The organism is Stenotrophomonas sp. YJH_SMC_46 (assembly GCF_059370315.1).
Window position 1 is genome coordinate 616,606 of sequence record NZ_JCAFTO010000002.1, and the last position, 226,878, is coordinate 843,483.

196 protein-coding genes, 1 tRNA gene, 1 other RNA gene and 1 riboswitch (2 of these 199 cut by a window edge) are annotated in these 226,878 nt (G+C 66.8%); of the genes, 101 read left to right on the forward strand and 97 right to left on the reverse strand.

Going from position 1 to position 226,878, the window contains the following annotated elements:
- Positions 1-605: the 3' portion of a TonB-dependent receptor gene (locus AC5P8C_RS07840; RefSeq protein ID WP_010480916.1), read on the forward strand. It extends 2,257 nt beyond the left edge of the window; the window shows 605 of its 2,862 coding nt (coding positions 2,258-2,862); its start codon lies beyond the left edge, outside the window; the stop codon is at positions 603-605.
- A gap of 132 nt (positions 606-737) precedes the next feature.
- On the opposite strand, the gene fhuE is transcribed toward AC5P8C_RS07840, so the two are convergent.
- From fhuE to AC5P8C_RS07855, 3 genes are all read right to left on the reverse strand, one after another.
- Entirely contained in the window at positions 738-2,897 is a 2,160-nt protein-coding gene (fhuE, locus tag AC5P8C_RS07845; RefSeq protein ID WP_495218533.1) for a ferric-rhodotorulic acid/ferric-coprogen receptor FhuE, read from the reverse strand.
- 176 nt (positions 2,898-3,073) lie between these two features.
- A complete protein-coding gene (locus tag AC5P8C_RS07850) occupies positions 3,074-3,625 on the reverse strand; it encodes a M23 family metallopeptidase (RefSeq protein WP_495218534.1) in 552 nt (183 codons plus the stop codon).
- A gap of 77 nt (positions 3,626-3,702) precedes the next feature.
- On the reverse strand, positions 3,703-4,185 hold the full coding sequence (locus tag AC5P8C_RS07855; protein WP_049452792.1) for an Lrp/AsnC family transcriptional regulator: 483 nt from the start codon (positions 4,183-4,185) through the stop codon (positions 3,703-3,705).
- A gap of 72 nt (positions 4,186-4,257) precedes the next feature.
- Between AC5P8C_RS07855 and AC5P8C_RS07860 the strand changes: the two genes are divergently transcribed.
- Positions 4,258-5,133, forward strand: coding sequence for an EamA family transporter (locus tag AC5P8C_RS07860; RefSeq protein WP_099560015.1), 876 nt, complete (start codon positions 4,258-4,260; stop codon positions 5,131-5,133).
- Between the two features lie 78 nt (positions 5,134-5,211).
- Here the strand turns inward: AC5P8C_RS07860 and AC5P8C_RS07865 are convergent, their stop codons facing one another.
- From AC5P8C_RS07865 to AC5P8C_RS07880, 4 genes are all read right to left on the reverse strand, one after another.
- Positions 5,212-5,949: an endonuclease/exonuclease/phosphatase family protein gene (locus AC5P8C_RS07865; protein ID WP_495218630.1), complete on the reverse strand. Its 738-nt coding sequence runs from the start codon at positions 5,947-5,949 to the stop codon at positions 5,212-5,214.
- A gap of 53 nt (positions 5,950-6,002) precedes the next feature.
- The gene (locus AC5P8C_RS07870; protein WP_134735977.1) at positions 6,003-6,833 is read right to left on the reverse strand and encodes a thiol:disulfide interchange protein DsbA/DsbL; all 831 of its coding nucleotides are present in this window, start codon (positions 6,831-6,833) and stop codon (positions 6,003-6,005) included.
- Between the two features lie 107 nt (positions 6,834-6,940).
- The gene (locus tag AC5P8C_RS07875; RefSeq protein ID WP_019660639.1) at positions 6,941-7,591 is read right to left on the reverse strand and encodes a thiol:disulfide interchange protein DsbA/DsbL; all 651 of its coding nucleotides are present in this window, start codon (positions 7,589-7,591) and stop codon (positions 6,941-6,943) included.
- 105 nt (positions 7,592-7,696) lie between these two features.
- Positions 7,697-8,497 carry a c-type cytochrome gene (locus AC5P8C_RS07880; protein WP_019660638.1) on the reverse strand — a complete coding sequence of 267 codons (801 nt, stop codon included), beginning with the start codon at positions 8,495-8,497 and terminating at the stop codon, positions 7,697-7,699.
- Positions 8,498-8,653: 156 nt separating this feature from the next.
- Between AC5P8C_RS07880 and yihA the strand changes: the two genes are divergently transcribed.
- Positions 8,654-9,256 (forward strand): ribosome biogenesis GTP-binding protein YihA/YsxC, encoded by a 603-nt coding sequence (gene yihA, locus AC5P8C_RS07885; RefSeq protein ID WP_014038472.1) that lies wholly within the window; start codon positions 8,654-8,656, stop codon positions 9,254-9,256.
- Positions 9,257-9,364: 108 nt separating this feature from the next.
- Here yihA and AC5P8C_RS07890 read toward each other — a convergent pair whose 3' ends face one another.
- The 3 genes from AC5P8C_RS07890 to AC5P8C_RS07900 all read right to left on the reverse strand — a co-directional run bounded on the left by AC5P8C_RS07890 (position 9,365) and on the right by AC5P8C_RS07900 (position 12,546).
- Complete coding sequence (locus AC5P8C_RS07890) at positions 9,365-10,339, reverse strand: MBL fold metallo-hydrolase (RefSeq protein ID WP_329761100.1); 975 nt, start codon at positions 10,337-10,339, stop codon at positions 9,365-9,367.
- 681 nt (positions 10,340-11,020) lie between these two features.
- Positions 11,021-11,845, reverse strand: coding sequence for a helix-turn-helix transcriptional regulator (locus AC5P8C_RS07895; protein WP_019662098.1), 825 nt, complete (start codon positions 11,843-11,845; stop codon positions 11,021-11,023).
- Entirely contained in the window at positions 11,842-12,546 is a 705-nt protein-coding gene (locus AC5P8C_RS07900; RefSeq protein WP_019662097.1) for a VIT1/CCC1 transporter family protein, read from the reverse strand. Before AC5P8C_RS07900 ends, AC5P8C_RS07895 begins: the two co-directional genes overlap by 4 nt.
- 152 nt (positions 12,547-12,698) lie before the next feature.
- Here AC5P8C_RS07900 and AC5P8C_RS07905 point away from each other — a divergent pair, with 152 nt between their 5' ends.
- Positions 12,699-14,063 (forward strand): glutamate--cysteine ligase, encoded by a 1,365-nt coding sequence (locus tag AC5P8C_RS07905; RefSeq protein WP_019662096.1) that lies wholly within the window; start codon positions 12,699-12,701, stop codon positions 14,061-14,063.
- Between the two features lie 92 nt (positions 14,064-14,155).
- On the opposite strand, the gene AC5P8C_RS07910 is transcribed toward AC5P8C_RS07905, so the two are convergent.
- Positions 14,156-15,214 carry an NAD(P)-dependent alcohol dehydrogenase gene (locus tag AC5P8C_RS07910; protein WP_019662095.1) on the reverse strand — a complete coding sequence of 353 codons (1,059 nt, stop codon included), beginning with the start codon at positions 15,212-15,214 and terminating at the stop codon, positions 14,156-14,158.
- Positions 15,215-15,321: 107 nt separating this feature from the next.
- Between AC5P8C_RS07910 and AC5P8C_RS07915 the strand changes: the two genes are divergently transcribed.
- Positions 15,322-16,206: a LysR family transcriptional regulator gene (locus tag AC5P8C_RS07915; RefSeq protein ID WP_019336462.1), complete on the forward strand. Its 885-nt coding sequence runs from the start codon at positions 15,322-15,324 to the stop codon at positions 16,204-16,206.
- Between the two features lie 173 nt (positions 16,207-16,379).
- Here AC5P8C_RS07915 and AC5P8C_RS07920 read toward each other — a convergent pair whose 3' ends face one another.
- Both AC5P8C_RS07920 and AC5P8C_RS07925 read right to left on the reverse strand, forming a co-directional pair.
- Complete coding sequence (locus AC5P8C_RS07920; RefSeq protein WP_495218535.1) at positions 16,380-17,414, reverse strand: DUF7832 domain-containing protein; 1,035 nt, start codon at positions 17,412-17,414, stop codon at positions 16,380-16,382.
- Positions 17,415-17,546: 132 nt separating this feature from the next.
- A complete protein-coding gene (locus AC5P8C_RS07925) occupies positions 17,547-18,209 on the reverse strand; it encodes a TetR/AcrR family transcriptional regulator (protein ID WP_495218536.1) in 663 nt (220 codons plus the stop codon).
- A 76-nt stretch (positions 18,210-18,285) separates the two neighbouring features.
- On the opposite strand from AC5P8C_RS07925, the gene AC5P8C_RS07930 reads away from it, so the two are divergent.
- Positions 18,286-18,981, forward strand: coding sequence for a DAPG hydrolase family protein (locus tag AC5P8C_RS07930; protein WP_019662092.1), 696 nt, complete (start codon positions 18,286-18,288; stop codon positions 18,979-18,981).
- A 12-nt stretch (positions 18,982-18,993) separates the two neighbouring features.
- On the opposite strand, the gene AC5P8C_RS07935 is transcribed toward AC5P8C_RS07930, so the two are convergent.
- Entirely contained in the window at positions 18,994-19,410 is a 417-nt protein-coding gene (locus tag AC5P8C_RS07935) for a VOC family protein (protein WP_026347277.1), read from the reverse strand.
- Positions 19,411-19,524: 114 nt separating this feature from the next.
- On the opposite strand from AC5P8C_RS07935, the gene AC5P8C_RS07940 reads away from it, so the two are divergent.
- On the forward strand, positions 19,525-20,202 hold the full coding sequence (locus tag AC5P8C_RS07940) for an SMI1/KNR4 family protein (RefSeq protein ID WP_019662090.1): 678 nt from the start codon (positions 19,525-19,527) through the stop codon (positions 20,200-20,202).
- A gap of 50 nt (positions 20,203-20,252) precedes the next feature.
- On the opposite strand, the gene AC5P8C_RS07945 is transcribed toward AC5P8C_RS07940, so the two are convergent.
- Positions 20,253-21,356: an alkene reductase gene (locus tag AC5P8C_RS07945; RefSeq protein ID WP_019662089.1), complete on the reverse strand. Its 1,104-nt coding sequence runs from the start codon at positions 21,354-21,356 to the stop codon at positions 20,253-20,255.
- Positions 21,357-21,486: 130 nt separating this feature from the next.
- Here AC5P8C_RS07945 and AC5P8C_RS07950 point away from each other — a divergent pair, with 130 nt between their 5' ends.
- On the forward strand, positions 21,487-22,392 hold the full coding sequence (locus AC5P8C_RS07950) for a LysR family transcriptional regulator (RefSeq protein WP_019662088.1): 906 nt from the start codon (positions 21,487-21,489) through the stop codon (positions 22,390-22,392).
- A gap of 10 nt (positions 22,393-22,402) precedes the next feature.
- Here the strand turns inward: AC5P8C_RS07950 and AC5P8C_RS07955 are convergent, their stop codons facing one another.
- Positions 22,403-22,822, reverse strand: a complete 420-nt coding sequence (locus tag AC5P8C_RS07955; protein WP_019662087.1) for an Imm70 family immunity protein — start codon at positions 22,820-22,822, stop codon at positions 22,403-22,405.
- Between the two features lie 187 nt (positions 22,823-23,009).
- On the opposite strand from AC5P8C_RS07955, the gene frmR reads away from it, so the two are divergent.
- The 5 genes from frmR to AC5P8C_RS07980 all read left to right on the forward strand — a co-directional run bounded on the left by frmR (position 23,010) and on the right by AC5P8C_RS07980 (position 27,304).
- Entirely contained in the window at positions 23,010-23,285 is a 276-nt protein-coding gene (frmR, locus tag AC5P8C_RS07960; protein ID WP_005411009.1) for a formaldehyde-responsive transcriptional repressor FrmR, read from the forward strand.
- Positions 23,286-23,344: 59 nt separating this feature from the next.
- Complete coding sequence (locus AC5P8C_RS07965) at positions 23,345-24,454, forward strand: S-(hydroxymethyl)glutathione dehydrogenase/class III alcohol dehydrogenase (protein ID WP_019662086.1); 1,110 nt, start codon at positions 23,345-23,347, stop codon at positions 24,452-24,454.
- Positions 24,455-24,462: 8 nt separating this feature from the next.
- Positions 24,463-24,822: a YqcC family protein gene (locus AC5P8C_RS07970; RefSeq protein ID WP_019662085.1), complete on the forward strand. Its 360-nt coding sequence runs from the start codon at positions 24,463-24,465 to the stop codon at positions 24,820-24,822.
- A 63-nt stretch (positions 24,823-24,885) separates the two neighbouring features.
- Positions 24,886-25,716 (forward strand): S-formylglutathione hydrolase, encoded by an 831-nt coding sequence (gene fghA / locus AC5P8C_RS07975; RefSeq protein WP_495218537.1) that lies wholly within the window; start codon positions 24,886-24,888, stop codon positions 25,714-25,716.
- 142 nt (positions 25,717-25,858) lie between these two features.
- On the forward strand, positions 25,859-27,304 hold the full coding sequence (locus tag AC5P8C_RS07980; RefSeq protein WP_019662083.1) for a GGDEF domain-containing protein: 1,446 nt from the start codon (positions 25,859-25,861) through the stop codon (positions 27,302-27,304).
- Between the two features lie 154 nt (positions 27,305-27,458).
- Here the strand turns inward: AC5P8C_RS07980 and AC5P8C_RS07985 are convergent, their stop codons facing one another.
- The 5 genes from AC5P8C_RS07985 to AC5P8C_RS08005 all read right to left on the reverse strand — a co-directional run bounded on the left by AC5P8C_RS07985 (position 27,459) and on the right by AC5P8C_RS08005 (position 32,257).
- Positions 27,459-27,797 carry a hypothetical protein gene (locus AC5P8C_RS07985; RefSeq protein ID WP_005414449.1) on the reverse strand — a complete coding sequence of 113 codons (339 nt, stop codon included), beginning with the start codon at positions 27,795-27,797 and terminating at the stop codon, positions 27,459-27,461.
- 77 nt (positions 27,798-27,874) lie between these two features.
- Positions 27,875-28,816, reverse strand: a complete 942-nt coding sequence (locus AC5P8C_RS07990; protein WP_019662081.1) for a DegV family protein — start codon at positions 28,814-28,816, stop codon at positions 27,875-27,877.
- Between the two features lie 95 nt (positions 28,817-28,911).
- A complete protein-coding gene (locus AC5P8C_RS07995) occupies positions 28,912-29,544 on the reverse strand; it encodes a 2-hydroxychromene-2-carboxylate isomerase (RefSeq protein ID WP_495218538.1) in 633 nt (210 codons plus the stop codon).
- Positions 29,545-29,564: 20 nt separating this feature from the next.
- A complete protein-coding gene (locus tag AC5P8C_RS08000) occupies positions 29,565-30,848 on the reverse strand; it encodes an amidohydrolase family protein (RefSeq protein WP_495218539.1) in 1,284 nt (427 codons plus the stop codon).
- Positions 30,848-32,257, reverse strand: a complete 1,410-nt coding sequence (locus AC5P8C_RS08005) for an amidohydrolase (RefSeq protein ID WP_058983592.1) — start codon at positions 32,255-32,257, stop codon at positions 30,848-30,850. Before AC5P8C_RS08005 ends, AC5P8C_RS08000 begins: the two co-directional genes overlap by 1 nt.
- 158 nt (positions 32,258-32,415) lie before the next feature.
- Here AC5P8C_RS08005 and AC5P8C_RS08010 point away from each other — a divergent pair, with 158 nt between their 5' ends.
- Together AC5P8C_RS08010 and AC5P8C_RS08015 are read left to right on the forward strand one after the other, a co-directional pair.
- On the forward strand, positions 32,416-33,192 hold the full coding sequence (locus tag AC5P8C_RS08010) for an AMP nucleosidase (RefSeq protein ID WP_058983588.1): 777 nt from the start codon (positions 32,416-32,418) through the stop codon (positions 33,190-33,192).
- A gap of 43 nt (positions 33,193-33,235) precedes the next feature.
- Complete coding sequence (locus AC5P8C_RS08015) at positions 33,236-33,775, forward strand: DUF924 family protein (RefSeq protein ID WP_006384394.1); 540 nt, start codon at positions 33,236-33,238, stop codon at positions 33,773-33,775.
- Positions 33,776-33,893: 118 nt separating this feature from the next.
- On the opposite strand, the gene grxD is transcribed toward AC5P8C_RS08015, so the two are convergent.
- Positions 33,894-34,820 (reverse strand): Grx4 family monothiol glutaredoxin, encoded by a 927-nt coding sequence (grxD, locus tag AC5P8C_RS08020; protein WP_026347276.1) that lies wholly within the window; start codon positions 34,818-34,820, stop codon positions 33,894-33,896.
- Between the two features lie 59 nt (positions 34,821-34,879).
- Here grxD and AC5P8C_RS08025 point away from each other — a divergent pair, with 59 nt between their 5' ends.
- Entirely contained in the window at positions 34,880-35,659 is a 780-nt protein-coding gene (locus AC5P8C_RS08025; RefSeq protein ID WP_495218540.1) for a polysaccharide deacetylase family protein, read from the forward strand.
- Positions 35,660-35,734: 75 nt separating this feature from the next.
- Here the strand turns inward: AC5P8C_RS08025 and AC5P8C_RS08030 are convergent, their stop codons facing one another.
- The 3 genes from AC5P8C_RS08030 to AC5P8C_RS08040 are packed head-to-tail and all read right to left on the reverse strand — an operon-like array spanning position 35,735 to position 38,351.
- A complete protein-coding gene (locus tag AC5P8C_RS08030) occupies positions 35,735-36,451 on the reverse strand; it encodes a class I SAM-dependent methyltransferase (RefSeq protein WP_495218541.1) in 717 nt (238 codons plus the stop codon).
- A 4-nt stretch (positions 36,452-36,455) separates the two neighbouring features.
- Positions 36,456-37,073, reverse strand: a complete 618-nt coding sequence (locus tag AC5P8C_RS08035) for an SGNH/GDSL hydrolase family protein (protein ID WP_495218542.1) — start codon at positions 37,071-37,073, stop codon at positions 36,456-36,458.
- Between the two features lie 3 nt (positions 37,074-37,076).
- Positions 37,077-38,351, reverse strand: a complete 1,275-nt coding sequence (locus AC5P8C_RS08040; RefSeq protein WP_495218543.1) for a pyridoxal phosphate-dependent aminotransferase — start codon at positions 38,349-38,351, stop codon at positions 37,077-37,079.
- Positions 38,352-38,465: 114 nt separating this feature from the next.
- Between AC5P8C_RS08040 and rsgA the strand changes: the two genes are divergently transcribed.
- The gene (gene rsgA / locus AC5P8C_RS08045) at positions 38,466-39,575 is read left to right on the forward strand and encodes a ribosome small subunit-dependent GTPase A (RefSeq protein ID WP_019662071.1); all 1,110 of its coding nucleotides are present in this window, start codon (positions 38,466-38,468) and stop codon (positions 39,573-39,575) included.
- A 126-nt stretch (positions 39,576-39,701) separates the two neighbouring features.
- Positions 39,702-40,955, forward strand: coding sequence for a flavohemoglobin expression-modulating QEGLA motif protein (locus tag AC5P8C_RS08050; RefSeq protein ID WP_171954676.1), 1,254 nt, complete (start codon positions 39,702-39,704; stop codon positions 40,953-40,955).
- Positions 40,956-41,464: 509 nt separating this feature from the next.
- Here AC5P8C_RS08050 and AC5P8C_RS08055 read toward each other — a convergent pair.
- The 5 genes from AC5P8C_RS08055 to AC5P8C_RS08075 form a co-directional block, all read right to left on the reverse strand.
- Positions 41,465-43,762, reverse strand: coding sequence for a TonB-dependent receptor (locus tag AC5P8C_RS08055; protein WP_495218544.1), 2,298 nt, complete (start codon positions 43,760-43,762; stop codon positions 41,465-41,467).
- 160 nt (positions 43,763-43,922) lie between these two features.
- Complete coding sequence (locus AC5P8C_RS08060; protein ID WP_233653752.1) at positions 43,923-44,447, reverse strand: hypothetical protein; 525 nt, start codon at positions 44,445-44,447, stop codon at positions 43,923-43,925.
- 207 nt (positions 44,448-44,654) lie between these two features.
- Entirely contained in the window at positions 44,655-45,395 is a 741-nt protein-coding gene (gene phbB / locus AC5P8C_RS08065; protein ID WP_005419193.1) for an acetoacetyl-CoA reductase, read from the reverse strand.
- Between the two features lie 24 nt (positions 45,396-45,419).
- Positions 45,420-46,748 carry a CitMHS family transporter gene (locus AC5P8C_RS08070; RefSeq protein ID WP_005419191.1) on the reverse strand — a complete coding sequence of 443 codons (1,329 nt, stop codon included), beginning with the start codon at positions 46,746-46,748 and terminating at the stop codon, positions 45,420-45,422.
- 74 nt (positions 46,749-46,822) lie between these two features.
- Positions 46,823-47,962, reverse strand: a complete 1,140-nt coding sequence (locus tag AC5P8C_RS08075; protein ID WP_054172477.1) for an OprO/OprP family phosphate-selective porin — start codon at positions 47,960-47,962, stop codon at positions 46,823-46,825.
- Between the two features lie 232 nt (positions 47,963-48,194).
- Between AC5P8C_RS08075 and AC5P8C_RS08080 the strand changes: the two genes are divergently transcribed.
- Genes AC5P8C_RS08080 through AC5P8C_RS08095 form a run of 4 tightly spaced genes read left to right on the forward strand, consistent with a single transcriptional unit; the run spans position 48,195 to position 52,005 of the window.
- On the forward strand, positions 48,195-48,884 hold the full coding sequence (locus AC5P8C_RS08080) for a response regulator transcription factor (RefSeq protein WP_019662067.1): 690 nt from the start codon (positions 48,195-48,197) through the stop codon (positions 48,882-48,884).
- Complete coding sequence (locus AC5P8C_RS08085) at positions 48,877-50,268, forward strand: sensor histidine kinase (RefSeq protein ID WP_029379709.1); 1,392 nt, start codon at positions 48,877-48,879, stop codon at positions 50,266-50,268. The genes AC5P8C_RS08080 and AC5P8C_RS08085 overlap by 8 nt, the downstream gene beginning before the upstream one ends.
- On the forward strand, positions 50,265-51,320 hold the full coding sequence (locus tag AC5P8C_RS08090; protein ID WP_495218545.1) for an ABC transporter substrate-binding protein: 1,056 nt from the start codon (positions 50,265-50,267) through the stop codon (positions 51,318-51,320). Before AC5P8C_RS08085 ends, AC5P8C_RS08090 begins: the two co-directional genes overlap by 4 nt.
- A 28-nt stretch (positions 51,321-51,348) precedes the next feature.
- A complete protein-coding gene (locus AC5P8C_RS08095; protein WP_233653753.1) occupies positions 51,349-52,005 on the forward strand; it encodes a response regulator in 657 nt (218 codons plus the stop codon).
- Between the two features lie 45 nt (positions 52,006-52,050).
- On the opposite strand, the gene AC5P8C_RS08100 is transcribed toward AC5P8C_RS08095, so the two are convergent.
- The 4 genes from AC5P8C_RS08100 to AC5P8C_RS08115 form a co-directional block, all read right to left on the reverse strand.
- The gene (locus AC5P8C_RS08100; protein ID WP_495218546.1) at positions 52,051-53,409 is read right to left on the reverse strand and encodes a GlcNAc-transferase family protein; all 1,359 of its coding nucleotides are present in this window, start codon (positions 53,407-53,409) and stop codon (positions 52,051-52,053) included.
- 58 nt (positions 53,410-53,467) lie between these two features.
- A complete protein-coding gene (locus tag AC5P8C_RS08105) occupies positions 53,468-53,785 on the reverse strand; it encodes a hypothetical protein (RefSeq protein WP_143566365.1) in 318 nt (105 codons plus the stop codon).
- 874 nt (positions 53,786-54,659) lie between these two features.
- The gene (locus AC5P8C_RS08110) at positions 54,660-57,308 is read right to left on the reverse strand and encodes a hybrid sensor histidine kinase/response regulator (RefSeq protein WP_495218547.1); all 2,649 of its coding nucleotides are present in this window, start codon (positions 57,306-57,308) and stop codon (positions 54,660-54,662) included.
- Between the two features lie 66 nt (positions 57,309-57,374).
- Positions 57,375-58,544, reverse strand: a complete 1,170-nt coding sequence (locus AC5P8C_RS08115) for an OprO/OprP family phosphate-selective porin (protein WP_019662063.1) — start codon at positions 58,542-58,544, stop codon at positions 57,375-57,377.
- A 328-nt stretch (positions 58,545-58,872) separates the two neighbouring features.
- On the opposite strand from AC5P8C_RS08115, the gene AC5P8C_RS08120 reads away from it, so the two are divergent.
- Both AC5P8C_RS08120 and AC5P8C_RS08125 read left to right on the forward strand, forming a co-directional pair.
- Entirely contained in the window at positions 58,873-60,216 is a 1,344-nt protein-coding gene (locus AC5P8C_RS08120) for a dicarboxylate/amino acid:cation symporter (RefSeq protein WP_021204354.1), read from the forward strand.
- A 229-nt stretch (positions 60,217-60,445) separates the two neighbouring features.
- A complete protein-coding gene (locus tag AC5P8C_RS08125; protein WP_021204353.1) occupies positions 60,446-62,737 on the forward strand; it encodes an NADP-dependent malic enzyme in 2,292 nt (763 codons plus the stop codon).
- A 418-nt stretch (positions 62,738-63,155) separates the two neighbouring features.
- Here the strand turns inward: AC5P8C_RS08125 and AC5P8C_RS08130 are convergent, their stop codons facing one another.
- Together AC5P8C_RS08130 and AC5P8C_RS08135 are read right to left on the reverse strand one after the other, a co-directional pair.
- Complete coding sequence (locus AC5P8C_RS08130; RefSeq protein WP_058983558.1) at positions 63,156-63,899, reverse strand: basic secretory protein-like protein; 744 nt, start codon at positions 63,897-63,899, stop codon at positions 63,156-63,158.
- Entirely contained in the window at positions 63,896-67,240 is a 3,345-nt protein-coding gene (locus AC5P8C_RS08135; RefSeq protein WP_495218548.1) for a GH92 family glycosyl hydrolase, read from the reverse strand. The genes AC5P8C_RS08130 and AC5P8C_RS08135 overlap by 4 nt, the downstream gene beginning before the upstream one ends.
- Before the next feature lie 422 nt (positions 67,241-67,662).
- Between AC5P8C_RS08135 and AC5P8C_RS08140 the strand changes: the two genes are divergently transcribed.
- From AC5P8C_RS08140 to AC5P8C_RS08155, 4 genes are all read left to right on the forward strand, one after another.
- Complete coding sequence (locus AC5P8C_RS08140) at positions 67,663-67,860, forward strand: zinc-finger domain-containing protein (protein WP_005410967.1); 198 nt, start codon at positions 67,663-67,665, stop codon at positions 67,858-67,860.
- A gap of 15 nt (positions 67,861-67,875) precedes the next feature.
- Positions 67,876-68,991 carry a glycosyltransferase gene (locus AC5P8C_RS08145; RefSeq protein ID WP_019662058.1) on the forward strand — a complete coding sequence of 372 codons (1,116 nt, stop codon included), beginning with the start codon at positions 67,876-67,878 and terminating at the stop codon, positions 68,989-68,991.
- Positions 68,972-70,303, forward strand: coding sequence for an O-antigen ligase family protein (locus AC5P8C_RS08150; protein WP_171952660.1), 1,332 nt, complete (start codon positions 68,972-68,974; stop codon positions 70,301-70,303). Before AC5P8C_RS08145 ends, AC5P8C_RS08150 begins: the two co-directional genes overlap by 20 nt.
- A 202-nt stretch (positions 70,304-70,505) precedes the next feature.
- Positions 70,506-70,955 (forward strand): REP-associated tyrosine transposase, encoded by a 450-nt coding sequence (locus AC5P8C_RS08155; RefSeq protein ID WP_495218549.1) that lies wholly within the window; start codon positions 70,506-70,508, stop codon positions 70,953-70,955.
- A 42-nt stretch (positions 70,956-70,997) separates the two neighbouring features.
- On the opposite strand, the gene AC5P8C_RS08160 is transcribed toward AC5P8C_RS08155, so the two are convergent.
- Positions 70,998-71,915 carry an LpxL/LpxP family Kdo(2)-lipid IV(A) lauroyl/palmitoleoyl acyltransferase gene (locus AC5P8C_RS08160; RefSeq protein ID WP_019662055.1) on the reverse strand — a complete coding sequence of 306 codons (918 nt, stop codon included), beginning with the start codon at positions 71,913-71,915 and terminating at the stop codon, positions 70,998-71,000.
- A gap of 60 nt (positions 71,916-71,975) precedes the next feature.
- Between AC5P8C_RS08160 and waaA the strand changes: the two genes are divergently transcribed.
- The gene (gene waaA / locus AC5P8C_RS08165) at positions 71,976-73,274 is read left to right on the forward strand and encodes a lipid IV(A) 3-deoxy-D-manno-octulosonic acid transferase (RefSeq protein ID WP_019662054.1); all 1,299 of its coding nucleotides are present in this window, start codon (positions 71,976-71,978) and stop codon (positions 73,272-73,274) included.
- A 229-nt stretch (positions 73,275-73,503) separates the two neighbouring features.
- Complete coding sequence (locus tag AC5P8C_RS08170; RefSeq protein WP_159360557.1) at positions 73,504-74,724, forward strand: APC family permease; 1,221 nt, start codon at positions 73,504-73,506, stop codon at positions 74,722-74,724.
- A 100-nt stretch (positions 74,725-74,824) separates the two neighbouring features.
- Here AC5P8C_RS08170 and AC5P8C_RS08175 read toward each other — a convergent pair whose 3' ends face one another.
- From AC5P8C_RS08175 to AC5P8C_RS08185, 3 genes are all read right to left on the reverse strand, one after another.
- Positions 74,825-76,183 carry a TolC family outer membrane protein gene (locus AC5P8C_RS08175; RefSeq protein WP_005419128.1) on the reverse strand — a complete coding sequence of 453 codons (1,359 nt, stop codon included), beginning with the start codon at positions 76,181-76,183 and terminating at the stop codon, positions 74,825-74,827.
- 16 nt (positions 76,184-76,199) lie between these two features.
- Complete coding sequence (locus tag AC5P8C_RS08180) at positions 76,200-76,847, reverse strand: protein-L-isoaspartate O-methyltransferase family protein (RefSeq protein ID WP_019662052.1); 648 nt, start codon at positions 76,845-76,847, stop codon at positions 76,200-76,202.
- 135 nt (positions 76,848-76,982) lie between these two features.
- Positions 76,983-77,663 carry a TetR/AcrR family transcriptional regulator gene (locus AC5P8C_RS08185; RefSeq protein WP_019662051.1) on the reverse strand — a complete coding sequence of 227 codons (681 nt, stop codon included), beginning with the start codon at positions 77,661-77,663 and terminating at the stop codon, positions 76,983-76,985.
- 117 nt (positions 77,664-77,780) lie between these two features.
- On the opposite strand from AC5P8C_RS08185, the gene AC5P8C_RS08190 reads away from it, so the two are divergent.
- Both AC5P8C_RS08190 and AC5P8C_RS08195 read left to right on the forward strand, forming a co-directional pair.
- Complete coding sequence (locus tag AC5P8C_RS08190) at positions 77,781-78,911, forward strand: efflux RND transporter periplasmic adaptor subunit (protein WP_134731361.1); 1,131 nt, start codon at positions 77,781-77,783, stop codon at positions 78,909-78,911.
- Positions 78,912-78,915: 4 nt separating this feature from the next.
- Positions 78,916-82,077 (forward strand): efflux RND transporter permease subunit, encoded by a 3,162-nt coding sequence (locus tag AC5P8C_RS08195; RefSeq protein ID WP_111104247.1) that lies wholly within the window; start codon positions 78,916-78,918, stop codon positions 82,075-82,077.
- A 128-nt stretch (positions 82,078-82,205) separates the two neighbouring features.
- Here AC5P8C_RS08195 and AC5P8C_RS08200 read toward each other — a convergent pair whose 3' ends face one another.
- Complete coding sequence (locus AC5P8C_RS08200; protein ID WP_021202147.1) at positions 82,206-83,111, reverse strand: LysR family transcriptional regulator; 906 nt, start codon at positions 83,109-83,111, stop codon at positions 82,206-82,208.
- A 117-nt stretch (positions 83,112-83,228) separates the two neighbouring features.
- On the opposite strand from AC5P8C_RS08200, the gene AC5P8C_RS08205 reads away from it, so the two are divergent.
- Positions 83,229-84,002, forward strand: coding sequence for an SDR family oxidoreductase (locus AC5P8C_RS08205; RefSeq protein WP_495218550.1), 774 nt, complete (start codon positions 83,229-83,231; stop codon positions 84,000-84,002).
- Positions 84,003-84,109: 107 nt separating this feature from the next.
- On the opposite strand, the gene leuB is transcribed toward AC5P8C_RS08205, so the two are convergent.
- The 9 genes from leuB to ilvC all read right to left on the reverse strand — a co-directional run bounded on the left by leuB (position 84,110) and on the right by ilvC (position 93,764).
- The gene (gene leuB / locus AC5P8C_RS08210; protein ID WP_495218551.1) at positions 84,110-85,171 is read right to left on the reverse strand and encodes a 3-isopropylmalate dehydrogenase; all 1,062 of its coding nucleotides are present in this window, start codon (positions 85,169-85,171) and stop codon (positions 84,110-84,112) included.
- A complete protein-coding gene (leuD, locus tag AC5P8C_RS08215) occupies positions 85,161-85,739 on the reverse strand; it encodes a 3-isopropylmalate dehydratase small subunit (protein WP_495218552.1) in 579 nt (192 codons plus the stop codon). Before leuD ends, leuB begins: the two co-directional genes overlap by 11 nt.
- A complete protein-coding gene (gene leuC, locus AC5P8C_RS08220; RefSeq protein ID WP_495218553.1) occupies positions 85,739-87,157 on the reverse strand; it encodes a 3-isopropylmalate dehydratase large subunit in 1,419 nt (472 codons plus the stop codon). Before leuC ends, leuD begins: the two co-directional genes overlap by 1 nt.
- A gap of 60 nt (positions 87,158-87,217) precedes the next feature.
- The gene (locus tag AC5P8C_RS08225; protein WP_440865868.1) at positions 87,218-87,997 is read right to left on the reverse strand and encodes a class I SAM-dependent methyltransferase; all 780 of its coding nucleotides are present in this window, start codon (positions 87,995-87,997) and stop codon (positions 87,218-87,220) included.
- Positions 87,998-88,007: 10 nt separating this feature from the next.
- The gene (locus AC5P8C_RS08230) at positions 88,008-89,594 is read right to left on the reverse strand and encodes a 2-isopropylmalate synthase (protein WP_019662043.1); all 1,587 of its coding nucleotides are present in this window, start codon (positions 89,592-89,594) and stop codon (positions 88,008-88,010) included.
- A complete protein-coding gene (locus AC5P8C_RS08235) occupies positions 89,591-90,682 on the reverse strand; it encodes a threonine dehydratase (RefSeq protein WP_413410094.1) in 1,092 nt (363 codons plus the stop codon). Before AC5P8C_RS08235 ends, AC5P8C_RS08230 begins: the two co-directional genes overlap by 4 nt.
- Positions 90,683-90,778: 96 nt before the next feature.
- A complete protein-coding gene (locus AC5P8C_RS08240; protein WP_005410947.1) occupies positions 90,779-91,030 on the reverse strand; it encodes an ACT domain-containing protein in 252 nt (83 codons plus the stop codon).
- Complete coding sequence (gene ilvG / locus AC5P8C_RS08245) at positions 91,014-92,750, reverse strand: acetolactate synthase 2 catalytic subunit (protein WP_233653761.1); 1,737 nt, start codon at positions 92,748-92,750, stop codon at positions 91,014-91,016. The genes AC5P8C_RS08240 and ilvG overlap by 17 nt, the downstream gene beginning before the upstream one ends.
- Before the next feature lie 39 nt (positions 92,751-92,789).
- The gene (gene ilvC / locus AC5P8C_RS08250) at positions 92,790-93,764 is read right to left on the reverse strand and encodes a ketol-acid reductoisomerase (RefSeq protein WP_019662040.1); all 975 of its coding nucleotides are present in this window, start codon (positions 93,762-93,764) and stop codon (positions 92,790-92,792) included.
- Between the two features lie 659 nt (positions 93,765-94,423).
- On the opposite strand from ilvC, the gene ggt reads away from it, so the two are divergent.
- Entirely contained in the window at positions 94,424-96,142 is a 1,719-nt protein-coding gene (ggt, locus tag AC5P8C_RS08255) for a gamma-glutamyltransferase (protein WP_495218554.1), read from the forward strand.
- 558 nt (positions 96,143-96,700) lie between these two features.
- On the opposite strand, the gene AC5P8C_RS08260 is transcribed toward ggt, so the two are convergent.
- Entirely contained in the window at positions 96,701-98,278 is a 1,578-nt protein-coding gene (locus tag AC5P8C_RS08260; protein WP_233653762.1) for a BCCT family transporter, read from the reverse strand.
- A 245-nt stretch (positions 98,279-98,523) separates the two neighbouring features.
- Positions 98,524-98,624, forward strand: a riboswitch (TPP riboswitch).
- An 82-nt stretch (positions 98,625-98,706) separates the two neighbouring features.
- Here AC5P8C_RS08260 and thiC point away from each other — a divergent pair.
- The 5 genes from thiC (at position 98,707) to AC5P8C_RS08285 (ending at position 107,829) form a co-directional block, all read left to right on the forward strand.
- Positions 98,707-100,551, forward strand: a complete 1,845-nt coding sequence (gene thiC / locus AC5P8C_RS08265; protein ID WP_019662037.1) for a phosphomethylpyrimidine synthase ThiC — start codon at positions 98,707-98,709, stop codon at positions 100,549-100,551.
- Positions 100,552-100,644: 93 nt separating this feature from the next.
- Positions 100,645-101,316 (forward strand): ion channel, encoded by a 672-nt coding sequence (locus AC5P8C_RS08270; RefSeq protein ID WP_019662036.1) that lies wholly within the window; start codon positions 100,645-100,647, stop codon positions 101,314-101,316.
- A 259-nt stretch (positions 101,317-101,575) separates the two neighbouring features.
- Positions 101,576-103,900 carry a winged helix-turn-helix domain-containing protein gene (locus AC5P8C_RS08275; RefSeq protein ID WP_100446680.1) on the forward strand — a complete coding sequence of 775 codons (2,325 nt, stop codon included), beginning with the start codon at positions 101,576-101,578 and terminating at the stop codon, positions 103,898-103,900.
- 115 nt (positions 103,901-104,015) lie between these two features.
- Positions 104,016-104,915, forward strand: coding sequence for a helix-turn-helix transcriptional regulator (locus tag AC5P8C_RS08280; protein WP_019662034.1), 900 nt, complete (start codon positions 104,016-104,018; stop codon positions 104,913-104,915).
- 49 nt (positions 104,916-104,964) lie between these two features.
- Positions 104,965-107,829, forward strand: a complete 2,865-nt coding sequence (locus AC5P8C_RS08285; RefSeq protein ID WP_026347270.1) for a TonB-dependent receptor — start codon at positions 104,965-104,967, stop codon at positions 107,827-107,829.
- A gap of 178 nt (positions 107,830-108,007) precedes the next feature.
- Here the strand turns inward: AC5P8C_RS08285 and AC5P8C_RS08290 are convergent, their stop codons facing one another.
- Entirely contained in the window at positions 108,008-109,129 is a 1,122-nt protein-coding gene (locus AC5P8C_RS08290) for an HDOD domain-containing protein (RefSeq protein WP_134731345.1), read from the reverse strand.
- A 152-nt stretch (positions 109,130-109,281) separates the two neighbouring features.
- Entirely contained in the window at positions 109,282-109,818 is a 537-nt protein-coding gene (gene ppa / locus AC5P8C_RS08295) for an inorganic diphosphatase (RefSeq protein WP_005410935.1), read from the reverse strand.
- A 185-nt stretch (positions 109,819-110,003) separates the two neighbouring features.
- Here ppa and AC5P8C_RS08300 point away from each other — a divergent pair, with 185 nt between their 5' ends.
- From AC5P8C_RS08300 to AC5P8C_RS08315, 4 genes are all read left to right on the forward strand, one after another.
- Entirely contained in the window at positions 110,004-110,477 is a 474-nt protein-coding gene (locus AC5P8C_RS08300; RefSeq protein ID WP_026347269.1) for a hypothetical protein, read from the forward strand.
- Between the two features lie 71 nt (positions 110,478-110,548).
- A complete protein-coding gene (locus AC5P8C_RS08305; protein ID WP_019662030.1) occupies positions 110,549-111,049 on the forward strand; it encodes an RNA polymerase sigma factor in 501 nt (166 codons plus the stop codon).
- 104 nt (positions 111,050-111,153) lie between these two features.
- On the forward strand, positions 111,154-112,089 hold the full coding sequence (locus AC5P8C_RS08310; protein WP_495218555.1) for a FecR family protein: 936 nt from the start codon (positions 111,154-111,156) through the stop codon (positions 112,087-112,089).
- Positions 112,090-112,344: 255 nt separating this feature from the next.
- On the forward strand, positions 112,345-115,263 hold the full coding sequence (locus AC5P8C_RS08315; protein WP_019662028.1) for a TonB-dependent receptor: 2,919 nt from the start codon (positions 112,345-112,347) through the stop codon (positions 115,261-115,263).
- 108 nt (positions 115,264-115,371) lie between these two features.
- On the opposite strand, the gene AC5P8C_RS08320 is transcribed toward AC5P8C_RS08315, so the two are convergent.
- Positions 115,372-115,629: a DUF2789 domain-containing protein gene (locus AC5P8C_RS08320; RefSeq protein ID WP_006390068.1), complete on the reverse strand. Its 258-nt coding sequence runs from the start codon at positions 115,627-115,629 to the stop codon at positions 115,372-115,374.
- 106 nt (positions 115,630-115,735) lie between these two features.
- Here AC5P8C_RS08320 and AC5P8C_RS08325 point away from each other — a divergent pair, with 106 nt between their 5' ends.
- The 6 genes from AC5P8C_RS08325 to AC5P8C_RS08350 all read left to right on the forward strand — a co-directional run bounded on the left by AC5P8C_RS08325 (position 115,736) and on the right by AC5P8C_RS08350 (position 119,111).
- On the forward strand, positions 115,736-116,323 hold the full coding sequence (locus AC5P8C_RS08325) for a biliverdin-producing heme oxygenase (RefSeq protein ID WP_019662027.1): 588 nt from the start codon (positions 115,736-115,738) through the stop codon (positions 116,321-116,323).
- A gap of 31 nt (positions 116,324-116,354) precedes the next feature.
- Positions 116,355-116,822: a YbaN family protein gene (locus AC5P8C_RS08330; RefSeq protein WP_019662026.1), complete on the forward strand. Its 468-nt coding sequence runs from the start codon at positions 116,355-116,357 to the stop codon at positions 116,820-116,822.
- The gene (exbB, locus tag AC5P8C_RS08335; protein WP_026347268.1) at positions 116,809-117,537 is read left to right on the forward strand and encodes a tonB-system energizer ExbB; all 729 of its coding nucleotides are present in this window, start codon (positions 116,809-116,811) and stop codon (positions 117,535-117,537) included. The genes AC5P8C_RS08330 and exbB overlap by 14 nt, the downstream gene beginning before the upstream one ends.
- 9 nt (positions 117,538-117,546) lie before the next feature.
- Positions 117,547-117,972 carry a TonB system transport protein ExbD gene (gene exbD / locus AC5P8C_RS08340; RefSeq protein WP_019662024.1) on the forward strand — a complete coding sequence of 142 codons (426 nt, stop codon included), beginning with the start codon at positions 117,547-117,549 and terminating at the stop codon, positions 117,970-117,972.
- Complete coding sequence (locus AC5P8C_RS08345) at positions 117,969-118,688, forward strand: energy transducer TonB (RefSeq protein ID WP_019662023.1); 720 nt, start codon at positions 117,969-117,971, stop codon at positions 118,686-118,688. Before exbD ends, AC5P8C_RS08345 begins: the two co-directional genes overlap by 4 nt.
- Positions 118,689-118,805: 117 nt before the next feature.
- On the forward strand, positions 118,806-119,111 hold the full coding sequence (locus AC5P8C_RS08350; protein WP_032955541.1) for a hypothetical protein: 306 nt from the start codon (positions 118,806-118,808) through the stop codon (positions 119,109-119,111).
- 43 nt (positions 119,112-119,154) lie between these two features.
- On the opposite strand, the gene AC5P8C_RS08355 is transcribed toward AC5P8C_RS08350, so the two are convergent.
- Positions 119,155-121,182, reverse strand: coding sequence for a sodium-translocating pyrophosphatase (locus tag AC5P8C_RS08355; protein WP_019662021.1), 2,028 nt, complete (start codon positions 121,180-121,182; stop codon positions 119,155-119,157).
- A 359-nt stretch (positions 121,183-121,541) separates the two neighbouring features.
- Here AC5P8C_RS08355 and AC5P8C_RS08360 point away from each other — a divergent pair, with 359 nt between their 5' ends.
- The gene (locus tag AC5P8C_RS08360; RefSeq protein ID WP_233653767.1) at positions 121,542-122,045 is read left to right on the forward strand and encodes a hypothetical protein; all 504 of its coding nucleotides are present in this window, start codon (positions 121,542-121,544) and stop codon (positions 122,043-122,045) included.
- A 74-nt stretch (positions 122,046-122,119) separates the two neighbouring features.
- Here AC5P8C_RS08360 and AC5P8C_RS08365 read toward each other — a convergent pair whose 3' ends face one another.
- From AC5P8C_RS08365 to AC5P8C_RS08375, 3 genes are all read right to left on the reverse strand, one after another.
- Complete coding sequence (locus tag AC5P8C_RS08365; protein ID WP_111098769.1) at positions 122,120-122,512, reverse strand: DUF488 domain-containing protein; 393 nt, start codon at positions 122,510-122,512, stop codon at positions 122,120-122,122.
- 121 nt (positions 122,513-122,633) lie between these two features.
- Complete coding sequence (locus AC5P8C_RS08370; RefSeq protein ID WP_495218556.1) at positions 122,634-123,428, reverse strand: hypothetical protein; 795 nt, start codon at positions 123,426-123,428, stop codon at positions 122,634-122,636.
- 164 nt (positions 123,429-123,592) lie between these two features.
- Positions 123,593-124,849, reverse strand: coding sequence for a 6-phosphofructokinase (locus AC5P8C_RS08375; protein ID WP_019662017.1), 1,257 nt, complete (start codon positions 124,847-124,849; stop codon positions 123,593-123,595).
- 136 nt (positions 124,850-124,985) lie between these two features.
- Here AC5P8C_RS08375 and AC5P8C_RS08380 point away from each other — a divergent pair, with 136 nt between their 5' ends.
- The 3 genes from AC5P8C_RS08380 (at position 124,986) to AC5P8C_RS08390 (ending at position 127,819) form a co-directional block, all read left to right on the forward strand.
- Positions 124,986-125,549, forward strand: coding sequence for an adenylate kinase (locus AC5P8C_RS08380; RefSeq protein ID WP_019662016.1), 564 nt, complete (start codon positions 124,986-124,988; stop codon positions 125,547-125,549).
- Between the two features lie 330 nt (positions 125,550-125,879).
- Entirely contained in the window at positions 125,880-127,244 is a 1,365-nt protein-coding gene (mpl, locus tag AC5P8C_RS08385) for a UDP-N-acetylmuramate:L-alanyl-gamma-D-glutamyl-meso-diaminopimelate ligase (RefSeq protein WP_164144701.1), read from the forward strand.
- Positions 127,241-127,819 (forward strand): LON peptidase substrate-binding domain-containing protein, encoded by a 579-nt coding sequence (locus AC5P8C_RS08390; protein WP_495218557.1) that lies wholly within the window; start codon positions 127,241-127,243, stop codon positions 127,817-127,819. Before mpl ends, AC5P8C_RS08390 begins: the two co-directional genes overlap by 4 nt.
- Positions 127,820-127,994: 175 nt before the next feature.
- Here AC5P8C_RS08390 and AC5P8C_RS08395 read toward each other — a convergent pair whose 3' ends face one another.
- Entirely contained in the window at positions 127,995-129,992 is a 1,998-nt protein-coding gene (locus AC5P8C_RS08395) for a VTT domain-containing protein (RefSeq protein WP_279936992.1), read from the reverse strand.
- An 85-nt stretch (positions 129,993-130,077) separates the two neighbouring features.
- On the opposite strand from AC5P8C_RS08395, the gene AC5P8C_RS08400 reads away from it, so the two are divergent.
- The 3 genes from AC5P8C_RS08400 to AC5P8C_RS08410 all read left to right on the forward strand — a co-directional run bounded on the left by AC5P8C_RS08400 (position 130,078) and on the right by AC5P8C_RS08410 (position 131,763).
- On the forward strand, positions 130,078-130,740 hold the full coding sequence (locus AC5P8C_RS08400) for a serine/threonine-protein kinase (protein ID WP_019662012.1): 663 nt from the start codon (positions 130,078-130,080) through the stop codon (positions 130,738-130,740).
- Positions 130,737-131,243 (forward strand): DUF2867 domain-containing protein, encoded by a 507-nt coding sequence (locus AC5P8C_RS08405; protein WP_262214228.1) that lies wholly within the window; start codon positions 130,737-130,739, stop codon positions 131,241-131,243. The genes AC5P8C_RS08400 and AC5P8C_RS08405 overlap by 4 nt, the downstream gene beginning before the upstream one ends.
- 157 nt (positions 131,244-131,400) lie before the next feature.
- Positions 131,401-131,763 (forward strand): DUF4288 domain-containing protein, encoded by a 363-nt coding sequence (locus AC5P8C_RS08410; RefSeq protein ID WP_019662010.1) that lies wholly within the window; start codon positions 131,401-131,403, stop codon positions 131,761-131,763.
- A gap of 74 nt (positions 131,764-131,837) precedes the next feature.
- Here the strand turns inward: AC5P8C_RS08410 and AC5P8C_RS08415 are convergent, their stop codons facing one another.
- Positions 131,838-132,521 (reverse strand): hypothetical protein, encoded by a 684-nt coding sequence (locus tag AC5P8C_RS08415; protein ID WP_019338777.1) that lies wholly within the window; start codon positions 132,519-132,521, stop codon positions 131,838-131,840.
- Between the two features lie 108 nt (positions 132,522-132,629).
- Between AC5P8C_RS08415 and AC5P8C_RS08420 the strand changes: the two genes are divergently transcribed.
- Together AC5P8C_RS08420 and AC5P8C_RS08425 are read left to right on the forward strand one after the other, a co-directional pair.
- Entirely contained in the window at positions 132,630-133,448 is an 819-nt protein-coding gene (locus AC5P8C_RS08420) for an SDR family oxidoreductase (protein ID WP_019662009.1), read from the forward strand.
- An 83-nt stretch (positions 133,449-133,531) separates the two neighbouring features.
- Positions 133,532-134,488, forward strand: coding sequence for a DUF3829 domain-containing protein (locus AC5P8C_RS08425; RefSeq protein WP_026347267.1), 957 nt, complete (start codon positions 133,532-133,534; stop codon positions 134,486-134,488).
- Positions 134,489-134,532: 44 nt separating this feature from the next.
- Here AC5P8C_RS08425 and AC5P8C_RS08430 read toward each other — a convergent pair whose 3' ends face one another.
- Complete coding sequence (locus AC5P8C_RS08430) at positions 134,533-135,405, reverse strand: ion transporter (RefSeq protein WP_019662007.1); 873 nt, start codon at positions 135,403-135,405, stop codon at positions 134,533-134,535.
- A 63-nt stretch (positions 135,406-135,468) separates the two neighbouring features.
- Here AC5P8C_RS08430 and AC5P8C_RS08435 point away from each other — a divergent pair, with 63 nt between their 5' ends.
- Positions 135,469-136,695 carry an acetylornithine transaminase gene (locus AC5P8C_RS08435; protein WP_019662006.1) on the forward strand — a complete coding sequence of 409 codons (1,227 nt, stop codon included), beginning with the start codon at positions 135,469-135,471 and terminating at the stop codon, positions 136,693-136,695.
- 93 nt (positions 136,696-136,788) lie between these two features.
- Here AC5P8C_RS08435 and AC5P8C_RS08440 read toward each other — a convergent pair whose 3' ends face one another.
- Positions 136,789-137,391 carry an HAD-IA family hydrolase gene (locus tag AC5P8C_RS08440; protein ID WP_019662005.1) on the reverse strand — a complete coding sequence of 201 codons (603 nt, stop codon included), beginning with the start codon at positions 137,389-137,391 and terminating at the stop codon, positions 136,789-136,791.
- A 123-nt stretch (positions 137,392-137,514) separates the two neighbouring features.
- Here AC5P8C_RS08440 and azu point away from each other — a divergent pair, with 123 nt between their 5' ends.
- The gene (azu, locus tag AC5P8C_RS08445) at positions 137,515-137,964 is read left to right on the forward strand and encodes an azurin (RefSeq protein ID WP_019662004.1); all 450 of its coding nucleotides are present in this window, start codon (positions 137,515-137,517) and stop codon (positions 137,962-137,964) included.
- A gap of 71 nt (positions 137,965-138,035) precedes the next feature.
- On the opposite strand, the gene hemL is transcribed toward azu, so the two are convergent.
- Together hemL and thiE are read right to left on the reverse strand one after the other, a co-directional pair.
- Positions 138,036-139,325: a glutamate-1-semialdehyde 2,1-aminomutase gene (gene hemL / locus AC5P8C_RS08450; protein WP_495218558.1), complete on the reverse strand. Its 1,290-nt coding sequence runs from the start codon at positions 139,323-139,325 to the stop codon at positions 138,036-138,038.
- Between the two features lie 16 nt (positions 139,326-139,341).
- The gene (gene thiE, locus AC5P8C_RS08455) at positions 139,342-139,968 is read right to left on the reverse strand and encodes a thiamine phosphate synthase (RefSeq protein ID WP_019662002.1); all 627 of its coding nucleotides are present in this window, start codon (positions 139,966-139,968) and stop codon (positions 139,342-139,344) included.
- Between the two features lie 34 nt (positions 139,969-140,002).
- Between thiE and AC5P8C_RS08460 the strand changes: the two genes are divergently transcribed.
- The gene (locus AC5P8C_RS08460; protein ID WP_014038358.1) at positions 140,003-140,227 is read left to right on the forward strand and encodes a rubredoxin; all 225 of its coding nucleotides are present in this window, start codon (positions 140,003-140,005) and stop codon (positions 140,225-140,227) included.
- A gap of 78 nt (positions 140,228-140,305) precedes the next feature.
- Here AC5P8C_RS08460 and AC5P8C_RS08465 read toward each other — a convergent pair whose 3' ends face one another.
- The 8 genes from AC5P8C_RS08465 to AC5P8C_RS08500 form a co-directional block, all read right to left on the reverse strand.
- Positions 140,306-141,151 (reverse strand): SirB1 family protein, encoded by an 846-nt coding sequence (locus AC5P8C_RS08465; RefSeq protein WP_019662001.1) that lies wholly within the window; start codon positions 141,149-141,151, stop codon positions 140,306-140,308.
- Between the two features lie 157 nt (positions 141,152-141,308).
- Complete coding sequence (locus tag AC5P8C_RS08470) at positions 141,309-141,755, reverse strand: DUF192 domain-containing protein (RefSeq protein WP_014648292.1); 447 nt, start codon at positions 141,753-141,755, stop codon at positions 141,309-141,311.
- 21 nt (positions 141,756-141,776) lie between these two features.
- Positions 141,777-142,424: a ribose-5-phosphate isomerase RpiA gene (gene rpiA / locus AC5P8C_RS08475; protein WP_005419003.1), complete on the reverse strand. Its 648-nt coding sequence runs from the start codon at positions 142,422-142,424 to the stop codon at positions 141,777-141,779.
- A gap of 22 nt (positions 142,425-142,446) precedes the next feature.
- Positions 142,447-142,926: an EVE domain-containing protein gene (locus tag AC5P8C_RS08480; protein ID WP_019338636.1), complete on the reverse strand. Its 480-nt coding sequence runs from the start codon at positions 142,924-142,926 to the stop codon at positions 142,447-142,449.
- Positions 142,923-143,516: a 5-formyltetrahydrofolate cyclo-ligase gene (locus AC5P8C_RS08485; RefSeq protein WP_019662000.1), complete on the reverse strand. Its 594-nt coding sequence runs from the start codon at positions 143,514-143,516 to the stop codon at positions 142,923-142,925. Before AC5P8C_RS08485 ends, AC5P8C_RS08480 begins: the two co-directional genes overlap by 4 nt.
- 83 nt (positions 143,517-143,599) lie before the next feature.
- Positions 143,600-143,785: non-coding RNA, 6S RNA (gene ssrS / locus AC5P8C_RS08490), on the reverse strand.
- A 97-nt stretch (positions 143,786-143,882) separates the two neighbouring features.
- A complete protein-coding gene (locus tag AC5P8C_RS08495; RefSeq protein WP_019661999.1) occupies positions 143,883-144,179 on the reverse strand; it encodes a cell division protein ZapA in 297 nt (98 codons plus the stop codon).
- Positions 144,176-144,397 carry a TIGR02449 family protein gene (locus tag AC5P8C_RS08500; RefSeq protein WP_005410898.1) on the reverse strand — a complete coding sequence of 74 codons (222 nt, stop codon included), beginning with the start codon at positions 144,395-144,397 and terminating at the stop codon, positions 144,176-144,178. The genes AC5P8C_RS08495 and AC5P8C_RS08500 overlap by 4 nt, the downstream gene beginning before the upstream one ends.
- Positions 144,398-144,550: 153 nt before the next feature.
- Here AC5P8C_RS08500 and AC5P8C_RS08505 point away from each other — a divergent pair, with 153 nt between their 5' ends.
- Positions 144,551-145,099 (forward strand): UPF0149 family protein, encoded by a 549-nt coding sequence (locus tag AC5P8C_RS08505; RefSeq protein ID WP_019661998.1) that lies wholly within the window; start codon positions 144,551-144,553, stop codon positions 145,097-145,099.
- Positions 145,100-145,104: 5 nt separating this feature from the next.
- On the forward strand, positions 145,105-146,427 hold the full coding sequence (locus tag AC5P8C_RS08510) for an aminopeptidase P N-terminal domain-containing protein (protein WP_495218631.1): 1,323 nt from the start codon (positions 145,105-145,107) through the stop codon (positions 146,425-146,427).
- A gap of 550 nt (positions 146,428-146,977) precedes the next feature.
- On the opposite strand, the gene pepQ is transcribed toward AC5P8C_RS08510, so the two are convergent.
- The 7 genes from pepQ to rph all read right to left on the reverse strand — a co-directional run bounded on the left by pepQ (position 146,978) and on the right by rph (position 154,218).
- A complete protein-coding gene (gene pepQ / locus AC5P8C_RS08515; protein ID WP_019661996.1) occupies positions 146,978-148,309 on the reverse strand; it encodes a Xaa-Pro dipeptidase in 1,332 nt (443 codons plus the stop codon).
- Positions 148,310-148,384: 75 nt separating this feature from the next.
- Positions 148,385-148,759, reverse strand: a complete 375-nt coding sequence (locus tag AC5P8C_RS08520) for a PilZ domain-containing protein (protein ID WP_010484030.1) — start codon at positions 148,757-148,759, stop codon at positions 148,385-148,387.
- Complete coding sequence (locus AC5P8C_RS08525) at positions 148,756-151,035, reverse strand: DUF1631 family protein (RefSeq protein ID WP_495218559.1); 2,280 nt, start codon at positions 151,033-151,035, stop codon at positions 148,756-148,758. Before AC5P8C_RS08525 ends, AC5P8C_RS08520 begins: the two co-directional genes overlap by 4 nt.
- 195 nt (positions 151,036-151,230) lie before the next feature.
- On the reverse strand, positions 151,231-152,457 hold the full coding sequence (gene hemW, locus AC5P8C_RS08530) for a radical SAM family heme chaperone HemW (protein ID WP_495218560.1): 1,227 nt from the start codon (positions 152,455-152,457) through the stop codon (positions 151,231-151,233).
- A gap of 56 nt (positions 152,458-152,513) precedes the next feature.
- Positions 152,514-153,110, reverse strand: a complete 597-nt coding sequence (gene rdgB / locus AC5P8C_RS08535; RefSeq protein ID WP_005410891.1) for an RdgB/HAM1 family non-canonical purine NTP pyrophosphatase — start codon at positions 153,108-153,110, stop codon at positions 152,514-152,516.
- A complete protein-coding gene (locus AC5P8C_RS08540) occupies positions 153,107-153,496 on the reverse strand; it encodes a VOC family protein (RefSeq protein ID WP_019661993.1) in 390 nt (129 codons plus the stop codon). The genes rdgB and AC5P8C_RS08540 overlap by 4 nt, the downstream gene beginning before the upstream one ends.
- The gene (gene rph, locus AC5P8C_RS08545; protein ID WP_008267511.1) at positions 153,493-154,218 is read right to left on the reverse strand and encodes a ribonuclease PH; all 726 of its coding nucleotides are present in this window, start codon (positions 154,216-154,218) and stop codon (positions 153,493-153,495) included. Before rph ends, AC5P8C_RS08540 begins: the two co-directional genes overlap by 4 nt.
- A gap of 123 nt (positions 154,219-154,341) precedes the next feature.
- Here rph and AC5P8C_RS08550 point away from each other — a divergent pair, with 123 nt between their 5' ends.
- Positions 154,342-155,202 (forward strand): YicC/YloC family endoribonuclease, encoded by an 861-nt coding sequence (locus AC5P8C_RS08550; RefSeq protein ID WP_019661992.1) that lies wholly within the window; start codon positions 154,342-154,344, stop codon positions 155,200-155,202.
- A 25-nt stretch (positions 155,203-155,227) separates the two neighbouring features.
- On the opposite strand, the gene AC5P8C_RS08555 is transcribed toward AC5P8C_RS08550, so the two are convergent.
- The 10 genes from AC5P8C_RS08555 to fdnG form a co-directional block, all read right to left on the reverse strand.
- Complete coding sequence (locus tag AC5P8C_RS08555; protein WP_019661991.1) at positions 155,228-155,788, reverse strand: nucleotidyl transferase AbiEii/AbiGii toxin family protein; 561 nt, start codon at positions 155,786-155,788, stop codon at positions 155,228-155,230.
- Entirely contained in the window at positions 155,785-156,276 is a 492-nt protein-coding gene (locus AC5P8C_RS08560; protein ID WP_019661990.1) for a helix-turn-helix domain-containing protein, read from the reverse strand. The genes AC5P8C_RS08555 and AC5P8C_RS08560 overlap by 4 nt, the downstream gene beginning before the upstream one ends.
- 69 nt (positions 156,277-156,345) lie before the next feature.
- Complete coding sequence (gene selD, locus AC5P8C_RS08565; protein ID WP_019661989.1) at positions 156,346-157,425, reverse strand: selenide, water dikinase SelD; 1,080 nt, start codon at positions 157,423-157,425, stop codon at positions 156,346-156,348.
- 26 nt (positions 157,426-157,451) lie between these two features.
- A tRNA-Sec gene (locus AC5P8C_RS08570) sits at positions 157,452-157,547 on the reverse strand.
- A gap of 24 nt (positions 157,548-157,571) precedes the next feature.
- Entirely contained in the window at positions 157,572-159,503 is a 1,932-nt protein-coding gene (gene selB, locus AC5P8C_RS08575; RefSeq protein ID WP_026347261.1) for a selenocysteine-specific translation elongation factor, read from the reverse strand.
- Positions 159,500-160,924 carry an L-seryl-tRNA(Sec) selenium transferase gene (gene selA / locus AC5P8C_RS08580; protein ID WP_019661987.1) on the reverse strand — a complete coding sequence of 475 codons (1,425 nt, stop codon included), beginning with the start codon at positions 160,922-160,924 and terminating at the stop codon, positions 159,500-159,502. Before selA ends, selB begins: the two co-directional genes overlap by 4 nt.
- Before the next feature lie 4 nt (positions 160,925-160,928).
- A complete protein-coding gene (gene fdhE / locus AC5P8C_RS08585) occupies positions 160,929-161,912 on the reverse strand; it encodes a formate dehydrogenase accessory protein FdhE (RefSeq protein ID WP_019661986.1) in 984 nt (327 codons plus the stop codon).
- Positions 161,913-162,302: 390 nt separating this feature from the next.
- Positions 162,303-162,950: a formate dehydrogenase subunit gamma gene (locus tag AC5P8C_RS08590; protein ID WP_005410882.1), complete on the reverse strand. Its 648-nt coding sequence runs from the start codon at positions 162,948-162,950 to the stop codon at positions 162,303-162,305.
- A complete protein-coding gene (gene fdxH / locus AC5P8C_RS08595) occupies positions 162,947-163,864 on the reverse strand; it encodes a formate dehydrogenase subunit beta (protein ID WP_019661983.1) in 918 nt (305 codons plus the stop codon). The genes AC5P8C_RS08590 and fdxH overlap by 4 nt, the downstream gene beginning before the upstream one ends.
- A gap of 10 nt (positions 163,865-163,874) precedes the next feature.
- Positions 163,875-166,943 carry a formate dehydrogenase-N subunit alpha gene (gene fdnG / locus AC5P8C_RS08600; protein ID WP_233653786.1) on the reverse strand — a complete coding sequence of 1,023 codons (3,069 nt, stop codon included), beginning with the start codon at positions 166,941-166,943 and terminating at the stop codon, positions 163,875-163,877.
- A gap of 290 nt (positions 166,944-167,233) precedes the next feature.
- Here fdnG and gmk point away from each other — a divergent pair, with 290 nt between their 5' ends.
- The 16 genes from gmk to AC5P8C_RS08680 all read left to right on the forward strand — a co-directional run bounded on the left by gmk (position 167,234) and on the right by AC5P8C_RS08680 (position 190,619).
- Positions 167,234-167,899: a guanylate kinase gene (gene gmk / locus AC5P8C_RS08605; protein ID WP_019661981.1), complete on the forward strand. Its 666-nt coding sequence runs from the start codon at positions 167,234-167,236 to the stop codon at positions 167,897-167,899.
- 110 nt (positions 167,900-168,009) lie between these two features.
- A complete protein-coding gene (gene rpoZ, locus AC5P8C_RS08610; RefSeq protein WP_005410877.1) occupies positions 168,010-168,309 on the forward strand; it encodes a DNA-directed RNA polymerase subunit omega in 300 nt (99 codons plus the stop codon).
- 105 nt (positions 168,310-168,414) lie between these two features.
- The gene (locus AC5P8C_RS08615; RefSeq protein ID WP_019661980.1) at positions 168,415-170,577 is read left to right on the forward strand and encodes a RelA/SpoT family protein; all 2,163 of its coding nucleotides are present in this window, start codon (positions 168,415-168,417) and stop codon (positions 170,575-170,577) included.
- 196 nt (positions 170,578-170,773) lie between these two features.
- On the forward strand, positions 170,774-171,160 hold the full coding sequence (locus AC5P8C_RS08620; protein ID WP_005410875.1) for a RidA family protein: 387 nt from the start codon (positions 170,774-170,776) through the stop codon (positions 171,158-171,160).
- A 7-nt stretch (positions 171,161-171,167) separates the two neighbouring features.
- A complete protein-coding gene (recG, locus tag AC5P8C_RS08625) occupies positions 171,168-173,279 on the forward strand; it encodes an ATP-dependent DNA helicase RecG (RefSeq protein WP_019661979.1) in 2,112 nt (703 codons plus the stop codon).
- 479 nt (positions 173,280-173,758) lie between these two features.
- Positions 173,759-174,697 carry a nucleoside hydrolase gene (locus AC5P8C_RS08630; protein ID WP_019659981.1) on the forward strand — a complete coding sequence of 313 codons (939 nt, stop codon included), beginning with the start codon at positions 173,759-173,761 and terminating at the stop codon, positions 174,695-174,697.
- Between the two features lie 88 nt (positions 174,698-174,785).
- Positions 174,786-175,028 carry a type B 50S ribosomal protein L31 gene (locus tag AC5P8C_RS08635; RefSeq protein WP_005410871.1) on the forward strand — a complete coding sequence of 81 codons (243 nt, stop codon included), beginning with the start codon at positions 174,786-174,788 and terminating at the stop codon, positions 175,026-175,028.
- A 296-nt stretch (positions 175,029-175,324) separates the two neighbouring features.
- The gene (locus AC5P8C_RS08640; RefSeq protein WP_049453347.1) at positions 175,325-176,602 is read left to right on the forward strand and encodes a citrate synthase; all 1,278 of its coding nucleotides are present in this window, start codon (positions 175,325-175,327) and stop codon (positions 176,600-176,602) included.
- A gap of 295 nt (positions 176,603-176,897) precedes the next feature.
- On the forward strand, positions 176,898-177,968 hold the full coding sequence (locus tag AC5P8C_RS08645; protein ID WP_019659983.1) for a hypothetical protein: 1,071 nt from the start codon (positions 176,898-176,900) through the stop codon (positions 177,966-177,968).
- A gap of 427 nt (positions 177,969-178,395) precedes the next feature.
- Positions 178,396-178,761, forward strand: a complete 366-nt coding sequence (locus AC5P8C_RS08650; protein ID WP_026347019.1) for a NirD/YgiW/YdeI family stress tolerance protein — start codon at positions 178,396-178,398, stop codon at positions 178,759-178,761.
- Between the two features lie 340 nt (positions 178,762-179,101).
- A complete protein-coding gene (locus tag AC5P8C_RS08655; protein ID WP_019659985.1) occupies positions 179,102-179,608 on the forward strand; it encodes a CS1 type fimbrial major subunit in 507 nt (168 codons plus the stop codon).
- 51 nt (positions 179,609-179,659) lie between these two features.
- A complete protein-coding gene (locus AC5P8C_RS08660) occupies positions 179,660-182,383 on the forward strand; it encodes a TcfC E-set like domain-containing protein (RefSeq protein WP_019659986.1) in 2,724 nt (907 codons plus the stop codon).
- 62 nt (positions 182,384-182,445) lie between these two features.
- A complete protein-coding gene (locus tag AC5P8C_RS08665) occupies positions 182,446-183,513 on the forward strand; it encodes a CblD like pilus biogenesis initiator family protein (RefSeq protein ID WP_281162051.1) in 1,068 nt (355 codons plus the stop codon).
- Between the two features lie 17 nt (positions 183,514-183,530).
- On the forward strand, positions 183,531-184,238 hold the full coding sequence (locus tag AC5P8C_RS08670) for a giant cable pilus chaperone protein (protein ID WP_019659988.1): 708 nt from the start codon (positions 183,531-183,533) through the stop codon (positions 184,236-184,238).
- A 63-nt stretch (positions 184,239-184,301) separates the two neighbouring features.
- Positions 184,302-189,806 carry an ESPR-type extended signal peptide-containing protein gene (locus AC5P8C_RS08675; RefSeq protein ID WP_080112509.1) on the forward strand — a complete coding sequence of 1,835 codons (5,505 nt, stop codon included), beginning with the start codon at positions 184,302-184,304 and terminating at the stop codon, positions 189,804-189,806.
- Between the two features lie 69 nt (positions 189,807-189,875).
- A complete protein-coding gene (locus tag AC5P8C_RS08680; RefSeq protein WP_019659990.1) occupies positions 189,876-190,619 on the forward strand; it encodes a hypothetical protein in 744 nt (247 codons plus the stop codon).
- 176 nt (positions 190,620-190,795) lie between these two features.
- Here the strand turns inward: AC5P8C_RS08680 and AC5P8C_RS08685 are convergent, their stop codons facing one another.
- Together AC5P8C_RS08685 and AC5P8C_RS08690 are read right to left on the reverse strand one after the other, a co-directional pair.
- Positions 190,796-191,440 (reverse strand): hypothetical protein, encoded by a 645-nt coding sequence (locus tag AC5P8C_RS08685; RefSeq protein ID WP_010484059.1) that lies wholly within the window; start codon positions 191,438-191,440, stop codon positions 190,796-190,798.
- Positions 191,441-191,799: 359 nt separating this feature from the next.
- A complete protein-coding gene (locus AC5P8C_RS08690) occupies positions 191,800-194,223 on the reverse strand; it encodes a penicillin-binding protein 1A (RefSeq protein WP_308305405.1) in 2,424 nt (807 codons plus the stop codon).
- 219 nt (positions 194,224-194,442) lie between these two features.
- On the opposite strand from AC5P8C_RS08690, the gene AC5P8C_RS08695 reads away from it, so the two are divergent.
- The 13 genes from AC5P8C_RS08695 to tkt all read left to right on the forward strand — a co-directional run bounded on the left by AC5P8C_RS08695 (position 194,443) and on the right by tkt (position 210,460).
- Positions 194,443-195,501, forward strand: coding sequence for a pilus assembly protein PilM (locus tag AC5P8C_RS08695; protein WP_005410860.1), 1,059 nt, complete (start codon positions 194,443-194,445; stop codon positions 195,499-195,501).
- On the forward strand, positions 195,501-196,397 hold the full coding sequence (locus AC5P8C_RS08700) for a PilN domain-containing protein (protein WP_495218561.1): 897 nt from the start codon (positions 195,501-195,503) through the stop codon (positions 196,395-196,397). The genes AC5P8C_RS08695 and AC5P8C_RS08700 overlap by 1 nt, the downstream gene beginning before the upstream one ends.
- Positions 196,394-197,071, forward strand: coding sequence for a type IV pilus inner membrane component PilO (locus AC5P8C_RS08705; protein ID WP_019659993.1), 678 nt, complete (start codon positions 196,394-196,396; stop codon positions 197,069-197,071). Before AC5P8C_RS08700 ends, AC5P8C_RS08705 begins: the two co-directional genes overlap by 4 nt.
- On the forward strand, positions 197,071-197,604 hold the full coding sequence (locus tag AC5P8C_RS08710; protein ID WP_019659994.1) for a pilus assembly protein PilP: 534 nt from the start codon (positions 197,071-197,073) through the stop codon (positions 197,602-197,604). Before AC5P8C_RS08705 ends, AC5P8C_RS08710 begins: the two co-directional genes overlap by 1 nt.
- A 21-nt stretch (positions 197,605-197,625) precedes the next feature.
- Positions 197,626-199,596, forward strand: a complete 1,971-nt coding sequence (locus tag AC5P8C_RS08715) for a type IV pilus secretin PilQ (RefSeq protein ID WP_134735199.1) — start codon at positions 197,626-197,628, stop codon at positions 199,594-199,596.
- A 195-nt stretch (positions 199,597-199,791) separates the two neighbouring features.
- On the forward strand, positions 199,792-200,817 hold the full coding sequence (locus AC5P8C_RS08720; RefSeq protein ID WP_233653791.1) for an AAA family ATPase: 1,026 nt from the start codon (positions 199,792-199,794) through the stop codon (positions 200,815-200,817).
- 8 nt (positions 200,818-200,825) lie between these two features.
- Positions 200,826-201,755, forward strand: a complete 930-nt coding sequence (locus AC5P8C_RS08725) for a DUF58 domain-containing protein (protein ID WP_233653792.1) — start codon at positions 200,826-200,828, stop codon at positions 201,753-201,755.
- Positions 201,752-202,201 (forward strand): DUF4381 family protein, encoded by a 450-nt coding sequence (locus tag AC5P8C_RS08730; RefSeq protein WP_233653793.1) that lies wholly within the window; start codon positions 201,752-201,754, stop codon positions 202,199-202,201. The genes AC5P8C_RS08725 and AC5P8C_RS08730 overlap by 4 nt, the downstream gene beginning before the upstream one ends.
- The gene (locus AC5P8C_RS08735) at positions 202,198-203,202 is read left to right on the forward strand and encodes a vWA domain-containing protein (RefSeq protein ID WP_495218562.1); all 1,005 of its coding nucleotides are present in this window, start codon (positions 202,198-202,200) and stop codon (positions 203,200-203,202) included. The genes AC5P8C_RS08730 and AC5P8C_RS08735 overlap by 4 nt, the downstream gene beginning before the upstream one ends.
- On the forward strand, positions 203,199-205,037 hold the full coding sequence (locus tag AC5P8C_RS08740; RefSeq protein ID WP_495218563.1) for a vWA domain-containing protein: 1,839 nt from the start codon (positions 203,199-203,201) through the stop codon (positions 205,035-205,037). The genes AC5P8C_RS08735 and AC5P8C_RS08740 overlap by 4 nt, the downstream gene beginning before the upstream one ends.
- A complete protein-coding gene (locus AC5P8C_RS08745) occupies positions 205,034-206,749 on the forward strand; it encodes a BatD family protein (RefSeq protein WP_495218564.1) in 1,716 nt (571 codons plus the stop codon). The genes AC5P8C_RS08740 and AC5P8C_RS08745 overlap by 4 nt, the downstream gene beginning before the upstream one ends.
- 57 nt (positions 206,750-206,806) lie before the next feature.
- Positions 206,807-208,126 carry a dicarboxylate/amino acid:cation symporter gene (locus tag AC5P8C_RS08750; RefSeq protein ID WP_019660002.1) on the forward strand — a complete coding sequence of 440 codons (1,320 nt, stop codon included), beginning with the start codon at positions 206,807-206,809 and terminating at the stop codon, positions 208,124-208,126.
- Positions 208,127-208,462: 336 nt separating this feature from the next.
- Positions 208,463-210,460: a transketolase gene (gene tkt / locus AC5P8C_RS08755; RefSeq protein WP_495218565.1), complete on the forward strand. Its 1,998-nt coding sequence runs from the start codon at positions 208,463-208,465 to the stop codon at positions 210,458-210,460.
- 115 nt (positions 210,461-210,575) lie between these two features.
- Here the strand turns inward: tkt and ybiA are convergent, their stop codons facing one another.
- The 3 genes from ybiA to AC5P8C_RS08770 form a co-directional block, all read right to left on the reverse strand.
- Entirely contained in the window at positions 210,576-211,124 is a 549-nt protein-coding gene (gene ybiA, locus AC5P8C_RS08760; RefSeq protein ID WP_495218566.1) for a riboflavin biosynthesis intermediates N-glycosidase, read from the reverse strand.
- A gap of 62 nt (positions 211,125-211,186) precedes the next feature.
- Positions 211,187-213,139, reverse strand: a complete 1,953-nt coding sequence (locus AC5P8C_RS08765; protein WP_495218567.1) for an acetyl-CoA hydrolase/transferase C-terminal domain-containing protein — start codon at positions 213,137-213,139, stop codon at positions 211,187-211,189.
- Positions 213,140-213,173: 34 nt separating this feature from the next.
- Positions 213,174-213,731: a flavin reductase family protein gene (locus tag AC5P8C_RS08770; protein ID WP_495218568.1), complete on the reverse strand. Its 558-nt coding sequence runs from the start codon at positions 213,729-213,731 to the stop codon at positions 213,174-213,176.
- Between the two features lie 118 nt (positions 213,732-213,849).
- On the opposite strand from AC5P8C_RS08770, the gene AC5P8C_RS08775 reads away from it, so the two are divergent.
- Genes AC5P8C_RS08775 through AC5P8C_RS08785 form a run of 3 tightly spaced genes read left to right on the forward strand, consistent with a single transcriptional unit; the run spans position 213,850 to position 216,009 of the window.
- A complete protein-coding gene (locus tag AC5P8C_RS08775; RefSeq protein WP_010484077.1) occupies positions 213,850-214,215 on the forward strand; it encodes a BlaI/MecI/CopY family transcriptional regulator in 366 nt (121 codons plus the stop codon).
- Positions 214,208-215,449: a M56 family metallopeptidase gene (locus AC5P8C_RS08780; protein WP_308305412.1), complete on the forward strand. Its 1,242-nt coding sequence runs from the start codon at positions 214,208-214,210 to the stop codon at positions 215,447-215,449. Before AC5P8C_RS08775 ends, AC5P8C_RS08780 begins: the two co-directional genes overlap by 8 nt.
- Positions 215,446-216,009: a hypothetical protein gene (locus AC5P8C_RS08785; RefSeq protein WP_019660008.1), complete on the forward strand. Its 564-nt coding sequence runs from the start codon at positions 215,446-215,448 to the stop codon at positions 216,007-216,009. Before AC5P8C_RS08780 ends, AC5P8C_RS08785 begins: the two co-directional genes overlap by 4 nt.
- A 57-nt stretch (positions 216,010-216,066) precedes the next feature.
- On the opposite strand, the gene AC5P8C_RS08790 is transcribed toward AC5P8C_RS08785, so the two are convergent.
- A complete protein-coding gene (locus AC5P8C_RS08790) occupies positions 216,067-216,867 on the reverse strand; it encodes an MBL fold metallo-hydrolase (RefSeq protein ID WP_019660009.1) in 801 nt (266 codons plus the stop codon).
- An 11-nt stretch (positions 216,868-216,878) separates the two neighbouring features.
- Complete coding sequence (locus tag AC5P8C_RS08795) at positions 216,879-217,697, reverse strand: S1/P1 nuclease (protein WP_495218569.1); 819 nt, start codon at positions 217,695-217,697, stop codon at positions 216,879-216,881.
- A gap of 113 nt (positions 217,698-217,810) precedes the next feature.
- Here AC5P8C_RS08795 and AC5P8C_RS08800 point away from each other — a divergent pair, with 113 nt between their 5' ends.
- Positions 217,811-218,938 carry a GGDEF domain-containing protein gene (locus AC5P8C_RS08800; protein WP_495218570.1) on the forward strand — a complete coding sequence of 376 codons (1,128 nt, stop codon included), beginning with the start codon at positions 217,811-217,813 and terminating at the stop codon, positions 218,936-218,938.
- A gap of 230 nt (positions 218,939-219,168) precedes the next feature.
- Here the strand turns inward: AC5P8C_RS08800 and AC5P8C_RS08805 are convergent, their stop codons facing one another.
- On the reverse strand, positions 219,169-219,798 hold the full coding sequence (locus tag AC5P8C_RS08805) for an OmpW/AlkL family protein (protein ID WP_005410839.1): 630 nt from the start codon (positions 219,796-219,798) through the stop codon (positions 219,169-219,171).
- A gap of 192 nt (positions 219,799-219,990) precedes the next feature.
- Between AC5P8C_RS08805 and gap the strand changes: the two genes are divergently transcribed.
- The 4 genes from gap to AC5P8C_RS08825 form a co-directional block, all read left to right on the forward strand.
- On the forward strand, positions 219,991-220,995 hold the full coding sequence (gene gap, locus AC5P8C_RS08810) for a type I glyceraldehyde-3-phosphate dehydrogenase (protein ID WP_019660012.1): 1,005 nt from the start codon (positions 219,991-219,993) through the stop codon (positions 220,993-220,995).
- A gap of 125 nt (positions 220,996-221,120) precedes the next feature.
- The gene (locus AC5P8C_RS08815) at positions 221,121-223,796 is read left to right on the forward strand and encodes a DUF2339 domain-containing protein (protein ID WP_495218571.1); all 2,676 of its coding nucleotides are present in this window, start codon (positions 221,121-221,123) and stop codon (positions 223,794-223,796) included.
- Positions 223,793-225,169: a DUF3999 domain-containing protein gene (locus AC5P8C_RS08820; RefSeq protein WP_019660014.1), complete on the forward strand. Its 1,377-nt coding sequence runs from the start codon at positions 223,793-223,795 to the stop codon at positions 225,167-225,169. The genes AC5P8C_RS08815 and AC5P8C_RS08820 overlap by 4 nt, the downstream gene beginning before the upstream one ends.
- 663 nt (positions 225,170-225,832) lie before the next feature.
- On the forward strand, positions 225,833-226,878 hold the 5' portion of the coding sequence (locus AC5P8C_RS08825) for a phosphoglycerate kinase (RefSeq protein ID WP_019660015.1). 130 nt of this gene lie beyond the right edge of the window; 1,046 of the gene's 1,176 nt are visible here — the first part of the coding sequence; the start codon lies at positions 225,833-225,835; its stop codon lies beyond the right edge, outside the window.

A 226,878-nucleotide genomic window follows, 5' to 3' on the forward strand; every position in this document is an offset into this window, starting at 1 on the left:
CGATCTACTGCAACGGCATCACCCGTGCCAGCACCGGCGCGGTCAGCAGCTTCAACAACCGCCTGACCAATCTGGGTTCGATCAAGACCGATGGCTGGGATGTGGATCTGTTCTGGACGTTGCCGCAGAGCTCGATCGGTCAGTTCAAGCTGGGCTGGAAGAACACCTTCGTGGGTCGCTACGAAGCCACCGGTGCGGCGGGCCAGAAGCAGCCGCAGAAGCCGGGCGTGGAAGTGGCCGACAGCTCGATTCCGGAATGGACCAGCAATGCCAGTATCGGCTGGACGCTGGATCGCTGGAGCGCCAACTGGACCGTGCGGCATATCTCCGAACTGACCGAAAACTGCGGTGACGCTTCCGTGTTTCCGGTCTGCAGCAACCAGGCTGCGGGCACCAATACGCTGTCGGCCACCACCTTCCATGACATGCAGGTGGGCTACAAGATCGACTGGATGAAGGGGCTGCAGCTGACGGCCGGCCTGAACAACGTGTTCGACAAGGATCCGCCGATCTGCCTGTCGTGCTCGTTGAACGGTTACGACGCTTCGACCTATGACATCCCGCGTGGCCGCTACTGGTACCTGCGCGCGGACCTGCGCTTCTGATGTAACGGTGGCAGTGCCGGTCAGTTCCGGCGCTGCCTTGCTGGTGTAGAGCCAAGCCCACGCTCGGCTCAGAGAATCAGCCGAGCGTGGGCTCGGCTCTACAGGTGCGGGGCGATCGTGCCCCGCGCCTGATCAGAACGCCCAGGTGAACGTCAGCGAGCCATTCCGGCCATCGCCGTACGCACCGTAGCCGTTGATCTGCGACAGGTACTTCTTGTCCAGCAGGTTGTTGAGGTTGGCCTGCACGCTGAACTCCGACGAGATGCGGTAGCGCACGAAGGCGCTGACCAGTGCATAGCCGCTCTGCTCGATGCGGCCGTAGGCCGGCACCGGGTAGTAGATGCGGTTCTGCCAGTTGGCACCGCCACCGACGGTCAGTGCCTGCAGCGACTGCGGGGTGTAGCTGGTGAACAGCTTCAGTGCGGTCTGCGGCAGGTTGGTGTTGATGTCGGCGTCGTTGATGTCCTTGGCCACGTAGCGCGACGCACCGAAGGTCGCATTCCAGCCCGGGGCGAGTTCGCCGTTCACCTCGAACTCGAAGCCGCGGCTGACGGTGCCGCGTGCAGCGCGATAGGCGAACTCGTTCTGGCTGCCCAGCACCGGCTCACCGGTGGCCTGGCCGACGTTGTCCTGTTCGATGCGGAACACGGCCAGCGAGGCGTTCAGGCGGTTGTCGAACCACGCGCCCTTGACGCCAACTTCGTAGCTCTTGCCATCGACCGGATCGAGGTAGCCGCCATTGCGGTCCTTCAGCGTCTGCGGCTGGAAAATTTCGGTGTAGCTGGCGTAGGTCGAGTACGTCCCGTTGATGTCGAACACCAGGCCGGCGTATGGGGTGGTGACCTTGTGCGCGCGGTCGGCGCCTTCACCCTCGCTCTTCCAGTCGGTGTAGCGAGCGCCGACAATCAGCTTCAGCGGATCGGCCAGCGACAGGCGCGCGGCCGCGTAACCGGCCTTCTGCGTGATGGTGCCCTCGCTGGCCAGGGCCAGCGGGTTCCAGTTCGGCTCACCGATCTTGCCCGTCCAGTTCAGATAGCTGGCGAACGGATCCCAGGTCTGGCCCGGGCCACCGACCTGGTAGTCGCCGTAGTTGGCGTACTCGCGCCTGTTGTAGCTGAGGCCGGCCATCAGCTGGTGCTCGCGGCCGAACAGCTGGAACGGGCCGTCAATGTAGCCATCAACGCCGGTGACCTTGCGCTCAGTGTTGTAGAAGCCTGCGGATGGCGAGATGCCCGCGCCGGTGGTCCTGTCGAAGTTCGATTCGCCCGTGGTCCAGTCGTTGTAGGCCGGGTAGAACAGTTTGTCGTCGGCCTTGGTCTCATCGTGCGTGGCGCCAACCTTGAACTTCCAACCATTGCTGAAGGCGTGCTGCAGGGTGGCGAAGGCGCGCTTGCTGGTGGTGTCCCAGTAGGTCCAGTCCGGGCTGGCGTTGAACGATTCGTCGTAGCCGGTGCGCGAGCCATCCGAATACAGCATCGGGAAACCGCCCCAGGTCGCGCCGTTGGCGCGCTTCTGCTGGTAGTCGTAGCCCACGCTCAACTGGGTGTCCGGAGTCAGGTCGGCGTCGATGACGGCATAGCCCAGCGTCTTGCGCTGGTTGTAGCGGTCCATCTGGCCATCGGTGTCCAGGTAGCTGCCGATTACGCGGCCGCGCACCGTGCCACTGGCGTTGAGCGCGCTGCCTACGTCCACGGTGGTGCGGGTGCGGCCCCAGCTGCCGACGTTCACCGACACGCTGCCGGCCAGCTCGGCACTGTCGGCATGCTTGCGGATCAGGTTCACCGACGCGGACGGATTGCCGGCACCACTGAGCAGGCCGGTGGCGCCACGCACCACTTCCACGCGGTCGTACAGCGCAAGGTCCAGGCCGGAATCACCGTAGCTCCAGTTCTGCACCATCTGCGTGGGCAGGCCATCGAACTGGTAGGCGTCGATGTAGAACCCACGTGCGTAGAACTCGGTGCGCTCGCTGTCGGACTGGGTACTGGTCACGCCGGTGGTGTTGGCCAGCACGTCGATGATGTCGTCCAGGTTCTGATCTTCGATGCGCTGGTGGCTGATGATGCTGAGCGACTGCGGGATCTCGCGCGGTGCCAGGTCGAAGCGGGTACCGGCCGAGGTGCGGCGCACCGAATAGCCTTCGGCGCGTTCGCCCTTGACCACCACCTTGTCGAGGGTGGTCGGATCGGCGGCGGTGTCGGCGAAGGCGGCCGGGGCCACGGCGCAGAGAACGGCGAGCACGGCAACGGACAGCCGTTGCGGCTGCGGGGTACAGAAGGCGGAACGGGTCATGGGGGTCCTGGACGAGCACGCGCGCTCGGCCGGCATCCAGAAGGCGAGGCGCTACGGGTAGGGGGAGGGCGGGCAGGCCGTCCTGGCGCCACCGGAAACGAAAGAAATCGTAATACGAACTATTCCTATTTACAAATAATGAACGAATCGATCCGATGATCCGGGTGTGGGCTGGGTCAGCGCAGCAGCGGGAGTGGATCGCGGGCGCCGTCGGTGCCGTAGATGCCCCAGTGCAGGTGCGGCGGCGTGCCCTTGGCATTGCCGCTGTCGCCTACATGCCCGAGCAGGTCGCCGGCCTGGACCACCTGGCCGCGCGCCAAGCCCTCAGCCCAGTCGTCCAGATGGGCGTAGTAGTAACGTTCACGCCCGGGCCCGATCACCCAGACCTGGCGGCCACCGAGGCCGCGCTCGCTGACATCCACGACGACGCCGGCGGTGGCACTGCGCACGGGGGCGCCGCGCCTGGCGAAGATGTCGATGCCGGCGTGGGAGCGGTCACGGCCGCGCGGAGCGCCGAACGTATCGGCGATCTGGCGGGGCCGCACGCCTTCCACCGGCACCGGAAGCTCGGTGGCCGGAGGCATCCGCGAGAGTGTCCACAGCAGTTTCGGTGCAGCGGCCCATGGGCTGTTCCACAGTGCCATGGCGGCAACGATCGCGATGACCAGCCACAGGCCGCGCAGCAGCCAGCGGCGCAGGCGACGGGCGGGGGAGGGCGATGTGTTCATGGTCTCCGACTGTAGCGCCGAGCCATGCTCGGCGGCTGTTGCTTTGCGGTCAAAGCGCAGTCGAGCATGGCTCAGCGCTACAGAACCGGGTCCAGTGGCACTTCGAAACTGCGCTTCAACGTTCCCAGTGCAACCGAGGTGCGGAAGCGCTCGATGTTGTCATCGCCACCGAACAGCCGCTCGGTGATCGCCTCGTACTCTTCCATCGACGCGGCCGATACCAGCAGCAGGAAATCGCCGTCGCCGGTGATCGAGTAGCACTGCTGCACCGCCGGGTCGTCCTGCACGCGGCGCTTGAACGGCGCCACGCGTTCGCGCTGCTCGCTGACCACGCGCACCTCGACGATGATGGTCAGCGGTCGCCCGACCTTGGCTGCGGCGACTACCGCCACGTTGGCGGCGATCACGCCACTGTCCTGCAGGCGCTTGATGCGGCGTTGCACGGCCGGGGTGGACAGGTGCACGGCCTCGGCGATTTCGCGCTGCGGCAGGGTGTTATTCCGCTGCAGGAGGTCGAGGATGGCGCGGTCGAAGCTGTCGAGCACGGGAGCGATGGCCATGGCGAGCAGAAGTTGCACGAACAGGCTGTCAATTGAGCCAAGTGCTCGGCGCCGGCGCAATAGACTTTGCGCATGCAGACCTCACGACTCGCGCCGATGTTGCCGGCGCTGGCGGTGCTCGGCTCGGTCACCTCGTTGGCCATCGGCACCTCCTACGCAAAACACCTGTTCCCGCTGATCGGCGCCCAGGGCACCAGCGCGCTGCGCGTGGGCTTCTCGGCACTGTTGCTGCTGATGTTCTGGCGGCCATGGCGCTGGAAGACCAGCCGCGTGGACGCGATCACCATCCTGCGCTACGGGCTCACCCTGGGCCTGATGAACCTGCTGTTCTACATGGCGCTGCGCACGATTCCCTTCGGCATCGCGGTGGCCATCGAGTTCACCGGGCCGCTGACGGTGGCGATGTTGTCATCACGACGCCCCATCGACTTCGTCTGGGTGGGCTGCGCGGTGGTGGGTTTGTTGCTGCTGCTGCCGCTGGGCGGTGGCCCGGCGCTAGATCCGGCTGGCGTGCTGTATGCGATGGGCGCAGCGGCGTGCTGGGGCCTGTACATCGTGTTCGGCAAGCGTGCCGGTCATCTGCACGCTGGGCACTCGGTGTCGCTGGGGCTGCTGGCCGCGTCGCTGGTGGTGGTGCCGGTGGGCGTGGTGCATGCCGGTGCCGCGCTGCTCGACCCGAAGATCCTGGCGGCCGGCCTGCTGGTGGCGCTGGTCTCCAGCGCGATTCCGATGTCGCTTGAGATGATGGCGCTCAAGCGCCTGCCGAAGGAAACGTTCGGCATCCTGATCAGCATGGAACCGGCGGTGGCCGCGTTGTGGGCGATGCTGCTGCTGCACGAGCACCTGCATGGATTGCAGTGGCTGGCGATCGGCTGCACGGTGCTGGCCTCGGTGGGCAGCACGATGACCGCGCGGCGGTTGAAGGTGCCGGTGGTGCAGGCCGGGTAGCGGCAGAGAGCGTGCGGACCAACGGTCCGCACCCACCAGAGCGGCGTGCCAACCAAGATTGGCACCCACCAGGAGCGTTCAGCGCAGGGCGTCAGCCGGGACGTCGATCTGCATCGCCAGGGCGAGGTGATCGGAGAAGGCGGCCGGAACGGCCTCCACGGCGCGGGTCTGCAGGCCACTGCTGACCAGGATGTGGTCGATGGCGCGGTCGGGGCGCCAGCTGGGGAAAGTCGGCACGATGCAGCCCGGGGGCTGCAGCCGGGTCTTCTGGTACAGCACCTGCATTTCCGGGCGTTCGGCCAGGCAGTTGAAGTCACCCATCAACACCGCGTTGGGGTGGTCGGACAACAGCTCGGCGATGAAGCCCAGCTGCGACATCCGCGATCCCGCGCCCAGCGACAGATGCGCCACTGCCACCGCCAGGCCATCGGCGCCGTCGCCGAACTTGGCCAGCAGCACGCCGCGCCCGCCGATGCGGCCGGGCAGGGCATGGTCCTGCACTTCAACCGGTTCCAGCTTGCTCAGCAGGCCATTGGCACTGGATGCCACGCCGCCCATGCGCCGGTTCGGCTGGTGGCTCCAGTAGTTGAAGCCGGCGCGTTGGGCCAGGTAGTGGGTCTGGTTGGTGAAGCCCGAACGCAGGCTGCCCGGGTCGGCCTCCTGCAGGCCGACGATGTCATGGTCGCGCGCCAGCGTGGCGATCGCGTCCAGGCTGCTGCGCTTGCGACCCGCCGGCAGCGCATGTGACCAGCTGCGGGTCACATAGTCGCTGTAGCGGCGGGTACTTGAGCCGGCCTGGATGTTGGCAGTCAGCAAGCGCAGGGTCCGTGTACGGGGGGAATTCACGGCCGGGAAATGCTTCTCTTGGATCAGTGAGCCTGGGCCGCACCGCGTTCGCGGGCGATCAGGTGGTCGGCAATGCGCAGCATGTCCGGGAAGCTCTTGCCCTTCACCAGGTACTTGCCGTTGACGATGATTGACGGGGTGCCGCTGATCTGGCTGCGCTGGGCGAACTGCTTGGCCGAGTTGGTCTTGGCATTCACCGCGAAGCTGCCCATGGTGGCGGCGAACTGCTTCGGATCGACGCCGTAGGCGGCGTAGAACTTGGCGATGTCTTCCACCGAGTCACGGCCGCGCTCGCCCTTCAGGGTCTTCTGCGAGTGGATGGCGGCGTACAGCGCTTCGTGGGTCTTTTCCTGCACGCCCAGGGTCTGCGCGGCGTAGAAGGCACGGGCGTAGTCATCCCAGGTGCCGCCGAACATGGCCGGCACGTAGACGAAGTTCACGTCGCTGGGCAGGCCGGCCTTCCACGGGCCGACCAGCGGCTGGAATGCGGCGCAGGCCGGGCAGACGTAGCCGAAGATCTCGGTCACTTCGATCTTGCCGGCAGCCGGCTGGAACGGCTGGCCGTTCGGGATCACCTGGTAATCGGCGCCTTCCACCGGGGCCGGGCCGGTCAGCGCGGCAGTGGTCGGGGCCGGCGCCGCGGCGGGGGCGGCTTCGGCCGGGGCCTTTTCGCCTTCGGCGGCAGCCGGAGCGGTGCCTTCGCTGCCCGCGGCCGGAGCGGCCGGTTCGGTGGCCGCCGGAGCTGCAGCCGGTTCGGCCGGCGCCGCGGTGGTGTTGGTGCTGCCGTCGTCGGCCTTGCAGGCCGCCAGGATCGGCAGCAGCGCTGCGAGGGCGAGGGCGTAACGGATCTTCATGGAAACGTCTCCAGCATCTGGAAAGGTGGGGGCCGGCGCCAGGCGCCAGCCAGGGGGAAATGATGACATGCGGCGGCGACAGCGCCGTGTCGATGGTGTGTGTTGGTTCAGCGGCCGCGGGCGGCGCGGGCCTGGGCGATCAGGGCCGAGGCGATGCGCAGCTGGTCGTCGAAGCTGTTGCCGCGCACCAGATACTGGCCATTGATGATCAGCGCCGGGGTACCCGGGATCCTGGTGCGCTGGGCGAACGCGCGGGCGGCATCGACCTTCTTCTGTACGGCATCGCCGCGCAGGGCCTGCAGATAACGGTCCGGGGTCACCCCGTAGGCCTTGTAGAAGGTGGCAAGCTCATCGGCCGAAACGTTCTGCATCGGCAGCGAGCCATCCTGGTGCAGGGCCTTGAAGACCGCCGCGTGGCTGCGCTTGGCCACGCCGACTTCGTCGGCGGCGTAGTAGGCCAGGGCCCATGCATCCCAGGCGCCACCGAAGGCGGCCGGGACCGGGGTGAAGCGCACGTCGGCCGGCAGCTTGGCCGCCCAGGCTTCCAGTTGCGGTTCAAAGTGGGCGCAATGCGGGCAGGTGTAGCCGAAGACCTCGACCACCTCGATCTTGCCGGCCAACGGCTGGAACGGGCCCGGCTGCGCGATGCGCTCGTAGTCTTTGCCCTCGACCAGCGGGGCATTGGCGGGGGTGGCGGCGCAGGCTGCCAGCGGCAGCAGTACCAGCACGGACAACAGCAGGCGGGAAATCAACCTCATCGACACGCATCTCCGTTGAAAAAAGCAACGCCGGCGCAGCCGCCGGCGTGAAGGAACATACCGCAGCCGTGGGCCGACGTGGCGGCCCAGGCCGACCAGTGGTGGTCAGGGGGCGGCAGCCGGTTGCGTCGGCGTGGCTGCAGCGGCCACGTCGTCGGCCTTGTTGTGCAGGCCCTGCAGGTAGCTCGACAGCGCCTGCACCTCCTGCTCGCTCAGCTTCTGCGCGACTGTCGCCATGATCTGGAAGTGGGCCTTGTCGGTCTCGTTGGTCTGGCCGGCCTGGTACTCCTGCAGGCGGCGCGCGACATAGCTGGCGTGCTGGCCACCGAGATGCGGATAGGCCGGGCCGGGATTGCCGGCACCGCTGGGGCCATGGCAGGCCATGCAGGCCGGCAGGCCACGCTTGGCATCGCCGCCGCGGTACAGCTGCTGGCCGATCTCGTAGAACTTCATGCCCTTGTAGGGGCCCTCGGTGACCGCCGTGTCATCGGCGATGCCGGCGTTGGCTTTCTGCGTGGCGAAGTAGGCGCCGATATCACGCATGTCCTGCGGGGTGAGGTTCTGCACGAACGGCACCATCGCTACCGCGGCGCCGGAACTGCGCTGGCCATTGGCGATCAGGGCCATCTGCTGGGCCACGTAGCGTTCGCTCTGGCCGGCAATGGACGGATACATCTCCACCGTGGAATTGCCGTCGACGCCATGACAGGCCGCGCAGGCCGAGGCCTTGGCCTGGCCGGCCTTGGCATCGCCCCAGTGGGTCTTGCTGAAATCCACCTCCAGCGAGGCGGTATTGATCGGCCCGTTGTCGGGCAGCGGGGTCAACGTGGTCTGCGCGAACGCAGCAGCGGCAACGACTACAGCAGTGGCAAGGGCGGATACGGCAAGAACGCGAGCGTGGCGCATGCTGAAGCTCCGTATGGACCGGGCCGGGCGGCGGCCGCCGGCATCGCCTGGATTATCAACGCCGTTTCCGCGCACGGTCAACGCAGCAGTGCAGCAAAATGGCCGCAGCGGCCGCCGGCACGGGCGCGCGGCGCCGCAACATGCGATCCTAGGCACATGTCATTGCTCATCGAACGCGCCCGTTACCACCTTTCGGCCCACAACGTGCGGCAGCTGCCGCCCGACGAAGGGGCTGAAGTGGCCTTCGCCGGCCGCTCCAACGCCGGCAAGTCCAGTGCGCTCAACGCGCTGACCCGCCAGAACGCTCTGGCCCGCGTCTCCAAGACCCCCGGCCGTACCCAGCAGCTGGTGTTCTTCCAGGTCACCCCGGAAGCGCATCTGGTCGACCTGCCCGGTTACGGCTACGCCAAGGTGCCGCTGGACCTGCAGGCGCACTGGCAGGCCTTCATCGACAGGTATTTCCGCACCCGCGAAGCCTTGAAGGGCCTGGTGGTGGTGATGGATATCCGCCATCCGCTGAAGGACTACGACCGGCAGATGCTGTCCTATGCCGTGCAGCGTGGCCTGCCGGCGCACGCGCTGCTGACCAAGGCCGACAAGCTCAGCCGCAGCCAGCAGATGCAGTCCCTGCAGAAGGTTCGCAAGGAGCTGCAATCGGCCTATGGCGACAGCGTGAGCGTGCAGGTGTTCTCCGGCGAAGACCGTACCGGCGTGGACGAAGCCCGCGGCGTGATCGGCGGCTGGTTGGGGCTGGAGTAAGGCATCCCCTGCCTTCCTGTAGAGCCGAGCCTACGCTCGGCTGCCGCGCGCAGCGCGGCCAGGCCCAGGTTGCCGAGCATGGGCTCGGCTCTACAAGGGCTCATCGGCTCATTTCAACGGCGAATACTCCGCCGGCACCCACGCATAGGCCTTGCCCTCGCCACGCACATGGCCCAGGCCGGGGAACGGCAGGTGCGCACCTCCCACCCACCAACCGTTGGCGGTGGCCTGCTGCAGCAGCCCGCGACGGCTGGCGATGGCCGCCTTGCGGTCCGAATCCGCCTCAAATGCCGCTTCCGGATGCGCGAACTGCACCGCGTGGAAGTGCAGCACATCGCCCCATACCAGCAGTGACTGGCCCTGGCTGTGGAACCGGTAGGAGACATGGCCGGGGGTGTGGCCATGGGTGTCCATCGCCACCGCGCCGCCGGGCAGGGCATCGCCGGGGCTGAAGGTGCGCAGGTGGCCGCTGGCCTGATACGGCGCCACCGCGTTGCGTGCCAGCGGGAAGGCGAAGCGCACGCCCTTCGGCGCGGTGGCCTCGCTGGCGGGGTTGAGCCAGTAATCGGCATCGGCCCTGGACAGCCACACCGTGGCATTGGGATAGGCCGGCTTGCCCTGTGCATCGAGCACGCCACACAGGTGGTCCGGATGGGCGTGGGTCAGCAGCACCTCATCCACCTCGGTCGGGTCGACGCCGGAGGCGCGCAGATTGCCCAGCACCTGGCCCAGGCCGGGGCCAAAGCACTGCGCGGTGCCGGTGTCGACCAAAGTCAGGTGGTTGCCCTGGCGCACCAGGAAGGCGTTGATCGCGGTCTGCAGGCCTTTCTTGTCTTCGGGCACGTAGCGGCCTTCCAGCAGGCGGCTGACCAGGGTGGGCGGCACGTCCACCACTTCCTGCCGGCCCAGCGCGACCACGCCATCGAACAGGGCGGTGACCTGCAAGGCGCCGACGCGCAGGTGGTAGACGCCCGGTACCTGTCGGGTGGGGGCGGGCGAGGTGGCTTCGGCCAGCGCGGCCAGCGGCAGGGAGGAGAGGGCCAGCAGCAGGGCGGAGCGAAGGGGAAGGTGGCGCAGGGTCATGAGGGGTCTCGGTGGATGACGGGCGGTTCTGTTGGCCTAGCGTGCCGTGGCTGGCGTGTGCGCGGCGCTCAAACCACTACGTGGAATGCTCAGGGAAGGGGGGCTGCAGGGCTGCGCCCTGCACCCGCAGAGGCAACGGCAACAGCCGAAGCAACAGCAACAGCGACAGCGGGCTATCCGTGGGATGGCGGGGTGGGTCCGGTTGCGGGGGCCGCTGCAAGTACGTCCCTGTAAGCTCGGTCGCCGCATCCATGCGGCTCACGCCCCCGCAACCGGACCCACCCCGCCTTCGACAGTTTTCCGCGATCTGTTGGAACGACGTATTGCCTCGGTGGGTGTCGACCTTGGTCGATACAGTAGATCCACGCCATGCGTGGATGACTCATTCGATATCTGACAGATGTGTCGACCAAGGTCGACACCTACCAACAGCCGCGCGGAACAAAGCCGCAGTTGCCAACAGCCGAGTGAACCTGTCGAAGGTGGGGCGGTGTGGGTGGGCAGGACCGTTGGCGCCATGGATGGCGCCATCGAGCCCCCAGGGACGGGTTTACGGCGTGTCCTGCCCACCCACACCGCCCCGCCATCCCACGGAATGCACGCTGTTGCTGTTGCTGTTGCTGTTGCTCCGGCTCTTGCTCTCGCTTCGGCGGGTGCAGGGCGCAGCCCTGCCGAACCCCCTTAAATGTCTGTGGGAGCCAGTCCGTACTGCTCGGCGAAGCGCTTGCTGAAACTCGCCGCAGACCGGTAGCCCGCGCGCGCTGCCACGGTCTTCAACGGCAGGTCGGTGGTGTAGAGCAGCTGCATGCCATGCGCCAGCCGGGCCTCGGTGAGCAGCTGGCGCAGGCTGGTGTCCTCGGCCGCCAGGCGACGGCGCAGGGTCGCGCCGCTCAGCGCGAACAGCGCTTCCACATCACGCGATTGCCAGTCGCGGGCCGGTTCGGCGGCGATGCGGTCGCGGATCTGTTCGCCCAGGCTCGGCGCCTGCGGCAGCAGCAGGTTGCCGTGGCCCTGCCGGCACAGGGTCAGTACCAACGAGGCCAGGGCCAGCCGCGCTTCGCTGTAACGGCCGTCCTGCAGCGATTGCCGCCACTGGCGCAGCACCGCGCCATGATCGATCAACGGCAGTCGCGCCATCGCATGACCAGCGGCGGGAAGCTCCCCGCTCCACAGCGTGCGTGCGGCCGCCAGCACTTCGGCACACAGCGGCACGATGGCGCTGAGGTAGCGGCCACTGCGTGGGTCGGGGGTGTTGACTACATCGATGCGGCAGCGCTGGGTCAGCAGCAGGATGTCGCCGGGGATGAACTCCAGCGACTGGTGCGCGGTACGCACCTGCTTGCGGCCTTCCAGCAGGATCGCGAACTGGGGTTGCGGAATCTCCACCGAGCTGGCGCCATGTTCGCGCCGAGCGGTGATGCACGCATAACCTTCGGCGCGTGCGCAGCCGGCCAGACTGGCCATCTCGGCCAGCAGTGCGGTAACTGGCGGCAGCATGCCGGTCATGTCACCTGGGCGCCGAACAGGCGACCGACGCCTGCAGCGGCGGCCATTGCCAGTGCACCCCAGAACATCACACGCATTGCGCCGCGTACCGGCGGGGCGCCGCCGGCCTGGGCTGCCACCGCGCCGGTCAGGCACAGGCCGAGCAGGGTACTGGCCGTGGTCATCAGTGCGACCTTGTCGACCGGCGCCAGCAGGGCGGCCAGCACTGGCAGCGCCGCACCGCAGGTGAACGCACCGGCCGAGGCCAGCGCTGCCTGCAGCGGGCGGGCGCGCAAGGTATCGGTGATGCCCAGTTCGTCGCGCGCATGCGCGCCCAGCGCATCGTGGGCGGTGAGCTGTTCGGCTACCTGCCGGGCCAATGCAGGTTCCAGGCCACGGTGGCGGTAGATCGCGGCCAGCTCTTCCAGCTCGCTGTGCGGGTTGTCGCGCAGTTCGCGCTTCTCCATCGCCAGGTCGGCTGCTTCGGTGTCGGCCTGGGTCTGCACCGACACATACTCGCCGGCAGCCATGGACATCGCGCCGGCTACGGTGCCGGCCACGCCGGTGGCCAGAATGGTTGCAGCCGAGGCGCCGCTGGCCGCCACGCCAACCACCAGCCCGGCCACCGAGACGATGCCATCGTTGGCGCCCAGCACGGCGGCGCGCAGCCAGCCGACGCGTTCGGAGCGGTGCAGTTCGGGGTGTCGTGAATGGCGGCTCATGACGTTGAGTGTACGAGGGTCAAGAGGGCGTCGGTAGGATGCTGAAACCCGTCACCGTCGCATGACGCGACGGGGTGCCACGCTATAGTGCGCCCTTGCGATGGAAGGCCGCGAGCCCCACATCCCCCGCCACCGTCCAGCGAGCCTCTCCCTTGTCGAGCCCCAGCCACGTCGCCGATACCCCCATTACCGACCGCTCGCAGCTGGTGGAGGTGATCGCCTCCGGCGAGAAGCCCCGCGCGCAGTGGCGCATCGGCACCGAGCACGAGAAGTTCGGGTTCCGCCTGGATGACCTGCGCCCGCCGACCTTCGAGGGCGAGCGCGGCATCGAAGCGCTGCTCAACGGCCTGGTCCGCTTCGGCTGGGAGCCCGTGCAGGAGAACGGCAGCACGATTGCCCTGCTGCGCGATGGCGCCTCGGTGACGCTGGAACCGGCCGGCCAGCTGGAACTGTCCGGTGCGGCGCTGGAAACCATCCACCAGACCTGCGTGGAGACCGGCACCCACCTCAATGAAGTGGCGCAGGTGGCCGGCGAACTGCAGCTGGGTTTCCTCGGCATGGGCTTCCAGCCGAAGTGGAAGCGCGATGAAATGCCGTGGATGCCCAAGGGGCGCTACAAGATCATGCGCTCGTACATGCCCAAGGTCGGTTCGCTGGGCCTGGACATGATGACCCGCACCTGCACGGTGCAGGTGAACCTGGACTACGCCACCGAAGCGGACATGGTGAAGAAGTTCCGCGTGTCGCTGGCGCTGCAGCCGATAGCCACCGCGCTGTTCGCCGATTCGCCGTTCACCGAAGGCAAGCCGAACGGCTACCTGAGCTACCGCTCGCACATCTGGACCGACACCGACGCCGACCGCACCGGCATGCTCGACTTCGTGTTCGAGGATGGTTTTGGTTACGAGCGCTATGTCGACTACCTGCTCGACGTGCCGATGTATTTCTCCTACCGCGATGGCATCTACCACGACGCCAGCGGGCAGAGCTTCCGCGATTTCATGCAGGCCAGGCTGCCGGTGCTGCCGGGTGCGCTGCCGACGCTGCGCGACTGGTCGGACCACATGACCACCGCGTTCCCGGAAGTGCGCCTGAAGAAGTACCTGGAAATGCGTGGTGCCGATGGTGGCCCGTGGAGCCGCCTGTGTGCGCTGCCGGCATTCTGGGTGGGCCTGTTGTATGACGACACCGCACTGGATGCCGCCTGGGACCTGGTGCGTGACTTCACCCTGGCCGAGCGCCATGCGCTGCGTGACGGCGTGCCGAAGCATGCGATGAACCTGCCGTTCCGCAATGGCACCGTGCGTGACCTCGCCGGCGAGGCGGTCAAGATCTCGGTGGAAGGGCTCAAGCGTCGCGCCGCACGTAATGCCGATGGCCAGGACGAGAGCAAGTTCCTGGACGTGCTGCAGGAGATCGTCGAATCCGGCCTGACCCCGGCCGAGCGCAAGCTGGCGCTGTTCCATGGCCGCTGGCATGGTGACGTCGATCCGGTGTTCCGCGAGTTCGCGTACTGACCGTCATGCGGGATTGCCGGCCAGCGGCCGGCACTACCCAAAAGAAAAACCCCGGCATTGCCGGGGTTTTTCATTTCCAGATCCGTCTTGGCTCAGGCCGCGTTCTTCAACGTCGCCATGTCGATCACGAAGCGGTAGCGCACATCGTTCTTCGCCATGCGCTCCCAGGCTTCGTTGACGTTCCTGATGTCGATCATCTCCACATCGCTGACGATGCCGTGCTCGGCACAGAAGTCCATCATTTCCTGGGTTTCGGCCATGCCGCCGATCGCCGAGCCGGTCAGGTGCTTGCGGCCGAAGATCACGCTGCCACCGGTCAACGGCGGGTCCAGTTCGGTCAGCACGCCGACCAGGCACATGGTGGCTTCGCGCTTGAGCAGGCCCATGTACGGATTGGTGTCATGGCTGACCGGGATGGTATTGAGCAGGAAGTCGAAGCTGCCGGCGTGCGCCTTCATCTGCGCCGCATCGCGCGAGACCAGCACCTCATCGGCGCCTAGGCGCTTGGCATCGGCGCCCTTTTCCGGGGTGGTGGTGATCATCACCACGTGCGCACCGAGCGCCTTGGCGAACTTCACGCCCATGTGGCCGAGGCCGCCGAGGCCGATCACGCCGACCTTCTGGCCCGGGCCGACCTTCCAATGGCGCAGCGGCGACCACGTGGTGATGCCGGCGCACAGCAGCGGTGCGGCCGCCTTCAGGTCGAGGGTGTCGGACACCTTCACCACGAAGCGCTGCTCGACCACCACGTGGTCGGAATAGCCGCCGTAGGTCGGTGCGCCGGTTTCGCGTTCACGGCCGTTGTAGGTCCAGGTCGCGCCCTCGGCGCAGTACTGCTCCAGGTCATGCTGGCAGGCGTCGCAGTGGCGGCAGGAGTCGACCATGCAACCCACGCCGGCGTGGTCGCCGACCTTGAAGCGGGTGACGTTGCTGCCGACCTCGGTGACGCGGCCGATGATCTCGTGACCCGGCACCATCGGGTAGATCGAGCCACCCCAGTCGTCGCGGGCCTGGTGCAGGTCGGAGTGGCAGATGCCGCTGTAGAGGATCTCGATGCGCACATCGTCCGGGCCGACCGCGCGGCGTTCGAACTCGTACGGAATCAGCGGGTCGGTATGTGAATGGGCGGCGTAACCACGGGCGAGGGACATGGGGAATCCTTGGCAGGGTTTATCGAAAGGCGTTTTACAATACGCCCCGTTCCCAGCGGCAGGAATCGCGGATATCGGCATGATTCATCAAGTGGAACTGCACAATCATGGCCACTGACAACCTCACCCACCTGGCCGCGTTTGCCGCGGTCGCCCGCCACCGCAGCTTCCGCCGCGCCGGTGCCGAGCTGGCGCTGTCGACCTCGGCAGTGAGCTATGCGATCCGCGCGCTGGAAGAACGGTTGGGGGTTGGCCTGTTCCATCGCACCACCCGCAGCGTGGCCCTGACTGAGGCCGGGCAGCGCCTGCTGGAGCGCCTGCAGCCGGCGCTGGGCCAGGTGCATGACGCGCTGGAAGAGATGAACCAGTTCCGTGCCGCCCCGGCCGGCCTGCTGCGCATCAACGCCACCCGCGCGGCGGTACCGACCCAGTTGGGGCCGCGACTGGCGCGCTTCCTGCACGCTCACCCCGACGTGCGGGTGGAGCTCACCGAGAACGATGGCCTGGTCGACATCGTCGCCGAGGGCTACGACGCCGGCGTGCGCCTGCACGAGTTCGTGCCCGAGGACATGGTGGCGGTGCCGATGGGGCCACCGTTGCGCGGGCTGATTGTCGGCTCGCCGGACTACCTGCGGCGACACCCGGCACCACAGCATCCGCGGGACCTGGCGGCACACGAATGCATCCGCTTCCGCTTCGCCAGCGGGCATCTCTACAAGTGGCAGTTCGAGCGTAGCGGGCAAGCGCTGGAGATCGATGTGCCGGGCCGGCTCACGTTGAGTGAGCAGGGCACCGTCGTGGGTGCAGTGCTTGATGGCATCGGCCTGGCCTACGTGCTGGAAGACACGGCGCGGCCGTATATCGAATCCGGCCAGATGGTGGCAGTGCTGGAAGACTGGAGCGAACCGTTCGCCGGCTTCGCGCTGTACTACCCGAAGCAGCGGCAGATGCCCGGTGCGCTGCGCGCGTTCGTGGATATGCTGCGCGAGTGAATCGTGGTGGATCGCATCCACGCATGGCGTGGATCTACTGACCAACGCCTCATGCATATGTTGACCCCCGCAACGCATGGATGTCGTGGTAGATCCACGCCATGCGTGGATGGCTATCCAGAAGTCTCCGCACAGCGCGTGGATACCGTGGATGCCGATGAACACTTGGACTTCTACGACAGTTCAGAACTCGCGGAGAGGTTGTCCACCATCTTTCTATACATTGCTGTGAGCTGGACGGCCCGGCGGCGGCTTACTTCTGTCTGAAGCCCTGTCAGAAGGTAGTCATTCCAGCGTGCGTCCAACATCTCTGAGAACTGGTGAAACAGCTGCCATTCGTCGTCTACGTTGGGGCCCCCGCACTTGGACAGGTAGTCCATCACTGCGCTCAGGTCATCGTTGGGATGGCACCTGTCCGGTCTTCCAATTCCAGGATGTGCTGAGTTGCGATTGCAGAGGGCATGAAAGTAGATGTAGGAAAAATGGCGCACGGGTTCGCGGATATCCCAGCTCCACAGTTCGCCTTCAAAACAGTTTTCACGGATGTAATCCACCACGGACATGCGGTGTTGATTTAAGTCCTGGATTTCTTCACTGTGATCACGAGTGTGGCGTTCGCTTGCGAAGCCTCTGAGAATGCACCAGTAGAGAAAAAACGCAGTAGCTTGATCCCAGTACTTCCACCTGTCTGAATTGTCATTCTGCTCTGGACGATCATTTCCGACGGCAGCATGGCTTGGCAAGGAGTAGCGGTGCATCTGTGCAAGCTTGATCTGCCACCGCCGGGGAGTGCTTGGGAGAACAAGCATGCAGTCTGGACGAGATGTGAGCATCGCCGCCGTTCTCTTGGACATATCCTCGACAATGAGTTGAGGAGCCACTTCAACCAGATCCTCAGCGACGGAGGTCGGAGACAACTGCAATGGCAGGTTGTCTACTGTTGACGGGTCAAACCAGATTGAATCCACCCAGCAGACGAAGTTGCGGCCTGATTTCCGGGGTGGGTAGTACGCGGGTGCGAGAATCTCGTGATTCCAGCTGATTTCCAGATCCGTGGGGCGGTGAGACATTTCGCCAATAGAGTTGGAGTATGCGAAGGAGGTTGGTTTCGGTGTCTTCGCGCCAATACGTTCGGCGATGGAGAGGACCGGATCGCTATCGATTCGTTGTCCCAGGAGATTACAGAGTTCGGAAAAGAGTAATCGCATGTGATCGCGCCGAAGAGATCGATCATGGATAGTCCCTTCAGTCTTTCCAGTAGGCCATACAAGAAATTGCAAAGAGCCCCGCGAGGCCACTTCGTCTGAATGCGTGGTACACAGCTGCGGCTTACTGGTTGACTACGGCACCTGAAACACCGGCGCCAACAACGCCACGCAATCAAGCAGGTGCACGTCTACCGGTGCATCCTCGGCCACTACACCGATCACGCGTTCGCGCAGCGGCTCGGCCACGGCCATCGCCAGCAGCAATCGCGCCATGCGAACAGGATCTCCCTCGCGCAGCAGCCCGCGCTGCTGCTGCCGCGCCAGCCAGTCAGCCAGCAGCGCTCGGCCGCGTTCGATGCCATTGTCCAGATAGGCCTGCAGCAGCGCGTCCTTGCCGGGGAAATCGGTAGCCAGCAGCCGGAACACCTGCACCGCCTGCGCCGACAGTGCCTGCGTGCACACCGCCTGCAGGATGTCCTGCAGCAACGGCAGCACCTCGTCGGCACCGTGCGCATCGCGCTGCAGCTGCGGCGCGAAGCCGTCGGTCCATTCGCGCACCGCAAGCCCAACCAGTTCCTCGCGATTGCTGGCGTGGCGATACACCGTCTTCTTCGCCACCCCGGCGTGCGCCGCCACCGCTTCGATGGTGGTGGCCTCGTAACCCTGTGCCAGCAGCAGCTCCAGGGTGGCCTGCAGTACCGCGTGGCGGACTTCCGCCTCCGGGCGCGCAGGGCGGCCGCGGCGGCGGGTCGGCGTTGTGGACTCGGACAGGGTCGTGCTGTTCATTGTGCCCATCTTACCGCAACCGGCTAATTGAGAAACGAATAACGTTTCCGTATTGTCGGGTCTCCCAACACCGCAGGAGACCCCGATGGATACCGCTGTGAACGCACGCGCCTGGCTGGACCACCACGATCTGCTCGACCCGGCGCCGATGCACCTGGAGACCGGCATCCAGCGCCGCGAAGACGGCACCCTGCTGGTGGCGGTGCGTACCGATCTGCACGGCTGCAAGGGCCGCATGCTGGACTGGTGGTTCACCTTCTTCGAGACCACCCAGCACATCCGCTGGTGGCATCCGGTCGATCATGTCGAGCATCGCGGCTGGGACGCGGCGTGGCAGCGCGGGCGCAGCTACCACGGTGCCAGCATCCATGCGGTGGAATCGCTGGCCGACATTCCGCCGGTGGCGGCACGCCTGAAGTTCCATGACCCGCGCACGCTGCTGGTGCCCCAGCGCCTGCAGGCGGCACAGGATGCAGGCGATGTATCGGCGGTGATTGCCGCGCGCATCGGCTTCGGCGACCACGTCCGCCTGGATGCAAACGGTGATCCCTGCGACGGGCAGATGCTGCACGTGGCGCGTGATACGCCGTTTGGCTGTGTGCTGCGCAGCCGCTTCGTGCTCGGCCTGGACAGCGCCGATCCGCACCGCGAGGCCGGCGATGCGGTCGGCCTGGGCCTGCTCAAGCACTGCTATACGGAGTTCAGTTTCCTCTCGCGCTTGCTGCCGTCGCTGTACTACGGCGAGCGTGCCAATGGCGAGGCAGTGCCTTTGCCGTGGTGAGTGGTGCAACGGTCATTCGACCAGCGCGTCGTAGCCTTCAGCACTGAACTGGATCAGGCAGAAGCCGTGGCCGAACGGATCGGCCAGCACGGCGATGCGTCCCCAGCGACGCTCGCGCAAGGACTGCTCGAGCGTCGCTCCGGCTGCGACTGCACGTACCAGCGCGGCGTCGATGTCATCCACTACCCAATCCAGGTGCAGCGGCGTCCAATGGCGCTCGTAGTCGCGCACGTCGCCGTCTTCGGTGGCGGCGCTGCCGGCGTCGTTGTGCAGCAGGTAGAGCGGCGTTGGCCCACCGAGCAGCTCCACGGCACCCGGGCCGAGACGGCGGCCGATGCGCAGGCCGAAGGCCCGGATGTAGAAGTCTTCGGCGGCGGCCAGGTCGGGGACGTCGAGGTTGACGATGAAGCTGTGGGCAGTGGCGTTCATGGCAGCGATGGGTGGCATCCGGTGGTCGCAGTCTAGTCCTGCCGCGTGCTGTGGCCGGTTCATCTCCTGCGCGGATTCGGGCAAGCTGGGCGGTCTCTATCGACAAGGACATCCATGAGCGCGCTATCCGGCATCGAACAGGCCACCGGCCAGTCCTTCCCGCCCCTGTTCAAGCAGTTGCATGCAGCGGGTCGGTTGAGTTGGGGTGCTCCCCATCCGGAATGGTCCGAGGTGGTATTCCCGACGCTGCAGGCGGATCCGCCGGTGCTGCTGTACGCCCAGGACTACGAGCCGTTGGAACACGACGAGCTGCTGGAGGCGTGGCAGGAGCTGACCGCCGAGGACCACTACAATCCCCTGCGCACAGACCTGCAACTGCTGCCTTTTGCGCGGACCGGCGCGGGTGACAGCTACTGCTTCTGGAGCAACGCGCCCGGCTTTGCCGAGCCCCCCGTCGTGCTGGTGTGGCATGACGATGATCGTGCCGATGTGCTGGCCGCCAACTACCAGGATTTCCTGTTCCGCAAGATGGTCGAAGCCGTTGCCGACTACCAAGCGCCGTATACGCTGCTGTCGCACGGCGAGCTGGCCGGCAATCTGCAGCGCTGGTTGCAGTCCCACCACTCCTTCCTTCGCGACGACCAGTACGCGGCGTTGCAGCAGCTGTTTGCCCGCGTTGACGATATTGAAGAAGGAAACATCAGCGAAGACGACGCACAGGCCATCGTCGTTGAAGTGATCGGCTGCGAGCGGTTGGACGAGTCGTTCGCGTACGTGCGCGAGGATGCCTGAGGACATGGGTCGGAGCCCCGCCGGCGGCGGGGATCCGACACCGTGCGGGATCAGCCTGCGGCCGGGTAATCGAGGTAGCCTGCCTCGCCGCCCCCGTAATAGGTGCTGCGGTCCGGCGTGGCCAGCGCGACGTTGCGCTGCAGGCGCTCGACCAGATCCGGGTTGGCGATGAACGGCTGGCCAAACGCGGCCAGGTCGATGGTGCCCGCTTCGACCAGCTGCAGGGCGCGTTCGCGGGTCATGCCACCTGCCAGGATGACGGTGCCGCCGTGGGCCTGCTTGAACTGCCGCAGGAACACCTCGCCCAGCACCGACTGGCCCGCCTGCAGGTTGTCGTTGAGATGCACATAGGCCAGGCCGCGCGTGCCCAGCTCCTCGGCCAGGTACAGGTAGGTGGCCTCGTTGTCGGGGTAGAACGGCATGTCGAAGGTGAGGTTGTTCGGCGCCAGGCGCACGCCGATCCGCTGCGCACCAATGCGCTGGGTCATCGCATCGACGGTCTCCAGGATCAAGCGCGCACGATTGGGCAGCGAGCCGCCATAGCGGTCCTCGCGCTGGTTGATGAGCGGGTTGAGGAACTGTTCGAACAGGTAGCCGTTGGCGGCATGCAGTTCGATGCCATCGAAACCGGCGGCGATGGCGTTGTCGGCGCCGCGCGCGAAGTCGTCGACGATGCCGGGGATCTCTTCGGTGGCCAGCGCACGTGCCGGGGTGGGATCGGCGTGGCCGCGGCTGCCGTCGTCCAGATAGACGAACGAGGTGTTCTTCGGTGCGCTGGCGACCGGCCGGGTACCGGCGCTTACCGGTTGACCACCGTCGGGCTGCAGCGAGTAATGCGACATGCGGCCGACGTGCCAGAGCTGGGCGAAGATCGTGCCCTGTGCGGCATGCACCGCCTCGGTGACGAGCTTCCACCCGGCAACCTGCTGGGCCGACCAGATACCCGGCACGTCGATGTAACCCTGGCCCTGCGGCGAGACCGGGGTGCCTTCACTGATGATCAGGCCGGCGCTGGCGCGCTGCCGGTAGTACTGCGCGGTGAGTTCATTGGCCACCGCGCCGGGGTTGCGGGCGCGGGTCATCGGGGCCATCACGATGCGGTTGCGCAGGGCGATGCCTGCCAGATCGAAGGGGCGGAACAGGGCGGCGGTCATGTCGGTCATCTTGGTGCGGGGAGGAGGCGCCAGCGGCGCGATGCACACAGAATGGAGTTGACATGCAGGCGCATAAAGCGCTTCGATCTCCCTGGGTGCGGGACTATTTGTCCCCAATGGAGCGCGATAGATGCTGCCGCTGGAATCATTGAATGGCCTGGTCACGTTCGTTACCACGGCCCGCTCAGGCAGCTTCACCGAGGCTGCCGACGCGCTGGGCATCTCACGCTCGGCGGTGGGCAAGGCCATCGCCCGGCTGGAAGCGCGGCTGGGCGTGCGCCTGTTCCACCGCACCACGCGGCGCATCGCGCTGACCACCGACGGCGAGGCGTACTACGCATCGTGTGCGGCGGCGCTGGAAGAAATCTCCGCCGCCGAGGCCTGCCTGGGGTCGGCCGGCCTGCCCAGCGGACGGCTGCGCATCGACATGCCATCCTCGTTCGGGCGCCTGGTGGTGCTGCCGGTGCTGCTGCGCCTGTGCCGGCAATACCCGGACCTGCAACTGACGATGACCTTCACCGATCACTTCGTCGATCCGGTCGAAGAGGGCATCGACCTGCTGATCCGCTTCGGCGGATTGCACCAGGCCGAGCATCTGGTCGCGCGCCGGCTGGGTCGCCAACGACTGGTCACCTGCGCATCGCCGGAGTACCTGCAGGCGCATGGCGTGCCGGCCATCGTGGAGGATCTGGCGCAGCACCGCAGCGTCGTTGGTTTCCGCCACGGCCAGCCGGTGGCGTGGCGGATCGGCAGGGACGATGTCGAGGGAACGTTCATCCCGAATGCGACCTACCAGCTCAACGATGGTGACGCGGTGATCGATGCGGCCATCGCTGGGCTGGGCATCTGCCAGATGCCCGTTTCACTGGTACGCCGTCATCTGGAATCCGGGGCGCTGCAATCGGTGCTGGATGCGCACATGCAGCGGCATATCGACATCCATGCGCTGTGGCCACCGACCCGCCACCTGCGGCCCAAGGTGCGCTACGTGGTGGATGAGCTGGCGCGGTTGGCGGCTCAGGGCGTGTTTGATTGAGCGTAGGGCATCAGTAGTTGATGATCCGGGCGGACGTGTCTTCGCCTTCCTGAAGTGCTTCAAACACCTCGGCCAGAAGCGCGATCAGATCGTGCCCATGTGAGGTGACGAAGTAGGTCGCCAGGCTGTCGATGTCGCCAGCGATATCGTCTCCCCACGGTGGACGCTGGGTTCTATCCTCGAACGACCATATGACACGGGCTGGCGCAAGCTCGGCCAGCTCTCGGCGGACCCTATGTAGTTCGGCCAGCGCGGCGGCAGCATCTGATTGCTGCAGTCTGCCGGCGTATAGCTGATTCAAGAGGATTGGGAATCGACTTCCCCAGCCATTCGGCTCCAGGTTGCCGGATATGGTCGAGAAGAAGGCATGGAGAAACGCGCCACTGCCGATCTCATCGGTGATGCGCCCGAGTTGGATGCCAACACCCATTGTCTGGTTCCTGATTCTGCCGATCCTACAGCATGCCCCGATGCATGAACGGTAGAAGCGAAATTGCTGTAATTGATTGATATGAAAAGATTCAACGGCACTATTGCGGAGGCGGGAGATGCCATTTCCGTCACTTTGCCAATACGCATGTATACTATCCCCCAGTATAGTTCCGAACTGGCCCGCCATGCCGCACTCCCCCGAAGAGAAGAAGAAGGTCCTGGCCCGCGTGCGCCGCATCCGCGGCCAGTGCGATGCGCTTGACCGCGCGCTGGAAGCCGGCGCCGACTGCGGGCCGGTGCTGCAGCAGATCGCCGCCATCCGTGGCGCGGTCAACGGCCTGATGTCCGAGGTGATGGAGGCCCATCTGCGCGAGGAATTCGGCCAGCCCGCCGCCTCCGACGAACAACGCGCCGAACGCGTGCGCGACATGAGCGCGTTGATCCGCTCGTACCTGAAGTAAACGACGGCGCAACATGGCGCCGCCCATCCTGTCATTGCCTGTCTCTGGAGAGTCCACCCATGAAATCCCGTGCCGCCGTCGCCTTTGGTCCCGGCCAGCCGCTGCAGATCGTCGAGATCGACGTCGCCCCGCCGAAGAAGGGCGAAGTGCTGGTGAAGATTACCCACACCGGTGTCTGCCACACCGATGCGTTCACCCTGTCCGGTGATGACCCGGAAGGCCTGTTCCCGGTGGTGCTGGGCCATGAAGGCGCCGGCATCGTGGTGGAAGTGGGCGAGGGCGTGACCAGCGTCAAGCCGGGCGACCATGTGATTCCGCTGTATACCGCCGAGTGTGGCGAATGCCTGTTCTGCAAGAGCGGCAAGACCAACCTGTGCGTGGCCGTGCGCGCCACCCAGGGCAAGGGCGTGATGCCCGACGGCACCAGCCGCTTCAGCTACAACGGCGAGCCGCTGTACCACTACATGGGCTGCTCGACCTTCAGCGAGTACACCGTTGTGGCCGAAGTCTCGCTGGCGAAGATCAACCCGGACGCCAACCCGGAACACGTCTGCCTGCTCGGCTGTGGCGTCACCACTGGCATCGGCGCGGTGCACAACACCGCCAAGGTGCAGGAAGGCGACAGCGTGGCGGTGTTCGGCCTGGGTGGCATCGGCCTGGCGGTGATCCAGGGTGCGCGCCAGGCCAAGGCCGGCCGCATCATCGCGGTGGACACCAATCCGTCCAAGTTCGAACTGGCGCGCGAATTCGGCGCCACCGACTGCATCAACCCGAAGGACTTCGACAAGCCGATCCAGCAGGTCATCGTGGAAATGACCACCTGGGGTGTGGACCACAGCTTCGAGTGCATCGGCAACGTCAACGTGATGCGCGCGGCGCTGGAATGCGCGCATCGTGGCTGGGGCCAGAGCGTGGTGATCGGCGTGGCCGGTGCCGGGCAGGAGATCTCCACCCGCCCGTTCCAGCTGGTGACCGGGCGCAAGTGGATGGGTACCGCCTTCGGTGGCGTCAAGGGCCGCAGCCAGCTGCCGGGCATGGTCGAGGACGCGATGAAGGGCGATATCGAACTGGCGCCGTTCGTCACCCACACCATGGACCTGGACAGGATCAACGACGCCTTCGACCTCATGCATGAAGGCAAGTCGATCCGTTCGGTGGTCCATTACTGAGCCGCGTCATGGGCTGGTTCGATGCCCTGCGCCGGCCGCGTGCGGAAGACCCGCGCGCGGCCTTGGTGGCGCCGATCGAGCAGGCGTTGCGCGCGCTGGGCTGGGTCGACGGCGAGGTGGGGCCACCGCGTGCGGTGACTTCGGCCTTCGGCAGCGACGATGGCATGCCGTTCGAGCAGTGGCTTGCGCAGGTATTTCTGCCGCGCCTCTACGAGGCCCGCGCCGACGGTCAGTGGCCACCGCGCAGCGACGTGGCGGTGGCGGCGTATCGCAACCTGGACGGCCAGCCTGGCGTCGAATCGTTGCTGCGCCTGCTGGCACAGCTGGATGAACTGATCAGCCAAGGCATCCACGCCGGGCGTGGATAAGCCGACCAAGGTCGGCATCTACCAGAAGCACGCGTGCGCTGACGCGCCGCGCAGGAGAGCACCATGGAACGCATTGAACACCGCGCCTGTTTCGGCGGCTGGCAGGACGTGTACCGCCATCATTCGACCACGCTGGGCTGCGACATGCAGTTCGCCGTGTACCTGCCACCGCAAGTGGAAACACAGAAGCTGCCGGTGCTGTACTGGCTGAGCGGCCTGACCTGCACCGAGCAGAATTTCATCACCAAGGCCGGTGCGCAGCGCTATGCAGCCGAGCACGGAGTAATCATCGTTGCGCCGGATACCAGCCCGCGCGGCGATGATGTGGCCGATGCCGAAGGCTACGACCTCGGCAAGGGAGCGGGGTTCTACCTCAACGCCACCCGTGCGCCCTGGGCGGAGCACTACCGCATGCATGATTACGTGGCGCAGGAGCTGCCGGCGCTGATCGAGGCGAACTTCGCGGTCACCGATGCGCGCGCGATCAGTGGCCATTCGATGGGCGGCCATGGCGCGCTGCTGATCGCGCTGCGCAACCCCGGGCGCTATCGCAGCGTGTCGGCGTTTTCGCCGATCGTCGCGCCCAGCCACGTGCCGTGGGGGCAGAAGGCCTTCCATGCCTATCTGGGCGACAACCCGGCCGACTGGGGGCAATGGGATGCCTGCGAGCTGATCGCTATGGCTGACGAGCGCCTGCCGCTGCTGGTCGACCAGGGCGAGGCGGACGAGTTCCTGCAGACCCAGCTGCAGCCGCAGCGCCTGCAGCAGGCCTGCGCGGCCGCCGGCCATCCGCTGACCCTGCGTCTGCAGCCGGGCTACGACCACAGCTACTACTTCATCGCCAGCTTCATCGGCGAGCACATCGCCCACCACGCCCGCGCCCTGCAGGGCTGAGCGCGTTCCGGTGGTGCCGGCCAGCGGCCGGCACTACCATGGTGGCGCACGCGGAGTGTCGTTTTGCCGCAGTGGATCACGCCGCTGTGGCATGCCGGCGCGCTATGGTGCGGCCATACGGCCTTGCGGATCGGGGGGATGCATGCCGGTAGTGATGGCGCTGCTGTACGTGCTTTGCCATGGGCTGGCCGTGGCGTTCTGGCCGAGCCCGGCGGGCGTGGGCTCTTTCCTGTTCCTGACCGGCGCACCGCTGCTGGCCGCCGCCGCGTGCCTGGTGCGGGCGCAACGTGACCGCGCCGCTCTGGGCTGGCGTTCTACCGCGATGGCACTGCTGCTGTGGGCCGGTGGCATGACGTCCAACATGGTGGATGCGCTGGGCGCCGGCCGGGCTGACTTCACCCCACGCATCAGCCTGTTGTTGTACGTGCTGTATGGCGTGCCGCTGGTGTTCATCCTGGCCCGGGCACGCCGCGAGCGCCCGAGCATCAGCCTGATCGACGCGGCGATGGCGGCGCTGCTGGGTGTGCTGTTCTTCGTGCACACCGCATCGTTCGCCGCCCGTGTCGAGGTCGACGCCCATGCGATGTCCAACATGCAGCGCATGTTCGACATCCAGAACCTGTGTATCGCCGCGTTCGCCGTGGTGCGATGGCTGGCCGGCGACGTGCCCGAACGGCGCAGGTTCTTCCGCGCACTGGCGCTGTACGCACTGGCCTATCTGCTGGTGGCCTACTACATTAACCACTACACCTCCGATGATGCATTCGGTGCGTTCAACGATCTGCTGATCGACGTACCTTTTCTGCTGATCGCCTGCCTGGCGCTGGAAACGGCGCCGCACACAGGCACTGCGGCACACCCGCGGCTGGCGAGGACGGTGCAGGCCGCTGGTCCGATGATCCTGCCATTGCTGCTGCTGGTGGTCGGCACGCTGGTGGTCGATCATGCGCGGCCGTTGGCTGTTGCGGGCTTCGTCGTAGCCACCCTTGGCTTCGGCCTGCGCAGCGTCCTGCTGCAGACTGATCTTCTGGAACGCCAGGCAGCACTGGATCAACTGGCGCGGCAGGATGGCCTGACCGGCGTGGCCAACCGCCGTGAATTCGACGCACGGCTGACGTCCGAGTGGAATCGCGCACGGCGCAGCGGCACCGAGCTTGGCCTGCTGCTGGTGGATATCGACCACTTCAAGGCCTTCAACGACCAGCACGGCCATCCGGCCGGTGATCGTTGCCTGCAGGCGGTGGCCGGGGTGCTGAAGGCCATAGCCGGTCGCGGCGGTGACAGCGTTGCGCGTTATGGCGGTGAAGAGTTCGCCGTCATTGTGCCCGGAAGCCCGTTGTCGGGCGTGCTGGCGCTGGCCGAGCGGCTGCGCGAAGCGGTCGAAGCGCTGCCATTGCCGGAAGGCCCGGTCAGCATCAGCGTCGGCGTGGGTTACCTGCATCCGCCGGCGCTGGCCAGTGCCGATCAGTTGCTGGCAGACGCCGATGCCGGCCTGTATGCCGCCAAGCGGGCTGGCCGCAACCAGGTGGTCCTGCACGCACACGTGCTGGATGACGAGGGCAACGCGCACGGAACGATGGACTGCTGAGCGGACCCGCCCGTCACGCGCTGCTGCCCATTGCCGCCAAACCGCCTCATCCTGTTCGGCCAGGCCAATCCGGTTCGCCGCTGGTCGTACAGAACCAGCCTGTTGGGCGTGCCACCCGTCCAGCGACATCGCGCTGGGTAGTGCCGGCGTGGCCTCACCGCACGTCGCGCAGTTCCCAGTGGCTGCCGGCCAGCAGGCGCAGGCGCTGCTTGAACACATCGCTGTCGATGCGGGTGGTGGCCACCAGGTTGATGCGCAGGTCCTTCTGCTCGCCGGTCACGGTGGCGTCCGGATCGGTCACGCCCCACTGCGGTTCCACCGCGTCCGGGTCGGGCTGCTTGGCCTTCCAGCGCTCGAACAGCGTGCCGCTGCGCAGGGCATCCTGCAGCTCTTCGGCGAAACCGGCGGCGCCCTGCGAGTGGAAGGACAGGTCAGGGTCATTGCCACGGGCCTTGGACGGGTCGGGTAGGCTGATGTGGTACTGCGCAGGCATGGCGTTCTCCTTGAAGTGCGGCAAGACTGGCACAACCGCAGTGGAATCGATGTGCAGATTCCGGCCGTGGCCAGCGCTCATTCGAACCGATGCGGCCCATCGGCGAAGCCTACGGTGACCGCGCCCTTGCCGACGTTGACCATGCCGGTCAGGCTCATCACCGATTCGTACACGGTCACGCCATGGCCGGCGCAGACCTCTTTCAGCTGTGCGTAGCCGGGCAGGGCACGCAGCTCGTCCAGTTCTCCACCGTAGCTGACGCACACCGTCGGCGTCATCAGCCCGGCACGCACGCGCTGGCCGACCACCGCGAACAGCTTCTGCACGGCGCTGTCGAAGCCCTTGATCTTGGCGACCGGCCCGGTTTCGCCGCGGTAGCCGTGCAGCACCGGCTTGATGTCCAGTGCGCTGCCCAGCGCCGCACTGAGCAGGCCGACGCTGCGGTCGCCCTTGTGCCGGGCGCGCGCACGCATGTAGTACAGATCACGGGTGACCATGTAGCCGTGCACGTTGCCGGCCAGTTCTTCCAGCCGCTCGCGGATCTGCTGCACGCTGGCGCCACTGTCACGCAGGCGAACCGCCTCCACCGCAGTCACCGCCTGCGCAGCGAACAGGTTCTGGGTATCGAGCACGCGCAGCGCGAACGGCGAGTTGTAGCCCGCTGCCTGCCGAACCGGCTTGTAATCGTTGAGGATGGCGAAGCTGGCCTGCAGCGCATTGTCGTGGATCGGGCTGCGGGTCTTGGTGATGGTCATGCAGAACACGTGGTCGTAATCGATGACCAGCTGCTGCAGGAACAGGTCGCGGATCTGGTTGACACTGAAGGGGATGGTCTCCGCCTCGGCACCGTGCTCGGCCACGTGTGCATGCAGGAAACTCAGCGTGGCCTGCTCATCGCGATGATCGGCCAGCACGGCTTCGCCGATGCGGACGGTGATCGGCAGCAGCACGATGTTGTGCTCGGCAATGAAGTCCTGCGGCAGGTCGCAGGCCGAGTCGACGACGATTCCGATGCGCATCCGCGGCTCCCCCTCCAGGGCGGTTGTAGGTTCGGAAACGTGAAATCTATCTCAAATTCTGGCGTGGCGCGCGAGGGAAATGCGCCAGGCCCTGTTCAGCGACTGCGCAGCACGGCCACCGGAAGTTCGGCCAGGCGCTGCCACTCGGGCTGCTGCAGCAGGGCGGGATTGGCCAGCACGGCGGCCATCAACGGATGGGCGTCGTTGCCCCAGAACAGTTCGTCATCGATGGCCAGGGTTGGTACGCCGAACACGCCGGCAGCAATGGCGGCCTCGGTGTTCCTCCGCAGCTGCTCCTTGGCCGCGGGGGCCGCGATGGCGCTGGCGACATCCTCGATCCCCAGCCGCGCAGCCGGTTCGCGCAGGGCCTCGGCGCTATCGGCGGCATTGCCGTCGCGCCAGATCCAGTCGAACAGCACGTCCACCGCCTGCACGCTGCCACCGGCGGCCAGGCACAGCCGCAGGGCAGACAACGGGTTGAACGGGTGGCCCGGCGGGAACCGCAGCGGTGTTCCTTCGGCCTGCGCAGTCCACAGCAGCTGGCGGTACATGAAGCGGCGCTTGGCCGGAATCTCGGCCGGCCCGAGGTTGCCCAGGTGATGCAGCACCGCGCCGAAGGCGATCGGCACGGTCTGGATCTGCGCGAACTGCGGCAACTGTTTCAGCTTCTGCCAGTGCAGGTAGGAGTAGGGCGAGACGAAGTCGAAGTACCAGCGCAGGGTGGCCATGGTGGTGTCCTTCAATGCGGTCAGGGCTGCGCATTGCGCTGCAGGTAGCGATCACGCAGGTCGGTCTGGCGCGAGCGCATCGGCATCGCACGGCCGCCCAGCCAGACCTGTTCGGCATAGTGCGCCACGTCCAGCGGGTCGCCTTCCCACAGCACCAGGTCGGCGCGCTTGCCGGGCTCGATGCTGCCGATCTGGTCGGCCACGCCGAACGCCTGTGCGGGTACCCGGGTCAGCCCGGCCAGACCGTCAGCCCAGGGCAGGCCGTTGGCCACTGCATTGCCAGCCAGTTGGCGCATCTTGCGCGCGTTGTGCGAAGCATCACCACGCTGCATGAACGACACGGCCACGCCCGCACGATGCAGGCGTGCCGCATTTTCCAGGGTGGCACCGATCTGATCGAAGCTGGCCGGCAGGTTGGACAGCACGTCGACAAACACCGGCACCTGGGCAGCGGCCAGCTCCGGCGCCACCTGCCACGCTTCGCTGGCACCGGCGATGGCGATCTTCACCTTCTCGCGGGCGGCCCAGCGCAGCAGCTGGCGGATGTCGGAGGCGCGATCGACCTCCACCACGATGCGGCCGTGGCCGGCCAGGTAGCGGCTGAGCGTGCGGCGCCCGGCCGGCGTCAGCAGTGCGTGCGGCGAGTCCGCAGCCACCTGTCCGCGTGCCTCGTCGATCATCTGCTGCAACAGCATCCATTGCGCGGCGCGCGAATGCCCGGTCAGTTCGGCGGCTGCCGCGCCGATGCGCAGGAACAGGGCACGCGGGCCGATCGGATCGCTGCTGCCGTCCAACCGCATAACGCCACCCTGGCCAGCCACGAAACCGCCGCCGGCGGCTGCCCCCAATGCGGTGAAGCCGATGCCTTCCAGGCGCGTGACCGGAATCAGCACCGAAGCCGGGTTGTAGGCGAGGGTGACGTCGAACTCCGGGCGCAGCGGCTGCTCACCGAGCTTCAGCGAACTGTCCACCGTGCTCGATTCTCCCGAGACCTCCTCGATGCCGGTTTCGGTGATGCCACCAAACAGCGCCGGTGTCAGCGGGCGGCCATTGGCCTCGACCACCAGGGCACCAGCCGGCGCGGACAGCCCGTTGCCCACCGCGCGGATGATGCCGCCCTGCACCAGCACGTCCGCGTTCTGCAGGCTGCCGCGTGCGCTGGCAGTGTGCACCGTCGCATTGCGCACCAGAAGATCCTGTGCCTGCGCGGATGCGCAGATGCAGGCCAGCACCACGACAGTAGCGCCGAGGCATGCCCGGCTACCCTTCGCGGCAGAATCCGCCAACTGCTTGAACACCTTCATCAGCGGACCTCCTGGCCAAGCTGGAAATCAGAACGCGGCGTCGTTGCCGGCGCATTGCGGTCGTACAACCTGCGGCCGTCGATGAAGACCTGCTCGGCCAGCGCGTAGGAACTGAAGGGGTTGCCGTTCCAGACCACCACATCGGCCATCTTGCCCGCCTCCAGAGTGCCGGTCTGGCCTTCGATGCCCAGCGCCTTGGCGGCGTTGGCAGTCATCCAGGTGATGGCGTGCTCAGGGGTGATCTCCGGCATGTGGGCGCGGCGTGCGGCGGCGATCACCTTGGCTGCTTCCTGGTTCAGGCGCTGGATGCCTTCCGGTGAATCGGAATGGACGACGGCGCAGCTGTTCTTCGGCCGGTCGACCAGCGCGATGTTCTCGGGAATGCCGTCGAAGGCTTCCATCTTGAAGCCCCACCAATCGGCCCAGAGTGCACCGCAGACGCCGTCGGCGGCCAGCCGGTCGGCCAGCTTGTAGGCCTCCACGCCGTGGTGGAAAGCGGCCACCTTGAAGCCGAATTCCTTGGCCAGGTCGAGCATGGTGGCCATCTCGTCGGCGCGATAGCAGTGGATGTGCACGCGGATGTCGCCTTCGATCGCGCCGGCCAGCGTGTCCAGCTTGAGATCGCGCTTGCCGCCGGCATCACCGGCGCTGTCGCCCTTGTCGCTGCCGAACCAGCTCTTGCGCTTGGCCGGCTTGGGCTTGTTCCTGGCGATGTAGTCGGCGGCATCGATGAAGGCGGCACGATAGCCGGCCACGTTGCCCATGCGCGTGGCCGGGGTCACGCCCTTGCCCTCGCCATAGACCCGCTTGGGGTTCTCGCCGCAAGCCATTTTCAGGCCCCAGGGCGCACCGGGAAACTTCATCGCCTGGTAGGTGATGGCGGGGACGTTCTTCAAGGTCACGCCGCGGCCACCGACCAGGTTGGCCGAGCCCGGCAGCACCTGCATGCTGGTCACGCCGCCGGCCAGCGCGGTGGCGAAGCCCGGGTCCTGCGGCCACACCGAATGTTCGGCCCAGACGTTGGCGGTGACCGGTGCGGTCATCTCGTTGCCGTCGCTGTGCGCACCGACACCCGGGCTGGGATACACGCCCAGGTGCGAATGCACGTCGATCAGGCCCGGAGTGACCCACTTGCCCTGTGCATCAATGCGGGTGACAGCGGCATCGGCCTGCAGCTGGCGGCCGACGGCAACGATGCGGCCGTCGCGCAGCAGCACGTCGGCGTTGTCCAGGCGCTGGCCGGTGCCGGTCAGCACGGTGGCGTTCTGGATCAGTACCGGCGCATCGGGATGGGCCTGGTAGGTGCTGGGGTAGGGATCGGTGACAAAGCGCGACGCCCCCACCGCAGGCGCCGTGCTCAATGAAAGCAGTGCCAGTGCCACTCCGGCGCGCAACAACGACGATGCCATGCAGTTCCCCTCGCAACGTGATCCAGTCGCCGACGCTAGCCGGGCGGTGGTAGGCTTGCCAAGTGACCTTCTTCACAGGTGCATCGGCAGTGCCTCGACGGGGCCGCCCGGCTGGCTGAAAATAGCCGGTTCCCACGTCGTGCACCGGACCACCGCCCATGAAGAGCAAGCAGGAAATCGTCGACAACTGGCTGCCCCGGTACACCGGCGTGCCCTTGGACCAGTTCGGACAGCACATCCTGCTGACCAATTTCGGCGGTTACCTGCACACCTTTTCCGAGTTGACCGGCGCGCCGGTCATCGGCCTGGACCGGCCGATGGCCAGTGCCACCATCGACGGCATCACCATGATCAACTTCGGCATGGGCAGCCCCAATGCCGCGATCATCATGGATCTGCTGTCGGCAGTGATGCCCAAGGCGGTGCTGTTTTTGGGCAAGTGCGGTGGCCTCAAGCGCAAGAACCAGCTGGGCGACCTGGTGCTGCCGATCGCAGCGATCCGTGGCGAGGGTACCTCGGGCGATTACCTGCCGCCGGAAGTCCCGGCGTTGCCGGCGTTCGCGCTGCAGCGTGCGGTGTCCACCATGATCCGCGACCGCGGCCACGACTACTGGACGGGCACTGTCTACACCACCAACCGCCGGGTGTGGGAACACGACGAGGGCTTCAAGGAGCGGCTGCGGGCGATGCGCTGCATGGCCATCGACATGGAAACGGCCACGGTATTCGCCGCCGGCTTTGCCAACCACATCCCCAGTGGCGCGCTGCTGCTGGTGTCGGACCAGCCGATGATCCCGGACGGGGTCAAGACCGAGGCCTCCGATGCCAAGGTCAGCTCCCAGTTCGTGGAAAACCATATCCAGATCGGTATCGAGGCGCTTAAGCTTATCCGGCGCAACGGCAAGTCGGTCCGCCACCTGCGCTTCGACGAATGATGATGAAGGCCGGACGCGGGGCGTCCGGGCCTGGGAGTAGGTAATGGACGTTGCCGCGCAAGTGGTGGAATTCTGGAAGGAGGCGGGCCCTGCGAAGTGGTTCGCCCGCGACGACGCGTTCGACGCGCAGTTCCGCCAGTTGTTTCTGGATGAGCATTTCGCCGCCGCTTCGCGTGGGCGTGAACACTGGCTGGGCAGTGCCGAGGGCGCACTGGCGCTGATGCTGCTGCTGGACCAGTTCCCGCGCAACTGCTTCCGCGGTACTGCCCATTCCTATGCCACCGATGGCCTGGCCCGGCACTACGCCATGCGCGCCATCGAGGAAGGCCTGGACCTGCAGCTGGTGCCGAAGCTGCGCGCCTTCATCTACCTGCCGTTCGAGCACTCCGAGGACCCGTTGGACCAGGACCGTTCGGTGGCGATGTTCGATGTGCTGGGCGACAAGGAATACCTGCAGTACGCCGAGCTGCACCGCGACATCATCCGTCGCTTCGGCCGTTTCCCGCACCGCAACGCCGTGCTGGGCCGCATCCCCACCCCGGAAGAACTGGATTACCTGGCCGAAGGCGGTTTCGCCGGCTGAAAAAAGGGGACGGAGGGGATTAAGTCGTTTATGCCGCAAACGACTTAATCCCCTCCGTCCCCTTTTTAGGGGTCAGATCGCCTTTCCGCAGGAAAGGGCGCTGACCCCGGGCCTTCAATCAGTACTTCGGCACGCCGTTGTCGACATCTTCCGACCAGGCATTGATGCCGCCGGTGACGTTGAACACCTTGGTGAAGCCCAGCGCACGGAACTGTTCGGCGGCCTGCGCGCTGCGGCCACCGTGGTGGCACATGAAGGCCAGTGCGGTGTCCTTGGGCAGGGCTTCCAGCTCGGCACGGCCGTTGCCGTCGAAGGTCTTGAACGGCACGCCCACCGCAGCGATCTCGCGCTCGTCGGCCGGGCGCACGTCCACCAGGGTGATGTTGCCGGCACGCACCAGGTCGTCGGCATCGCGCACGCTGATTTCCTGCACCGGCTTGGGCGCATTCGGGTTGTCGATGGCCAGGCCCTTGCCGCGGATGTCGTCCACCCAGTCGATGGTGATGCCGTTGGCGCGACGCGCGCTGGCCAGGTCGAACTGCACGCGCAGGCCGTTGGACTCGGCGGCGATGGCGCTTTCGTCGTGGGGGGCCAGCTGGAAGTTGGGCTGGAAGCGGGCGTCGATGGTCAGCTGCAGGGCCGCGCCCGGGGCATCGGCCAGCGCGCCCTTGAGCATTTCCACGGCCGCCGGCGTGACGGTGATGCTCGGCGGGGTACGGTCCGGTGCCGGCAGCCCCAGCACGCTGCTCAGCTCGCCGCTGGCGGCCATCTGCAGCACGATGTCGCTGCCGCCGACCAGTTCGCCGTCGATGTACAGCTGCGGAATGGTCGGCCAGTCGCCATAGGCCTTGATGCCTTCACGGATTTCCTGGTCGGCCAGCACGTTGACGTGGGCGAACTCGACGCCCAGGTCCTGCAGGGCGCCGACGGCCTTGGCCGAGAAACCACACTGCGGCATCGACGGCTGGCCCTTCATGAACAGCACGACGCGGTTGGCGTTGAGGATGGATTCGATGCGCGAACGCAGGGCGGGATCGAGGGACATGGACGTCGGGGTTCCGGGAATTCGAATCATCAATTCTACCCCTCATGGCATCATGGGGGATGAGCAACGCAGGAACATTGCATCGCATCCCGACCCGGCCCTGGCGCTGGCTGCCCTGGCTGGTGGCGTCGCAGCTGGCCGTGATCCTGGTCTGGTCGCTGGCGGGCTGGCGGTGGGGCCTGCCGCTGATGGTGACCAGCCACGCGCTCTTTCTGGTGCCGGTGTTCCTGCCCAACTGCCACTTCTACGCACCGGTGCTGAGCCGGGTACCGGAGGCCGGCAACAGCGTCTGGTTGACCATCGATGACGGTCCCGGCCCGGAGACCCGGGCCGTGCTCGATCTGCTGGATCGCCACCAGGCACGTGCCACGTTCTTCCTGGTCGGCGAGCGGGCGCTGGCGCAGCCGGAGCTGGTGCAGGAGATCCTGCGCCGGGGCCACGACCTGGGCAACCACAGCCACAGTCATCCACAGGCGCGCTTCTGGCGGCTGGGCCCGGCAGCGATGCGTGCCGAGATCGAGGGCTGCCAGCATGCGCTGCAGGCGGTGGGCGGTCGCCCGGTGCGCTGGTACCGCTCGGTGGTGGGCATGACCAATCCGTTCGTGGCGCCGGTGTTGAAGGCGCTGGGACTTGTGCGCGTGGGCTGGAGTGCACGCGGTTACGACGGCGTCGGCTGCACGCCGGAGGGCGTGCTGGCGCGTTTGCTGCCCGACCTGCGGCCAGGAGCCATCGTGCTGCTGCACGAAGGCGCCGCCCACGGCCACAATCTGGTGATCATCGAGCGCGTGCTGCAGGCGTTGGAAGAGCGCGGCTTGAAGGCGCAGCTGCCTACCGGCTGATACGTATGCGGTAGCGCCGGGCCATGCCCGGCGGATGCCACAGGTGCCGCTGCGCTCGCCGGGCATGGCCCGGCGCTACAGGTTCCGGCGTGCCACCAGCAGCCAGCTGTTGAACGGCGTACGCCCATGCAGCGGCCGGGGGGCGGTCACCTGCAATCCCGCTTCGGCAAGCGTCGTCTGCAGCACCTCTGGATCGGGGTAGTGGCGCGGGCGCGTGCCCATCCAGCCGACCAGCCAGGCCAGCCGGTCCGCCACCCGCGTGGTGCGATCGCGGCCATCGCCGGTGGCCAGCGGCGTGCGCAGCAGCAGGCAGCCGCCGGGAGCCACCCGCGCACTGGCCGCGCGCAGCAGTGCCTGCTGCGGGCCCGCGTCCAGGTACTGCAGCACATCCAGCAGCAGCAGATGCCCGGCCTGCGCCGGCAGCGGCGCCTGCACGTCCTGGCAGTCGAAGCGCACAGCGGGCAGGCCGGTGGCGGCACGCTGGGCGCGGGCGATCTTGCCGGCATCCACGTCCACGCCCAGGTAGGGCTGGGAGCCACCGCGCTGGCGCAGCACGTGGGCGAACAGGCCCAGCCCGCAGCCCAGGTCCAGCACGGGTTGCCCGTCGCCAGGCAGGTGCTGCAGCACGCCGTCATACAGCGGGTCGCTGCCCAGCTTGCTGCGGGTGTAGTAGTAGTCGCGGCGGCTGGCCCAGGCGTGCGCGGGGCGGAATGCCTCGGCGATCGCACGGGCCTGCGGTGCGGCCAGGGGAGTGCAGGGCAGGGGCGGGCCGTTCCGTGGCGTGCCGTCCATCGCCTCAGTCCGTTCCGCCGAGCAGGTGGGCGGCGACCGGCAGCGCGCGCGCGCTCCACAGCGCGTACATCCGTGCTGAAGGGTGCAGGCCGTCGTCGGCGATCATCGCCGGGTTGTCGCCCTGGTCACGGCTGATATCGGTGATGTCGACGAAGGCCACGCCCTGCTGGGTGCTGATCACTTCGGCAGCGGCATTGAACTCGTCGGTCTCGATCTCGATCGCGGCCAGGTCACGGCCGCTGCCGATACCAAACGGGGTTGCACCCCAGTCGGGGAAGGACAGCACCAGCACGCGCCCGGCATCACCGCCGGCGAAGCCGATCGCCCGCTCCAACAGGGCCCGGAACTGGCTGCGGTACTCGTCCAGCGGACGCCCGCGGTACTGGTTGTTGACGCCGATCAGCAGGCTGACGAAATCGAACGGCCCCTGCGGCGCGGCCGCATCGATGCCGGCATCGAGTTCGTCGGTGGTCCAGCCGGTGGTTGCAATGGTCTGCGGATCGGACAGCTCAATGCCCTGCGCACGCAGGGCGGCGGCAAGCTGGTGCGGCCAGCGGCCTTCGACGGCAATCGCTTCTCCGATGGTGTACGAGTCGCCCAGCGCCAGGTAGGACAACGCCACGGCTCAGGCCACCGAACGGCGCGGCTTCAGCGGCACGACCTTGGTGGCGTCCTCGGCACGGCGGGCCAGCACGCGGTCGATGCGTGCGAACACATCGCGCATGACCGAGGCTTCCGGCAGCAGGGTCACGCGGAAGTGATGGCGGTAAGGCACGTTGAAGCTGGAGCCCGGTACGACCAGCACGCCTTCGTTGTTCATCAGGTCCAGGGCGAAGGTGTGGTCGTCGAAGCCCTTGGCGGCGGCACCGACCACGGCCGGGAACGCGTACAGCGCGCCGGCCGGGGCAACCAGCGACAGGTGTTCGCTGGCCTCGCAGGCCTCGATCACCGCGCGCCGGGTTTCATACAGACGGCCGCCGGGGGCGCACAGCTCGGAAATGGTGTCCGGGCCGTTCACTGCCGCGTCGATGGCGTACTGGCCCGGCACGTTGGCACACAGGCGCAGCGCGCTCAGCAGGTCCAGCGCGGCGCGGAAATCGCCCAGGCGTGCGTCATCGCCACTGAGGTGCGCCCAGCCCACGCGCCAGCCGCAGGCGCGGTGCACCTTGCTCAGGCCGCTGAAGGTCAGGCACGGATGGTCGCCGGCCAGCGGCGCGACCGGCTGGAACACCGCGTCGTCGTACAGGATCTGGTCGTAGATCTCGTCGACCAGCAGCAACAGGCTGTGGCGGCGCGCGATCTCGACCACGCGCTCCAGCAGTTCGCGCGGGTAGCTGGCGCCGCTGGGGTTGTTCGGGTTGATCAGCACGATGGCGCGGGTGCGCGAGGACACCAGCGTCTCGATCTCGGTCGGGTCGGGCTGGAAGCCGTTTTCCGGCGCGCAGCGGTAATACACCGGGCGGCCGTCGTTGAGGATGGCCGCGGCCGACCACAGCGGGTAGTCCGGCGAGGGCACCAGCACTTCATCGCCCGGGTTCAACAGCGCCCGCAGCGACAGATCGATCAGTTCGCTCACGCCGTTGCCGACGAACACCCGGTCCGGATGCGCATCGGGCGCACCGCGGCGCGCATAGGCGGCGGCAATGGCTTCGCGTGCGACCGGCAGGCCCTGCTGGTGGGTGTAAGGGTCGGTACGGCCCATGTCATCGGCAATCGCGCGCTGCAGGTGCTCGGGCGCACGGAAACCGAAGTTGCCCGGGTTGCCGATGTTGAGCTTGATCAGCTTGCGGCCCTGCGCCTCCAGTTCCCGGGCTCGCCGCGCCAGTTCTCCGCGGATTTCGTAGCGCACTTCGGAAAGGCGCTCGCGGATGGCCAGGGGCTTGGGCGAAGGGGTGGACATGGGGAATGGGCCGTCAAAAGGCATGGGGCTTCCATCCTACCGGAATTGCTGCACTGCATGGCAAGGGCTCCGGGCCCGCCATTGCTGGGCTGGCAGGGCGTCGGCACAGGTAGAATGGCCGCGATGACCCAGACCCCCGATTTCATCGCCCTGCAGACCATTGGCTGGCCCTGGCCGGGCCCGGCGCAGCAGGCCGACTGGCAGGCCGCGATGGCCACGCATCCGCAGGCCCGCCCGGCGCGGGTGATCGAGCAGCACCGCACCCACTACGTGGTGGCCGATGGCCCGGATGCGTCGATCAAGGCCGAGTCGCTGCCGGAATGGCAGCGCCCGCGCTTCCCCAGCCACGAGCGGCCTGCGGTGGGTGACTGGGTGCTGCTGGACGGCATCCGCATCGTCGCCCTGCTGCCACGTCGTTCCGCGATCAAGCGAGGCGCGGCAGGCGAGCATTACCACCAGCAGGTGATCGCGGCCAACATCGACACGGTGTTCATCGTCTGTGGCCTGGATGCCGACTTCAATCCGCGCCGCATCGAGCGCTACCTGCTGCTGGTCGGCGGTGGCGGTGCCGAACCGGTGGTGGTGCTGACCAAGGCCGACCAGACCGAATACAGCGAGGACGCGCTGGCAGTGCTGGAAGAACTGGAGATGCAGGGCATCGCCTTGCATGCGATCAACGGCCTGGACGCCGACAGCGTGGCGGTGCTGCAACCGTGGCTGGGCCCGGGCCGCACCGTGGTGCTGGTTGGCTCGTCCGGTGCCGGCAAGTCCACGTTGACCAACACGCTGCTCGGCGAGCAGCGGATGAAGACCAACGCGGTGCGTGCCAACGATTCGCGCGGGCGCCACACCACCACGCACCGCGCGCTGATGCCGCTACCGACCGGTGCCTGCCTGATCGACACCCCCGGCATGCGCGAGCTGAAGCCGACCGGTGAAGAGACGCTGTCCGAAGGTGGCTTCGCCGATATCGAAGCGTTGGCCGCACAGTGCCGTTTCAACGACTGCAAGCACCAGCAGGAACCGGGCTGTGCGGTGCGTGCCGCGATCGAGGCCGGCGAGATCGAAGAGAGCCGCCTGCTGAACTACTTCAAGTTGAAGGAAGAAGTGGCCGCCGCCGCGGCCAAGCTGGCGGTTCGCCAGGCCGAGACCGCGCAGGAGCGTGGTGGCAGGAAGGGCAAGGGCCAGCAGTTCCGCCCGGCGGGCAAGAACCGCCGGCGGTAGCACAGCAGCCGAGCGTGGGCTCGGCTCTACAGTGGGTCCGCGGCGGAGTCATTTCCTGTAGCGCCCGAGCCGATGCTCGGGCGGCGGCGCACGGCGCCGGACACGGCAGGGCGTTATAGTCCGCGCATGGAACTGACTGCGACGCTGGACCGTGACGTGGCCCACCATGCAGCGCTCGATGCGCGCCTGGTCGAGGCCGTGGGGGGCATCCGCCTGCTGGGGCTGACCAGCTGGCCGGCCACGCTGCAGGCACCGTTCCTGGACAGCGTGGCACGTGGGCAACCAGTGCTGCCGAAGGTGGACTACCCGAGGCTGGATTTCAGCGAGGAGCGCCGCGCGCTGGCCGCGATCGCCGCCGACTGCGATGACACTCATCCGCTGGGCCACTACGTGCGGCAGTCGGCACAGAGCTGGGACCTGGCCGCGCAGCTGCTGGAAGGGTTGGGCACGGCGGCGGTCGATACCTGTTCGGTGCAGTTGTTCGGCGCGCCCGAGCAGCCGTTGCCAGGCAATGGCCCGAGCACGCGCGAAGCGGCGCGTCACTTCATCCAGATTGCTGCCGAACTCGATCACGAACTGCTGGCGCCGGAAGAGCAGGTGCCGGTCTCGGCCATTGCCCTGCAGCTGCAGCTGCAGAATGACCTGGATGCGTTCTTCGAATCGCGCATCATCCAGGTGCAGCTCGATCCAGAGCTGGTGTCCAAGGCCGCTGCCGGACCGACCCGCATCCGCCTGCGCACCAGTGCGCGCTTCAGTGCCTACGACCGCGCGCAGCTGTTCCACCACGAAGCGCTGGTGCATTCGCTGACGGCCTTGAATGGCCGCGAACAACCGGTGCTGCCCAGCCTGGCGTTGTCCTCGCCGCGGGTGACGGCCACCCAGGAAGGGCTGGCTACCTTCGCCGAACAGATCACCGGCAGCATCGACATCGAGCGCCTGAAGCGAATCAGTCTGCGCACCGAAGCGATCGCGATGGCCCGCGAAGGCGCCGACTTCATCGAGGTGTTCCGCTACTTCTGCGATGCCGGGCAGAACGCCGAAGAGAGCTTTGCGTCGGCACAGCGCGTGTTCCGTGGGGTGCCGCCGAGTGGCGGCCTGGCCTTCACCAAGGACACGGTGTACCTGCGCGGCCTGGTGTCGGTGCATACCTTCTTCCGCCACATGCTGGCCGAGGACCGCCTGCAGGTCTGCCGCTGGTTGTTCGCCGGCAAGATGAGCCTGGCCGATGCGATCGCGTTCGCGCCGCTGTTCGAAGCGGGTGTGCTGAAGCCGCCGCGCTGGCTGCCGCATTGGGTGAGCCGGGCGAACGGGCTGGCCGGGATGCTGGCGTTCTCGCTGTTCGCCAACCGGATACGGATGGACCAGCTGGCGCCGGAATGAAAGGCGTTGGCGGAACCACCAGCGCCTGCCTGCTATCGGTGGGGAGGAGGCGGGGCACCCTGGCCAGGACGCGCAAAAGCCCCTCCATGGTGCTCGATGGCGCCTTGCTCGTGTGCGCTGTCCTGCGCACACGGCAAGACCGGGGTTGGGCGTCCTGCCCAACCCGCCCGAGGCATGCCTCGGGCCCATGGCGCCAACGGTCCTGGCCAGGGTGCCCCGCCTCCTCCAGACAGATTCCTGCGGGCGCGGTAGCAGGTCCACCAGAGGGATTGCGCTTGAAAAGCAAAGAGCCGGGCATTGCCCGGCTCTTTGCTTTTGCTCTTGCTTTCCATTGCCTCCGCGCCGGCGCGGGGAACTGTCCAGCGGGGGTAGGCAGGCCCATGCAGGACCGTGAGGCGCATGGATGCGCCGATCGAGCCCCCAAGGACGGGTTTACGGCGTGTCCTGCATGGGCCTGCCTACCCACGCCATGCAGGAACAATCAACGCGCCGCAGCGCCCGCTTCTGACTTAGAACTCCGCCGCCACCGTCATGAACAGCTGCCGCGGCGCGCTCGCATGGATCGCATACCGCGTGCCCTTCGGATCGGTCGGCGCGAACGAACTCAGCTGGCCGGCATAGCGCTTGTTGGTCAGGTTGGTCGCGTTCAACGACACCCGCACGTTGCGCAGGCCAAGGCCCGGGCCGAAGTCGTAGCCCGCACCGGCGTCGAAGGTGGTCACGCCCGGCACCGACTGGTCGTTGGTGTAGGTGTAGTAGCGCTTGCCGGTGTACTTGGCACGCAGGCTGGCGAAGAAGCCGTCGCGGTTCCAGCTGATCTCGCTGGAGGCCATGCGCTGCGGCGTATCCACCGTGATCTTGCCGGCCACCGGTACGATCGCACCGCCCGAGGTGTAGTCATCCTCGTAGGTGGTCTTGTTCCAGGACAGCGCGTTGTACCACTGCAGGCCATCAATCGGCTTGAGGATGAAGGTCAGTTCCGCGCCATGGCTCTTCACCGAACCGACGTTGATGAAGCGCGTCACGCACTCCGGGCGCGTGCCGACTTCGATGCTCGAACACGGGTTCAGCGACAGCAGGCGGTTGTCGAACTTGACGTTGTATGCAGCGATCGAGGCCTGGTACTTCTCACCGAAAGTGCGGAAGCCGGCTTCCAGGCTCTTGGACTTCTCCGGCTCCAGCCCGGCGCTGGCCGCGAACGATTCCGGCGACACCTGCAGCGGGCCGCCGCTGCCACCGCCGACGAAGGCGGCGATGTTCTCGGCGTAGGAGGCGAACAGCTCGTTGTTGGCGTTGAGCTTGAAGCCCAGGCCTACCTGCGGCAGCACCGATTCCTTGGCGGTCAGTGTGCCCGACGCAATGTTGGTTTCAACGCCGGGCTGCGCGGTGGCGCGCATGCGGGTGTTGGGGCTCTTGATGCCCACGTCTACGGTCAGCCGTTGGTCCAGGAAGCGCATGCGGTCCTGCACGTAGAACTGGCGCGTGCGGATGTCGAAGTCCTGGTTGAACAGCAGGCGGTCGGGGTTCTTCAGGTACAGGTCGTCCAGGAACGGGCCGCTGATGTAGTAGAAGTTGCGCGAGACGTTGTGGTCGTTCTGCTCGTACCACAGGCCGGCTTCCAGTTCGTGGATGCCCACCGTCCACGACAATGCGGCGGTCAGGCCATCGCGGTTGATCGTGTAGTTGGTGCTGCGGATCGAGATCGGCAGCATCCTGTCGGTGCCCGGGTAGGATGGCTGGCCCGGTGCCCACCAGTGGCCCTGGCCACGGTTGTCGTGGTGGTAGGCCAGCAGCTTCAGGCGGCCCTGCTCGCCCAGGCGAAGGTCGGCATCGACCGAATAGAGATTGTCGTCGCGCAATGCGCGGCTCTGGTAGTAGGCATCGTCGATGCTGTTGACGCCGCCGCTGAACTTGCAGCGTGCCTTGTTGTAGGTGCCCGGCGCGCAGTACGCAGCGGCCACGGCGCGATCCCAGTCCGGCGCGTAGATGTTCCAATCCCAGCCCAGGCCACGCGCCAGCATGTCCTTGGACAGGTAGGCGTAGTTGGCCTGGCTGGCGCGCGAGGTGGCCACGAACGCACCGAAGCGGTGGTCGCCGACATTCCACACTGCCTTGGCGTTGAACTGGCGGGTGGTCTGGTTCTGGTAGGGCGCGGCCCACATGTCCTGGTCCTGGTGCACGCCGGACACATAGGCCGAGAAGCCGTTGATGTCACCGGTATCCACGCGCAGGTAGCCACGGCGCTGGCTGTTGTCGCCGACGGTGACGCTGGCGCGGCCACCGAACTCGGTGGACGGGTCCATCGAGAAGTACTGGATGGTGCCGCCCAGGTTGCTGGTCGAGGCCACGCCCAGCGAACCGATGCCCTGCGACAACTCGGCACCGGCCAGATTCTCGGCGATGATCGCGCGGGCGATGCTCAGGCCGTTGTAGTTGCCGTAGCTGTTGTCGCCCAGCGGGATGCCGTCCAGCGTATAGCCGAGGCGGCTCTTGTCGAAGCCGCGCAGGCTGATGGTCTGCGATTCTTCGTTCGCGCCGAAGGCATCGTTGGACTGCACCGACACGCCCGGCAGGCGGTCGAGGATCTTCTGGCCACTGGTACCTGGAGGCAGCACCTGCTTGTCGACCGCGGTGATGCGCTGCACCTGGCGGGTCTCGCCCTGGCCGATCACGGAGACGGTATCCAGCGTCTGCGCGCTCAGTGCGGCATCGGTGCTGGCGCCGGTGTCGGCAGCGGTGGCGGCATGGGCGCTGGCGGCGGCGGAGAGCGCGATCGCCACGGCGATCGTCAGGTGTCGGGTCTGCATGGTGGTCCGTTGCATTGGGGGTGGTCACCGGCACGCGTGCGCGGTGCATGGCCACTATGCGAACGGAACATGAAACCTTCTTTACGAAAAACCAACGAACGATGCAGGGCAGTGGTGCGTGTCCTGCAACATGTTCGTCATGGTGGTAGGCCGGTGGGAATCAGAAGCGCTCCCCAGGCCAGCTCAATTTGAGCTGGTCCATGCAGTCACGGTCATGTTCGGAGAATGAGAACCCGATCTGGATGCCGTTCACTACTGTGCCGAACACCGTGGACTCGTCCAGGCTATGCCCTGACGGCACGGAAAGGACATTGAAGTCGGGGTAGCGACGACCCATCTGCTTTCGCGCGATGCAGGCGCCGCTCAGCCGCAGCGTAATGCCTTTGATGATTCGCCCCGACGCGTCGGTGTAGATCTGGCCAGAGGGCCCCTTGATCCTCCCAGCGACCGCGAATGGCGCCAGATCGATGGTGGCGCTGTCGCCCCGGCCCATTCTTGCTTCCGAACGCGAGCCGGCCGGAGCCAGGGGTGATAGTTGCGCGACAAGGTCAGAGCGTGACAGCTGCAAGGACCAGCGCTCCACGAGCCGCCAGGTTGCATCCGCCTCTTCCGCAGTGGCAGCAGGTGGGGTGGCCGCCAGTGGCGGGGTGGCGACCACAAGAAGCGCAATCAGCAATGCACGCATGCCAACCTCCTTGATCCGCGATTCCGGCCGTTCATCCATCGGGCTCAGCGAGCGTTGGCAGGTATAGCACCGGTTCTGCCGATGTATCGGGCAATGCGTCCCGAAAATGCGGAAACAAAAAGGAGCCGGATCCCCCTCGCAAGCGAAGGTTCACCGGCCCCGCGCACTCCGTGGGGGAGGCGTTCCACGCCTTGCGTGGAGACGGGCTCAACCCATGTACAGGCCACCGTTGACCGGATAGTCGGCACCGGTCACATACGAGGCTTCATCCGAGGCCAGCCAGGCGCACAGGCCGGCCACTTCCTCGGGGCGGCCCAGGCGACGCACCGGTACCGACGCCGCCAGCCGGTCCAGCACATCCGGCGGGAAGCTGCTGATCGCCTGGCTGGCGATGTAGCCCGGCGACAGCGTGTTGACGGTGACGCCGCGCGAGGCCACTTCGGCAGCCAGTGCACGGCTGAAGCCATGCATCGCGGCCTTGGCGGTGGCGTAGTTGACCTGGCCGATCTGGCCCTTGTGGGCGCTGACCGAGCCGATGTTGATGATGCGGCCCCAGCCGCGCGTGGCCATGCCGTCGACCACCTGCTTGGTGAGGTTGAACAGCGCGTTGAGGTTGGAGGCGATCACCGCGTTCCAGTCCTCCACCGTCATCTGGCGGAACAGCAGGTCGCGGCTGCCGCCGGAGTTGTTGACCAGTACATCGACCTCACCGACTTCGGCGCGGACCTTGGCGAACGCCGCGCTGGTCGAGGCCCAGTCGGTCGCGTTGCCTTCGGAGGCGATGAAGTCGAAGCCCTGTTCGCGCTGCTCGCGCAGCCAGTTGGCCTTGCGCGGCGAGTTCGGCGCGCAGCCGGCAACCACGGTGTGGCCGCTGCGGGCCAGGCTCTGGCAGATGGCAGTGCCGACACTGCCCATTCCACTGGTGACGTAAGCGATTCGAAGCGTCATTGCAGAAGGCTCCTTGGCAAAGGGTCAGGCGGCAAGGGGATACAGGCCGAACAGCAGGCTGCCGATCATCAGCAGCATCGAGATGGCGATGGCCCACTTCAGGGTGAACTTCTGGTGGTCGGCGAATTCGACCTTGGCCAGGCCCACCAGCAGGTAGGTGGACGGCACCAGCGGGCTGAGCAGGTGCACCGGCTGGCCGGCCAGCGAGGCGCGCGCCATTTCCACCGGGGTGATGCCGTAATTGCCGGCGGCCTCGGACAGGATTGGCAGCACGCCGAAGTAGAACGCGTCGTTGGACATGAAGAAGGTGAACGGCATCGACGCCACCGCCGTGATCACCGCCAGGTACGGGCCCCACGATTCCGGAATCACGGCCAGGAAGCTGTGCGACATCGCCTCCACCATGCCGGTGTTGTTGAGGATGCCGGTGAAAATGCCTGCGGCGAAGATCAGTGACACCACCGACAGCACGTTGCCGGCGTGGTTGACCACGCGGCGGCGCTGCTCGGCCAGGTTCGGATAGTTGATCACCAGGGCGATGGCGAAGCCGACCATGAACAGCACCGGCATCGGCAGCACGCCAATGATCAGCGCGGTCATCAGCGCCACGGTCAGCGCAAGGTTCACCCACAGCAGCTTCGGACGCTTGATGTCCTCGGCGTCTTCCACAGTCGGCAGCGGGTTGCTGTCATCGGACACGCTGTTGTCCATCCAGCTGCCGCCCTTGGGCAGGGTCACCACGCCGAGGCGACGGCGTTCCTTCAGGCCCAGGTACCAGGCCAGCAGCAGCACGCCGGCACAGGCGATCACCATCGACGGGATCAGCGGCACGAACACGTCGGCCGGGTCCACGTGCAGCGCGGTGGCCGCGCGTGCGGTCGGGCCGCCCCACGGGGTCAGGTTCATCACGCCGCCGGCAAGGATGGTCACGCAGGTCATGTTCAGCGCGTTCATGCCCAACCGCTGGTACAGCGGCAGCATCGCCGAGACGGTGATCATGTAGGTGGTCGAGCCATCGCCATCAAGCGAGATCAGCATCGCCAGCACCGCGGTGCCGAGCACGATCTTCATCGGATCGCCCTTGACGAAGCGCAGGATCACCCGCACCAGCGGGTCGAACAGGCCGGCATCGATCATCACCCCGAAGTAGAGGATGGCGAACATCAGCATCACGCCGGTCGGCGCGATCTTCTTGATGCCCTCCAGCATCATCTCGTCGATGCCGGCGCCGAAGCCACCGATCAGCGCGAACAGGATGGGGATGGTAATCAGGGCGACGAGCGGCGACAGGCGCTTGCTCATGATCAAGTACATGAACGTAATGACCATGCCAAAGCCGAGGATGCTCAGCATCATCTGCGGACTCCTTGCGAAAACAGGACGTGGGGAGTGGAAGGGGCCCGGGCGGAATGCCCGGAATGTCGGGCCTAGAAGTCGTACTGCAGGCGGCCGGTGACCGCGCGCGTGCGGTCCACCGTCACCCCGGCCAGGCGATCACGGTTGCGGCTTTCGATCACGTTGAGCATGAAGCGCAGGTTGTCGCGCAGGTACCAGTTGCCACCCAGCGTCCAGGCTTCGGTGCTGCCGCGACGCAGGTCCGGCGCACCGTCGAGATGCTGCGCGCCCCACATCTGGTCGTAGCGCAGCGCCACTTCGAAGGCCCCGGCCTTGTGGCGGATGTCCTTCACCCGCGCGAAGCGGCCGGTCTTGCGGTCGTAGGCACGGCTTTCGCCGGTGACGAACCAGCTGAGCATGCCGTAGGCCGCCATTACATCGCCACGCTGGGCGCCGTCGTCGAAGGTGGCGCCACTGAACTCGCCCTGCCACGACAGCGGGCCGCGCACCTGCGCGTATTCCAGCGACCACTTGTTGACGTCGGTATCGCGGCCGGCGGAGAAGTCGACAAGGGTCAGGCGGCTCTCATCGGACAGGTGGCCGGCCGGGCGTGGTCGGATCTTCAGGCCCGGAACGCCGTTCGCGCCGGGGTTGTCATAGGCCTCGCGGGCCAGCGACAGGCCCAGGTGCAGCACGTCGCCATCGGCGGGCGAGGGCGCCCAGGTGACACGGCCACCGGCAGCACGCCCCTTCACCTGCCAGGCGTCGATGCTTTCCAGGCTGTAGATGCTGGCGGCCCAGGTGAAGTCACCCGGGTTGGCCTGCCACGAAGCGCCCAGGCGGTACAGCGGCGCCAGCGTGGTGCCGGCGTTGCCGCGCTCCAGGAAGCTGCCGTAGTTGGAACTGGTGCGGTCATCCAGCGAGAAGTACTGCTTGAACTGGCCGACGGTGAGCTTGCCGGCCTTGCCGAAGCTGCGCGCCAGGTACACGTCCTTGGCCTCGACGCGGTCGCCGGAGAAATCGGCCTCCAGCTTGTAGTCGACCACGAAGAACTTGCCGGACACGTCAACCCACGCACGGCGGATTTCGGTGTCGTCCTTGTTCGGGGTGCCGCGGTTGTCGTTGTCGAAGGTGGCGAAGTCCAGGTGCAGGCGGCCACCGAGAGTGGCCGTGACCGGGCGGTCGTCTTCGGCAGCGAAGGCCGGCGCCGACAGGGCAGCCAGCGCCATCATGGCGGCAGGACGCCGCCAGGCAAACGTGAATTCCACAAACCCTCCCAGGTGCGCGCCAGGCGCGCGGCAATCGTGGGCACCGGACGGTGCGCGGCCGCAGTCTGGGTCGCCGTAGCTGTCATCGTCCTGTCAGCGGTTTGTGCGGTGCAGCGTAAATGGTCGCCAGGCATGGCCCGGCGGGCGGCCCCGGCGTCATGCGGTAGCATTCGCTTCCCCTCCCACCGTCGTGCCCATGCGCCTGCTGCTGGTCGAAGACAACCCGGATCTGGCCGATGCGATCATCCGTCGCATGCGTCGCAGTGGCCATGCCGTGGACTGGCAGGCCGACGGCCTGGCCGCTGCCAGCGTGCTGCGCTACCAGAGCTTCGACCTGGTGGTGCTGGATATCGGCCTGCCCAAGCTGGACGGCCTGCGCGTGCTGGCCGGCATGCGCGAGCGCGGTGACAGCACGCCGGTGCTGATGCTGACCGCGCGCGATGGCATCGAGGATCGCGTGCAGGCGCTGGATGTGGGCGCCGACGACTACCTGGGCAAGCCCTTTGACTTCCGCGAGTTCGAAGCACGCTGCCGCGTACTGCTGCGGCGCGCGCGTGGGCAGGCCAGCGAAGTGGTGCAGATTGGCGGCTTCCAGTTCGACAACGCTGCGCACCGGGTCAGCCTCGACGGGGAGCCGATCGAACTGCCCAATCGCGAGTACCGCCTGCTGGAGATCCTGGTCGGCCGTCTTGGCCAGGTGGTCGGCAAGGACGAGATCGGCAACGGCTTGTTTGGTTTCGATGACGAAGCGGGCCCGAACGCCATCGAGTTGTATGTTGGCCGCCTGCGGAAAAAGCTGGCCGGCGCACCGCTGCGCATCACCACGGTGCGCGGTGTCGGCTACCTGCTGGAAGCCAGCGATGGCAGCGCCGACGCCGATGGCTGACGCACGCGCTGCGAACGCCGCACCGGGTTCGCTGCGGCGCACGCTGCTGCTCTACCTCGGCGCGCTGCTGGCGGTATTCGCGGTAGCGCTGCTGTTCGCCGCGCGCGACTATGGCCAGCGTGCGGCAAACCGTTCCTACGATCACCTGCTGGTGTCTTCGGCGCTGTCCATCGCCGATTCGGTGGCGCTGGTCGACGGCCAGTGGCAGGTCGATCTTCCCTATGCGGCGCTGGACCTCCTGGCGATGGCCCCGGAAGACCGCGTGTTCTATCGGGTGGCCGACAGCCGCGGCAACCTGATCACAGGTTATGGCGATCTGCCGTCGCCGCCGCGCCGTCCGGGCACGCAGCCGCAACTGTTTGATGCGGCGTACAGCGGCGAGACCGTGCGCTTCGTGGTGGTCGGCCGCAGTTTCGCCGCGGCCTCGGCGCAGGGCGAGGTGCAGGTGCAGGTGGGCCAGACCCGGCGTGCGCGCGAAGCCGTCGCGCAGGACATGGTCAATCGCGCACTGCTGGCGATCGGCGTGCTGTCCGGCCTGCTGCTGGCGCTGGTGGCGTTTGGCGTGCACCGCGCGTTCCGCCCACTGGTGCGGGTGGAACGCGAGCTGTCGCGCCGCGAACCGTCCGACCTGAAGCCCCTCGACGCGCGCGTGCCGCGCGAGATGGACCAGATGGTGGCGGCGTTGAACCGCTTCATGGAACGCCTGTCCAGCAGCAACGAGACACTGCGCGCATTCATGGCCGAGGCCGCGCACCAGATGCGCACGCCGTTGGCTGCCCTGCGCGCGCAGGCACAGCTTGCGCTGGACGACGACGACCCCGAAGACATGCGGCGCAGCCTGCAGGCGATCGAGCGCAATGCCACCCACATGAGCCGGTTGCTGAACCAGCTGCTCAGCGATGCCAGCGTGATCCATCGCTCGCACCTGCAGCGCTTTGCGGCGGTGGACCTGGCCGAGACCGTGCACCAGGCCCTGCATGAAGCCCTGCCGCAGGCCGGCCCGGCACCGCGCGTGCAACTTGCGATGACCGCCGAGCCGGTGCAGGTGCACGGCGACGCGCTGCTGCTGCGCGAGGCGATCAAGAACCTGGTCGACAACGCACTGAAGTACGGCGGCGAGGGCCCGTTGCAGATCGCGCTGACCGTGGAAGGCGGTCAGGCGGTGCTGACCATTGCCGACCATGGCGCAGGCATCGCACCCGCTGATGCCGAACGCGTGTTCGAGCGCTTCGCCCGTGGCGAAGGCGCGCCGTCCGGCGGCGCCGGGCTGGGCCTGGCCATCGTCAAGCGCGTGGTCGACAGCCATGGCGGCCGCATCGACCTCAGCAACCGCCCGCAGGGCGGGCTGATCGCCACCATCCGCCTGCCACGGAGCAGTCCATGATCCGCCTGTTCGCTGCTGCCGTTGCCTTGCTGCTGGCCCTGCCGGTACTGGCCGCGCCCGGCGACGTACGCCGTTTCCCGGCCCAGGCAAAGGCCACTGCGCAGCTGCGCATTCACGGCACCACCGACATCGAAGTGTTCGCGGTGGTGATCGCCGATTACCAGCGCCTGCATCCCGGCACCGAGGTGGTGTACGAGGACATCATCACCCAGGACCTGTACGCGCGTTACCTGCACGACCGCGGCGGGCCGGCATCGCCGGACCTGCTGATCTCCAGCGGCATGGATCTGCAGACCAAGCTGGTCAACGATGGCCACGCGCTGCCACACCGTTCGGCGCAGACCGCTGCACTGCCGGCCTGGGCACAGTGGCGCAACGAGGCCTTCGGCATCAGCTACGAGCCGGTGGTGATGGTCTACAACACCCGCATGCTGCCGGCCGCGAAGGTGCCGCACACGCGTCGGCAGCTGCTGGACCGGCTGCGCGCCGAGGGAGCACCGCTGCGCGGCAGGGTCGGCACCTATGACATCGAGCGCAGCAGCGTCGGCTACCTGTTGGCGACCCAGGACGCGCAGCGCGGCAGCATTGCCGGCGCGCTGCTGGGCGCGCTCGGCGACAACGACGTGGTGCGCGAGGAGCGCACCGGCGTGCTGCTGGACCAGGTGGCCAGTGGCCAGCTGTCGCTGGTCTACAACGTGCTCGGCTCCTACGCGCAGGCACGTGTCGATGCGGGCGCGCCACTGGCCATCATCGAGCCCGAGGACTACACGCTGGTGGTGCTGCGCACCGCAGTCATCCCGCGCACCGGCCCGCACCCGGAAGAAGCGCGGCGCTTCCTCGATTACCTGCTGTCGCCGCGTGGCCAGCAAGTGCTGTCGCGCGAAGCGCGGCTGATGCCGATCGTGACCGGCAACGCACGTGGTGACGACGCGCCCGGCCGCAGCCGCCGTCCGATCCAGCTCGGCCCGGGCCTGCTGGTGTATCTGGACGCACTCAAGCGCCGCCAGTTCCTCGATGCCTGGCGCAGCAGCGTGGAGCCGGCAGGGCGCTGAGGCTCCGGCCTGCCCGTACAATGGCCGCATGAGCGAATACACTATCCTGATCGCCGATGACCACCCGCTGCTGCGTTCGGCGGTGGTGCAGTCATTGCGGCAGAGCCTGCCGCTGGCGCAGGTGCGCGAGGTCGCCAGCGCCGAGGCATTGGCCGAAGCACTCGACGCACACCCGGATGTGGACCTGGTGCTGCTCGACCTGACCATGCCAGGCGCGCACGGTTTTTCCGCGCTGCTGCACGTGCGCGGCTCGCATCCGGACATTCCGGTGGTGATCCTCTCCTCCAACGACCATCCGCGGGTGATCCGCCGTGCCCAGCAGTTCGGCGCCGCCGGTTTCATCCCGAAGTCGGTCCCGGCTGAGACCATCGGCGAGGCCGTGCAGGCGGTGCTCGACGGCGGCCTGTGGTTCCCGGCGATGGCCGCCGAACGTTCCGAGGCAGACGCGTTGCTGGCCAGCCGCCTGGCCCAGCTGACCCCGCAGCAGTTCCGCGTGCTGCTGTGCCTGGCCGATGGTCTGCTGAACAAGCAGATCGCCTACGAGCTGGGTCTGGCCGAGAACACGGTGAAGGTGCACGTCACTGCGATCCTGAAGAAGCTCGAATGCCATAGCCGCACACAGGCCGCGGTGCTGGTGAAGGCGCTGGAGCCGGAAGGCGACCCGCGGGCAGGGATGGACGGCTGATCAACGCAGGGCGTTCAGACGGAGATCTTCTGTCTGGCGCTGTTGTCAGAGAAGGACCTCTTCAACGAAGATCGAAAGCTGATGGTCCGTCAGCGCATCGTCGCTGCGCACGTGTACCGAATAGCGGACCGGCAGTTGGTCCAGCGGTGCCCTGAGTGTGTCGATATACTGGACTTGACCTTCTCTTGAAAGAGATTTCAGTTCGGACTTGGACAAGTCGCGGGTTGACTGCCTCACGCCATCCGACGAGTAGGAAGAGACAAGCACCGAGGCCGGAAATGAAGGGCAGCGGGTTGCGCAGGAAATGTGGACTCGCATTGAGCGGAAGTAGACGAGACTCCGCTTCCATTCATTCTCTTCAATGGTCTCTGACAAGCGGACTGGTTCTTGCACAGTAAGTGATTGCTTGTGAACTGCTCGAAGTCGAAAGTTGATCCCGGTGTGTCGCTCGTACTGACGCAGTGTGCGCTGTGAGCCCAGTCCAAAAATTCCAAAGTCTTCCATCTCAGATCCCGTAGGAAGGCCGACCAGAGCGAGTGTCTTTCGTAGCGCCGCGCTGGAACGATCTTCAAGTGTCATGGAGGTGGCGGAGTTGGCTGCTGGCGGTTCTGACTGGTCGTCCCACACCTTTCGGGCATGGTTGTCGTACTGATGCCACAGCAGCGGCGCATATGGATGATAGAACTCATATCCCTTCGTGAACGCGCGTATGGATGTTGCGATTTCTTCCGTGCAGAAGAAATGGTCAGGATCGCTCATTACTTCCTGTGTGAAGGCCCCATCCGAGAAGATGAATCCGCCGGCTACGAACTTCGCCTTGAATGCAATCTCACCATGAACGGGCGCGGGGAGACGGACAGATCGAAATCTGACGACTCCGGTTGGTGAGAACGAGTCGAAGATGATGGCGGCGGTGTACTCCTGCCTCCCCAAAGGATAGGTGTCAGGATCGAAGCTGGGGGGGTATCCTGTTAGAAGTGGCCTTGGTGAGTGCACCCTCAGACGCTCGAGTAGGCTCTTCATCTTGAAGTCCCATTCACCGGAAAAGCGGTGGTGCGAGTCGATCTGAAGGTTGTAGTGCTCACCCCGGTAGCGCCGCTGGGCCAGGTTTCTGGCCCAGCCGCATCCCTTGGAGTGAATGTAATCAATGTCGATCAACTCGATGTTTGCACCATGTATCCGTAAGAAATGGACTGTAGTGCCTTCTTCGGTTGCTGTATGGGTCAATTCAAAGCCGTTCGCTTCGAAGGACTGGATGTCCTGTTCGGATCCGTGTTGCCAGCAGATGACAACGCGCAGCAGGAATGGCGACTTGGCATTTTCTATCATGTCCTTCAACGTGGGTAACAGCTGAGGGTCTCGATAGCTTGGTATCTGTACAAAGATGGTTCTTTCCAGATTCATCAGGGGTGCGAGCTCCTCGTGGCCTTACGCACTGGAACGCTTCAGCTTGGTTGAAGGATTAGTTGCCGCTGATCGAATTCATCACTGGATCGGTGGAGAATATGAATCTGTTCTCGTATCCAGAGCCAAGATTCTCAGAGGCTTCGGCGTAGCTGTAGGTGGGAGAGGATTGGTCTGACGCCAGCCTGCGGCCCCAGGCTTCATGGTCGGCATTGCTTTTGGCCCGAGCGATGCCGATGCAGATGCTAAGGCCGCATGACAGGCGCTCCAGTTGGGCGTCCTCACCCATCGCGCGTGTTATTGAGGATCGATAGTGCTTGGCTAGATCTTGTGCCTCAGTGCTGGTTGCAGCGTCCTGGGTCATGCGGTCGATCACGTCTGATGTGCTTCTGCCGGAGCGTAGGAGGTCTGCGGCAACTTGACCTGAGATTCCGCCCTCGAAGATGAGTGCAGATTCTGATTGGAGATGCTCGAGTGAGGATGCTACGCGACGGGAGGTTGCTGTCGAGTTGTCTGTTCTTGATCGCACAACCAAGGGCTTTGTGCTGAGATCGCTCGATCTGACTTGATTGATTTGTGCGTCTGCCGCGCTCGTATAGAGAGTAGTGTTGGCATCTGATGCTCTGTCATCGGTACATCCTGCGCAGCACATGCATAGTAGTGTTGCAGCGATCAGATGTGAGATATGTATGATGGAGCTGGGCATGTGATTGGAGCTCACTGTGGATCCTCGGTCGCGGGCTATGGGTGTCAATCAATAGGGCAATCAAAAGGACCATTGCAGTCCGGTGGTCGGGTTGTCTGGAATACTGTCCTTACGCGTCCGCCACAGCAATCCGTAACTTTCCAGGCGCCGGCAGAGTCAACATTGACGACACAGCTGTTGGTGCAGCGATATCTGACACCATTGAAGGTCGTTTCACTCTCCGCATTTGCTTCGCCGGTTGCCAGTGCCAGGCCAGCTGCAAGAACAACGCTACCCAGTGAATGCTTGTCCATTCTTCGCCTACGGTGTGGTCGGCCGATCGGCCGGGGAACAAGATATTCCATGCTTCAGTAGCGCCGGTCTGTCAGGAGACTGCTTGTCTTTGCTCGGAATTTGTCCATGCTTTACGCATCTACGTCGCCCGTCTCGCTCCTTCTCACTTTGCGGATCTCACGCGAAGGGGCGTAGGCATTCGGTACGGGATCAGCCGGGAGCGACCCTGCCCGCGCACCGGCACGGCGGTGCCCCACATGGCAAAGCGGTATTACCCCCGATGCCGCAACAACATCTGCGTCATCAATGCCCGCAACGCGGGCGGTCGCACCGGCTTGAGCAGGAATCCCCAGCCTTTCTCGGCGGCATGCGCCTTCAGTGCCTCGTCACGCTCGGCGGTCACCAGGATCACCGGCGGGCGCACCTTCCACAGCGTGCACAGCGCTTCATACAGGTCCGGTCCGTGCCATTGCCCCATGCGCACGTCCAGCAGCAGCAACTGCGGTACGTTCATTGCACTGGCGATTTCCAATGCACCCTGCGGGCCACCGGCGAGTTCCACCTGGCAGCCCCAGCGTTCCAGCAGCGCACGGGTCGCCGCACAGACGTGGGGATCATCGTCGATGCTCCACACCCGGCACTTTTGCAGTGGGCTGTCATCGGAGGGTTCGCTCGCGATGACCGGCGCTGCGGCAGGTGCGATCACATCGTCGGCGCGACCGAGTGCCACGCTCACGGCGAATACGCTGCCCTTACCCAGGGTGGAACGCAGGCTGATGCAGTGGCCGAGCAGGCGGCCGATGCGTTCGACGATGGCCAGGCCCAGGCCGGCGCCACGTTCCTGCTCCACACCATCGTTCAGGCGACGGAACTCTTCGAAGATCTCACCCTGCAGGCTTTCCGGAATGCCCGGGCCCTGGTCGTGTACCTCGATGCGCAGCTGGTCGCCCGCGCGCCGACAGCCGATCAGCACGCGTCCCTGTGGTGTGTAGCGCAGCGCGTTGGACAGGAAATTCTGCAGGATACGGCGCAGCAGCGCTTCATCACTGATCACCACTGCGCGGGTGTCCACCCAGCCAAGTTGCAGGCCGCGGCTCTGTGCGGCGATGCCGAACTCACGCGCCAGGGTCTCCAGTAGCGGCGAAATCGCAAAGGCGCGCACACGTAGCTGCAACGATCCTGATTCCAGCCGCGAGATATCCAGCAGGCTGTTGAGGATCGCGTCCTGCGCCGCCAGCGCGGCATCGATATGATCGGCAGTCTGCTGCTGCGCCGGGTCATTCAGCTTGCCGCGCAGCACCGAGACGAACATGCGCGCGGCATTCAGCGGCTGCAGCAGGTCATGCACGGCCGAGGCAACGAACCGGGTCTTGTAGCGGTTGGCCTGCTCGGCTTCGCGGCGTGCTTCGTCCAGGTCGCGGGTGCGTTCGGCGATGCGGTGTTCCAGCGCATCGGCCAGGGAGCGCAGTTCGCGCGCGGCGTTCTTGTAGCTGGTGATGTCGGCATAGCTGGTGACGAAGCCGCCGTCAGGCAGCGGATTGCCACGGATCTCCAGCACCGTGCCGTCGTCCTTCTCGCTCTCGCGCATGTGCGGGCGGCCGCTGCGCAGGTGGTTCAGGCGACGCTCGATTGCTTCATCGACGGGGCCCGGACCGAGCAGGCCACGGCGTGCGTTGAAGCGGAACAGTTCCTCGATCGGCCGGCCCACGCGGACCAGGTCTGCCGGGAACCGGAACAGTTCCAGATAGCGCGAATTCCACGCGACCAGGCGCAGTTCGCGGTCGATCACCACCACGCCCTGCGGCAGGTGTTCGAGGCTGCGGCTGAGTCCGCTGTCGGCGTCGGTGGCCGCCTGCAGCAGGCCATCCTGTGCGGTGCGCAGTTCCTGTGCGTGCTGCTTGAGCAGGGTTTCCAGTTCGCGGCGGCTGCGCAGGCGATGCTTGGCCAGGCGTCGGCGCTGCTGCACGAACAGCACCAGGAAGCCCAGCGCCAGCCACGCGGCACCGCCGGTGAGTGCGGCCGCGCGTCCGGCGGCGGTGGCGGCGCTGGCGTCGTGCAGCAGATGCAGGTTCCAGCCTTCGGCGGGCAGCGGCAGGCTTTGCCACAGCATCGGCTGCGGCAGTACGGGATCGAGCAGGCGCACCATGCGGCCACCATCGGCAAGCACGTCTTCAGTACGCGCGCGCAACGGTTGCAACGCGCGGTCGGCGTATTGGCGGGCGTCCAGCATTTCGCGGCGCTCATCGGCGCCCAGCGGACGCAGCAGGCGGTAGCGCCAGCTGTCACGGTTGGCCAGGAACACCACGTCATGGTCGTCGCTGGCCAGCACCACGTCCGGGCTGCTCAACCATTCCTGTTCCAGCGCCGACAGCTCGACCTTGATCACCACCACGCCGAGCCGCTTGCCACCTTCCTCGATGGCCTGCGACAGGTAGTAGCCGGGTACGCCGGTGGTCATGCCGATGCCGTAGAAGCGGCCGCGGCCCTGCGCCAGTGCCTGCCGGTAGTAGGGGCGGTAGCTGTAGTTCTCGCCGACGTTGCTGGTCGGCTGGTCCCAGTTGCTGGCCGCCACTGCCACGCCGTCGTGGCCGACCAGGGTCAGGGTCGAGGCACGGGTGACTTCATTGGCGCGTTGCAGCTTGAGGTTCAGCCGCTGCTGTTCGGTGGGCGAGGGCGGCACACGCAGGGCGTGCAGCAGATCCGGATCCAGCGCCAGTACCTGCGGCAACGTGCCGAAGCGGTCGATGCGCTGCTGCAGGCCCTGGCCGTACAGCTGCAGCTGGCGTTGCACCTGGCTGCTTTCCTCGCCGAGGGCGCGCCGCCAGGCGTAGTGGCCGGCGGTGACCGCACACAGCACGGTGCCACCGACCATCACCAGGAGGGTCAGCAACAGCATCCGGTGGCGGCTGAGCCGGTACATGGCGGCAGTCTACGCAGGGCCGGCGGGCGTGACGTGCACGCCCGCCGGGGTCTGACGTGGAAGGGGTCAGAAGTGCATCTGCGCGCGCAGTTCGAAGATCTCCGGCGTGCTGTGCACACCGCGACGGCTGGCGTCGACCTTCACATAGTTGGCCTGGAACTTGAAGTGGCTGGTCAGGTACCAGTTCGCGCCCAGGGTCAGGTCGTGCTGGCGGCCACCAAGGATGTTGCCATCGTCGAGGTCCAAGCGGCTGTAACGGGCCACCAGTTCCACCGCGCCGTAGTCGTGCGCCGGCTTGATGTTGGCCACGGCACCTGCGTTGTACGGGCGCGACTCGCCGGTCAGCACCCAGCTGGCCATCGCGTACTGGCCGCTGCCGGTGTAGTCGGGCTTGCCGTCATGGCGGGTGACCGTGGCACGCAGGGCTTCGGCCTGCAGCGAGAACGGACCGCGGATCCAGATGCCTTCCAGGCCGGTGCGGCGGATCTGGTCGGCGGTGACCAGCGCGCCGGAATCGACATAGCGGATGTCGGTCAGGCCGGCTTCCGGGCGTGCACGCAGGCGCGCGCTGGCCTCGTGGTGCACGTCACGGCCATCGCTGTAGCCGCGCGGATTCTCCTGCGAATAGGCCAGGCCCAGGTGAATCACGTCACCCGGCGCCTTCACCGGGGTCCACACCGCACGCACGGCCTGGGTGGTGCCGGGGTTGTCACCCTGCAGGTCCTTGCCGCCATAGGCGCCGGCCTGCAGCAGGTACTGCGGGCGCTCCAGCACCCATTCCACGCCGGTGCGGCGGCCGGCGTAGAAGGCCTGCACGGGCAGCGCGGTTTCCAGGAAGCTGCCGGCGCGCGAAGAGGTGTTCGCGTCCAGGCCGACCGGGGTCTTCATGTAGCCGAAGCGGAAGCGGCCGATGTCGCGGCCGAAGAAGGCCTTGCTTTCAAAGCGCACGAACACGTCCAGCCAAGTATCGGACTGGAAGTCGTAGTAGACCATCGCGTCGTAAACGCCCTTCTTCTTCAGCGTCGCACCGAACTCCTTGCGACGCACCGCGTCGTCATCCTCCAGGCCACTGCCCGAGGAGAAATCGTTGTAGTCGTAGGCGATGTTGGCGGTAGCGGCCAGTTCGGTGCCGTCGCCGAAGGCGTACTTGGTCGGCCAGTTGTCGAAATCGGCGGCCGAGGCGAAGGCGGGAAGGGCGGCCAGCGACAGGGCCAGCAAGGTGGGATTCGGGCGCATGTTGGGTGCGGCTCTCTCGGATTGCGTGTGGACAGGACAACAACGGCCGCAGGGGCCGAAACTTTCGCAAGGACGCGCCCGGCCGTTCAGCCCGGGCCACCGGCCTTCCCGTGTCTGGGCGGTGTGGCGCCAGTGTAGGCACCTGCGCCACCTGAACCGGGGGGCTAGTACCAATAGGTTATCTGCGCCGACGTGCCCAGCGCGTACAAAGGCGTCCATTGGTCGCACCTCCTGCGCGTGCAGCACAGGGCGATCAGTTTCCACGGTAGCGGTTCCCGTGCAGTCCCGGGGCCGTACGTGCCTGAAAACGCCCCTTCCGGAGTCCGCCATGCACATCCCGACCGCAGCCCCGGCGCCTGCAAAGCCGTTGCCGATCTATCGCCAGCTGTACTTCCAGGTGATCGTGGCGATCGTCCTCGGCGCCATCCTCGGCCACTACGAACCGTTGGTGGGCGAAAAGATGAAGCCGCTGGGCGATGCCTTCATCAACCTGGTGAAGATGATCATCGCACCGGTGATCTTCCTGACCATCGTCACCGGCATCGCCGGCATGACCCACCTGCGCACGGTGGGCCGGGTGTTTGCCAAGGCGATGGCGTACTTCCTGTTCTTCTCCACGCTGGCGCTGATCGTCGGCATGATCGTGGCGCACGTGGTGCAGCCCGGCGCCGGCATGAACATCAACCCGGCCGAGCTGGACCAGACCGCGGTGCACAGCTACGTCGAAAAGTCGCATGACCTGACCCTGGTCGGCTTCCTGATGGACATCATCCCGAAGACGCTGGTGAGCGCCTTCGTCGATGGCAACATCCTGCAGGTGTTGTTCATCGCGGTGCTGTTCGGCATCGCGCTGGCCTCGGTGGGCGAGAAAGGCAGGCCGATCGTGAACTTCCTGGAGGCGCTGGTCGCCCCGGTGTTCAAGCTGGTGCACATCCTGATGAAGGCCGCCCCGATCGGTGCCTTCGGCGCGATCGCCTTCACCATCGGCAAGTATGGCGTCGGCTCACTGATCAACCTGGCCTGGCTGGTGGGCTCGTTCTACCTCACCGCCTTCCTGTTCGTGGCGGTGATCCTGGGCCTGGTCTGCCGACTGTGTGGCTTCTCGGTGTTCAAGCTGGCGCGCTACCTGAAGGCCGAGCTGCTGCTGGTGCTGGGCACCTCTTCGTCGGAGTCGGCGCTGCCGTCGCTGATGGAGAAGATGGAACGCGCCGGCTGCAGCAAGTCGGTGGTGGGCCTGGTGGTCCCGACCGGCTACTCGTTCAACCTGGACGGCACCAACATCTACATGACCCTGGCGGCACTGTTCATCGCCCAGGCCACCAACACCGAACTGACCCTGGGACACCAGATCGCCCTGCTGCTGGTCGCGATGCTCAGCTCCAAGGGCGCGGCCGGTGTCACCGGCGCCGGTTTCATCACCCTGGCCGCCACCCTGGCCGTGGTTCCGGAGGTGCCGGTGGCCGGCATGGCGCTGATCCTGGGCGTGGACCGCTTCATGAGCGAATGCCGCTCGCTGACCAATTTCATCGGCAATGCAGTGGCCACCGTGGTGGTCTCGCGCTGGGAAGGCGCGCTGGACCGCAACCGCCTGCAGCTGGCGCTGGACGGCCGCGAGAGCGAACTGCCGCCGCCGGTCGATGCGCTGCCCGAGGCGCTGCCGGCCAAGGGCTGATCCAGGTGTGTGGTACCGCGGGGCCGGCCACGACAGTGGTACGGCCCCGCGGCGTTTCAAGGCGTCCCATGACTGTCATGGGCAACGCCGATGCTGGTCTGGGGCCCCGCCGCATACGGCACGGAATTGTGCGGTCGCAGCATGGCTGCGACAGGATAGCGACAGGTCCAGACGCTCCAACGGGGGTATGATCCCCTGTCCCTTCTGCCCATTCATGTAACCCACATCGATGTCCAACGAAGATTTCAAACAGGCCGCCCTCGATTACCACCGGATGTCCCCCCCGGGAAAGATCAAGGTTTCCGCTACCAAGCCCATGCTGACGCAGCGCGACCTGTCGCTGGCGTATTCGCCGGGCGTGGCGTATGCCTGTGAAGCGATCAAGGCCGACCCGCAGCAGGCCAGCGAGCTGACCGCCCGCGGCAACCTGGTGGCGGTGATCTCCAACGGCACCGCGGTGCTGGGCCTGGGCAACATCGGCGCGCTGGCCGGCAAGCCGGTGATGGAAGGCAAGGGCGTGCTGTTCCAGAAGTTCGCCGGCATCGATGTGTTCGACATCGAAGTGGATGAAACCGACCCGGACAAGCTGGTCGACATCATCGCCTCGCTGGAGCCGACCTTCGGCGGCATCAACCTGGAAGACATCAAGGCGCCGGAGTGCTTCGTGGTCGAGCGCAAGCTCCGCGAGCGCATGAAGATTCCGGTGTTCCATGACGACCAGCACGGCACGGCGATCATCGTCGGCGCGGCCGTGCTCAACGCCATGGCGATCACCGGCAAGAAGATCGAGGACGTGAAGCTGGCGACCACGGGCATGGGCGCAGCCGGCATTTCCTGCGTGAACATGCTGGTGCAGCTGGGCCTGAAGCCGGAGAACATCCTGGCCTTCGACCGCGAGGGTGTGATCCACACCGGCCGTACCGACCTGGACCCGGAAAAGCAGCGCTATGCGCGCGATACCGACAAGCGCACCCTGGCCGAGATCGTCGACGGCGCGGACATCTTCCTGGGGCTGTCGGCACCGGGCATCCTGACCGCCGAGATGGTCAAGACCATGGCCCCGGATCCGGTGATCTTCGCGCTGGCCAACCCGACTCCGGAAATCATGCCGGAGGTGGCGCGCGCCGCCCGTCCGGACGCGATCATCGGCACCGGCCGCTCGGACTACCCGAACCAGGTCAACAACGTGCTGTGCTTCCCGTACCTGTTCCGTGGTGCGCTGGACGTGGGCGCGACTGCGATCAACGAGGAAATGAAGATCGCCTGCGTGCGTGCCATCGCCGCGCTGGCGCGCCGCGCGGCCACCGACATGGGCTCGGCCTATGGCGGCGAGACCCCGAGCTTCGGCCGTGAATACCTGATCCCGCGTCCGTTTGACCGCCGCCTGCTGGTGGAGCTGTCGGCGGCTGTGGCCCAGGCCGCGATGGACTCGGGCGTGGCTTCGCGCCCGATCGAGGACATGGGCGCCTACCGCGACAAGCTGGCCCAGTTCGTCTACCGCACCAGCCTGATGATGAAGCCGGTGTACGACCGTGCGCGCAGCGACAAGCAGCGCGTGGTGTACGCCGAGGGCGAAGAGGAAGTGGTGCTGCAGGCGGTGCAGAACGTGGTCGATGACGGCCTGGCGCATCCGATCCTGATCGGCCGCCCGGAAGTGATCGAGTCGCGCATCGAGCGCCTCGGCCTGCGCCTGAAGATCGGCGAGAACGTTGAAGTCACCAACATCAACGACGACCCGCGCTTCAACGAATACTGGCAGTACTACCACGGCCTGACCGGCCGCCGTGGCGTGACCGTGGCCGCGGCGAAGAACCTGATGCGTTCGCGCCCGACCCTGATCGCAGCGGTGATGGTGGCCCGTGGCGAAGCCGATGCGATGCTGACCGGCATCGTCGGCCGCTTCCACAAGAAGCTGGGCTACGTGCGCAGCGTGCTGCCGCTGGAGCCGAAGGTCACCTCGACCTCGGCGATGACCGGCGTGATCAACCAGCAGGGCGTGTTCTTCTTCGTCGATACCCACGTGCAGGAAGACCCAACCGCCGAGCAGCTGTGCGAAGCAACCCTGCAGGCGGCGTACCGCATGAAACTGTTCGGCATCGAGCCGAAGGTGGCGCTGCTGTCGCACTCCAACTTCGGCAGCCACGATTCGAAGGATGCACTGAAGATGCGCCAGGTGCGCGAGCTGCTGCTCAAGCGCAACCCGCGCCTGAACGTGGATGGCGAAATGCAGGGCGACACCGCATGGGATGAAGCGCTGCGCCAGAAGCTGCTGCCGGGCTCGACCCTGCAGGGCCGCGCCAATCTGTTCGTGCTGCCGAACCTGGAAGCGGCCAACATCGCCTACAACCTGGTGCGTGTGTTCACCGACGGCGTGGCGATCGGCCCGATCCTGATGGGCGTGAACAAGCCGGTGCACATCCTGACCACCAGCGCGACCTCGCGCCGGATCCTGAACATGACCGCCATTGCGGCGGTCGATGCGCAGATCCGCAAACAGATCGAAGCGGAAAAGAAGGCGTAAGCCTTCGTTCCGCTGCGATCTGCAGAAACGCGCCCTTCGGGGCGCGTTTCGTTTCCGCCCAGCGGAAACCGGATCGGGTAGCGCCGGGCCATGCCCGGCGGAATGCGAGAAGCGCCGCGCTGCGCGCTCGCCGGGCATGGCCCGGCGCTACCCGATGAATTGCAGTCCGGCGGTCATTTCCCTGCAACGCCGCTGCGGCCCAATACGCCCACGCGGCCCGGCCGTGGGAAGGGACCGGACCGGCCTTCCCACCCTGGGCCCGACCAACTTTCCACGGGCGAGGGTGTCATGCGCAATCGAGTGACGCGGCGGTACTTCCAGCAACTGTTCGCGCTGTACGCCGGCTTCGTGCAGTCGCGCTGAGGCCGCGATGCGGTAGCGCCGGGCAATGCCCGGCGAACGTAAAGTGCGTTGGGGCTCAGCGCCGCTTGCCGCGGCGCGCTGGTGCCGGCGGCGGTGCATCCGAACGCGGCTTGGCATACTGCGTCCACAGCGCAGGTAGTGCCTTGCCGGTGTGCTTCTGCCACAGCGCCGGTGCATAGCGGCCGTCGCGCAGGGCCTTGTCCAGTGCCAGCACCAGGCCCGGATGTTCGGCGTCGGCCCATTTCAGGAACGCACCGGTGACCCGGTAGCCGCTGTCGAAGTTCTGCCCCTTCTCGACCTTGCCCGGCAGTGCCCAGCCCGCAGCGGCATTGTCCATGCCGTAGCGGTCGCGTGCGTAGTCGGCGATGCCCTCCACCAGCCAACCCGGCACCCGTGCGTCGCCATAGCCCGGATAGCCCTGCACGATGTGCATGGCCTCATGGGTGACCAGGTCGATGTCGTTGGGGTGCTGCGCAAGCCAACCCGGGTTGATGGTGATCGTTGCGGCCTGGTCCTTGTCACCGACGAAGGCGATGCCGGTGTAGGCCGGGTCGATCACGATGCGCACCATCGCCGGCGCGGCCGGGTGGAAGTCCGCACGTTCGCGCAGGTAGGCGAAGAAGAACGTATCGATCACCCGCTTGCGCTGCGGCGCGGCCAGGGCGCCACGGGCGTCCTGGTAGTTCAGCGTCACGCCGTCGCGGGTCAGCTGCGTATCGAACGCCTGGGTCTGGCCGAAACTGGAGAAGGACAGGGCAACAAGGGCCAAGGGCAGAAAACGGAAGCGCATGCCGCTCATTGTACGGTGCCGGCCGCCAGCAGTTCGATCTCCGCCAGCGGCAGTCGTCCCGGTGCCGCCAGGCGCAGGCGGTATTCGCTGTAGCGACCGGGTTTTGCAATGCGGAATGGACGGGTCTGGCGGGCGGATTCGAAGTCTTCGCCGCTGCGCTGGTCGAGCACGGCCCAGCTGCCGCTGCCGGTGCGCGCCTCCAGTGTCCACTCACCGCCCTGGATACGGCTGTCACCGCTGGTCAGCGTGTACATCGTCGGGGTGCCCTCAGCCAGGCCGGTCAGCGCGATGGTTGCACCGCCGCCCAGGCCCACCGTCGTGCCGGCATCGTCATCGACCAGCGCGGGCAGGGCGCGGCCATCGGCCAACGTCGCCTTCGCGCCGCTGCCGAGCAGGTCGTGCAGCAGCTGCGGGCGCTGGCCGCGTGAGGTCAACGAGCGCGGCACATCATCCACGCCACTGCCCCAGCGCGAGGGACGGGGGCCCATCACGAAGTCGAGGGTCGCGCCCTTGGCGATCAGCTCGTGCGGCACCCAGGTCTTCGTCCACGGTTTGCCGTTGATCGTCAGCGACTGCACGTAGACGTTCTCACGCGAGTTGTTGGCCGCGTTCACGGTCAGCACGGCACCACCCTGCAGTTCCACGCGCGCATGTTCGAAGGCCGGCGAGCCGATCACGTACTCCGGTGCGCCCATGCGCAGCGGGTACAGGCCCAGCGATGCCAGCACGTACCACGCCGAGGTCTCGCCGTTGTCCTCGTCACCGGGATAGCCCTGGCCGATCTCACTGCCCACATACAGCCGCGACAGGATCTCGCGCACATGCTGCTGGGTCTTCCACGGCTGCCCGGCGTACAGGTACATCCACGGGATGTGGTGCGCCGGCTGGTTGCTGTGCGCGTACATGCCCATGCGCACGTCGCGCGCTTCGGTCATCTCGTGGATGGTGCCGCCATAGGAGCCGGCCAGTGCCGGGTCGGCGGTTTCCGGCGTGGCGAAGAAGGCATCCAGCTTCGCCGCCAGCTTGTCGCGGCCACCGTACAGCGCGGCCAGGCCTTCGCCATCGTGGGCGGCGGTGAAGGCGAAGGTCCAGCCATTGGATTCGGTGTAGTCGTGGCCCCATACGCGCGGGTCGTAATCCTTGGCGTCCACGCGCCAGCGGCCATCGGCCTTGCGGCCCTGGAAGAAGCCGGCGGCCGGGTCGAACATGGTCGCGTAGCTGGCGGCGCGATAGCGGAAGTACTCGGCCTCGGTGCTGTAGCGCTCGCGTGCAGCCGGCGTGGTGGCGCGCTTGGCCAGTGCATCGGCCATGTTGGCGATGCCGAAGTCATTGAGCGCGCCTTCCATCGTCCATGACATGCCTTCGTGCACGTCCGCGCTGGCGTAGCCACGGAAGGTCGAACGGTCCATGCCCTTGCGGCCGACATGACGGTCGGGCGGGACCACGGTCGCGTTCTTCAGCGCGGCGGCGTAGGCCTCGGCCGGATCGAAGCCGCCGATGCCCTTCAGCCAGGCATCGGCGAAGGCCACGTCCGAGCTGGTGCCGACCATCAGGTCGGCGTAGCCCGGCGACGACCAGCGCGCGATCCAGCCACCGGCGCGGTACTGCTCGATGAAGCCTTGCACCAGCTGGCCGGCATCGTCGGGCGTAAACAGCGCATAGGCCGGCCAGGTGGTGCGGAAGGTATCCCAGAAGCCGTTGTTGACGAAGACCTTGCCGTCGCGCACGGCCGCATAGCTGCGGGTCGCGCTGCCATCGGTGTTGTCATCGCTGGCGCTGGCCTGGTTGGCGTAGCGCCAGTCGGGTAGGGCCGCGCTGCCCACGTTTTCATGGCCGGAGTTGGGGTACAGGTACAGCCGGTACAGGCTGGAGTACAGCGTGGTCTTCTGGTCGTCGCTGGCGTTGCCGATGTCGAAACGGGCCAGGCGCGCGTCCCATGCATCCTGCGCACGGCTGGCCACGCTCTCCAGCGTATCGGCAGCGCTGATTTCCAGTGCCAGGTTGTGCCGCGCCTGCTCGACCGAGATCAGCGAGGTGGCGATGCGCATCGTCACCCGCCGGTCGCTGCCGGCGTCGAACTTGATGTAGCCGGTCGGGCGGCCGGTGTCGAGGCGGCCGCTGCTGCGCCACGGCTTGTCGAAGCTGGCCACCACGTACATGCGGCTGGCACCGTTGGACAGGCCGCTGCGCGTATCGGTGTAGCCGGACAGCGTCTGCGTGGCGGCGTCCAGGGTCAGGCCACCGCGCGCATCGACATTGTCGAACAGCAGGTTGGCGTCGCCGCCCTCGGGGAAGTCGAATCGGAACAGTGCGGCATGATCGGTCGGCGCGATGGCGGCAGCGATGCCATTGTCAAAGCGCACGTCGTAACGGTACGGGCGGGCGCTTTCGTGGCGGCGGTCGAACGACAGCGCGCGTTTGCGGCGGTCGGCGTCCGGCGCGCCACGGCTGGCCGAAGGCATCACCTGGAAGGTCTGGCGGTCGCCCATCCACGGGCTGGGCTGGTGGCTCAGTGCCAGCGCCTGCAGCTGCGGTCGGTTCTGCGCATCGTTCTGTTCGTTCCAGCGGTACAGCCAGTTCAGCGCGCCGGCATCGGTCACCGGGGTCCAGAAGTTGAACCCGTGCGGCACCGCCGTGGCCGGGAGGTTGTTGCCGCGCGAGAACGTTCCGTTGGCCTGGGTGCCGCGTGTGGTCAGCACCCAGTCCGAGACGCGCTGCGGCTGCTGGCGCGGCTGCGCATCCAGGCATACGTCGTCGATCCAGCCGGAGACCGGCGCACCTTCGGCACTGGCCACCTCCAGCTCGATCGCCACCACGCGGCGGCCTTTCAGCGCGGGCACGTCGCCCAGTCGCACCGCCTTGCGCGCCCACTGCTGCGGGTACAGCGTCTTCGACTCGCCCTGCGCATGGGCGCCAAGGGCCACGCCATGCTGGTCGCGTGCCGTGCCAGCCGAAACGCGGCTGCCATCGTCCAGCAGCAGGTCCAGCGATACATAGGTCGAGGCGACGGTGTCCTTGCCGACGATTTCCGGCAGCACCAGCCACGACAGCGTGGTATCGGCCTCGATGGGCAGGTCGGCCTTGAACAGTTTGCGCCGCGCGCTGCCGCCTTGGCTGCTGTAGCGCAGCGCATGCAGGCCGCTGTAGCCGGCGTTGCGCTTGGCGGCGTAGGGCGCGGCCGGTCCATTGCCGATCGTGACCTGAAGCGCACCGGTGGCCTGCGCCGGGACAGGTTCGCCCGGTTCGAACGAGGTCTGCAGCCCCTGCGCCAGCGCCGGCATCGCAGTGGTCACGCAGGCCAGGGCCAGAGCGAGCGGAAGCAGGGCGCGGCGTGGATCAGACAGGGTCATGCAAGGGTCTCCCGAGAGGCAGGCGGCAGGCAGAACCCGCATCGGCGGACACCACGGACAGCATCGCTCCGCCCGCCGGGAGGGCAGTGGAAGAGGCGATGCCGGTCCGGTGGGGGCGGGCCATGCGATCGGGTCGGATTGGGGTGGGCCGATTCACGGCCTGGCCCGATCCTGCAACAGCGGCAGCAGCCTGACAAGTGCCATTTAGTTCGATCCAAATGCGGCAAATTTCGCAGTCGGCGGGTTTCCGGCGTGAACCCGCTGGATCGATTGAAGGATTTCCGCCAGTGCGAGGCCTTGGATCTGCCGCGCAACCGCGCGAGGAGACGCCCTGCGGCGGGCAAAGACCTGTTGTTGCGCAATGTCGGGGCGGCCCGGATGCTAGAATCACAGGCCTCGCAACCCGTTCATCGACATCCGCCATGAGCCATACCGCCACTGCGCCCGCCAACGCCGAGAAGCGCTACACCGTGCACCGCAGCGATCTGCCGCTGAGCTGCCCGACCCCGGAAATGGCGCTGTGGAACTCGCATCCGCGCGTATACCTGCCGATCGAGGACGAGCCCAATGGCGAAGCGCAGTGCCCGTACTGCGGTTCCGTGTTCGTGCTGGCCGACTAAACGGCGGCCTTTTCGATGCGCCGATTGACCGTGGTGCAGTTGCTGCCGGCGCTGCACTCCGGCGGTGTCGAGCGCTCGACCCTGGAAATCGCTGCGGCCCTGGTCGCTGCCGGCCATCGTGCGCTGGTGGTCTCCGCCGGTGGCCGCCTGGTGCAGCCCCTGCTCGATAGCGGTGCCGAGCACCTCACCCTCGACATCGGCCGCAAATCGCTGCTGACGCTGCGTCACCTGCCGACCCTGCGCCGCCTGTTCGCTGAAGTCGGCGCGGACATCGTGCACGCCCGTTCGCGGCTGCCGGCATGGCTGGGCCTGTACGCGATCCGTGCCATGCCCGCCGCCCAGCGCCCGCACTGGGTAACCACCGTGCACGGGTTGAATTCGCCCAGTCGCTACAGCGCGGTGATGACCAGCGGTGAACGCGTGATCTGCGTGTCCAACACCGTGCGCGACTACGTGCAGCGGCACTATCCGACGGTACCCGAAGCGAAGCTGCAGGTGATTCCGCGCGGCGTCGATGTCACACAGTTTCCGCGCGTGGCCCGCGCCGACCGCCGGCCACGACTGGCGCTGGCAGCCGACTACCCGTGGCTGGCGCAGGTTGGGGGCCCGCTGCTGCTGCTGCCGGGGCGGGGCACCCGGCTGAAGGGACATGCCCATGCGCTGCAATTGCTCGCCGATGTACGTGCAGCTGGTGTGCCGGCACAGCTGTGGATGCTGGGCACCGATGAACCGGGCCGCGAAGCCTACGTGGCCGACCTGCGCCGGCAGGCCACTGCCTTGGGCGTGACCGACGCCGTGCAGATCAGCACGCCGACCGCGCGCATCGCCCAGGCCTATGCGGCCAGCGATCTGGTGCTGCAGCTGTCGGACAAACCGGAAGCGTTTGGCCGCACTGTGGTCGAGGCGCTGTCGGTCGGCCGTCCGGTGCTGGGCTGGGATCATGGTGGCGTCGGCGAACTGCTTCGGCAGCTGCAGCCCGCTGGCGCGGTGCCGCTGGGCGATGCACGCGCGTTGGGTGAACGTGCGCTGGCCCTGCTGGCGCAGCCGCCGTTCTTGCCGACCCGCATCCCGTTTACGCTACAGGCCATGCAGCGCGATACCCTCCGCCTCTATGCCGACCTCGCTGGCTGACTCCGCCGTCACCGTGCGCGACGACCGCGCCGGGCGCTGGGCGCCGTGGTGGGTGCTGACGTACGTAGCACTGTGGCCATTGCCGGGCATCGCGGAGACCGTGCTGGGCCTTGGCGCGGTCTACGCCGCCGCGCGCATGGTCATGCGCCGCCTGCAGCGCCGCCCGCATCTGTTGAGCACGGCAGCGTGGGCGCTGACCTCCATCCTGTTCCTCGGCTATTGGCTGCCGCAGGCGTTCTCGGCATTTGATGCAATCGATCCGGCAGCGTCGTGGACGAAGGCGGCTGCCGGCCTGCGCTACCTGCCCTTCATGTGGCTGGTGGCGATCGCGGTGGCCACGCCGGAACGCAGGCGGCTGACCTTCGGCGGCCTGGCGCTGATCACCGGCGCATGGACGCTGGATGCGCTGGTGCAGGCGCTGGCCGGAACCAGCCCGTGGTTCTGGTCGCTTGAGCAGCTGAAGCTTGCGGTGAGTGGTCACGCGTTGTGCCCGGCCACTGAGGCAGCCGTGGTCGATCGCCTCAGTGGGGCACTCGGGCCGTGCAACCTGAAGTTCGGCCAGGTCCTGGCCAGTCTCTCACCGTTCCTGTTGTTGCCGCTGGCGCGTCGCTTTGGCAATCCGGGTTGGGTACTGGCCGCGGCGGCGCTGGGCTGCGTGCTGCTGCTGGCCGGCTCGCGCGCGTCGTGGATCACCTTCGCGTTGGTGCTGGCCTACAGCGGCGTGCGCCAGTTCGGTGTGAAGCGGATGCTGCTGCTGGCGCTGCTCGGCGTGCTGGGCGCCGGCGTGCTCACCGCAGGCGTGCCGCAGCTGCGCGAACGCCTTGCGCGTACCGCGATGGCGTGGGATGGAAGCGAACGCGGTGTCGACGAGGCACTGTCGGGGCGCGCGCGTATCTGGGAAGCCGCCGTCTGCATGATCGAAGAACACCCGTTCAACGGCGTCGGCGCACGCGGTTTCCGCGATGCCTATCCCGCCTGCGTGGCCGAAGAGGGGCTGGCGGTATGGGGGGATGCTCCCGCCCTGCACGCGCATCAGATCGTGCTGGAAATCCTGGCAGAAACCGGGGTGATCGGCCTGCTGCTGTGGCTGGCAGCCGTGGCCCAGGCCTGGCGGGCCTGGCGCTATGCACCGACGGCCGCGCGTGACCGGGCCCGCCCTGCGATGCTGGCGCTGGCGGTCACCGTGTTCCCGCTCAACACGCATCTGGCGTTCTATTCCGCGTTCTGGGGCGGCCTGACCGTGCTGCTCGCTGCCTTGTTCGCCGGCAGCCTGCTGGCGCGGGAATCGGACGACGCGCCACCGCTGCTGTGATCGTCCATCCACGCATGGCGTGGCTCTACTGCACGTACCGAACGAACGTCGCCGCGGTGGATCCACGCCATGGCGTGCATGGGACGATCATTGGGCGCATGTCGCCATAGTAGATCCACGCCATGCGTGGATGGGGCTTTCCCCACGCAAATGCACGCCAACCTCCACTACCCGTGCCTCCGTGTGTATCGCACGCTGGGCCATGGCCAGCCCCAGACTCCGCTACGGTCGGTATTCCCGAACCGGCAACGTGTACTCATTGACCACGGCAACCCTTGGCCGTGAACCGTTATTCGCCGATGCGGCGAACATGGCGATCCTGATCGACACCCTGCGCTTCGTCGAGCGTAGGGGCTTCAGCCACAGTCTCGCCTGGGTGGTGATGCCTGACCATCTGCACTGGTTGATGGAACTGCGCAGTGGAACCCTGGCCGAGTGCATGCCCCTTCTGAAGTCACGCAGCAGCAGGTTGCTGAACCGGCGGCTGGAGCGGCAGGGCGCGCTGTGGCAGCACGGCTATCACGACCATGCAGTGCGGACCGACGAATCACTTCACGAGAAGGCAATGTACATCCTGGCCAATCCAGTCCGTGCGGGCCTGGCGTGCGTGGTGGGGGAATACCCGTACGCCTGGTGCCGCTGGCCGTTGTGAATCACGGCACGGAATCGAAGAGCATCCACGCATGGCGTGGATCTACTTGTAAAAATCGCTCCGCCCGCCCGGCTGGCGCTTGAAACGGCGGTGGATCCACAGGTACTGGTCGGGTGCCTCGCGCACCATCGCTTCGATGGCCTGGTTGACCCGCGTGGTATCGGCTTCCACATCCTCGCTGGGAAAGTTCTCCAGCGGCGCGCCGATCTTCAGGAAGTACTTTCCGCCCTCGCGGCGGTGGAAGTACGGAATCACCGCGCAGCCGGTCATGCGCGCCAGCTGGTGGGTGGCCGTAATAGTGGACGCGGTATGGCCGAAGAACGGGACGAACACGGTGTCCTTGCCACGCATGTCCTGGTCCGGCGCATACCAGAGAAAGCCGCCCTTCTTCAGGTGGCGCACGGTCGCGCGGATGTCCTCGTTGGCGAACATCGCCCTGGCATAGCGCAGGCGGCCGAACTTCACCGCCCACTCGTACACCGGGTTCTTGTGCTTGCGGTACATGCCTGAAAGATCGACGTAGTCGCACAGCAGGCGGCCGCACATCTCCAGGGTCATGAAGTGGCCGGACACCAGCAGTACGCCGCGGCCTTCGGCCTGCATCCGCCGCAGATGTTCCAGGCCTTCGATCTGCACCTGTGGGCGGATGCGGTCGATGCTGCCCCACCACGCGCGGATGCACTCGAACACGCCCACACCCAGTGCGTCGAAGCTGTCGCGCACCAGGCGCTGGCGCCAGGCTTCGTCCTTTTCCGGGAAGCACAACTTCAGGTTGACCTCGGCGGCGCGACGGCGGCTGCCGAGCAGGCGCCAGCTGATCCAGCCGACGCCACGGCCGAGCGCACGCTGCAGCATCCACGGCAGGCGGGCGATGGCGAAGGCGCCGAGCATGGCGGTGAACATCGGCCAGTTGCGGGGATCGCGCAGCGACGGGCGGATGGCGGTGGTGGCATCGGACATGGCGCCATTCTACCAACCCGGCTGCGTGTCTTTCCCGGGGGGCTCCCGTATCCTTGCCGCATGCGTAAAGACCCTGTCGAATGGATCCTGCGCGGCCTGTATTCGGCCGTGCTCTACATCCTGCTGCCGATCACCGTGTACCACCTGGTCTGGCGCGGTTTCCGGGTCCGTGAATACTTCCGGCGCTGGGATGAGCGCTATGCCTCGTATCCGCAGCCGACCGGCCAGCCGCGGGTCTGGCTGCACGCGGTCTCGGTGGGCGAGGTCAATGCCGCCGCGCCGCTGGTCAATGCCCTGCGCCAGCAGCGTCCGGACATCCGCTGGGTCATCACCACCATCACCCCGACCGGTTCGGAGCGCGTGCGCGCGCTGTGGGGCGATGCGCTGGACCACGTCTACCTGCCGTACGACGTACCGGGCAGCGTCAACCGCTTCCTCGGCCACTTCCAGCCCAGCCTGGCGCTGATCCTGGAAACCGAGCTGTGGCCGAACATGCTGTTCGGCTGCCGCGACCGCCGCATTCCGGTCTACATCCTCAACGCCCGCCTGTCAGCGCGTTCGCTGCGCGGTTACCGGGTGCTGGCGGCGCTGATCCGCCGTGCGCTGCGTACGGTTACCTGCGTGGCCGCGCAGTCGCAGGACGACGCCGAGCGCTTCGTGCAGCTGGGGGCTGCGCGGGAACAGGTGCAGGCCCTGGGCAACCTCAAGTTCGATATCGCCACGCCGGATGTGCAGGGCTTCGTCGAGCAGTTCCACGCCTGCGTGCCCGCCGGGCGCCCGGTGTGGATCGCGGCCAGTACCCATGATGGCGAGGAGCAGGCGGTGATCGACCTGCATCGGCGCCTGCGCCAGCAGCACCCCGACCTGTTGTTGCTGTGGGCGCCGCGGCACCCCGAGCGCTTCCCGAAGGTGGAGGCGCTGGCGCGCGAGCAGGGCTGGAGCGTGGCGACCCGCCGTGCGAAGCAATGGCCCGAGGCCGGCACGGATGTATTCGTCATCGACACCCTGGGCGAGCTGATGCCGTTCTATGCCTGCGCGCAGGTTGCCTTCGTCGGCGGCAGCCTGCAGCCGATCGGTGGCCACAATCTGCTGGAGCCGGCGGCGATGGGCACTGCCGCTGTGACCGGTCCGCACCTGCACAACTTCGCCGAGATCTCACGGCGCATGCGTGAGGCCGGTGCCTTGCTGATCGGCGAGGACGTGCAGGCGGTAGGTGACCTGCTGCAGCACCTGCTGGGCGACGCCCAGGCGCGCGAGGACATGGCCCGTGCCGGTTGCACGCTGGTCAGCAACGGCCGCGGTGCCCTGCAGCGCACGCTGGCGCTGGTCGCGCCACACCTGCCGCCGCCGCGCAGCTGAGCCGGGCAGCAACACCGCCAGGGCGGATGCTACGCGGACCGACTGACGTGATCGACTGCATCAATTCTGCTTAGCAGCCGGATTCCTGTCGCAGCAGGACCGGATGCGTGGCTGCGAACGTGTTTGTGGTCACATCGCGGTGCGCACAGTACGGATTCTGATACCGCCACTTGGCGCACGCTGCCAGCCTCCTGTCGACCGCGCTTGTGCGGATTCAAGAGGGCTTGCGATGGACAGCGATAACCGCCGTGGCCGGCACGCGCTGCTGGGAATGGATCACTTCGCGATGGTGGCGTTGACCCTGCTGCTGGGTGGCAGCGTGATCGCCCTGGTTGGCCAGTACACCGCCGCCCAGGCGGGTCCGGCCATCGTACTGAGTCTGCTGCTGGCCGCACTGGGCACGGCGCCGATGCTGTATTGCCTGCACGTGCTGAACCAGCAGCAGCCCGCAGCCGATGGCCTGCACGGCCTGCTGCGGGCCGCTTGGGGCACGGCAGCCGCGCGGCTGCTGGGTACTGCACTGCTGCTGGAACTGGTGATGACCAGCGCCGGCGTGGCGCAGTCCACGGCCAGCCACGCGCGTGCCGTGTTTGCCAGTCGCGGTATTGAAACCGGCAGCGCGCTGCCGGATCCGGTGATGGCCGTCACCAGTCTGCTGGTGCTGGGTGCGTTCGTGCTGCTGCCCCCGCGTCGCATCGCGTTGACGGTCTGCGTGTTGTTGACGGTGAAGATCGGTGTTGGGCTGTTGCTGTTGGCGCTGGCGGTTCGCCACGTGCACTACGCCAACTGGATTCCGTGGCTGCCGGACGCCACCGCGCCCTATCGATTCGGCCCCGGCGGGGTGCTGGCGGCAAGCGTGCCCTTGCTGGGGGTGTTTGCCAGTGTGGGGCTGGCACTGGGATTTCCCGGACGTGGCCGGCAGGCGCGCACGCGATCACCCTGGCTGCTGGCGGCCGCGCTGCTGCTGGCGATGCTGCTGCTGATCATGCTGGCCGCGTTGCAGGCCGGCCTGGTCGAGTTCCCGGTATTGGACAGTACGCGGCCGTTGTCGGTGGCATTGCAGGGCCATCCGCAGTTGCAGTGGCTGCTGCCGTTGCTGCCGCTGGCGGGCATGGCCGGGCTGGCAGCACTGCTGCTGGTGCTGTTGTCGCTGGCCGCACACCTGGCAGCGCAGCTCCGGCCTGTGGCCGGTGATGAAGCGCCCGGGTTGCGGACGCGGCTGATACCGGTCACCGTGGTGCTGACGGCGGCGCTGCTGGCCTTGGGAGCGCCGGCCGGCGCATTGCCGGTGCTGCCGGGTCCAGCAACCCTGCTGGTGATGGCAGCCTTGTGTCCGGCGGCACTGCGTGTCCGTGCGCCGATGCCGGGTGCTGCAATGGTGCTTGCGCCCCTGGCCACGGCGCTGTGCGTGCTGGCCGCAGTGGAACGGGCAGGCGCGTGGCCGGGCTGACGGCCGGCAGATCTGCGCCATGCGTGGGTCGGGCCGTACGCGCCGCCCACAAAAAAGCCACCCTCGCGGGTGGCTTCTTCGTTGCCGGCAGGGCGACGACTCAGTGCGTGGTCGTTGCCGGGTTGCCGGCGTCCTGGGTCAGCAGGCGGTTCACGTCCTGCAGCTCGGCCACGTCCAGCGCACCCAGCGACTGGCTCAGCAGCAGGCGGTTCTGCAGGAAGGTGTAACGGGCCTGGGCGTAGTCCAGCTGCGCCGAGAACAGGATGCGCTGGTTCTGGATCACATCCAGCACGGTACGGGTGCCGACCTCCAGGCCGACCTGCGAAGCGTCGTACGCGCTCTGCGCCGAGACCACCGCCAAGCGGCGGGCTTCCACTTCGCTGATGCCCTGCACCAGGGTCTGGTAGGCATTGCGGGTATTGCGGTCCAGGGCACGCTTCTGCTGCTCGTAGCCGTCCTGGGCGATGTCACGCTGGGCCAGCGCCTGGCGCACGCCGGACTGGGTGGCACCACCGGAGAAGATCGGCACGCTCAGGGTCAGGCCGATGCTGTTGGTGCGTGCGTCCGGCGACAACGAGCCGGCGCCGGTGCTGTCGCCCCAGGTCGCGCTCTTGCCCCAGCTGCCGCCCAGCGACAGGGTCGGGTAATGGCCACCGCGGGCAGCCTGCACGCCAGCTTCGGCCGCACTGACCTTCAGCTCCTGCGCCTTCAGCGCCGGATTCTGGGTGGTGGCCTGCTGCACCAGCTCATCGATGTTGCCGCGGTTGGCCGGCACTTCCGGGCGGAAGTCCGCCGGCAGGCCACGCAGGTTGGTCACCGGCTGGCCGGTCAGTTCGGTCAGGGCCTGGTAGTTATCGGCCAGGGTGTTCTGCGCAATGATGGTGTTGGCACGCGCCTGGTCGTACTGGGCGCGTGCTTCGTGCACGTCGGTGATCGGCGCCAGGCCCACTTCCAGGCGCTTGTCGGCGAAGTCGAACTGCTTCTTCGCGGCCGCTTCGTTGGTCTGCGCGGCGTTCAGCGATTCGATCGCCACCAGCACGTTGAAGTAGGCCGCCGAGGTGCGCACGATCAGGTTGTCGTTGGCCGATTCGAGGGTGAAGTCCGCCGCCTTGCTCAGCTCACGCTGCGAGCGCAGGTTGTTGATCTGTGTCCAGTTGAACAGCGTCTGGCTGCCGTCGATCGTGTAGGTGCGGCGCTTGTTGGTGAACGAGCCGGAGTTGGCGTCGGCGTTCGGCTCGCTGCGCGTGCGGTTCAGCGCGGCCTGGCCGTTGATCTGCGGCAGCAGGGCGGCACGCGCCTGCACGGCGCCTTCCTTGTCGTACAGCCGGGTCGATTCGGCGGCCGACAGCTGCGGATCGCCGTTGCGGGCCATTTCGTAGACCTGCAGCAGGTCGGCGGCATGGGCGGACAACGGCAGCAGGGCAGTGGCCAGCGCAACAGCGAGGGATCGGCGGATCATTGCGGCTTCCTTGGACTCAGAGGTGGAACTGGGGGGCCGGGGCGGCACCACGCAGGTAATCGATATCGGTCTCGAACAGGGACTCGGAGCTGCCGTCGGCCTTGACCAGCAGGGCCTCCATCGCCGGCGAGCGGCCGTGGATCACGAACAGGCGGCCACCCGGACGCAGCCACGAGGCGAACTGTGACGGCACCACGTCGACCGCACCAGTGACACAGATCACGTCAAAGCGGCGTTCGGTCTGCCAGGACAGGGCATCGGCCACTTCCACGCGGACGTTGCTGCCCAGGCCGGAAGCGTCCAGGCGGGCACGCGCGGCGGCGGCCAGCTCCGGGTCGATTTCCAGGCTCAGCACATCGCGCGCCAGCGCGCCGATGCAGGCGGCCAGGAAGCCGCTGCCGGTGCCGATTTCCAGCACTTCGTCACCCGGCTGCAGGTCCAGCGCCTGCAGGGTACGGCCCTCGATGACCGGCTTCATCATCTTCTGGCCGTGGCCGATCGGCAGTTCGACATCGGCGTAGGCCAGTGCCCGGTGTGCATCGGCGACAAAAGCCTCGCGCGGCAGGCGGGCCAGGACGTCGAGCACCTTGATGTCCAGCACGTCCCAGGGACGGATCTGCTGTTCCACCATCAGTTCGCGGGCGTGGGCGTAATCAATCGTCATGAGGTTCAAATCCAGCGCAGTGGGCCGGCCATTTTACCGGTGCCGGAGGCCGGCGGCGCGCCCAGAGCATCAGCTGCCGGGGGCCGGGGTCGCAGTGCCGGAAGTCATCGCGACCTCCGGTTCGTTCAGTTTTGGTTATTCAGCTGTTCCGGCCCCTCGCGGCGCGTAGGCGCGCAGGAAGAAGTCGATGCTGGCGGTCACGTGGGCAAGAGGGTCGCATTCCACCGGTGACAGTGGCATGCCGCACATCATATGCATGTGCACTTCGCCCTTGACCAGGGTCAGGAACTGCTCGCCAGCCAGCGAATAGTCGGTGATTTCCAGCTCGCCGCGCTCGGCGCGTGCCCGCAGGAAGTCAGCCAGGGCCTCGCAGGTACGTTCCGGTCCTGCCTTCCAGAACAGCTCGCGCAGGCGTTCGTCGGTCTCCGGCGCCATCATCATGCGCTGGATCGAGATCGCCGCGTCGGAGGTGATCAGTTCGAAGAAGGCCAGACCGATGCCGATCAGCTGGTCGCGCAGCGGGCCGTCCGTGTCGGCCACGAACAGGGCATCGGGCAGCATTTCAATGCACTTTGACTGCACGGCCTCGGAGAACAGGGTCTCCTTGTCGCCGAAGTGGCTGTACACGGTCAGCTTCGAGACGCCGGCCTGGGCGGCGATGGTGTCCATGCTCACGCCGGTATACCCCTGTTCGATGAACAGTACCTTGGCTGCTTCAAGGATCGCCGCGCGCTTGCCCAGATCCTTGGGGCGCCCGGGTCCGGCGGCCTTGGCAGCAGGCTTGGCCGACGGCTTGCGGGAAGTGGAAGAACTCATCGCAACAATACTAGACCAAGCGGTTCGATATTTATACTATACCGGCCGGTTTATTAAATTGGGCCGGCAGTCGCGGCTCCCCCTTGTTGCAACCCTGCGTTTTCAGGACGTTGACCGATGAAGATCGTGCGCTGGATGGGCGGTATGGTGTGGGTGGCTGCGCTGGCAGCCTGTTCGGGACAGGAACAGGCGCCGCAGGCGGCCGTGCCGGTACTGGTGGTTCACCCCGGCGAACAGGCCGGACAGGCGCCGGCGGCATTCCCGGGCACGGTGCGTGCCCGCCAGGAAAGCCCGCTGTCGTTCCGCGTCGGAGGCAACCTGGTCAAGCGCCACGTCGATGCCGGCCAGCGGGTGAAGAAGGGCGACGTGCTGGCCGAACTGGACGTGGCTGACTTCGCGCTGCAGGCCCGTGCCTCACAGGCGCAGCTGGCTGCGGCCGAGGCCGACCTGGTGCGTGCCCGCGATGACCTCAAGCGCTACCAGGTGCTGGCCGACCAGCAACTGGTCAGCCGCTCGCAGCTGGACCAGCAGTCCGCGGCGTTCAAGGCCGCGCAGGGCCAGGCCAATGCGGCCCGCGCCAACCTCGATGTGCTGCGCAACCAGGCTGACTACGCGCAGCTGCGCGCGCCGGCCGATGGCGTGATCGCCAGCCGCGAGGCCGAAGCCGGGCAGGTGGTGTCCGCCGGCCAGACCATCTTCAACCTGGCCGCCGATGGCGGCCGCGAAGTGCTGATCGACCTGCCTGAAGCCACCATCCGCGACTACGCGGTCGGCCAGCCGGTCGAGGTGGAACTGTGGAACCGCCCGGGCCAGCGCCTGCCCGGTACGATCCGCGAGATCGCCGCCGCCGCCGATCCGCAGGCACGCACCTATGCCACCCGCGTCAGCCTGGCCGCCGATGCGCTGGCCGATGTCGAACTGGGCCAGAGCGCGCGCGTCTACAGCAGCGCCGGTCGCCACGGTACCCTGCAGCTGCCGCTGGGCGCGCTGCAGCGCGGTGCCAACGGTGCCGCCAGCGTGTGGGTGGTCGATCCGGCCAACAGCACGCTGAAGGCCGCCTCGGTCACCACCGGTGCGTTTGGCAGCGAGACCGTGCCGGTGCTGTCCGGCGTGAACGCGGGTGACTGGGTGGTTGCCGCCGGTGGCCACCTGCTGCGAGCGGGCCAGCCGGTGATCGCCGTGGACCGGCAGAACCGCCCGGTGCTGAAGCCGGCCGCGCCGGCCGCTGCCGCCAAGGCCAGGGAGTAAGCCGGTGCGCCGCTTCAATCTTTCCGAGTGGGCGCTGGCCAACCGCCCGCTGGTGCTGTTCGCGATGCTGGCCTTCGCGCTGATCGGCGCGTGGTCGTACAAGCACCTGGGCCAGTCCGAGGATCCACCATTCACCTTCAAGGCGATGGTGGTGCGCACGCTGTGGCCGGGCGCCACCGCCGAGCAGGTCTCGCGCCAGGTGACCGAGCCGATCGAGAAGGCGCTGATGAACACCGGCGAGTACGAGTTCATCCGCTCCTATTCGCGCCCCGGCGAATCGCAGGTCATCTTCATGGCCCGCGACAGCCTGCGTTCCAGGCAGATCCCGGACCTGTGGTACCAGGTGCGCAAGCGCGTGGGCGACATCCGTGCGACGCTGCCGCGCGAGATAGTCGGTCCGTTCTTCAACGATGAGTTCGGCGACACCTACGGCAACATCTATGCGTTGACCGGCAAGGGCTTCGACTACGCGGTGATGCGCGACTACGCCGACCGCATCCAGCTGGAACTGCAGCGCGTGCCCGATGTCGGCAAGATCGACCTGGTCGGCCTGCAGGACGAGAAGGTCTGGATCGAGCTGTCCAACACCCGCCTGGCCACGCTGGGTGTGTCGATGCAGCAGGTACAGCAGGCGCTGGCCGACCAGAATGCGGTCACCGGCACCAGCTTCTTCGAGACCGCCACCGATCGCGTGCAGCTGCGCGTGACCGGCCAGTTCAACGACATCGAAGCAATCCGCCAGTTCCCGATCCGTGCTGGCGACCGCACCGTGCACCTGGGTGACATCGCCGAGGTCAAGCGCGGCTTCGCCGATCCGGCGTCGCCGAAGATGCGCTTCATGGGCGAAGAGGCGATCGGCCTGGCGGTGGCGATGAAGGATGGCGGTGACATCCTCAAGCTCGGTGCCAACCTTGATGCCGAGTTCCAACGGCTGCAGAAGACCCTGCCGGCCGGCATGCAGCTGCGCAAGGTGTCCGACCAGCCGCAATCGGTGGAAGAGTCGGTCGGCGAGTTCGTGCAGGTGCTGACCGAGGCGGTGGTGATCGTGCTGCTGGTCAGCTTCTTCTCGCTGGGCCTGCGCACCGGCCTGGTGGTGGGCGTCACCATTCCGCTGGTGCTGGCGATGACCTTCTTCGTCATGCACTACTTCGACATCGGCCTGCACAAGATCTCGCTGGGCGCGCTGGTGCTGGCGCTGGGCCTGCTGGTGGACGATGCGATCATCGCGGTGGAGATGATGGCCACCAAGATGGAGCAGGGCTACGACCGCCTGCGCGCGGCCAGTTTCGCTTGGGAATCGACTGCGTTCCCGATGCTGACCGGTACGTTGATCACCGCAGCCGGCTTCCTGCCGATCGCCACGGCGGCATCGAGCACCGGTGAATATACGCGTTCGCTGTTCCAGGTGGTGACCATCGCGCTGGTGGTGTCGTGGATCGCGGCCGTACTGTTCATTCCCTACCTGGGTGACAAGATGCTGCCGGACCTGTTCAATCCGCAGCCGCCCAAGCCGGGCAGCCTGTCCGCGCGCTGGCATGCCAAGCGCCAGCAGTGGGCCGACCGCTACCCGGCGCTGGCCAACCTGATTGCGCCGCCGCAGCATGGGCACGACCATGATCCGTACCAGCGCCCGTTCTATCGCAGCTTCCGCCGCTTCCTCGATACCTGCCTGCGCCATCGCTGGTGGGTGATCGCCGCGACCATCGCCCTGTTCGTGTTCTCGCTGATGATGTTCCGCTTCGTGCCCCAGCAGTTCTTCCCGGACTCGACCCGGCCGGAGCTGATGGTGGACATCGAGCTGGCCGAGGGCGCCTCGCTGCGCTCGACCCAGGCCCAGGCCGAGAAGCTGGAAAAGCTGCTGTCCCGCCGCGAGGGCATTGCCAACTACGTGTCCTATGTGGGCACCGGTTCGCCGCGCTTCTATCTGCCGCTGGACCAGCAGCTGCCGGCGACCAACTTCGCCCAGTTCGTGGTGTTGGCCAAGGACATCAAGGCGCGCGAGAGCACCCGCGACTGGCTGCTGCACGAGGTGATCCCGAAGTTCCCGGACGTGCAGATGCGCGTGACCCGCCTGGAGAACGGACCGCCGGTCGGCTATCCGGTGCAGATGCGCATCTCCGGCGAGCACATCGAGAAGGTGCAGGCGATCGCGCGCCAGGTCGAGGCCAAGGTGCGGGAGAACCCGCACGTGATGAACGTCAACCTGGACTGGAGCGAGCCGAGCAAGGTGGTGCGCCTGGTGGTCGACCAGGAGCGCGCCCGCGCGCTGGGCGTTAGCAGCGCCCAGGTCAGCCAGTTCCTGTCCAGTTCGTTGGCCGGGCAGTCGGTGAGCGTGTATCGCGAAGGCAATCGCCAGATCGAGATGCTGCTGCGCGGGCCGGCCGATGAGCGCAACCAGCTGGAGCTGCTGTCCAGCCTGTCGATGCCCACCGCCAACGGTGGCAGCATCACGCTGTCGCAGGTGGCGACGATGGAGTACGGCTTCGAGGACGGCATCATCTGGCACCGCAACCGGTTGCCGACGGTGACCGTGCGCGCCGACATCAGTGATGGCATGCAGGCGCTGGACGTGGTGCATCAGATCCTGCCCACACTGGATGGCATCCGTGCCGAGCTGCCCAGTGGTTACCTGCTGGAAACCGGCGGTACCGTGGAGGATTCGGCACGTGGCCAGAACTCGATCAAGGCCGGCATGCCGCTGTTCCTGGTGGTGGTGGCCACGCTGCTGATGCTGCAGCTGCGCAGCTTCTCGCGTGCAGCGATGGTGCTGGTGACCGCGCCGCTGGGCATCATCGGCGCGACCCTGTTCCTGCTGCTGTTCCGGGCGCCGTTCGGCTTCGTCGCGCTGCTGGGCACGATCGCACTGGCCGGCATGATCATGCGCAACTCGGTGATCCTGATCGACCAGATCCAGCAGGACATCGATGCCGGGCATGACCGCTGGCATTCGATCATCGATGCCACGGTGCGCCGATTCCGCCCGATCGTGCTGACCGCGCTGGCGGCGGTGCTGGCGATGATTCCGCTGTCGCGCAGCGCGTTCTACGGCTCGATGGCGATCTCGATCATGGGCGGCCTGATCGTCGGTACGGTGCTGACGCTGGTGTTCCTGCCGGCGCTGTACGCGGCGTGGTTCCGGGTGAAGCCCGATGAATCCGGGGCGTAACGCCGACCGGGGTCGGATCCCTTTTCCTCCGGGAAAAGGGTCTGGCCCCACCCATGCCGGTTGGTCCGTTCCCAGGTGGGTGCCAACCTTGGTTGGCACAGATGCATTCATCCACGCATGGCGTGGATCTACTGCAGCTGCAGGCCGGCCCTCAAGACCGGCAGCAGCCATTCGATGAACACCTGAACACGCTGCGCGCGGTGTTGCCGATGCGGTTGCAACAGCGTCACCGGCAAGGGCTGCGCCACGTGCTGTGGCATCACCTCCACCAACGCGCCGGATTGCAGTTCGGCCTGCACGTCGTAGCGTGGAATCTGCAGCAACCCCAACCCCGCCACACAGCACGCAATCGATGCCTCGGCGCTGTTCACCCGCACCCAGCCGGGCATCGGCAGCGTGCGCAGTTGGCCGCCGTCCTGCCACTCCCACGGTTCCACCCGTGCCGTGGTCGGCGACGCATAGTTCACCGCGCGGTGCTGCGGCAGGTCGGCAGGATGCTGCGGCATGCCGTGTTCGCGCAGGTAAGCGGGCGCGGCGACGTTGACGAAGTCGAGCTGGCCCAGCGTGCGCGCCACCAGGCTGGAATCGCCCAGTTGACCGACCCGCAGCACCGCATCGCAACCGTCCTCGATCAGGTTTACCGCGCGGTCGGTCATGCCCAGGTCCACTTCCACCTGCGGATACTGCGCGAAGAATTCGGGCAGCGCCGGTGCGATGATGCGGCGGCCGATGCGGCTGGGCACGTCGATCTTCAGCAGACCGACCGGTTGCGCATCGTCTTGACGGAACAGCGATTCGGCGTCCTCGACCTCGGCGATCAGGCGCAGGCAGCGGGCATGGAACACGTCGCCATCATGGGTGGTGGACACCCGGCGGGTCGAGCGCTGCAGCAGGCGGGTGCCAAGCCTCTGTTCGAGCTCGGCCACCGCCGCCGAAACGGTCGAGCGGGGCAGGCCGAGCTGGTCGGCGGCGCGGGTGAAGCTGGCGCACTCCACGACCCGGGTGAAGATGCGGAAGCGATCGATCCGGTCCATTGTTCGCTGGCTCTGGAAAGTTAAGTCAATGTGGCGGGCTTTATCCGCTTTTTCTGCACGATATCGTCGTCAGGGCAGGGTTGCCACCCCGGGTAGCCCCCTCCCGAGACCGAAGCCATGACCGAGCATTCCCTCAAGGGCAAGACCGTGCTGATCGCCGGTGGCGCCAAGAACCTGGGCGGCCTGATCGCCCGCGACTTCGCCGCACAGGGCGCCAAAGCCATCGTCATCCACTACAACAGTGCCGCTACCCAGGCCGATGCAGAAGCGACTGTAGCCGCAGTGCAGGCCGCCGGCAGCAAGGCGGTGGCCCTGCAGGGCGACCTGACCTCGGCGGCAGCGATGGAGCGCTTGTTCGCCAATGCCGTGGCCGCAGTCGGCCGTCCCGACATCGCCATCAATACGGTCGGCAAGGTATTGAAGAAACCGCTGCTGGACATCAGCGAAGCGGAGTACGACGAGATGAGCGCGGTCAACGCCAAGGCGGCGTTCTTCTTCCTCAAGGAAGCCGGCCGCCACGTCAACGACGGTGGTCGCATCTGCACCCTGGTCACCTCATTGCTGGGTGCCTACACGCCGTTCTATTCCAGCTACGCCGGTACCAAGGCGCCAGTCGAGCACTTCACCCGCGCGGCGTCGAAGGAGTTCGGTGAGCGCGGCATCTCGGTGACTGCGATCGGGCCCGGCCCGATGGACACGCCGTTCTTCTACCCGGCCGAGAGCGCCGATGCGCAGGCGTATCACAAGACCGCGGCGGCGCTGTCGGCGTTCACCCGCACCGGGCTGACCGACATCGCCGACATCGTGCCGTGGATCCGCTTCCTGGTGACCGATGGCTGGTGGATGACGGGGCAGACCATCCTGGTCAATGGTGGGTACACCACCAAATAATGCAGCCACGCCTGGCGTGGCTGCCTGCTACCTGTAGAGTCGAGCCATGCTCGACTGCTGTTGCATGAGCCGAGCATGGCTCGGCTCTACAGGTGTTGCCCGATGGGTCAGCGCAGCTTGGCGAGCACGGCGTCGGTGGCAGCGGCGGTACTCACCGCCTGGCCCTTGGCGGCCAGATCGGCGGTGAACACGCCGTCGTCCAGCACGGCGTGCACGGCGGCTTCCACCGCAGCGGCTTCCGTTTCCAGCTCCAGCGAATGGCGCAGCAGCATCGCGGCGCTGAAGATCGTCGCGTACGGATTGGCGATGCCCTTGCCGGCGATGTCCGGGGCCGAACCGTGGATCGGTTCGTAGATGCCGACCGCACCCGGCTCACCCAGCGAGGCCGACGGCAGTAGGCCGAGCGAGCCGGCCAGCATCGAGGCTTCATCGGTGAGGATGTCGCCGAACATGTTCTCGGTCACGATCACGTCGTACTCGCGCGGCTTGGCCAGCAGGTGCATGGCCATCGAATCGACCAGCTGGTGCTCCAGGGCAACGTCCGGGAACTCCTCGCGGCCGATGCGCGCGGCCACGTCACGCCACAGGCGCGAGGTTTCCAGCACGTTGGCCTTGTCCACCGAGGTGACCTTGCCGCGACGCTGCTGCGCCAGGCGGAAGGCACTGCGCAGCACGCGTTCGATCTCGGCCACGGTGTAGCGGCACAGGTCGCTGGCGCTGTCGGCGTCGCGGGTCTTGTCGCCGAAGTAGATGCCACCGGTCAGTTCGCGCACCACCACGAAGTCCACGCCCTGCAGCAGCTCGGCCTTGATCGGCGAGGCATGCAGCGCGGCTTCGTGGGTGCGCACCGGGCGCAGGTTGGCGTACAGGCCCAGCGCCTTGCGGATCGCCAGTAGGCCCTGTTCGGGGCGCTCCTTGGCGTTCGGGTCGGACCACTTCGGGCCGCCGACGGCGCCCAGCAGTACCGCATTGGCGGCCTGGCAGGCGGCCAGGGTCGACGCCGGCAGCGGCTCGCCATGGCGGTCGATGGCGATGCCACCGATATCGTGCTCGCTGAAAGTGAAGGTGTGGTTGAAGCGTCCAGCGACGGACTTCAGTACAGCAACCGCGGCGGCGGCCACTTCCGGGCCGATGCCATCACCGGGCAGGACAACAATTTCAGCGTGCATGCTCACTCTCGTAACGTTCGATTTCAGGGACACGGCCCAACAGATACCCCAACTGGTCGACGCCTTCCAGCAGGCAGGTCTGCGAGAAGCCATCCAGCGGGAAGGAATAGACGCGGCCATCGGGCGTGCGCAGTTCGCGCGCAGCCACGTCGATGGTCAGCGCATCGTCCGGGCGCCGCATCAGCGCCTGCACATCGGCCTCGTCCAGCACGATCGGCAGCAGGCCGTTCTTCAGCGAGTTGCCGCGGAAGATATCGGCGATCTCGCTGCTGACGATGGCACGCAGGCCCAGGTCGGTCAGCGCCCACGGCGCATGTTCGCGCGAAGAACCGCAGCCGAAGTTGCGGCCCGCCAGCAGGATGCTGCGGCCGGCGTTGTGCGGCTGGTTGAAGGCGAAGTCGGCCACCGGCGAACCATCAGCCTGCCAGCGCCAGTCATTGAAGGCGTTGCGGCCCAGGCCGGCACGCTCGGTGGTGGACAGGAACCGTGCCGGGATGATCTGGTCGGTGTCAATGTTGGTCTGGCGCAGCACCACGCTGGCCGAGGTCAGGGTACGGAAACCGGCCATCACGCCACCTCCTGTGCGAACAGTTCGCGGGTATCGGCCACGTGCCCGTTGACCGCGGCCCACGCCGCGCTCATCGGCGAAGCCAGCAGGGTGCGCGAACCGGGGCCCTGGCGGCCTTCGAAATTGCGGTTGCTGGTGCTCACGGCCAGCTGGCCGGGCGCGACCAGATCGCCGTTCATGGCGATGCACATCGAACAGCCCGGCTCGCGCCACTCGGCCCCGGCAGCGCGCACGATCTCGTGGATGCCCTCGGCCTCGGCCTCGCGCTTGACGATCTCCGAACCTGGCACCACCAGCATGCGCACCCGCTCAGCGACACGGCGGCCGCGCAGCACCTGCGCGACCTCGCGCATGTCACTCAGGCGGCCGTTGGTGCACGAACCGACGAACACCACGTCCACCGGCGTGCCGGCCAGTGCCTTGCCGGCCTGGAAGTGCATGTAGTCCAGGCCTTTCTGTGCGGCGGCATCGTTGGCGGCGGGAATCGGCTCATCCACCGCGATGGCGGTGCCCGGATGCGTGCCCCAGGTCAGGGTCGGGCGGATGTCGGTGGCGTCGATGCGTACTTCGCTGTCGAAGCGCGCGCCGTCATCACTGCGCAGCTGCTGCCAGCGCGCCACCGCAGCCTCGAAATCGGCGCCCTTTGGGCCGCGCGGGGTGTTGGCGACGAAGTCGAAGGTGACCTGGTCGGGCGCGACCATGCCGGCGCGTGCACCGGCCTCGATCGACATGTTGCACAGGGTCATGCGCTGTTCCATGTCCATCGCTTCGATGGTGCTGCCACGGAACTCGATGACGTGGCCGGTGCCGCCGTTGACGCCGATCACGCCGATGATGTGCAGCACCACGTCCTTGGCGCCGACGCCGGGCGCCAGCGGGCCATCGACGGTGATCGCAAAGGTCTTCGCCTTGCGCTGAAGCAGGCACTGCGTGGCCAGCACATGGCCGACTTCGCTGGTGCCGATGCCGAACGCCAGCGAACCGAAGGCCCCGTGGGTGGATGTGTGGCTGTCGCCGCAGACGATGGTCATGCCCGGCTGGGTGAAGCCCTGTTCCGGCGCGATCACGTGGACGATGCCGCGATTGTCCGAGGCCATGTCGAACAGCTCGATGCCGTGCTCGGCGCAGTTGCGTGCCAGCGTGGCGACCTGTGCCTCGGAGGCGGCGCTGGCATAGGGTAGCGTGCCGTCCGCGGCGGCCGGCAGGGTCGGCGTGGAGTGGTCCATCGTCGCCTTGGTGCGGTCCGGGCGGCGCGGCGACAGGCCGCGCTCGCGCAGCTCGGTGAACGCCTGCGGCGAGGTCACTTCGTGGATCAGGTGCAGGTCGATGTACAGCACGGCGGGCGCGCTGTCGGATTCGGGAACCACCACGTGGGCGTCCCACAGTTTGTCGTACAGGGTGCGGGGAGCGGAAGTCATGCGTATGCCTGGCAGAAGTACGAAATAGCGAACATCAGTAAAGACGGCGGAACGGTCAAGTCAGCGACGGCGGGCGAGCACGCGCAGCCGCACATAGTCCGCCAGCGGCTGGCCGGCGGCGTTGCGCGGCAGCTCGGCCAGCAGCGCGCTCGCGGCCTCGCGCACCGTAGCGCGTGCCTCGGCTGGCAGGTCGTCCAGCAGCGGCGCGGCGAACACGCGCAGCCAGCCGGCCACGCCGGTCGGCAATGCCGTTGGGCGCGGCGTGCACTCGATCAGTTGCACCTGGAAGCCATGCTGGCGCAGGCGGTCGGCGTAGGCATCGGCCGTCGGGAAATACCACTGGAAGGTGCTGGCGCCATGGCCGTGGGCCACGCGCGCGGCCTGTACCGCCGCGATGATCGTGGCCACGTTGCCATGGCCACCGAATTCGGCGACAAAGCGGCCGCCGGGGCGCAGGGCGCGGCGCACGCCTTCCAGCACGCGGTCGGGAGTGCCCATCCAATGCAGTGCCGCGTTGCTGAACACTGCATCGAACTCGCTGTCGAACGACAGTGCGTGGCCGTCCATCACCTGGGCATCGACACCGCGCGCGCGGGCGGCGATCACCAGTTCCGGCGAGGCATCCACGCCGTGGATGCGCGCACCGCTCAGCGCCAGTTCGGTGCTGAGCACACCATCGCCACAGCCCAGGTCGAGGATGCGTTCACCCGCGCGCGGGTCGAGCAGGCGCGATACCGCGCCGCCGAGCAGGGGCACGAAGCCGGCATCGATCGCATAGTCCTGGGCATTCCACTGCTGGCCAGCGGCGCTGGCCGGGGTGGGGGTGTCGAAGGCGCTCATGGCGGGTTCCTCAGGCGGTGGCGGGGGTGGGAACGTCGGTGCTGCTGTGGGCGGCGGCCTGGCGCTGGCGCAGCAGGCGATTGGCAACATCCAGCCAGGCCAGCGCGGAGGCTTCGATGATGTCCTTGCTGGTGCCGGTGCCGTCGTACTCCACGCCCTCGTGGCGCACGCTCAGGTTGGCTTCGCCACGCGCATCGGCGCCGATGCCGACGCTGTGCACGTGGTAGCTGTCCAGCATCAGCTGCACGCCGGTGGCGGCCGACAGCGCGCCGAACAGCGCATCGACCGGGCCGTCGCCCTGTGCGGTTTCGGCCACGCGGTTGCCGTCCGGGTCGGACAGTTCGACCAGCGCGTTGGCGCGGCTGCCCACATCGCTGATGGTCATCGAGGCCAAGCGGTAGCCCTGTGCATTGGAGCCGCCCTGCATCAGCGTCTGCAGGTCGGCATCGGTGACCACGCGCTGCTGCTCGCACAGGCCCTTGAACTGCTCGAACACCAGCTTCAGTTCGTCTTCGTCCAGCCAGAAACCCAGCGCGCGCAGGCGCGCTTCGACGGCGGCGCGACCGCTGTGGCGGCCCAGCACCATCTGCGAATCCTCCCAGCCCACGTCTTCCGGACGCATGATTTCGTAGGTGCCGCGATGGCGCAGCATGCCGTGCTGGTGGATGCCCGATTCGTGGGCAAAGGCATTGGCACCGACGATGGCCTTGTTGCGCTGTACCGGCATGCCGACCAGGCGCTGCAGCAGCTGCGAGGTGCCGACGATGCGCGGGGTGTTGATCGAACTGTCCTGCTCGTAGAAGGCCTGGCGCACCTTCAGCACCATCGCGATTTCTTCCAGCGAGCAGTTGCCGGCGCGCTCGCCGATGCCGTTGACGGTGCACTCGACCTGGCGCGCGCCACCTTCGATGGCGGCCAGCGAGTTGGCCACGGCCAGGCCCAGGTCGTTGTGGCAGTGCGCGCTGAAGATTACATTGGCGGCGTTCGGAACGTCGGCGACGCCGGCGATGACCTGCTGGAACATCGCGCGGATTTCTTCCGGCGTGGTGAAGCCGACGGTGTCGGGCAGGTTGATGGTGGTGGCGCCGGCGGCAATGGCCACGCGCGAGACTTCGATCAGGTAGTCCAGCTCGGTGCGGGTGGCATCCTCGGCCGAGAATTCGACATCGTCGATGTACGAGCGTGCCAGCGATACATGCTTGCGTACCGATTCCAGCACCTGCTCGCGGGTCATGCGCAGCTTGTGCTCGCGGTGCAGCGGGCTGGTGGACAGGAACACGTGCAGGCGCGGGTTGGCCGCAGCTTCCAGGGCACGCGCCGAGGTTTCGATATCGGCCTGCAGGCAGCGCGACAGCACCGCCAGGCTCAGGCTCGGGCGGCGCAGCTCACGGCCGATCAGGGCCATCGCCTCGCGGTCGGACTGCGAGCTGGCCGGAAAGCCTGTCTCGATGACGTCCACGCCCAGTTCGTCCAGCGCACGCGCCATCACCAGCTTCTGCGGTGGGCTCATGCTGCAGCCGGGGGACTGCTCGCCGTCACGCAGGGTGGTGTCGAAGATGCGGATGCGCGGGGTGGTAATTCGTTCGATGGTGGTCACAGGGAAATCTCCTCGACAGCGGGTGCGACGGCTTGCAGGGGGGTAGGGGAAGAGGTGGGCGAAGCGTTGGCGCTGGCCTTGCCCGGCGAGCGCGGCGTTTCGCTGCGACGTCGCCGTGGCTTGCGCGGCGGACGCGGCCGGATGTCGGTAAGCAGGCCGGCCAGCACGCCGGCATCGATGTTGCCGCCGGACACCACCGCGCACTTGCGGCGGCCGGCGACGCGGCGGCCGGCAGCCAGCGCCAGCGCGCCGGCGCCCTCGGCGATGATGTGTTCTTCCAGTGCCAGCCGGACCAGGGTTTCGCGCAGTTCGGCTTCGCGCACGATCACCACATCGTCCAGCAGCGAGGTGCACAGGCGGCGGGTCAGGAAGCCGGGGATCTTCACCCGCACGCCGTCGGCCAGCGAGGCGACGGGGGCGATCTCGCGGGCATCGCCGCGGATCGCACGTGCCATCGAATCAACGCCTTCCACCTGCGCGCCGACCACGCGCACGCCCTGTGATTTCAGTGCCAGTGCAACGCCGGAGGCCAGTCCACCGCCGCCGATCGGCACGATCACCACGTCCGGCGCGTGCGCGGCCAGCTCGATGCCCACCGTGCCCTGGCCGGCAATCACATCGGCATCGTCGAACGCGGACAGGAAACGGTAGCCGTGGCGCTGCGCCAGTTCGACCGCGAAGGCGTAAGCCTCGTCATAGCTGGTGCCGTGCTGGCGCACGGTGGCGCCCCAGTGGGCGACGCCGGCAATCTTGGTGGCGGGTGCACCATGGGGCATCACAGTGATGGCCGGCACGTCCAGGCGGTAGGCCGCCCACGCCACGCCCTGGGCATGGTTGCCGGCCGAGGCGCAGATCACCGGCCGGGTATCGCCGCGCTCGCGGCCGGCCAGCAGCGCGTTCAACGCGCCGCGTACCTTGTAGGACCCGGTGCGCTGCAGGTTCTCCAGCTTCAGCCAGGTACCGAAGCGCTCGGCGTGGTGCAGCGGGGTGGGCGGCAGGAAGCGGCGCAGGCGGGCCTGCGCTGCCAGGACGTCGGCAACGCTTACGTCGCCGGCATCGCTTTCCTGGCTGGTGTCAGCGGCCGGCATGGGCCACCAGCGCGGTGCGGGCGACCGCCGCATGCGGGCACGGGCGGCGAAGAAGACGCCTCCGTACCGGCACCGTGGTCGCTACGGTACGGGTGTTCATGGCGATACTCCTTCCACGGCGGTGACCTGTACGGACACGCAGTCGTAGATCTTCTCGATCTGCCGGCACAGCGTTTCCGCCGGGCGCTGGCCATCCACGACCAGCTGCAGGTGCCAGCGGCCATCGTCGGCAGCTACCGGCGCGCCGCTGATCGCACGCGGCGCGAAGCCGCGACGTTCGGCCATGCCGATCACGCGCAGCAGCGCGCCTTCGGCCGGGTGCAGCACCAGGTCAAGCCGGTATTGCATTGGGGGTCTCCTGGCGGGCATGGGCGGGGTTGCTTTCCAGCATCGTGCTGTTGGCAGTGTTCGGCGGCACCAACGGCCATACGTTGGCGCGTGCATCGATGGCCACGTGCAACAGTGCCGGGCCCGGTTCGGCCAGCAGCGCGGCCAGGCCGCCTTCCACGTCGTCGCGGTTGTCGATGCGGGTGGCGGCGATGCCGAACACCTGCGCCAGTGCCACGAAGTCCGGGTTGTCGGACAGGTCGATCTCGCTGTAACGCTCGGCGAAGAACAGCTCCTGCCACTGCCGCACCATGCCCAGCGAACTGTTGTCGAGCAGCACGATCTTCACCGGCAGGTGGCAGCGGGCGATGGTCGCCAGCTCCTGCACGTTCATCATGAAGCTGCCATCGCCGGACACCAGCACCACGGTGCGGTCGGGGCAGGCAAACTGCGCACCCATCGCCGCCGGCAGGCCGAAGCCCATGGTGCCCAGCGCGCCGCTGGTCAGGTGGTTGCGCGGGTGGTTGAAGCGGCAGTGCTGGGCCACCCACATCTGGTGCTGGCCGACATCGCAGGCGATCACCGCATCGGCCGGGGCCAGCTCGCTCAGGCGCTTCAGCAACGCCGGTGCGTAGATGTGCTGGCCCGGTGCGTCGTAGCGTGCGGCGAAGCGATCGCGATGCTGCGCACAGCGCTTGCGCCACGCCTCCTGGTGGGCCTTGGGGGAGGGGAAGGCCGCACGCAGGGCGCGGATGGCGTGACCGACGTTGCCAGGCACGGCGACATCGGCGCTGCGCAGCTTGGAGATCTCGTAGGCGTCCGCATCGATGTGGACCACACGGGCGAACGGGGCGAACTCGGCCAGCTTGCCGGTGGCACGGTCATCGAAACGCGCCCCCAGCACCAGCAGCAGGTCGCTTTCCTGCACCGCCATGTTGGCCGCGCGAGTGCCGTGCATGCCCAGCATGCCCAGCGACTGCGGATGGCTGGCCGGCAGGGCACCCAGGCCGCGCAGGGTCATCACGGTGGGGATGGCACTGGCCTCGACGAAGTCGCGCAGGTCCTGCACGGCATCGCCCAGCGCGATGCCGCCACCGGCGTAGACCACCGGCTTCTCGGCTGCGGCCAGCGCGGCGATGGCCTCGGCGATGGCGGCCTCGGCCGGCGCCGGCGGCGGTTCGACGCTGCTGGGCACATGCGCCGGCAGATGGCTGGCATCGGCCAACTGCACATCCTTGGGCAGGTCGATCAGCACCGGGCCGGGGCGACCCTCACGGGCAATGCGGAACGCATCGGCCACCACGCGCGGCAGGTCATCGACGCTGCGCACCAGCCAGCTGTGCTTGACGATCGGCATCGTCAGGCCGAACACATCCAGTTCCTGGAAGGCGTCGGTGCCCAGCAGCGGCGTGCCGACCTGGCCGGTGATGCAGACCATCGGCACCGAATCGAGCATCGCATCGGCAATGCCGGTGACCAGGTTCGAGGCGCCCGGGCCGGATGTGGCCACGCAGACGCCGACCTGGTTGCTGGCGCGGGCGAAGCCGTTGGCGGCCAGCGCCGCGCCCTGCTCATGGCGTACCAGGATGTGCTTCAGCGACGAATCCACCAGCGCGTCGTAGAACGGCATGATGGTGCCACCTGGATAGCCGAACAGCGTGCGGACGCCTTCGGCCTCCAGCGCCTGGGTCAGCCAGCGCGCGCCGTTGGGCGGCGCGCTGCGATGTGTCGAAGAGTTCATGGGGGAACCTTGCAAAGCGGGTGGGGGAGGGCCGCGCGTTTACGCGGCCTGTCCTTGCAACCAGACCATCTTGGCGCGCAGTTCCTTGCCCACCTTCTCGATCGGGTGCTCCAGGTCGGCCTGCTTGAACCTGTTGTAGTTCGGCAGGCCCGCTTCGTACTCGGCCACCCAGTTCTTGGTGAAGGTGCCGTCCTGGATGTCCTTCAGTACTTCCTTCATGCGTTCCTTGGTGCCGGCATCGATCACACGCGGGCCGCTGACGTAGTCGCCGTACTGCGCGGTCTCGGAGATGAACTCCAGCATGCGCGAGATGCCACCTTCGTAGAACAGGTCCACGATCAGCTTCAGTTCGTGCAGCACTTCGTAATAGGCGATTTCCGGCTGGTAACCGGCTTCCACCAGGGTCTCGAAGCCCGCCTGCACCAGCGCCGAAGCGCCACCGCACAGCACCGCCTGCTCGCCGAACAGATCAGTTTCGGTCTCTTCCTTGAAGGTGGTCTGGATCAGGTTGGCGCGGGCGCCACCCAGGCCGGCTGCATAGGCGAGTGCGTACTCGGCGGCCTTGCCGCTCTTGTCCTGGTAGACCGCCCATATGCACGGCACGCCGCGGCCGATTTCATATTCACGACGGACCAGCGCGCCCGGGCCCTTGGGCGCGACCAGCACCACGTCCAGGTCCTCGCGCGGCTTGATCATGTCGAAGTGCACGTTCAGGCCGTGCGCGAACAACAGCACCGCACCCTGTTTCATGTTCGGCGCCAGCACATCGTCGTAGAGCTTCTTCTGCACCATGTCCGGCGTCAGCACGGCGACCAGGTCGGCATCCTTCACCGCATCGGCCGGTGCTTTCACGGTGAAGCCATCGGCCTGCGCCTTGACCTCGGTCGGGCCGCCCGGACGCAGGCCTACCACCACATCGAAGCCGGATTCGCGCAGGTTCAGTGCGTGGGCGCGGCCCTGGCTGCCGTAGCCGATGACGGCGATCTTGGTCTGGGGCAGGTCGTTGGTGCTCATGGGGGAGGTTCCTTGCGGTGGGAAGAAAAAAGAACGGCCGGTCGTCGAGGTGACGTATCGGCCGGTCAGGGGAAAGCGGTGGAGGAGGCGCTGCGCATCGCACAGGCACAGCCACCACGAGGCGTGGTGGTGGTCTGGGGCCGGGCTTTGCACTGAGCGTTGGTCATGGTGGTTGCGTCTGAAACCAGGTCCTGAAATGAAAAAACCCGCACCGGGGCGGGTGCGGGTTTTGATGAGTTCCGGTGTGTTTGTTGCTTACACGCTGGCTCGTCCCGCACCTGTTGGCTGGGTAATAAGTACGAGCACAAGAATCGAACGCAGCGAGGTGGCGCCGGTGTCGGCGGCTTCAATGTGGGTTCGCAGTGGCGTGTTGTGATGCAACATGTGATCGAGAGAAACACAGCCGTTTTGGCGGTGTCAACCCTCGCGACGGTTTTTTTATCGGTTTCCAGTGAATCCAGCGCAATCGCTTGCGGCACAAGGATGGTTGCTGCTGAAAGTGTTTCGGTGAACCCGAATTCACTCCTTTCTGGGCGGTTTTTGCGCGGAATCCGTCGGATTCTTCCACCCCAGGATCAACGTCCATGACGTCTGTCCGATACCGCGTGAAGGCCGCAGCGGCGAAGATCGGGGAACCACCCGTCCATCGGAACCCGACCGTGTCCCGACGCCTTGCCCGTTCCCTGATCGCCGCCGCCGTGCTGGCTGCCGTGCCCGCGCTGTCCTTTGCCGCCGACCGCATTACCGGCCACACCTTCGCCACCCGTTCGGAGGTGATCGCCCCCCATGCGATGGCCGCCACCTCGCAGCCGCTGGCCACCCAGATCGCGCTGGACGTGATGAAGGGCGGTGGCTCGGCGGTGGATGCCGCCATCGCGGCCAACGCAGCGCTGGGCCTGATGGAGCCCACCGGCAACGGCATCGGCGGCGACCTGTTCGCCATCGTCTGGGACCCGAAGACGCAGAAGCTCTATGGCTACAACGGCTCGGGGCGCTCGCCGAAATCGCTCACCCTGGCCGAGTTCCAGCGCCGTGGCCTGAAGGACATCCCGGCCACCGGCCCGCTGCCGGTCTCGGTACCTGGCGCGGTCGACGGCTGGTTCGCACTGCACGACCGCTTCGGTCGCAACCGGATGGCCGACAACCTGGCGCCGGCCATCCGCTACGCCCGCGAGGGCCACCCGGTGGCCGAAGTGATCGCCTACTACTGGGACCGCTCGGTACCCAAGCTGTCGCAGTACCCGGGCTTCAAGGAGCAGTTCACGATCAACGGCCACGCCCCGCGCAAGGGCGAGATGTGGAAGAACCCGAATCTGGCCAGCACGCTGCAGAAGATCGCCGATGGCGGACGCGACGCCTTCTACAAGGGTGACATCGCCCGCACCATCGGCGACTATTTCAAGGCCAACGGTGGCTACCTGAGCTATCAGGACATGGCTGACCATCATGGCGAATGGGTCGAACCGGTCAGCAGCAACTACCGTGGCTACGACGTGTGGGAACTGCCGCCGAACAGCCAGGGCATTGCCGCGCTGCAGATCCTCAACGTGCTGGAAGGCTACGATTTCTCGAAGATCCCGTTTGGTTCACCGGAGCATGTGCACCTGTTCGTTGAAGCGAAGAAGCTGGCCTTCGCCGACCGTGCACGCTTCTACGCCGACATGGCGTTCCAGCCGGCACCGGTGCAGAAGCTGATTTCCAAGGAATACGCCGCGCAGCGCCGCGCGCTGATCTCGATGGAAAAGGCGTTGAAGGAAGTGCAGCCGGGCACGCCGAAGCAGCTGGAGGAGGGCGACACGATCTACATGACCGTGGCCGACGCCGACGGCATGATGGTCTCGCTGATCCAGTCCAACTACCGCGGCATGGGCAGCGGCATGGCGCCGCCGGGGCTGGGCTTCATCCTGCAGGATCGTGGCGAGATGTTCGTGCTGCAGAAGAACCATCCCAACGGCTACGCACCGGGCAAGCGCCCCTTCCAGACCATCATTCCGGCGTTCATTACCAAGGGTGGCAAGCCGTATGCCAGCTTCGGCGTGATGGGCGGCGCGATGCAGCCGCAGGGCCACGCGCAGATCGTGATGAACCTGGTGGACTTCGGCATGAACCTGCAGGAAGCCGGTGATGCGCCGCGCATCCAGCACGAAGGCTCGACTGAACCGACGGGTCAGGCCACGGCGATGACCGATGGCGGTGAAGTGAATCTGGAAACCGGCTTCCCTTATGAAACGGTGCGCGCGCTGATGCGCAAAGGGCATCGCATCGTGTTCGCCGATGGCCCGTATGGCGGGTACCAGGCGATCATGCGTGATCCCGAGACCGGGGTTTACTACGGTGCTTCGGAGAGCCGCAAGGATGGGCAGGCGGCGGGGTATTGAGGTTTTCCGGCCACCGGGCTGAGCCCCCTCTGCGGTGGTGGTTCGTGGAAGCGGGATCATGTGATTGGGCCGGGCGGGTGGGCTGTTCGGGGGACGCCGTGAATCCGTCCCTGGAGGCTTGGCAGCCGCATCCATGCGGCTGACACCCCCGCCCAACCCCCCCGCCCGACCCCTGACAGTGTCCGTGGCCATCACCGCAGGAAAAGAAAAAAGAAGAGCAAGAGCAAGAGCAAAGGCAACAGCCGCGCGCTGTGGGTTGAGGTCGGACCCGTTTTCCGAAGGAAAACGGATCCGACCCCTTCTTGTTTTCCGATACACCTGATCCACGCATGGCGTGGATCGACTGCCGTCACCGGGAAATTGTCGGAGGCGGGGAGGGGGCCGATGGCGGGACCGTCCACGGCATGGATGCCGTGGCCGAGCCTACAGGGACGTACTTGCGGCGTGTCCCGCCATCGGCCCCCTCCCCGCCAAACCAGCAGAAATCCAGAGCCGCTTTTGAAGTTGTTGTTGCCGTTGCTTGAAAAAAGCGGTGCAGCCGCAGGCTGCAAAACCCCCTCAATCCTGATCGTGCGCGCGCGCTGCCTCCGCCTGGGTTTCCTCCTGCGCCGCCATCTCGCGTGCAATCCACGCATCGATCATGTGCCGCTGGCGCTGCGCCTGCCGCCGCTCCCGGGTGTATTCCTGGTCCAGCACCCGGTACAGGGACACCATCACAAGAAGCATCAGCAGCGCGAACGGCAGCGCAGCGATGGTGATCATGCCCTGCAGCGCCTCCAGTCCCCCTGCCAACAGCAAGGAACCCGCCACGAGCGCAATGCCGACACCCCACGCCACTTTGTGCTTGCGCAATGGCTCGCCCGCGTCGTCCGTGGACATGCTGGCCAGCACAAGTACCGCAGAATCAGCCGAGGTCACGAAGAAGATCATCAGTAGCACCAGCGCAATGCACGACAGCAGCAACGGCAGCGGCATGCTGTCGAACATGGTGAACAGCACCGTTTCATAGCCGTTGCCCAGTGCCTGCAGCAGGTCGGCCTGGCCGAAGATCTGCATCCAGATCGCGGTGCCACCGAACACCGAGAACCAGAAGAAGCCCAGCAGCGTCGGTGCCAGCACCACGCCGATCACGAACTCGCGCACGCTGCGCCCGCGCGAGATGCGCGCGATGAACGAACCCACGAACGGTGCCCAGGAGATCCACCAGGCCCAGTAGAAGATCGTCCAGTCCGCGACCCAGGTGCTGGACGAGAACGGTGACATGCGCAGGCTCATCGTCACCAGCTGATTGAGATAGGAGCCCAACGTCGTCGTGAAGGTGTTGAAGATCGCGCCAGTCGGGCCGAGTACCAGCACCAGCGCGAGCAGCAGTGCAGCCAATGCAAGGTTGAAGTTGGACAGCCATTTCATGCCGCGGCCGACGCCGCTGAGCGTGGACGCCATGTACAGTACGAAAGCCACTGCGATGATGGTCAGCTGCAGCGGCACGCCCGCCTGCACGCCGAACACGCGTTCCACGCCGGCCGCGATCTGTACCGTGCCGAAGCCCAGTGCTGTAGCCACGCCAACCGCGGTGGCGACGACCGCGGAGATGTTGACCATATGCCCGATCCAGCCACGATGGTGACGGCCGATGATCGGTTGCAACATATCGCTGATCTGGCCACGGCCGTTGCGGTTGAACTGGAACCAGGCCATGGCCAGGCCGATCAGCGCGTAGATCGCCCACGGGTGCAGGCCCCAATGGAAGAACGCATAGCGCATGGCGGCGCGCGCGGCGTCCATGCTTTCGGGCGCCAGCCCCTCCGGTGGCTTGCTGAAGTGCGAAATGGGCTCGGCGGCGCCCCAGAACACCAGGCCGATGCCCATGCCGGCAGCGAACAGCATCGACATCCAGCTGGCACGCGAGAACTCGGGCTCGGCATCTTCGCCACCGATGCGCAGGTTGCCGAAGCGGCCGAAGGCCAGGTACATCAGGAACACCAGCGCCAGGAACACGACCAGCAGGTACAGCCAGCCGACACTGCGGATGACCTCGGCCAGCATCGACTGGACCACGGTGTTGAAGGGACCGGGTGCAACACCGGCGAGCAGCACCAGCAGCAGAACCAGTGCAATGGAAACGCGAAACACCATGAAGGGGCTTCTCCGATCAAGGGATTGAGGGGAGCGAGCAGAGCTTGCTGCGAGGGGCCGGCGACATGCAGCACAGACCGGGCAGGGGCCGCGAAGGCGGCGAGGAAACACCGGCCGCAGCGGCACGATGCGCGTGCACGTTACTGAATGCGATGTCACGGTTCTGTTAATACAGAAACAGCGGATCCACGCCGTGCGTGGATGGAACAGCCATGGGCTACAGCACGTTCTATGCTCTAATGCACACCAAGAAGCGGGGGTACCGGGCCATGTGGCCACGGTTGAGACAGTCCCTTGGAACCTGATCCGGCTCATACCGGCGTAGGGAAGCTTTGCAGTGCAGCCGTGCCCGGATTCCGCCCAAGGACCGTCCGGGAGCGGCAGCAGTGCGCCGCCGCTTCGTCCCTGACCTTCCTGGACGATGCCCGATGAACGCACAGCTCTCCGCCCTGCAGCAACAGGCCCAGCAACTCTCCGAATCCGTGACCCGGCCCATTCCCGGATCGCGCAAGATACACGTGGCCGGCTCGCGCCCGGATCTGCTGGTGCCGATGCGCGAGATCGCGCTGGCCCGCACGCCGACCCTGTTCGGCGGCGAAGAGAATGCGCCGGTCACGGTCTACGACACGTCCGGCCCCTACACTGATACTGGCGTACGCATCGATCTGTCCGCAGGCCTGCCGGCGCTGCGCCGCGGCTGGGTGGAGGAACGCGGCGATACCGAACAGCTCGAAGGACTGAGTTCTTCGTTCGGCCGCGACCGCGAGCATGACCCGAAGCTCGATGCGGTGCGATTTCCTGCGCGCAGCCTGCCACGCCGTGCGCGAGCCGGCGCGAACGTCACCCAGATGCACTATGCGCGGCGCGGCATCATCACGCCGGAAATGGAGTTCGTCGCCATCCGCGAGAACCAGCGGCTCGACGCGGTCCGCGATGCCGGCCTGCTGCAGCAGCACCCGGGCGAGTCGTTCGGTGCTTCAATCCAGAAGGTGATCACACCCGAATTCGTGCGCGACGAGATCGCACGCGGCCGCGCGGTGCTGCCCAACAACATCAACCACCCGGAAAGCGAGCCGATGATCATCGGCCGCAACTTCCTGACCAAGATCAACGCCAACATCGGCAACAGCGCAGTGTCCTCGGGCATTGCCGAGGAAGTGGAGAAACTGGTGTGGGCGATCCGCTGGGGCGGTGATACGGTGATGGACCTGTCCACCGGCAAGCACATCCATGAGACCCGCGAGTGGATCATCCGCAACTCGCCGGTGGCGATCGGTACCGTGCCGATCTACCAGGCACTGGAGAAGGTCGACGGCCGTGCCGAAGCACTTACCTGGGAAATCTTCCGTGACACGCTGATCGAGCAGGCCGAGCAGGGCGTGGACTACTTCACCATCCACGCTGGCGTGCTGCTGCGCTACGTGCCACTCACCGCCAAGCGCGTGACCGGCATTGTCAGCCGTGGTGGCTCGATCATGGCCAAGTGGTGCCTGGCGCACCACAAGGAGAATTTTCTCTACACGCACTTCGAAGACATCTGCGAGATCATGAAGGCGTACGACGTGACCTTCTCGCTGGGTGACGGCCTGCGCCCGGGCTGCATCGCCGATGCCAACGACGCCGCGCAGTTCGGTGAGCTGGAAACACTGGGCGAGCTGACGAAGATCGCCTGGAAACACGATGTGCAGACCATGATCGAAGGCCCCGGCCACGTGCCGATGCAGCTGATCAAGGAAAACATGGACAAGCAGCTGCGCGAGTGTGGCGAAGCACCGTTCTATACGCTGGGCCCGCTGACCACCGACATCGCGCCGGGCTACGACCACATCACCAGCGCGATCGGTGCGGCGATGATCGGCTGGTTCGGCACGGCGATGCTCTGCTACGTGACGCCGAAGGAGCACCTCGGCCTGCCCAATCGCCAGGACGTGCGCGACGGCATCATGGCCTATCGCATTGCCGCGCATGCGGCCGACCTGGCCAAGGGCCATCCGGGCGCGCAGGTGCGCGACAACGCGCTGAGCAAGGCGCGCTTCGAGTTCCGCTGGGAAGACCAGTTCCATCTTGGCCTGGATCCGGAGAAGGCCAAGGAATTCCATGACGAGACGCTGCCGAAGGATGCGCACAAGCTGGCCCACTTCTGCTCGATGTGCGGCCCGCACTTCTGTTCGATGAAGATCACCCAGGATGTGCGTGACTACGCCGAAGCCGGCATGAAGGAGAAGTCGGCGGAGTTCCGCGCGGCCGGTGCCGAGGTCTATCGCCAGGGGTGACGCGGAAGCGGGGGTGCCGGCCAGCGGCCGGCACTACCGCTCATCACGCCGCTCCCGGCTATCCTCCGCCCATCTCCCTGGGGAAAGGACGCCATGCCTGTTGCCATCACCACCCGTTGGCTGGCCATTGCCCGCCGTCATCCTTCGGCCTGGCTGTTGGGCGCCCAGCTGATCGCGGTGCTGCTGTACCCCGCGCTGGATGACACCGCTGCGGGCCGCGCGGCGCTGGGCATGTTCGGCATGGCGGTACTGGGCCTGGCGTTGTGGGTGGTGCAACGCAGCCCGCTGGGCACCTGGCTGGCACTGCTGCTGGCCATTCCCTCGGTGGTGTTCTCGCTGGCCGGTGCACTGCTGGACCGCACTGCGCTGCTGACCACCGCGCAACTGCTGGAGAGCCTGCTGTACTTCTATACGGCCGGTGCGCTCATTGCCTACATGCTCCAGGACCATAAAGTCACCCGCGATGAACTGTTCGCCGCAGGCGCCACATTCACGCTGCTGGCCTGGGCCTTCGCATTTGCTTTTGCCGTGTGCCAACAATGGTATCCGGGCAGTTTCCAGGGCTCCGGCGGCGGTGCACAGCGCACCTGGATGGAACTGCTTTATCTGAGCTTCAGTTTGCTCTCGGGTGTTGGCTTGAGCGACGTAGTACCCCTGCATCCGCAGGCGCGTGCCCTGGTCATGCTGGAGCAGTTTTCAGGCGTGATGTACGTGGCTTTGGTGGTTTCGCGACTGGTCGGATTGACCATGCTGCGGCGCGTGTGAAAATGAACGCCAGATAAAAATTCCGCGCCCCGCAGGGCGCGAATGGTGCAGCAAATTATGTGAATGCGTCGGCGAGAGAGAGCCTGGATGTCGACCACGCGATAGGCGAGGTAACCCGCATAGGCTAGTATTCGCCCGCTTCATTGTTTTTGCGGTATGCGCCGATGCTGTGTGCGGAATCTGGCTTTTTGTTGTCCCCGGTTGGGGGCGGTATTGCTGGTGAAACCTGCCCAGGCCCGTCCCTACTGTATCCCGGAAAATGAACAGCAGCGAAATCCAGCCGCCCGAGGCTGACCGTATCCAGGTTGGCGAATGCGTCGTCACTTTGTCCTCGCGAGAGGTCGAAGTTGAAGGTGCGCGTCGTCCGCGCCGGCTGACGCCGAAAGCGCTGGGTGTGCTGCGCGTTCTGCTGCGGCAGCCCGGCCGCGTGGTCACCCGCGAGGAGCTGTTTGCCGAAGTGTGGCCCGACACGCTGCCCACCAATGACGTGCTGACCCAGGCCGTCACGCAGCTGCGCAAGGCATTCGCCAACGACGACGACAACGGCCAGACCTATATCGAGACCATCGCCAAGAGCGGTTATCGGTTGCTGGTGCCGGTGCAGGTGCTGGAGGCGCCTGAGGCTGCCGTGGACAGCGGCGAGCTGGCCGATCTTCCGTTGCCGCCCGCGGACGCCGGTGGCAGGGCCGCGGTCGGTACGGTGCCGGTGCCGGGGCTTCGCCGGGCGTGGCGACGGGTCCGGCGCCAGGTACTGTTGGCAATCGGCATATTGATGCTTGGCACGGTGATCGTGCTGACGATGCTGCTGTTGCGGCAGCCGCCGGAAGCCAGTTCACCGGTTGATGCGGCCGTGGAGAACGGCGTTCGCGTGATCGGCAGCCCGCAGCGGCCTTACCGGCTGATCACCGCGACCAGTGGTTTTGAGACGTATCCAACACTTTCGCCCGACGGTTCCCAGGTGGCCTACGAAGGGGCCAACGACGACGGGGGGGACGGCGGTGCGATCAAGGTGCAGACCTCGGGCAATGCGCCCGCGCGCCAGTTGCTGACGCCTCCGGCCGGTGCCAACGACCGTTTCCCGAGCTGGTCGCCGGATGGGCGCGAGATCGCGTTTGCACGATTCAGCGCCGGAGGTGGCTGCCAGGTGCTGATCGCCAGTGCCACAGGTGGTGCCGTGCGCCAGGCAACCCGCTGCGACGGCACCGAGCTGCTCAGTTTTGACTGGACCCCGGATGGCCGGGGGCTGGTGTTCGGCAGCATGGTCGGACGCTATGCGCATCGCGGCATCCGCGTGCTGGATCTGGCCAGTGGCCAATGGCGTGAGCTGGATTACCGCGTCGATGCCGATGATTTCGACTATGCGCCGCGCTACTCGCCAGACGGTAAGTGGCTGGTGTTCGTGCGCAATCCGCAGATGGGTGATCTGTGGCGGATGCCCGCCGGCGGCGGTACCCCCGAGCAGCTGACCAATGAAGCGGCCGAGCAGCGAGGCTGGGCCTGGCTGGGGGATGGGCGCACCATCGTGTTCGGCCGTCGCGTGGACAGTGAAGTTCGCCTGTACTACCTCGACGTCGAGCGCCGCACGCTGCGCGACGCTGGCCTGGATGATGCGCAGTGGCCTGCGGTATCCCGCCATGGCAACGTGCTGGCGTTTGTCCACCGGCGGGCGCAGTTCGGCGTGTTCAAGGTTCCGATCGAGGGAGGACGTGCGGAACGACTGTTCGCGTCCAGTGGCCGTGATGGTCAGCCGATGGCCGCGCCCGATGGCCGCCAGCTGGCCTTCACCTCCGATCGCTCCGGCAGTTTCGCCTTGTGGTGGGCTGACATGCAGCGGCCGGACTCGCTGCGGCTGATCGAAGGCCTGCGGCCGGAGGCCCGGCAGGCACCGGACTGGGCCGCCGACAGCCGGCACCTGCTGGTGGTTGGCCGCGATGACCATGGACGTACCGTGGTCTACGAAATCTCGCCGCGTGATGAGCGGCTGCAGCCACTGCCGGTGCCCGCCGAACAACCGCTGCAGGCGCTTTACGGGGCCGGCGATGACCAGCTGCTGGTGGTGGAGCGGGATGCCGACCAGCGCACGCGCTTGAGCCTGTTCGACCGCAGCTCTCACCCCTGGCGCCGGCTGGCCAGCATTGATGGGGTGTCGCAGGCACGTTTTGATCGCGCCAGCGGACGGGTGCTGTTCACGCGCCTCGCCGCTGGTGGGCTGTGGTCGGTCGATCCGGCACTGTCACCGGCCAGTGTGCGGCAGATCACTGAAGACCTGCCGAGTCGGTGGCGCTATCGCACCTGGACCGTCGTGGGGAACGGTGGCATCGGTTACCTCGGCACGTCCACGCAGTGCGGCACGACCCTGGTCCTGATCCAGGACGGTACCGAAGTGCCGGAACGCTGCCTTGATCCGCAGCGGCTCAGCGCGGGCAATGGACTCAGTGCCAGCGCCAACGGGCGCGATCTCTACGTGGCGCTGGCGGTCAGTGACGGCGCTGACATCGGCATCATGCGGCTGCCCGAGCAAGCCCCGGCACTGTTCCCTGCCTTCTCCAGAATGTTGATTTTGAAGAAGAATTTCTCTTCGTAATTTTTTCGTGTGGTTCTCGCCACGAATTCGTGGCGATCTCGGCAGTCTTTCCTGACGAGGTCCCACCAGATTGGGCAAAACGGAGGCCTGTACTAGGCAAATCCGTGGTGCCCCCATGCGTCAACTCTCGCTGGCCGATCGCGGCCAAACCATCTCCCTCGACAAGGCCCTGGACGACGTCGCGCCGACCTGCCTGGGCGTTGCCCGGCTGGGCAGTCTGCAGACCGCAGGCAGCAGCTTCACTGTGTGGATGCAGGTGCGCGGCAGTTCCTGGGTGGAAGCCAAGGAAGGACGCTTCCGCTTGCGCCAAGGCGAGTGGATCGCCTTCGAGAAGGAATCGCGGCCGCTGGTGCAGGCCGGTCGCAACGGTTTGTGCTTGGGCCTGAACCTCACCGTCGAAGCGCTGCGCGTGCTGGCCGAGATGGCCGACTGTGGCCTGTATGCCGGGCGTGGCCGCATGAACCGCGGCGATGCACGTGTTGCGCTGCGCCTGTGGCGCGATGCGCTGGCCAGTGGCCAGCCGGCGGAGGCATTGCGCCCGCTGCTGCTGCATCTGGCGGGCCTGCAGCGCGGGCTGGCCGACAACGTGCAGCGTTGCCCGGGTCGCTCGCGCAGCCGCAAGCGCCAGGTGTTTGGCCGCATGCAGCGCGCCCGCCTGTACCTGGAAGGCAACAGCCACCGCGTGGTGCGCATCGGTGAACTGGCTGAACTGACCAACTTCTCCAGCTGGTATCTCTCCAAGACCTTCCAGAGCCTCTACGAGGAAAGTCCGCAGTCGCTTTCGGCACGGTTGCGCCTGGAACGGGCGGCCGATCTGTTGCGCGATACCGACATGATGGTGGGCGAAGTTGCTGCCGCCAGCGGTTTCGACAACTGCTGCAGCTTCGCCAGGGCCTTCCGCGCCCGTTACGGGCAGTCGGCTTCGCGCTTCCGTGAGAACGGCGGGCTGCTGCCGCCACATTCTGCAAACTCTCCGGTTGGGTCGCGCAAATGCAGCGTCGCAACGCAATCGTAACGTGCTGGGGCGTTTTAACACGCTACTAACACGTACCTTGGAGAGATTGATGAACGTTCGTATTCCTGCAGTGCGGCTCGGCTTGTTGCCGGCCGGCATTGCGCTTGCCTTGGCACCGTCCTTCGCTTCGGCGCAGGACGCAGCTGCCGGCGGCACGACCGACCTGGACCGCATTTCGGTTACCGGTTCGCGCATCCGCCAGGCGAGCATGGAAACCGCGCAGCCGGTGATCGCGCTGCAGCGCGCCGACATTGAAAAGCAGGGCTTCACCAGCGTCGGCGACATCGTGCAGAACCTGTCGGCAACCGGTTCGCCGGCGATCAGCCGCGCCGATGCCCTGAGCTCGGGCGAAGAAGTCGGCGGCCAGTACGTTGATCTGCGCGGCCTGGGCCCGGAGCGCACCCTGGTGCTGCTGGACGGCAAGCGCATGGGCGTCAGCACCGGTGGCTACACCGACCTGGCCTCGATCCCGACCTCGGTGGTCGAGCGCATTGAAGTGCTCACCGACGGCGCATCGGCCATCTACGGCTCCGACGCCATCGCCGGCGTGATCAACATCATCACCCGCAAGAACTTCGACGGTCTGGAAGCCAGCGTCTACGGCGGCCAGTACAGCAAGGGCGACGGCGAAAAGCAGGTCTACAACTTCGTCTACGGCCAGACCGGTGAGCGTGGTTCGATCACCTTCGGCGCCGAGTACAGCAAGGAAGATCCGGTCTGGGCGAAGGATCGTGCCTTCAGCCGCTACCCGAACGGCCAGTTCCACCCGAACCCGACCGACGCAGACGCCAACGGCTGGTCGCCGGCATCCAACCACGGCGTGCTGATCGACAGCAATGACAACTGGTACACCCGCGCCAACAATGGCTCGGGCAACACCATGGCCGATTTCCGCGAGTTCGGCACGGCGGACTACACCAATGCCAGCCAGGAAATGTGGCTGCAGAACAAGCTGACCCGTCGTTCGGTGTTCGCCAACGGCAACTACGACTTCACCGACAACATCCGCGGCACCGCGAACGTGCTGTACACCAAGCGTACGGCCACCCAGCAGATTGCCGGCTACCCGTACCAGTCCGAGGTCTATGAGACCCCGCTGTCGGCCAACAGCATCTACAACCCGCTGGGCACGGATGCGAATTTCATCCGTCGCACATCCGAAGTGCCGCGCCAGACCGAGTCCGAGCAGGAGACCTTCCGCTTCTCGGCCGGCCTGGAAGGTTCGTTCGAGTTCGGCGACAAGTTCTGGGATTGGGACGTGGGCTACGTCTACAACCAGAACAAGGGTGTGAAGACCGGCACCGGCAACCTGTTCATCCCGAACGTGCAGAATGCGGTCGGTCCGTCCTTCATGGACGGCGACGTTGCCCGTTGCGGCACCCCGGGCCATGTCATCGCTGGCTGCACCCCGTGGAACCCGCTGGCACCGTACGGCTCGACCGGCAACGGCTCGCTGGCCGATCCGGCCCTGCAGGCTTACCTGTACCTGCCGAGCCACGATACCTATACCAACACCACCAAGGCGTACAGCGCCAACATCGGAGGTTCGCTGTTCTCGCTGCCGGCCGGTGAGCTGGCCATCGCGGCGGGCTACGAGCACCGCGAAGAAAGCGGCGAGTACAACCCGGATGCGCTGCTGCAGTCTGGCCTGAGTACCGACCTGGCCGGCAAGCCGACCAAGGGCAGCTACAAGCTCGACGAGTTCTACGTTGAACTGAATGTGCCGGTGCTGGCCGACATGCCGTTCGCCAAGGAGCTGTCGCTCGACATGGCCGGCCGCTACTCGGACTACAACACCTTCGGCGATACCATCAACAGCAAGTTCGGCCTGAAGTGGAAGCCGATCGACGACCTGTTGGTGCGTGCAACCTACTCGACCGGCTTCCGCGCCCCGAGCATCGCCGACATGTACGGCGGTACCTCGCAGACCTTTGACGCCTACACCGATCCGTGTGACAGCAGCTTCGGCTCGGCCGCACGCAACCCCTCGGTGGCGGCAGCCTGCCAGGCGCGTGGCGTTCCGGCCAACTTCCGCCAGATCACTTCCGGCGGTGCACAGTCGACCGGCCCGGGCACCCAGTCCTACAGCGCCTTCGAGTCGGGTTCCAACCCGGAACTGAAGCCGGAAACCTCCAAGACCTGGACCGCCGGCCTGGTGTACAGCCCGAACTTCGTGCAGGGCCTGGACGTCAGCCTCGACTGGTGGAAGATCCGCATCGACAACGTGATCGCCGCCGAGTCGGTAACCTCGATCCTCAACCAGTGCTATGTGCTGGGCGTGGCGTCGGCGTGTGAGCGTTTCGACCGCGGCACCGAAGGCCGTACCGCCAACCAGGTGGTCGACGTTACCCGTACCCTGATCAACGGTGGTTACCAGGAAACCGCGGGTTACGATCTGGGCATCAAGTACCGCCTGCCGGAGTTCTCCTTCGGCAAGTTCGTCATCGACTGGAAGACCACCTACGTCGATTACCTGGAGTACAAGCGCGACAACGAAGCCGAGACCCCGGTCGAGCAGCACACCAGCTGGGCGACCGGAGACTGGGGCGCGAACTTCCGCGTCCGCTCGAACCTCAACGTCGACTGGACCTACGGCAACCTGGGCGTGAACTGGGGCGTGCGTTACTACTCGAGCATGAAGGAGCCGTGCTCCTACGATACCGAGTGCAACCTGCCTGACTTCAGCTCGGCCTACACCCTGGCGCAGCCGACCCGCAAGGTGGGTTCGAACACCTTCCACGACGTGCAGGTGCGTTACAACCTGCCGTGGGAAGCCACGGTCTCGCTGGGCGCCAACAACGTGTTCAACCACGAGGGCCCGGTCATGTACAGCCAGCCGAACTCGAGCTTCTCGTACTACGGTGGCTTCGACATCGGTCGTTTCTACTACATGAAGTACACCCAGCGCTTCTGATCCATCGAAGCGTCACAGCAGAAAGAGGAGGGCGGGCCGCAAGGTCCGCCCTTCTTGTTTGTGTGCTGCACCGACTGAGGAGATCCACGCCATGCGTGGATGGTTCTTCAGGCACAACGGAAAAGGCAGGCCACCCGGCCTGCCTTTCATTCCCTGCGAACTCGCCCTGGGCGGTGCCTCAAGCCTCGCTGGGTACCAGTCCCATCAACGCATTGGCATGCTCCCGCCACTGCGGCAGCCTGTTGAGAACACCTGCGCGCTGCAGGTAGTCCTCGTCCACCGGATCACCATTGACCAGTGCCAGTGCCACGTGCACTGCGCCGGTCACCCAGAAGCTGCGTGTATTGGCACGCTGCGGCTGCAGATGGAACGCGACCGCTTCGATGATCGGCATCGGCAGGCCCCACAGGCCGAGCAGATAGGCACCGGCTTCGGCGTGGCCCGGGCGGGTGTCACCGGTCAGCGATGGTTCGCTGCGCTCGTTGCGCACGCCGGGCAGCAGCAGGCCGATGTCGGCCAGCAGCGCGGCGGTCGCGCCCAGTTCGGCGCTGGATTCGGGCAGCAGGCGTGCCGCCAGCCGCGAGGCGAGCAGGGCGCGCTGCTGTAGTGAATTGCGCTCGGCCGTGGACAGTGTCGGTGCCGAGAACACCTCGCTGGCCAGTACCAGATCGCGCAGCGTCGACAGGCCGAGGCGGGTCACGGCGGTGCGCAGGTCGGCGATGGTGCGGCCCTGGCTGAAGAACGCCGAGTTCGACAGCTGCAGCACCTTGGCCGCGATCGCCGGATCAGCGGCCACCAGCTTGGCGACGTCGGCGCTGTCGGCGTCGTCGTCATGTTCCAGTGCCTGGGTCAGGCTCAGGTACAGGTGCGGCGGCGAGGGCAGCTTCTCGATACGGCCGATGGCGTCGCGCAGGCGCGGGCTGTCCAGCACTTCACGCAGCTCTTCCAGGCTGGTCAGCGCTTCCAGCAACACTTCCGGTGCCAGCGGCAACGGCAGGAAGCGGTGGGCCACGCCGATCAGGCGTGCCGGCGGCGGCCGGTTGCCGTGCTGGGCGTCCACCAGCGCAATGCGGATGGTTTCCGGGCGCAAGGTCCGGATCTGGCCGAGCAGCGTGGTGGCATTGAGATCCGGCAGTTGCGGGCAGACGATCACCGCATCCACGCCCTGCGTGGCCACCGCGGTCATCGCGGTCTGGCCATCGGTGGCGGTCAGCGGCTGCCAGTCTTCCCCAAGATCGGCAATGAATTCGGTCAGCTCGGCCGGCAGGCTGGCTGCATCCCCAACAAGCAGAATACGCACGACACATTCCCCTGGCTGTCTCGACGATGGATGTCGACGACGTGTGAAGTGACGCAATTTACCTAATACGGCGGCAAGAGTGATGTGCCGTCGTCATGAAACGTGACCCGCATCGCTCCGGCGGGGTGCCGCCGGAGCGATCCGGTTCAGGCTCAGGCCTTGCTGTCCAGATGGCGCTGGTGCGCCTCGATCAGGATCTGCTTGGCCTCAGCGGCGCCGCCCCAACCGTCCAGCTTGACCCACTTGCCCTTCTCCAGGTCCTTGTAGTGCTCGAAGAAGTGGCCGATGCGCTCCAGCCAATGGCTGGACACCTGGGCGATATCTTCCACGTGGGCGTAGCCGCTGAAGATCTTCGAAACCGGCACGGCCAGGATCTTCTCGTCGCTGCCCGCCTCATCGCTCATCTTCAGCACGCCGACCGGACGGCAGCGCACGACCGAACCCGGCACCAGCGGCAGCGGCAGCACCACCAGCACGTCGGCCGGATCGCCGTCGCCGCACAGGGTGCTCGGCACGTAGCCGTAGTTGCAGGGGTAGCGCATCGGGGTGGACAGGATGCGGTCGACGAAGATCGCGCCGGTTTCCTTGTCCACTTCGTACTTCACCGGCTCCGAGTCCTTCGGGATCTCGATGATGACGTTGATTTCTTCCGGCGGGTTCTTGCCGGGCGAGACGAGTTCCAGACCCATGGTCGTGCTCCAGGTGGGGGATATAGACGGATAGCCCCCCATTTTATGCCTTTGCCGGGCGCTGTGCAGGGGGAGGGGGCTGACGGCAGGGCGAGGAAGGCGCCGACCCGGCGGGCCGGGGTTGACCGATGGGTCCGGGTGGCGCGCGCGCGCAGTCTGGATGTACCTACCCGAGGAGTTCCCGCATGAAACCATCCGCCTTGTCACTCGGACTGTTCTGCACGCTGCTGATCGCGCCCGCCGCCCACGCTTTTCCCTACGTGGACCTGATCGACTACCCGCACCAGGAAGCCAACTGGGACCGCTTCTTTGCCCTGGAAGGGCGTCTGCAGCACGGGTTCGACGCGATCTGCGGCGACACCTTCTGCGAGGGTGAGTACAGCGACATCCGGGCGCTGCGCCTGCGCTGTTCGGTGGACGCGGTGCGCGGCACGGTGCATGAGTGCCTGTGGGCATTTGCCGCCAGTGACCTGGCCGTGTCGCGGAACGACGGTGCGATCGTAGCCCGGCAACCGACCTGGCTGTGCCCGCTGCCGCTGGTGCCTGGCACCCCGGTGGAGGCCTTCCATGCAGCGCTGGCGGCCCGTAATCCGCTGCATGATCCGTTGCCCGGCACGTCGGAGAGCACCTATGACGGGCTGACCGGCTGCATCCACTGATGCGAACGTGACTGATTCTCATTAACGGAGTAGCATGCGCGGCGCCTTCCGTCTGTCGTCCCGTTCTGCGCATGTCCTCCAATGCCGCCTCCCTTACCGAACTGCTGATCCGTGAGCGGCCGGCACTGCTGCGCCGGGTGCAGCGCATCCTCGGCGGCGACAATGGCGCCGAGGATGTGATCCAGGCGGTGTGGTTCAAGGCCCGTGGGGTCGACGACAGCCAGGCCATCGACAACCCGCGGGCCTATCTGTACCGGCTGGCCGCCAACCTGGCCACCGACCACGGCCGCGAATCGACCCGGCGCAACCGCCTGCTGGCCGACCACTACCTGTGGGGGCCGGACGAGGTCATCTCGACCGAGGAACAGGCCATGGCACAGGACGAGCTGCAGCGGGTGCTTGATGCGGCGGGGCACTTGCCGGAGCCGACCCGCACCATCTTCCGGCTCAACCGCCTGCAGGGCCTGACCCAGGCCGGGATCGCCCGCCGCCTCGGGGTGTCGGTGACCACCGTCGAGAACCATGTACGCACGGCGCTGCAGCGGCTGGCGTGGGCACGCAGCGGCCGATGACCGGCCCGGCTTGGGGCTGGCCCTCACTGGAACGTCTTGATCACTGGACCGTGGATGCGGTCTAGTTCCTCCGCCCGCGCTTGAATGCGCCTGTCCGCCAGCCGATGAGCCCGCCGAACACGCTGCCCGCCGCCAATGACGATGCCCTGGCCGAACAGGCCCGGGGCTGGATCGCGTGGCTGGCCTCGGGTGACATCGGCGAGGGGCGCATGCGCGAGTTCGAGCGCTGGCTGGCACAACCCGGGCACCGCCGTGCCTTCGAACACGAGCGCGCGCTGTGGCGCAGTGTCGGGCCACGCCCGCAGGTCCAGCCCGCCGAACGCCCGCGGCCGCATCGAATGCGCTGGGCGATGGCCGCTGCAGCCGCGCTGGCGATGCTGGTGGCATGGCCGGAGGCCTGGTTGCGGCTGCAGGCCGACCATCGCAGCACGCACGTCGCGCAGAACGTGCAATTGCCCGATGGCAGCCGCGCAGTGCTGGATGCGGACAGTGCGATTACCGTGCGCTTCAATGCACATGCACGCGAGATCGAGCTGCTGCGTGGGCGTGCCTGGTTCGAGGTCAGCCCGGATGCGCAGCGACGTTTCAGCGTGCGTGCGGGCAACGGCGTGATCGAGGACATCTCGACCGCGTTCACCGTCGCGCGCGGAGATGACCAGGTTGAAACCCAGGTCGGGCAGGGCAGGGTGCGCGTGGCCAGCCCGGCCGACGGTGGCTGGACCTATCTGCAGGTGGGCCAGCGTGCGGTCTATGGCGAGCACAGCGGCGTGACGCGTCTGCGGGATGTGGCTGCCGACAGCGTCGGCGCGTGGCGGCAGGGCGAGCTGCTGCTGGAGCAGGCCAGCGTCGCCGACGCCGTGCAATGGGTGGGGCGTTACCGCGCCGGCCCGACCTTCGTGCGCGGCGATCTGTCGCGACTACCCGCAGTGAGTGCCGCATTGCGCATCGATCGCCCGGAGCAGGCGCTGGATGCACTGGCCGCGACGGCTGGATTGCAGGTGACTCGGCTGCCGCTCGGCGTCGCCATCGTCCATCGGTAGATCCACGCCAATGCCCCGGTGCCGACCAACGGTCGGCACCCACCACTACAACCAGCCACGCAACCGTCGGCACCCACCACTGCAACCTGCCGCGCAACCGTCGGCACCTGCTTCGACTGCAAATCCCCTTGGGGTTGCCACGCTTTCATCCGTCTTACTCCGCGAACGTACCCGCCGCCGCCACGTACGTCGCCGTGTCCGCCTGTGTTGCGGATGACGCCGCGCCTGCGGCACCGATTACCTGACAGGTTCCCCATGTTCGACTCCCACCGCCCGGGCCGCGCGCTGCGCCCGTCCCGCCTGTGCATCGCCCTGCTGGCCGCCGGCCTGGCCAGCGCCGCACCGTCCGTGCTGGCACAGAGCGCCACCGGCAACCACGCTGCCGTGCAGCGCTTCGACATTCCAGCGCAGCCGCTGGAAGAAGCGCTGCGCAGCTATATGCGCCAGTCCGGCGTGCAGGTCGTGTATCCGGCCACCCTGGCCCAGGGCGTAACCTCGCGTGCGGTCAAGGGCAGCCTGCCGGCCAACGAGGCGCTGCAGCAGCTGTTGCAGGGCAGTGGCCTGGCGGTGCGCCGGGTCAGCGCAGATGCAGTCACTCTGGAAGCGGCGATGCCGGTGCAGGCCGACAGCGGCGTGATCGTCACCGACACGCTCAGCGTGGCCGGCGACCGCGTCGACAGTGGCGCGGGCAGCGACGAGGCACGCCTGCTCGACAGCTATCGCGGCGTCGGTTCCATCACCACGCTCAACCGCACGCACTTGGAGCGCTTCCGTGGCACCTCCAACGGCGACATCGTCAAGGGCGTGGCCGGTGTCACCGCCGGCGATCCGCGCGTTGGCAACGGCTTCGACGTCAACATCCGCGGCATCCAGGGCCAGGGCCGCGTGCCGGTGATCATCGACGGCGGCCAGTCCAGCATGGATACCTACCGTGGCTATGCCGGCCAATCGCAGCGCACCTACCTCGACCCGGACCTGATTTCCAGCCTGACCATCACCAAGGGCCCGAGCCTGCAGGCCAATGCCTCCGGTGGCATCGGCGGCGTGGTCGAGATGGAGACGCTGAAAATCGATGACGTGCTGCGCGAGGGGCGCGACTTCGGCGTACGCGTGCGTGGCGGCCTGGCCAACGCCAGCGCCAACAACCTGCCGTCCTACAGCGCCGCGCCACGTTCCGACCGCAGCGCCACCGGCAGCCAGTTCTTCAACGTCGCTGCAGCCGGTCACTGGGACCACTTCGATCTGGTTGCTGCCTACGCCTACCGCGACAATGGAAACTACTTCTCTGGCAAGCACGGCTACGACGACTTCCCGCAGACCCGGCGCACTCTGGCACCGCTGAACCCGCCGCGTACCGAGGTCTTCAATACCTCGTCGCGTTCGAAGTCGGCGCTGCTCAAGGGCACCTGGCGCATCGATGACGCGCAGACGCTGGAAGCCGGATACCGTCGCTACGAAGGCACCGCCGGCGAGATCATGGCGTCGCAGATCATCCGCGTCGACCGCGATCGCATTCCGCAGTGGGACCCGGGCCATGTCGACATGGACAGCTACACCCTGCGCTACCGCTTCAATCCGGACAGCGATCTGGTCGACCTGCGTGTCAACGCCACATACACCGATACCGACAGCGTGATGTACAACAGTCTGACCGGCATCACCCCGTGGTACTTCGACCGCCGCACCGAGTGGTATGACGCGCCCAGCTTCAGCGGCGACCCCGGCTACAAGGATGCCTACCGCAATCCGCTGCGACAGAAGCGCTTCGGCCTGGATGCCAGCAACACCTCGAAGTTCGATACCCGCGCCGGTGCGTTCACCCTCGACTACGGCCTGTCCTACAGCGACGAAGACATCGCGCCGGGCAGTTCGGGGCCGGTCATGCACGATGACCTGGTCAACAACCGTTTCCTGCGCAATGCCGAGCGCAAGGAATACAGTGCCGTGGCCTCGCTGAAGTGGCAGCCCGATGAGCACTGGGAACTGCTGGCCGGCGGCCGCTGGAACCTCGTGGACGTGCACGACCGCAACCGCCTGGCCACGCCCGATGCCTATGAGGTGCAGGGCCAGTACCGCTACACCGAACTGCTCAATGGCAACCCGGCGCTGCCGTCGTGGCGGGCCAAGCGCATCGCGCTGCTGAACTGGTATCCGGATGCCAACGGCAACTTCACCCAGGAATCGCTGCTGGCCTCACCGTACAAGAAGGGCACGGTGGCCGACATCGGTGGCTGGAACTTCTACGACGCCGGCAAGGCGCAGGACCTGGAAGTGCCGGTCAGCTGGACGTGGTCGCAGCCGATCCGCCGCCGTGACACTGCGTTCTCGCCGACCGCCAGCGTGGCCTACCGCTTCAGCGAAGACACCATGGTCTACGTGAAGTACGCCGAAGGCACCAAGCTGCCGAGCCTGTTCGAGACCACGCTGGGCCTGTTCACCGCCGCCAAGCCAGTGGGCGAGTTGAAGCCGGAGCGCGCGCGCAGCTGGGAAATCGGCGCCAGCACCATCCGCTACGACCTGTTCGCCGCCGGCGACCGCCTGGCGCTGAAGCTGGCGTACTTCGATACCCGCATCGACGACCTGATCACCCGTGACTACCGCACGCTGTCGGCGGGCCTGATCCGAAACGTCGACCAGTTCAAGGTCTCGGGCATGGAGTTCCAGTCCAGCTATGACAGCGGCAAGGTATTTGCCGATCTGTCCGCGCACTACTACTTCAAGGCCAAGACCTGCGCGCCGGACATCGCCGCCGAGCGCCGTGCCTACGGGGCGCAACGCAGGAACGGCGAGCTGGCCAACACGCCCGACTGCGTGGACGGCGGCTTCGAGGGCTCGTACACCAATACCCAGAACCCGCCGCGCTACATGGTCAACCTGACCCTGGGCTCGCGCCTGTTCGAGGAGCGCCTGACCTTCGGCACCCGCGTGGTCCACAACGCCGGCCCGATCAGCAAGCTGGACAAGGACTGGAACGTAGGCCTGTCGGCGATCCAGCAGCTGTACCGGCCAACCACGCTGGTGGACCTGTTCGCCAGCTGGAGCTTCAACGACCAGCTCTCGGTGGAAGCCGGCGTGGACAACCTGACCGATCGTTACTACCTGGACCCGCTGGCCCTGGGCGTGATGCCGGCCCCGGGCCGCACCGCGCGGCTGGCGTTGACCTGGAAGTACTGATCGGTCGCGTATGAGCGGTGGGGTCGGACCGCCCTCGGTGGGTGCGGACCTTGGTCCGCACCGCTTCCGCCGTGCAATCGCCAGCGCCCCGCCACGCCCGGCGTCTACTTACAGCCCGGTCGCGGCCTTCACCGCATCTTCGTGCAGCGACTCGTTCAGCTCGTCCACCACGGTGGTCCATGCCGCATCGGCCTGCAGCGACTCGGACAGGAACTGGCGCTGCGCATCGTTCCAGTACGGCGCCTCGACCACTTCCACATCGGTGGCCAGCTGGTGCTCGCGGATGAAGCGGGCGATGCCCTCGGCGCTGGCGTCCAGGCCCAGCTGCAGGAACAGGTTGGTCATGCGCGGTTCGGTGGTGATCATCGTCGGTTCCTGCGGTAAGAAGGGATGCGCCATTATCGGCGCACATAGCCTTGGGGAAAGCCCCGTGGCAAACGTCTACAGCAGGACGACCCCCTTGGCATCCCCCATGAACGCACACATCGCCCCTGAAGAAAGCCGCAGCCTGCGGCTCAAGGCCGCCACCCGCGACAGCCACGGTGCCCTGGACAAGCGCATCATGGCCGGCGACATCTTCGCCGACCGCAGCAATTTCGCCCGTTTCCTGCGCGTGCAGTATCGGTTCCACCGCAGCATCGATGCGCTGTATGCCAACCCTGCGCTGGACGCACTGCTGCCGGACCTGGGCGAGCGCCGCCGCCTGACCCAGGTCGCGCGCGACCTGCAGGACCTGGAGCAGACCCTGCCGGGGGCTGACATCGCGGCGTTGCCGTCCGATCTGGAACTGCCCGCCGCGTTGGGGTGGCTGTACGTGGCTGAAGGCTCCAACCTGGGCGGCACCATTCTGTACAAGATGGCCGCCAGGCTCGGCCTGGACCGTGATTTTGGCGCCCGCCACCTGGCCGCGCATCCGGATGGCGCGGCGCGCCACTGGCGTGAGTTCACCGCTGCGCTGGACGCGGTACCGCTGAGTGTCGAGCAGGAGCAGCAGGTGATCGATGCCGCCGACGCCGCGTTCCGCAGCGTGCACGGCCACGTCGAAGTGGAATTCGCCTGATGCGCGGCGCGCGCCCACAGGTGCAGCGCTGATGCGCTGGCTCTGGTTCGCGCTGGGCTGGCTGATGGTCGGGCTCGGGGTGATCGGCGCGTTGCTGCCGGTGATGCCGACCACCATCTTCCTGATCCTGGCCGTGGGCTGCTTCGCGCGCAGCTCGCCGAAGTTCGAGCAGTGCCTGTTGGCGCATCCGCGCTACGGCCCGTCGCTGCGGTTGTGGCGCGAGCAGGGCGCGGTATCGCGCAAGGGCAAGGCGTTTGCCAGTGCCGGCATGGCGCTGGGCTTTGCCCTGTTCTGCTGGGGCGCGCATCCGTCCTGGCGCCTGCTGTTGGGCGTGGGCCTGTTCTTCGCGGTCAGCGCCGGCTACGTGCTGAGCCGACCGGCCCCCCGGCTGGAGCCCCATCCGGTCGTGGAAGTGGACGACGCCAATGATCCGCGCGCGGCCCGTAGTCGCGCAGCGACCCCTGATGCTGATGGAAGCCGAGATGATGCTGCCTGCTGACCTGGCCCCCGTGGCCGCCCCCGCATTGACCCCGTGGGGCATGTACCTGGCCGCCGACGTGGTGGTGAAGGCCGTGATGATCGCGCTGGCACTGGCGTCGCTGTCCACCTGGACCGTGCTGTTGGCCAAGGGCTGGGAGCTGACCCGCCAGGCCCGGCAGCTGCGCGCGGCGCGCGCGCTGTTGCTGCAGTCGGCACAGCTGCCGCCGCAGAGCGGAGAGGCAAGTCTGCAGCAGGGCACCGCACTCGCCATGCTGGACGCCGCCCGCACCGAACTGCGCCTGTCGCAGGATCTGGATAGTCGCGACGGCATCAAGGAACGCATCGCCTCGCGCCTGGACCGCATCGAACTGGAGACCGCGCGCGTGCAGCGGCGCGGCATCGGTGTACTCGCCAGCATCGGCGCGGTGGCGCCCTTCGTCGGCCTGTTCGGCACGGTGTGGGGCATCATGAACAGTTTCATCGGCATCGCACACAGCAACACCACCCACCTGGCGGTGGTTGCGCCCGGCATCGCCGAGGCCTTGCTGGCGACCGCACTCGGCCTGGTCGCGGCGATTCCCGCGGTACTGGTCTACAACCATTTCAGCCGCGTGTTGGCCGGCCTGCGGGGCCTGCTCGGCGATCTGTCGGCGGCCGTGCAGCAGCTGGTTTCGCGCGATCTTGATCGTGCCGCGCCGCGTGCCGCAGCGGCACCGCTGCGCGCGGTGCACTGAGGCGCGACGATGGCGATCAGGACCGGGTCCGACCGCGACGACGCACCGGAAGAAGCACACGAGATCAACGTCACGCCCTTCATCGATGTGATGCTGGTGCTGCTGATCATCTTCATGGTAGCCGCACCGCTGGCCACCGTATCAGTGCCGGTGCAGCTGCCGGCCAGCAGCGCCAGTGCCACGCCGCCCGAACAGGCGCCGGTGTATGTGACCGTGCAGGCCGATCTGTCGCTGCGCGTGGGCGAGCAGGCGGTGGCGCGTGACGGGCTGGCCGCTGCATTGCAGGTAGCCACCCACGGTGACACCTCGCAACGCCTGTTCCTGCGTGCCGATACCCGCGTGCCTTACGGTGAACTGATGGCAACGCTGGATGCGCTGCGTGCGGCGGGCTACCTGAAGGTGGCACTGGTTGGACTGGAGCAGGGCGCGCGATGAGCGGACTGCGGCGCTGGGCGACCAGCCTGGCGATCGTGCTGCTGGTGCATGCGTTGCTGGTCAGCGTGGCCTGCTGGTGGGCGGCGCGCGCACCGGCGGTGGCCGCCGCAGCGCCGCCCGCTGCATTGATGCTGGAGCTGGCGCCGATGGCACAGGCGCCTCCGGTGCCGCCGCGCGAGGTTGCCACTGGGCCGCTGCAACAGCAACAGCAGCGACAGGCGCCGAAACCGGCCCTGCGTGAGCAACCCAAGGCACCGGTGCAGCCGCAGGGTGACCTGCCACCGCCGCGTACGCCGGAGCCGACGCCCTCGCCGGACACCGCCGAGGCCAATGTCGCGCAGACCAGCGCACCGCCGCAGGTGGCGGCCGACGCGGCCGCACGCTACACCGCACCGCAGACCACCGCCGGCGAGCGCAGTCGCGCCGAGGCCACCTGGGAGGGGCGCCTGCTCGGGCATCTGCAGAAGCACCGGCGCTATCCACGCCAGGCCGAGCGGCTGCGTCAGCAGGGCGTGGTCTACGTGCGTTTTGCCGTGGCCCGCGACGGTGTGGTTTCGGCGGTGGTGCTGGGCCGCAGCAGCGGCTTCGCGTTGCTCGACCAGGAGACGCTGGACACCGTGCAGCGGGCCAGCCCGGTCCCGGCGCCGCCGGCCGAGGTGCCTGGCGGCCCGGTGCAGGTGATGGTGCCGGTGTCATTCTTCCTGCGCGGGCGCTGACCGCCATCGGGGTCGGATCCCTTTCCGCAGGACAGGGCTCTGACCCGAGCCGGAGTTCAAGGCAGCGCGCAGGCGTTATGCTCGCGCACGACCGTCAATGGACGCGCGGAGGTTGGCATGACGACACGGACGTTACGGGTGCTGGCCTGGTGCAGCGTGTTGCTGGCTGCATGCCTGGCCGTGCTTTCGCTGGCACCGTTCACGCCGGCGATCATCTTCGCCTGGCCCTTGCTGGTGTTCGCCGCCTTCTGCATCTGGCGTGGCGCGTGGCTGCCCGGCGCACTGTGTGCGTGGCTGGCTTCGCTCGCTTTCATCGGCAGCCCGCTCAGCCTCTTCGATGGCTGGGACCGGCCGATCCACGCCTGCTGGATGATCGTCGTGGTGCTGCTTGTCATCCGATGGATGAGGCGGTCGCGGCCGTAGCGTCGAGCCTGCTCGACGCTACGGGTTCATGCATGGCGTGGATCTACAACAGAGGCACCAGCAGCAGCGCCACGATGTTGATGATCTTGATCAGCGGATTGATCGCCGGGCCAGCGGTGTCCTTGTACGGGTCACCGACGGTGTCGCCGGTCACGGCCGCCTTGTGTGCCTCGCTACCCTTGCCGCCGAAGTGGCCGTCCTCGATGTACTTCTTGGCGTTGTCCCAGGCGCCGCCGCCGGTGGTCATCGAGATGGCCACGAACAGGCCGGTTACGATCGTGCCGATGAGTAGACCGCCGAGTGCGCGCGGCCCCAGCAGCAGGCCGACCACCACCGGCACCACCACCGGCAGCAGCGAGGGCACGATCATTTCGCGGATCGCCGAGCGGGTCAGCATGTCCACCGCCTTGTCGTACTGCGGCTTGCCGGTGCCCTGCATGATGCCGGGGATCTCGCGGAACTGGCGCCGCACCTCTTCCACCACTGCCCCCGCCGCACGACCGACCGCTTCCATCGCCATCGCACCGAACAGGTAGGGAATCAGGCCCCCGATCAGCAGGCCGATGATCACCGTGTGGTCGCTGAGGTCGAAGCGGAATTCCTGGCCGGGGTTGGCGGCCTGCAGGTTGTGGGTGTAGTCGGCGAACAGCACCAGTGCGGCCAGTGCAGCCGAGCCGATCGCATAGCCCTTGGTCACTGCCTTGGTGGTATTGCCCACCGCATCCAGCGGATCGGTGATGTCGCGGATCTCCGAGGGCAGCTCGGCCATTTCGGCGATGCCGCCGGCGTTGTCGGTGATCGGTCCGTAGGCATCGAGCGCGACGATCATGCCAGCCATCGACAGCATCGCGGTGGCGGCGATGGCGATGCCATACAGGCCACCCAGCGCGAACGCACCCCAGATCGCAGCACACACCGCCACCACCGGCAGTGCAGTGGACTTCATCGAGATGCCGAGGCCGGCGATGATGTTGGTGCCGTGCCCGGTGGTCGAGGCCTGCGCCACGTGTTGCACCGGCTTGTACTGAGTGCCGGTGTAGTACTCGGTGATCCACACGATCAGCCCGGTCAGGACCAGGCCGATCAACGCGCAGCCGTACAGTGGCATCGGTCCATGTACGTTGTCACTCATCAGCCCGGTGGTGATCGGGTAGAACGCGATCGCGGCCAGCACGCCGGAGACGATCACGCCCTTGTACAGCGCGCCCATGATCGAGCCGCCAGGCTTCACCTTGACGAACAGCGCACCGATGATCGAGGCGATGATCGACACACCGCCCAGCACCAGCGGATACAGCACGGCATTGGCGCCCGCCTCGGCCAGCATCAGGCTGCCCAGCAGCATCGTTGCGATGACGGTGACCGCATAGGTCTCGAACAGGTCGGCGGCCATGCCGGCGCAGTCGCCGACGTTGTCACCGACGTTGTCGGCGATCACCGCCGGGTTGCGCGGGTCATCCTCGGGAATGCCGGCTTCCACCTTGCCGACCAGATCGGCGCCGACGTCGGCGCCCTTGGTGAAGATGCCACCGCCCAGACGCGCGAAGATCGAGATCAGCGACGAACCGAACGCCAGACCGACCAGCGCGTGCAGCGCCTGTTCCATCGGCAGGCCCATCCGCAGCAGCAGTGCGTAATAGCCGGCCACACCCAGCAGGCCCAGGCCGACCACCAGCATGCCGGTGATCGCACCGCCGCGGAAGGCGACGTCCATCGCCGCACTGATGCCATGGCGCGCAGCCTCCGCGGTGCGCACGTTGGCGCGCACCGACACGTTCATGCCGATGTAGCCGGCGGCGCCGGACAGCACCGCGCCGACCGCGAATCCAATCGCGGTATACCAGCTGAGGAACACGCCGACCAGCACGAACAGCACCACGCCGGCGATGCCGATGGTCAGGTACTGGCGGTTGAGGTAGGCACGCGCACCTTCCTGGATCGCGGTGGCGATCGCGACCATGCGCTCATTGCCGGTGGGTTGGCGCAGGATCCAGCGCGCCGAGACGATTCCGAACAGGATCGCGAGAATGGCGCAGCCCAGCGCCAATGAAAGCCCGTGACGTTCCAGCATTAGACCCCTCCGCAGAATGGATGTAGGCATCCAGTGGCGATGAACGGCACCACGAGGGGGACGACGGGCTGCAGCCTGGAACCAACCCGTACCGACCTTGGCGGTCGTCCGACGTATGGCGGTGTTCAGCATTCCCTGGTGCCCGCAGTATGCGTGCCGCCACTTGTAGAGTCGAGCCATGCTCGACTGGCCTCTACGAGCCGCACCTCGTGATCCTGTGGGCGCCCCAAGACGGAACGCATCGCCATGCGCGCGGGCCCTGCCGCCGGGCCATGGGCACGATTCGAGAGCCATCAGGCCTTTGCGCCCCGTTAAGCCAGTCTCTGCAAGCCTGCGCACAGTCCCGTAGGAGATCCCACATGCGCCTGTCCCTGTTGATGCTTGCCGCCCTGGTCCCGGCCGTGCCGGCATTCGCCGCGGAAACCCCGGAGCTGCAGCGCGCCGTGGGCGCTCCCCAGGCAGTGGGCGCAGTGCACACCCTGCGGCAGATCCCCGAGGCCTGCGCGCGCCTGGAAGGTGCCTTCACCGGCCAGGCGGCCGAGCCGTATCGCTTTGCGCCGGTGCGGACCAGCGAACAGTGCCAGCCACGCGCGCGCTTCGTCGATTACACCAAGGCGCAGCCAAGTGCGGACAAGGGCTGGAAACTCAACGATGTGATCCGCGTGCCGAGCGCGGCGTGCCCGGCCCAACAGGCAGTGGTGCGGGTGTGGCGCCTGCCGTCGAGCAACAAGGTCGAGCTGGACGGCCAGGGCCAGTCGCGCATCTATCTGGAAGAGGCGAAGAAGCAGGCGGCTGCCGGCCAGATTCCGCAGGTGACGATGTTTGCCGCGCAGCTGCAGATGGAAGGCAAGGCCTGTAATTGATACAGGTGGGTGCCGACCGTTGGTCGGCACCGATGCCGCATCCACGCATGGCGTCGATCTACTGCGGCGCGCCATCATTCTCCGGCCAGCGTCGCCCCGCGCGCCACCAGCAGCTCGCGAAGCGCCTTGCGGTGGCAGTGCGCCTCATCCTCGCAGTAGCACCCCACGCTGAGGTCGCTGTGCTGCGACATCGCAGCCAGCAGGTCCAGCGCGTGGGCCGCATCCGGGGACTTCATCTCAGCCTTGTAGTGGCGGAAGAACGCGTTCCAGTCGGCGGCCGTTTTCGCCTCGTGCGCCTGCTTCACCAGTGCCGCGCTGGGTGACAGGGTCGGGAACCAGACGTCGTACCAGTCCTGCCGGGCGAACTCGCTGCGCGGCACGCCGCGCGGCGGGCGCCGCACGGTACCGATACGCAGCCCCTCGCCGGGTTGGCGTGGCGTTCCCAGTCGAACAACACGCAAGGCCATGATGATCTCCAGGCGGGGCGTCCATCATCCTGCGATGCTCGTGCGCCAGGCGTGAACCGCTGTGGAAAGGAAAATGCCCGGGCGCCTGCGCACCCGGGCATTTTCCCCATGCCTGCAGCAATCAGTTGCCGCGGCAGTCCTTCAACCACAACACACGTCCCACCTGGTCATAGCTGTCGACCACGCCGGTCAGCGTCACTTTCTCGCGCGGGCGCAGGGCCAGCGCATACGCGGCCTGGTTGGCTGCGAACGAGCAGGAAATGGCCACGCGCTCAAAGTCGATGCTGCCATCGCTGGGCAGGTCGAAGCTGGTGTTGTAGGTGCCGCCACTGCGCAGCACGGTGGTGATGCGACCGGTGATGGCGTAGGTCTTGCCCTTGTAGCGCGGCTCGACCGCGGCCGGGTTGTCCTTGTTCTGGTTGCGCAGCTGGAAGCCGAAGCGGTCGGCGTCAATCGTTACCACCGACGCCTGCGGAGTGGCCTTGGCTGCCTGTTCGCCAGCCTTGCCCGGCTTGACCTGGTTGAGCAGCTTGCACATTTCTTCGCGCACGCCGTCGGCCGAGGCAATGGCGCCCTTGTTGACCTTCACCACCATGCCGACCGTGCCCTGGCCGCCTTCGGAAGTGGCGCTGATGATCATCGGGATCGGCTTGTGGGCCATGGATTCCGGCTCTTCGATCAGCATCGAGCCGCCTTCCACGTCCTCGCTGAGGACATCCATGTTGGCGTTCTTGGCGATCACCCGCATCTGGCCGATGGCACTCGCCACGGTCAGGTCCGGATGGGTGACCGATGAAGTGAAGGTCGTGCCGACGAAGGGATTGCCCTTCTTCTGGAAGTTGCTTTCGCAGGTCGCAGCGAAGGCGGGTGCGGCGGCACCGCACAGCAGCGCGGCGATCAGGATCGGGTGCTTCATGGTTACAGTCCTTGTGAAATGGCAGCACAGGCCCGGGCCACGTGGCCGGGCAGCGTCGAATCTGGCTTGCGGCGGCCCCTTTGCCCCGGGCCGGAGCCCGATTGTGGGGCGCTTCGGTGGTCTCCGCAATGCGCCCTGTGCTCCGCACAGGGCGCAGGTGCACCTCAGCCTTCGAAGGCCGGCAGCTTCTGCTTCACCGCCACGTTCTTCAGGGTGACGTACTTCGGCAGGCCATCGGTGCCATACGGAAGCGGCGCTTCGCCCTTGATCAGCGGCGACAGGTAGGCGCGCGCCTTGGCGGTGATGCCGAAGCCGTCGCGGCGGATGAAGCCGGCGGGCATCTTCTTTTCATGGTTGGCAATCTTCGACAGCGGCGCCGCTTCGATCTTCCAGCGGTAGGGCGCGTCGCCGCTGCGCACGATCACCGGCATCACGCCGTTCTGGCCCTTGAGCGCCAGCTGCACCGCAGCCTTGCCAACCGCCTGCGCCTGCTCCCAGTCGGTCCTGCTGGCCAGATGGCGGGCCGAGCGCTGCAGGTAATCGGGCAGGGCCCAATGCACCTTCATGCCCAGCTGGTCCTTGACCCGGCCGGCCAGATGCGCGGCCACGCCGCCCAGCTGCGCGTGCCCGAATGAATCCTTGCCGCCGCCGGCGTCGGCAACAAAGCGGCCATCGGCGGTGGCGATGCCTTCCGACGCCACCACAACGCAGTAGCCGACGCGCTCGACCACGGCCTTGACCTTGGCCAGGAACGCCGCCTCGTCATAGGCGCGTTCGGGCAGCAGGATGATGTGCGGCGCCTCGTCATCGCCGTTGCCGGCCAAGCCGGCGGCCGCGGCCAGCCAGCCGGCGTGGCGGCCCATGGCCTCGTAGATGAAAACGCGGGTGGAGGTCTCGGCCATCGCCGCCACGTCCAGCGCCGCTTCGCGCACCGAGACGGCGGTGTACTTGGCCGCCGAGCCGAAACCGGGGCAGGTGTCGGTCACTGCCAGGTCGTTGTCGATGGTCTTGGGCACGCCGATGCAGGTCAGGTCGTAGCCGGAGGCCTTGGCCAGCTGCGAAACCTTCAGCGCGGTGTCGGCCGAGTCGTTGCCACCGTTGTAGAGGAACCAGCGCACGTCATGCGCGCGCAGCACCTCCAGCAGCCGGTCGTAGCGCGCGCGGTCGGCGTCCAGCGATTTCAGCTTGACCCGGCACGAGCCGAAGGCGCCGCCCGGGGTATGGGCCAGCGAGCGGATCGCGGCCGCGCTCTCCCTGCTGGTGTCGATCAGCTCTTCGCGCAGGGCACCGAGGATGCCGTTGCGGGCGGCCAGGACCTTGATGCCCTTGGCCCGCGCCTGCTCGATCACCGCCGCCGCCGTGGCGTTGATGACCGCAGTAACACCGCCGGACTGGGCGTAGAGGAGGGTACCGTTGCGCATGCGTCTACCTGCTCGGGGGAAAGGACATTGCAGGGACATTACCCGGATGCGGTAAAGTGGCGCTATTGCGGTGCAGCGATACCGGCCCGTCCGGGACGCGAACCTTCTTTGTTTTCAACACGTTGGAGTCAGGTCAATGCGATTGGTTCTGTTGGGACCGCCCGGTTCGGGCAAGGGGACACAGGCGACGCGCCTGAAGGAAAAGCTGGGGATCGCCCACATTTCGACCGGTGACATGCTGCGCGCGGAAATCGCCGCGGGCACGGAACTGGGCAAGCAGGCCAAGACGGTGATGGATGCCGGCAACCTGGTGTCGGACGACATCCTGCTGGGCATGCTGGAGTCGCGCCTGACCCAGGCTGATGTCGCCAAGGGCTTCATCCTCGATGGCTACCCGCGCAACGTGGCCCAGGCCAATGCGATGGACGGCCTGCTGGCCAAGATCGGCCAGCCGCTGGACGCGGTGGTGCAGCTGGACGTGCCCACCGAACTGCTGGTGGACCGCATCGCCGGCCGCGCCAAGGAGCAGGGCCGCGCCGATGACAACCCGGAAGCGGTGCGCCAGCGCCTGCAGGTCTACAACGAGCAGACCGCCCCGGTGGTGGACTTCTACGCTGGCCGCGGCACCCTGGCCCGGGTTGACGGCGTCGGTGAGCTGGACGAGATCGAAGCCCGCATCCTGGCGGCGATCAACGCCTGACCTGGCGGGGCCGGCGTGCTGCCGGCCGCACGGGCGCAGAAAAAACACAGGCCTGGTCCGTGAGGATCAGGCCTGTGTCGTTTGATAGGCGCCAGCAGAGGGCTTGCTCAGGGCCCCGCAGCATGAGCTCCCTTGGGGATGGCCTCTTGGGGAGTAGGACCGGTTCGGGTACTGCGGCTGGCAGTTCGAATTGTGTCCGGGTTCACAGAACATCGCTATCGGGATTTCCCTGACAGATGATTGGAGTTTCCTCACATCCTGTGTAGGACTTGTCTTACCCCGGATCGGACATTGGCCCTATACAGCCGTCATCGGTCACAATCCTCGGTCATGAGCAGCGTACATATCCTTGCAATCGCCGGCACCTTCATGGGCGGCGTGGCCGCCCTGGCGCGGGAACTGGGCCATACGGTCAGCGGCAGTGACCAGGCCATCTATCCGCCGATGTCCACCCAGCTCGAGCAGCTGGGTATCACCCTGGACCAGGGCTACCGCGCCGACAGCGTGCCACCGGGCACCGACGAGGTGGTGATCGGCAACGCACTCTCGCGCGGCAATGCCGCCGTTGAGGCCGTGCTCGACGCCGGCCAGCGCTATATCTCCGGTGCGCAGTGGCTGTCCGAACAGGTGCTGCCGGGCCGCGACACGCTGGCCGTGGCCGGTACCCATGGCAAGACCACCACCACCACCATCCTCACCTGGCTGCTGGAAAGCGCCGGTCGTTCTCCCGGTTTCCTGATCGGCGGCGTCGCCGAGGATTTCGGCGTCTCTGCCCGCCTGGGCCAGGGCCGCGAGTTCGTGGTCGAGGCCGACGAGTACGACACCGCCTTCTTCGACAAGCGCAGCAAGTTCGTGCACTACCGGCCGCTGGTGGCCATCCTCAACAACCTTGAATACGACCACGCCGACATCTTCCCGGACGTGGCCGCGATCCAGCGCCAGTTCCATCACCTGGTGCGCACGGTGCCGGCGCGTGGCCGGCTGATCGTCAATGGCGAGGATCAGCATCTGGCCGAAGTGCTGGCGATGGGCTGCTGGACCCCGGTTGAGCGCTTCGGCTTCGATCCATCGCTGGAGTGGCATGCGGAACTGCTGGCTGCCGATGGCAGCGCGTTCCGCGTGCACCACTGCGGGCAGGCACTGGGTGATGTGCAGTGGTCGTTGCTGGGCCGCCACAACGTGCTCAACGGCCTGGCGGCGCTGGCAGCCGCACATGCGGTGGGTGTTGCGCCGGCCGAGGTGATCCCGGCGCTGGCGCGCTTCCGCAGCGTCAAGCGCCGCATGGAAGTGATCGGCAGCCATGAGGGCATCACCGTCTACGACGATTTCGCCCACCACCCGACTGCAATCGCCACCACGCTGGAAGGGCTGCGCGCCAAGGTGGGCGATGCGCGCATCGTGGTCGCGATGGAGCCGCGCAGCAATTCGATGCGGCTGGGCGCACACGCGCAGGCGCTGGCACCCTCGCTGGCGCTGGCCGATGAAGTGGTGTTCCTGCATCGCCCGGAACTGGCCTGGGATGCCGCTGCGGTGATCGCCGCAGTGCGCGGCCAAGCGCACGCGGTGCCCGATACCGACGCGCTGCTGGCGCAATTGCAGGCCAGCGCGCGCAGGGGTGACCACGTGGTGTTCATGTCCAACGGTGGCTTCGACGGCGCACCGCGCCGCTTCCTTGCCGCGCTGCAGGCCCGATGAGCGTCGACGGTTCACTGCAGCTGTTTCCGCTGCACACCACGCTGGTACCAGGTGCAGCGGTGGGCCTGCGCGTGTTCGAACGCCGTTACCTGGACCTGGTCCGCGACAGCGGCCGCAGTGGTGAGGGCTTCGGTGTCTGCCTGATCCTGGATGGCCAGGAAGTGGGAGCCCCGGCAACGCCGGCCGCCTACGGCGTGCAGGTGCGCATCGAAGACTTCGATGTTGGCGCCGACGGCGTGCTGCAGTTGCGCCTGCGCGGCACCCGCCGTTTCCATGTCGAGCGCACGCGCGTGCGTGACAACGGGCTGGTGGTAGCCGACGTGCGCTGGTGCGATGAAGACCCAGACGACGAACTGCGGCCGCAGCATGCCCTGCTGGCCACGGTGCTGGGGCACATCATCGAACAGGCCGGCGAGGCCTATGCACCGGCCAACCCGGCGTTGCTGGACCAGGCCAGCTGGGTCGGCTGGCGGCTGGCCGAGCTGCTGCCGCTGAGCGAGCAGCAGCGGTTGCAGCTGCTGCAGTTGGACGACCCGCACCAGCGTTTGCAGCAGTTGCTGGGCTGGATGCCGTAACAGCCTGCCCCGGGTGGTGTGCGCCCTGGTGCACACGCTGGGGTATGCGGGGAATGCCATCCACGCATGGCGTGGATCTACTGTAGAGCCGAGCCTATGCTCGGCTTGATGGATCCCGCGAAGGCAGCCGAGCATGGGCTCGGCTCTACAGTGGGTGGCTGCGTGCCGGTGCCGGTCAGGGCGTGGTGGTCTTCAACCGCAGCACCGGCAACCCGGTTTCGCTGTGCACATCCTCGCGCTGCGGCAGGTCCTGCACGGCGTCCTTCACCGCGTTCAATGCCGGGTCGACGCCGCGCAGTGGATGCCACATGCCGATCCATTCGAAATGGCGCTGGTAGCGCAGGGTCTGCGCACTGCCCAGCCACAGTGGCGTATTGCCCGGCTGCAACTGTGCAGGGGCTGGCCACAGGCGCAGTACGTAGCGCTCATCGCGATGTGCACCCTGGCGCACCATCAACAGCGCTTCCACGCGGGTGTCCAGCGTCGCCGGCAGCACCGGCAGGTCATCGGCGCCGGTGTTCTTGTCCAGCATCAGCAGCGCCTGCTGCCAGCCGGCCTGCTCCTGTCGCTTCCAGCCGCGCGCTTCCAGTTGCGCCTGCAGCGGTGCCAACGGACCGGCCACCTGCACGTCCAGCGGCCAGCGCTGGTCGTCGTCGAACTCGTTGCGGCGCGCCGGCAGCGTGGCCCAGTCGTGCTGCCACCAGGCCTGCGTGTCCATTGCCTGCGGGGCCGGCAGGGTCGGCTCGAAGCGTTCCAGCTTCACCGGGATGTGGCGCGGCGCGTACCACATCGCCGCCACGGCGAACACGCCATAGAACAGCCAGGCCACCGGTTTCACCCAGAACGAGCGGTTGAAGCGGCGGCGGTAGGCGATGCCCAGCACCAGCAGCCAGAACGTGCCGAACAGCATGCCGCCGATCACGTCGCTCAGCCAATGCGCACCCAGGTACAGGCGCGAGAAGCCGATCAGGCTGACCACGATGCCCGACACCAGGTACGGCCAGACGCGGGTACGGCCGGGCATCTCGCGGGCGATCAGCACCGCGAAGAAGCCGAAGGTGATGGTGGCCATCGTCACCGACACCGACGGGAAGCCGAAGCCGCTGCTGGCGTCGACCGGGCGCACCACATCGACGGTAGCGCCGAGCAGCATGGTCAGCGCCAGGCCGAACGCCAGCGCGGCCAGCCAGTGGGCGGCCGCCATCCAGCGCCGGCGCCAGATCAGGTAGCCCATCGCTGCAGCGGTGGCCGGCAGCAGAACCTGCCAGGCGCCCAGCGACGCCAGCGCGGCCATCGGGTAATCGGCCAGCGGGTTACGCAGCGCCAGCATGGCCTGGTGCACCAGCAGGTCGATCGCCAGCGGCTCGCCGTGCGCGACCACCACGGTCAACAATGCGAACCAGCCCCAGCCCAGTACCAGCAGCATCAACGCCAGCATCGCCAGCGGCACCGATTCACGGCGCTTGGGATCAAGCACGCCGACGGTATAGCGGCCCAGCGTGGGGTGGCGGTTGGACCAGTCCAGCAGGCGTGCCAACCAGTTGTCCATGCGCGCGGCCGACCAGCGGTAGCCGTACAGCACGATGGCCCAGACCAGGCCGAGGATCACCGCCAGCAGGCCGACCACCACCACCAGCCGACCGGCCACCGCGGCCACCGCGTCATAGGCCTCGCCAAGAATCCAGCCGGGGGCCAGGAACAGGACCGCCCATGAAATGCTGGCGATACCACTGGCCTGTACATAGCGGCTGGCTGGCATCTTCATCATGCCTGCGATGGCGGGCACGAATGGCCGGATCGCGCCGACGTAGCGTGCCACCAGAATGCTCTTGAACGCGTTGCGGCGGAACAGGTTTTCGCCGCGGTCGAGCAGCTGCGGGTAACGGCTGAACGGCCACACGCCGCGCAGGCGGTCGCCCCAGCGGCGGCCGATCCAGTAACTGATGCCATCGCCGGCAAACGCACCCAATGCCGCAGCCGCCACCGCGTACGGCCCGGAGATCTGGCCCAGGCCAATGAACACGCCCACCGCGAACAGCAGTGGCAGCGCCGGCACGATGGCGCCAAGAATGATCACCGCATCGCAGAAGGCGATGAGGAAGATAACGGCACCCGCCAGCACGGGGTGAGCGGCAATCCACGCAAGCGTGGCGTCGATCCATGAAGAGTCCATTGCCCGATTATAGGGGCGTGAAGGTGACTGGTTCCCAGCCGCTTGGTGACCGTTTGCAACCAGTGCCATCGCCTAGAATGGGCCCATGCCGCATACGCCCGACGCTCAACCGCATGCTTTGAAGGCCGACAGCTTCGGCCGGATCCTCCTTGTGAAAGGGCCCGATGGTCCCTTTGTGCGCCGTGATCTTGGCGCCACGCCGCTGTGGTTGCGGCTGCCTGCATGGTGGCTGGCCCGCCGCGAGGCCCGCGCGCTGCAGCACATTCACGGCATGGCCGATGTGCCGCAGCTGCTGGCCTGGAATGGCCATCACCTGGATCGCAGCTTCATGGCCGGCGACGCCATGTACCAGCGCCCACCGCGCGGCGACCTGGCCTGGTTCCGTTCCGCGCGCCGGCTGCTGCAGCAGCTGCATCGCAACGGCGTGGCCCACAACGATCTGGCCAAGGAGGCCAACTGGCTGGTCACTGAAGATGGACGGCCGGCGCTGATCGACTTCCAGCTGGCGGTGATCGGCAACCCGCGCTCGCGCTGGATGCGGCTGCTGGCGCGCGAGGACCTGCGCCACCTGCTCAAGCACAAGCGCATGTACTGCCGTGAATCGCTTACGCCGGTGGAGAAGCGGTTGCTCAAGCGCACCTCGTGGGTGCGCGAACTGTGGTTTGCTACCGGCAAGCCGGTCTACCGCTTCGTCACCCGCCGCATCCTGCATTGGGAAGACAACGAAGGGCAGGGGCCAAAGCCGTGAGCCGTGTGCAGGTGTTGACCAGCCCGCCGAGTGTGGGCAGCGTCTTGCACCCACAGCTGGCTGGCGCCGACTTCGTGCACGCCTGCCAGGCGACGACCCGTCGCGATGGGCGCTCGGCCCTGCAGGCCTACCGCGACATGGCCGCGACCATTCCCGGCTGGTTCGATGGGCTGATGGCGCTGCGCAACCACGGCATGCGCCTGCTGGGCATGAAGCATCTGGGTTCGTTGCGTGCAGTGCAGGTTGTTGAAGATCCTCAACCCGGCCAGCGGCTCGGCATCTTCACCCTGCAGTCGATGGATGACGATGCCATCGTGCTGGAAGACGACGACCGCCATCTTCGCGTGCAGCTGGCGCTGCAGTGGCAGGGCGACGTGCTGGAAGTGGCGACCGTGGTGCATACGCATAACGCCTTCGGGCGCGCGTACATGCTGCCGGTTGCCCCGGTGCATCGATTGATCGTGCCGCATCTGTTGAAAAAGCAGGTGCAGTTGTACCGGTAGATCCACGCCATGCGTGGATGCGGTTTGTGATCCGCGGGCTGCTTAACGGCTAAACGGCTCATTGCCAAGTGCTGCATGAATGTGGATTCCGCTGGCAGCAGAAGGCTCGCGACATCCAAGCCAGGGACAACCCGCAAGGGAATCATTGAGGTGATGCATGTGGTACTGCGCACACGCCATTTTCTATTACGAGAGCAAAGGGCAGGAATCGTTCCTGGTGCATGAGAACGTGTACCTGATCAGTGCCGACAACGATGAACACGCTCTTGAGAATGCAGAAGCACTTGCTTCCGGGTATGAGGATCTGACCGGCCGCCTGGTGGGTGAAGACGGTAGGGCGTATCTTTATCGTTTCGCCGGAATCCGCAAGCTGATATCAGTGGCGATTGATCAGGACTCTGCCGAGGGGCGCCTGCACTCTGGCGTGGAGGTCACGTACTCTGTCATGGCGGTGGACACGTTGGATCAGGTGAAGCGGCTTGCCCGTGGTGATGGCGTGGCAGTGCTGTACCAGGAATAGAAATGTAGAGCCGAGCCATGCTCGGCTGCATTCAATGAGCCGAGCATGGCTCGGCTCTACAGAGGCCGGTGGCCTTACGGCGTTGCCGGTACCACCTGCTGGCCGATGAAGTTGCGCTTGGCGTCGAAGTCGTAGGCGATCTGCAACTGCCCGACATCCGGGCAGGCGTGGCAGTCGCGCAGCGGTGTGCGGTACAGCAGGCGGATGCCACCATTCTCCAACGGCGAGGCGCCGGCCGACTGCGCCGGTGCGAACGGCGTGGCTTGCGGGTTGGCCTTCAGCAGTTCCTGCACAGTGGGGTCGGCACGCAAGGTGTCGTCCAACTGCACGGCATCCACATCGATGCGCTTGCCGCTGGCATCGACCAGGCGGGTACCTTCATTGGTGTTGGCGCGGAACGGATACTCGACCGTGGCAATGCCCAGTCCTTCGTTCTCGTGCCACGCGGTCACATAGGCCAACTCACCGCCGGTGGACAACTGCTCGGCGGCGGTGATGGCCTCGGCACTGGCGCCACCGGCGCGCATCGCGTCGCGAAGGCAATCCCGGGTGGCCGCGTTCTCGCCCTGGCGGCAGGCGTTGAGGTCGCCATCCCAGACCACCGCCTCGCTCCAGCGCATCTTGCCGTCGGCGGCGGCCTTCTCCGCGCTGGGCGCGTCACCGGCGGGTGGCTCCTTGCCGGGTTCCGGCGAACGGCCCTGGCAGGCAGTCAGCAGGGCAAGCCCCAGGGCAGGCAGCAACAGGCGGGAACGGCGCATGGCGTGTACCTCGTGCGTTGTCTGGAGGCCCGAGTATCGTCAAGGGCGGGTGAACTCCGCGTCGGCGCGGCATACTAGCGGCTCATTGCATACGCTGGAGTGCGGAACGTGGGCAGTCTGCAGGGCAAAACGCTTTTCATCACCGGTGCCTCGCGTGGCATCGGCCTGGCCATCGCACTGCGCGCCGCGCGCGACGGGGCCAACGTGGCGATCGCGGCCAAGTCGTCGGTGCCGAATCCGAAGCTGCCGGGCACCATCCACACCGCCGCCGAAGCGGTGACGGCTGCAGGCGGGCAGGGCCTGGCGCTGAAGTGCGACATCCGGGAGGAAGAGCAGGTGCAGGCGGCGGTGGCGGCCACGGTCGACACCTTCGGTGGCATCGACATCCTGATCAACAACGCCAGCGCGATCTGGTTGCGCGGCACGCTGGATACGCCGATGAAGCGTTTCGACCTGATGCAGCAGGTCAATGCGCGCGGCAGTTTCCTGTGCGCGCAGGCCTGCCTGCCGTACCTGCTGCAGGCGCCGAACCCGCACATCCTGACCCTGGCGCCGCCGCCGAGCCTGGAGCCGAAGTGGTGGGGCGCACATACCGGCTACACGCTGGCGAAGATGGGCATGAGCTTCGTCACCCTGGGCCTGGCCGCGGAATTCGGCCCGCAGGGCGTGGCGGTGAATGCGCTGTGGCCGCGCACCGTCATCGCCACCGATGCGATCAACATGATTCCGGGCGTGGATGCGGCTGGCTGCCGCACGCCACAGATCATGGCCGATGCCGCACACGCGGTGCTGGTGCGCGAAGCGGCCGGCTTCCATGGCCAGTTCCTGATCGACGATGACGTGCTGGCACAGGCGGGTATCACCGATCTGTCCGGCTATGCGGTGGACCCGTCGCGCGCGCTGTTGCCGGATCTGTTCTTGGATTGAGCTGGTTCCTGAAACGGGGAAGCCCTCGTCAGGATAACGCTGGTGCCGTACTGTCCCTCCCCTGCACAACATGGATGTCCCGTATGAGTCATTCCGCCGCTTGTCGCCGTCTGCTGGTGTTTCCCGTCCTTTGTCTGCTGCTGTCGGCCTGCAGCGATGCGGGAGTCGGGTCTGGCTCTGGCTCTGGCTTGCGCGAACGCAAAGCCAGCGCCTATGCAAAGTGCCGAGATGCGATGGAACTGAGCGTTCGGGGGGGATTTGAACGATATACAAGCTGGATGAAGGACGCTGACGCGGGTCCGACGGGAACGGAGACAGCCCCGCGTGGACCGGGCTGGAGTGCCAATGACGTCGAGTACGACTGTGGCAACGCGGTGACGGAGGCATTGGAGCGGCAGCCCCCCGTCCCCTTCGACGCGGCAGCCCGGCAGTACCATCAGGCGCTGCTGGCCTTGCAGGCCGTCGCTGAGCCTGTTGATCGTTATTATCGTCGTGAGGAGTTCCGTCGTGACGGCGGCGCGGGCATGCGCCGCCAGCACGCTGCCCTGATGCAGGCTTACGCGAGGTACTTTGCAGCGAACGAAGTGCTGGATGCTGCCCTGCATCAGCACGACCTTGCCTACCGCGCTGAGTTGCTGGCGAGGATGGAGGGATATCAGGGAAGGTCCACGGACTATTACGCACTACGTTTCGTGGGTGAAGGCCGTGATCTGGTGCGCTCGCTGCGGGGGCCGACGCCAGACCTGGTAGCTGCACGCAACCAACTGCAGCAGTATCAGACCATGCTCCAGCAAGCGCAGAGCAGTGGCATCGGCAAAGATGTGGCGGCGTGGCGCCTGTTCGAGCTTTCCGCCGATACCTTGGTCAGTGAAGCTTGGCATCGTGTCGAGCGATTGGAAAAGGGCCAGCCGATTGTCGAGCAGGATCCGGCGGTGCTGTTGCCTGGTATGCGGCCCAGGGTGTATGCGTCCCCTGGCGCCCTGTCGCGACTGAACGATGCCTATGGTGACCTGGCTGCGGCAAGCGGCCGCCTTCCCTGATCCCATTGCCGAGACCATGGTCCACGCACCTGGCAATGCTGGCCTCAGCTGTTGAACGTTTCGGGAAGGATCCCGCCGCACTTGCGGCAGTGCCGCGCATCCGGTTCATGCCCCTCCAGCCCGCAATGCGGGCAGCCGCGGGCATCACGGCGCGCGGCCAGTTCGGCCTCGCGCATGGTGCTGGCCAGTTCGGCGGTGTAGATGCCGGTGGGCACGGCGATGATGCTGTAGCCGATCAGGATCAGCACCGAGGTGACGAAGCGGCCGAGCACGGTCTGCGGCACGATATCGCCGAAGCCGACCGTGGCCATGGTCACCACCGCCCAGTACATGCTGGCCGGGATGTTGGTGAAACCGTGGTCGGGGCCCTCGATCACGTACATCAGCGCACCGGCGATGATGGTGATGGTGATCACCGTGAACAGGAACACCAGCACCTTGCGCCGGCTGCGCCACAGCGACGTCATCAGGACGCCGCTTTCCTCGATGTAGCGGGTCAGCTTCAGGATGCGGAACACCCGCAGGATGCGCAGCGCGCGCACCACCAGCAGGCTCTGCGCGCCGGGGATGAACATCGACAGGTAGGCGGGCAGGATCGACAGCAGGTCGATGATGCCCCAGATGCTCACTGCATACCGCAGCGGGCGCTTGACCACCGCCAGCCGCAGCAGGTACTCGGCGGTGAAGATGATCGTGAATCCCCATTCCAGGATGTACAGGCCGGTGGACCATTCGGCATGCAGGTGCTGCACGCTGTCGATCATCACCACCAGGATGCTGGCGACGATCGCCACCACCAGGATCAGGTCGAAATTGCGCGAAGGGCGGGTGTCATGGCGGTAGATGATGTCGAACCACCGACGGCGCCAGCCGGTCTCGGTGGCGGGGTTGAGCTGGGGGGCGGAAAACGGTCGCATGGGCGCATTGTGCCGCAGGGGTTCCGGCGCGAGAATGGGCATTCCTGAACCCTGCCGACTGCCATGACCGCCGCGACCGATCCGCTGATTTCCCTTTCACACTACTACCTGCCGGTCTACAAGCCCCGCCAGGTGGTACTGGAGCGCGGCCAGGGCGCCCGCGTGTGGGACAGCCAGGGCCGTGAGTTCATCGATCTGGCCGCCGGCATCGCCGTGTGTGGCCTCGGCCACAACGATCCGGACCTGGTGGCCGCGCTGGTCGAGCAGGCCGGCAAGCTCTGGCACACCAGCAACGTGTTCTACAGCGCGCCGCCGCTGCACCTGGCCGAGGAGCTGGTCAAGGCCAGCCGCTTCGCCGAGCGCGTGTTCCTGTGCAATTCCGGCGCCGAAGCCAACGAAGTGGCGATCAAGATGGTCCGCAAGTGGGCCTCCAGCCAGGGGCGCCCGGCCGACAAGCGGGTGATCATCACCTTCCGCGGCAGCTTCCACGGTCGCACCCTTGGCGCGGTGACCGCTACTGCCCAGCCGAAGTACCAGGAAGGCTACGAGCCGCTGCCCGGTGGCTTCCGCTACATCGATTTCAACGATGAGGTGCAGCTGGAAACCGCGATGGCCGCCGGTGACGTGGCGGCGGTGATGCTGGAGCCGATCCAGGGCGAGGGCGGTGTGATGCCGGCCAAGTCCGGCTTCCTCAAGCGCGTGCGCGAACTGTGCGACCAGCACAACGCACTGCTGGTGCTGGACGAGATCCAGGCCGGCATGGGCCGCACCGGCACGCTGTTCGCGCACTGGCAGGACGAGGTGGTGCCGGACATGGTCACCTTGGCCAAGGCACTCGGTGGCGGCTTCCCGATCGGTGCGATGCTGGCCGGCCCGAAGGTGGCCGAAACCATGCAGTTCGGTGCGCACGGCACCACCTTCGGTGGCAACCCTCTGGCCGCTGCGGTCGCACGCGTTGCGCTGCGCAAGCTGGCCTCGGCGGAGATCGCCGCCAATGTCAGCCGCCAGTCGAAGGCGCTGCGCGATGGCTTTGCGCGCATCAACGAAGAATTCGGCGTGTTCAGCGACGTGCGTGGCCGCGGCCTGATGCTGGGCGCGGTGCTGGGCGAGGACTTCGCCGGCCAGGCCGGGGCGATCCTCGACCATGCCGCCGAGCAGGGCCTGCTGACCCTGCAGGCCGGCCCGGACGTGCTGCGCTTCGTGCCGTCGCTGAACATCACCGACGAAGAAGTGGCCGAAGGCCTCAAGCGCCTGCGCGCGGCGATTGCTGCGTTCATTGCCGCGCGCTGAAGCCCGCAGAGGCATCTGTAGAGCCGAGCCTACGCTCGGCTCATCGCGATGTCAGGCAACAGGAGCCGAGCATGGGCTCGGCTCTACAGCGCGTCATGCAATCCGATAGCGCTTCAACACCTTGCCCAATCCCCGGCCATCGCGCACGGTTTCCGCGTGCAGGCCGGCAGCGCGCGCGCCACGCACATTGGCGAACAGGTCATCGACGAACAGCGCGCGCGAAGGCGCCACGCCCAGCGCTTCCAGCGTGCGCAGAAACACCGCGGGCGCCGGTTTGCGCAGACCGAACTCCGCGCTGCAGAACACGCGGCCCTGCAGCGCAGGAAACAGTTCCGGCAGCAGGGTGGGCAATGCCTGCTGCATCAGGGCGCCGTTGTTGGTCAGCACCGCGATTGGCAGTTGCAGGGCCTGCAATCGTTGCAACACGGCCGCCTGAGGATGGCTGGCGGCCCGTCGCGCCGCGGTCCATGCAGCCACATCGACAGTCGTGCCCAGAAGCTCTCCCAGCTGCGCCAGATAGGCCGGGCCATCCAGCGTGCCATTGTCATGCGCTGCTTCCAGTCCGCTGTCATACAGCGCGGCCTGTACGGCGTGCGTCGGAACATCCAGCGCCTGCGCCAGATACAGCACGCGCTGCGCGCGCTGGTACTGCACCAGCACGCCATCCACATCCAGCAGCAACAGGTCGATCCGCATCGGCCGAGCATGCCATTGCGATGAGTGCGCGGGAAACCCTGGAGCTGCCATGCGACAGACGGTCGCAGCCGGGCGGGCATAGGCCTGCCTAGAATGGCGCTCGAATCCGCAGGAGATGCAACGATGAAGGCTTGGGTGGTGGCAGTGGGACTGGGCGCGCTGATGCTGGCGCCGTCGGCGATGGCGCGGGTGTGTGCGGTGAGCATCGACAGCACCGACCAGATGAGCTTCAGCAGCCGCGAGATCAAGGTCGCCGCCGACTGCACCGCCGTAGACCTGACCCTGCGCCACACCGGCAAGCTGGCCGCTACCGCGATGGGCCACAACTGGGTGCTGACCCGCACTGCCGATTACCAGCCGGTGGCGATGGCGGGCATGCGCATGACGCTGGCTGACAGCTACCTGCCGAAGGCCGACAAGCGCGTGCTGGCGCACACCAAGGTGATCGGCGGTGGTGAGACCACGAGTGTGCGTTTCTCTACCCAGGGCCTGCAGAAGGGCGGTGACTACACCTTCTTCTGCTCGTTCCCCGGCCACTTCGCGATGATGAAGGGCAAATTCGTCTTCGGTTGAAAAAAGGGGACGGAGGGGATTAAGTCGTTTGTGCACAAACGACTTAATCCCCTCCGTCCCCTTTTTTGCGATCAGCCCTTGGCGGCCTTGAACGCCACGCGTGCTGCGGCCAGCGTCGCCTCGATCACGGCATCGTCGTGGGCGCTGGACAGGAAGCCGGCCTCGTACGCCGACGGGGCCAGGAACACGCCCTGCTCCAGCATCGCGTGGAAGAAGCGGTTGAACGCCGGGATGTCACAGGCGGTGGCCTGCGCATAGGTCTCCACCTTCTCGCTGGTGAAGAACAGCCCGAACATCGCACCCACGCAGGTGGTGGTCACGGCCACACCGGCGTCGGCGGCGGCCGCTTCCAGACCCGCACACAGGCGTGCGGTGCGCTCGGCCAGGTCGGCGTGGAAACCCGGCTGCTGGATCAGCTCCAGCATCGCCAGGCCAGCGGCCATTGCCACCGGATTGCCGCTCAGCGTACCGGCCTGGTAGATCGGGCCGGCCGGGGCGATCTGCTGCATCAGCTCGCGACGACCGCCGTAGGCGCCCACCGGCATGCCGCCGCCGATGATCTTGCCGAAGGTGGTCAGGTCCGGGGTGATGCCGTAGTGCGCCTGCGCACCGCCGAGGGCGACGCGGAAGCCCGTCATCACTTCGTCGAAGATCAGCAGCGCGCCATGCTTCGTGCACAGCGCACGCAGGTGTTGCAGGTAGCCCTCGCGCGGCGGGATGCAGTTGGCGTTGCCGACCACCGGTTCGATGATCAGGCCGGCGATGTCGCCACCCTGCTGTTCGAACAGGGCGGTGGCCGCTTCGAAGTCGTTGTAGGGCAGGGTCAGGGTCAGTTCGCTCAGCCCGGCCGGGACGCCCGGCGAGGTCGGCACGCCCAAGGTCAGCATGCCGCTGCCGGCCTTGACCAGGAACGAGTCGCCGTGGCCGTGGTAGCAGCCTTCGAACTTGACGATGCGGTTGCGGCCGGTGGCGCCACGCGCCAGGCGGATCGCCGACAGCGTGGCCTCGGTGCCGGAGTTGACCATGCGCACCATCTCGCACGATGGCACCAGGCGGGTGATGGTTTCGGCCATGGTCACTTCGGCCGCGCACGGCGCACCGAAGGACAGGCCGTTGTCGATCGCCTTCTTCACCGCCTGGCGCACGGCCGGGTGGTTGTGGCCGACGATCATCGGGCCCCAGGAACCGACGTAGTCGATGTAGCGGTTGCCGTCGACGTCGTACAGGTAGGCGCCATCGGCGCGTTCGACGAAGAAGGGCTCGCCGCCGACCGACTTGAACGCGCGCACCGGCGAATTGACGCCGCCCGGCAGCAGCTGCTGGGCGCGGGAGAACAGGGCGTGGGACTGGACGTGGTTCATGGGGCTTTCCTGGGCGTTACGCGAACTGGGCGAGGAAGGCGCGCTGGGTCGCGACCGGGTCCTGCGCGGCGTAAATGCCGCTGACCACGGCCACCAGGTCGGCGCCGGCGTCGATGATGGGACCGACATTGTCCGGCGTCAGCCCGCCGATCGCCACCCGTGGCACGCCCAGTGCGGCGCTCTGCCGCAGCAGGTCGGTATCCGCGCGGCTGGTGGTGACCTTGGTAGTGGTAGGGAAGAACGCGCCGAAGGCCACGTAGCTGGCACCGGCGGCCACGGCCTTCTCGGCATTGGCCAGCTGGTCGTAGCAGGAAGCGCCGATGATGGCCTCGGCGCCGAGCAGCGCACGCGCGCTTGGGATGTCACCGTCGGTGCCGCCCAGGTGCACGCCAGCCGCGCCCACCGCCTTCGCCAGCGCCGGGTCGTCGTTGATGATCAGCGGTACGCCGTAGTGTGCGCACAGCGCCTGCAGGGCGGTGGCCTGTTCCTGCCGCAGCGCGTCGTTGGCGGTCTTGTTGCGGTACTGCAGCCAGGTGGCGCCAGCGGCCAGCAGCGGCGCGGTACGGGCCAGCAGGCGCGCGGTATCGGGCTCGTCCGGGGTGATCAGGTAGACGCCGCGGGGCGCCGGGGAAGCAGAAGTCATCGATGGCTACCGGTGAGTGGACCGCGATGGGACAATGGCGGCCCGTGAATCCAGCCCTGATTATCCGATGAGCGATGCCACCCCCACCACCTTGCGCACCTGGATGTGCGTGGTCTGCGGCTTCCTGTACAGCGAAGCGGAGGGTCTGCCGGAAGAGGGCATTGCGCCGGGCACGCGCTGGGAGGACATTCCCGAGACCTGGACCTGCCCCGATTGCGGGGTCACCAAGGCCGATTTCGAGATGGTCGAAGTCGATTGACCGGTAGGGCCTGCAGGCCCTTCTGTGGGTGCGGACCGTTGGGGTGGGTGTGGACCGTTGGTCCACACACCGACGCCCTCAATGCAGCCGCGGCATCGGCCCGCCGAGGTCGATCAGCTTCTCGCGCAGCCACTGCGCATCGCTGGCCTCGGGATTGCGCTTCAGGTACTGCCCCAGGTCATGGCGGGCACCGGCCAGATATTCCAGCTGCAGATAGGCCAGGCCGCGGTCACGCAGCGCATCGTCCTGCTCCGGGGCGAGCTTCAGCAGGCGGTCGGCACTGCGCGCGGCGCGATCCCATTCGCCGGCCTCGGCATACACGCCGTGCAGGTTGCGCAGCATGCGCATCAGGATCGCGCGCGCCGGCGCCGGGTCAAGGATCTGCGCCAGCACCTGGTCGTCGGGCATCTGCCCGCCCAGGTGTGACTTGGCGCGTTCGCGCAGTTCGTCCACGTCCAGCGGGCGACCACCATTGAACGGGTCCATCACCAGCACGCCGTCGTCCACCGGCAGGCGCACCAGGAAGTGGCCGGGGAAGGACACGCCGTCGAGCGGGATCCCCAGCCGTCGCGACACTTCCATCTGCACCAGCGCCAGCGAGATCGGGTTGCCCAGGCGTCGCTCGAACACCTGGTTGAGATAGCTGTTGCGCGGATCGTAGTACTTGTCGTGGTCGCCGCTGTAGCCCAGCTCGTCGAACAGGTGGCGGTTGATCGCCGCCATCTTCAATGGACTGTTGTCGATGCTCTCCACTTCCGAGCGGAGGTGGTCGACGTGGCTCTGGATCAACGCGTCGTAGGTCGACGGCTGCAGATCGGGGTATTCATCGCGCGCGATCAGCAGCGCGGTCGGCAACAGTGGCAGCGCCTCGTCTTCGAGGTCGGCCAGTGCATCCCAGTCGGGGAGTGTGATCCGGTCCTGCATGGCCACAGACTGGCGTCATTCGCAGGCGGTTTCAAGCGGTGTCGCGTGAAAAATCCGGGGTCAGATCCCTTTCGCGAGCGAATGGGATCTGGCCCCGGCAGGGTTGCCGGCCAGCGGCCGGCACTACTGCGCGTGCCGGGCGCAGCCCGGCCGCACCTTACTTTTCGATGCCCGGGCCGAATTTCAGCTCCGTACCGTCCTTCAACTGCAGCTTCTCGGCCTGGCCGGCGTTGAGCTCCAGCACGTAGCGCGCCGGGCCACCGCTGGGGTAGGGCGGGCACATGTCGCCGGCCGAGCACGGCGGCACATCACGCTGCTGGCTGACCAGCCTGCGCTGGCTGTCGAAGTACAGGATGTCCAGCGCGATCCTGGTGTTCTTCATCCAGTACGCCTGCATTTCCTCGCGGTCGTGGATGAACAGCATGCCGTGGTCGGCCGCCATCTGGTCGCGGAACATCAACCCGCGCGCGCGGGTTTCATCGTTGGTGGCCAGCTCCACCTGGTAGCGGGCGCCATCCAGTTCGACCCAGTGGCGGGCCGCGTCGGTGGCGCAGCCAGCCAGGGCCAGCAGCGGGAGCATCAGCAGCGAACGCAACAGCGACATCGTCAGGATCCTTCAAAAGGGTCAGAGCACGACCGGCGGCTCGCCGCCGACGATCACCACGTCGGCGCGGCGGCGCGCGAACAGGCCCACGCAGACCACGCCCGGCAGTTGGTTGAGCTCGCGCTCCAGCTTTTCCGGATCGGTGATCTGCAGGTTGTGGATGTCCAGGATCTGGTTGCCATTGTCGGTCACCACGCCTTCGCGCCAGGTCGGCTGGCCGCCGGTCATGTCGCGGATCTGGCGGGCGACCAGGCTGCGTGCCATCGGGATCACTTCCACCGGCAGCGGGAATTTGCCGAGCACCGGCACCTGCTTGCTCGGGTCGACGATGCAGATGAAGCGCTCGCTGGCCTCGGCGATGATCTTCTCGCGGGTCAGTGCGGCGCCGCCGCCCTTGATCAGGCACTTGTTCGGATCGCACTCATCGGCGCCGTCCACGTACAGCGACAGGTTGCCGCTATGGTTCAGCTCGATCACCTCGATGCCGTGCTGCTTCAGGCGCGCGGTGCTCTGCTCGGAGCTGGATACGGCGCCCTTGATGCGGTGCTGGATGCGGGCCAGGGCATCGATGAAATAGGCCACGGTGGAACCGGTGCCGACACCGACGATCATGCCGTCTTCTACGTACTCGATGGCTTTCTCGGCGGCCAGGCGCTTGGCTTCGGACATGGGAGAACTCTCAGGCAGGGAATCAGGATTTCTTTTCCAGCGACAGCAGCAGCTTCCACTGCGCGGCCGTCACCGGGAACACCGACAGGCGGTTGCCCTTGGCAACCAGCGGGAAGCCTTCGCCGAGCTCATCAGCGTGCAGCTTGATCTCGTCCAGCGCGATCACCTGCTTGAGCTTGCGGTCGAAGGCCACGTCCACCAGCATCCAGCGCGGGTTCTCGCGCGTGCTCTTGGGGTCGTGGTAGTCGGATTTCGGATCGAACTGGGTGTCGTCCGGGTAGGCCGTGCTGGCCACCGTGGCCAGGCCGACGATGCCCGGCACCTTGGTATTGGAGTGGTAGAACAGGATGCCGTCGCCCACCTGCATGCCATCGCGCATGAAGTTGCGCGCCTGGTAGTTGCGCACCCCGTTCCAGGGTTCGACCTTGACCTTGGCCAGGTCATCGATGGAGAAGGCGTCCGGTTCGGACTTCATCAGCCAGTAGCGCTTGCGGGCGGTCATGCGTTCACGGGGGCAGCGGAGGGGAACAGGGTGCCGTCTTCGGTGCAGATCGCATCCACCGGCACGTCCCACGACGCCACCGGCAAGGACTCGACCTGCTGCACCGCGAATGCAGCACCGACCAGCCAGGGCGGCGCCGGCCGATCGTGGCGGAAGGCGAAGCTGCGATCATACCAGCCGCCCCCCATGCCCAGCCGCCGGCACTGCGCGTCGAAACCCACCAGCGGGGTCACTACCAGCGCCATCTGCGCTGGTTCCAGGGTGTCTTCCACCGCCACGTCCGGTTCGGGAATGCCGTAGCGGTTGCTGGTCAGCGGCTGCCCCGGCCGCCACGGTGCGAAGCGCAGCACCTCACCGGCCAGCACCGGCAGGCAGTAGGTGAGGCCTTCGGGCAGTTGCAGCTGCCAGCGGTGCAGGGCGATTTCGCCATCCAGCGCCCAGTAGCCGGCCACGGCGCCTTCGCGCGGGGCAAACGGCAGGGCGAGTAGGGCATCGGCCAGCGATTCGGCGGCGGCGATGCGCGCAGCTGCGGAGAGTTCACGGCGGCGTTGCCGCAGGTCGTGGCGCAGGGCCTGGCGCGGGTCGGTCATGGCAGCGTGCGGCAAGGATCAGCCGTCATTGTGCCGGAAAGAACAAGGGCGACGCCCGAAGACGCCGCCCTTGCTGGAATATTGCATTCTCCGCAATGTCGATGCATGCGAAACGACCTTGAACCCGGGGGCTCAAGTGGGAACGCTGGAGAACCATCGGGCTTCCCGCTACAAGGCGGACCTGCACTCCCGGCGCTGTCGCGCTCCCGGTGTCGTTCTTAAGGGACAAGGCGAATGTTTGCACATGCCGTCGAGTACCGCAGAGAACGCGTGGCCATTATAGCCAGCGCGCCGGATCTGGATAGGCCGTTCGTCGGCAACAGTACGTGCCAATTCAGATATGAGAAGACGCCTTGTGCACGGTCTTCAGGTGCCGCCGTCGATGGCGCGGTCCAGCCGCCGGTTCAGGTCCGCCAGCGTCTGCTGCAGGGCCACGGCCTGGCGGGCGTTCTCGTCGCGCAGCAGCTGCAGTTCGTGGGCCAGGTTCAGCGCGGCCAGCACGGCGACACGGTCCACGGCGGCCATGCGGTTGCTGCCGCGGATCTCGCGCATGCGCGCATCGAGCAGGCGCGCAGCCGCCATCAGGCTGTCGCGTTCGTCGGCGCCGACGCCCACGGTGTATTCACGATCGAGGATGCGGACGCTGACCGGTTCGGCGCTCATGTGTGCTGCTCCAGGGATTTGAGCCGGCTGATCATCGCTTCCACCCGCGAGCGCGCCTGCTCGTTCTTGGCCAGCAGCGTCGAGCGCTCGGCCACCAGCTGTTCCTGCTGGTGGCGCAGGCTGCGGTTCTCCTCGGCCAGGCGCTGGTTGCGTTCAAGCAACGCTTCCACGCGGGCGGCGAAGTCCTGCAGCTGGGCAAGGGGGTCGGCGGGTTCCATACGGGCACGATAGGCAAGCCGGGCAAGGGCGGTCAAGCGCTGTCGCAGCAAGGCCGGAGGGCTACCGGGAGGATGCCGCCGGGTTGCTACACTACAGGGTCTCACGGGCGCGCGCGTGCGCGCTCCGGGTTTCCTTTCCGAACGAGCCGCACGATGACCGAACTTCCCTCCGTCGACGACGTTACCCGCGCCAGCCAGGAGCTGGGCCTGGGCGCCACCGCTGCCGAGCTGCATGGTGCGCTGTGTGGCTGGCTGGCCGCCGGCGGTGCCCCCGGCAACGACTGGCCGGCGCGCGTGCTGGCCGACGACAACCTGCCGCCGGTGGCCGCCGACAGCGTGCTGGGGCAGCTGCTGCAGGCCACCATCAAGCAGCTGGAAGACCGTGACTTCGCCTTCGAGCTGTTGCTGGCTGACACCGACGAGGTGTCCGCACAGGCCGATGCCATGTTCAGCTGGACCCGTTCCTTCCTGGGTGGTTTCGGCCTGGGCAGCGGCGGCCGTCGCCCGGCCCTGTCCGAAGAGGGTGAAGAAGCGCTGACCGACATGGCCAGCCTGGCACGCGCCTCCAGCGAGGATTTCGAGGCCGGCGGCGATGATGACGACGAAGCGCTGTCGGAGATCGAGGAATTCATCCGCGTGGCGGTGCTGCTGCTGCACGGCGACGTGGTGCTGGCCTCGCGCCACCGCCAGCGCCTGAACTGATGGACATCAAGCAGCGCACCGGCATTGCGGCCGGCGAATACAAGCGTCGTCGCCGCCAGCTGATGGACATGGCCGGCGAGGACGCGATCCTGGTGCTGCCAGCCGCGGCCGAAAAGGTGCGCAGCCTCGATACCCATTACCCGTTCCGGCAGGATTCGGATTTCCAGTACCTGAGCGGCTTCCCGGAGCCGGAAGCGGTGCTGGTGCTGATTCCGGGCCGACGCCACGGCGAGGCCATCCTGTTCTGCCGCGAGCGCGATGCCGAGCGCGAAGCCTGGGATGGCAGCCGCGCCGGCCAGGAAGGCGCGGTGGCCCAGTACGGCATGGACGATGCCTACCCGATCGACGATCTGGACGACATCCTGCCGGGCCTGCTGGAAGGGCGCTCGCGCGTGTATTACCACTTCGGCCGCGACGCCGACTTCGACCTGAAGCTGATCGGCTGGGTCAACCGCGTGCGTTCGCAGGTACGCCACGGTGCGCAGCCGCCACATGAGTTCCTGGAGCTGGGCCACCTGCTGCACGAGCAGCGTCTGTTCAAGTCCGGCGCCGAAGTGGCACTGATGCACCACGCCGCACAGATCAGCGTGCGTGCGCATCTGGCGGCGATGAAGGCCGCCAGGGCCGGCATCCACGAGTACGAACTGCAGGCCGAGCTGGAACGCGTGTTCCGCGCCAACGATGCGGTGCCCGCGTACTGCAGCATCGTCGGCGCCGGCCGCAATGCTTGCATCCTGCATTACCGCGACAACAACGCGCGGTCGCGCGATGGCGAGTTGGTACTGATCGATGCCGGTGCCGAGTACCGCGGCTACGCCAGCGACATCACCCGCACCTTCCCGGTGAACGGCCGCTTCAGTGCCGAGCAGCGCGCGCTGCACGACCTGGTCGGCGATGCGCAGGCCGCTGCGTTGGCCCAGGCCAAGCCGGGCGTGCCGTATGAGGCTGGCCACCTGGCGGCGGTACAGACCCTGACCGAAGGCCTGCTGCGGCTGGGCCTGTTGAAGGGCACGCTGGAAAAGAACCTGTCCGAGGGCCTGTACCAGCGTTTCTACCGGCACAAGACCGGGCACTGGATCGGATTGGACGTGCACGATGTAGGCGATTACCGCCTCGCAGGTGATTCACGCCTGCTGGAGCCGGGCATGGCGTTCACCATCGAGCCGGGGCTGTACATCGGCGCGGACGACACGACGGTGGAGCCGCGCTGGCGCGGCATCGGCATCCGTACCGAGGACGACGTGCTGATTACCTATGACGGACATCGTGTGCTGACCGAAGGCCTGGCGCGCAGCGCCGACGAGATCGAAGCGGTGATGGCGGGGTAAGGGGGGGCGGCAGGGCTTGCAGCCCTGCACCCGCAGAGGCAACAGCAACAGCAACAGCGGGCTATCCGTGGGATGGCGGGGCACTGTGGGTTTGCGGGGACGCCGTGAATCCATCCCTGGAGGCTTGGTCGCCGCATCCATGCGGCTCACACCCCGCAAACCCACAGTACCCCGCCTTCGACAGGTTCACGGGGCTGTTGGTGGGTGCCGACCGTTGGTCGGCACATCTGTCAGACATCGAATGAATCATCCACGCATGGCGTGGATCTACTGGCAATTGCGGCTGTTGGCACGCGCGGCTGTTGGTAGGTGTCGACCTTGGTCGACACGGAGCGAGCGCAGCAAGCGACCCGCTTCTGCTTTTCTTTTTCTTTTCCGTGGTTGGACGCGCGCAGGAAACTGTCAAAGGTGGGGCGGGTAGGCCATGCAGGGGCGTTGGCGCCATGGATGGCGCCATCGAGCTTACAGGGACGTACTTGCAGCGTCCCCTGCATGGCCTACCCGCCCCGCCAAGCGCGGCTTTTGCTCTGAGCGCCCAACCACGAGGGGCTCAGCCGTTGGCCGCCGCAAACTCCGGCCGCGTCAGGTTGTCCGCCTCGCCATCAGTGCACAGCACCTCGTCTTCGATGCGGATGCCGCCATACGGGCGGAAGAAGTCCACGCGCTCCCAGTTGATCGCGTCGCCATGGCCGGCGTCCTTCACTTCGTTCAACAGCATGTCGATGAAGTACACGCCCGGTTCGATGGTCACCACCATGCCCGGTTCCAGCACGCGGGTCAGGCGCAGGTAAGGGTGGCCGGCCGGGCGCTCGATGCGGCCGCCTTCGTCGCTGGCCGCGAAACCCGCCACGTCGTGCACCTGCAGGCCGATCAAGTGGCCGATGCCGTGCGGGAAGAACGCGGCGCTGACGCCGGTCTCCAGCGCGGTCTGCGGCGATACCTTGATCACGCCGAAGTCCTTCAGCACGCCCATCAGCGAAAGATGCGCGTCCACGTGCAGCTGCTTGTAGTCGAAGCCCGGGCGCACCGCCGCGCACATCTGCTGCTGGGCGGCGTCGACGGCGGCGATCATCGCAGCAAACTCGTCGTGGCCCTGCGCGGCGTAGGTGCGGGTGATGTCGCTGGCGTAGCCGTAGGCGCTGGCACCGGCATCGATCAGGAAGCTGCGCAGCGGCTGCGGCGCCTTGCGGCCCAGCTCGGTGTAGTGCAGCACCGCAGCGTGCTCGTTCAGGGCCACGATGTTGCCGTACGGCAGCTCGTTGGCGTCCTGGCCGACGGCCTGGCAATAGGCCATGTGGATGCTGAACTCGTCGGCGTCGTTGCGGAACGCGGCTTCGGCGGCGCGGTGGCCACGCACGCCCAGCACCTGCGCCTGACGCATCAGTGCGATCTCATACGGCGTCTTGCTGCCGCGGTGCCATTCCAGGTAATTCACCACCGGCGCCGGGTTGTTCGGCACGTAGTTGCCCAGCGTGCTCTGCGGTTCGCCGAGGATCGCGCAGCGCGCCGGGTCGGCCGGCAGCAGGGCCAGCGCCTCTTCGGGCTTGCGGATGATGTGGATGTCGAAGTGCTCCACCCACCAGCCGCTGGGGGCGTCCGGCACCACGTGCCAGTAGTCGAAGGGCTGGTGGAAGATCACGGCCGGGCGCTTGCCCGGGGTGAACACGATCCAGCTGTTGGGCACGCGGGTCAGCGGCAGCCAAGCCTTGAACTGCGGATTGACCGCATATGGGTAGTCGCGGTCGTCGAACACCTGGTAGTGCAGGGTGCCGCTGGGCACCACCAGGTGATCGAAGCCACCGCGGGCCAGCGCCTGTTCGGCACGTCGGCACAGCACGGCCAGGTGGTCGGAATACAGGGCGCCGGGGTCTTGCTGGATCATTGCGGTGGCTCGACACGGAAAACGGCCCTAGATTCTGCCGCATACCGCGAAAAACCGCTGTGCCGGAACCGGCACTCAGGCCGTCGAAACCGGTCCCTCGTCGCTGTCCTCGCCCACCCACTGCCGCAGCAGCTGCCGATGCTCGCGTGACAGGGTGAGGAAGCGGAAGCCGGTCCAGCTCTGCCCGGGTACGTGCGCGGGCTCGCTCCATAGCAGATGCACGCCCACGTCGATGGCCTGCTGGCGGCCATCACCCAGTGGCAACGGGAAGCGCAGCTGGTACAGCGCATCCTCGCGCAGCGGCACGCTGGCCAGCATCAGCATGCCGGTTTCGGAGACATTGCCGAGGCGCCCGACCACGCACTCGCGCATCTGGTCGGTGACCGGCACCAGGTCCGAGACCTGGCGGCGCGGCGCGCGGCGGGTGTCCTGCGGCGGTACGGCTTTCATGCGGGGGTCTCCTGTGCGCGGCCCGTGGCGAGTGCACGCAGCGCACCGAGGCTGGCTTCCCAGGCACGGTCGACCAGCCGGCCCTTGTCTTCGGTGACCAGCTGCGCGCGCCCGGCACTGATCTGCCGTGCCAGCGTATCCAGGTCGGTATCGGTGATCTTCTGCCCGCGCGCATTGACGAACAACGCGTGGCCGGTCAGCAGGCTGTACCAGGACAGGCGCTGGCGGCGCAGCGTGCCATCGCCCGTATCGATGTCGAACCAGCTGCCGAACGGCAGCGTGGACAGCTGCTGGTAGGCCGCTTCTTCAGCACTGCTGCGCGGTGTGGCAGGTGCGGTGCCACTGTTCGTGCCGGCGTGCTCGCCCAGGCGCGCACGTGCCTTCAGGCGTGCGCTGAGCTCGGTACGCGAGGTGCTTTCATCCTCGCCGCCGGGCGTGGCCAGCCTGCGCGCGACGGCGGCGGCTTCCTCGGCGTGGTAGCCGACCTGCAGCAGTGCGGCCTCCACGTCCGCTGCCAGCGCGGTATCGGTGCCGCCAGGGGCGTCGATGGCCTGTGCGGTGATGGCAGCGATGCGCTCGGTCTGTTGCAGGCGCTCCTGCCACTGTGGCGAATCGTCGCCATGGCGCAGGCGGGTGAGGGTCAGTGCATCGGCCCAGGCCTGGCGCAGCAGGGTCTGCACGAAGCGCGGCGGCGACTGCGCGTCGCAGCACTGGTCGATCTGCGCGGTGGCTTGGCGGCGGGCAAGTTCCAGCCGCTCCTTGCCGCGGGCGGCTTCCACATGGCGGCGCTCGGCCAGCTCGGCGCGATGCGCTGCGGCGCGCTGATGCTGCTGCACTTCCTCGTTCGCGCTGGCGAAGGCCTCCGGCGCCCGCGCATCCTGGCCCAGCAGGCCCTGCACGCTCTGCGCCATGCGCTGCAGCAACTGCGGGTCGACATCATCGTCGCCCAGCCAGTGGGCGCCGACTTCGGCAATCTGGTTGAGCAGTTCGCGCGCGGGGTGTTCGTCGCGCACGAAGAAGCCCGGATCGGCCATGGCGGCGCGTGCCAGGGGTACCTGCAGGCGCGCCAGCAGCGCGGCCGGCACTGGATCGGGACGCTGCTGCTGTTGCACCTGCTGCATCAGCATGCGCAGCAGGTCGAGGCTGTCGCGGTCGTGGCTGCCCAGCTGGGCCTGCGTGCCATGCTCGCTGCGCAGTTGCGCCACCACGGCCGCCTGCAGGTCGGCTACGCCGGTGGCGGCGCTGGACTGCGCCTGCAGGCGTGCGAGAACCGCATCCACGGCCGCGCTCGGCACTGCATCGCGATCCGCAGGTGCTGCGCTGGCATGGCGTGCCTGCTGCAGCAGCGCATGCAGCGCGCTGCCCGTGGAGGTGGTCAGGCCCGGCGAGGCCGCGTCGGCTGTGCTGTCATCCTGGAAAGCGTCCTGCACCAGGCTGGACCAGGAGCCGGCCGGTGCCGATCCGTTCCAGCCGGTCAGTGGCGCGGCGGCACGCTTTGCCGGCTGCGTGGCGCGACCACCGCCCACCGACTGGGTGATGATCCGCCGGGTGCTCGATGAACGCGCCAGATAGGGGGTGTAGACCAGGCCGGGCAGCACGCCGTGCTGGGCCAACAGGGCATTGGCACGGTCGAGGATGTCGCCCAGGCGTTCCAGCACCTGGCGTTCGAAGCTGCGGTACAGCGCCAGCTGAACGTCGACAGTGAGCGAATCCTGTTCGGCAATCCGGCGCAGCATGGCGCACAGTGCCTGCGGTGCCAGCGGCAGGGTGTCGGCCTCGAAGGCCGGTGCTGCCGCCAGTACGCCCAGGCGTTGGCCCAGCAAGTTGAGCGTGTTGGTCAAACGCAGCGTCTCCCGCCGCACCATCTCGGTCAGCAGCAGGTCGCGGTCCACTTCATGTTCATCGACCAGCGACAGCCCGAGCATGCCGGGCAGCGGCGGTGGCGTGGAACCGGGGCTGAAGTGGGCCGTGGGTTCGCGCAGCCGTATCAGCGCATCGGCCACGGCATCAAGCATGCGGTCAGCGAAATGACCGGAAAAGGCGTGCAACTGGCCACGCTGGGCCATCAGCTCGGCCTGCTGCTGCGGATTGCGTGCGCGATCGGCATCGTGCAGCAGGGTCTGCTCCAACGCTTCGACGGTCAGGATCAGCGGCGCGGCCAGCGTCTGTCGGCAGAGGCCGATCAACGCACCCAACAACTCGCGCACCCGCGGTGGCAGGTTGCTGGCGGCGAGCCGGGCTTTGTCGGCGGAGGTGAGGGAAAAGACAGCTGACATCGGCAGGCGGTATCCGGATTCCCGCGGATCGATCTTGTGAATCTACCGTGTCGGCCGCAGTCGGCGCTACTTTAGGCTGAACGGGAATCGCATCCGCCCGGTATGGCCCTGATGTGCGGTACTGCCGGCCGCTGGCCGGCAGCTCTGTCTTTACCGGAGTGCCAGTGGCCGGCACTACCCTCTGCCAAGCGAAGATCACTCCTCCAGGAACAGGCTCACCACATTGTTGGTGAATCGGCGGCCCAGCTCGGTCGGCTGCACATGGCCATCGGTCATGTCCAGCCAGCCGCGCTGCACGGCCTCGGCCAGGGGAGCGTCCAGCACGCTGCGCGGCAGCCCCGTGCGCGACTCGAAATCGCGCAGGCCAAAACCTTCGTGCAGGCGCAGCAGGTTGAGCATGTATTCGAACGGCAGGCGCTCCGGCGCGATCACGTCGTCGCCGCCGAACGAGGCGGGCGTGCCGGCGCTGTCCAGGTAGGCCTGCGGGTGCTTCAGCTTCCAACGCCGCAGCACATGCTCCTCGGCGCCGGAACTGATCTTGCCGTGCGCGCCGGCACCGATGCCCAGGTAGTCGCCGAAGCGCCAGTAGTTCAGGTTGTGCGCGCTCTGCCGGCCGGGGCGCGCATAGGCGCTGACCTCGTACTGGCCGAAACCGGCCTGTGCCAGCAATGCCTGGCAGTGTTCCTGCATGTCCCAGGCGTTGTCTTCGTCGGGAATGCCCTGCGGCGGCCGCGCGAAGAACACCGTGTTCGGTTCCAGGGTCAGCTGGTAGTGGGAGATGTGTGCCGGCTGCAGCGCGAACGCGCGTTCCAGGTCGGCCTCGGCACCGGCCAGGGTCTGTTCCGGCAGCGCATACATCAGGTCGATGTTGAAGTTGTCGTAGCCCGCGTCCTGCGCCATCTTTACCGCGCGCTCGGCTTCGCCACTGTCGTGGATGCGGCCCAGGCGCTTGAGCATCGCATCGTCGAAACTCTGGATGCCGAAGCTGAGGCGGTTGACGCCGGCCGCGCGGTAGCGGTCGAAGCGGCCATGCTCGGCGGTGCCCGGGTTGGTTTCCAGGGTGATTTCGGCGTTGGGGGCAAAGCGCAGGCGCGCGCTGGCCTGCTGCAGGAAGCGGTCGATCGCCTCCGGCGGGAACAGGCTGGGCGTGCCGCCACCGAAGAACACGCTGTGCACCACCCGGCCCCAGACCAGCGGCAGGTCCTGGTCGAGGTCGCGCAGCAGCGCATCGATATAAGCGTCGAACGGCAGCTCGCCCTTGGCCTGGTGCGAATTGAAATCGCAGTACGGGCATTTGCGCACGCACCACGGCAGGTGCACGTACAACGACAGCGGTGGCGGCACCAGCCGCGGCGGGTTGTCGTGGTCGGCGGAGCAGGCTTCGCCGGGCAGGTGGTTGCAGTGGTCGTGGGCGTGCGGCATGGGCTTCTTCGGTAGTGCCGGCCGCTGGCCGGCTTCCCAGGGTCGATCGGGTGGCGTCAGTACAGCGTCGCCAGTTGCTGCTTGAGCTGCTGCAGGGCAATGGCGCGGTGGCTGATGGCGTTCTTCAGTGCCGGCTCCATTTCCGCAGCGGTCAGGCCGTGGGTGGTGTCCAGGAATACCGGGTTGTAGCCGAAACCATTGGTGCCGCGCAGTTCGCGGATGATCTGGCCTTCCCAGCGGCCTTCGCAGATCAGCGGCTGCGGGTCGGTGGCGTGGCGCAGCAGCACGATCACCGCATAGAAGCGGGCGCTGCGCTGGCCATCGGGAATGTCGGCCATCGCGTCCAGCAGCTTGGCATTGTTGGCCGCAGCATTGGTCGGGTGGCCGGCATAGCGTGCGCTGTACAGGCCCGGGGCACCGCCGAGGGCATCGACGATCAGGCCCGAATCATCGGCCAGCGCCGGCAGGCCGGTCGCTTCGCAGGCGGCGCGTGCCTTCAGCAGCGCGTTCTCGACGAAGGTCAGGCCGGTCTCTTCCACGTCACCCAGGCCCAGTTCGGCGGCCGAGGTGATCTGCAGCGGCAGATCGGCAAGGATCTCCTGCATCTCCACCAGCTTGCCGGCGTTGTGGCTGGCCAGTACCAGTTTCTTCATTGACGGGGCTCCAGCAGGTCCCAGGTGTTGCCATACAGATCGCGGAACACCGCAACCGTTGCATAGGGTTCTTCGCGCGGCGCTTCCAGGAACTCGACGCCGGCGGCCAGCATCGCGGCGTGGTCGCGGTGGAAGTCATCGGTGTTGAGGAAGAAGGCGACCCGGCCACCGGTCTGATTGCCGATGCGGCTGCGCTGCTCCTCATTGCTGGCACGGGCCAGCAGCAGCGCGGCGGCGCTGCCGTCGGTCGGGCCGACCACCACCCAGCGCTTGTGGCCCTGGTCGATGTCCTCCAACAGTGCGAAGCCGAGCTTGCCGGTGTACCAGGCGATGGCTTCGTCGTAATCGGCCACCACCAGGGTGGTCAGGGCAAGGCGCCGGTTCATGCCGACAGCGCTGCCTGCTGCGCGGCCAGCAGCTCGCGCACGCCCTTTTCGGCCAGGCCCAGCAGCGCGTCCAGCTCGTCGCGACGGAAGGCATGGCCTTCGGCGGTGCCCTGCAGCTCGATGAAGCCGCCACCGTCGTTCATCACCACGTTCATGTCGGTATCGCAGTCGCTGTCTTCGGCGTAGTCCAGGTCCAGCACCGGGGTGCCGCGGTATACGCCCACCGACACGGCGGCCACTGCGCCCAGGATCGGGTTGCGCTTGATGTCGCCGCGCTTCATCAGCACGTTCACTGCATCGACCAGGGCCACGTAGGCGCCGGTGATGGCGGCGGTGCGGGTACCGCCGTCGGCCTGCAGCACGTCGCAGTCCAGGGTGATGGTGCGCTCGCCCAGCGCGTTGCGGTCCACGCAGGCGCGCAGGCTGCGGCCGATCAGGCGCTGGATCTCCAGGGTGCGGCCGCCCTGCTTGCCACGCGCTGCTTCGCGGTCGCTGCGGGTGTGGGTGGCGCGCGGCAGCATGCCGTACTCGGCGGTGACCCAGCCTTCGCCCTTGCCGCGCAGGAAGCCCGGCACGCGGTTCTCGACGCTGGCGGTGCACAGCACACGGGTTTCACCGAAGCACACCAGCACCGAACCTTCGGCGTGGCGGGTGAAGCCGCGTTGGATGACGACCGGGCGGAGCTGGTCGGGCTGGCGGCCGCTGGGGCGGGAATCGGACATGGTGCGGGTTCCGTAATGGCGAGGGAGTACGCCGCCACGCCCGCGGCCTTCACGGGGCGGGCAAGGGGCTCTGGTGAGGGCGCTAGGGTACCATTCCCCCTTTGCACGCACCGGACACAATCCATGATTCGAAGCATGACCGCCTATGCCGGCGGCGAGCGGGTCACCCCGTGGGGCACGCTGGGCTGCGAGTTGCGCTCGGTCAACCACCGCTTCCTGGAGGTCGGCACCCGCCTGCCCGAGGAACTGCGGGCGCTGGAACCGCAGCTGCGCGAGCGCATCGCCGCGCGCCTGAGCCGCGGCAAGCTGGATCTGGTGATGCGCCTGCGCGCGCCGGAAGCAGCGGCCAACCTGCAGGTGGACGAGGCGCTGCTGGGCCAGCTGGGCCGCCTGGCCCACCGCCTGACCTCCGATTTCCCCAACCTGCAGGTCAGCTTCACCGACCTGCTGCAACTGCCGGGCGTGACCCGTGGCGAGGCCACCGATGCCGCCGCCCTGCAGGTCGAGGCGCTGGCGTTGCTGGATCAGGTGCTGGATGGCTTCGTCGAGGCCCGTGAGCGCGAAGGCGGCAAGTTGTCTGCGGCCATCAGCGAGCGTGTGGACGGCATCGAGCGCATCGCCACCGAAGTGCGCACGCTGATTCCGGCCATTCGCGACGGCCAGCGCGCCAAGCTGGCCGCACGCCTGGCCGACCTGCCGCACCCGGTCGACCCTGGTCGTGCCGAACAGGAGCTGGTGCTGTGGCTGCAGAAGCTGGACGTGGATGAAGAGTTGGACCGCCTCGGCAGCCACATCGTCGAGATCCGCCGCGTGCTCAAGCAGCGCGAGCCGGTCGGCCGCCGCCTGGACTTCCTGCTGCAGGAGTTCAACCGCGAAGCCAACACGCTGGGCTCGAAGTCGGTGGACAGCCGCACGTCCAATGCCGCGGTGGAGCTGAAGGTGCTGATCGACCAGATCCGCGAGCAGGTGCAGAACATCGAATGATGTTCTGCGCGATCGCCTGGGAGGATCAAAGTCCTACCAGGTAGTCCCCGGCAATCGCGACGCAGTGGTCGAAGCCTGGCGTGTAGTCCAGCGTGTCGATGGCCTTGAACGCAATCTTCAATGTCGGATGGGGATTGCGGATCTGATCAAGAAACGTTGATCGATGGCGGACCAGTGCGTCTGCGGCGGCCGCCAGCGCGTCCGGCTCGCGTTCGATGACCAGCGCAAGATCGAACAGGTCTCGGGCCGTTGTTCGATGCCCACGATGGAACATTTTCTTGGCGATGATTTCCGCCGACGTTTCCACCCGTATGCGCTGACCATCGATCGTCCATTCCTCCCAGGCATCATCGAGAAGATTGGGAGCCGCGACGAAATCCACCTCGCCTTCCTCGAACTGAAGCTTGACCCAGGCGCTGGGATCTTCGCTGTAGTCGCCGGTCAGGTTTGCGGCCACATCGCTCAAGCGGCCGCCCAACGTCCAGAACGGGTCGGTGATGCCGCCGTGGCGCCGGATCTCCCCGATGAGAACAAGTGCCCGGGGCAGCAGCGCCTGCCAGGCGCCGGCAGGCAATTCGCGGTTCACATCCACAGGTCCTTGCGATGGGCGGAAAGCGTGTTGGCCATCTTCGCCACGTTGCGCCAGATGCGCCGTGGCGGCGTCTGCGCGCCGATTGCAGCTTCCTCGACCGCCATCACCATCATGGCGGGAGGGGCTTCGTCCAGCAGGTGCACCATCTGCGCTGCGTAGGTGGCAGGAACTTCCCCACTGACCAGCACGCGCGCCAGCTCGCCAGCCGTCAGTTCGCTTGCGTAGCTCACGTTGGCGGTGCGTGCGGCCATTTTCAGGCCTTGCTTGCGCAGCCGGCTTTCGGTGGTGGGTGCCGGTACATCCAGACCGAGCACGGCCATCAACTGTCCCACGCGATTGACACCCAGGTCGCTCAGGGTGCCCCCCTCCAGGCCGACCACGGTCTGCCGGGAAAGGCTGCTGAGATGAGCCAGTTGGCCTTGCGACAGGCCAAGCTGCTCACGGCGGGCACGAACCGCCTTGCCGATGTCGATCAGGTTCATGGTGCCAGTGTCCAATATTTGGACATAATTCAAGTGTCTGGGAGCGGCGTGTTGGCAAACCTTCACGCCTCAAACCACGCTGACGCCCGGCGCTCCTTCGCCCAAGTGCCCCACCACGGCCGCCTGGACGAACCCTGCGTCGTGGAAACAGGCCAGCACCGCGTCCACCGCTTCCGGGGCACAGGACACCAGCAGGCCGCCGCTGGTCTGCGGGTCGGTCAGCAGCGGCTGCCAGTGTGCCGGCAACCCATCGGCGAAACGCACCTCGGCACCATACGAGGCCCAGTTGCGGTTGGATGCGCCGGTCACGCAGCCACGCTGCAGCAGCTCCAGCGCCTGCGGCAGCAGCGGCACCTGTGCACTGTCCACCTCGGCAGCGACACCACTGGCGCGGCACACTTCCAGCAGGTGGCCGAGCAGGCCGAAGCCGGTGACGTCGGTCATGGCATGCACGCCGTCCAGCGCAGCCAGCGGCACGCCCACGGTGTTCAGGCGGGTGGTCGACGCGATCATCTGCCGGTAGCCGTCGGCATCCAGCACTTCCTTCTTCAGCGCCGACGAATACACGCCCACGCCCAACGGCTTGCCCAGCACCAGCACGTCGCCGGCGCGGGCATCGGCATTGCGCTTGAGTCGTTGCGGGTCGAGCACGCCGATCGCGGCCAGGCCGTAGATGGGTTCCACCGAATCGATGCTGTGGCCACCAGCGACCACGATGCCCGCATCGGCGCAGGCGCGTTCGCCACCCTGCAGGATGCCGCGGATCGTGTCCTGCGGCAGCGTGTTGATCGGCATGCCGACGATGGCCAGTGCGAACAATGGCCGGGCGCCCATCGCGTACAGGTCCGACAACGCGTTGGTGGCGGCGATGCGGCCGAAATCGAACGGATCGTCGACGATCGGCATGAAGAAATCGGTGGTGGCGACAATCGCCTGGCGATCATCGAGGCGGTACACCGCGGCGTCGTCGCTGGTCTCGCGGCCAACCAGCAGTTCGGCCGGTGCCGGAAGTGCTGGAACGCCGCGCAGCAGTTCGCTCAGCACGCCCGGCGCGATCTTGCAGCCGCAGCCGCCGCCATGCGCGAGAGACGTCAGTCGTTGCGGGGCATCGGCCGTTGACGGGGCGGGGGACTGCACGTGCGTGGCCATGCCGACATCTCCAGCGGAAACACGAATGGCGGAAGGCAGCAGGAGTCGAACCTACCAGGGAACGATCGACGCCCCCTACTGGGTTTGAAGCCCAGCCGCATGCCCGGATGCGCATGCCTTCCGAAAGTACGGCGGTAGCGGTGGGCTCAGTCGCGGGCTGCGTTCCACTGCAGGTCGCCACGCGGCCGATGCTGGTCACCGACGCGTCGAGTGTAGCCAACGCGATTGAAGAACTCCAAGATCTGGATGCTGCGCTTGCGGCCCAGGCCGATGGCATCGCGGAAAGCGGCCGCATCCACCGCGCCGCTGGCCTGCGACAGCTGCGCGACGATCGCGGCCAGCTCGGCAATGCGGGCCGGTGCATAGAACAGGTCCGGTACCACCTGGAACAATTCGCCACGTGTGGCGGCGCGGCGCAGAATGGCGCGGACTTCGTCTTCGGCCAGGCCGATGTCGGCGGCCAGGGTGCGCACCCACGGCGGATCGAAGCCACCGGCGTGCAGTCGCGGCAGCACGCGTTCCAGCAGCAGACGCTCGCGTTCCGGTGGCGCATGGTCATGGCCGGGCAGGCGCCACCAGGCGCCCACGCGCTGCACGCTGCCGTCGTCCAGCAGGTCCTGGAGAAGCGCGTTCCAGAGGCTCGCTGCAAGCGAGGGCAGGGTGCTGCGCTGCAGGCGTCCGCTGTCGACACCGGGTTCGTCGGGGCGTCGCTCATGCCAACTGCGCAGTGAGGTGACTACCTGCTCGCGCAGCAGCTGCCAGTGCGAGGCGAGGATGACCACCGTGTCTTCGCGGGTGATGACGCGCTGTGCGCCTGCGGGAAGAACGATCCGGTCGGCGGCGCGCCGGCAGTAGCGCTGCAGCGCGGCCATGGCAACACCGAAGGGCGCCTGCTGCAACAGTGGGCCGATTCCCGCACCCGCGGCCAGTTGCTCCAGTGCTCCCAGCCATGCGAGCCGTGCAGGACTGCGCCGGTGCCGCTGTGGTGGGTCCGGATCGAGCACGAGGCCGCCGCCCAGCGTGTGGGTGGCCGCTGAATCGCGGGCAATGAAGCGGTCGCCACACATCGCACAGACCGGAGCATCGAACACCAGCTGCACCAACTGCCCATCACCGTGGTCATGGTCCTCCAGCAGCACCACATGGGCCTGCCGGTGAATCGTGCCCCAGTGGATATGCAGCGGTGCCCAGTCGCGCAACGGTGCGGCCAACGCGGACAGCCGCAACCGCACATCAACGCGGGTGGTGGCCAGCAGTGCGCGTGCGTCGGCGATCCAGTCACCGCGGCGGATGTCATCACGGGCGATGGCCGCCAGGTTCAGCGCGCAGCGCTGCCCGGCCATCGCGTGGTCACTGGCCTGGTTCTGCGCGTGGATGCTGCGTATGCGCACTTCAGTGGCGGCCGGCATCAGCTGCAGATGCTCACCCACCGCGGCGATGCCGCCGTGCACTGCGCCGGTCACCAGCGTGCCGTGGCCGGCCAGCGAGAACACGCGGTCCACCGGCATGCGGAACAGCTCGCTGCGCAGTTCGGCCTGGCGCGTGCTGGCGTCGTCCGCCGCCCACGCGTGCAGCTGGGTACGCAGCGCGTTGATGCCAGCATCGTCGGGTGCGGTGCTGTTGCAGGTGAACACAGGGGAATCCTGCAGCGGAGTGCCGGCCAGCAGGGCAGCGACCTCGATCTCGACCCGGGCCAGGCGCGCCGTATCCACACGGTCGATCTTGGTGAGCGCCACCGCACCGCGGTTCACGCCCAGCAGTTGCAGGATGGCCAGATGCTCGCGGGTCTGTGGCATCACGCCGTCGTCGGCAGCGATGACCAGCAGGGCGACGTCGATACCCGTGGCGCCGGCCACCATCGTATGCACGAAGCGTTCATGGCCCGGCACATCGACGAAGCCCAGCGTCGCGGCCGGACCTTCGACGTCCCCGCTTTCCACCGGGACATAGGCGTAGCCCAGTTCGATCGATATGCCGCGCGTACGCTCTTCCCGCAGGCGATCGGTTTCGATGCCGGTCAGAGCCCGCACCAGGCTGGTCTTGCCATGGTCGATATGCCCGGCGGTGCCGACGATCATGCCTGCAGCATGCTCCATTGGGCCAGGAAGGCCGCTTCGTCGGCGGGTTCCAGGCAGCGCAGGTCCAGCCACAGCGCGTCATCGGCAATGCGGCCCAGCACGGGTCGCGGCAGCTGACGCAGGCGCTTGGCCAGGCGATCCAGTCCGCCACGGCGCGCGCTGGTAATGCGCAGTCCGGCGCTGGCCAGCTGCGCCTGTGGCTGGGCGCCGCTGCCGATCTGGCTGTGCATTGAGGCCTCTTCAAGGGTGTAGTCGTCTGCCAGCATGGACTTCATCGGCTCCAGCAGGCGCTGGGCCTGCGCATCGATGTCGTCCTGCGTGCGCGACAGCGTGCGCAGGGTCGGCAGGCGCTGTGCCAGCAGCTCCGGTTCGCGGTACAGGGCCACCACCGCTTCCAGCGCAGCCAGGCCCATCTTGTCCATGCGCAGCGCGCGCTTGAGCGGGTTGCGGTTGATCCGCGCGATCAGGTCGGCGCGGCCGGCGATGATGCCGGCCTGCGGGCCACCCAATAGCTTGTCGCCGCTGAAAGAAACCAGATCGGCGCCGGCCGCCAGTGTTTCCTGCACGGTGGGCTCGTGCGGCAGGCCGAACATGCGCAGATCGCACAGGCTGCCACTGCCCAGGTCCACCACCAGCGGCAGGCCATGTTCGTGCGCGATCGCGGCCGTCGCCGCGGTGTCGACCTTGGCAGTGAATCCGGTGATCGCGTAGTTGCTGGCATGCACCTCCATCAGCAGCGCTGTGCGCGCGCCGATGGCGTTGGTGAAGTCGGCCGGATGGGTACGGTTGGTGGTACCCACTTCCAGCAGCCGCGCGCCCGCGCTGCGCATCACATCGGGGATGCGGAAGGCACCGCCGATCTCCACCAGTTCGCCGCGCGACACCACCACCTCGCGGCGGTTGGCCAGGCTGTTGAGCAGCAGCAGGACCGCCGCCGCATTGTTGTTGACCACGGTGGCGGCTTCGGCGCCGGTCAGTTCGCAGATCAATGCCTGCACCCGCGCATCGCGGTCACCGCGACGGCCACGGATGACGTCGAACTCCAGATCCACCGGCGCGGTCATCGCGCGGGTGACGGCCTGCACCGCAGCCTCGGGCAGCAATGCGCGACCCAGGTTGGTATGCAGTACGGTGCCGGTCAGGTTGAACATCGGTTGCAGGTCCAGCCGTGCATCGGCTGCCAGTGCGGCCTCGACTGCCGTCGCCAGCGCCGGGCCGTCGACCGCTTCCTGCAGCTGCGCGGTCGACAACTGGCTGGCGCTTACACGCTCACGCAGCACCTGCAGGTGCGAACGCAGCAGCTGGGTGATGCGGCTTCGACCGTGGCCTTCGATCAGTGGCGCCAGTGCAGGCAGGCGCAGCACCCGGTCCAGCGAGGGCAGGGCGGCGGCCGATGCCGGGGCGGGGGGCATGGCTGTCATCGCCTCAATCGCCGTCGGATTGCCACAGCAGAGGATTCTGGCTGGCACGCGCATAGCCTTCCTCGGCCAGCAGCAGATCCAGCGCCAGCGTGCCGAGGTCATCGGCCACCGGCTCCAGTGACGGGTCCTTTTCCAGATACAGGATCTTGCGATAGCTGTGGCAGTGGTCGCAGGTCTCGGCGCGTACCGCGCTCTCGCGCACCGCCTCGCCGCTGTCGCCATCCACGTCGGCCAGGGCGCGATAGGCGATGTCCTTGCCGGCGGCACCACACTGGCTGCATTGCACGCGCACGTAGTGCCACTGGCAGGCGCACAGCGAGCACGACAGGTAACGATAAGATGCATAGGGTGGGCGTGCCTGCACCACGCTGGTCACCGGCAACGTGCCGCACAGCGGGCACAGCCCTGGCGCATCAGCCAGCGGCTTCAGGTCGGTAGGGCGGAAGCTGGCTGCGAGCACCGCCCAGTAAACCTGCAGTGCGGTCATCACCAGCAGTGCAGCGACCGCATCCACCGATGGCGCGTCATCACGCTCCAGCACCGCGTGCGCCTGCGCATCCAGCCAGGCGTCGTCGGCCGCGGCGACGCGTTGCAGCTCCTGTCGGGTTTCCAGCGGCAGCCCCATTTCGTCGGCACAGTGCTGGCACAGCGTGCGCAGCCAGTCGCGCCAGCATCCATCCAGCTGAAGCGTGTTGGCCGGCCGCAACGGCATGCCGGCACCGGCCGCCGCACTCGACTGCTGCGCACGTGCCTGCCATTGCAGTGCCTCGCGCTGCTGCGGTGTCAGCCCGTCCAGCAGCGCCTGCTGTGCATCGGCCAACGCCGCCAGCAGCTGCAGGTAACCGCCGATGGCACTGTGCGCGGCCAGGCTGCGCAGGCGTGTCGCGCGCTCGGCGAACAGGGAAGCGACATCGGGCAGGATGATGCGCGGAACATCGCGCGAGGCCAGTGTCTCGATCTCACCGGGTTCAAGGATGCGTTGCGCCATGCAGGGCCAGCCAGAAGAACCAGGCTCCATCCTCGCCGTTGTCAGCGCTGGCGTCCAGCGTGTTGCCGGCCATTTGAAAGGTTGGGGTCAGATCCGTTTTCCACAGGAAAACGGATCTGACCCCATCGGTTGGTTGAAAGTGGATCCCGAGCGTTGGTCGGGATTCGATCAGTGCCGACCAACGGTCGGCACCCACCGACAGATCGCGGCCAACTGTCGAGGGCGGGGTGGGGCCGGTTGCGGGGGCGTGAGCCGCATGGATGCGGCGACCGAGCTTACATGGACGTAGTTGCAGCGTCCCCCGCAACCGGATCCACCCCGCCATCCCACGGATAGCCGCTGTTGCTGTTGCCTTGGCTTGAAGCGGGTGCAGGGCCGCTGGCCCTGCCGCTACCCCTCTTCCCGGCGCCCGCGCAGGATGTCCCGGAACCACTGCCGGTGGTGCTTGTACGCCCACCCATAGGTCACCTTGCCCTGGGTCATCGCCCGCACCGAGCCCTTGATCCAGATCGCTGCATAGATGTGCACCACGATCGCGCAGACCAGCACCCAGCCGAACAGCGCATGGGCAAGCACCGAGAAGCGGATCACCCCGATCGGGAAGAAGTGGCTGAAGTACTGCCGCCAGATCACGAAGCCGGTCAGCAGCAGCGCCGACAGGCAGCCGATGATGGCCCAGAACAGCAGCTTCTGGCCCGCATTGAAACGGCCCACCGGCGGCAGCTTCTCATCTTCGTTGCGCAGTACATCGCGCATGCCGCGCATCCATGCGCGATCGTCGGCGGTCGGCAGATTGTCGCGCCACATGCGGAACGCCAGCAGCGCAAAGCCCACCACCATGGCCAGCCCGATGAACGGATGCAGGATGCGCGTCCACGGTCCACCGCCGAACAGCTGGGTCAGCGGAAACAGGGCAGGGTGGAACAGCGCCAGCCCGGACAGCGCGGTCAGCACGAAGCAGATCGCCACGATCCAGTGGTTGATGCGGGTCGGTGCGCGGTAGCGGATGATCTGGCGCGGGTGCGGGGCGTACTTCATGGCCGCTGCTCCTCTTCGATCTTCTTCGCCTCGTGCTCGGCTTCCTCTTCTTCCTCGTCATTGACCGTGTTGCGGCCGATGCCGATGTAATGCAGGAAGCCGGCGAAGGCGGTGGCGGCGATCGCCAGCAGGCCCAGCGGCTTGGCCACGCCCTTCCAGACCTCCACCATCGGGCTGATGCGTGGGTCCTTGGGCAGATCGGCGTACAGCTCGGGCTTGTCCACATGCTGCAGCACGTACATCACGTGGGTGCCACCCACGCCCTGCGGGTCGTACAGGCCGGCGTTCTCGTAGCCGCGCGATTTCAGGTCTTCCACACGGCCGGCCGCGTGCTCGGTCATCGCCTGCTTGCTGCCGAAGGTGATCGCGCCGGTCGGGCAGGTCTTCACGCAGGCCGGTTCCTGGCCCACCGCCACCCGGTCCGAACACAGCGTGCACTTGTAGGCCTTGTGGTCCTTCTTGGAGATGCGCGGCACGTCGAACGGACAACCGGTCACGCAGTAGCCGCAGCCGATGCAGTTCTCTTCCTGGAAGTCGACGATGCCATTGGCGTACTGGATGATCGCGCCGGGCGACGGACAGGCCTTCAGGCAGCCCGGATCGCTGCAGTGCATGCAGCCTTCCTTGCGGATCAGCCACTCCAGCTTGCCCTTCTCGTCCTCGTACTCGCGGAATTTCATCACCGTCCACGACTGTTCGCTCAGGTCGGGCGGGTTGTCGTAGCTGCCAACGCAGCTGCCCACTTCGTCGCGCAGATCGTTCCACTCCATGCAGGCGACCTGGCAGGCCTTGCAGCCGATGCACTTGCTCACATCGATCAGCTTGGCGACCTGGCCGGTGTGCGCACCACGCGCCTCCGGCGAGGGCGTGGTGGTGGCCGAGCGGCGGATGATGTCCAGCGATTGCAGTGACATGGCGTGTCTCCTACACCTTCTCGACCTTGACCAGGATGCACTTCGATTCGGGCGTCTGCGAGTTGCCGTCACCGATGGCGTTGGTCAGCGTATTGGCGATGTAGCCGGGCTTGGCCGCACCGAGGAAGCCCCAGTGGATCGGCACGCCCACCTGGTGCACGGTCCGGCCATCGATCTGCAGGGCCTTGATGCGCTTGGTCACCATGGCGACCGCTTCGATGTGGCCGCGCTTGGAACTGACCCGCACGCGGCTGCCGTTGTTGATGCCCAGCTCGTCGGCCAACGCCGCGCCGATCTCGACGAACTGCTCGGGCTGGATGATGGCGTTCAACTTGCCGTGCTTGGTCCAGAAGTGGAAATGCTCGGTCAGGCGGTAGGTGGTGGCCACATGCGGGAACTCGTCCGGCGAACCGATCTGTGCGCGATCGCTGGCGAATACGCGGGCGGCCGGGTTGTTCAGCGTCAGTGCCTGGCCGGGGCTGAGCGGGTTGCTGCGCAGCGGTGTATCGAACGGTTCGTAGTGCTCCGGGAACGGGCCTTCGGCCATGCCGGCCTTGGCGAAGAAGCGCGCGATGCCCTCCGGGTTCATGATGAACGGGCCCATTCCGCCGGCGGGATCTTCGTCGGCCTTGAAGTCGGGCACGTCCACGCTGCCCCAGTTTTTCCCGTTCCAGGCCAGCAGCGTGCGCCGTGGATCAAATGGCTTTCCGGCGACGTCGCACGAGGCGCGGTTGTACATCACGCGACGATTGGCCGGCCACGCCCAGGCCCAGCCCAGCGTGTTGCCGATGCCGGTGGGGTCGCTGTTGTCACGCCGCGCCATCATGTTGCCGGTCGGGCCCCAGGCACCGATGTAGATCCAGCAGCCGCAGGCGGTGCTGCCGTCGTCGCGCAGGTCGCCGAATGCGGCCAGCTGCTCGCCGGCCTTGCGCACCAACCTGGTTGGGTCCTTCGGATCGAACACGTCGGCCAGCGCCTTGCCGTTGTATTCCATCGCCAGTTCTTCGGGCGTGGGTACCTCAGGGTTGGCGTAGTTCCAGGCCAGGTCGCGCACCGGCTCCCACCACGCGCCGCCGTCCTTCTCGTACATCGCTTTGATGCGATGGAACAGCTCGGACATGATCTCGATGTCGCTGCGCGCTTCGCCTGGCGGATTGGCCCCCTTCCAGTGCCACTGCAGCCAGCGCGAGGAATTCACCACCGCGCCGTTCTCCTCGGCAAAGGAGGTGGTCGGCAGGCGGAACACCTCGGTCTGGATCGTGCTCGGGTCGACGTCGTTCAGTGCGCCGTGGTTCTGCCAGAAGGCGATGGTCTCGGTTTCCAGCGGGTCCATGCTGACCATGAACTTCAGCTTGGAGAACGCGCTGATCAGCTTGCCCTTGTTAGGCGCCGAGGCCAGGGGGTTGAAGCCCTGGCAGATGTAGCCATGGATCTTGCCCTCGTTCATCAGCTCGTACGCCTGCAGCATGTCGTACGGCTTGTCCAGCTTGGGCAGGTAATCAAAGCACCAGTTGTTGTCGGCGGTGGCGGCGTCGCCCCACCACGATTTCATCAGGCTGACGTGGAACTTCGGGTAGTTCTGCCAGAACGACATCTGGTTGGCGCGCAGCGGCTTCTGCGTGCGCTTGGCGATGTAGGCGTCGTAGTCCTGTTCGTCCTGTTTCGGCAGGGTCAGGTAGCCGGGCAGCAGGTCGGACATCAGGCCGATGTCGGTCAGGCCCTGGATGTTGGAATGCCCGCGCAGCGCGTTCATGCCACCACCGGCCACGCCGATGTTGCCCAGCAGCAGCTGCACCATGGTGCCGGCACGCACGTTCTGCGCACCGATCGAGTGTTGCGTCCAGCCCAGCGCGTACAGGATGGTCATCGCCTTGTCCTTGCCGGAGGTGGACGCGATCATCTCCCAGATCTGGCGGATGCTGTCGGCCGGCGTGCCGCAGATGCGTTCGACCATCTCCACGGTGTAGCGCGCGTAGTGCTGCTTGAGCAGGTTGTAGACGCAACGCGGGTCCTTCAGCGTCGGGTCGCTGCGCACGAAGCCATCGTCACCGTAGGCGTAGTCCCAGCTGGAGCGGTCGTAGCTGCGCTTCTCTTCGTTGTAGCCCGAATACAGGCCGTCCTTGAAGGCGAACTCGTCCTTCACCAGGAACGACATGTCGGTGTAGTTCAGCACGTACTCGTGCTGGATGCGGTCCTCGGTCAACAGGTAGTTGATCAGGCCGCCCAGGAACACGATGTCGGTACCGGTGCGGATCGGCGCGTACACGTCGGCCACCGCGGCCGAGCGGTTGAAGCGCGGATCGACCACGATCAGCCGGGCCTTGTTGTGTGCCTTGGCCTCGGTCACCCATTTGAACCCGCACGGGTGTGCCTCGGCGGCATTGCCACCCATGATCAGGATCAGGTCGGCATTCTTGATGTCGACCCAGTGATTCGTCATCGCACCACGGCCTAGCGTCGGGGCAAGACCTGCCACCGTCGGGCCGTGTCAGACACGTGCCTGGTTGTCGAATGCCAGCATGCCCAGGGAGCGGACGACCTTGTGGGTCAGCACCGCGGTTTCATTGCTGGTGGCCGAGGCCGCCAGCATGCCGGTGGTCAGCCAGCGGTTGACCGTCTGCCCGGCTTCGTTCTTCTGCACGAAGTTGGCGTCGCGGTCTTCCTTCATCAGCCGCGCGATGCGATCCAGCGCATCGTCCCAGCTCAGCCGCTTCCACTCGTTCGAGCCCGGTGCCCGGTACTCGGGGTAGAGCAGGCGCGACTTGCTGTGGATGATGTCGGCCAGGCCGGCACCCTTCGGGCACAGCGTGCCGCGGTTGACCGGATGGTCCGGGTCGCCCTCGATATGGAAGATGCTCGGCTCGGCGTTCTTGGCGCCATCGCCGAGGCTGTACATCAGGATGCCGCAGGCCACCGAACAGTAGGTACAGGTGTTGCGGGTCTCGGTCGCGCGGGTCAGCTTGTATTGCCTGACCTCCGCGAGCGCGATGCCGGGCGCGAAGCCCATCAATGCCAGGCTGGAGCCGACCAGGGTTGTCCCGGTCACTTTCAGGAACTGGCGGCGGCTCATCGATGGCATGCCGTTCTCCTGGGATGGCGGGGAGGCGCAGGCCTCCGGGCTGTCGTTGGGTACGGCCCGGTTATAGCACAGGCACCCGCATACCCATGTGGCGCAAGGCCGGGCGCCTGCCGGACGGGCGCGCAACAGGGCCGCTCTGGTAAAGTTGCGTGCCCGCACCCCGGGGAAGCGTCTGCCGGGCCTGGTTCCAGGATGTTCCGCGCAGCCCCCGCCGTCCTGGCGCGATCCGCCGCGCCGGACCTGGAACATCGAGGAAAAATTTTGCGAAATCAACCCGTTGGATCCCGCGCATGAGCGCCCCGTCGAAGCCGTCGGACACCGTTGCGCGCGGCACGCTGTACATCGTGGCCGCCCCCTCCGGTGCGGGCAAGAGCAGCATCGTCAATGCCACCCTGGCGCGTGACCCGCAAATCGCCCTGTCGATTTCCTTCACCTCGCGCGCAATGCGCCCCGGTGAGGTGAATGGCCAGCACTACCACTTCGTCAGTGCCGAGAAGTTCGAGCAGATGATCGCCGCCGGCGACTTCTTCGAACACGCCTGGGTGCACGGCGACTGGAAGGGCACGGCCCGGCAGTCGGTGGAGCCGCAGCTGGCCGCCGGCCAGGACGTGCTGCTGGAGATCGACTGGCAGGGCGCGCAGCAGGTGCGCCAGCTGGTGCCGGGCACGGTCACCGTGTTCATCCTGCCGCCGTCCAAGCAGGCCCTGCAGGACCGCATGCGCAAGCGCGGCCAGGACAGCGAAGCCGTCATCGCCCAGCGCCTGGGCGCGGCCCGGGACGAGATGCTGCACTTCAACGAGTTCGACTACGTCATCGTCAACGAGGTGTTCGACACTGCCGTGGACGAGCTGTGCGCCATCTTCACCGCCAGCCGCCTGCGACGGGAGGCCCAGAAGGTCCGCCACGCCAGCCTGATCCAGGCGTTGCTGACCCCCGATCCGGGTGCAACTGACTGATTCCAAAAGAATCGGGTGGGGGTTGGCTTGATTTTGTCCAGCTCCTGCCAGTACACTCCGTCCCCTTTCCCTCATTCGACTGAGCGGCCGACCGGTCGCCGGGAGCCCGTATGGCCCGCATCACCGTAGAAGATTGCCTGGAAGTCGTTAACAACCGTTTCGAACTGGTCATGATGGCATCCAAGCGTGCCCGCCAGCTCGCCAACGGCGTGCAGGCCACGCTGGACAACAGCGAGACCGAAGACAAGCCGACCGTGCTGGCGCTGCGCGAAATCGCCGCCCGCAAGATCGACAACGCGCTGATCGACGAAGTCGAGAAGGCCGAGCGCGAGCGCGCCGAGCGCGAAGCGCTGGAGTGGGCTGCCGCCGAAGTGGTCGCCGACGAAGACATGTCCAAGAACGACGATTGATCGCATCGATCAACGTCGTTGCTGGATCGCCGAACAGCCCGCCCCGTGCGGGCTGTTTCGCATTCAGGATTTGCCGTAAACGTCGCGCTGGAATAGGCTTCGGGCATGAACCCAGGCCCCACTGCCAAGGTCGCCGCAGCCCCCGCTGCCGCCGTACCCGACTACGTCCTCCAGCTTGAACGCGCCGCCCATTACCTGCCGCCGGAACAGCTGCCGCTGCTGCGCCGCGCCTGGGAAGTCGGAGCCGCCGCGCACGCCGGGCAGACGCGCAAGTCGGGCGAGCCCTATATCACCCATCCGGTGGCCGTGGCCCAGGTGCTGGCCGAGCTTGGCCTGGACGTGGAAGCGTTGATCGCGGCGATCCTGCACGACACCATCGAAGACACGCCGCTGACCCGTGAGGCGCTGGCCGCCGAGTTCGGCGAAGCCGTGGCCGAGCTGGTCGACGGCGTGACCAAGCTGGACAAGCTGAAGTTCCGCGACCGCCAGGAAGCGGCCGCCGAAAGCTTCCGCAAGATGCTGCTGGCGATGTCGCGCGACCTGCGCGTGATCATGATCAAGCTGGCCGACCGCCTGCACAACATGCGCACGCTGGGCGCACAGAGCCGCGAAGCGCGTGGCCGCATCGCCCGCGAGACGCTGGAGATCTACGCGCCCATCGCCCAGCGCCTGGGCATGAGTCTGGTCAAGAGCGAGCTGCAGAATCTCGGCTTCAAGGCGCTGTACCCGTGGCGCCACGCGATCCTGGAAAAGCACATCCGCAGCCAGCCGGTGGTACGCCGTGAAGCGCTGGCACAGGTGGAAGTGCAGCTGTCGCAGCGGCTGGCGAAGGAAGGTATCGAGCACCGCCTGGTCAGCCGCATCAAGACCCCGTGGAGCATCTACAACAAGATGCGCGACGAGAACAAAACCTTCGACCAGGTGATGGACGTGTTCGGCTTCCGCCTGGTGGTGCGCAGCGTGCCCAGCTGCTACCACGCGCTGGGTTCGGTGCACGCCACCTTCAAGCCGCTGGATGGCCGCTTCCGCGACTTCATCGCCATCCCCAAGGCCAACGGTTACCAGTCGCTGCACACGGTGTTGTTCGGGCCGTATGGCTCGCCGATCGAAGTGCAGATCCGCACCGAGGAAATGGACCTGATCGCCGAACGCGGCGTGGCCGCGCACTGGACCTACAAGTTCGGCGGCGATTCACCCAACAGTGCGCAGAGCCGTGCGCACGCCTGGATCGTCGAACTGATCGATTCGCAGCGTGCTGCCGGTTCCTCGCTGGAGTTCCTCGACAACGTCAAGGTCGACCTGTTCCCGGACGAGGTCTACCTGTTCACCCCGAAGGGCAAGATCCTGGCGCTGCCGCGCAACTCCACCGCGCTCGATTTCGCCTACGCCGTGCATACCGACGTCGGCAACATGGCCGTGGCCTCGCGCGTGGACAAGAAACTGGTGCCGCTGCGTACCAAGCTGGTGTCGGGCCAGTCGGTGGAGATCATCACCGCACGCTCGGCCACGCCGAAACCGCAGTGGCTGGAATTCGTGGTCACCAGCAAGGCGCGCACCGCCATCCGCCACCAGCTCAAGCAGCTGGAACACGAAGATGCCGTGCAGCTCGGCCACCGCATGCTCGACCGTGCGCTGGAAGCGATGGATTCGTCGCTGGAACGGCTGCCGAAGGGGCGCCTGGATGCGTTCCTGGCCGAACACCGCTTCCCGCGCCTGGAAGCCCTGCTGGCCGAGGTCGCACTGGGCAACTGGATGCCGACCCAGGCCGCGCAGGCGCTGATGGCCTACGCCGAACTGCGTGGCGGCCCGCATTCGCGCCACCACTCGCAGGAAAAGATCCTGATCAACGGCAGCGAGCGCGGCGTGGTCACCTTCGCCGGCTGCTGCCAGCCGATCCCCGGCGACGAGATCATGGGCTACCACACCGCCGGCAAGGGCATCGTGGTTCACCGCATGGACTGCCCGAACCTGGCCGAGCTGCGCAAGTCGCCCGAGCGCTGGGTGCCGATCGGCTGGGACACCACCGTTTCCGGCGACTACGACACTTCGCTGGTGGTGGAAGTAGAGAACGGCACCGGTGTGCTGGCGCAGCTGGCTGCTGCCATCGCCCAGAGCCACTCCAACATCGAACGGGTGGACTACCTGGACCGCGACTTCAACGCCGCCGTGCTGGCGTTCAACATCCAGGTGCGCGACCGCAACCACCTGGCCGAAGTGATGCGCCGCCTGCGCCGTCTGTCGGTCGTGCAGTCGGTACGCCGCCAGTAGAGCCACGCCATGGGTGGATGCTTTCTGTAGAGCCGAGCCCATGCTCGGCTGCTCCAGCCCGAGGCAGCCGAGCATGGGCTCGGCTCTACAGACGGCGCGTCACATGACCGGATTGCCGTAGATCCACGCCATGCGTGGATGCACCCCCACCCGGTACAATCACCGCTCTGTTTTCCCCCAAGCACCGGAGCGACCCATGTCCCGCCAGATCATCAACACCGAAAAGGCCCCCGCCGCCATCGGCCCGTACTCGCAGGCCGTGCGCGCCGGCAACACCGTGTACTTCTCCGGCCAGATCCCGCTCGACCCGGCCACCGGCGACATCGTCGGCGCCGGTGACGTCGAAGCACAGGCCCGCCGCGCCTTCGACAACCTCAAGGCCGTGGCCGAAGCCGCCGGCGGCTCGCTGGACAAGGTCGTGCGCCTGGGCCTGTACCTGACCGACCTGGGCGAGTTCGCCAAGGTCAACGCGGTCATGCAGGACTACTTCCAGGCCCCGTACCCGGCCCGTTCCACCATCGAAGTCTCCGGCCTGCCGAAGGGCGCCAACTTCGAGGTCGACGCGGTGATGGTCATCGACTGACCGCCACGTGGCACGCAAGGCGGCGGTCACCCCGGTCCTGTCACCGTCCGGCGAAGCATCCCTGGCGATGCTCGCGGGCGTCGGTCCGGCCGTGGCCGCCAAACTGCAGGCGCGTGGCCTGGCCACCCTGCAGGATCTCTGGCTTCATCTGCCGCTGCGCTATGAAGACCGGACCCGGCTGACCCGCATCGAAGACCTGCGCAACGGCGTGCCGGCGCAGGTGGAAGGGCGGGTGGTCGCGGTCGAGCGCGGCATGCGCTACCGGCCGATGCTGAAAGTAGCGGTGGAAGACGAAGGGCAGGGCACCCTGGTGCTGCGCTTCTTCCATTTCCGCCAGCAGCAGGTCGGCCAGTTCGCGGTCGGCAACCGGCTGCGCTGCTTCGGCACGCCCAAGCCGGGCCACCTCGGCCTGGAAATCGTCCATCCCAGCTACCAGGTGCTGGGCCGCAACGACGATCCCGAACTCGGCGACTGCCTCGACCCGGTGTATCCCACCGTCGAAGGCGTCGGCCCGATGACCATGCGCAAGCTGATCGGCCAGGCGCTGGACCGCCTGCCGGAGGAAAGCACGCTGGAACTGCTGCCCAGCGGCTGGCTCGATGGCCTCGGGCTGCCGTCACTGCGCAGCGCGCTGCTGACCGTGCACCGGCCGCCGCCCGATGCCGACCTGGCCGCGCTGGCGGCCGGCACTCATCCAGCGCAGCGTCGCCTGGCAATGGAAGAGCTGCTGGCCCACCACCTCAGCCTGCGTCGCCAGCGTATCGCGCTGCAGGCGCACCATGCACCGCCGCTGGCCGGCCCCGGCAAGCTGGCCAAGGCGCTGCTGAAGCAATTGCCGTTCGCGCTGACCGGCGCGCAGGCGCGGGTGTTCAAGCAGATCCGCGAGGACCTCGCGCGCCCCAGCCCGATGCTGCGGCTGGTGCAGGGCGATGTGGGTTCCGGCAAGACCGTGGTCGCCGCGCTGGCGGCGATGCTGGCGGTGGAGCAGGGCAAGCAGGTCGCGCTGGCAGCACCGACTGAGCTGCTGGCCGAACAGCATCTCAACAACCTGCGCGGCTGGCTGGAACCGCTCGGTGTGCGCATCGCCTGGCTGGCCGGCAAAGTCACCGGCAAGGCGCGCGCCAAGGTGATGGAGCAGGTCGCCAGCGGCGAAGCGCAGGTGGTGGTTGGTACCCACGCGCTGATGCAGGAGGCGGTGGTGTTCCAGGATCTGGCGCTCGCCATCGTCGACGAGCAGCACCGCTTCGGCGTGCATCAGCGACTGGCGCTGCGTGACAAGGGCGCAGGCGGCAACAGCGTGCCGCACCAGCTGGTGATGACCGCAACACCGATTCCGCGCACGCTGGCGATGTCCGAATACGCCGACCTGGATGTGTCGGCCATCGACGAACTGCCGCCGGGGCGTACACCGGTGCAGACGGTCGCACTCAACAATGACCGGCGCCCGGAACTGATCGAGCGCATCGCGCTGGCCTGCCAGGAAGGGCGGCAGGTGTACTGGGTGTGCACGCTCATCGAGGAAAGCGAAGAGCTGGACGCCACGCCCGCGCAGGCCACCTACGAATCGCTGCAGGCGCTGCTGCCCGGCGTACGCGTGGGGCTGGTGCATGGCCGCCTGAAAGCTGCGGAAAAGCTGGCCACGATGGTGGCGTTCAAGGCCGGGCAGATCGACCTGCTGGTGGCGACCACCGTCATCGAAGTGGGCGTGGACGTACCGAACGCCTCGTTGATGGTGATCGAGAACGCCGAACGCCTCGGCCTGGCCCAGCTGCACCAGCTGCGCGGCCGTGTTGGCCGCGGTTCGGCGGTGTCGCGCTGCGTGCTGCTGTACCAGGCCCCGCTCTCGCAGATGGCACGCGAACGCCTGCAGACCATGCGCGAAACCAACGATGGTTTCGTCATTGCCGAAAAGGATCTGGAACTGCGCGGCCCCGGCGAACTGCTAGGCACGCGCCAGACCGGCCTGGCCGGTTTCCGCATCGCCGACCTGGCCCGCGATGCCGGCCTGCTGCCCGGCGTGCACGATCTGGCCGAGCGCCTGCTGGCCCAGCAACCCACGCTGGCCGACCGCGTGGTGCAGCGCTGGATCGGCACCGCCGTGCGTTACGCCTCGGCGTAAGGCACGGGCTCTGACCCCATTCCCGGCATGCCCATCCACGCATGGCGTGGATCTACTGTAGAGCCGAGCCCATGCTCGGCTGCCGTTCGCGCTGCGCGCGTGAGTCGAGCATGGCTCGACTCTACAGAGAGCCTTTCGATCATTTCCATCTTCATCCACGCATCGCGTGGATGTGTCGACCAAGGTCGACACCCACTAACAGCTGCGGAGAACTGTCGAAGGCGGGGTGGGTCCGGTTGCGGGGGCGTGAGCCGCATGGATGCGGCGACCGAGCTTACATGGACGTACTTGCAGCGTCCCCCGCCACCGGACCCACCCCGCCATACCCCAGGAAACCAGCTTTCGACGTTGCTGTTGCCGTTGCCGTTGCTCCTGCCTCTGCGGGTGCAGGGCGCAGCCCTGCCAGAACCCCAACACCCCGTACTTGCAACGGTCATCATCCCGGTCCACACTTCGTTGCCGATCTGAAGACGGCAACGATGACCCACAAGATCCCGCTGTTGATCGACACCGACCCCGGTGTGGACGACGCCCTGGCCCTGCTGATGGCCTTCGCCGATGAACGGCACGACGTGGTCGCCCTGACCATCGCCGCCGGCAATGTCGGCCTCGAGTACACCGTTCGCAACGCCCTCAAGCTCTGCGACATCGTCGGCCGCCCCGACGTGCCGGTGTTTGCCGGCAGCCCGGATCCGCTGCTGCATCCCTCCGTCGACGCTGCCCACGTGCATGGCCGTGACGGCTACGGCGACGTGGACCTGCCGCCGCCCAGCCGCCAGGCCGAAGCCGAGCACGCTGCACTGGCCATCCTGCGCCTGTCGCACGAGCACGCCGGCGAACTGATGCTGGTGATGCTGGGCCCGCTGACCAACCTTGCCCTGGCACTGAAGCTGGACCCGACCCTGCCCGAGCGCATCAAGCGCATCGTGGTGATGGGCGGCGCGGTCACCTGCCACGGCAACATCACCCCGGCGGCCGAATTCAATATTGCGTTCGACCCGGAAGCGGCGCACGTGGTGTTCACCTCGTTCAAGCACCTGCTGGTGTCGGACTGGGAGGCCACCGTCGCCCATGGCCTGCCGCTGCAGGACGCCGAGAAGTGGCTGCAGGCCGATTCCGATCGCGCCCGCTTCTACGAGTTGATCTCGCGCAAGACCCGGGGCCTGTCCGAAGACAGCAAGGGCGGCCGCTGGTACACCGCCGATGCGGTGGCCATGGCCTGGGCGCTGAACCCCGAAGGGCAGTTGCGGGTCGAGTCGCGCCCGCTGAACGTGGAGCTGAACGGCACGTTCAGCCGCGGCGCCACCATCGTCGACTGGAACCGCCAGACCGGCCAGCCGGACAACTGCGATCTGCTGATGGCCTACGACCAGCAGCGTTTCGAGGCCCTGGTGCGCCAGGCCCTGGGCGCGGACTGACGTCCGTGGCCCGGCACCGGTTGCCCCGGGTGGCAACCGGTGCTTATAATGCCGCTCTTGACCACCAGCCCATTTACGGTGTGAGCCCATGAAGGCCGATATCCATCCGAACTACCGCGACGTCGTCTTCCATGACGTCACCTCCGATTTCAAGATCCTGACCCGCTCGACCATGGCGACGAAGGAAACCATCCAGTGGGAAGACGGCAACGAATACCCGCTGGTCAAGGTTGAAATTTCCTCGGCTTCGCACCCGTTCTACACGGGCAAGCACAAGGTCATCGACACCTCGGGCCGTATCGACAAGTTCCAGAAGCGCTACGCGCGCTGATCTGTCGATCCAGCTTCGAACCAACGGCCGCGCTCTGCGCGGCCGTTTGTTTTTCCCCAACGCCAACCCAACGGGCGTTTGGATGGACGGAACACTGCGTTCGTGTGACAACGCTTTTGCCGATCCGGGCCGCTCAACGGCCGGCGTCTGGCTGCCTGTCGTATACGACTTCTGTCTAGCGCCGGGCAAATGCTGCTGTGCGATAATGACCTGATCCCCGGCACAGGCCGAGGACGTCATTCACGTGCCTGACCAATGCGCTTGGGCAGGCGCCTTCCCATGAAGGAGCGCACACAGTGTCCGATCTTGATCAGGTCACGCTCAACGCCGGCGACAAGTCGGTCGTTCTGCCCGTCATCAAACCCACCCTTGGCAACGACTGCGTCGACATCGCGAAGCTGACCAAGGAAACGGGGTATTTCACCTACGATTCCGGCTTCACCGCGACGGCCAGCTGCAAGTCCGCCATCACCTACATCGACGGCGACAAGGGCGTGCTGCTGTACCGCGGCTACCCGATCGAACAGCTGTCGGAAAAGTCGAGCTACGTCGAAGTGGCCTACCTGCTGATCAACGGCGAGCGCCCGAGCGCCGAGCAGCTGAAGGCCTTCACCGATGAGCTGACCGCCGAAGCCAACGTCGATGAGTCGATCAACACCCTGATCGGCAGCTTCGCCAAGGATGCCCACCCGATGGCCATCCTGGCCGCTGCGATCGCGCAGCTGTCGGCCATCTACCACGACTCGCTGGACCTGTCCGACGCCGAACAGCGCCGCCAGGCCGCCGTGCGCCTGATCGCCAAGGTGCCGACCCTGTCGGCGCTGATCTACCGCCACGGCAAGGGCCTGCCGGCCAACAAGCCGGACACCTCGCTGGACTATGTCAGCCGCTTCCTGAAGCAGACCTTCGAGTCGGCTGACGGCCAGTACGATCTGAACCCGGACGTGGTCAAGGCGCTGGACCTGCTGTTCATCCTGCACGCCGACCACGAGCAGAACGCCTCGACCTCGACCGTGCGCCTGGTCGGTTCGACCGGTGCCAACCCGTACGCGTCGGTCGCCGCTGGCGTCACCGCGCTGTGGGGTCCGGCCCACGGCGGTGCCAACGAAGCCGTGCTGAAGATGCTGGAAGAGATCGGCACTGCCGACAACGTCGAGTCCGCCGTGGTCAAGGCCAAGGACAAGACCTCCGGCTTCCGCCTGATGGGCTTCGGCCACCGCGTCTACAAGAACTTCGACCCGCGCGCCAAGGTCATCGGCGAGATGACCAGCAAGGTGCTCAAGCAGCTGGGCGTGCAGGATCCGCTGCTGGACGTGGCCGTGAAGCTGGAACAGGCCGCGCTGCAGGACGAGTACTTCGTCGCCCGCAAGCTGTACCCGAACGTCGATTTCTACAGCGGCATCATCTACAAGGCGCTGCAGATCCCGACCGAGATGTTCACCGTCATGTTCGCCCTGGGCCGTACCTCCGGCTGGGTGTCGCATTGGCTGGAACAGCAGGTCGACCCGGAAATGAAGATCGGCCGTCCGCGCCAGGTCTACACCGGCAGCGACGTGCGCGACTACCAGGGCTGATCGCCCGCGTAGGTTGTGCCGAGAACGCCCCGCATCCGCGGGGCGTCTTTTTTTTTCGCGCGGACCTGGTAGGTGTGGACCGTTGGTCCGCACGATTTCGGCGCCCGCGAAAAATCATCCACGCATGGCGTGGATCTACCACCGCATCCGCCTCCGGTAGGTGCCAACCTTGGTTGGCACGCGCTTCATCGCGCCAAGACCGCGTGATTCAAGGGTCTCGCCAGCTTCACAACCGCTCGCGCAGCCTCAGGACGCCAGCTGCATCCGCAGCACCTGAAATGGAGCGTCCATCCCGATGAGTACCCGATTCGACCCACCCGAGCGCGGCCCGCTTGGTCCCGACGTCGCCACTGTCGTCACCGCCCCCATCGTCGCCCCTCCCAGCGAAAGCGCCGTTTCCTGGGGCGCGATCTTCGCAGGTGCCGCCGCTGCCGCCGCACTCTCCCTCATCCTGCTCATCCTCGGTGTCGGCCTTGGCCTCTCCTCGGTGTCGCCGTGGTCGTTCGAAGGCGTCAGCAAGGAAAAATTCGGCTGGTCCAGCATCGCCTGGCTCACCTTCACCGCACTGGCCGCATCGGGTCTGGGCGGCTATCTGGCCGGCCGCCTGCGCACCAAGTGGACGCAGATCCATGGCGATGAAACCTATTTCCGCGATACCGCGCACGGCTTCGTGTCGTGGGCCGTGGCCACGCTGCTGACTGCGGGCCTGCTGACCTCGGCCATCGGCGGCGTGCTCGGCACGGGCGCGAAGGTGGCGGGTGCCACTGCAGGCGCTGCCGCATCCACGGCCGGCGTTGGCGCCGCAGGTGCCGGTAGCGCTGCCGGCGCGGCTCCGGAAGGCGACCTCAACTACTGGGTCGATTCACTGTTCCGCAGCGCGACCAGCGCAGGGCCGTCTGATCCGACAGCGCCGCCGCCGGGTGCGCCGATGGATCCGAATGCTCCCTCGCCGCCGCCGCCGGCCGCTAGTGTCGGCCCGCGCGACGCGCGCATGGGTCCGCCGCCACGCCCGATGCCGGGCAACGGCCCGGTGGGCGACCGCCGCGAAGTCCGCGCCGAAGTGAACCGCATCATCGTCAACAGCCTGCAGGGCGAGGGCTTGGACCCGGCCGACACCCAGTACCTGTCGCAGCTGATCGCGCGCGAGACCGGCATGAGCCCGGCCGAAGCGCAGGCCCGTGTGACCGATGTGCAGACGCGCATGCGTGCCGCGCTGGAGAAGGCAAAGACCACCGCCAAGCAGGCGGCCGACGATGCCCGCAAGGCCGCAGCGTATGCCGCGCTGTGGCTGTTCATCACCCTGCTGATCGGCGCGTTCTTCGCCAGCCTCAGCGCCACCTGGGGCGGCCGCCGCCGCGACCTTTGAACGAGGAGACCTGAGATGAAAATGATTCTGCTCTGGCTGTTGGGCGTGCCGATTCCGCTGCTGATCCTGTACGCAATCTTCTTCTGAGATTGCATCGTTGAGTGGAGCCGTCAGGCCGCCGTAAGGCGGCCTGATGCCATCCCGTCGTGCGTGAGCATGTGTCTGCAGCGTCGAGTCCTGCTCGACGCTACAAAAGCAAGACGCGGCAGCTGAACTACGACTCCGCATACCGGCTCGGCGAACATTCCAGCACACGACGGAAGGCCGCAGAAAATCCGCTCGGAATGGATCCTGAAAGACGCGTCCGGTCCGCGATGAATGGTTTCTGACGTCGGATGTCGTTTTCACATCTTTTCGGAGTTATTGCATGGGCGTCACTATCGAGGCGAGGGAAGCTGTGGGCACTTATCCCTGCATGGACAACACCATGAACCGACGACTCACCCTTGCGCTCATCGCCACCACGTTGAGCCTGCTCAGCGCTGGGGCCTTCGCCCAGTACACCGGCCCGGGCGCCACCCATGCCGTCACCACGGTGGCCGAGGCGCGCGCCCAGCGTGACGACCAGCCGGTGGTGCTGCGGGGCACGCTGGTGGCCAGGATCGGCCACGAGCGCTACCGCTTCAAGGACGCCACCGGCGAGATCGATGTGGAAATCGACGACAAGGATCTGCCCAGCCACCAGGCCGTCAGCGCGACCACCGTGGTGGAGCTGCACGGAGAGGTGGATACGCACCGCTTCAAGCCCACCGACATCGACGTGGAGCACGTCGCCGTGGTGCCTGCGCATTGAAGGTCGTTCGCGATTTCTACACGTAGCATCGAGCGGTGCTCGACTCATGCGCACACGGTGCGCCTCAAGCGATAGTCGAGTATCACTCGACGCTACAAATGCAACGCAATGAGGTTTCTTGCATTCAAGTCGTGAGGAAATTTGCATAATCCTCAAACATTGAAAGCCCTCAAGAATTCTTCTTAACGTTCAGTTATTTAGGAATTGTTGCATGGCCTGCGTGCGGTAGGCCTACCTACCATTCTCTCGTCGCCCGTGACCACCTCCACGGGCGGCGCCTCCCTCCCTTTCTCCTTGGGGAGGGGGGCTTTCATATTCCCCCTGTCCGAGAGAGACACACATGCACGCCATTCTGAAGAAGGCCACGCTCGCTGCAGCGCTGGCCACTGTTTCGCTGTCCGCCAACGCGTTCGACGCCGACATCAAGGTCTGGGCCAACGTCGACCCGACCCTGGCCCTGCTCAAGGCCGATGGCACCGCGCTGGATTCGGTGGTCAACATGGTCCACAACCCGGTCACCGGCCTGGTGCCGTGGACCCAGCAGGTGCGCATCTACTCCAACGACGAAGACAAGGACATCGAAGTGCGCGTCGGCAGCGCTCCGCAGCTGCTCAATACCGATGGCAGCGGTGCCCCGGTGCCGCTGACTGTCAGCCTCAACGGCAAGGCGCTGGCCGTGGCCGCGCAGGACTTCGCTGCGTCCGACCTGTTCGACGGCGCACTGGAGGGCGCATCGATCCCGATGCCGCTGCGCATCGCGCAGACCAAGCAGGAGCCGATCGCCAAGGGCGGTACCTACGAAGGCATCGTCACCATCGCCATGCAGCAGAAGACCGCCAGCCCGTAAGGCGCCCGTGCCGGCCCGCATTCCGGGCCGGCCGCTTCCGGTAACACCCCCATGAAATCTCCCGCACCCGCCGTTACCCGGCTGGCGGTCGCGCTTGCCCTGTCGTTGGCCATGCCCGTGGTCGCGGCGCGCGGCGTTCCCGCCGGCTTCGAGGATCTGGTCGAAGGCCAGACCGAACAACTCGAGGTACGCCTGTTCGGCCGTTCGACGGGGCTGGTGCCGGTGCGCGTGACCCTGGAACACGTGCAGCTGGAAGCCCCGGCCGAGGCGCTGCAGGCATTGCAGCTGCCCGCCGAGGCACAGGCCGCGTTGTTGCCCGCGCTGTCGCAGCCGCTGCCGCGCAACAGCCATCTGGCCTGCCGTTACGGCGGCGCCAGCGCCGGCTGCGGTTACATCGATCCCCCCGAGGAGCCCACCGCCGTGCGCGCGCTGTATGACGAAGGCGAGGGCGCGGTGCGCCTGTTCGTCGCCCGCCAATGGATTCCCGGCGAACCGGCCGCCGAGCGCTACCACCAGGTCAGCGCCAATGCCGAAAACGCCTTTCTGCACCAGCACACGCTCAATGTCAGCGGCGGCCGCGGCTACCAGTCGCTGGCCGCGCAGGGCATGGGCGCGCTGGGCGTGTTGCAGCGCGGGCACCTGTCTGCCGATTGGACCTTCAGCCAGCAGCACTATCGCGGCGGCCGCGCCAACCGCGACTTCCAGCTGGACAACGCCTATTACCGCCATGACCTGGGGCAGCAGCACTACCTGCAGGCCGGGCGCATGGACCGCCGCAACCTGAGCAGCCCGCAGGGTGGCACCTTCAGTTTCAGCATGCTGCCGATGGACCGCTTCCAGGGCCTGCGCCTCGGCACCACGCAGGCGTACGTGGATTCCGCCGCCGCCGTGCAGGCCACGCCGCTCACCGTGCTGCTGGCACGCGATGCACGGGTGGATGCCTTCGACGGAGAGCGCCTGCTGCAGACCTTCTACCTGCAGGCCGGCATCAACCAGCTCGATACGCGCCGGTTTCCGCTGGGCAACTACACCGTCACCCTGCGCATCTACGAAGACGGTGTGCTGGTGCGCAGCGAGGACGCGCCGTTCGACAAGGGCGGCGACTGGATCGACAGCAGCGTGCAGTGGTTCATGCAGGGCGGCCGCCGTAACGAGCGCCGCAGCGACCGTTTCAACGACGAGCTGGCAGCGATGGCCGGCCTGCGCGTGCCGGTATCGCGCAACGTGGCAGTGACGGCCGGTGTCGCCGACCTCGGTGGCTTCAGCTATGGCGAACTGCGGCTGGACCTGCGCCACGTGTTCGCCACCCAGGAGATCCGCGGCACCTTCAGCGGCATGCACGGCAGCGACGGCAGCCGTGGCCAGCAGCACCAGCTGTCCTACCGTCGCCGCGCCTCGTGGAATGTGTACCACCAGCGCATGCGCGGCCGCGCCTGCCAGTTCGAGGACGACGCGCGCGACCGGCTCGGCTGTGCCGACTCGCTCAGCGCCTCGATGGCGCTGCCGGTGGCGGGCGGCAATGCCTACGTGGCCTACACCCGCCGCCAGACCTGGCGCGCAGGCACCGTGCAACCAGGGCTGGGGGATGATCCGCTGGCTGGGCTGGACCCGCTGTTGCCGCCGTGGCTGCCGCAGCCCACGCGCGTGCCGCAGCTCAGCCGCATCTGGCAGGCCAGCTACAGCCGCAGCCAGCGCTGGGGCGAGTTCAGTGTCTCCAGCCGCATCGGCGTGTGGCAGCAGACCAGTGGCGGCGGCCTGCGCGATGGACGCGATCGCGGCATCTATTTCAACTTCAGCCTCAACCGCCTGCAGCGCGGTGATCGCGGTAGCTCACAGCGCCGCTACGGCCTGGATGTGCGCCAGCCGCAGCACACGCGGCCCGACGTCAACTACAGCGCCGGCCAGACCCTGCGCCAGGAATACGAAGACCAGTACCGCGAAGTGTCGGGCGAACTGCGCGGCAACAACAACGAACGCTACAGCGCCACGCTCAGCGGGCAGCTGCAGAACCGCATCGGCCAGACCGGTGCCACGGTATCGCGCTACCAGCACCAGGGGGGCAATGAAGTGGCGTACAGCGCTACGCACAGTTCCGGCCTGGCCATCGGCTCGCGCGGGCTGTACTGGGGCGCAGGCGTGGGCGCCGATGCCGGGCTGGCAGTGCAGGTGGATGGCACCGACGACCTGGACCTGACCGGCGTGGCCGCCGAACTGCAGGTAGGCGGGCTGCGCCGACAGCGGCTGAAGCTGGGCGAACGCCGCCTGCTGCCGGTGTCCGCCTACCAATCGCACCGCGCCGAAGTGCAGGACGCCAGCGCACTGGACAGCATCGCCGCGGTGCGTGTGAGCGGTGCGGGCGGTGCGCGCCCGCTGTTCCTCTCGCCCGGGCGGCTGGTGCGCATGCCGGTGCCGATTGAAGTGACCTACACCTTCATCGGCAACGCCCACGACATCGCCGGTGCACCGCTGCGCGGCGCCCGCATTCTCAACGCGCCGGTGCCCGGCACCGGCAGCAATGGAGGCTTCGTGGCCGACTTCCCACGACGCGAAAAGACCCTGTACCTGCTGCAGGACGACCGGCTGCTGCACTGCCCGCTGCAGGTGCGCGAGCGCCGCAGCGTGGTGATGCTGGTGGGCGCCGTGCAGTGCGAACCGTTGGCCGTGGCGCAGCTGCCGCCCGATATCCGCCATCAGGCACGGGTGACGCGACTGCTGCAGGAGCAGGCGTTGATTGCCGCCACGCCGCAGACCGCGGCCGCGGGAGGTGCGCAGTGAACCGGCGGGTGTGGTGGGTGATGGCGGTGCTGTGTGCGCTGGTGGTGCTGGCGCCGCGGGCGATGGCGCAGCAGCCGCCGGAGACCGACCCCAGTCCGATAGTTCAGCAGGTGACGCTTGGGTGGGATCGATCTTCCATGCCAGGTGATCTGGAGATCTGGCCAGACAGGACGGTTCTGGGCTTCAGTCGTGACGTGTCGCGCAAGCTTGGCCAGATACATCTGACCTGCCGATCCAGTGTGGATCCTTCAAAAGGTAGTTGCAGCACATCTGGCCATGAACAGTTCCTTGCCGGAGCTTCGGAAGTTGTACTTCGGATGGTCGAGCAACGATCTGGCCTGTCAACTGAGGTGAGAGTGAAGGGGTGGTTGCGACGCATCCTTTCAGGTCGCGCCTGTTCCAACGACTTCTGGGGAACTGCAATACGACCGATGGATTCTGCCTACTGGGATATGTGCAGTATTGATTCCCCACTAGGTACAGGGGTAACGCTTGTACTTCCACAAGAAGAGCTGAGCCTATTGGTTGCGGGGCACTGGCGGGCCGAACTCCTCCTGGACCTCAGAGTGGATCCAAAGCAAGCCGCGGTGCATACCAATACTGTCTCCTTCGACTTCACCATCACCGACTACAACGCGGTCTCCATCTACTTCCCGCTCTTCGATCAGGTCACCCCGCACGTCGGCCTGAACCTGCAGTACGACCCGATCGCCCAGACCGTGGGAGGGCGAACCCAACTCGACATGTGCCTGTACGACGGACTGGGCTCGCAGAGCCAGTACCTGGGCGTCACCGTGCGCGACAGCGGGCCGCGTCCTCCGGGGCCTTCCGGCTACTCGGTCTGGCATACCGACGGCGGCAGCGACGCCACGCAGCGCGTGGACTACACCATCACCCTCGATCACAACGGCAGCGCCTTGCCCATGCGCAACGGTGTGGAGCAGCTGCTGCATGGCATCGATACAGCAAATCTGCGCCTGGTGCTGTTACCCGGCATGACGCAGCCGGTGTTCTGCGTGCCCACGCCATTGACGCTGGAAACCCCCCGCGTGCCGGTCAGCAGCAAGCGCCCCGGCTACTACGACGGCGATCTCAAGGTGGAACTGCGCGTTCCCACTGTCACGCCCTGATTCCCACGGAGCCCCCGATGAAACCTCTCATTCGCTGCCTGCTTCCCTTGTCGCTGCTGATGGCGATGCCTGCCCACGCCAATCTCACCGTGCACCCCATGCGCACGTCGGTAGACGTGAAGAAGGGCGCGCAGATCCGCATCTATTCGCAGTCCACCCAGCCGCAGTACGTGCAGGCCTCGATCAAGCGCATCGTCAATCCCGCCGGCGCAGACGAGCAGGAGGTTGAGGTCGAGCCCGGCGAAGCGGCCATCGCCATCACCCCCGGCAAGTTCGCGCTGGCCGGTGGCGGCAATCGCCTGATCCGGGTGATTCCGCTGCAGCCGGTCGAGAAGGAAACCGCCTACCGCGTGTACTTCGAAGGTGTGCGTGGCCCTGAAGGGATTGAGCACGCAGGCGAGGGCGAGCGCGCGCAGGCCAACATCGGCGTCAGCCTGGTCTGGGGCGCGCTGGTCAATGTGCTGCCCGCGCAGCCAGCCATGGCGGTACAGGTGGAAGGCAACCGCCTGCGCAACACCGGCACGGTGCGCGTAGGCATTACCAGCATCGCCGATTGCGATGGTGCGCGCTGCACCGCGCACGACGTGTCGCGAAGCCTGTATCCCGGCAGTGCGCTGGAGCTGCCGTTCCCCGTGCAGCCCGGACACACGCTGCAGCTGCGTTACCGCCTGACCCGCGATGGCTATCGCGAGCACGTACAGACCCTGGCGCCCAGCGCTGGTTGATTCCCCGGCCCCGCCAGCAGGGCTGGCGGGCTTTCACTTGAACTGGCTGTTAAGGAGTAAGCAATGAACCGTATCTACAGACGTGTGTGGAATCGAACCCGCCAATGCTGGGTTGTTGCCAGCGAACTGGCGTCGAGCGCAGGTAAGCCGCGGTCAACGGCTGCGGGCGCAGTGTTGCTTGGGCTTGTTCTTGCGGTTCCCTCAGCAGAAGCTGGCGACATCATTGCGGCTGATGAGTGCGATGAATCCATCTGGCAGGCGCTGTGCTTGAACTCGGAGGTGCGCGCAGGATCTTCTTCCGCATACTCGCTGTTCTCAGCTACGCCACGTGCGGGCATCAATGCGCTGGAACTTGGCTATCAAGCGAAAGCCAATGGCTATGGCAGTTCGGCCGTGGGTCCGGAGGCGAGGTCCGAGAACTTCTACTCCGCTGCGTTCGGCTGGAGGGCGCTTGCCGGTGAACACTACAGCGTCGCTGTGGGTGCCAACGCTCAGGCAACTGGGGGCTCGGCCATAGCGATGGGTAACGATTCAAAAGCATCCGCCTCGAGCGCAGTTGCGATTGGCCGACAGGCCAACTCCAGTGGGAAGTCGTCTGTCGCGCTTGGAGCTTCGGCCATTGCATCTGCAGATAGCGCGCACGCGCTGGGGTATCTGAGCCAGGCAACGGCAAAGTACGCAACTGCAGTGGGAACAGTAGCCAAAGCATTTGGCGCATACTCAATCGCAGTGGGCAACCACGCGACGGCCATTGGCGACGACGCCATCGCAATTGGGCGAAGTGCAAAGACCGTGGACAGTTCCGCTGGCGTGTCTCGCATCGCCATCGGCGGGGGCTCGTTTGCCGGCTCGGATGGATGGACGGGGGCAATCGCACTGGGCGGTCTGTCCAAGGCCGAGAACGATGCTATTGCCCTGGGCTATGAAGCGCGGGCGTTGGGCGAGGGCGCGCTTGGCATGGGGCGCGGGGCTCAGGCATCAGGGCGAGGAGCGACTGCCCTTGGGAAATCTGCCTTGGCCAGTGATGAGTATGGAATTGCCGTTGGCTTCGAAGCGCTGGCTGGCAGTACTCACACAACCGCCGTCGGCACTCGTTCGAGTGCGGTGGGCATTGGTGCGACAGCCTATGGAAATTCGGCCTATGTAAATGGACGCAATGGTGTCGCGGTAGGTAGTGGCTCTCGTGTCGACCATGGCAGTTCCGAGGGCGCGATAGCGATTGGTGCCGATTCGCGAGCGGGCGCAGATGGATACAACGGCGCCATTGCCCTCGGCGCCAACAGCACTGCCAGCCACGACAGCATTGCCATTGGCTACGGCGCATCCACGAGTGCTGCCGGCGCCATTGCACTGGGTCGGGGTTCTGTTGCGGCCGAGGCAAATACGGTTTCGGTAGGTAGCGGGGCCACCAAGCGCCGGATCGTCAATCTGGCTGATGCGAGGCTGTCCAGTACCAGTACCGATGCGGTTACCGGCAAGCAGCTCAATTCCACCAACACCAACGTGACCAGGGCCCAGACCGCTGCCGATGCAGCGAAGACGACAGCCACGGCGGCACAGTCCACGGCCAATACGGCCAATACCAATGCCAACACGGCATTGGCCAAGGCCAATGCGGTCAGTGGCCTGGTCAGCCAGGTCTCGGCCAGCGGCAACGTGCGTCTTGGCGGCGAGAACACCGGCACCGTGCTGGATGTGCGCAACAAGTCCAACGCAGTTCGCAGTATCTCTGGTTTGAAGGATGGAGCGCTGAGCACGACCAGCACCGAGGCAGTCACGGGCAAGCAGCTCAACGCCACCAATACCAATGTCAGCAAGGCGCAGGCAGCAGCCGACGCAACGGCTGCACGGCTGAACGCCAGCGCAGTGGCCCTTGGCGCGGGAGCTGTCGCGGAGCAGGGCAGCTACGGCATCAGTACGGCGCTGGGCAACAACGCCAAAGCCTACAACGGCAAGAGCGTCGCCATGGGCGCAGACGCTCGCGCGACGGTGGATGACGCGGGTAACAAGATCAGTGGCAACGCGGGTGTGTCCATCGGTGCTGGAACCCGCAGTGGCAACGGTGCGGTGGCACTTGGACTGGACGCTGTGGCAACGGGTGATCGTGGTATTGCCGTCGGTCATGAGGCATCCGGCAAAGGCACGCACGCAACGGCACTAGGCTTCCAGAGCAACGCGTCGGCCAACCAGGCCACGGCCGTTGGGCGCGGCGCCGTTGCCAGCAGCCTGTATGCCTCCGCACTGGGTAATCAGGCCAGTGCCACGGCACAGAGCGCGTTGGCCCTTGGTGATCGTGCCAATGCGGCACACGCGGGCGCTGTTGCGCTCGGCAATGGCTCAGCGACGACTGGGACCAATCAGGTCTCGGTGGGCAATGGCTCGTTGAAGCGCAAAGTGGTCAACGTGGCGGATGCCGCCTTGAGTACGTCCAGCAGTGAAGCGGTGACCGGCAGGCAGCTGCATGCCACCAACACCAGCGTGGCTGCTGTGAAGGCGACCGCGGACGGTGCGCAGGCGCGCGTGGCGGTGTTGGATGGCCTGGTGGGGCAGGTATCGGCAGGCGGCAACGTGCGCCTGGGTGCAGACAACACCGGCACCGTCGTCGACGTGGCCAACAAGACCGGCGCCAAACGCAAGCTGCGGAATCTGGCCAATGGCGTGCTCAGTACGTCCAGCACGGATGCAGTGACCGGGCAGCAGCTCAATGCCACCAATAGCGAAGTGACCAGCGTGCGCACGGCGGCAACCGCGGCGAAGACGGCGGCCGACGCCGCCCGTGGCGTGGCTGATGGCGCTGTGCAGAAGGCTGATGCCTTGGGCGGACTGGTGGGCCAGGTGTCTGCCAGTGGCAATGTCCGCCTGGGGGCAGAGAACACCGGCACCATCGTGGATGTCGCCAACAAGACCGGAGCCAAGCGACGCGTCTACAACATCGCCAACGGCACGCTGAGTGCAGGCAGCACCGATGCGGTGACCGGGCAGCAGCTGTTTGCGACCAATGCCACGGTGGAGACACAGCGACAGGCTTTGGCTGGGCACGCGCAGCAGCTGACGGATCAGGACGGGCGTATCACCGACAACCGGGTCGAGCTGGATGCGCTGCGTGCGGACTTCGATAACTTCGATCCGGATCTGGATGGCGTGGTCAAGTTCAGTGCTGATCGTCACCTGGTGGACATGGAAGGTGCGCGCGTATCGGGGGTGGCAGCGGGGGATATCAGTTCTGCGACCAGTACGGATGCGGTGAATGGTGGGCAGTTGTTTGTGACCAATGAGCGCGTCAATGCAATCGAGAGCGCCGGGAAGTTCCTGAGTATTGGAAGTGACAGCTTTAGCGAGGCCGCAAGGTCCGGCATTCTCGGGGTTGCCATTGGTGATTCTGCTCAAGCCAGTATCGATCAGGAGGGAGGGACCGCGATTGGTGCATTTGCTGTGGCGGGTGGGAAGAACTCTGTTGCTCTTGGAAGAGGCGCGTTTGTGGAGAGGGACGCGGAGAGTTCTTTTGCTCTTGGTGTCGGTTCGCGTGCATCGGGAGTCGAGACGACGGCACTTGGCGCGGACAGCAAGGCCGAAGCGAGCGCAGTCAGGGCTGTTGCTGTGGGCGCCGGGTCAATCGCAACAGATCCGGATACTGTTTCCTTCGGCAGAGACAGGTACCAACGCCGTTTGGTGAACGTAAGCCGGGGTATTGGGAAAGACGATGCGTCGACAATCGCGCAGCTCAACGAGACTCTTGGTGGACTCGGTGGTAGTGCAGGGGTGGATGCTCTTGGAAACGTCGTTGGACCCACCTATAGCGTGCAAGGTGGCAAGCAGAACAACGTCGGAGACGCCTTGGCTGCACTCGATGGGGCGGTGGTCAGGTCAGACAGCCGCGTAGATGGCCTCGAAGGTCAGCTGCGTGCGACGTTCCAACAGTCGCCCTCGACCCGGGCGGATGGCGTTGGTCAGCTGAACTTGGCAGGTGCGCAGGGCATGGTTCTGTCTAATCTTGCCGATGGGCGTATTGCTGCAGGTAGCCGTGATGCGGTGACTGGTAGCCAGTTGTTTGAGGCGAAGCAAGATATCGCGCGCAACCGTATCCATCTGGAGGAACTGAAGTCGCGTGGTTTCATGGAGGCGTCAGATCCTGCTGGCGTGGTCGACTTTGGGGGCTCTCGTCTAACTGGAGCCGCCAAGGGACGCATTGATGGCGACAGCAGCGATCTTGTCAATGGAGGTCAGCTGCATGAGACGAATCTTCGTCTCTCGAAAGTTGAAGCTGATTCGGCCTGGCTTGCGGTGGGCGCTGACGACCAATCACGCGGGGCAGTTGCTGGAGCGCTAGGTGTGGCTCTTGGTGGTGATGCAGTTGCTGGTGGAACCGGAGCGACAGCTCTAGGGAGCTACGCCACGGCGGAGGCGACCAACTCCATTGCGCTGGGCCGGGGGGCTTGGGTTTCAGAGAGTGGCTTCTATGGATTCGCCGTGGGGAGTGGATCTCGTGTCAACGCGAGATTCGGTGTTGCTATTGGTGCAGCCAGCCAAGTCCTCGGCGGCGCTGACGGCAGTGTTGCATTGGGGGCTGAGTCTGTCGCGGATCAGGTGGGCACAGTTTCTGTTGGCAATGACTACCTGAAACGCCGAATTGTGAACGTAGCCAACGGCCGCAACACCAACGACGCAGCCACCATCGGCCAGCTCCGCGGCGCCCTGTCCACGCTCGGCGGCAACATCGACGCCGAGGGCAATGTCACCACCCCCGGCTTCAACATCCAGGGCCAGCACCAGAACACCGTCAACGACGCTCTCACCACGCTGGACTCCGCCGTAGTCACCACCGGCTCCCGCATGGACCGCGTCGAAACCCAGCTCCGCTCGGTCTTCCAGGAAACGCCCTCCACCCGTAGCGACGGCACCGCCCAGCTCACCTTGGCGGGCACCAACGGCATGGTCATTTCCAACGTGGCCAACGGCCTGATCGCCGCCGGCAGCCGCGAGGCCGTCAATGGTGGCCAGCTGCACGCCGTGCAGCAGCAGCTCAACGGCCGCATGGACGGTCTGGAGCAGCGCGTGGATGGCCAGCCGCATTCGCGTGCGTTGTCTACGGCTTCGGCCGCGCCCACCGAGCAGGTCACGCCAACGCCGGAAGCCAGCGATTCGCCGCAGGTGGCCTCGGCAGGCGAGGGCACGTCGCCCACGCCGCAGCCGAAGTCGAAGAAGGACGACACGTCGTCGCCCACGCCGCAGGTCGATACCGCCGAACTGGAGAAGATGCTGGCCCGCGCCAACGAGTACACCGATGGCGCCATCAGCAACTTCGAGCGTCGCCTGGACAAGATGGACAAGCGCTTCAACCGCATGGCCGCGATGAGCAGTGCGCAGACGGCCATGGCCATGAACACCGCCGGCCTGGCCACCTACAACCGCCTCGGCGCGGGCGTGGGCTACGCCGAGGGTGAGTCCGCCATGGCGGTGGGCTACCAGCGCGTGCTCAACGAAAAGGGCTCAGCCACCTTCAGCCTCAATGGTGCGTTCACCAACAGCGGTGAACGCAGCATGGGCGTGGGTGTGGGCATCGGCTGGTAAGCGATGGAGCCCCGGCGTGACGCGCGTAATCCACCCCGTCGCGCCGGGGTCCTGGCCAAGGAGATGGCAATGTACAGATGGGTAAGCGGCTTCATCAGCTATCGCACGTTCTATATCTGGCGCGCGCGCTATCGCTACTACACACGGAACCTGGATCTGTGGACGCTGATGAGCGGGCTATGCATTGCCGGTCTACTGCTGGTCCTGTGGTACATGTGGCAGATGCTGGGCGTGCCGCCGCCGCGCATACATCCGGATACAGCGGCGCTGCGCATCGAGGGCGTCACCCACGAGGCGATCCATCGCATCGTGCTGGTGCGCCACGCTGGCAGCACGCGGGGGGCCGAGTTCACCACGCCGGAGGACGTGCGGGCGAGTACACTGCGCACGATGCGGGTGCGGCAGGTGATGGACAGCGAAGTGGTGTGGCGTCTGAAGGCCGACATGCTGGCGGACATCGCTGACTACATCAACGTCACAGGCGGGTGCTTCCCCTACGACTGCCGGCAGATTCGGGATCGGTTGGATCCCGTGCGCAAGGCCGCTGTGGAGAATGCGCAGATCAACGCCTCACTGGCGACGATCCTGGACGTGCCGCTGGACCAGATGCCGCTCTTGAAGGGCGGCGAGCGTGAGCGGGTGAAGAGTGGGTGGTCGGATACGTTCAACGACGTCTACTTTCAGGCCGGCTTGCTGCGGGACCTGCAGGCCATGCATGCGCAGATGATGCGGGAGTATCCGCAGCGGGCCCCCGCGCCCTGGTTGCCGCGGTTGCTCAGCGACCCGCTGCGCGATACCCGTTTCGTCTGGTAGCGGGAGCATGATGGGCGCCATCTGCCAGAGCAGGTAGCGCAGCTTTTGTAGAGTCGAGCCGCGCTCGACTGCTCTTCGGCCAGCAATCGATTGCCTGAAGCACGGTGCGGACCAACGGTCCGCACCCACCACTGGCAGGTACCGCTGCGCTCGCCGGCCATGGGCCGGCGCCACCGTCATCCGCCGATGTACGCGGTGATCTCGGCCTCGGCCAGCACCTGCCGCAACTGCGCGACAGACGCGCGCCGCATCGGCTTCTCATCCACCGGCGACAGCGGTGCTTGGCGCAGGGCGTCGTACGGCAGCACGGCCAGGTCGAAGGTCAGTTCCTCGGCACTGAACACCCACACCGGTACATCCAGGCAGCGTTCGCGGTCCATGCGCAGGCGGCGCGTCCGTGATTCGGCGGGGATGCCGTGCTCGTCCAGGAAGCGGTGCACGGCTTCCGGGTCGTCGCTGTGCAGGTGCAGCTGCACGGGGCTGTTGGCGTCGGCGGTGCCGTCCAGCACTGGGCCAGCCAGACGTGGGGAGAAGCCGTGCAGGAACTCCAGCGCACGCATCGCGGCCTCGCGGCGGCGTTGCAGTTCGTTGCCGTGCTGGGGCCCGGAGAACAGCCGCTGGTACTCGCGCAGGGCGTCTTCGATCTCGGTATTGCGGGGCAGGGAGGCATCGTCGTGGATGCCGAGCCGGCTGGCGGCCTTCAACTTGGCCTGGTGGTAGTCGCGGATGCCGCCTTCGGCCATCAGGCGGGCGGCTTCGTGGGCGAGGCGGTGGCGCCGCTCGCGGGTCTGGCTGGCAGCATGCTGACGGGCGCGGTGCATGCGATGACTCCCTGTTGCGACCTGGCTACAGAGTAGCGCAGGGATGTGACATCTGCGTGGGTATGGCGCAGAGATGCCAACCAACGGTTGGCAGCTACCACGGCAAACGGGTGCCGTTGATCCTGTAGAGCCGAGCCCATGCTCGGCTGCTCTATCGCGAGCGCCCGGAGCCGAGCATGGCTCGGCTCTACAAAGGCGGTGCCAACCAAGGTTGGCATCTACCGGAGCAAAAGGGTGCCGTTGATCCTGTAGAGCCGAGCCCATGCTCGGCTGCTCTACCGCGGGCCCCCGGAGCCGAGCATGGGCTCGGCTCTACAAAGGGCAGTGCCAACCAAGGTTGGCACCCACCTGTCCCTTCCTCAGAAGATATCGAACGCGGCGGCGTCGGCCTGCGGCGTATTGAGGTTCAGGTCGTAGTCGGTCAGGCGGTCCATGTCTTCCACCTTCACCCACTCGGTCGCGCCGTTGAGGGTGGCCTGGACCATGCCGCTGGGCGGTTCGTTCTGCGCAATCGGGGTGTCCTTCAGCGCGGTGCGCATGTAGTCGATCCAGATCGGCAGGGCCGCCTTGCCACCGTATTCGCGGTAGCCGAGCGAACGGAAGTCGTCGCGGCCCACCCACACGGTGGTCACGTACGGGCCGCCGAAGCCGGAGAACCAGGCGTCACGATGGTCGTTGGTGGAGCCGGTCTTGCCACCCACGTCCTCGCGGCCGAGCACCTTGGCCTGCACGCCGGTACCGCGCTGGACCACGTCGCGCATCATCGACACCAACTGGTAGGCGGTGCGGGCGTCGATCGCGCGCGGGGCGGTGCGGGCATCGGGGTTGACCGGCGCGGCCGGGGTCTCGGCCTTGGCTTCGGCCTTGGCCGCAGCAGCCGGGTCCACCTTCGGGGCCGGGGCGCCGAAGTTGAAGCCGTCCACCACCTGGTTGACCGGCTGGTCGCTGCTGCCGGCGCAGTCGCGGCAGGCCATCGCCGGGTTTTCCTTGAACACCAGGTTGCCGTCGCGGTCGTTCACCTGGTCGATCAGCCAGGTGTCCACGCGCGAGCCGCCGTTGGCGAACACGGCGTAGCCACGGGCCACCGACAGCGGGGTGAGCGAGGCGGTACCCAGCGACATCGACAGGTTCGGCGGCAGTTCCGATTCGGCGAAACCAAATTCGCTGATGTACTTGCGCGCGTAGTCCACGCCCATGCCATCGAGCAGACGCACCGAGACCAGGTTGCGCGACTGCACCAGCGCTTCGCGCAGGCGCATCGGGCCGCGGAAACCGCCGCCGTCGTTCTGCGGGGCCCAGGTCTTGCCGCGGCGGTCGCGGAACACGACCGGGGCGTCGAGCACGATCGAGGCCGGGTTGTAGCCCTTGTCGAAGGCCGCGGCGTAGATGAAGGGCTTGAAGCTCGAACCCGGCTGGCGGCGGGCCTGGGTGGCACGGTTGAACTTGTTGCCGGAGAAGCTGAAGCCACCGACCAGCGCCTTCAGCGCGCCGCTGTGGGCATCCAGCGAGACCAGCGCGGACTGGCCGCGCGGGAGCTGATCCAGCAGCCACTCACCTTCCTTGGCACCGGCACGCACGCGCACGATGTCACCGCGCTGCACCAGCTTGCCCGGGGTCTTGTTGGTCCACTTGGCGGCACCGGCCGGCAGCACGATCTCGCTGCGGTTGGCCAGCACCACGGTGGCGCTGCCATCGGCACCGGTGCTGGCAACGATGGCCGGCAGCAGGCCGGCCTGGCCGTACAGGCCACGCAGGTGCTCGGCCAGGGCGGCGGCGTCTTCGCCGGCACCCACCTGGACCTGCTTCTCCACGCCGTGCCAGCCGTGGCGGTGGTCGTACAGCAGCAGGCCGTCGCGCACCGACTGGTTGGCGGCGGTCTGCAGGGTGGAGTCGATGGTGGTGGTGACGTGGTAACCCTTGTTGACCACATCGCCGCCGAAGCGGGCGATCATCTCCTGGCGCACCAGCTCGGCCACGTAGGGCGCGTCGACCTGCACCGGCGGCTCATGCGCGGTGGCGTGCATCGGCACGGCCTTGGCCGCGTCGGCTTCGGCCTGGCTGACGAACTTCAGGTCGGCCATGCGCTGCAGCACATAGTTGTCACGACGCTGGCGGGCGCGCTCCGGGTTGGAGATCGGGTTGCCCGAGGACGGGAACTTGGGGATGCCGGCCAGCGAGGCCATCTCGTCCAGGTCCAGCTCGTTGAGCTTCTTGCCGTAGTAGAACTCGGCGGCGGCGGCCACGCCGTAGGCGCGGTTGCCGAAGAAACTCTTGTTCAGGTACAGCTCGAAGATCTCGTCCTTGCTCAGTTCGGACTCGATCTTCCGCGCCAGCAGGATCTCGGCCAGCTTGCGGGTATAGCTGTACTCGGAGCTGAGGAAGAACTGGCGGGCCACCTGCTGGGTGATGGTGGAACCACCGGGCACGCGCTTGTCGTTGGTGGTGGCCAGCAGCCAGACCGCGCGGCCGATGCCCTTGTAGTCCACACCGCCATGCTCATAGAAGCGGGCGTCCTCGGTGGCCAGGAAGGCCTGCTTCAGCTTCTCCGGCACGTCCTTCATGGTGATCGGGGTACGCCGGGTCTCGCCGAACACCGCCATCAGCTTGCCGTCGGCGGCATAGACGTACATCGGCTCCTGCATTTCCACGTCGCGCAGGGTCTGCACGTCGGGAAGCTTGGAGGACACGGCGTAGTACAGACCGCCCACGGCGGCCGCGCCGATCAGCGCCAGGACCAGGACAATCAGGAAGATCCAGCGCAGCCAGCGGCGGAGTCGAGTCATCGGGTTCAGATTCCGATTGCGAATTTCGTGGTCGCAGAGTATAGATTACGCAAGGTGGCGGCTGGGGTCGGCACCGGGGAGCGCAAGGGGAACAGTCAGGGGCTGCATCGTGAATCCGTGAGGAACTTCACAGCAGGGCCGTTGCCATTTGCTAAGAATACGTTATTAATGCTCGGGCGCAGGTCTTGCGTCCAAGTGCCCGTCGGCAGGGGAGAAACCGTGGGGCTCATCCCAAAAAGTCAGTCGCCGCTTGTAGGCGTCGACATCAGTTCGACTGCGGTAAAGCTTTTGCAGCTGTCTCGCAGTGGCAACCGTTTTCGCGTGGAACATTACGCTGTGGAACCTCTTCCGCCGAATGCGGTGGTGGAAAAGAACATCGTGGAAGTGGAGGCCGTAGGTGAGGCCATCCGCCGCGCGATGAACCGCTCGGGGAGCAAGGCCAAGCTGGCCGCTGCCGCCGTTGCCGGTTCGGCGGTGATCACCAAGGTGATCCCGATGCCGGCCGAGCTCGACGAGAACGACATGGAAGCCCAGATCGAGCTGGAAGCGGTCAACTACATTCCGTACCCGATCGAGGAAGTGAACCTGGACTTCGAGGTGATCGGGGCGATCCCGAACAACCCGGAGATGGTCCAGGTGCTGCTGGCCGCGTCGCGTTCGGAGAACGTGGAACTGCGCCAGTCGGCCCTGGAACTGGGTGGCCTGCAGGCCAAGGTGATGGACGTGGAGGCCTTCGCGGTCGAGAACGCCTACGCCCTGGTCGCCAGCGAGCTGCCGGTGTCCATCGACGGCGTGGTCGCGCTCGTGGACATCGGCGCCACCATGACCACGCTCAATGTCCTGCGCGGCGGCCGCAGCCTGTACAGCCGCGAACAGGTGTTCGGTGGCAAGCAGCTGACCGACGAGATCATGCGCCGTTACGGCCTGAGCTACGAGGAGGCCGGCCTGGCCAAGCGCCAGGGCGGGCTGCCGGAAAGCTACGAGATGGAAGTGCTGGAGCCGTTCAAGGAAGCCACGGTCCAGCAGATCAGCCGCCTGCTGCAGTTCTTCTATGCAGGCAGCGAGTTCAACCGCGTTGACCACATCGTGCTGGCCGGCGGCTGCGCCGTGCTCGGCGGCCTGCCGGAAATGGTCGAGGAACAGCTGGGCGTGCCGACCGTGGTCGCCAACCCGCTGGCGCAGATGACCCTGGGGCCGAAGGTGAACGCACATGCGCTGGCCCAGGATGCCCCCGCGCTGATGATCGCCACCGGTCTGGCGCTGAGGAGCTTCGACTGATGGCACGCATCAATCTATTGCCCTGGCGCGCCGAGCGGCGCAAGCAACGCCAGCGCGAGTTCTACGCAATGCTGGGCATGGCCGCTATCGGTGGCCTGCTGCTGTCGTTGGTGATCTGGTTCTATTACGACCGCCAGGTGAGCGGCCAGATGGACCGCAATGCCTTTCTGGAAGCCGAGATCGAGAAGGTCAAGGAACAGAACAAGGAGATCGACCGCCTCGACGCGCAGAAGGAACGCCTGCTGGCCCGCAAGAAGGTCATTGAAGAACTGCAGGCCAAGCGCTCGCAGATGGTGCACCTGTTCGATGCGCTGGTGCGCACGATTCCCGATGGCCTGGTGCTGACCGCGCTGAAGCAGGAAGGCGACGTGCTGACCCTGGAAGGGCGCACCCAGTCCAACGCCCGTGTTTCGGCGTACATGCGCAACCTGGAGACCTCCGGCTGGATGACCAACCCGGAACTGTCGATCATCGAAGCGCGTGACCCCGATAAGGACAAGGACGGCAAGACCGGCCCGGTTGCGGACATCAAGGCGCTGCCCTACGTGTTCGTGGTCAAGGTGAAGCTGCCGGCGCAGAGTGAGGAAGTGGCCGCTACGCCAGGCCTCAACGCCGATGGTTCGGTGGCAACGCCGGCGCCGCCTGCCGTGGCACCGCTTGCCGCCGGCCCGGATGCAGCGGCACCCGCCGCGCCGGCCGCAGGCCAGCCCGCTGCTGCTCCGGCTGCACCCGCCCCCGCCCCCGCCGCCGCTCCGGTCAACGCACCTGCTGCCACCCCGGCCGCGCCGAACCAGCCGGCAGCCCCGGCTGCCAAGCCTGCGCCGAAGCCCGAGGGCAGCCGCCTGGCGCAGCCGCCGCAGGCCTTCAACGCCCCGCTGCAGGGGGATCGCGCATGAGCCAGAAAATCGATCTGAAGAACCTGGATTTCAACGACATCGGCAACTGGCCGCAGAAGGCCAAGATCGTCTTCTGCTCGCTGTTGGCGCTGGTGATCATGTTCGTTGCGTGGATGCTGCTGATCAGTGGCAAGCGCGAGGAACTGGCCGGCCTGGAATCGAAGGAAGTCGACCTGCGTGCCGAGTTCACCAAGCAGCAGGAACGCGCGGTGAACCTGGCGCCGCTGAAGCAGCAGCTGGCACAGATGGAACAGGTGCTGCAGCAGATGCTGCGGCAGCTGCCCAGCAAGACCGAAATGCCGGACCTGATCATCGACATTTCGCAGACCGCGTTGTCCAGCGGCCTGACCAACGAGCTGTTCGAGCCGGAGCAGGAGCAGGTCAAGGAGTTCTACGCCGAAAAGCCGATCAAGCTGCGCATGGTGGGCAGTTACCACCAGTTCGGTGCCTTCGTCAGTGGCGTGGCGTCGCTGCCGCGCGTGGTCATCCTGACCATGCACGACATCAACCTCAAGCCCAAGGACAAGACCAGCGGCAATGCCCGCAGCGGTGCGCTGGAGCTGTCCGGAACGGTCAAGACCTATCGCTATCTGGATGAGACGGAAGTGCAGGCGCAGCAGGCTGTCGCCGATGCCGAAGCGAAAAAGAAGAACGGCAAGGGGGGCAAGAAGTGATGCGCACGTACATCGCACGCAGTGCAGTGGCGTTGGCGGTCCTGTTGCTGGCCGCCTGTGGCCGCGGCGTGACCAGCACGCCGGGTGATGCGCCGAATCTTGAAAAGTGGGTGGAAGGCGAGCGTGCACGACCGGCGCAGCCGCTGGAGCCGCTGCCGGTGATGCAGCAGTTCGAAACCTTCGAATACTCCGCACAGGGCCTGCGCGATCCGTTCACCGATGCCTGGACCAATCCGCAGCAGGGGAATGGCGGATTGCGTCCGGATCCGAACCGGCGCAAGGAGCCGTTGGAAGGCTTCCCGCTGGATGCACTGGACATGGTCGGTACCATCGGCACCGGCGCCGCTACCGTGGCGCTGGTGATGGGGCCGGACAAGGTGACCTACCGGGTACGCCCGGGTGGGTACCTTGGGCAGAGCGACGGGCGGGTCACGGCGGTCTTCGAGGACCACGTGGAGCTGATCGAACTGGTGCCGGATGGCGCGGGCGGCTGGCTGGAACGGCCGGCAACGCTCTCGCTTGAAGATCAATGATCGTTTACTGGGGATAGCACGATGACCTTTCACCAAGCCAAGGGGCTGCGTCCCATCCGGCGCTCTACCTTGAACCGTGTCAGCGCGTTGGGAGTCGCGCTGATGCTGGCCTGCGCTCCGGCGCTGGCCGCCGCACCGGCCGAGAAGCCGGTGGGCGCCACCGTGGCTCCGGCGGCAGCGCCGGCCGGCCTGTCGGTGGCCAAGATCGATTTCAAGCGCGGCGATGATGGCGCCGGGCGCCTGATCGTCCAGTTCGACGGCCAGGGCGCGGTGCCGGATCTGCGTACGCAGGGCAACAGCGTGGTGGTCGATGTCGGTAACGCTCGGCTGCCGGCCAACCTGCAGAAGCCGATGAACGTCACCGACTTTGCCACACCGGTGCAGCGCATCGACGCCAAGCCGTCCGGTGCCGGTACGCAGCTGGTGCTCAGTACCGGTGGCGCGGTGGAGTCGCTGGCCTACCAGAGCGGCAACGAGTACGTGGTGGAGATCAGCCCGCGGCAGGCGCCCGCCGCGGTGGGCGCGGTCACCGCCGGCAGCGTCACCCAGGCCGCCAAGGCGGTGGGGCAGCGTGGCTTCACCGGCAAGCCGGTGACCTTCAACTTCCAGGACGTGCCGGTGCGCACCGTGCTGCAGTTGATCGCCGAGGAATCCAATCTCAACGTGGTGGCCTCCGATTCGGTACAGGGCAATGTGACCTTGCGCCTGGTCAACGTGCCGTGGGACCAGGCGCTGGACATCGTGCTGCGCGCCAAGGGCCTGGACAAGCGTCGCGATGGCAGCGTCATCTGGGTCGCTCCGCAGGCTGAGCTGGCCAAGTTCGAGCAGGAGAAGGAAGACGCGCGGATCGCCATCGAGAACCGCGAAGACCTGGTCACCGATTACGTCCAGATCAACTACCACAGCGCCACGCAGATCTTCAAAGCGCTGACCGAGGCCAAGGGCATCGGTGGAAGTAGCAACAATAGTGGTAATGGAGGCAGTTCATCGCAGGAGGATAGTGGCTTCCTTTCTCCACGTGGCCGTATCGTGGCCGACGAGCGCACCAACACGCTGATGATCAGCGACATCCCGAAGAAGATCGCGCGCATGCGTGAGCTGATCGGTGTGATCGACCGTCCGGTTGACCAGGTGCTGATCGAAAGCCGTATCGTCATCGCTACCGATACCTTCGCCCGCGAGCTGGGTGCGAAGTTCGGCATCAGCGGCAGCCGCGACAACGTGTATTTCAGTGGCAACCTGGAAGCCAATCGCCTGACCCGCGAATCCCAGGTCAAGGCTGCACAGGATAATGCCAAGGCCGAACGTGACTGGATTACTGGCGGCCGCGTCGGTCCGCCGCCCGTGCCGACGGGTTCGGCAATTACCCGTGGCCTGAACTGGAGTGTGCCGGTAGCCGCGGCCAACAACCCCGGCTCGCTGGCGCTGTCGATCCTCAACGCAGGCTACCTGCTGGACGTGGAGCTGTCGGCCATGCAGGAAGAGTCGCGAGGTGAGGTGATCTCCAACCCGCGCGTGGTTACCACCAACCAGCGCGAGGCGATGATCAAGCAAGGCAAGGAGATCGGCTACGTCACCATCAGCGGCACCGGTGCTGCCGGTGGCGCCGGCTCCACCCCGAACGTGCAGTTCAAGGAAGTGGTGCTGGAACTGCGGGTGACCCCGACCATCACCAACGACAACCGCGTGTTCCTCAACATGCAGGTGAAGAAGGATGAAGTCGACCGCCTGATCGAACTGCAGGGCTACGGCACGGTGCCGTCGATCAACCGCCGCGAGGTCAACACTGCGGTACTGGTCGAGGATGGGCAGACCGTGGTCATCGGTGGCGTGTACGAGTTCACCGACCGCAGCAGCATCAGCAAGGTGCCGTTCCTGGGCGACGTGCCGTTCCTGGGCAACCTGTTCAAGAAGCGCGGCCGCAACAAGGACAAGGCCGAGCTGCTGGTGTTCGTCACGCCGAAGGTGCTGCGCGTGGCCAAGCAGAACTGAGCCCCCGCCACCCGCGCAACGCAGAAGGGCCGCCACGCGCGGCCCTTCTGCGTCTCCACCCGTAGATCCACGACGCCCATGTCCAGTAGATCCACGCCATGCGTGGACACTGTTCATCCTTTCTTGATGCCAATCGCAAGGCACCCTGCGATGATGTCGGGAACCCGTGCCGTCCCGCGCCGGTCAAAGGCCCCCATGAACCTGCCACCGCCGATGCCCGAAACCGTCTCGCCGCCGCCCGCGCCGGCCGCCTCCCGCCTGCATGGCGCCTTCACCCAGCTGCGCGATGCCCTGTCGGCCGAGATCGTCGGCCAGGCGGCACTGGTCGAACGCCTGCTGATCGCGCTGCTGGCCGATGGCCACCTGTTGGTGGAAGGCGCTCCGGGCCTGGCCAAGACCACGGCGATCCGTGCGCTGGCCTCGCGCCTGGAGGCGGATTTCGCCCGCGTGCAGTTCACCCCGGACCTGTTGCCGGCCGACCTGACCGGCACCGAGATCTGGCGCCCGCAGGAGGGCCGCTTCGAATTCGTACCCGGCCCGATCTTCCACCCGATCCTGCTGGCCGATGAAATCAACCGCGCGCCGGCCAAGGTGCAGTCGGCGCTGCTGGAAGCGATGGGTGAGCGCCAGGTCACCGTTGGCCGCCACACCTACGCGCTGCCGCCGCTGTTCCTGGTGATGGCCACGCAGAACCCGATCGAGCAGGAAGGCACTTTCCCGCTGCCCGAAGCACAGCTGGACCGGTTCCTGATGCATGTACGCATCGGCTACCCGGACCAGGCCGCCGAATCGGAGATCCTTCGGCTGGCCCGCGACCGCGCCCGTGGCGCGCTGGGCGAAGCCGCACCGGCGGCGGAAAAACTGCCGATGCAGGATGTGTTCGATGCCCGCCGCGAAGTGCTGGACCTGCACATGGCGCCGGCGCTGGAACGCTACCTGATCGAGCTGGTGCTGGCCTCGCGTGATCCGTCGCGCTATGACGCTGGCCTGGGCCGCCGCATTGCCTGGGGCGCCAGCCCGCGCGGTTCCATCGCGCTGGAACGCTGCGCACGTGCGCGCGCCTGGTTGGCCGGCCGCGACTTCGTCACGCCCGATGACGTGCGAGCGGTTGCCGCCGACGTGCTGCGCCATCGCGTACTGCCCAGCTACGAAGCCACCGCCGAAGGCTGGGACGGCGAACGCCTGGTGCAGGAACTGCTGGTCCGCGTGCCGGCACCCTGAGCCTGCGCATGGCCGATCCATCCCTGCACCACGCCTCTTCCGTCAGCGACGGTGACGGGCTGCGCCCGCAGCTGGCCGAACTGGTAGCGCTGCGCCGCCTTGCACAGCGACCGCCGCCGCCACGCCCTGGCCGCGCCGGCAACGCGGGGCAGGCGCCGTCGCCGCTGCGTGGGCGTGGCATGGAGTATGCCGAGTCACGCGAGTACGTGGCCGGTGATGATGCGCGCCATATCGACTGGCGGGTGACCGCACGCACCGGTCGTGCCCATACCAAACTGTTCCAGGCCGAACGCGAGCGGGTCAGCCTGATCGTGGCCGATACCTCGCCGGCCCTGTACTTCGGCACCCGCGTGCGCTTCAAATCGGTGCAGGCCGCACGTGCCGGTGCTGTCGCCGCGTGGTCGGCACAGCGTCGTGGTGATCGCATCGGCGCCCTGCGTGGCAGCGACCGTGAACCACCGATCGCACCGGCAGGTGGCCCGCGCGGCGTGCTGCGCGTGCTGGATGCGCTCACCCGGTGGTATGCGCAGCCACCGGCCGATGACCTTGGCCTGGAGCGCGCGCTGGACCATGCCGGTCGCGTCCTGCGCCCGGGTGCACGCGTGCTGGTGCTGGCCGACCCGCAGCAGGCCATCCGTATTCCGCCTGCGCGCTGGAGTGCGCTGGCCCAGCACCATGACCTCAGCCTGGTGCTGCTGGTCGATCCATTGGAACTGCAGCCTCCATCGGCCGCGCTGCAGTTCCAGACCATGCAGCAGCGCATCGGCCTGGACCTGCGGCGCAGCGAGGTGCAGGCGCATTGGCAGGCACACTTCGTCGAACCGCTGCAGGAACTGCGGCGTCAGCTCGGCGCACGCCGTGTCGATGTGCAGGTGCTGACCACCGATGCGCCCAGCGATGCCTGGTTGGCACCATCGCCCACCGAGGTGCCGGCATGAGTGCCAACCTGCCGCTGCGCGACGTCCAAGTGCCACCGCCTCCGTCGTGGTGGCCACCGGCACCGGGCTATCTGATGATCGGCGGTGGGGTGCTGCTGTTGCTGGCGGCGATGGCCTTCGTGTGGTGGCAGCGCCGCCGACGCTGCCAACGCTGGTTGCAGCTGTTCGATCAGGAGCTGGCAACCACCGGCGATGCTGCTGCAGAACTGGCGGCGATTGCAGGGCTGCTGCGTCGCGCCGCGCGCCAGGCACAGCCCGGCAGTGAATCCCTGCGCGACGACGCCTGGTGGCAGCGCGTGGATCCGGAAGGCACGCTGCCCGCGGCACGTCGCAGTCTGCTGGCCGAAGGTGCCTATCGCCCGCGGGTGGACGCCAACGATGTGGCGGCGCTGCGCAGCTGGGCGCGCGAGCGCTACCTGGCCATGCTGCTGGAGCGCCGCCGATGAACCTGCTGGCAAGTTACTGGCCATGGCCGGACCTGCAGCTGGCGTGGCCGCTGGCCCTGCTGACGCTGCCGTTGCCGTTGCTGATGCGCTGGTGGAAGCGTCGTGCCGACCCCGGCGCTGCGCTGCGCGTGCCATATGCAGCGACGGAACTGGAAGCGCTGGCCGGTGGCGGCCGCGTTGATGTGTCGTGGCTGCGCACGCTGCTGTTGTGGCTGGGCTGGTGCGCGCTGTGCGTCGCACTGGCACGCCCGCAACAGCTGGGCGAAGCAATCACGCCACCGCAGGAGGGCCGGCAGATGATGCTGGCGATGGACGTGTCCGGCAGCATGGGCGAGGGCGACATGGTCCTGGGCGGGCAGGCGGTGGATCGCCTGACCGCGGCCAAGGCCGTGCTCGCCGATTTCCTTGATCGTCGTGCCGGTGATCGCATCGGCCTGCTGATCTTCGGCGACCGCGCCTACACGCTTACGCCGCTTACTGCCGATCTGGCCAGCGTGCGCGACCAGCTGCGCGACAGCGTGGTCGGCCTGGCCGGGCGCGAGACGGCCATCGGTGATGCCATCGGCCTGGCAGTGAAACGCCTGCGCAGCCAACCGGAGGGGCAGCGCGTGCTGATCCTGCTGACCGACGGCGTCAGCAACGCCGGGGTGCTGGAGCCGCTGCGTGCGGCGGAAGTGGCCCGCGCCGAAGGTGTACGCATCCACACCGTCGCGTTTGGTGGCGATGGCAGCATGCGCCTGTTCGGCATTCCCATTTCCGCCGACCAGGATCCGGTCGACGAGGCCACGTTGAAAAAGATTGCCAGCATGACCGGTGGCCAGTTCTTCCGCGCCCGCGATACCGCGCAGCTGGCCGGCATCTACGCCGAACTGGACCGGCTGGAGCCGATCGCGGCGAAGGGGCCAAGCCTGCGACCGCGCGAGGAGCGCTATGCCTGGCCGTTGGGCCTGGCGTTGTTGCTGGGTGCGTTGGCATGGGTGTGGCCGGAGCGCCGCCGATGATCGCGTTGGCATCCCATCTTCCCGACTGGAATGCGCTGCACTTCCTGCGCCCGGAATGGCTGTGGGCCTTGCTGGCTTTGCCGGTCATTCTTGCACTGGCGCTGTACCGGCAGCGGCGCAGCGATGTGTGGCGAACAGCGGTGGATGCCCACCTGTTGCCGCATCTGCTGGCCGCGGGCACGCGCCGCCGCGTACGCCTGCCCTGGGCCGTCCTGCTGGGCTGGACGCTGGCCTCGCTGGCCATGGCCGGGCCAAGCTGGCGCCAGCAGGCACAGCCGATGTTCCAGGCCAGCGCGCCGCTGCTGGTGGTGCTGGATCTGTCCAGCCGTATCAATGCCACCGACCTGCCGCCGTCGCGCCTGCTGCAGGCGCGGGCGAAAGTGGGTGAGCTGCTGCGTGCCCGCCAGGGCGGACAGGTGGGCCTGGTGGTCTACGCCGAGGACGCCTACACCGTGGCGCCGCTGACCGACGACGGCAGCAATGTGGCGCTGTATCTGGACGCGTTGTCGCCGGATGTGATGCCACGTGACGGCCAGCGTGCCGACCGCGGCATCGACTGGGCAACACGGTTGATGCGCCAGATCGGGGCGCTGCGGGGGCAGATCCTGCTGGTCAGCGATCACGCCGATGATGAAGCGGCACTGGCCGCAGCGCAGGCGCGCAGCCTGGGCCTGCAGGTGTCGGTACTGGGCCTGGGCACCCCCGCCGGGGCGGCGTACCGGGATGGCAGTGGGCAGATCCGCCAGGCTGCGCTGGATGAAGGCAGCCTGCGTGCCGTGGCCACCGCGGGCGGTGGCCGCTATGCCCGCATCGCCGCCGATGCCAGTGATCTGCGCGCACTGGGCGTACTGGATGCACGCGAAGGCACTGCAGCGCAGCGGCCGGGCGAGGGCAAGCAATGGCGTGATGAAGGGTTCTGGCTGCTGCCACCGGTGATGCTGCTGGCGTTGCTGGCCTTCCGCCGCCGCGCGCTGCTGGCGGCAGTGCTGGCGGTGGGCTTGCTGCCATGGATGAGCGACGTGCAGGCGCAGGCGCCTGCCGCGCCCGCCGCACCGCCAGCGCAGGGCACGCTGTGGAAGCGCGCCGACCAGGTGCAGCACCAGCGCTTGGCCGAAGGTGCGCAGGCGTACCGCAATGGCGATTTCGCCGGTGCCCGCAAGCAGTTCGAGGGCATCGACAGCGATGCGGGCTGGTACAACCTGGCCAATGCACTGGCCCGCCAGGGCCACTACGACGAAGCCATTGCCGCCTACGACCGCGCGCTGGCGCTGCATCCCGGCATGGCCGATGCGGTCGCCAACCGTGCCGTGGTCGATGCCGCGCGCAAGCGCAAGCAGTCCGGTGGCAAAGGCCAGGATCAGCAGAATCCACCGCAGAACGGGCAGCAGAAGCCACCGCAGAACGGCCAGGGGCAGCAGAATCCGCAGGGCCAGAAGCCGCAGCAGGGCCAGCAGGATCCTGGCCAGGGCCAGCCGCAGTCGGGCCAGCAGGGGCAGCCCAAGCCCGGTGACGACAAGAACCCGTCGAGCCCGCAGCCCGGCGAGCGCGGGCGCGATGGACAGCCGGCGCCACCACAGGTGGAGGATGCCAAGGCACAGGCCCGGGCCGATGAGCAGCAGCGCCAGCGCATGCAGCGGGCAATGCAGCAGGCACGTGAGGGCAAGGGCGAACAGGACGGCAAGCCCGTGCCCGGCAGCGACGGCACCACCCCGCGCCAACGCGAGGAGCAACAGGCGGTGGAGGCGTGGATGCGGCGCGTACCGGATGATCCGGGCGCATTGCTGCGGGCCAAGTTCCAGCTGGAAAACCAACGCAGGAAGAGGGAAGGGCGATGACGCGGGCGATCAACATGCACAGGCACTGGCCCCGACAGGTACTGGCGGCGTTGCTGCTGTGGCTGCCGCTGCTGGCCTGGGCGCAGCCGCGCGCGTGGCTGGACCGCGACCGCATCGCGTTGGGTGACACGGTCATGCTCAATGTCGAGAGCGACCAGGGCGCGCCGGACTTCACGCCGTTGCGTACCGACTTCGATCTCAGCGGGCAGACCAGCAGCCGTCAGGTGGAGTGGCGCAATGGCAGCATGCAGCAGCGCACTCTGTATGGCGTGGCACTCACGCCGCGGCGTAGCGGCGCGCTGGTGGTGCCGGGCCTGCAGGTGGGCAGCGTACGTACCGCGCCGCTGACCCTTCAAGTGGATGCCGCTGCCGTGGCCGGCCCCGACAGCAACGCGGTGGCCTTCATCGAAACCGTTGTCGATGACGAGACGCCGTACGTGCAGCAGAGCGTGGGCGTGGTGGTGCGGCTGTATTTCGCCTCGCAGCTGGCGTCCGGCGAACTGGTGCTGGATACCCCGGCAGGCGCGTCGTTGCAGCGGGTGGGCGATGACCGCACCGATGTGCGGCAGGTCAATGGCCGTCGCTACAACGTGGTCGAGCGGCGCTTCCTGCTTGTTCCCGAGCGCAGCGGTGCACTCCGGCTGGCCGGTGCGCGCTTCAGTGGGCGCAGTGCCGGTGGCTTCTTCGACGATTTCTTCGGCGGCGGCGACGGGCGCATGAATGCCACCGGCGCCGACCGCACGTTGCAGGTACAGGCACAGCCGGCGCAGGCGCCGCAGCCATGGTTGCCGCTGCAGGGCCTGCAGCTGCGCTACACCAGTGCACCGACCAGCGCACGTACCGGTGAGGCGGCCAACGTGGTGGTCGAGGCGATTGCCGACGGTGCCACCCGCGCGCAGTTCACCGACCTGCCGGTGCCCGATGTCGGCAACGCCGCACAGGTGTTCGCCGAACCCGCACAGTACGAAGAGAGCTTCAACGGCAGCACGCCGCGCCTGAAGATCACCCGCCGCTATTCGATCGTGCCGCGCCAGCCGGGTTCGCTGGTGGTGCCGGGGCCGCGCCTGCCGTGGTGGGATGTTCGTGCGGGCAAGCCACAGGAAGCGAAGCTGCCGGACCTGACACTCGCCGTCGCAGCCGGTAATGGCGGTGGCAGTGCTTCACCTGCGCCGCTGCCGCCGATCGACACCGATGCTGCGCTGCCGGGGGGCGATGGCCAGGACAGCCGTATCGCGGCCACCGATCCGCGCGCCAGCGGCCTGGCCGAGCGTCCGTGGCCATGGATGGGCGCCGCTATCGGCCTGGCGCTGCTGTGGCTGCTGACCTTGCTGTGGGGCTGGCAGCGTGGCCGTCGCCCGCGCGTGGCGCCGCCTGAGGCGGGCAGGGGGGCTGTGCCGGCTGTCGCGACGGGACGTGCCGGCCTGGCCGAACTGCGCCGCGCGCTGGATGGTGAAGGCTTCGATCAGGTAGAAGCTCAGCTATGCGCGATGGCCGGCGTTGAACGCATCGAGCAGGTCATCGCCCGGTTGGATGACCCGGCCCAGCGCCAGGTGCTGCAGGACCTGCAACAGGCCCGCTGGGGCGGGCAGGGTGATCTGGCGCCGCTGCGCACGCGCCTGCGCGAGGTCTTCCGTGACGGACCGCACTGGTCGGCGGCGGCGATCACCGCTGACACTGGGCTGCCGCCGCTGTATCCACCGCGGCGAACCTGAACCGGCGCCGCTTGCGCGCTTTGTTAGAGTGCATTCATTTTTCGAGGAAACCCGCGCATGACAGCAGCTGCTGCCGACAAGAAGAAGTTGCCCCTGCATTGGAAGATGGGCATCGGCTTTGCGATCGGCCTGATCCTGGGACTGATCGTGCACGCCCTGGGTGGCAGCGTCGATGGTCTGCAGGCCGGTGCCAAGTGGGTAATGGACTACATCACCACCCCGGCGTCGGGCCTGTTCCTCAACCTGATCTTCATGCTGATCGTGCCGCTGATCTTCTCGGCGCTGATCATGGGCGTGTCGGAGATGGGCGACATCCGCGCTCTCGGCCGCATCGGCTGGAAGACCCTCGCCTACACCGTGCTGCTGTCCGGCATCGCCGTGGGCATCGGCCTGGTGCTGGTCAACCTGCTCAAGCCGGGCGCCGGCGTGGATCCGCAGGTGGCCGCCATGATGCTTTCGGAGAACGCCGAGCGCAGCAAGGAAATCGTTGCAGGCATCCATGGCACGCCGAAGGGCATGGACATGCTGCTGTCGATCGTGCCAAGCAACGTGCTGCAGGCTGCATCGGACAACGGTGCGATCCTGTCGCTGATGTTCTTCGCGCTGATGTTCGGCATCGGCATGGTGTTGACCGACGACGAGAAGGTCGCCCCGCTGCGCCGCGCCATCGAAGGCGTGTTTGAAATCTCGATGACCCTGATCAACCTGGTCATCCGCCTGGCGCCGTACGCGGTGGCCTGCTTCATGTTCAACCTGGCCGCGCTGTTCGGCTTCGAGCTGATCATCCGCCTGGGCGCCTACGTGGGCGTGGTGGTGCTCGCGCTGGGCCTGCACATGATCGTGACCTACGGCACCGCCGTGTGGCTGTCCGGCCGCTCGCCGCTGTCGTTCTTCCGCGATACCCAGGAAGCGACGGTGATGGCGTTCTCCACCGCCTCCAGCAACGCCACCCTGCCGACCGCGCTGCGCGTGGCCGACCAGATGGGCCTGCCGCAGCGCGTGTCGCGCTTCGTGCTGACCGTGGGCGCCACCGCCAACCAGAACGGCACTGCGCTGTTCGAGGGCGTGACGGTGATCTTCCTGGCCCAGTTCTTCGGCGTGGACCTGAGCATCGGCCAGCAGATCATGGTGATGGCGGTCTGCATCCTCGGTGGCATCGGCACGGCCGGCGTGCCCTCGGGCTCGCTGCCGGTGGTGGCGATGATCTGTGCGATGGTGGGCGTGAACCCGCTGGGCATCGGCCTGATCCTGGGCGTGAACCACTTCCTGGACATGTGCCGTACCGCGCTGAACGTGACTGGCGACCTGGCCCTGACCACGCTGGTGGCCAAGGGCGAAGGCCACGATGGCCCGGCGCTGGGCCCGCAGCAGGACTGAGTCCGGATTCCCGCCCCCGGACTCCGGGGGCGGGTAGTGCCGGCCGCTGGCCGGGTACGCGTCATCGCATGCGCGCTGCCGCTCCCACGTTTCGCGATGCGAATCGTAGGCCCCCCTTACCGGCTTCCACACCCCCGCGCCTAGGGCGCAGCCCCCGGACTCCGGGGGCGGTAGTGCCGGCCGCTGGCCGGCAACTTCATGATCTTCATTGAATTCTGCGCAGTTGGCGGCCAGCGGCCGGCACTGCCGGGCACGGTGAACCGACCCCCCGCCCGGCGACTATGGGACAATAGGCCGCCCGCACGTCCGCGGCCGCCTCCCGATTCCGACAGAACCATGACGCAGCCTACCCGTCGCCAGTTGGCCAACGCCATCCGCTTCCTTGCCGCCGATGCGGTTGAAACCGCAAAGTCCGGCCACCCCGGCATGCCCATGGGCATGGCCGACATCGCCGAAGTCCTCTGGAACGACTACCTCCGCCATAACCCGAGCAACCCGCACTGGTTCAACCGCGACCGTTTCGTGCTGTCCAACGGCCATGGTTCGATGCTGCAGTACGCGCTGCTGCACCTGAGCGGTTACGACCTGCCGATCGAGCAGCTCAAGCTGTTCCGCCAGCTGGGCAGCCACACTGCCGGTCACCCGGAACGCCACGAGACTCCGGGCGTGGAAACCACCACCGGCCCGCTGGGTCAGGGTTTTGCCAACGCCGTGGGCTTCGCCCTGGCCGAGAAGCTGCTGGCTCAGCGCTTCAACCGCCCGGAGCTGGAAGTGGTCGACCACCGCACCTGGGTGTTCATGGGCGATGGCTGCCTGATGGAAGGCGTGTCGCATGAAGCGGCGTCGCTGGCCGGTACGTGGGGCCTGCACAAGCTGGTCTGCTTCTGGGACAACAACCACATCTCCATCGACGGCAACGTCGAGGGCTGGTTCACCGACAACACCCCGGAGCGTTTCGAAGCCTATGGCTGGAACGTGGTCCGTGACGTCGATGGCCACGACCCGGAAAGCATCAAGGCCGGCATCGAGGCCGCGCTGTCGCAGAGCGACAAGCCGACCCTGATCTGCTGCCGCACCACCATTGGTTTTGGTTCGCCGAACAAGGCGGGCAAGGAATCCAGCCACGGCGCACCGCTGGGCAAGGACGAACTGGAAGCCACCCGCAAGCAGCTGGGCTGGGAGTACGGTCCGTTCGAGATCCCGCAGGCGATCTACGACGGCTGGCGCGCCAATGGCGCCGGTACCCTGCGCCAGGCCGAGTGGGAACAGCTGTTCGACAAGTACGCCAGCCAGTACCCGGGCGAGGCCGCCGAACTGACCCGTCGTTCGCACGGCGAACTGCCGGCCGACTTCGTTGCCAAGGCCGATGCCTACATCGCCCAGGTGGCGGCTGAAGGCCCGACGATCGCCTCGCGCAAGGCCTCGCAGCTGGCCATTGAAGCCTATGCCCCGCTGCTGCCGGAAATCGTCGGCGGCTCGGCCGACCTGGCGCACTCCAACCTGACCCTGTGGAAGGGCAGCACGTCGGTCGCCAGCGACGACGCCAACGCCAACTACGTGTACTACGGCGTGCGCGAGTTCGGCATGACCGCCATTGCCAATGGCCTGGCCCTGCACGGTGGCTTCATTCCGTTCGACGCCACCTTCCTGGTGTTCAGCGACTACGCCCGCAACGGCGTGCGCATGAGCGCGCTGATCCCGGCCCACGCCATCCACGTCTATACCCACGACTCGATCGGCCTGGGCGAAGACGGCCCGACCCACCAGCCGGTGGAGCACCTGGCTTCGCTGCGCTACATCCCGAACAACGACGTGTGGCGTCCGTGCGATGCGGTCGAGTCGGCGGTGAGCTGGAAGGCCGCGATCACCCGCCAGGACGGCCCGAGCTGCCTGGTGTTCAGCCGCCAGAACCTGCCGCACCAGCCGCGCAGCGCCGAGCAGATTGCCCAGATCGAGCGCGGCGGTTATGTGCTGGCCGATGCTGCCGGTACCCCGGACGTGATCCTGATCGCCACGGGCTCGGAAGTCTCGCTGGCCACCGAAGCCAAGGCCCAGCTTGACGCGGCCGGTATCAAGACCCGCGTGGTCTCGATGCCGTCCACCGACGTGTTCCTGCGCCAGGATGCGGCCTACCGTGAATCGGTGCTGCCAAATGCCGTGCGCAAGCGCGTGGCCGTGGAAGCCGGCGTCACCGGTTTCTGGCGCCAGTTCGTCGGCCTGGACGGTGCTGTGGTCGGTATCGACACCTTCGGTGCCTCGGCGCCGGCCGATCAGCTGTACAAGCACTTCGGCATCACCACCGCCCACGTGGTGGAAGCGGCCAAGTCGCTGTAAGCAGCATCGCAGCGTGATGCAGGAAAGGCCGGCGCACGCCGGCCTTTCCTTTTTTCTGTGGGGCGAATCGAATCGGTCGCCGTGCCGGTGGATCCACGCCATGCGTGGATGAGCGTTACATCGCGTCGCGCACGTCCATCAGCGCAAACCCCAGCAGGTTCAATCCGCGCCACCGCGCCGGGTTGTGCGCGTCGGCGTGGTCCTTGGCCAGGCCGATGCCCCAGATGAAATCCACCGGGCTGGCTTCCACCAGCACCCAACGCGCAGTGGCGCGCAGGAAGGCGCCCAGTTCCGGGTTCTGGCTGAACTTGGCGCGGTTGCCAGCCACCACCAGGTCGTAGCGCGCCTGTACCCAGCGCGCTTCATCGAAGCCTTCGATCTGGCGGCCCAGCGCCTTTGCCTTGTCCGGTGTGGCGCTGGTGATGATCTTGTCGAGCAGCGCGCTGGCGCCGAACAACCGCGCCTTGCCGGCCATCATGTAGTGCTCGGCGGTGCGGTAGTGCACGCCATCAATGTCGAAGCCGGCGTCATACCACTGGCTGAAGCAGGACGCAGACACACCGCTGCGCGGCGGCTGGTGGCCCCAGAAACACAGATAGCGCAGGTCTTCGCCTGCGGCCTGGCGTTGCTGCAGGTCGTGCAGGAAACGGGAATCGTCGCTCATAGGCATACGGTAGCGCGTTCGGCACCCCCCGTCCGCCGGGCACGGCCCGGCCCTCCCCCTGCCTACGCGGTGCGGGCGAGGGCCAGGCGGAGCAGTCGCGCGTCCAGGCGCTCTGCGAAATCCGTCGGGGCCTGTAGACCCATGCGCTGCAGGTACACCGCATCGCCGTCGCCGGCCGGTTGCCGCAACGCTGCCCAGACGGTACGCAGCTTGTCGCCGCGGGTCTGCGTGTTGGCCTTCAGCCAACCCAGCGCTTTCACCAGCACCTGCTCGATCTCGTTGAAGTCGCTGCCCAACGGATAGTCCGGCAGTCTGCCATCGGCGCGGAACGGTGCCAGCGCTGCCGCCAATGCCTGCGGCGTATTGCGCTGCAGGCGCACCGGGTGCGGTTGCGCGGTCGCCAGCAGCTTGCGCGCGGCATGTGCCTGCTGCAGCAGATCGCCCTGGAACGGGGCTTCGGTGATCGCGGTCATCGCATGCACGCAGTCCTCGTCGGTCAGACCTCGCAGGTCGGCGATGCCGTACTCGTTCAGGTAGATATCGCGCAGGTGGCGCGGGATGGTGGTGTGCCCGTAGTTCCAGCGCACGTTGGACTCGCGCCGGCCCTTGTCATCGCGCGCGGCGCGGAACATCAGCACGCTGCGCGCTTCCGGCAGGGCATGCGCCATCGCCACAAAGTTGTACTGGCCACCCACGCCGGACACCACGCGGCCATCGTCCAGCGCGTCCGACACCGCTGCACCCAGCGCGGTGGCCATCATGCAGGAATTGAAGAAGCGCGCGTGCCGGCGCTGCAGGCGTTCCAGCGTTTCGTTGCCACCGTACAGCTGGTTGATCTCGCTGATGCGGCGCATGCCGATCGCACGACACTCATCTTCCGGCAGCGTGCGCAACCACTCGTAGAACTCCGGCGAGCCCAGGTAGAACGCGCCGTGCAGGTACTCGCCCTCGGCGGCCAGGGTGGCGTGGTCGATGGACAGCGTGCTGCCATTTTCGATGCGCTGCATCAGCGCCAGGTCGTCGTGCACCTTGCGCTTGATCACCCCGGTCTGCACCAGCCGGCGGAAGCCCTCGTTGAGCATCTCGCTGCAGCCGTACAGGCCCACTTCGAACGGATCCAGCCCGCCGATCTCCTGCACCAGCGGGTGGCTGGCCAGCTGCGGATCCAGCGCGTGCAGCACGCGGCGGTAGCGGGCGTTGTCGGTGTGGCGCAGCACAAGCGCATGGCTGAGTGCATCGGCCAGCGTGCCGATACCGATCTGCAGGGTGCCGCCGTCGCGCACCAGCGTGCTGGCGTACAGGCCGATGGCGTAGTCGGCATCGCCGACCGGCTGCCGCGGCAGCCCGAACAGCGCCGGGTACGGCGGTGGCGGAGTGATCACCAGATCGAAGAACGACACATCGACCGTTGCCGAGCCGCCCAGATAGGGCAGCTGCGGATCGATCTCGGCGATCATCAATGGGCGCGGCAGGCCGCGCGCGGTCATCGCATCCAGCGTGTCCTGGGTGATGTCGTTGTTGCACGACAGGGAAAGCCGGCGGTCGTTCGGGCGCATCGCCACCTTCTGCACGATCACCTGCGGTGCGCGCTGCGCCACCGCGTCGGCGGCATGGGTGTAGTTCAGGCTGGTATAGCTGGATTGTGCCTGCCGCGACCCGAGCAGGGCGCCGGACTGCATGTAGAACTCTTCCACCTGCACATGTGCCGGCAACGCGTCGCGCGCGATCGCATCGGCATAGGCCAGGCGCGGGAAATCGTCGCCGAAATGGCGCTGCGCGAACGGCGCCAGGAAGCGCGCTTCCAGACCGTTGCCGCGCGCCTTCGGCGGGTTCAGCGACAGCGCGGTATACAGCTGCAGCGGCCGCGAAGGGTCGTGCTCGACGCGTGCGTAGAGGGCATTGAGCAGCCGGTGTGGCTTGCCCAGTGCCAGCGGTGCCCCGATCCGCAGCGGCCCGTCCACGCGCGCAAACAACCAGTCGACGGCGGCGTCCAGGTCGGTGAGGTGTTCGGTCATGCGGGGCGGTCCTGCGTGTGGGGGAGTGCGGGCATTACAGCATGTCGGGCTTGAACCGCCGTCGACGCGAGACTTCCGCGCCGGACACCATGAACTGCCCATCGCCGCGGTAATGCACCGTGCGCGGCAGCTTCGGCCGGGGCGCGACGTGGGCGCGCACGATTTCCCAGATGAACAGGTTGCTCGATTGCACCTGGCTGTCGTCGTAAAGACGGCATTCGAAGCAGGAATGGCATTGTCCGACCAGCGGCGCGCCAACCTCGCGCGCAGGTACTGCATCCAGCCCGAAACGCGCGAACTTGTCGACCTCGCGGCCACTGCAGTTGCCGATGTCGACCACGGTATCGAGCAGCTCCACGCCGGGTACGTTGATCACGCACTCGCCACTACTGACGGCCAGTGCATGGCTGTGGTTTTCATTCCACAGGTAGGTGGCGACCAGCGACGGCGAAAAGCCCATCACCATGTGCCAGCCCATCGTCATCAGGTTGCGCTGGCCCTGCCACGCGGTACTGACCAGCACGATCGGGCCGGGTTCGAGGAAGCGGCGCGCCTGCTCGACCGGGAATTCCTTCTTGGACAGCGCTTTCATCCGGGGCCTGGGGCGGGAGGAATCGATGCTGACGCAGCCGGGATGAACCCGGAGTCGAGGGGCTTGACAGATGATTCGATTACGCGCGTAATCGTGTTGTCGATTACGGATGTAAACCATGACCCCGATCAGCGAAGCCGAAGCCGTTGTGATGGAGGTGCTGTGGCAGCAGGCACCGCGTAGCGCCGATGACGTGGTGGCCGCGCTGGCCCATCGCGACTGGGCCGAGCCGACCATCAAGACCCTGCTCAACCGCCTGCTGACCAAGGGCGCGATTGCCGCCGAGCGCGATGGACGGCGTTACCTGTACCGGCCGCTGCTGCAGCGCCAGGCTTGGGTGGAGGCGCAGAGCCAGGACTTCATCGGGCGTGTCTTCGAGGGGCGCGTGGCGCCGCTGGTCGCGCACTTCAGCGAACGTGGCCAGTTGAGCGCACAGGACATCGCCGAACTGAAGAAGCTGATCCAGGAGCTGGACCATGACTGAGCTGCTCGACGGACTGTGGCAGGCCAGCCTGTGGCTGGCGGTGGGCGTGATCCTGCTGGCAGTAATGCGGCCGCTGCTGGTGCGGATGGGCGGTGTGGGTCTGGCCTACCGCAGCTGGTGGCTGCTGCCGATGCTGCTGGTGGCACTGATGCTGCCGTTGCCGCAGGTTGCGTTGTTGCAGCAGGTACCCACGCTGCCGCTGAAAGTGATGCCCGGTGCCATCGATGCTCTGAACGGGCCGTCGTTGCCATGGGCAGGGCTGTTGTTCGCGCTGTGGGCGCTGGGCGCGGGCATCTGCCTGCTGCGCGACCTGCGCGCACAACTCCGTTTCGAACGGCGGATGGGTCCACTGACGCCGCGCACCGATGGCAGCTGGCAGGCCAGCGGCGATCCCGGCCTGCCCGCGCTGGTGGGCCTGTGGCGACCGCGCATCGTGGTCGGCCCGGCATTCGACCAGCAGTTCACCGCACAGGAGCAGAACCTGATCCTGCAGCACGAGCGCAACCACCGTCGCAACGGCGATCACTGGGCCAACGGCGCGCTGCTGCTGGCGCGCGTGGTGTTCTGGTTCCACCCGCTGCTGCCATGGGCCGCACGCCGCTTCCTGCGCGATCAGGAACTGGCCTGCGATGCCCGCACCATCGGTCCGCAGCCTGCGCTGCGCGGCCTCTATGCCAGCACGCTGCTGAAGGCGCAGCTGGTCCACCCGGTTGCGCCCGCGGTTTGCCATTGGCGCAGCCAACCCGTGTTGAAGGAGCGTATCGCCATGTTGAAGCAGTCCAAGCGGAAGGCATTGCCGTGGGTGTCCGGGCAGGTGCTGGTGGTCGGGTTGTGTGTGGGCATGGGGGCGGTGGCATGGGCCAGCCAGGGCGGTGCGGCCGGTGGCACCCGGATCGGTGTCGAGCCGTTCGAACATGCGCAGGACGATGCGGCCAAGGCGGGGTTGGACCGGCCGATCCAGGTGGACAAGATGCCGCCGCCGTCCTATCCGAAGTCCGCCGTCGAGCAACGCCAGGTAGGCGTGGTCAATCTGCGCATCGAAGTGGATGCACAGGGCCATCCGACCGATGTGCGGGTACTCAGTGCGACCAATCCGGGGGTGTTCGACGCCGTCTCCGTCGCCGCCGCGCGCAGCTGGACCTATAGTCCCGCGGTGAAGAACGGCAAGCCGGTGGCCGGTGCCGTACGCATTCCGATCACCTACGCCATGGATGACACCGAGGACGCGAAGTGAAGTCCGCGCCGCTGTTGATGATGGCAGCGCTGCTGGTGGGGTGTGCAACCCAGGATCGCCTGACCACCGTCGATACCCGCAGCGAGAATGTCGGTCACCAGCGCCTGCAGCCGCAGGCGGGCGGCGGCAGTGGGCAGCTGCAGGTGTATTCGCTGGGTGCGACCGAGGGCTACCGGATGCCGCAACTGTACGCGGCACCGGACCCGGAGGTCGGGGATAGCGACCCGCGCGCGGAACTGGCGCCGACCACCATCTGCCTGCAGGTGGTGGTTGATGCCAACGGCGACGTCGAGCGCAGCCTGCCATTGACCGATCGCCCGGAGTGCGCGGCAGGGGCTGCACGCGAGAACGCGCCCCTGCTGCAGGCTGCGCAGGAAGCCGTGGCGATGTGGAAGTACTCGTCCGCAGCGGTCTGCCACTTCGCGGCCGGCAAGGTGCCTGCCGACCGCGGCGACTGCCGCGGCGCCGAGCGCGTCGAGCCGGTAGCGGTCACCCTGCAGTACGCCTTCACGTTCGAGATCGTGAAGGGACGGCACGTGGTGCGCACGCAGGGAAAATGACTGCTCGCGATGACCAGGATAGCGCCGGTCCACACCCGGCGGGCGCAGTGGCGTGGATCAGGCCCCGCCCTGGATGTTGGCCTTCACCGCTGGCTGCATCAGCTTCGGTTCTTCCAGCGTCGCATCGCGGGCCTGGCGCACGCTGACGAACTCCGCCTCGGCCACGCCGTCGTGCACGTGGATATTGTGCGCGCGCTGTTCGCCGATGGTGGTCTCGTTGGCGAACCCGCGGCCACCCGGGCCGTAGTCGTGGCAGACGAATACGCGCGTCGCATCGGGCAGGGCCAGCAGACGCTGGATCGAGCGGTACAACTGCGCGGCATCGCCGCCCGGGAAATCGCAGCGGGCGGTGCCGCCATCGGGCATGAACAGCGAGTCGCCGGTGAACAGCGCATCGCCGATCAGATAGGCGATGCTGTCGCTGGTGTGGCCGGGCACGGCGATGACCTGACAGCGCAGTTCGCCCAGAGCGAAGGTCTCGCCATCGCTGAACAGGCGATCAAAGATCTCATCGGCGGCCGGAAGCTGCAGGCCGTAGCGCGGCGCAAAAGTGGCCTGCACCGCACGGATGCCTTCGCCGATGCCCAGCGTGGCCTGCGGAAAGCGGTGCTTGAGCCGGCGCCCTGCCGACACATGATCGGCGTGGGCATGCGTCTCCAGCAGCCAGCGCAGCTGCAGGCCTTGTTGTTCGATGGCATTCAGCACGTCGCGCAGCGGTGCTTCGCTGCTGGCGTCGGTATCCGGGTCGTAGTCCAGTACCGGGTCGATCAGCGCTGCCTCGCCACTGGCCGGGTCGCTGACCAGATAGCTGAAGGTGTTGCTGTCACGGTGGAAGAACGACTGCACCTGGACCGACATTGGAACGCTCCTCAGCGCGTGCCGAGCACGCGGTTCAGCAACTGCGCCAGGTTCTCGCCGGCCAGTCGCAGCTGCGCTTCGGCCAGCGGCCGGTAGCGCTCGGTGTATTCATCACCGATCTTACGCGTGGCCGGATAAACGCCAGCTTGCATGGAAATGCGGCAGCTGGCCTCGGCCCAGGCCTGCGGGTCGCGCTGCGGGTTGGACTGGCGTGCCAGCTTCGGCGCGCGGTGGCTCTGCAGCAGCGGCAGGTAGCCGGCATCGTCCAGCTTGCGGGTGTTGAGCATGCCGCTGTCCCACAGCGAGTGCAGGTTCGTACCGCGGTTGCCGAACTGCAGCTGGAAATCGTTGCCGCCCTTGTCATGGGCGTAGCCGGCGTGCATCGGCTGGTGGATGTCACCCACCAGGTGCACGACGAACTTCAGCGCCTGCAGGCGCTCGCCGTCGGTCAGGCTGCGGTCGCCGAGGATGGCACTCTGTGCTTTCAGTGCCTCGACAATGCAGTTGCCGCTTTTGCAGTGCTTCGGTGCTTCGTAGTGGCAGTTGTCTTCGGCGATGTTGACGTAGTGCCAACCGGCCGAGCGACGGCCCAGGCCGGGGTCCTTGGCGCGCAGCTGATCGGCCCAGGGCGCGATGCTGGCCAGGGTGGCGTCTGGCTCGGTGGCCAGCAGACGGTCCACTTCGGCGCGGGCGGCGGGGTTGAGGCGGGCGTCGGCGACTTCGGCAACCAGGCGGTGGCCTTGTGCGCCCCAGGCATGGGCCGGGGCGGAAGCGGACAGCAGGGCCGGCGCCAGGGCGGCGGCGAGGAACAGGGAGTGCAGGGCTTTCATGCGCACATTCTAGCGGGCCTCGGCAGGCCCGGGCTTGATCACGCCTGGTGTTCGCCACGCGGCCTTGATGCGGCGGCCGCTAGGGTGGCCCGTGCACATGCGGGGAGGGGCCGATGGCGATCACGGACAGGCGCATCATGGCCGGGCATCCCGATGACGACGGGTTCGCTGCCGCGTTCGATGCCCAGGTGGTCTGGCGCATGCGCTGGGCCTGCGCCGTGGCCGGGGCGTTCTCGCTGGGCTTTGCCGTGCTCGATACCTACTGGTTGCCGCCGGACGTGCACGCGCCGGTGCTGCGCTGGCGGCTGGGCGTTCTGCTGCCGGCACTGCTGCTCGGCGTCGCGCTGACCTTCGTGCCGGTGCTGCGGCGCCACCTGCAGTGGCTGGGCGGCAGCGTCGTGCTGGTCAGCGGGCTGGCGCTGGTGACCATGATCTGGACCGCGCACCGTGCCGGCGTGGACTACCCCTACGAAGGCATCAGCCTGTTCCTGTTGTTGAACTACTTTCTGTGCGGGCTGCGCTTCGGGGTAGCGACGCTGACCGGAACCCTGATCGCGCTGGCCTTCGTGCTGGCCGAGCTGCAGGTGGGCCGGCACTGGGCGCAGATGCTGCAGAGCGTGATGTTCGTGCTGGCCAGCAACCTGGCCGGCATTGTCGGCAGCTACATCTCCGAACGGCAGGCGCGTGCAACGTGGCGGGCCGAGCAACGCCTGGATGCATTGGCCAACCACGATGGGCTTACCGGCCTGCTGAACCGGCGCGCCTTCGATCGCCAGGCCAACCAGATCTTCCAGCGCTATCTGCGTACACCGCATGCGCGTGGCGCACTGCGCATCGCCATGATCGATATCGACTACTTCAAGCGCTACAACGACCACCACGGCCATCCCGCCGGTGACACCGTGCTGCATGCGGTGGCGACGACCCTGGCTGCTCAGCTGCGTGGTAGCGACTCGGTGGTGGCACGCTACGGCGGCGAAGAGTTCGTGGCGCTGGGGCACTGGGCGCCGGGACAACCGGAATCAGCGCCGTTCGAGCAGCTTCGGCAACAGGTGCAGGCGCTGGCGATCGCACATGTCGATTCGGATGCGGCCCCGGTGGTGAGCGTGAGCATCGGTGTGGCACGCTGGCATGATGATGGTGGCGATACGCTGGAACAGGCATTGGCGCGGGCCGATGCAGCGCTGTACCGCGCCAAGGAAGGCGGCCGCAACCGGGTGGAAGTGGCGCCGGATCAATAATCGACTGAAAGGCGGCCCGTTCATGCTTCTGTAGAGCCGAGCCATGCTCGGCTGATCTTCTTCGGGTACCTGCGCGCTCCGCGCGATAGCCGAGCATGGCTCGGCTCTACAGAAGAGCGCGCCTCTGCATGCTTTCCAAAAAAAAGCCCCGGCAAAGACCGGGGCAACATGCTGCGAGGGTTTTGCGTTCAGCGGGGGAGCGGGGGGAAGCCCCCGCGCCCGGCACACGCTTAGAACTTGAAGACGTACGACGCGCCGTAGACCAGCGGATCGATGTTGACTGTGCCGATCTTCTCGCCGTTCAACTTCACCTTGCTGTCGATGTCGATCCAGCGCATGTCCACGCGCAGGGCGCCCTTCTCGCCGATCGCGAAGTCGATGCCGGCATGCGCGGCCAGGCCCCACGAATCCTGCAGCTTCAGCTTGCTGCCGGCCAATGCGCCGGTGGTGTCTTCGCTGAAGAAGGTCGTGTAGTTCACGCCGGCGCCGACGAACGGCGAGACCTTGCCCTTGCTGTTGAAGTGGTACTGCAGGGTCACCACCGGCGGCAGCTGCTTGGTGCTGCCCACGCGGCCCAGGCCGTTGATGTTGATGTCGTGCTTGAACGGCAGCGCGGCCAGCACTTCGATGCCCAGGTTGTCGGCGATGAAGTACTCGCCGGTGATGGTCGGCTTGACGTCGTTGTCGACGTCGACCTTCAGGGTGTGGCCGGCCAGCCAGCCGTTGTTCGACTTCGGCGCCACCTGGTGGACGCCGGCCGAGACGGTCCAGTCACCCTTGGACTGGGCCATGGCCGGGGCGGCGGCGAGGGACAGGGCGGCGGCCAGGCCGGCCAGGATCAGGGGGGAGGTCTTGCGCATGGGGGTGATCTCGTTGCTGGGTGGATGGCGACAGTCTCGGCCTCACGCCGCGCTAACGCTTTGATCCGGATCAAATCCTGTCCGCCCGCCCTCTGGCGCGGGGGCTGGCCCACGGTGGCCAGCCCCGGTTTGCTAGACTTGTGGGCCCTATCCATCCCGCCGCACCCGTCGCGGCCGCAGGAGCTTGAGAACATGGCAATCAAGGTTGGTATCAACGGTTTCGGTCGCATCGGGCGTAACGTCCTGCGCTCGGCGGTGCTGAACTTCGGCGACGACATCGAAATCGTGGCCATCAACGATCTGCTGGAGCCGGATTACCTGGCGTACATGCTCAAGTACGACTCCGTGCACGGCCGCTTCAAGGCCGACGTGGCCGTGCAGGGCAACGACCTGCTGGTGAACGGCAAGAAGATCCGCCTGACCCAGGAACGCGACCCGGCCAACCTGAAGTGGGACGAAGTCGGCGCCGACGTGGTGCTGGAAGCCACCGGCCTGTTCCTGACCAAGGAAACCGCGCAGAAGCACATCGATGCGGGCGCGAAGAAGGTCATCATGTCGGCCCCGTCGAAGGACGACACGCCGATGTTCGTGTTCGGCGTGAACGACAAGACCTACGCCGGCCAGGCCATCATTTCCAACGCGTCGTGCACCACCAACTGCCTGGCCCCGCTGGCCAAGGTCATCAACGACAAGTGGGGCATCAAGCGTGGCCTGATGACCACGGTGCATGCGGCCACCGCCACCCAGAAGACCGTCGATGGCCCGTCCAACAAGGACTGGCGCGGCGGCCGTGGCATCCTGGAAAACATCATTCCGTCGTCCACCGGTGCGGCAAAGGCCGTCGGCGTGGTCATTCCGGAACTGAACAAGAAGCTGACCGGCATGAGCTTCCGCGTCCCGACCTCCGACGTGTCGGTGGTCGACCTGACCGTCGAGCTGGAAAAGGAAGCCACCTATGCCGAGATCTGCGCCGAAGTGAAGGCACAGAGCGAAGGCGCGCTGAAGGGCATCCTGGGCTACACCGAAGACAAGGTGGTGGCCACCGATTTCGTCGGTGAAACCCACACCTCGGTGTTCGACGCAGACGCCGGCATCGCCCTGGACGGCACCTTCGTCAAGCTCGTGTCGTGGTACGACAACGAGTGGGGCTATTCCAACAAGTGCCTGGAAATGGCCAAGGTTGTCGCCGCCAAGTAAGGCCGGCGAAGATCGCACGCGGACCCCGGCCTGGCCGGGGTTCGTCGTTTATGGGGCCGGCCCTGTCGTAGCATGGCCCGGTCGACCGCTGCCGCTGGGGCGCGGGATTGCAATGGAAGCATGCAATGGAAGCACTCATAGCCCTGGTGGTACTGGTTCTGCTGGCCATCCCGCTGCTGCTGGTGGTGGCGCTGGTGATGATTGCCGGCCTGCGCCGCCGTGTGGCCGCGCTGGAGGCCGCCATGGCTGACGCGCCGGCCGCCCGGCCGGTTGCAGCCGAGCCTGCGCCGGAACGGTCTGCGCCCCTGCCTGTGGCCGGCGCCGATCCGCCGTTCCTGCGGCCGGTGGCAGCTGCCGCACCGCCTCCGCCCCAGCCAACGCCACCGCCGGTGCGCGAAGCGGTGTCTGCGGCAGTGGAGGCGCCGCGCCCGGTCGCACCACCGCCGGTGCCACCCGCGCCGGTGCAGCCGCCGTTGCCCCCCGAACCGGCACTGCCCAACTTCATCGAGCGCGGCATTGGCGCGGTCAAGCGTTGGTTCACCGAGGGCAACGTGCCGGTCAAGATCGGCATGCTGGTACTGCTGGCCGGTGTTGCTGCGCTGTTGAAGTACGTCAGCGACCAAGGCTGGCTGGTGTTGCCGATCGAGCTGCGCCTGGCCGGCGTCACGGTGGGTGCACTGGGCCTGTTGGCGTTCGGCTGGCATCAGCGCGAGCGCCGGCGCCTGTTCGCGCTGGCGCTGCAGGGCGGTGCCATCGGCGTGCTGCTGTTGACCATCTTCGCCGCGTTCAAGCGGTTCGAGCTGCTCAACCCAGGGTTTGCCTTCGCCAGTTCGATTGCGCTGGTGGCTGGGCTGTGCGTGCTGGCGGTGGTGCAGAATTCGCGCACGTTGGCGGTGCTGGGCATCCTCGCCGGCTTCATGGCACCGCTGTGGCTGTCCACCGGCAGTGGCAACCACGTGGGGCTGTTCAGCTACTACGCGGTGCTCAACGCTGGCATCTTCGCCATCGCCTGGTTCCGTCCGTGGCGTGCGCTGAACCTGCTTGGCTTCGCCTTTACCTTCGGCATCGGCACGTTCTGGGGCGTGTTGCAGTACGCGCCGGACAAGTTCAGCAGCACCGAGCCGTTCCTGCTGCTGTTCTTCGCCTTCTACCTGTTGATCCCGCTGCTGTACGCGCGCCGGCAGCCCGCCGGGCGACGTGACCTGGTCGACGGCAGCCTGGTGTTCGGCACGCCCCTGGTCGCCTTCTCGATGCAGGCGGGCATGCTGCACGAGCAGCCGATGACGCTGGCGCTGTGCGCGCTGGGCCTGGCGGCGATCTACGCGGTACTGGCGCGGGCGCTGATCGCGCGCGCGTCGTACACGGTGCTGGCGCAGTCGCATGCGGTGCTGGCGGTGGGCTTCGCCACGCTGGCGGTGCCACTGGCACTGTCTGCGCGCGCCACCGGCGCGGTGTTCGCGCTGGAAGGTGCGGGCCTGGCCTGGCTGGGCCTGCGCCAGAAGCGCTGGCTGCCGCAGGTGTCCGGTGCGCTGCTGCAGATCGGCGCCGCGTTCGCCTTTGTGGCAGGCGCCGACCACTGGCTCGACGACGCCCGCTTCCTGCTCAACCCGACCGCCATCGGTGCGTTGCTGCTGGCCCTGGCCGGGTTCGCCTCGGCGTGGAGCTACCAGCGCAGGGTGCGCCACGAGATCGCACTGGTTTACTACCTGTGGGGCCTGCTGTGGTGGCTGGGGGGGCTGGTGCACGAGATCTTCCGCTTCTTCCCGCACCGCACCCAGGCCGACGCGCTGCTTGTGCTGGTCGCAGCCACGGCCTGGCTGGCGGCTGAAATGCAGCGCCGCCAGCCGGCACGCGCGCTGGGCGTCACCGCGCTGGCGATGCTGGCCCTGGGCTTCCCGCTGGCGCTGATGCAGAGCGATGCGCACCAGCAGCCGTTCGCCGGCTATGGCGCGCTGGCCTGGGCGGTGTTCGCGGCGCTGGGCGTCCGTACGTTGCTGTGCCTGCGCCAGGGCGGCAACACCGTGGCACGTATCGCGCAGTTCCTGTGGTGGCTGCTGTGGCCGTCGCTGCTTTCGTTGCTGGCCCTGTGGGGCGGTGGCGAGGCCGGGCTGGCACAGGGCTGGACGCTGCTGTTGTTCACGCTGCCGTGGCTGCTGATGGCGGCGCTGTCGTTGTGGCGCTGGGACGCACTGCGGTGGCCCCTGGGGGCTGCCTTCGACAGCGTGCGCCTACCGTTGCAGTGCGTGCTGTTCGGCCTGCTGTCCGCAGGCTGGCTGTTCGGCCAGTTGCTGCCGGGTGACGCAGCGCCGCTGCCGTGGCTGCCGGTGTTGAACCCGGCCGAGTTGGAGCAGTGGTTGAGCCTGGCGCTGCTGGCGCGCTGGCTGTACAGCGGGCAGGCGCCGCAGGCACTGGTGAAGATCCGGCTGCCGCTGTTGGCATTGGCCACCTTCGTCGCGCTGACCAGCCTGGTGCTGCACGGCGTGCATCAGTGGGGCGGCCTGTCGTGGAGTTCGTCGATGATGCGTTCCAGCCTGGCGCAGACCAGCCTGACCGTGCTGTGGAGCGTGCTCGGCGTGATCGCCTGGGTATGGGGTTCGCGCCGCGGCCAGCGCGTGTTGTGGATGGTCGGTGCCGTGCTGATGGGTGTGGTACTGGCCAAACTGGTCATTGTTGATCGCCAGCACCTGGGCAACCTGCTGGGCATTGCATCGTTCATCGCCTACGGCCTGCTGTGCACGGTCGTGGGTTATCTGGCACCGGCACCGCCGAGCGCGGCGCCGACCGTGGAGGAAAAACAATGAAGACGTGGAGCAGGGCGCTGCTGCCGGCGATGTTCGGCATGCTGGCCGCCGTCACCGCACAGGCTGCCGATTACCGTACCCAGTACGCCGAACAGTGGCCGCTGACGTTGTCCAGCGCACAATCGGGTGCCTACCGTGTCGTGCTGGAACCGGCGATCTACCGTCGCTCCGGTAGCGCAGACCTGGGTGACGTGCAGGTGTTCAATGCCGCCGGCCAATCGTTGCCGTCGGCATTGCTCGCGCCGGACCAGCCGCTGGCACAACCGCCGGTGCAGCGGGAACTGCCGTGGTTCGCGTTGCCGCCGCTGGCCGAAGCACAGCGTAACGACCTGCAGTTGCTGACCGAGCGCGATACCGATGGCCGTGTCCGTCGCGTGGAAGCACGTGTGACTGGCGGTGCAAGGGCCAACGGGCAGGGCGGCTGGCTGATCGACGCCAGTGTGCTGGGCCAGCAGCCGCTGGCGGCGCTGGTACTGGATTGGGCCGACAGTGGCCAGCCGTTGCAGGCTCAGGTGCAGCTGGACGTCAGCGACGACCTGCAGCATTGGCGTGCACTTGGCCGCGACATTCCGCTGGTGGACCTGCAGCGCGCCGGCAAGCGCCTGCTGCAGCGCCGCCTGCAGGTGGATGGGGAAGCGCGCTATCTGCGCGTGCTGGCGCAGGGCGATGCGCGTCTGCCGACGCTGCGCAGCGTACTGGCCGAGCTGCCGCCGGCACCGGCCACACTGCCATGGGAGTGGTTGTCGCTGGCACCGACCTCGAAGGGCAAGGGCGAGTACACCTTCGAGATGGATGGCCGCTTCCCGGCGGCACGTGCCGACGTGGCCAGCACCGACAACAGCCTGGTGCAGTGGACATTGTTCAGCCGCGATGACCAGAGCGCGGAATGGCAGCGCCGCAGTGCACCGTGGATTGCCTATCAGCTGCAGCAGGGTGCGCAGGGCCAACGGCAGCAATCGGCCGCGCAGCCGCTGGGCGGGGTGCATCGGGATCGCTATTGGAAGCTGGTGGCGAACCCCGCCGAAACGGCAACCGCACCCACCCTGCGCCTGGGTTATCAACCCGAAGTGCTGGTGTTCCTGAGCCAGGGTGCAGCGCCGTATGCACTGGCGGTGGGCAGCGCGACCGCGCGCCGCATGGAAGCGCCGATTGGTGTGCTGATCGAGGAACTGCGCCAGCGCAATGATCCGTCGTGGCAGCCGACGCTGGCGCGCCTGGAAGGCAGTCCGGAACCGCTGGCCGGCGATGCGGCGCTGAAGCCGCAGCACGATTGGAAGGCGTGGTTGCTGTGGGTGCTGCTGGGGCTGGGTGTGTTGGTTGTTGGCGGCCTGGCGGTCAGCCTGCTTCGGCAGAAGCCGGCGCCTTCGGCGTAGGTTCCGGCGAACGGCGCAGCCCCTCGTGGGTGGGCGGTTGGTCGCGTAAAGCAAAAGCCGTGCTTGGCCGGGCGGGGTGGGTTCGCGGGAGACGCCGTGAACCCGTCCCTGGGGGCTTGGCCGCGGCATCCATGCCGCGGACACTCCCGCGAACCCACCCCGCCCGGCCTCTGACAATTTCCGTGTGCGTCCACCCACGGAAGGAAAAAAAGAAGAGCAAAAGCTGCTTGGCAGGGCGCTCTTTGTAGAGCCGAGCCCACGCTCGGCTGCTGTTCGCGATAGACCCAGCCGAGCACGGGCTCGGCTCTACATTTTTCTCCGACATCAGAAACCGCTCTTGCCTTTGCCGTCCGCTCCGCCTCATGAACCTGTCGAGGCCGGGGTGGTGTGGGCTCGCGGGGGCGTAAGCGCCATGGATGGCGCGCCCGAGCCTCCATGGACGGATTCACGGCGCCCCCTGCCAGCCCACACCGCCCCGGCCCACCCCCAGCATCATGAAGCGTCAGCGCTTTGGCAGTTGCTGTTGCCGTTGCCGTTGCCGTTGCCGTTGCCGTTGCCGTGCGCCTCTGCCTGCCGCAGGCATCGACCCTCCCACCACCCGCACCCGATACAATGGCCGTCTGCCGTACCCCGGCATCCCGTCCCTGAGCCAAAGAGTTGCCCATGTCCATCGTCCGCATGACCGACCTCGACCTCTCCGGCAAGCGCGTGCTGATCCGCCAGGATCTGAACGTGCCGATCGAGAATGGCCGCATCACTTCCGAACAGCGCATCACCGCTTCGCTGCCGACGCTCAAGCGCGCGCTGGAGCAGGGCGCGGCGGTGATGGTCACCTCGCACCTGGGGCGCCCGAAGGAAGGCGTGTGGAGCGAAGCCGATTCTCTGGCGCCGGTGGCCCAGCGCCTGTCCGAACTGCTCGGCCGCGAGGTTCCGCTGGTGCGTGACTGGGTCGACGGCGTCGAGGTGCAGCCGGGCCAGCTGGTGCTGCTGGAAAATTGCCGCATGAATGTCGGCGAGGGCAAGGACGATGAAGCCCTGTCGAAGAAGTACGCGGCGCTATGCGATGTGTTCGTGATGGATGCCTTCGGCACCGCGCACCGTGCGCAGGCCTCCACCCATGGTGTCATCCGCTTCGCACCGGTCGCGGCCGGTGGCCCGCTGCTGATGGCCGAGCTGGACGCGCTGGCGCAGGCGCTGGATGCACCGGCCAAGCCGTTGCTGGCCATCGTCGCCGGCAGCAAGGTCAGCACCAAGCTGGAACTGCTGGCCAACCTGGTCGGCAAGGTCGATCAGCTGATCGTGGGTGGCGGCATCGCCAATACTTTCATTGCTGCCGCTGGCCATAACGTCGGCAAGTCGCTGTATGAACCGGACCTGCTGGACACGGCGAAGAAGATCGTGGCCGATGCGAAGGCGCGTGGCGCCGACATTCCGCTGCCGGTGGACGTGGTCACCGCCAAGCAGTTCCTGCCCGACGCTGCCGCGGAAGTGAAGGCGGTCGATGTCGTTGCCGAAGACGACCTGATCCTGGACATCGGCCCGCAGACCGCCGCGCAGTACGCGCAGCTGATCGAGAAGGCCGGCACCGTGGTCTGGAACGGCCCGGTCGGCGTGTTCGAGTTCGAGGCCTTCAGCAAGGGCACCGAAGCGCTGGCCCGCGCGATCGCCAGCTCGAAGGCGTTCTCCATCGCCGGCGGTGGGGACACCCT

What these genes read in the sequence shown, in the direction of transcription:
- fhuE (WP_495218533.1), bottom strand. Translation starts at nt 2,897, where the DNA reads ATGACCCGTTCCGCCTTCTGTACCCCGCAGCCGCAACGGCTGTCCGTT.
- AC5P8C_RS07850 (WP_495218534.1), bottom strand. Translation starts at nt 3,625, where the DNA reads ATGAACACATCGCCCTCCCCCGCCCGTCGCCTGCGCCGCTGGCTGCTG.
- AC5P8C_RS07855 (WP_049452792.1), bottom strand. Translation starts at nt 4,185, where the DNA reads ATGGCCATCGCTCCCGTGCTCGACAGCTTCGACCGCGCCATCCTCGAC.
- AC5P8C_RS07860 (WP_099560015.1), top strand. Translation starts at nt 4,258, where the DNA reads ATGCAGACCTCACGACTCGCGCCGATGTTGCCGGCGCTGGCGGTGCTC.
- AC5P8C_RS07870 (WP_134735977.1), bottom strand. Translation starts at nt 6,833, where the DNA reads ATGAAGATCCGTTACGCCCTCGCCCTCGCAGCGCTGCTGCCGATCCTG.
- AC5P8C_RS07875 (WP_019660639.1), bottom strand. Translation starts at nt 7,591, where the DNA reads ATGAGGTTGATTTCCCGCCTGCTGTTGTCCGTGCTGGTACTGCTGCCG.
- AC5P8C_RS07880 (WP_019660638.1), bottom strand. Translation starts at nt 8,497, where the DNA reads ATGCGCCACGCTCGCGTTCTTGCCGTATCCGCCCTTGCCACTGCTGTA.
- yihA (WP_014038472.1), top strand. Translation starts at nt 8,654, where the DNA reads ATGTCATTGCTCATCGAACGCGCCCGTTACCACCTTTCGGCCCACAAC.
- AC5P8C_RS07890 (WP_329761100.1), bottom strand. Translation starts at nt 10,339, where the DNA reads ATGACCCTGCGCCACCTTCCCCTTCGCTCCGCCCTGCTGCTGGCCCTC.
- AC5P8C_RS07895 (WP_019662098.1), bottom strand. Translation starts at nt 11,845, where the DNA reads ATGACCGGCATGCTGCCGCCAGTTACCGCACTGCTGGCCGAGATGGCC.
- AC5P8C_RS07900 (WP_019662097.1), bottom strand. Translation starts at nt 12,546, where the DNA reads ATGAGCCGCCATTCACGACACCCCGAACTGCACCGCTCCGAACGCGTC.
- AC5P8C_RS07910 (WP_019662095.1), bottom strand. Translation starts at nt 15,214, where the DNA reads ATGTCCCTCGCCCGTGGTTACGCCGCCCATTCACATACCGACCCGCTG.
- AC5P8C_RS07915 (WP_019336462.1), top strand. Translation starts at nt 15,322, where the DNA reads ATGGCCACTGACAACCTCACCCACCTGGCCGCGTTTGCCGCGGTCGCC.
- AC5P8C_RS07920 (WP_495218535.1), bottom strand. Translation starts at nt 17,414, where the DNA reads ATGCGATTACTCTTTTCCGAACTCTGTAATCTCCTGGGACAACGAATC.
- AC5P8C_RS07925 (WP_495218536.1), bottom strand. Translation starts at nt 18,209, where the DNA reads ATGGGCACAATGAACAGCACGACCCTGTCCGAGTCCACAACGCCGACC.
- AC5P8C_RS07930 (WP_019662092.1), top strand. Translation starts at nt 18,286, where the DNA reads ATGGATACCGCTGTGAACGCACGCGCCTGGCTGGACCACCACGATCTG.
- AC5P8C_RS07935 (WP_026347277.1), bottom strand. Translation starts at nt 19,410, where the DNA reads ATGAACGCCACTGCCCACAGCTTCATCGTCAACCTCGACGTCCCCGAC.
- AC5P8C_RS07940 (WP_019662090.1), top strand. Translation starts at nt 19,525, where the DNA reads ATGAGCGCGCTATCCGGCATCGAACAGGCCACCGGCCAGTCCTTCCCG.
- AC5P8C_RS07945 (WP_019662089.1), bottom strand. Translation starts at nt 21,356, where the DNA reads ATGACCGCCGCCCTGTTCCGCCCCTTCGATCTGGCAGGCATCGCCCTG.
- AC5P8C_RS07950 (WP_019662088.1), top strand. Translation starts at nt 21,487, where the DNA reads ATGCTGCCGCTGGAATCATTGAATGGCCTGGTCACGTTCGTTACCACG.
- AC5P8C_RS07955 (WP_019662087.1), bottom strand. Translation starts at nt 22,822, where the DNA reads ATGGGTGTTGGCATCCAACTCGGGCGCATCACCGATGAGATCGGCAGT.
- frmR (WP_005411009.1), top strand. Translation starts at nt 23,010, where the DNA reads ATGCCGCACTCCCCCGAAGAGAAGAAGAAGGTCCTGGCCCGCGTGCGC.
- AC5P8C_RS07965 (WP_019662086.1), top strand. Translation starts at nt 23,345, where the DNA reads ATGAAATCCCGTGCCGCCGTCGCCTTTGGTCCCGGCCAGCCGCTGCAG.
- AC5P8C_RS07970 (WP_019662085.1), top strand. Translation starts at nt 24,463, where the DNA reads ATGGGCTGGTTCGATGCCCTGCGCCGGCCGCGTGCGGAAGACCCGCGC.
- fghA (WP_495218537.1), top strand. Translation starts at nt 24,886, where the DNA reads ATGGAACGCATTGAACACCGCGCCTGTTTCGGCGGCTGGCAGGACGTG.
- AC5P8C_RS07980 (WP_019662083.1), top strand. Translation starts at nt 25,859, where the DNA reads ATGCCGGTAGTGATGGCGCTGCTGTACGTGCTTTGCCATGGGCTGGCC.
- AC5P8C_RS07985 (WP_005414449.1), bottom strand. Translation starts at nt 27,797, where the DNA reads ATGCCTGCGCAGTACCACATCAGCCTACCCGACCCGTCCAAGGCCCGT.
- AC5P8C_RS07990 (WP_019662081.1), bottom strand. Translation starts at nt 28,816, where the DNA reads ATGCGCATCGGAATCGTCGTCGACTCGGCCTGCGACCTGCCGCAGGAC.
- AC5P8C_RS07995 (WP_495218538.1), bottom strand. Translation starts at nt 29,544, where the DNA reads ATGGCCACCCTGCGCTGGTACTTCGACTTCGTCTCGCCCTACTCCTAC.
- AC5P8C_RS08000 (WP_495218539.1), bottom strand. Translation starts at nt 30,848, where the DNA reads ATGAAGGTGTTCAAGCAGTTGGCGGATTCTGCCGCGAAGGGTAGCCGG.
- AC5P8C_RS08005 (WP_058983592.1), bottom strand. Translation starts at nt 32,257, where the DNA reads ATGGCATCGTCGTTGTTGCGCGCCGGAGTGGCACTGGCACTGCTTTCA.
- AC5P8C_RS08010 (WP_058983588.1), top strand. Translation starts at nt 32,416, where the DNA reads ATGAAGAGCAAGCAGGAAATCGTCGACAACTGGCTGCCCCGGTACACC.
- AC5P8C_RS08015 (WP_006384394.1), top strand. Translation starts at nt 33,236, where the DNA reads ATGGACGTTGCCGCGCAAGTGGTGGAATTCTGGAAGGAGGCGGGCCCT.
- grxD (WP_026347276.1), bottom strand. Translation starts at nt 34,820, where the DNA reads ATGTCCCTCGATCCCGCCCTGCGTTCGCGCATCGAATCCATCCTCAAC.
- AC5P8C_RS08025 (WP_495218540.1), top strand. Translation starts at nt 34,880, where the DNA reads ATGAGCAACGCAGGAACATTGCATCGCATCCCGACCCGGCCCTGGCGC.
- AC5P8C_RS08030 (WP_495218541.1), bottom strand. Translation starts at nt 36,451, where the DNA reads ATGGACGGCACGCCACGGAACGGCCCGCCCCTGCCCTGCACTCCCCTG.
- AC5P8C_RS08040 (WP_495218543.1), bottom strand. Translation starts at nt 38,351, where the DNA reads ATGTCCACCCCTTCGCCCAAGCCCCTGGCCATCCGCGAGCGCCTTTCC.
- rsgA (WP_019662071.1), top strand. Translation starts at nt 38,466, where the DNA reads ATGGCCGCGATGACCCAGACCCCCGATTTCATCGCCCTGCAGACCATT.
- AC5P8C_RS08050 (WP_171954676.1), top strand. Translation starts at nt 39,702, where the DNA reads ATGGAACTGACTGCGACGCTGGACCGTGACGTGGCCCACCATGCAGCG.
- AC5P8C_RS08055 (WP_495218544.1), bottom strand. Translation starts at nt 43,762, where the DNA reads ATGCAGACCCGACACCTGACGATCGCCGTGGCGATCGCGCTCTCCGCC.
- AC5P8C_RS08060 (WP_233653752.1), bottom strand. Translation starts at nt 44,447, where the DNA reads ATGCGTGCATTGCTGATTGCGCTTCTTGTGGTCGCCACCCCGCCACTG.
- phbB (WP_005419193.1), bottom strand. Translation starts at nt 45,395, where the DNA reads ATGACGCTTCGAATCGCTTACGTCACCAGTGGAATGGGCAGTGTCGGC.
- AC5P8C_RS08070 (WP_005419191.1), bottom strand. Translation starts at nt 46,748, where the DNA reads ATGCTGAGCATCCTCGGCTTTGGCATGGTCATTACGTTCATGTACTTG.
- AC5P8C_RS08075 (WP_054172477.1), bottom strand. Translation starts at nt 47,962, where the DNA reads ATGATGGCGCTGGCTGCCCTGTCGGCGCCGGCCTTCGCTGCCGAAGAC.
- AC5P8C_RS08080 (WP_019662067.1), top strand. Translation starts at nt 48,195, where the DNA reads ATGCGCCTGCTGCTGGTCGAAGACAACCCGGATCTGGCCGATGCGATC.
- AC5P8C_RS08085 (WP_029379709.1), top strand. Translation starts at nt 48,877, where the DNA reads ATGGCTGACGCACGCGCTGCGAACGCCGCACCGGGTTCGCTGCGGCGC.
- AC5P8C_RS08090 (WP_495218545.1), top strand. Translation starts at nt 50,265, where the DNA reads ATGATCCGCCTGTTCGCTGCTGCCGTTGCCTTGCTGCTGGCCCTGCCG.
- AC5P8C_RS08095 (WP_233653753.1), top strand. Translation starts at nt 51,349, where the DNA reads ATGAGCGAATACACTATCCTGATCGCCGATGACCACCCGCTGCTGCGT.
- AC5P8C_RS08100 (WP_495218546.1), bottom strand. Translation starts at nt 53,409, where the DNA reads ATGAATCTGGAAAGAACCATCTTTGTACAGATACCAAGCTATCGAGAC.
- AC5P8C_RS08110 (WP_495218547.1), bottom strand. Translation starts at nt 57,308, where the DNA reads ATGTACCGGCTCAGCCGCCACCGGATGCTGTTGCTGACCCTCCTGGTG.
- AC5P8C_RS08115 (WP_019662063.1), bottom strand. Translation starts at nt 58,544, where the DNA reads ATGCGCCCGAATCCCACCTTGCTGGCCCTGTCGCTGGCCGCCCTTCCC.
- AC5P8C_RS08120 (WP_021204354.1), top strand. Translation starts at nt 58,873, where the DNA reads ATGCACATCCCGACCGCAGCCCCGGCGCCTGCAAAGCCGTTGCCGATC.
- AC5P8C_RS08125 (WP_021204353.1), top strand. Translation starts at nt 60,446, where the DNA reads ATGTCCAACGAAGATTTCAAACAGGCCGCCCTCGATTACCACCGGATG.
- AC5P8C_RS08130 (WP_058983558.1), bottom strand. Translation starts at nt 63,899, where the DNA reads ATGAGCGGCATGCGCTTCCGTTTTCTGCCCTTGGCCCTTGTTGCCCTG.
- AC5P8C_RS08135 (WP_495218548.1), bottom strand. Translation starts at nt 67,240, where the DNA reads ATGACCCTGTCTGATCCACGCCGCGCCCTGCTTCCGCTCGCTCTGGCC.
- AC5P8C_RS08140 (WP_005410967.1), top strand. Translation starts at nt 67,663, where the DNA reads ATGAGCCATACCGCCACTGCGCCCGCCAACGCCGAGAAGCGCTACACC.
- AC5P8C_RS08145 (WP_019662058.1), top strand. Translation starts at nt 67,876, where the DNA reads ATGCGCCGATTGACCGTGGTGCAGTTGCTGCCGGCGCTGCACTCCGGC.
- AC5P8C_RS08150 (WP_171952660.1), top strand. Translation starts at nt 68,972, where the DNA reads ATGCCGACCTCGCTGGCTGACTCCGCCGTCACCGTGCGCGACGACCGC.
- AC5P8C_RS08155 (WP_495218549.1), top strand. Translation starts at nt 70,506, where the DNA reads ATGGCCAGCCCCAGACTCCGCTACGGTCGGTATTCCCGAACCGGCAAC.
- AC5P8C_RS08160 (WP_019662055.1), bottom strand. Translation starts at nt 71,915, where the DNA reads ATGTCCGATGCCACCACCGCCATCCGCCCGTCGCTGCGCGATCCCCGC.
- waaA (WP_019662054.1), top strand. Translation starts at nt 71,976, where the DNA reads ATGCGTAAAGACCCTGTCGAATGGATCCTGCGCGGCCTGTATTCGGCC.
- AC5P8C_RS08170 (WP_159360557.1), top strand. Translation starts at nt 73,504, where the DNA reads ATGGACAGCGATAACCGCCGTGGCCGGCACGCGCTGCTGGGAATGGAT.
- AC5P8C_RS08175 (WP_005419128.1), bottom strand. Translation starts at nt 76,183, where the DNA reads ATGATCCGCCGATCCCTCGCTGTTGCGCTGGCCACTGCCCTGCTGCCG.
- AC5P8C_RS08180 (WP_019662052.1), bottom strand. Translation starts at nt 76,847, where the DNA reads ATGACGATTGATTACGCCCACGCCCGCGAACTGATGGTGGAACAGCAG.
- AC5P8C_RS08185 (WP_019662051.1), bottom strand. Translation starts at nt 77,663, where the DNA reads ATGAGTTCTTCCACTTCCCGCAAGCCGTCGGCCAAGCCTGCTGCCAAG.
- AC5P8C_RS08190 (WP_134731361.1), top strand. Translation starts at nt 77,781, where the DNA reads ATGAAGATCGTGCGCTGGATGGGCGGTATGGTGTGGGTGGCTGCGCTG.
- AC5P8C_RS08200 (WP_021202147.1), bottom strand. Translation starts at nt 83,111, where the DNA reads ATGGACCGGATCGATCGCTTCCGCATCTTCACCCGGGTCGTGGAGTGC.
- AC5P8C_RS08205 (WP_495218550.1), top strand. Translation starts at nt 83,229, where the DNA reads ATGACCGAGCATTCCCTCAAGGGCAAGACCGTGCTGATCGCCGGTGGC.
- leuB (WP_495218551.1), bottom strand. Translation starts at nt 85,171, where the DNA reads ATGCACGCTGAAATTGTTGTCCTGCCCGGTGATGGCATCGGCCCGGAA.
- leuD (WP_495218552.1), bottom strand. Translation starts at nt 85,739, where the DNA reads ATGGCCGGTTTCCGTACCCTGACCTCGGCCAGCGTGGTGCTGCGCCAG.
- leuC (WP_495218553.1), bottom strand. Translation starts at nt 87,157, where the DNA reads ATGACTTCCGCTCCCCGCACCCTGTACGACAAACTGTGGGACGCCCAC.
- AC5P8C_RS08225 (WP_440865868.1), bottom strand. Translation starts at nt 87,997, where the DNA reads ATGAGCGCCTTCGACACCCCCACCCCGGCCAGCGCCGCTGGCCAGCAG.
- AC5P8C_RS08235 (WP_413410094.1), bottom strand. Translation starts at nt 90,682, where the DNA reads ATGCCGGCCGCTGACACCAGCCAGGAAAGCGATGCCGGCGACGTAAGC.
- AC5P8C_RS08240 (WP_005410947.1), bottom strand. Translation starts at nt 91,030, where the DNA reads ATGCAATACCGGCTTGACCTGGTGCTGCACCCGGCCGAAGGCGCGCTG.
- ilvG (WP_233653761.1), bottom strand. Translation starts at nt 92,750, where the DNA reads ATGAACTCTTCGACACATCGCAGCGCGCCGCCCAACGGCGCGCGCTGG.
- ilvC (WP_019662040.1), bottom strand. Translation starts at nt 93,764, where the DNA reads ATGAGCACCAACGACCTGCCCCAGACCAAGATCGCCGTCATCGGCTAC.
- AC5P8C_RS08260 (WP_233653762.1), bottom strand. Translation starts at nt 98,278, where the DNA reads ATGGTGTTTCGCGTTTCCATTGCACTGGTTCTGCTGCTGGTGCTGCTC.
- thiC (WP_019662037.1), top strand. Translation starts at nt 98,707, where the DNA reads ATGAACGCACAGCTCTCCGCCCTGCAGCAACAGGCCCAGCAACTCTCC.
- AC5P8C_RS08270 (WP_019662036.1), top strand. Translation starts at nt 100,645, where the DNA reads ATGCCTGTTGCCATCACCACCCGTTGGCTGGCCATTGCCCGCCGTCAT.
- AC5P8C_RS08275 (WP_100446680.1), top strand. Translation starts at nt 101,576, where the DNA reads ATGAACAGCAGCGAAATCCAGCCGCCCGAGGCTGACCGTATCCAGGTT.
- AC5P8C_RS08280 (WP_019662034.1), top strand. Translation starts at nt 104,016, where the DNA reads ATGCGTCAACTCTCGCTGGCCGATCGCGGCCAAACCATCTCCCTCGAC.
- AC5P8C_RS08285 (WP_026347270.1), top strand. Translation starts at nt 104,965, where the DNA reads ATGAACGTTCGTATTCCTGCAGTGCGGCTCGGCTTGTTGCCGGCCGGC.
- ppa (WP_005410935.1), bottom strand. Translation starts at nt 109,818, where the DNA reads ATGGGTCTGGAACTCGTCTCGCCCGGCAAGAACCCGCCGGAAGAAATC.
- AC5P8C_RS08300 (WP_026347269.1), top strand. Translation starts at nt 110,004, where the DNA reads ATGAAACCATCCGCCTTGTCACTCGGACTGTTCTGCACGCTGCTGATC.
- AC5P8C_RS08305 (WP_019662030.1), top strand. Translation starts at nt 110,549, where the DNA reads ATGTCCTCCAATGCCGCCTCCCTTACCGAACTGCTGATCCGTGAGCGG.
- AC5P8C_RS08310 (WP_495218555.1), top strand. Translation starts at nt 111,154, where the DNA reads ATGAGCCCGCCGAACACGCTGCCCGCCGCCAATGACGATGCCCTGGCC.
- AC5P8C_RS08315 (WP_019662028.1), top strand. Translation starts at nt 112,345, where the DNA reads ATGTTCGACTCCCACCGCCCGGGCCGCGCGCTGCGCCCGTCCCGCCTG.
- AC5P8C_RS08320 (WP_006390068.1), bottom strand. Translation starts at nt 115,629, where the DNA reads ATGATCACCACCGAACCGCGCATGACCAACCTGTTCCTGCAGCTGGGC.
- AC5P8C_RS08325 (WP_019662027.1), top strand. Translation starts at nt 115,736, where the DNA reads ATGAACGCACACATCGCCCCTGAAGAAAGCCGCAGCCTGCGGCTCAAG.
- AC5P8C_RS08330 (WP_019662026.1), top strand. Translation starts at nt 116,355, where the DNA reads ATGCGCTGGCTCTGGTTCGCGCTGGGCTGGCTGATGGTCGGGCTCGGG.
- exbB (WP_026347268.1), top strand. Translation starts at nt 116,809, where the DNA reads ATGCTGCCTGCTGACCTGGCCCCCGTGGCCGCCCCCGCATTGACCCCG.
- exbD (WP_019662024.1), top strand. Translation starts at nt 117,547, where the DNA reads ATGGCGATCAGGACCGGGTCCGACCGCGACGACGCACCGGAAGAAGCA.
- AC5P8C_RS08345 (WP_019662023.1), top strand. Translation starts at nt 117,969, where the DNA reads ATGAGCGGACTGCGGCGCTGGGCGACCAGCCTGGCGATCGTGCTGCTG.
- AC5P8C_RS08350 (WP_032955541.1), top strand. Translation starts at nt 118,806, where the DNA reads ATGACGACACGGACGTTACGGGTGCTGGCCTGGTGCAGCGTGTTGCTG.
- AC5P8C_RS08355 (WP_019662021.1), bottom strand. Translation starts at nt 121,182, where the DNA reads ATGCTGGAACGTCACGGGCTTTCATTGGCGCTGGGCTGCGCCATTCTC.
- AC5P8C_RS08360 (WP_233653767.1), top strand. Translation starts at nt 121,542, where the DNA reads ATGCGCCTGTCCCTGTTGATGCTTGCCGCCCTGGTCCCGGCCGTGCCG.
- AC5P8C_RS08365 (WP_111098769.1), bottom strand. Translation starts at nt 122,512, where the DNA reads ATGGCCTTGCGTGTTGTTCGACTGGGAACGCCACGCCAACCCGGCGAG.
- AC5P8C_RS08370 (WP_495218556.1), bottom strand. Translation starts at nt 123,428, where the DNA reads ATGAAGCACCCGATCCTGATCGCCGCGCTGCTGTGCGGTGCCGCCGCA.
- AC5P8C_RS08375 (WP_019662017.1), bottom strand. Translation starts at nt 124,849, where the DNA reads ATGCGCAACGGTACCCTCCTCTACGCCCAGTCCGGCGGTGTTACTGCG.
- AC5P8C_RS08380 (WP_019662016.1), top strand. Translation starts at nt 124,986, where the DNA reads ATGCGATTGGTTCTGTTGGGACCGCCCGGTTCGGGCAAGGGGACACAG.
- mpl (WP_164144701.1), top strand. Translation starts at nt 125,880, where the DNA reads ATGAGCAGCGTACATATCCTTGCAATCGCCGGCACCTTCATGGGCGGC.
- AC5P8C_RS08390 (WP_495218557.1), top strand. Translation starts at nt 127,241, where the DNA reads ATGAGCGTCGACGGTTCACTGCAGCTGTTTCCGCTGCACACCACGCTG.
- AC5P8C_RS08395 (WP_279936992.1), bottom strand. Translation starts at nt 129,992, where the DNA reads ATGGACTCTTCATGGATCGACGCCACGCTTGCGTGGATTGCCGCTCAC.
- AC5P8C_RS08400 (WP_019662012.1), top strand. Translation starts at nt 130,078, where the DNA reads ATGCCGCATACGCCCGACGCTCAACCGCATGCTTTGAAGGCCGACAGC.
- AC5P8C_RS08410 (WP_019662010.1), top strand. Translation starts at nt 131,401, where the DNA reads ATGTGGTACTGCGCACACGCCATTTTCTATTACGAGAGCAAAGGGCAG.
- AC5P8C_RS08415 (WP_019338777.1), bottom strand. Translation starts at nt 132,521, where the DNA reads ATGCGCCGTTCCCGCCTGTTGCTGCCTGCCCTGGGGCTTGCCCTGCTG.
- AC5P8C_RS08425 (WP_026347267.1), top strand. Translation starts at nt 133,532, where the DNA reads ATGAGTCATTCCGCCGCTTGTCGCCGTCTGCTGGTGTTTCCCGTCCTT.
- AC5P8C_RS08430 (WP_019662007.1), bottom strand. Translation starts at nt 135,405, where the DNA reads ATGCGACCGTTTTCCGCCCCCCAGCTCAACCCCGCCACCGAGACCGGC.
- AC5P8C_RS08435 (WP_019662006.1), top strand. Translation starts at nt 135,469, where the DNA reads ATGACCGCCGCGACCGATCCGCTGATTTCCCTTTCACACTACTACCTG.
- AC5P8C_RS08440 (WP_019662005.1), bottom strand. Translation starts at nt 137,391, where the DNA reads ATGCGGATCGACCTGTTGCTGCTGGATGTGGATGGCGTGCTGGTGCAG.
- azu (WP_019662004.1), top strand. Translation starts at nt 137,515, where the DNA reads ATGAAGGCTTGGGTGGTGGCAGTGGGACTGGGCGCGCTGATGCTGGCG.
- hemL (WP_495218558.1), bottom strand. Translation starts at nt 139,325, where the DNA reads ATGAACCACGTCCAGTCCCACGCCCTGTTCTCCCGCGCCCAGCAGCTG.
- thiE (WP_019662002.1), bottom strand. Translation starts at nt 139,968, where the DNA reads ATGACTTCTGCTTCCCCGGCGCCCCGCGGCGTCTACCTGATCACCCCG.
- AC5P8C_RS08460 (WP_014038358.1), top strand. Translation starts at nt 140,003, where the DNA reads ATGGCGGCCCGTGAATCCAGCCCTGATTATCCGATGAGCGATGCCACC.
- AC5P8C_RS08465 (WP_019662001.1), bottom strand. Translation starts at nt 141,151, where the DNA reads ATGCAGGACCGGATCACACTCCCCGACTGGGATGCACTGGCCGACCTC.
- AC5P8C_RS08470 (WP_014648292.1), bottom strand. Translation starts at nt 141,755, where the DNA reads ATGTCGCTGTTGCGTTCGCTGCTGATGCTCCCGCTGCTGGCCCTGGCT.
- rpiA (WP_005419003.1), bottom strand. Translation starts at nt 142,424, where the DNA reads ATGTCCGAAGCCAAGCGCCTGGCCGCCGAGAAAGCCATCGAGTACGTA.
- AC5P8C_RS08480 (WP_019338636.1), bottom strand. Translation starts at nt 142,926, where the DNA reads ATGACCGCCCGCAAGCGCTACTGGCTGATGAAGTCCGAACCGGACGCC.
- AC5P8C_RS08485 (WP_019662000.1), bottom strand. Translation starts at nt 143,516, where the DNA reads ATGACCGACCCGCGCCAGGCCCTGCGCCACGACCTGCGGCAACGCCGC.
- AC5P8C_RS08495 (WP_019661999.1), bottom strand. Translation starts at nt 144,179, where the DNA reads ATGAGCGCCGAACCGGTCAGCGTCCGCATCCTCGATCGTGAATACACC.
- AC5P8C_RS08500 (WP_005410898.1), bottom strand. Translation starts at nt 144,397, where the DNA reads ATGGAACCCGCCGACCCCCTTGCCCAGCTGCAGGACTTCGCCGCCCGC.
- AC5P8C_RS08505 (WP_019661998.1), top strand. Translation starts at nt 144,551, where the DNA reads ATGACCGAACTTCCCTCCGTCGACGACGTTACCCGCGCCAGCCAGGAG.
- pepQ (WP_019661996.1), bottom strand. Translation starts at nt 148,309, where the DNA reads ATGATCCAGCAAGACCCCGGCGCCCTGTATTCCGACCACCTGGCCGTG.
- AC5P8C_RS08520 (WP_010484030.1), bottom strand. Translation starts at nt 148,759, where the DNA reads ATGAAAGCCGTACCGCCGCAGGACACCCGCCGCGCGCCGCGCCGCCAG.
- AC5P8C_RS08525 (WP_495218559.1), bottom strand. Translation starts at nt 151,035, where the DNA reads ATGTCAGCTGTCTTTTCCCTCACCTCCGCCGACAAAGCCCGGCTCGCC.
- hemW (WP_495218560.1), bottom strand. Translation starts at nt 152,457, where the DNA reads ATGCCGCACGCCCACGACCACTGCAACCACCTGCCCGGCGAAGCCTGC.
- rdgB (WP_005410891.1), bottom strand. Translation starts at nt 153,110, where the DNA reads ATGAAGAAACTGGTACTGGCCAGCCACAACGCCGGCAAGCTGGTGGAG.
- AC5P8C_RS08540 (WP_019661993.1), bottom strand. Translation starts at nt 153,496, where the DNA reads ATGAACCGGCGCCTTGCCCTGACCACCCTGGTGGTGGCCGATTACGAC.
- rph (WP_008267511.1), bottom strand. Translation starts at nt 154,218, where the DNA reads ATGTCCGATTCCCGCCCCAGCGGCCGCCAGCCCGACCAGCTCCGCCCG.
- AC5P8C_RS08550 (WP_019661992.1), top strand. Translation starts at nt 154,342, where the DNA reads ATGATTCGAAGCATGACCGCCTATGCCGGCGGCGAGCGGGTCACCCCG.
- AC5P8C_RS08560 (WP_019661990.1), bottom strand. Translation starts at nt 156,276, where the DNA reads ATGAACCTGATCGACATCGGCAAGGCGGTTCGTGCCCGCCGTGAGCAG.
- selD (WP_019661989.1), bottom strand. Translation starts at nt 157,425, where the DNA reads ATGGCCACGCACGTGCAGTCCCCCGCCCCGTCAACGGCCGATGCCCCG.
- selB (WP_026347261.1), bottom strand. Translation starts at nt 159,503, where the DNA reads ATGATCGTCGGCACCGCCGGGCATATCGACCATGGCAAGACCAGCCTG.
- selA (WP_019661987.1), bottom strand. Translation starts at nt 160,924, where the DNA reads ATGACAGCCATGCCCCCCGCCCCGGCATCGGCCGCCGCCCTGCCCTCG.
- fdhE (WP_019661986.1), bottom strand. Translation starts at nt 161,912, where the DNA reads ATGGCGCAACGCATCCTTGAACCCGGTGAGATCGAGACACTGGCCTCG.
- AC5P8C_RS08590 (WP_005410882.1), bottom strand. Translation starts at nt 162,950, where the DNA reads ATGAAGTACGCCCCGCACCCGCGCCAGATCATCCGCTACCGCGCACCG.
- fdxH (WP_019661983.1), bottom strand. Translation starts at nt 163,864, where the DNA reads ATGTCACTGCAATCGCTGGACATCATCCGCCGCTCGGCCACCACCACG.
- gmk (WP_019661981.1), top strand. Translation starts at nt 167,234, where the DNA reads ATGAGCGCCCCGTCGAAGCCGTCGGACACCGTTGCGCGCGGCACGCTG.
- rpoZ (WP_005410877.1), top strand. Translation starts at nt 168,010, where the DNA reads ATGGCCCGCATCACCGTAGAAGATTGCCTGGAAGTCGTTAACAACCGT.
- AC5P8C_RS08615 (WP_019661980.1), top strand. Translation starts at nt 168,415, where the DNA reads ATGAACCCAGGCCCCACTGCCAAGGTCGCCGCAGCCCCCGCTGCCGCC.
- AC5P8C_RS08620 (WP_005410875.1), top strand. Translation starts at nt 170,774, where the DNA reads ATGTCCCGCCAGATCATCAACACCGAAAAGGCCCCCGCCGCCATCGGC.
- AC5P8C_RS08630 (WP_019659981.1), top strand. Translation starts at nt 173,759, where the DNA reads ATGACCCACAAGATCCCGCTGTTGATCGACACCGACCCCGGTGTGGAC.
- AC5P8C_RS08635 (WP_005410871.1), top strand. Translation starts at nt 174,786, where the DNA reads ATGAAGGCCGATATCCATCCGAACTACCGCGACGTCGTCTTCCATGAC.
- AC5P8C_RS08645 (WP_019659983.1), top strand. Translation starts at nt 176,898, where the DNA reads ATGAGTACCCGATTCGACCCACCCGAGCGCGGCCCGCTTGGTCCCGAC.
- AC5P8C_RS08650 (WP_026347019.1), top strand. Translation starts at nt 178,396, where the DNA reads ATGAACCGACGACTCACCCTTGCGCTCATCGCCACCACGTTGAGCCTG.
- AC5P8C_RS08655 (WP_019659985.1), top strand. Translation starts at nt 179,102, where the DNA reads ATGCACGCCATTCTGAAGAAGGCCACGCTCGCTGCAGCGCTGGCCACT.
- AC5P8C_RS08660 (WP_019659986.1), top strand. Translation starts at nt 179,660, where the DNA reads ATGAAATCTCCCGCACCCGCCGTTACCCGGCTGGCGGTCGCGCTTGCC.
- AC5P8C_RS08665 (WP_281162051.1), top strand. Translation starts at nt 182,446, where the DNA reads ATGGCGCAGCAGCCGCCGGAGACCGACCCCAGTCCGATAGTTCAGCAG.
- AC5P8C_RS08670 (WP_019659988.1), top strand. Translation starts at nt 183,531, where the DNA reads ATGAAACCTCTCATTCGCTGCCTGCTTCCCTTGTCGCTGCTGATGGCG.
- AC5P8C_RS08675 (WP_080112509.1), top strand. Translation starts at nt 184,302, where the DNA reads ATGAACCGTATCTACAGACGTGTGTGGAATCGAACCCGCCAATGCTGG.
- AC5P8C_RS08680 (WP_019659990.1), top strand. Translation starts at nt 189,876, where the DNA reads ATGTACAGATGGGTAAGCGGCTTCATCAGCTATCGCACGTTCTATATC.
- AC5P8C_RS08685 (WP_010484059.1), bottom strand. Translation starts at nt 191,440, where the DNA reads ATGCACCGCGCCCGTCAGCATGCTGCCAGCCAGACCCGCGAGCGGCGC.
- AC5P8C_RS08690 (WP_308305405.1), bottom strand. Translation starts at nt 194,223, where the DNA reads ATGACTCGACTCCGCCGCTGGCTGCGCTGGATCTTCCTGATTGTCCTG.
- AC5P8C_RS08700 (WP_495218561.1), top strand. Translation starts at nt 195,501, where the DNA reads ATGGCACGCATCAATCTATTGCCCTGGCGCGCCGAGCGGCGCAAGCAA.
- AC5P8C_RS08705 (WP_019659993.1), top strand. Translation starts at nt 196,394, where the DNA reads ATGAGCCAGAAAATCGATCTGAAGAACCTGGATTTCAACGACATCGGC.
- AC5P8C_RS08710 (WP_019659994.1), top strand. Translation starts at nt 197,071, where the DNA reads ATGCGCACGTACATCGCACGCAGTGCAGTGGCGTTGGCGGTCCTGTTG.
- AC5P8C_RS08715 (WP_134735199.1), top strand. Translation starts at nt 197,626, where the DNA reads ATGACCTTTCACCAAGCCAAGGGGCTGCGTCCCATCCGGCGCTCTACC.
- AC5P8C_RS08720 (WP_233653791.1), top strand. Translation starts at nt 199,792, where the DNA reads ATGAACCTGCCACCGCCGATGCCCGAAACCGTCTCGCCGCCGCCCGCG.
- AC5P8C_RS08725 (WP_233653792.1), top strand. Translation starts at nt 200,826, where the DNA reads ATGGCCGATCCATCCCTGCACCACGCCTCTTCCGTCAGCGACGGTGAC.
- AC5P8C_RS08730 (WP_233653793.1), top strand. Translation starts at nt 201,752, where the DNA reads ATGAGTGCCAACCTGCCGCTGCGCGACGTCCAAGTGCCACCGCCTCCG.
- AC5P8C_RS08735 (WP_495218562.1), top strand. Translation starts at nt 202,198, where the DNA reads ATGAACCTGCTGGCAAGTTACTGGCCATGGCCGGACCTGCAGCTGGCG.
- AC5P8C_RS08740 (WP_495218563.1), top strand. Translation starts at nt 203,199, where the DNA reads ATGATCGCGTTGGCATCCCATCTTCCCGACTGGAATGCGCTGCACTTC.
- AC5P8C_RS08745 (WP_495218564.1), top strand. Translation starts at nt 205,034, where the DNA reads ATGACGCGGGCGATCAACATGCACAGGCACTGGCCCCGACAGGTACTG.
- AC5P8C_RS08750 (WP_019660002.1), top strand. Translation starts at nt 206,807, where the DNA reads ATGACAGCAGCTGCTGCCGACAAGAAGAAGTTGCCCCTGCATTGGAAG.
- tkt (WP_495218565.1), top strand. Translation starts at nt 208,463, where the DNA reads ATGACGCAGCCTACCCGTCGCCAGTTGGCCAACGCCATCCGCTTCCTT.
- ybiA (WP_495218566.1), bottom strand. Translation starts at nt 211,124, where the DNA reads ATGAGCGACGATTCCCGTTTCCTGCACGACCTGCAGCAACGCCAGGCC.
- AC5P8C_RS08765 (WP_495218567.1), bottom strand. Translation starts at nt 213,139, where the DNA reads ATGACCGAACACCTCACCGACCTGGACGCCGCCGTCGACTGGTTGTTT.
- AC5P8C_RS08770 (WP_495218568.1), bottom strand. Translation starts at nt 213,731, where the DNA reads ATGAAAGCGCTGTCCAAGAAGGAATTCCCGGTCGAGCAGGCGCGCCGC.
- AC5P8C_RS08775 (WP_010484077.1), top strand. Translation starts at nt 213,850, where the DNA reads ATGACCCCGATCAGCGAAGCCGAAGCCGTTGTGATGGAGGTGCTGTGG.
- AC5P8C_RS08780 (WP_308305412.1), top strand. Translation starts at nt 214,208, where the DNA reads ATGACTGAGCTGCTCGACGGACTGTGGCAGGCCAGCCTGTGGCTGGCG.
- AC5P8C_RS08790 (WP_019660009.1), bottom strand. Translation starts at nt 216,867, where the DNA reads ATGTCGGTCCAGGTGCAGTCGTTCTTCCACCGTGACAGCAACACCTTC.
- AC5P8C_RS08795 (WP_495218569.1), bottom strand. Translation starts at nt 217,697, where the DNA reads ATGAAAGCCCTGCACTCCCTGTTCCTCGCCGCCGCCCTGGCGCCGGCC.
- AC5P8C_RS08800 (WP_495218570.1), top strand. Translation starts at nt 217,811, where the DNA reads ATGGCGATCACGGACAGGCGCATCATGGCCGGGCATCCCGATGACGAC.
- AC5P8C_RS08805 (WP_005410839.1), bottom strand. Translation starts at nt 219,798, where the DNA reads ATGCGCAAGACCTCCCCCCTGATCCTGGCCGGCCTGGCCGCCGCCCTG.
- gap (WP_019660012.1), top strand. Translation starts at nt 219,991, where the DNA reads ATGGCAATCAAGGTTGGTATCAACGGTTTCGGTCGCATCGGGCGTAAC.
- AC5P8C_RS08815 (WP_495218571.1), top strand. Translation starts at nt 221,121, where the DNA reads ATGGAAGCACTCATAGCCCTGGTGGTACTGGTTCTGCTGGCCATCCCG.
- AC5P8C_RS08820 (WP_019660014.1), top strand. Translation starts at nt 223,793, where the DNA reads ATGAAGACGTGGAGCAGGGCGCTGCTGCCGGCGATGTTCGGCATGCTG.